Source organism: Acidovorax sp. Leaf191 (assembly GCF_001424425.1).
Lineage (GTDB): Bacteria > Pseudomonadota > Gammaproteobacteria > Burkholderiales > Burkholderiaceae_C > Acidovorax.
On sequence record NZ_LMPT01000019.1, the window covers coordinates 1162291 to 1336703 of the forward strand.

155 protein-coding genes and 11 pseudogenes (1 of these 166 running past the window's edge) are annotated in these 174413 nt (G+C 62.6%); 79 read left to right on the plus strand and 87 right to left on the minus strand.

All coding sequences use genetic code 11. The features are described from left to right. From ASG27_RS19380 to ASG27_RS19425, 11 genes and pseudogenes are all read right to left on the minus strand, one after another. Positions 1-427: the start of a sensor domain-containing diguanylate cyclase gene (locus ASG27_RS19380; protein ID WP_056419579.1), read on the minus strand. Its footprint begins 503 nt before the window's first position; only the first 427 of its 930 coding nucleotides appear in the window; its start codon is at positions 425-427; its stop codon lies off the left edge, out of view. 21 nt (positions 428-448) lie between these two features. Next, on the minus strand, positions 449-1261 hold the full coding sequence (locus ASG27_RS19385; RefSeq protein WP_056419582.1) for an alpha/beta fold hydrolase: 813 nt from the start codon (positions 1259-1261) through the stop codon (positions 449-451). A 140-nt stretch (positions 1262-1401) separates the two neighbouring features. After that, positions 1402-4548 (minus strand): efflux RND transporter permease subunit, encoded by a 3147-nt coding sequence (locus tag ASG27_RS19390; protein ID WP_056419586.1) that lies wholly within the window; start codon positions 4546-4548, stop codon positions 1402-1404. Then, entirely contained in the window at positions 4545-6062 is a 1518-nt protein-coding gene (locus ASG27_RS19395; RefSeq protein ID WP_056419591.1) for an efflux RND transporter periplasmic adaptor subunit, read from the minus strand. Before ASG27_RS19395 ends, ASG27_RS19390 begins: the two co-directional genes overlap by 4 nt. 12 nt (positions 6063-6074) lie before the next feature. Next, positions 6075-7400, minus strand: a complete 1326-nt coding sequence (locus ASG27_RS19400; RefSeq protein WP_056419592.1) for a TolC family protein — start codon at positions 7398-7400, stop codon at positions 6075-6077. A gap of 75 nt (positions 7401-7475) precedes the next feature. Continuing rightward, the gene (locus ASG27_RS19405) at positions 7476-7931 is read right to left on the minus strand and encodes a hypothetical protein (RefSeq protein WP_056419907.1); all 456 of its coding nucleotides are present in this window, start codon (positions 7929-7931) and stop codon (positions 7476-7478) included. 69 nt (positions 7932-8000) lie between these two features. Next, a pseudogene (locus ASG27_RS28025) lies at positions 8001-8117 on the minus strand (copper-transporting ATPase); the annotation flags it as partial. Positions 8118-8262: 145 nt separating this feature from the next. After that, on the minus strand, positions 8263-8691 hold the full coding sequence (locus ASG27_RS19410; protein WP_015012944.1) for a TlpA disulfide reductase family protein: 429 nt from the start codon (positions 8689-8691) through the stop codon (positions 8263-8265). Positions 8692-8817: 126 nt separating this feature from the next. Beyond that, the gene (lspA, locus tag ASG27_RS19415) at positions 8818-9315 is read right to left on the minus strand and encodes a signal peptidase II (RefSeq protein WP_015012943.1); all 498 of its coding nucleotides are present in this window, start codon (positions 9313-9315) and stop codon (positions 8818-8820) included. Positions 9316-9472: 157 nt separating this feature from the next. Then, entirely contained in the window at positions 9473-10096 is a 624-nt protein-coding gene (locus tag ASG27_RS19420) for a phosphatase PAP2 family protein (RefSeq protein ID WP_015012942.1), read from the minus strand. 5 nt (positions 10097-10101) lie between these two features. Next, on the minus strand, positions 10102-13026 hold the full coding sequence (locus ASG27_RS19425; protein ID WP_015012941.1) for a heavy metal translocating P-type ATPase: 2925 nt from the start codon (positions 13024-13026) through the stop codon (positions 10102-10104). 95 nt (positions 13027-13121) lie between these two features. On the opposite strand from ASG27_RS19425, the gene cadR (ASG27_RS19430) reads away from it, so the two are divergent. Continuing rightward, complete coding sequence (gene cadR, locus ASG27_RS19430; RefSeq protein WP_015012940.1) at positions 13122-13520, plus strand: Cd(II)/Pb(II)-responsive transcriptional regulator; 399 nt, start codon at positions 13122-13124, stop codon at positions 13518-13520. A gap of 3 nt (positions 13521-13523) precedes the next feature. Here the strand turns inward: cadR (ASG27_RS19430) and nadE are convergent, their stop codons facing one another. Together nadE and ASG27_RS19440 are read right to left on the minus strand one after the other, a co-directional pair. Further along, entirely contained in the window at positions 13524-14357 is an 834-nt protein-coding gene (nadE, locus tag ASG27_RS19435) for an ammonia-dependent NAD(+) synthetase (RefSeq protein ID WP_015012939.1), read from the minus strand. A 12-nt stretch (positions 14358-14369) separates the two neighbouring features. Further along, a complete protein-coding gene (locus ASG27_RS19440; protein ID WP_056419595.1) occupies positions 14370-15605 on the minus strand; it encodes a sterol desaturase family protein in 1236 nt (411 codons plus the stop codon). Positions 15606-15818: 213 nt separating this feature from the next. On the opposite strand from ASG27_RS19440, the gene ASG27_RS19445 reads away from it, so the two are divergent. Continuing rightward, positions 15819-17960: a protein-disulfide reductase DsbD family protein gene (locus ASG27_RS19445; RefSeq protein WP_051022651.1), complete on the plus strand. Its 2142-nt coding sequence runs from the start codon at positions 15819-15821 to the stop codon at positions 17958-17960. A gap of 70 nt (positions 17961-18030) precedes the next feature. Continuing rightward, entirely contained in the window at positions 18031-18645 is a 615-nt protein-coding gene (locus ASG27_RS19450; RefSeq protein WP_015012936.1) for a cation transporter, read from the plus strand. 280 nt (positions 18646-18925) lie between these two features. On the opposite strand, the pseudogene ASG27_RS19455 reads toward ASG27_RS19450, so the two are convergent. Beyond that, positions 18926-19363: pseudogene (locus ASG27_RS19455) on the minus strand (DDE-type integrase/transposase/recombinase); the annotation flags it as partial. Positions 19364-19529: 166 nt separating this feature from the next. On the opposite strand from ASG27_RS19455, the pseudogene ASG27_RS26120 reads away from it, so the two are divergent. After that, a pseudogene (locus ASG27_RS26120) lies at positions 19530-20162 on the plus strand (histidine kinase dimerization/phospho-acceptor domain-containing protein); the annotation flags it as partial. Between the two features lie 63 nt (positions 20163-20225). On the opposite strand, the gene ASG27_RS28030 reads toward ASG27_RS26120, so the two are convergent. After that, positions 20226-20957, minus strand: a complete 732-nt coding sequence (locus ASG27_RS28030) for a Crp/Fnr family transcriptional regulator (protein ID WP_442854098.1) — start codon at positions 20955-20957, stop codon at positions 20226-20228. On the opposite strand from ASG27_RS28030, the gene ASG27_RS26930 reads away from it, so the two are divergent. Both ASG27_RS26930 and ASG27_RS26935 read left to right on the plus strand, forming a co-directional pair. Further along, positions 20886-21125, plus strand: coding sequence for a hypothetical protein (locus ASG27_RS26930; protein ID WP_148279919.1), 240 nt, complete (start codon positions 20886-20888; stop codon positions 21123-21125). The genes ASG27_RS28030 and ASG27_RS26930 overlap by 72 nt on opposite strands. 30 nt (positions 21126-21155) lie before the next feature. After that, entirely contained in the window at positions 21156-21548 is a 393-nt protein-coding gene (locus ASG27_RS26935) for a Spy/CpxP family protein refolding chaperone (protein ID WP_015012932.1), read from the plus strand. Positions 21549-21578: 30 nt separating this feature from the next. Here the strand turns inward: ASG27_RS26935 and ASG27_RS19475 are convergent, their stop codons facing one another. From ASG27_RS19475 to ASG27_RS19485, 4 genes are all read right to left on the minus strand, one after another. After that, positions 21579-23936, minus strand: a complete 2358-nt coding sequence (locus ASG27_RS19475) for a heavy metal translocating P-type ATPase (protein ID WP_056419605.1) — start codon at positions 23934-23936, stop codon at positions 21579-21581. Between the two features lie 44 nt (positions 23937-23980). Further along, complete coding sequence (locus ASG27_RS26130) at positions 23981-24217, minus strand: DUF2933 domain-containing protein (RefSeq protein WP_082493284.1); 237 nt, start codon at positions 24215-24217, stop codon at positions 23981-23983. A 190-nt stretch (positions 24218-24407) separates the two neighbouring features. Further along, complete coding sequence (locus ASG27_RS19480; protein WP_235504080.1) at positions 24408-24821, minus strand: DUF305 domain-containing protein; 414 nt, start codon at positions 24819-24821, stop codon at positions 24408-24410. Between the two features lie 28 nt (positions 24822-24849). Further along, entirely contained in the window at positions 24850-25191 is a 342-nt protein-coding gene (locus tag ASG27_RS19485; protein WP_056419612.1) for a four-helix bundle copper-binding protein, read from the minus strand. 526 nt (positions 25192-25717) lie between these two features. On the opposite strand from ASG27_RS19485, the gene ASG27_RS19490 reads away from it, so the two are divergent. Continuing rightward, positions 25718-26089, plus strand: a complete 372-nt coding sequence (locus ASG27_RS19490) for a hypothetical protein (RefSeq protein WP_082493285.1) — start codon at positions 25718-25720, stop codon at positions 26087-26089. 95 nt (positions 26090-26184) lie between these two features. After that, a complete protein-coding gene (locus ASG27_RS19495) occupies positions 26185-26709 on the plus strand; it encodes a DUF4148 domain-containing protein (RefSeq protein WP_056419619.1) in 525 nt (174 codons plus the stop codon). A 142-nt stretch (positions 26710-26851) separates the two neighbouring features. Here the strand turns inward: ASG27_RS19495 and fliE are convergent, their stop codons facing one another. The 4 genes from fliE to ASG27_RS19515 form a co-directional block, all read right to left on the minus strand. Next, positions 26852-27160: a flagellar hook-basal body complex protein FliE gene (gene fliE, locus ASG27_RS19500; protein ID WP_015012923.1), complete on the minus strand. Its 309-nt coding sequence runs from the start codon at positions 27158-27160 to the stop codon at positions 26852-26854. Between the two features lie 239 nt (positions 27161-27399). Beyond that, complete coding sequence (locus tag ASG27_RS19505; RefSeq protein WP_056419621.1) at positions 27400-28662, minus strand: hypothetical protein; 1263 nt, start codon at positions 28660-28662, stop codon at positions 27400-27402. Beyond that, positions 28655-30061, minus strand: coding sequence for a heavy metal sensor histidine kinase (locus ASG27_RS19510; RefSeq protein ID WP_056419624.1), 1407 nt, complete (start codon positions 30059-30061; stop codon positions 28655-28657). The genes ASG27_RS19505 and ASG27_RS19510 overlap by 8 nt, the downstream gene beginning before the upstream one ends. Next, positions 30058-30744, minus strand: coding sequence for a heavy metal response regulator transcription factor (locus ASG27_RS19515; RefSeq protein WP_015012920.1), 687 nt, complete (start codon positions 30742-30744; stop codon positions 30058-30060). The genes ASG27_RS19510 and ASG27_RS19515 overlap by 4 nt, the downstream gene beginning before the upstream one ends. A 144-nt stretch (positions 30745-30888) precedes the next feature. On the opposite strand from ASG27_RS19515, the gene ASG27_RS19520 reads away from it, so the two are divergent. From ASG27_RS19520 to ASG27_RS19545, 6 genes are all read left to right on the plus strand, one after another. Next, positions 30889-31206, plus strand: coding sequence for a hypothetical protein (locus tag ASG27_RS19520; protein ID WP_015012919.1), 318 nt, complete (start codon positions 30889-30891; stop codon positions 31204-31206). Further along, the gene (locus ASG27_RS19525) at positions 31203-32636 is read left to right on the plus strand and encodes a TolC family protein (protein WP_056419627.1); all 1434 of its coding nucleotides are present in this window, start codon (positions 31203-31205) and stop codon (positions 32634-32636) included. Before ASG27_RS19520 ends, ASG27_RS19525 begins: the two co-directional genes overlap by 4 nt. A 19-nt stretch (positions 32637-32655) precedes the next feature. Continuing rightward, entirely contained in the window at positions 32656-34068 is a 1413-nt protein-coding gene (locus tag ASG27_RS19530) for a multicopper oxidase family protein (protein WP_056419910.1), read from the plus strand. A gap of 35 nt (positions 34069-34103) precedes the next feature. After that, positions 34104-34589, plus strand: a complete 486-nt coding sequence (locus ASG27_RS19535; RefSeq protein ID WP_056419630.1) for a cupredoxin domain-containing protein — start codon at positions 34104-34106, stop codon at positions 34587-34589. Positions 34590-34627: 38 nt separating this feature from the next. Further along, positions 34628-34969, plus strand: a complete 342-nt coding sequence (locus ASG27_RS19540) for a copper-binding protein (protein ID WP_056419633.1) — start codon at positions 34628-34630, stop codon at positions 34967-34969. Positions 34970-35047: 78 nt separating this feature from the next. Next, positions 35048-35341 (plus strand): hypothetical protein, encoded by a 294-nt coding sequence (locus tag ASG27_RS19545; RefSeq protein ID WP_131798401.1) that lies wholly within the window; start codon positions 35048-35050, stop codon positions 35339-35341. A 98-nt stretch (positions 35342-35439) separates the two neighbouring features. Here the strand turns inward: ASG27_RS19545 and cueR are convergent, their stop codons facing one another. Both cueR and ASG27_RS19555 read right to left on the minus strand, forming a co-directional pair. Further along, positions 35440-36000: a Cu(I)-responsive transcriptional regulator gene (gene cueR / locus ASG27_RS19550; protein WP_063459138.1), complete on the minus strand. Its 561-nt coding sequence runs from the start codon at positions 35998-36000 to the stop codon at positions 35440-35442. A gap of 101 nt (positions 36001-36101) precedes the next feature. Beyond that, positions 36102-36293 carry a heavy-metal-associated domain-containing protein gene (locus tag ASG27_RS19555; RefSeq protein ID WP_056419638.1) on the minus strand — a complete coding sequence of 64 codons (192 nt, stop codon included), beginning with the start codon at positions 36291-36293 and terminating at the stop codon, positions 36102-36104. Positions 36294-36476: 183 nt separating this feature from the next. On the opposite strand from ASG27_RS19555, the gene ASG27_RS19560 reads away from it, so the two are divergent. Next, positions 36477-38885 carry a heavy metal translocating P-type ATPase gene (locus tag ASG27_RS19560; protein ID WP_056419913.1) on the plus strand — a complete coding sequence of 803 codons (2409 nt, stop codon included), beginning with the start codon at positions 36477-36479 and terminating at the stop codon, positions 38883-38885. 71 nt (positions 38886-38956) lie between these two features. Here ASG27_RS19560 and ASG27_RS19565 read toward each other — a convergent pair whose 3' ends face one another. Further along, complete coding sequence (locus ASG27_RS19565; RefSeq protein WP_056419640.1) at positions 38957-40021, minus strand: DMT family transporter; 1065 nt, start codon at positions 40019-40021, stop codon at positions 38957-38959. Between the two features lie 361 nt (positions 40022-40382). On the opposite strand from ASG27_RS19565, the gene ASG27_RS26135 reads away from it, so the two are divergent. Further along, positions 40383-41006, plus strand: a complete 624-nt coding sequence (locus ASG27_RS26135) for a tyrosine-type recombinase/integrase (protein WP_082493247.1) — start codon at positions 40383-40385, stop codon at positions 41004-41006. A gap of 322 nt (positions 41007-41328) precedes the next feature. On the opposite strand, the pseudogene ASG27_RS19575 reads toward ASG27_RS26135, so the two are convergent. After that, a pseudogene (locus ASG27_RS19575) lies at positions 41329-41625 on the minus strand (integrase core domain-containing protein); the annotation flags it as partial. 67 nt (positions 41626-41692) lie between these two features. Between ASG27_RS19575 and ASG27_RS19580 the strand changes: the two are divergent. After that, positions 41693-43069 (plus strand): IS30 family transposase, encoded by a 1377-nt coding sequence (locus tag ASG27_RS19580; RefSeq protein WP_082493288.1) that lies wholly within the window; start codon positions 41693-41695, stop codon positions 43067-43069. A 7-nt stretch (positions 43070-43076) separates the two neighbouring features. Here the strand turns inward: ASG27_RS19580 and ASG27_RS27680 are convergent. The 5 genes and pseudogenes from ASG27_RS27680 to ASG27_RS19600 form a co-directional block, all read right to left on the minus strand. Beyond that, positions 43077-44041: pseudogene (locus ASG27_RS27680) on the minus strand (IS3 family transposase); the annotation flags it as partial. Between the two features lie 146 nt (positions 44042-44187). Further along, complete coding sequence (locus ASG27_RS26940; RefSeq protein ID WP_156371541.1) at positions 44188-44616, minus strand: hypothetical protein; 429 nt, start codon at positions 44614-44616, stop codon at positions 44188-44190. Positions 44617-44640: 24 nt separating this feature from the next. Next, positions 44641-44904, minus strand: coding sequence for a hypothetical protein (locus ASG27_RS19595; protein ID WP_156388145.1), 264 nt, complete (start codon positions 44902-44904; stop codon positions 44641-44643). A 142-nt stretch (positions 44905-45046) separates the two neighbouring features. Continuing rightward, positions 45047-45181: a hypothetical protein gene (locus ASG27_RS27800; RefSeq protein WP_268753247.1), complete on the minus strand. Its 135-nt coding sequence runs from the start codon at positions 45179-45181 to the stop codon at positions 45047-45049. 22 nt (positions 45182-45203) lie between these two features. After that, the gene (locus ASG27_RS19600; RefSeq protein WP_056419655.1) at positions 45204-45425 is read right to left on the minus strand and encodes a hypothetical protein; all 222 of its coding nucleotides are present in this window, start codon (positions 45423-45425) and stop codon (positions 45204-45206) included. Between the two features lie 110 nt (positions 45426-45535). Between ASG27_RS19600 and ASG27_RS26150 the strand changes: the two genes are divergently transcribed. After that, positions 45536-45841, plus strand: a complete 306-nt coding sequence (locus ASG27_RS26150; RefSeq protein WP_082493256.1) for a helix-turn-helix domain-containing protein — start codon at positions 45536-45538, stop codon at positions 45839-45841. A gap of 32 nt (positions 45842-45873) precedes the next feature. Here the strand turns inward: ASG27_RS26150 and ASG27_RS19610 are convergent, their stop codons facing one another. Continuing rightward, positions 45874-46758, minus strand: coding sequence for a hypothetical protein (locus ASG27_RS19610; RefSeq protein ID WP_056419660.1), 885 nt, complete (start codon positions 46756-46758; stop codon positions 45874-45876). A gap of 278 nt (positions 46759-47036) precedes the next feature. Here ASG27_RS19610 and ASG27_RS26945 point away from each other — a divergent pair, with 278 nt between their 5' ends. Together ASG27_RS26945 and ASG27_RS19615 are read left to right on the plus strand one after the other, a co-directional pair. Further along, positions 47037-47270 (plus strand): hypothetical protein, encoded by a 234-nt coding sequence (locus ASG27_RS26945; RefSeq protein WP_108499592.1) that lies wholly within the window; start codon positions 47037-47039, stop codon positions 47268-47270. Positions 47271-47386: 116 nt separating this feature from the next. Continuing rightward, positions 47387-47668 (plus strand): H-NS histone family protein, encoded by a 282-nt coding sequence (locus tag ASG27_RS19615; RefSeq protein ID WP_056419663.1) that lies wholly within the window; start codon positions 47387-47389, stop codon positions 47666-47668. Between the two features lie 755 nt (positions 47669-48423). Here the strand turns inward: ASG27_RS19615 and ASG27_RS19620 are convergent. From ASG27_RS19620 to ASG27_RS19630, 3 genes are all read right to left on the minus strand, one after another. Further along, positions 48424-49398, minus strand: a complete 975-nt coding sequence (locus ASG27_RS19620; protein WP_056419919.1) for a recombination directionality factor — start codon at positions 49396-49398, stop codon at positions 48424-48426. Positions 49399-49532: 134 nt separating this feature from the next. Then, the gene (locus ASG27_RS19625; protein ID WP_056419666.1) at positions 49533-50546 is read right to left on the minus strand and encodes a YqaJ viral recombinase family nuclease; all 1014 of its coding nucleotides are present in this window, start codon (positions 50544-50546) and stop codon (positions 49533-49535) included. 165 nt (positions 50547-50711) lie between these two features. Continuing rightward, the gene (locus ASG27_RS19630; RefSeq protein WP_056419669.1) at positions 50712-51719 is read right to left on the minus strand and encodes a DUF932 domain-containing protein; all 1008 of its coding nucleotides are present in this window, start codon (positions 51717-51719) and stop codon (positions 50712-50714) included. A 238-nt stretch (positions 51720-51957) separates the two neighbouring features. Here ASG27_RS19630 and ASG27_RS26950 point away from each other — a divergent pair, with 238 nt between their 5' ends. Next, positions 51958-52095 (plus strand): hypothetical protein, encoded by a 138-nt coding sequence (locus tag ASG27_RS26950; RefSeq protein ID WP_156371542.1) that lies wholly within the window; start codon positions 51958-51960, stop codon positions 52093-52095. Positions 52096-52668: 573 nt separating this feature from the next. Next, positions 52669-53049, plus strand: a complete 381-nt coding sequence (locus ASG27_RS19635; protein WP_056419673.1) for a hypothetical protein — start codon at positions 52669-52671, stop codon at positions 53047-53049. A gap of 113 nt (positions 53050-53162) precedes the next feature. On the opposite strand, the gene ASG27_RS26160 is transcribed toward ASG27_RS19635, so the two are convergent. Beyond that, positions 53163-53507 carry an H-NS histone family protein gene (locus ASG27_RS26160; protein WP_158274163.1) on the minus strand — a complete coding sequence of 115 codons (345 nt, stop codon included), beginning with the start codon at positions 53505-53507 and terminating at the stop codon, positions 53163-53165. A 103-nt stretch (positions 53508-53610) separates the two neighbouring features. Further along, complete coding sequence (locus ASG27_RS19640) at positions 53611-54627, minus strand: DNA-binding protein (RefSeq protein ID WP_082493261.1); 1017 nt, start codon at positions 54625-54627, stop codon at positions 53611-53613. Between the two features lie 240 nt (positions 54628-54867). On the opposite strand from ASG27_RS19640, the gene ASG27_RS19645 reads away from it, so the two are divergent. The 3 genes from ASG27_RS19645 to ASG27_RS19655 all read left to right on the plus strand — a co-directional run bounded on the left by ASG27_RS19645 (position 54868) and on the right by ASG27_RS19655 (position 56489). After that, positions 54868-55266 carry a YkvA family protein gene (locus ASG27_RS19645; RefSeq protein WP_056419922.1) on the plus strand — a complete coding sequence of 133 codons (399 nt, stop codon included), beginning with the start codon at positions 54868-54870 and terminating at the stop codon, positions 55264-55266. A 225-nt stretch (positions 55267-55491) separates the two neighbouring features. After that, complete coding sequence (locus ASG27_RS19650) at positions 55492-55863, plus strand: DUF4148 domain-containing protein (RefSeq protein ID WP_056419676.1); 372 nt, start codon at positions 55492-55494, stop codon at positions 55861-55863. A 98-nt stretch (positions 55864-55961) separates the two neighbouring features. Further along, positions 55962-56489: a DUF4148 domain-containing protein gene (locus ASG27_RS19655; protein ID WP_056419680.1), complete on the plus strand. Its 528-nt coding sequence runs from the start codon at positions 55962-55964 to the stop codon at positions 56487-56489. A gap of 534 nt (positions 56490-57023) precedes the next feature. Here the strand turns inward: ASG27_RS19655 and ASG27_RS19665 are convergent. From ASG27_RS19665 to ASG27_RS19700, 7 genes are all read right to left on the minus strand, one after another. Further along, positions 57024-57956 carry a cation diffusion facilitator family transporter gene (locus tag ASG27_RS19665; protein ID WP_056419686.1) on the minus strand — a complete coding sequence of 311 codons (933 nt, stop codon included), beginning with the start codon at positions 57954-57956 and terminating at the stop codon, positions 57024-57026. Positions 57957-58385: 429 nt separating this feature from the next. Beyond that, entirely contained in the window at positions 58386-58766 is a 381-nt protein-coding gene (locus ASG27_RS19675; RefSeq protein WP_056419692.1) for a hypothetical protein, read from the minus strand. A 60-nt stretch (positions 58767-58826) separates the two neighbouring features. Beyond that, positions 58827-62012 carry a CusA/CzcA family heavy metal efflux RND transporter gene (locus ASG27_RS19680; protein ID WP_056419696.1) on the minus strand — a complete coding sequence of 1062 codons (3186 nt, stop codon included), beginning with the start codon at positions 62010-62012 and terminating at the stop codon, positions 58827-58829. Positions 62013-62027: 15 nt separating this feature from the next. Next, positions 62028-63638, minus strand: coding sequence for an efflux RND transporter periplasmic adaptor subunit (locus ASG27_RS19685; protein WP_056419698.1), 1611 nt, complete (start codon positions 63636-63638; stop codon positions 62028-62030). A gap of 2 nt (positions 63639-63640) precedes the next feature. Further along, positions 63641-64996, minus strand: a complete 1356-nt coding sequence (locus ASG27_RS19690) for a TolC family protein (protein ID WP_056419702.1) — start codon at positions 64994-64996, stop codon at positions 63641-63643. Positions 64997-65153: 157 nt separating this feature from the next. After that, on the minus strand, positions 65154-65513 hold the full coding sequence (gene czcI / locus ASG27_RS19695; RefSeq protein WP_056419705.1) for a cation efflux protein, CzcI family: 360 nt from the start codon (positions 65511-65513) through the stop codon (positions 65154-65156). A gap of 42 nt (positions 65514-65555) precedes the next feature. Beyond that, entirely contained in the window at positions 65556-65894 is a 339-nt protein-coding gene (locus tag ASG27_RS19700) for a DUF4148 domain-containing protein (RefSeq protein ID WP_056419708.1), read from the minus strand. Between the two features lie 157 nt (positions 65895-66051). On the opposite strand from ASG27_RS19700, the gene ASG27_RS19705 reads away from it, so the two are divergent. Next, positions 66052-66738 carry a heavy metal response regulator transcription factor gene (locus ASG27_RS19705; RefSeq protein WP_056419925.1) on the plus strand — a complete coding sequence of 229 codons (687 nt, stop codon included), beginning with the start codon at positions 66052-66054 and terminating at the stop codon, positions 66736-66738. Further along, positions 66735-68072: a heavy metal sensor histidine kinase gene (locus ASG27_RS19710; RefSeq protein WP_082493263.1), complete on the plus strand. Its 1338-nt coding sequence runs from the start codon at positions 66735-66737 to the stop codon at positions 68070-68072. The genes ASG27_RS19705 and ASG27_RS19710 overlap by 4 nt, the downstream gene beginning before the upstream one ends. A gap of 3 nt (positions 68073-68075) precedes the next feature. On the opposite strand, the gene cadR (ASG27_RS19715) is transcribed toward ASG27_RS19710, so the two are convergent. Beyond that, complete coding sequence (cadR, locus tag ASG27_RS19715; protein WP_056419711.1) at positions 68076-68567, minus strand: Cd(II)/Pb(II)-responsive transcriptional regulator; 492 nt, start codon at positions 68565-68567, stop codon at positions 68076-68078. 229 nt (positions 68568-68796) lie between these two features. On the opposite strand from cadR (ASG27_RS19715), the gene ASG27_RS19720 reads away from it, so the two are divergent. Continuing rightward, positions 68797-71181, plus strand: a complete 2385-nt coding sequence (locus ASG27_RS19720; RefSeq protein WP_056419714.1) for a heavy metal translocating P-type ATPase — start codon at positions 68797-68799, stop codon at positions 71179-71181. A gap of 142 nt (positions 71182-71323) precedes the next feature. Here the strand turns inward: ASG27_RS19720 and ASG27_RS19725 are convergent, their stop codons facing one another. From ASG27_RS19725 to ASG27_RS19735, 3 genes are all read right to left on the minus strand, one after another. Continuing rightward, a complete protein-coding gene (locus ASG27_RS19725; RefSeq protein ID WP_235504082.1) occupies positions 71324-71860 on the minus strand; it encodes a DsbA family protein in 537 nt (178 codons plus the stop codon). Next, the gene (locus ASG27_RS19730; RefSeq protein ID WP_235504083.1) at positions 71857-72309 is read right to left on the minus strand and encodes a disulfide bond formation protein B; all 453 of its coding nucleotides are present in this window, start codon (positions 72307-72309) and stop codon (positions 71857-71859) included. The genes ASG27_RS19725 and ASG27_RS19730 overlap by 4 nt, the downstream gene beginning before the upstream one ends. Positions 72310-73053: 744 nt before the next feature. Continuing rightward, positions 73054-74592 carry an IS3 family transposase gene (locus ASG27_RS19735; protein WP_056419717.1) on the minus strand — a complete coding sequence of 513 codons (1539 nt, stop codon included), beginning with the start codon at positions 74590-74592 and terminating at the stop codon, positions 73054-73056. A gap of 224 nt (positions 74593-74816) precedes the next feature. Between ASG27_RS19735 and ASG27_RS28035 the strand changes: the two are divergent. Further along, a pseudogene (locus ASG27_RS28035) lies at positions 74817-75008 on the plus strand (hypothetical protein); the annotation flags it as partial. A gap of 298 nt (positions 75009-75306) precedes the next feature. On the opposite strand, the gene ASG27_RS27890 reads toward ASG27_RS28035, so the two are convergent. The 5 genes from ASG27_RS27890 to ASG27_RS19755 all read right to left on the minus strand — a co-directional run bounded on the left by ASG27_RS27890 (position 75307) and on the right by ASG27_RS19755 (position 78769). Further along, complete coding sequence (locus ASG27_RS27890) at positions 75307-75843, minus strand: MFS transporter (RefSeq protein WP_124514002.1); 537 nt, start codon at positions 75841-75843, stop codon at positions 75307-75309. Further along, positions 75825-76325 carry a hypothetical protein gene (locus ASG27_RS26960; RefSeq protein WP_124514001.1) on the minus strand — a complete coding sequence of 167 codons (501 nt, stop codon included), beginning with the start codon at positions 76323-76325 and terminating at the stop codon, positions 75825-75827. Before ASG27_RS26960 ends, ASG27_RS27890 begins: the two co-directional genes overlap by 19 nt. 62 nt (positions 76326-76387) lie before the next feature. Further along, positions 76388-77128, minus strand: coding sequence for an SDR family NAD(P)-dependent oxidoreductase (locus ASG27_RS19745; protein ID WP_056419724.1), 741 nt, complete (start codon positions 77126-77128; stop codon positions 76388-76390). Between the two features lie 169 nt (positions 77129-77297). Further along, complete coding sequence (locus tag ASG27_RS19750) at positions 77298-77870, minus strand: flavodoxin family protein (protein ID WP_056419935.1); 573 nt, start codon at positions 77868-77870, stop codon at positions 77298-77300. 14 nt (positions 77871-77884) lie between these two features. Beyond that, the gene (locus ASG27_RS19755) at positions 77885-78769 is read right to left on the minus strand and encodes an NmrA/HSCARG family protein (protein WP_056419726.1); all 885 of its coding nucleotides are present in this window, start codon (positions 78767-78769) and stop codon (positions 77885-77887) included. 159 nt (positions 78770-78928) lie between these two features. Here ASG27_RS19755 and ASG27_RS26170 point away from each other — a divergent pair, with 159 nt between their 5' ends. Further along, positions 78929-79834, plus strand: coding sequence for a LysR family transcriptional regulator (locus ASG27_RS26170; RefSeq protein WP_082493268.1), 906 nt, complete (start codon positions 78929-78931; stop codon positions 79832-79834). Positions 79835-79855: 21 nt separating this feature from the next. On the opposite strand, the pseudogene ASG27_RS19765 reads toward ASG27_RS26170, so the two are convergent. The 4 genes and pseudogenes from ASG27_RS19765 to ASG27_RS19780 form a co-directional block, all read right to left on the minus strand. Continuing rightward, positions 79856-80323: pseudogene (locus ASG27_RS19765) on the minus strand (IS3 family transposase); the annotation flags it as partial. A gap of 344 nt (positions 80324-80667) precedes the next feature. Next, complete coding sequence (locus ASG27_RS19770) at positions 80668-81336, minus strand: hypothetical protein (protein ID WP_124514000.1); 669 nt, start codon at positions 81334-81336, stop codon at positions 80668-80670. After that, positions 81333-82460, minus strand: a complete 1128-nt coding sequence (locus tag ASG27_RS19775) for a hypothetical protein (RefSeq protein ID WP_056419734.1) — start codon at positions 82458-82460, stop codon at positions 81333-81335. The genes ASG27_RS19770 and ASG27_RS19775 overlap by 4 nt, the downstream gene beginning before the upstream one ends. Next, positions 82453-83418, minus strand: a complete 966-nt coding sequence (locus tag ASG27_RS19780) for a hypothetical protein (RefSeq protein ID WP_233247172.1) — start codon at positions 83416-83418, stop codon at positions 82453-82455. Before ASG27_RS19780 ends, ASG27_RS19775 begins: the two co-directional genes overlap by 8 nt. Before the next feature lie 474 nt (positions 83419-83892). On the opposite strand from ASG27_RS19780, the gene ASG27_RS19785 reads away from it, so the two are divergent. The 10 genes from ASG27_RS19785 (at position 83893) to ASG27_RS27910 (ending at position 95012) form a co-directional block, all read left to right on the plus strand. Further along, entirely contained in the window at positions 83893-84999 is a 1107-nt protein-coding gene (locus tag ASG27_RS19785) for an IS5 family transposase (RefSeq protein ID WP_056419738.1), read from the plus strand. Between the two features lie 257 nt (positions 85000-85256). Next, the gene (locus ASG27_RS27330; RefSeq protein ID WP_199226355.1) at positions 85257-85454 is read left to right on the plus strand and encodes a hypothetical protein; all 198 of its coding nucleotides are present in this window, start codon (positions 85257-85259) and stop codon (positions 85452-85454) included. A 586-nt stretch (positions 85455-86040) separates the two neighbouring features. Beyond that, a complete protein-coding gene (locus ASG27_RS26175) occupies positions 86041-86736 on the plus strand; it encodes a MobA/MobL family protein (protein ID WP_082493271.1) in 696 nt (231 codons plus the stop codon). A 311-nt stretch (positions 86737-87047) separates the two neighbouring features. Next, entirely contained in the window at positions 87048-88454 is a 1407-nt protein-coding gene (locus tag ASG27_RS26180; protein ID WP_124513999.1) for a tyrosine-type recombinase/integrase, read from the plus strand. Between the two features lie 3 nt (positions 88455-88457). Next, positions 88458-89591 (plus strand): hypothetical protein, encoded by a 1134-nt coding sequence (locus tag ASG27_RS26965; RefSeq protein ID WP_146186019.1) that lies wholly within the window; start codon positions 88458-88460, stop codon positions 89589-89591. A gap of 312 nt (positions 89592-89903) precedes the next feature. After that, positions 89904-90197 carry a hypothetical protein gene (locus ASG27_RS19800; RefSeq protein WP_056419743.1) on the plus strand — a complete coding sequence of 98 codons (294 nt, stop codon included), beginning with the start codon at positions 89904-89906 and terminating at the stop codon, positions 90195-90197. Between the two features lie 509 nt (positions 90198-90706). Beyond that, positions 90707-90934 (plus strand): helix-turn-helix transcriptional regulator, encoded by a 228-nt coding sequence (locus tag ASG27_RS26185; protein ID WP_082493275.1) that lies wholly within the window; start codon positions 90707-90709, stop codon positions 90932-90934. A gap of 325 nt (positions 90935-91259) precedes the next feature. Next, positions 91260-92531 (plus strand): DUF3987 domain-containing protein, encoded by a 1272-nt coding sequence (locus tag ASG27_RS26190; protein WP_082493278.1) that lies wholly within the window; start codon positions 91260-91262, stop codon positions 92529-92531. Positions 92532-93328: 797 nt separating this feature from the next. Further along, positions 93329-94243: a Y-family DNA polymerase gene (locus ASG27_RS28040; RefSeq protein ID WP_436128525.1), complete on the plus strand. Its 915-nt coding sequence runs from the start codon at positions 93329-93331 to the stop codon at positions 94241-94243. 28 nt (positions 94244-94271) lie between these two features. Next, complete coding sequence (locus ASG27_RS27910; protein WP_326938734.1) at positions 94272-95012, plus strand: DUF4113 domain-containing protein; 741 nt, start codon at positions 94272-94274, stop codon at positions 95010-95012. A gap of 60 nt (positions 95013-95072) precedes the next feature. On the opposite strand, the gene ASG27_RS19820 is transcribed toward ASG27_RS27910, so the two are convergent. Continuing rightward, entirely contained in the window at positions 95073-96365 is a 1293-nt protein-coding gene (locus ASG27_RS19820) for a tyrosine-type recombinase/integrase (RefSeq protein WP_056419748.1), read from the minus strand. A 476-nt stretch (positions 96366-96841) separates the two neighbouring features. Between ASG27_RS19820 and ASG27_RS19825 the strand changes: the two are divergent. After that, a pseudogene (locus tag ASG27_RS19825) lies at positions 96842-97237 on the plus strand (transposase); the annotation flags it as partial. A 214-nt stretch (positions 97238-97451) separates the two neighbouring features. On the opposite strand, the gene ASG27_RS26195 reads toward ASG27_RS19825, so the two are convergent. After that, the gene (locus ASG27_RS26195; protein WP_082485829.1) at positions 97452-98252 is read right to left on the minus strand and encodes an IPTL-CTERM sorting domain-containing protein; all 801 of its coding nucleotides are present in this window, start codon (positions 98250-98252) and stop codon (positions 97452-97454) included. Positions 98253-98350: 98 nt separating this feature from the next. Continuing rightward, positions 98351-98470, minus strand: a pseudogene (locus ASG27_RS27690) (IS5/IS1182 family transposase); the annotation flags it as partial. Positions 98471-98524: 54 nt separating this feature from the next. Between ASG27_RS27690 and ASG27_RS26200 the strand changes: the two are divergent. Beyond that, positions 98525-99325: pseudogene (locus ASG27_RS26200) on the plus strand (integrase core domain-containing protein). Between the two features lie 66 nt (positions 99326-99391). Here the strand turns inward: ASG27_RS26200 and ASG27_RS19840 are convergent. After that, the gene (locus ASG27_RS19840) at positions 99392-100456 is read right to left on the minus strand and encodes an AI-2E family transporter (RefSeq protein WP_056419756.1); all 1065 of its coding nucleotides are present in this window, start codon (positions 100454-100456) and stop codon (positions 99392-99394) included. Between the two features lie 243 nt (positions 100457-100699). Here ASG27_RS19840 and ASG27_RS19845 point away from each other — a divergent pair, with 243 nt between their 5' ends. From ASG27_RS19845 to ASG27_RS19865, 5 genes are all read left to right on the plus strand, one after another. Beyond that, on the plus strand, positions 100700-103579 hold the full coding sequence (locus ASG27_RS19845; RefSeq protein WP_056419757.1) for a 2-oxoglutarate dehydrogenase E1 component: 2880 nt from the start codon (positions 100700-100702) through the stop codon (positions 103577-103579). Between the two features lie 55 nt (positions 103580-103634). Continuing rightward, the gene (odhB, locus tag ASG27_RS19850; protein ID WP_056419760.1) at positions 103635-104927 is read left to right on the plus strand and encodes a 2-oxoglutarate dehydrogenase complex dihydrolipoyllysine-residue succinyltransferase; all 1293 of its coding nucleotides are present in this window, start codon (positions 103635-103637) and stop codon (positions 104925-104927) included. A 257-nt stretch (positions 104928-105184) separates the two neighbouring features. Further along, on the plus strand, positions 105185-106612 hold the full coding sequence (lpdA, locus tag ASG27_RS19855; RefSeq protein WP_056419763.1) for a dihydrolipoyl dehydrogenase: 1428 nt from the start codon (positions 105185-105187) through the stop codon (positions 106610-106612). Between the two features lie 84 nt (positions 106613-106696). Further along, the gene (gene zapE / locus ASG27_RS19860) at positions 106697-107794 is read left to right on the plus strand and encodes a cell division protein ZapE (protein WP_056165510.1); all 1098 of its coding nucleotides are present in this window, start codon (positions 106697-106699) and stop codon (positions 107792-107794) included. Continuing rightward, positions 107791-108528, plus strand: a complete 738-nt coding sequence (locus ASG27_RS19865) for a hypothetical protein (RefSeq protein WP_056419767.1) — start codon at positions 107791-107793, stop codon at positions 108526-108528. The genes zapE and ASG27_RS19865 overlap by 4 nt, the downstream gene beginning before the upstream one ends. A gap of 179 nt (positions 108529-108707) precedes the next feature. Here ASG27_RS19865 and ASG27_RS19870 read toward each other — a convergent pair whose 3' ends face one another. After that, positions 108708-109514 carry a PP2C family protein-serine/threonine phosphatase gene (locus tag ASG27_RS19870; RefSeq protein ID WP_056419770.1) on the minus strand — a complete coding sequence of 269 codons (807 nt, stop codon included), beginning with the start codon at positions 109512-109514 and terminating at the stop codon, positions 108708-108710. 310 nt (positions 109515-109824) lie between these two features. Here ASG27_RS19870 and ASG27_RS19875 point away from each other — a divergent pair, with 310 nt between their 5' ends. Beyond that, complete coding sequence (locus ASG27_RS19875) at positions 109825-111876, plus strand: ATP-dependent DNA helicase (RefSeq protein WP_056419772.1); 2052 nt, start codon at positions 109825-109827, stop codon at positions 111874-111876. On the opposite strand, the gene ASG27_RS19880 is transcribed toward ASG27_RS19875, so the two are convergent. After that, the gene (locus ASG27_RS19880) at positions 111839-112636 is read right to left on the minus strand and encodes an outer membrane protein assembly factor BamD (protein WP_056419774.1); all 798 of its coding nucleotides are present in this window, start codon (positions 112634-112636) and stop codon (positions 111839-111841) included. The two genes, ASG27_RS19875 and ASG27_RS19880, sit on opposite strands and share 38 nt — an antisense overlap. 218 nt (positions 112637-112854) lie before the next feature. On the opposite strand from ASG27_RS19880, the gene dnaE reads away from it, so the two are divergent. The 4 genes from dnaE to ASG27_RS19900 all read left to right on the plus strand — a co-directional run bounded on the left by dnaE (position 112855) and on the right by ASG27_RS19900 (position 119939). After that, positions 112855-116400 (plus strand): DNA polymerase III subunit alpha, encoded by a 3546-nt coding sequence (gene dnaE / locus ASG27_RS19885; RefSeq protein ID WP_056419776.1) that lies wholly within the window; start codon positions 112855-112857, stop codon positions 116398-116400. Positions 116401-116480: 80 nt separating this feature from the next. Further along, complete coding sequence (gene clpS, locus ASG27_RS19890) at positions 116481-116849, plus strand: ATP-dependent Clp protease adapter ClpS (protein ID WP_056419941.1); 369 nt, start codon at positions 116481-116483, stop codon at positions 116847-116849. A gap of 57 nt (positions 116850-116906) precedes the next feature. Next, entirely contained in the window at positions 116907-119255 is a 2349-nt protein-coding gene (gene clpA, locus ASG27_RS19895) for an ATP-dependent Clp protease ATP-binding subunit ClpA (protein ID WP_056419779.1), read from the plus strand. 426 nt (positions 119256-119681) lie between these two features. Continuing rightward, entirely contained in the window at positions 119682-119939 is a 258-nt protein-coding gene (locus tag ASG27_RS19900; protein ID WP_056419783.1) for a DUF2789 domain-containing protein, read from the plus strand. A gap of 55 nt (positions 119940-119994) precedes the next feature. Here ASG27_RS19900 and ASG27_RS19905 read toward each other — a convergent pair whose 3' ends face one another. Then, entirely contained in the window at positions 119995-121446 is a 1452-nt protein-coding gene (locus tag ASG27_RS19905) for a lytic murein transglycosylase (RefSeq protein ID WP_082485830.1), read from the minus strand. A gap of 267 nt (positions 121447-121713) precedes the next feature. Between ASG27_RS19905 and sbcB the strand changes: the two genes are divergently transcribed. The 8 genes from sbcB to ASG27_RS19945 all read left to right on the plus strand — a co-directional run bounded on the left by sbcB (position 121714) and on the right by ASG27_RS19945 (position 130912). After that, entirely contained in the window at positions 121714-123159 is a 1446-nt protein-coding gene (gene sbcB / locus ASG27_RS19910) for an exodeoxyribonuclease I (RefSeq protein ID WP_056419786.1), read from the plus strand. Positions 123160-123298: 139 nt separating this feature from the next. Beyond that, positions 123299-124546, plus strand: coding sequence for a cystathionine gamma-synthase family protein (locus ASG27_RS19915; protein WP_056419788.1), 1248 nt, complete (start codon positions 123299-123301; stop codon positions 124544-124546). A gap of 52 nt (positions 124547-124598) precedes the next feature. Then, positions 124599-125930 carry a protein kinase domain-containing protein gene (locus ASG27_RS19920; RefSeq protein ID WP_056419791.1) on the plus strand — a complete coding sequence of 444 codons (1332 nt, stop codon included), beginning with the start codon at positions 124599-124601 and terminating at the stop codon, positions 125928-125930. A gap of 198 nt (positions 125931-126128) precedes the next feature. Beyond that, the gene (locus ASG27_RS19925) at positions 126129-126800 is read left to right on the plus strand and encodes a permease (protein ID WP_156370496.1); all 672 of its coding nucleotides are present in this window, start codon (positions 126129-126131) and stop codon (positions 126798-126800) included. Between the two features lie 22 nt (positions 126801-126822). Continuing rightward, entirely contained in the window at positions 126823-127587 is a 765-nt protein-coding gene (locus tag ASG27_RS19930; RefSeq protein ID WP_056419794.1) for a CPBP family intramembrane glutamic endopeptidase, read from the plus strand. A gap of 1053 nt (positions 127588-128640) precedes the next feature. Then, a complete protein-coding gene (locus ASG27_RS19935) occupies positions 128641-129141 on the plus strand; it encodes a hypothetical protein (RefSeq protein ID WP_056419796.1) in 501 nt (166 codons plus the stop codon). Positions 129142-129234: 93 nt separating this feature from the next. Then, entirely contained in the window at positions 129235-129858 is a 624-nt protein-coding gene (locus tag ASG27_RS19940) for a superoxide dismutase (protein ID WP_056419947.1), read from the plus strand. Between the two features lie 151 nt (positions 129859-130009). Further along, complete coding sequence (locus tag ASG27_RS19945) at positions 130010-130912, plus strand: ZIP family metal transporter (protein ID WP_056419950.1); 903 nt, start codon at positions 130010-130012, stop codon at positions 130910-130912. Between the two features lie 125 nt (positions 130913-131037). Here the strand turns inward: ASG27_RS19945 and ASG27_RS19950 are convergent, their stop codons facing one another. Beyond that, the gene (locus ASG27_RS19950) at positions 131038-132267 is read right to left on the minus strand and encodes a nucleoside recognition domain-containing protein (protein ID WP_056419798.1); all 1230 of its coding nucleotides are present in this window, start codon (positions 132265-132267) and stop codon (positions 131038-131040) included. 311 nt (positions 132268-132578) lie between these two features. On the opposite strand from ASG27_RS19950, the gene ASG27_RS19955 reads away from it, so the two are divergent. From ASG27_RS19955 to ASG27_RS19985, 7 genes are all read left to right on the plus strand, one after another. After that, positions 132579-133292 carry a YebC/PmpR family DNA-binding transcriptional regulator gene (locus ASG27_RS19955; protein WP_056419800.1) on the plus strand — a complete coding sequence of 238 codons (714 nt, stop codon included), beginning with the start codon at positions 132579-132581 and terminating at the stop codon, positions 133290-133292. Between the two features lie 83 nt (positions 133293-133375). Continuing rightward, positions 133376-133705 (plus strand): J domain-containing protein, encoded by a 330-nt coding sequence (locus tag ASG27_RS19960; protein WP_056419803.1) that lies wholly within the window; start codon positions 133376-133378, stop codon positions 133703-133705. Beyond that, entirely contained in the window at positions 133702-134280 is a 579-nt protein-coding gene (locus ASG27_RS19965) for a hypothetical protein (RefSeq protein ID WP_056419807.1), read from the plus strand. The genes ASG27_RS19960 and ASG27_RS19965 overlap by 4 nt, the downstream gene beginning before the upstream one ends. A 156-nt stretch (positions 134281-134436) precedes the next feature. Next, a complete protein-coding gene (locus ASG27_RS19970; RefSeq protein ID WP_056419810.1) occupies positions 134437-135204 on the plus strand; it encodes a hypothetical protein in 768 nt (255 codons plus the stop codon). Positions 135205-135306: 102 nt separating this feature from the next. Further along, on the plus strand, positions 135307-136596 hold the full coding sequence (locus ASG27_RS19975; RefSeq protein ID WP_056419813.1) for a hypothetical protein: 1290 nt from the start codon (positions 135307-135309) through the stop codon (positions 136594-136596). A 488-nt stretch (positions 136597-137084) separates the two neighbouring features. Next, the gene (locus ASG27_RS19980) at positions 137085-138257 is read left to right on the plus strand and encodes a GGDEF domain-containing protein (protein WP_056419952.1); all 1173 of its coding nucleotides are present in this window, start codon (positions 137085-137087) and stop codon (positions 138255-138257) included. Between the two features lie 220 nt (positions 138258-138477). After that, a complete protein-coding gene (locus tag ASG27_RS19985) occupies positions 138478-139125 on the plus strand; it encodes a DUF1569 domain-containing protein (protein WP_235504084.1) in 648 nt (215 codons plus the stop codon). Positions 139126-139309: 184 nt separating this feature from the next. Here ASG27_RS19985 and ASG27_RS26985 read toward each other — a convergent pair whose 3' ends face one another. The 3 genes from ASG27_RS26985 to ASG27_RS19990 all read right to left on the minus strand — a co-directional run bounded on the left by ASG27_RS26985 (position 139310) and on the right by ASG27_RS19990 (position 141835). Next, a complete protein-coding gene (locus ASG27_RS26985) occupies positions 139310-140710 on the minus strand; it encodes a hypothetical protein (protein ID WP_156370497.1) in 1401 nt (466 codons plus the stop codon). 48 nt (positions 140711-140758) lie between these two features. Then, positions 140759-141058 carry a hypothetical protein gene (locus ASG27_RS26990; protein WP_156370498.1) on the minus strand — a complete coding sequence of 100 codons (300 nt, stop codon included), beginning with the start codon at positions 141056-141058 and terminating at the stop codon, positions 140759-140761. Positions 141059-141307: 249 nt separating this feature from the next. After that, complete coding sequence (locus ASG27_RS19990) at positions 141308-141835, minus strand: hypothetical protein (RefSeq protein ID WP_235504085.1); 528 nt, start codon at positions 141833-141835, stop codon at positions 141308-141310. Positions 141836-141985: 150 nt separating this feature from the next. On the opposite strand from ASG27_RS19990, the gene ASG27_RS19995 reads away from it, so the two are divergent. After that, on the plus strand, positions 141986-143515 hold the full coding sequence (locus tag ASG27_RS19995; RefSeq protein ID WP_056419821.1) for a winged helix-turn-helix domain-containing protein: 1530 nt from the start codon (positions 141986-141988) through the stop codon (positions 143513-143515). 172 nt (positions 143516-143687) lie between these two features. After that, on the plus strand, positions 143688-145802 hold the full coding sequence (locus ASG27_RS20000; RefSeq protein WP_056419824.1) for an NAD(P)/FAD-dependent oxidoreductase: 2115 nt from the start codon (positions 143688-143690) through the stop codon (positions 145800-145802). 36 nt (positions 145803-145838) lie between these two features. Here ASG27_RS20000 and ASG27_RS20005 read toward each other — a convergent pair whose 3' ends face one another. Continuing rightward, complete coding sequence (locus tag ASG27_RS20005; protein ID WP_056419828.1) at positions 145839-147113, minus strand: amidohydrolase family protein; 1275 nt, start codon at positions 147111-147113, stop codon at positions 145839-145841. A 252-nt stretch (positions 147114-147365) separates the two neighbouring features. On the opposite strand from ASG27_RS20005, the gene ASG27_RS20010 reads away from it, so the two are divergent. Beyond that, complete coding sequence (locus ASG27_RS20010; protein WP_056419831.1) at positions 147366-147767, plus strand: VOC family protein; 402 nt, start codon at positions 147366-147368, stop codon at positions 147765-147767. A 54-nt stretch (positions 147768-147821) separates the two neighbouring features. On the opposite strand, the gene ASG27_RS20015 is transcribed toward ASG27_RS20010, so the two are convergent. The 12 genes from ASG27_RS20015 to ASG27_RS20070 form a co-directional block, all read right to left on the minus strand. Further along, entirely contained in the window at positions 147822-148559 is a 738-nt protein-coding gene (locus ASG27_RS20015; RefSeq protein ID WP_056419835.1) for an AraC family transcriptional regulator, read from the minus strand. A gap of 15 nt (positions 148560-148574) precedes the next feature. Continuing rightward, positions 148575-149048: a hypothetical protein gene (locus ASG27_RS20020; RefSeq protein ID WP_056165568.1), complete on the minus strand. Its 474-nt coding sequence runs from the start codon at positions 149046-149048 to the stop codon at positions 148575-148577. Between the two features lie 55 nt (positions 149049-149103). Continuing rightward, positions 149104-149760, minus strand: a complete 657-nt coding sequence (locus ASG27_RS20025) for a DUF4230 domain-containing protein (protein ID WP_235504086.1) — start codon at positions 149758-149760, stop codon at positions 149104-149106. Positions 149761-149763: 3 nt separating this feature from the next. After that, positions 149764-150402: a LysE family translocator gene (locus ASG27_RS20030; RefSeq protein WP_056419838.1), complete on the minus strand. Its 639-nt coding sequence runs from the start codon at positions 150400-150402 to the stop codon at positions 149764-149766. Then, positions 150403-151326 carry an ABC transporter permease gene (locus tag ASG27_RS20035; protein ID WP_056419841.1) on the minus strand — a complete coding sequence of 308 codons (924 nt, stop codon included), beginning with the start codon at positions 151324-151326 and terminating at the stop codon, positions 150403-150405. It abuts the gene before it with no gap. A gap of 102 nt (positions 151327-151428) precedes the next feature. After that, the gene (locus ASG27_RS20040) at positions 151429-152490 is read right to left on the minus strand and encodes an ABC transporter permease (RefSeq protein ID WP_056419842.1); all 1062 of its coding nucleotides are present in this window, start codon (positions 152488-152490) and stop codon (positions 151429-151431) included. A gap of 211 nt (positions 152491-152701) precedes the next feature. Further along, a complete protein-coding gene (locus ASG27_RS20045) occupies positions 152702-154243 on the minus strand; it encodes an ABC transporter ATP-binding protein (protein ID WP_056419844.1) in 1542 nt (513 codons plus the stop codon). 202 nt (positions 154244-154445) lie between these two features. Then, positions 154446-155450: a 5'-methylthioadenosine/S-adenosylhomocysteine nucleosidase gene (locus ASG27_RS20050; RefSeq protein ID WP_082485833.1), complete on the minus strand. Its 1005-nt coding sequence runs from the start codon at positions 155448-155450 to the stop codon at positions 154446-154448. Positions 155451-155660: 210 nt separating this feature from the next. Next, positions 155661-156671, minus strand: coding sequence for a BMP family protein (locus tag ASG27_RS20055; protein WP_056419847.1), 1011 nt, complete (start codon positions 156669-156671; stop codon positions 155661-155663). 247 nt (positions 156672-156918) lie between these two features. Next, on the minus strand, positions 156919-157563 hold the full coding sequence (gene upp / locus ASG27_RS20060) for a uracil phosphoribosyltransferase (protein WP_056165581.1): 645 nt from the start codon (positions 157561-157563) through the stop codon (positions 156919-156921). A 194-nt stretch (positions 157564-157757) separates the two neighbouring features. Continuing rightward, positions 157758-158750, minus strand: coding sequence for a threo-3-hydroxy-L-aspartate ammonia-lyase (locus ASG27_RS20065; RefSeq protein WP_056419850.1), 993 nt, complete (start codon positions 158748-158750; stop codon positions 157758-157760). 296 nt (positions 158751-159046) lie between these two features. Beyond that, the gene (locus ASG27_RS20070; RefSeq protein ID WP_056419853.1) at positions 159047-159895 is read right to left on the minus strand and encodes an enoyl-CoA hydratase-related protein; all 849 of its coding nucleotides are present in this window, start codon (positions 159893-159895) and stop codon (positions 159047-159049) included. A gap of 360 nt (positions 159896-160255) precedes the next feature. On the opposite strand from ASG27_RS20070, the gene ASG27_RS20075 reads away from it, so the two are divergent. Beyond that, complete coding sequence (locus ASG27_RS20075) at positions 160256-161209, plus strand: EamA family transporter (RefSeq protein ID WP_056419856.1); 954 nt, start codon at positions 160256-160258, stop codon at positions 161207-161209. 63 nt (positions 161210-161272) lie between these two features. Here the strand turns inward: ASG27_RS20075 and ASG27_RS20080 are convergent, their stop codons facing one another. The 3 genes from ASG27_RS20080 to ASG27_RS20090 all read right to left on the minus strand — a co-directional run bounded on the left by ASG27_RS20080 (position 161273) and on the right by ASG27_RS20090 (position 164903). After that, complete coding sequence (locus ASG27_RS20080) at positions 161273-162163, minus strand: LysR substrate-binding domain-containing protein (RefSeq protein WP_056419857.1); 891 nt, start codon at positions 162161-162163, stop codon at positions 161273-161275. Between the two features lie 28 nt (positions 162164-162191). Continuing rightward, positions 162192-163040 (minus strand): glycine-rich domain-containing protein, encoded by an 849-nt coding sequence (locus ASG27_RS20085; RefSeq protein WP_056419961.1) that lies wholly within the window; start codon positions 163038-163040, stop codon positions 162192-162194. 324 nt (positions 163041-163364) lie between these two features. Further along, entirely contained in the window at positions 163365-164903 is a 1539-nt protein-coding gene (locus ASG27_RS20090; RefSeq protein WP_056419860.1) for a helicase HerA-like C-terminal domain-containing protein, read from the minus strand. 237 nt (positions 164904-165140) lie between these two features. On the opposite strand from ASG27_RS20090, the gene ASG27_RS20095 reads away from it, so the two are divergent. The 7 genes from ASG27_RS20095 to rng all read left to right on the plus strand — a co-directional run bounded on the left by ASG27_RS20095 (position 165141) and on the right by rng (position 172412). Next, the gene (locus ASG27_RS20095) at positions 165141-165860 is read left to right on the plus strand and encodes a YebC/PmpR family DNA-binding transcriptional regulator (protein ID WP_056419863.1); all 720 of its coding nucleotides are present in this window, start codon (positions 165141-165143) and stop codon (positions 165858-165860) included. 227 nt (positions 165861-166087) lie between these two features. Then, positions 166088-167368 (plus strand): phosphoribosylamine--glycine ligase, encoded by a 1281-nt coding sequence (gene purD, locus ASG27_RS20100; protein WP_056419865.1) that lies wholly within the window; start codon positions 166088-166090, stop codon positions 167366-167368. Further along, complete coding sequence (hemF, locus tag ASG27_RS20105) at positions 167368-168348, plus strand: oxygen-dependent coproporphyrinogen oxidase (RefSeq protein WP_056419869.1); 981 nt, start codon at positions 167368-167370, stop codon at positions 168346-168348. Before purD ends, hemF begins: the two co-directional genes overlap by 1 nt. A gap of 216 nt (positions 168349-168564) precedes the next feature. Continuing rightward, the gene (gene rsfS, locus ASG27_RS20110) at positions 168565-169503 is read left to right on the plus strand and encodes a ribosome silencing factor (protein WP_056419873.1); all 939 of its coding nucleotides are present in this window, start codon (positions 168565-168567) and stop codon (positions 169501-169503) included. A 59-nt stretch (positions 169504-169562) separates the two neighbouring features. Beyond that, positions 169563-170030 (plus strand): 23S rRNA (pseudouridine(1915)-N(3))-methyltransferase RlmH, encoded by a 468-nt coding sequence (rlmH, locus tag ASG27_RS20115; protein WP_056165599.1) that lies wholly within the window; start codon positions 169563-169565, stop codon positions 170028-170030. A gap of 104 nt (positions 170031-170134) precedes the next feature. Beyond that, on the plus strand, positions 170135-170749 hold the full coding sequence (locus ASG27_RS20120) for a Maf family protein (RefSeq protein ID WP_056419875.1): 615 nt from the start codon (positions 170135-170137) through the stop codon (positions 170747-170749). Between the two features lie 175 nt (positions 170750-170924). Beyond that, positions 170925-172412: a ribonuclease G gene (gene rng, locus ASG27_RS20125; protein ID WP_056165604.1), complete on the plus strand. Its 1488-nt coding sequence runs from the start codon at positions 170925-170927 to the stop codon at positions 172410-172412. Positions 172413-172582: 170 nt separating this feature from the next. Here rng and ASG27_RS20130 read toward each other — a convergent pair whose 3' ends face one another. After that, entirely contained in the window at positions 172583-173191 is a 609-nt protein-coding gene (locus ASG27_RS20130; protein WP_056419877.1) for a glutathione S-transferase family protein, read from the minus strand. A gap of 97 nt (positions 173192-173288) precedes the next feature. Between ASG27_RS20130 and ASG27_RS20135 the strand changes: the two genes are divergently transcribed. After that, positions 173289-174242, plus strand: a complete 954-nt coding sequence (locus tag ASG27_RS20135) for a helix-turn-helix transcriptional regulator (RefSeq protein ID WP_056419878.1) — start codon at positions 173289-173291, stop codon at positions 174240-174242. 30 nt (positions 174243-174272) lie between these two features. On the opposite strand, the pseudogene ASG27_RS28045 reads toward ASG27_RS20135, so the two are convergent. Then, positions 174273-174413 (minus strand): annotated as a pseudogene (locus ASG27_RS28045) (TorF family putative porin); the annotation flags it as partial.

The window sequence follows — 174413 nt, forward strand, 5'->3', positions numbered from 1 at the left end:
TCTGCAATTCAACCTGTTCATTGCTGGCGGCCAAGCGCTGGGCAAGACCCTGGGCCTCTGCACGGGCCTTGATCAACTCGCCTTCGAAACGGCTGCGTTCGCGGGCCACAAAAAAGGCCCATACGATGTGGTCGCCCGTCTCCAGGCGCTTGCTGACCGCATTGACCATGACAGGAACAGTCTCGCCGCCAACACCGCGCAGGTGGAGGAATACTTCGCGCGCACTCTTGGCGTGATGCAGCGTGGGAAACAGGTGGGTCTGGCTGAAAATTCGAGAAGCTGGTGTCAACAGTTCATCCATGGAGTGGCCGAGCCAAAACGCCTCCGTGCCCCCGATCAGGACAAGGAACTCCCTGTTCATCCGCACGATGTGCCCCACCGGGTCCGTGATCATCATCGCGCAAGGGATGTCATCAACCGCCAGCATGTTCCGCCCTCTCGGTTTCGCTCACGCTAAGGAGAGATATCGCTGCATGGCGGCCGTCACCAAGTGCGGATGACTCATGTGGGCGCAGTGTCCGGTCACGTCCAGCACTTCCAGCGTGCTGTCCCTGAGCTTCTTGTGCATGTATTCCCCCACCGAATGGGGCGCCAACGCATCGTTGCCATGCTGCAAGATCAGACTCGGCCGGGTCACGCGTGACAGCTCCTCTCTGGTATCCGCAAAGAAGGTTGCCTGCGCAAAGATACGAGCCATCGTAGGATCGGTTGAGCAGAAACTCTCGGACAGCTCTCCGCCCAGACTGTCTGCCTGCGGCGCTCCCGCCACAATGGGTGCGAGGTAGCTGGACCAGCCCATGAAGTTCTGGTCCATGAGGTCCAATAGGCCCTCCAAATCCTGGCGCTCGAACCCTCCAAGGTAGTCCGGAGCGTGATTGATGTAGCAAGGCGACGGGCCGACCAGAATCAGGCGATCAAAAAGCATAGGTCGCTCGATGGAGGCCAGCAGGCCGATGCTGGCGCTGACCGAATGTCCAACAAAATGCACTCCGCGCTCGATGCCCAATGCGTCGCATACATCCAGCAGATCTTGCACGTAGCCTTTCAGACTTGCGTACTTCACGGGGTCAAAGGCGGCCAAGTCTGATTGGCCGCAGCCGACGTAGTCGAACAAGACCTGGTGGCACTTACCTTCAAAGGCCGGAGTGATGTGTCGCCACATATGCTGGCTACACCCAAAGCCGTGCGCATAGACGAGCACGGGGACGTCCGGGCGAATTGCATCGATCACATGCACGTTGTTGCGCTTACGAATTTCCACTGTTGTTCTTTCCGGGCGGTCAGTCCGCAGATTTTGCACGCCTGACGCTTGCACCGTGCGCAAAATAGCATGCAAGCGTGCGCGATTGGGAGTGAGAAACAACTGGTTTATCGCTAGCACCAGCTTGCGCAACGCAGCGTTCAGCCTCCAGATGCCTCTGTTTTCACTCTCCTTGGCTTTCGCATCAGCACATAGGCTGCAGGAATCACGAACAAAGAAAGCAGCGGTGCGGTCACCATACCGCCCAGCATGGGAGCCGCGATGCGGCTCATGACCTCCGAGCCTGTCCCGCTGCTCCACACGATGGGTACCAGGCCCGCCAGGATGACGGCTACGGTCATGGCCTTGGGCCGGACGCGCAGCACGGCACCTTCGCGGATCGCGTCCAGCAGATCTTCCAGCGTGGGCTGCTTGCCGTCTGGACATCTCTCTGCGAGTGCCTGCTTGAGGTAGATGAGCATGACCACCCCAAACTCTGCTGCCACCCCTGCCAGGGCAATGAAGCCAACGCCCGTTGCGATGGACAAGTTGTAGTTCATCAGGTACAGGAACCAGATACCCCCGGTCAATGCGAACGGCAGTGTCGCCATGATCAGTCCTGCCTCCCCCATGCGTGAGAAGGTCAAGTACAACAACACGAAGATGATCAGCAAGGTGGCGGGCACGACTACCTTAAGGCGGGCATTGGCCCGCTCCAGGTACTCGAACTGGCCTGAGTACGTGATGCTGACCCCGGGCTCCAGCTTGATCTGGCGGCCCACCGCATCGCGCAGGTCATTGGCCACCGATGCCAGATCGCGCCCCCGCACATCGACATACACCCAGCCCGATGGGCGGGCGTTCTCGCTCTTGAGCATGGGGGGGCCATCGGTGATGGAGATGCTGGCCACCGTGCCCAGCGTGATCTGCTGCCCCATGGGCGTGGAGATGGGCAACTGGGCCAGGCGTTCCGGGGAGTCGCGCCACTCACGCGGATAGCGCAGGTTGATCGGGAAGCGGGCCAAGCCCTCGACCGTTTCAGACACGTTTTCACCACCGATGGCCCCGGAGACCACGGCCTGGATTTCGGACACGTTCAGCCCGTAGCGCCCTGCGGCCGTGCGGTCGATGCGGACATCGACGTAGCGCCCCCCCGTCAGGCGCTCTGCCAACGACGAAGTCACTCCCGGAATGCCCTTGGCGACCTGCTCGACTTGGGCAGCGATCCCGTCGATCACCTTCAGGTCGTTGCCGGTCACCTTGACCCCGATGGGACTCTTGATGCCGGTGGCCAGCATGTCAATCCGGTTGCGGATGGGTGGAATCCAGATGTTGGACAGGCCAGGAATCTTGACGGCCTTGTCCAGCTCCTCGATCAGACCCTCGGGCGTCATTCCTGGACGCCATTGGTCTCTGGGCTTGAGCTTCACCGTGGTCTCGAACATTTCCAGCGGTGCCGGATCGGTTGCGGTCTCCGCGCGGCCAGCCTTGCCGAAGACGCGCTCGACCTCGGGAACCGTCTTGATCATCCGGTTGCTCAGTTGCAGAAGCTCCGTCGCCCGCTGTGCCGACAGGCCCGGGAGCGCCGAAGGCATGTACAGCAGATCGCCTTCATCGAGCCTGGGCAGGAACTCGCCCCCCAGCCGCGAGAGGGGCCAGATCGTGGTCGTCAGCGCCAGCACGGCGATGACCAGTGTGGATTTGGGGCGGTGCAGAACCCATTCCAGGCAAGGCCGGTACACGGCAATCAGCGCGCGCGTGATCGGGTTCTTTTGCTCATCTGGGATGCGGCCCCGGATCCAGTAGCCCATCAGGACCGGGATCAGCGTGACCGAGAGGGCCGCAGCTGCGGCCATCGCGTAGGTCTTAGTGAACGCCAGCGGTCCAAACAGGCGACCTTCCTGTGCTTCCAGCGTAAAGACGGGCACGAAGGACAAGGTGATGATGAGCAGCGAGAAGAACAGCGCGGGGCCTACCTCCTCGGCGGCTTCGGTGATTACCTTCCAGCGCTCTTCCCCCACCAGTTGGCGGTCGGGATGCTTGTGCTGCCAGGCCTCCAGCTTCTTGTGGGCGTTCTCGATCATCACCACGGCCGCATCAACCATGGCGCCCACTGCGATCGCAATGCCACCCAGAGACATGATGTTGGCGTTGATGCCCTGGTAGCGCATCACCAGAAACGCCGCCATGATCCCCAGCGGCAGAGAAATGATGGCGACCAGTGCCGAGCGCAGGTGCCAGAGGAACAAGACACAGACCACAGCCACCACGATGAACTCCTCCACGAGTTTGGTGGTGAGGTTCTGGATCGCCCGCTCAATGAGCGCACTGCGGTCGTAGGTTGTGACGATCTCCACGCCCTGGGGCAGGCTGCTTTGCAGCTCGCTGAGCTTGGCCTTGACGGCTTGGATGGTTTCCTGGGCATTCTTGCCCGAGCGCAGGACCACCACGCCACCGGCCACTTCCCCCTCGCCGTCGAGTTCGGCGATGCCGCGCCGCATCTCCGGTCCGATCTGCAGCGTTGCGACATCGCCCAGGCGCACGGGAATCCCGGCGCGCGACACCAGCGGGATGGCCCTGAAGTCGTCCAGCGTCTTGAGGTAGCCGCTGGCGCGCACCATGTACTCGGCCCCGGACAACTCCAGCACCGACCCTCCCGTTTCCTGGTTCGCTCCCAGGATGGCATCACGCACCTGCCCCTGGGTCAGCCCTTGGGCTGCGAGCTTGATCGGATCGAGCACCACCTGGTACTGCTTGACCATGCCGCCCACCGACGCCACTTCCGCGACATTGGGCAGGCTCTTGAGTTCGAATTTCAGGAACCAGTCCTGCAGGGCCCGCAGCTGGGCGAGATCGTTCTTGCCGGTGCGGTCCACCAGCGCATATTGGTAGATCCAGCCGACCCCGGTGGCGTCGGGGCCGAGCGACGATTTGGCCGTGGCGGGTAGTCGCCCCTGCACCTGGTTCATGTACTCCAGCACCCGGGAACGTGCCCAGTACAGGTCCGTGCCGTCCTCGAACAGGATGTAGACAAACGAGTCGCCAAAGAACGAGAAGCCGCGCACCGTCTTGGCGCCCGGGACGGACAGCATGGTGGTGGCCAGCGGGTAGGTCACCTGGTTTTCCACGATCTGCGGCGCCTGGCCGGGGTAGGAGGTGCGGATGATGACCTGGACATCCGACAAATCGGGGAGCGCGTCCACGGGGGTGCTGCGCACGCCCCACACGCCCCAGGCCGTGAGCATCACGGTCGCCAGCAGAACCAGGAGTCGGTTCGCCACCGACCAGCGGATCAGACGTGCGATCATGGCTTGATCCTTTCCACGGCAGTGATCACGAAGTCCTTGCCTTGCTGCTGGAAGGTGAACTTGACCTGCTGCTCCGGTTTCAGGGCCTTGGCCAGCTCTGGGTTTGCCAGCTTGAATGGCATGGTCATGCCGGGCCACTTCAGTTCAGGCACGGCCTCGTGGGTAAGGGTCAGCTCGGTTGGCGTGACCTCATCGACCACCCCTCGCACCGTAAAGCTCTTGGACGCCGGAGCCGCAGAGGCCGAGGAACCCTGTTCAGCGATGGGTTGTGCGCTGCTGCCGGGAGGTTGAGCGGGCATGATGCCTCGCAGGCTGGCTTCCGAGTCGATCAGGAACTGCGCCGAGGCGACCACCTGCTGCCCTGCGGTGAGTCCGCTTTGAATGACGAGTCGGTCATCGATTTCCGCGCCAAGTTGTACCTGGACGGGGTGGTACTTGCCGGGGCCGTCCACCACGTAAACCAGTGCCCGCTTACCGGTTCGGATCACCGCTTCACTGGGTACCAGCAGCGCCGGTTGGGTGCGTCCCGCCAGGACAATCTGCCCGGACATGCCCGCCTTCAGGCGCTGGGTGGGGTTGGGAAGCTCCAGGCGCACGCGCACCGTGCGGGTGTCCCGGTTGGCCTCTGGGAGGATGCTCACGACACGGGCTTTGAGGGTTTCGCCCGGAAACGCGGCCAGGCGCACCTGGGCGTCCTGCCCCAGTTGCAAGGGACCGCTTTGCGCTTCGGGAACGGCCGCTTCGATCCAGACGCTGGCCAGACCGTTCACGCGCACCAGGCTGGCCCCCGCAGAGACCGTCATGCCCTGGCGCACCATCAGTTCGGCCACCATCCCTGCTTGTGGGAAGGTCACCGTGTAGCGGCCCTGAGGTTCGCCCGTGCGCTCCACCTGGGCCACGAGCGAGGCAGGCATGCCCAGCAGTGACAACCGATGACGCGAAGCGGCCGTCAGCGACTCTTCCTTGAGCGCCCGGACAGCGAGGAACTCGCGCTGCGCAGCCACCCACTCAGGCAGCAGTAAATCGGCCAATGGCGCGCCTGCGGCCACCACGTCACCCGGGGCCCGGGCATAGACACGCTCCACAAATCCTGCAGAACGCGCCTGGACGATACTCACATCCCGGTCATTGAGCTGGACCGTGCCCAGCACGTCCACATCGGATCCAATGTCGCGCTGCTCCACCGTGGCGGTGCGCAGGCCGAGGGCTTGCACCGCTTGTGCCGAGACATTCAAACCGGTGCTTTGTTGTGCGTCCTCATCGGCGTACTTGGGAACCAGCGCCATGTCCATGTAGGGCGACTTGCCTGGCTTGTCGAACTTCTGCGTTGGCACCATGGGGTCGTACCAGTACAGCACCTTGCGGTCGGCCTTCGCCGCTTCTGCCGATGGAGGGGTAGCGCCAGATGGATGACTGCTCGCAATGCGCCATTGGGAGACGCCCCAACCGAGGGCAATGCCAGCAGCCACCAGTGCCACGGCCACAGTGGTCTTCTTGAAAACGGTATTGGTCATGTGGTTCTCCCTTCAGTCCGCGATCAGGCTGTTCAGACGGGCAATCACGGTGTCCCGCTGTGCCTGCAGATCAATGAGCCGCCAGTGCGTCTCCCGCACTTGGGCCCGAGCCGCCAGCACGGTGCTCAAGTCGCCTTTGGCGGACTGGTAGTTGGCCAGCGCGAGTTCGGCACGCCCCTGTGCCAGGCCCATGCCAGCCGACTGCAGCCGCTCGATCTGGCTGTTAAGTGACACCAGCTCTGAGGCGCTGTCCTCCAGCTCCTGCAGGTGCCTGCGGGTCACGTCTTCCTGCTCGGCGTCCAGGCGCTGCAGCTCCAGCTGCTTGGCCTTGATCTGGGGTCCCTGGCGCCGCTCCTGTTGCCAGGGAAGGTCAAAGGTCACCTGGAACGACACCATGTCGCCCCAGCGTCGGTCGCGGCGGCTGTAGGCGACTTCCCAGGACCAATCACCCTTGGTTTCTGCCTGGGCTTCGCGCGTTTCCGCCAAGGCCATGGCCTGCATGGCGGGGTACTGAGCCAGTTCGGCATGGCGGTGTACCTCCGACCGCAGTTGGTCCAAGGGGCGGCTCAGCGGCCCAGGAGTTCCCTGTAGCGCCTCGTCGGCGCGAGCGCCAACCCAGCGCCGCAGCATCGCCCTGGCCTTGGACCGGTCCCGCTGCAGATCGTCCCTGCGGTCCGACAGCGCAAGCGCCTCCTGCCTGGCCATCAGGAGATCGCCCGCTTGGGCCGTTCCCCCCGCGATGCGGGCAGTCAGGCTGTCCTGCAGGCGCTGGTTCTCACTCAGTAGACCGGTGAGTACCTGATCACGTTGCTCGATAGCCTGGGCCATGATCCACGCTTGGCTCAGCTCCTGGCGGATCTGCAGGCGCTGGACGCCCAGGGCGGCGCGTTCGCGTTCCACCTTGGCCTCGGCGCCGGCAATCTGGGCATCTCGTTTGGCGCGGTTGGGCACCTCCTGCATCAGCGCCAGGCGCTGCATGGTCATGGACTCGCGCGTGAGGCTGAAGCGGTCCATGCCGCTGACGGGAAAGTTCTCGATCCCGACTGAGAGCTTGGGGTCCGGCAGGGTTCCCGCCGACTTCTGGGAACTGCTGGCCGCGTCAATCTGCAGCCGCTGGGCCGTGATGCGAGGGCTGTGCTGCTCGGCCAGGTCCAACGCTTCGGAAAAGCCCAGTGCATGTGCCTGGTTGCCAGCCAAGCCAATGCTGGCCAACAGGACCCCGAGAGCGCCCAGGCGCAGATGGTGGAGGTTGCGCACCTGGATGCGCTCAGAGATGGGATGAATGCGCTGGTGCGCAGACAGGCGCTCGCAGGGAGCGCCAAAGGAGGTGATGGGCATGATGGTCCTCGAAATGAAAGGGCACGAAATCAGACTTGCGCAAACGCTGCAAGGCAGCGCGCAAGCCGTGCACGATCAATTCCGAAAGACCTGATGGGTTAGATAGATGGGGGGAGAGCCCGCTCGAATGTCCAGCTCCGCGTAGACAGCCCGAGGGTCAATGTGGCGCTCGGAGTCCAGGATCACAGGCAGCACGTAGGCGACCCAGATGGCGTGCGCCGCGAGCGCCTGCAGATCGAGACCTTGGAGCGAGGGGGAGGACAAGCTGTCGCCATCACAGTGGGCTCGGCACAGCTGAGGGTCCTGCTCGTCCATGGTGCCCGCCATCGCGTGACAATCAGGCATGGAGGGCATACCCACTGCATCTTCCATGGCCATGCCCGCTTTTTGCATCGATGCCGCATGGGCTGCAGAGTCCAGCTTGGGACAGGCATAGGCGGCCAACGCGAACTGCATCAGAAGCAACGCCGCAATCAGAACGCTGGCTATCCAGCGTCCTTGGCGCGATACGGTGCTTCTGGCGAAGATCATGGTGCGAATGGTATCCCCAGCGATGGCCACGGACTTAACCTAGATCAAATCCGGGCCTGCCGAGCCATCTCAGCCCTTGCGAAGTCGCAGGGCATTGGCGATCACGGACGCCGAACTCAGGCTCATTGCCAAGGCCGCGATCATCGGCGAAAGCAGCCAGCCGGTGAAGGGATACAGCAACCCAGCTAGAAACCTCCACATAGTGTCTGCCCGGGGCAAACTCTTCCTGGGCGCGCGAGGTGGAACGCATGCCAAGGGTCAAGGGAAGTGCAAAGCTGCAGAAAACAAGCGTTTTGATCATGATGAAGAATGAAGAAAAAAATGGCTTGGCTTAGCTTTCAGAGAGCAATCGGTCGATAAGCAGATTGAGCTCAGCGAAGTCCGGCTTGCCCACAAAGCGTTTCACTACCACCCCTCGTTTGTTGAGGAGGAACGTTGTAGGCGTGACATTGACATCGCCCCACGCCTTGGCCACCACGCCGGTGTTGTCGATGGCTACAGCGAATGGCAACCTGCGTGTTTGGGCGAAGTTGACCACGTAGGCCGGGGGGTCATAGCTCATGGCCACCGCGATGGTCTCGTAGCCGCGGCCACGGAACTTTTCGTGGCTGGCCGACAGCATCGGCATCTCCGCCACACATGTGGTGCAACTGGTCGCCCAGAAGTTGATCAGCGCCACCTTTCCTTTGAGGTCGGAAGTGGTCAGCGACGAGCCATCCAGCAGCGTGAAAGTGCTTTCTGGGGCGGTCGAGGAATTCATGCAACCTGTGAGTGCCAATGAGATAGCGGCGAGGGCAAGGACGTGTCGCAGAGGTTTCATCTATGCACCTGTTTTGGTGGACGGGATCGAAGGCATACCAGATTGGAACTCCCAAGACGCTCTGGTTCACCGTGGCTCTTTCGCTGCGATAGGACTGTCCCCGCTCATAAGCGACGCAAGCACCAGTGTGATCGCTCCCCCAACAATGACCATGTCGGCTATGTTGAAGGCAGGCCAGTGCCATCCGCGCAGGTGAAAGTCGAGGTAGTCAATGACCTGACCGCGCACGGCCCGGTCAAATGCGTTGCCCAATGCACCGCCCAGGATGAGGCTATATGAAAGGCCTTCCAGTTTCCGCAATGGGCTGTACAGCTGCAGCACCAGCCAGGCTGAGACCGCGAGGGCAATCGCAAGGAAGAACCATCGCTGCCAGCCACCAGCGCCGGCGAGGAAGCTGAACGCCGCACCAGGATTGAGCACATGGACCAAGTTAAAAAATGACGTGACCTCATGCGACCATCCCAAGGGGGTAGTCGCATCGATGTAACTCTTGGCTGACTGATCGGCTAGAAACACAATGACCGCGAGTGCGTACCATTGCGTTCGTTCGGATGGCTGATTCATATGATTTCGCTCGGATTTGCAGACTTCGCGCTCGGCGTCGACAGGAAGAGAAAAGGAAATTGATGGTTTCTTTGCTGGCGCGGGTAGAGCCAAAAGGAGGTTAAGTCCGAACCGTCCAGGCCGCCCGCATTTGCGCAGCACGACCTGAAAGCGACATTCACCACCTCGGCCCTGCCATCGGCACACCTCGCGCGATGCGTTGAACCCATGCGCCCGCAGCCGCAACGCATGTCCCACCCAGTGCTAGGCCGGTAATCACGTCCATCGGAAAATGCGCGCCCAAGACGATGCGCGACCAGCCTACTGCGGCTGCGAACACCAGCAAGCCAACCCTGCCCGCCCGGCCCAGTGCTGGCCAAAGCGCTGCCGCCAGGACCCCTACATAGACCGAGTGGCCGCTGGGCATGGTGTAGCGGCTGTCAGGCGCAGCGTGGACCCGGTAGACAGCATCTCCCAGGACCACGAACGGACGCGGCAGCGCGAACATCGCCTTTAAAACAGCTGTGCCGGCGAAAGCAAACACCAACCCAATCACGAATCTGCACAACTGTACGTCGAGCGGAGTTGACCGTTCACGGACCTGCCTTCGCCGCCAAACCAGCATCAGAACCACGACGGCGGGCGCTCCCCAGTAGCTGCCAAACGCGCTTAGGGTTTCGGGCAGCCAGATCCAGCCGTCAGGCAGCGCGCGCTGGATGACCAGGAAGAGGTCCACGTTGGCGCCGCCCCAGTCATAGAGCCAGTGTCTCGTCCACTGCGTCGCGGTGTGCGGCGCTTGCATGTCGGTCAGGCCGTCTTGAGCTTGAGCAGGCGCAAGCCATTGAAGACGACGAGCATGCTGGCCCCCATGTCTGCGAACACTGCCATCCACATGGTGGCATGCCCAGTGAACGTAAGTGCGAGGAAAACCGCCTTGATCCCCAACGCCAACACGATGTTCTGCGTCAGGATCGAGGCGGTCATGCGCGACAAGCGGATGAACGTCGGAATCTTGCGCAGGTCGTCGTCCATCAGCGCGACGTCGGCCGTCTCGATAGCGGTGTCGGTGCCAGCCGCGCCCATAGCGAAACCAATATCGGAACGCGCAAGGGCCGGCGAGTCGTTGATACCATCGCCCACCATGCCGACCTGGCCCTCACCGCCGATGAGACTCTCGATGGTTTTGAGTTTTTCTTCGGGCAGCTGGTCGCCACGGGCTTCGGAGATCCCAACCTGGGCCGCGATGGCGTCGGCCGTGTGCTGGTTGTCCCCTGTGAGCATCAGCGTGCGCACGCCCAGCGCCTGCAGGTCGGCCACGGCTTCACGGCTGGTTTCTTTCACCGTGTCGGCGACGGCAAAGATGCCGAGCACTGTGGTTTCGTTCATCAGCAGGATGGCCGTCTTGCCTTGGCGCTCAAGGGCTTCCAGCTGCGATTGCAACGCGACTTCGCTGAGGCCGAGCTCTTTCGCGAGCCGGTGATTGCCCATCTGCAGCATCCGACCGGCAATGCGGCCCCGCACGCCGCGCCCGGGCAATGCCGCAAAGTCGTCGACTTCGTGCAGCAAGACGCCGTCCCGGTTCGCCCTGCGGGCAATGGCTTCGGATACCGGATGGTCCGAGCGGGCAGCGAGGCTCGCAGCCCATGCGGCCACTTCCTTCCCATCGCCGACCAGGGGCAGGAAGTCGGTCTGCTCGGGCTTGCCGTGGGTGAGCGTGCCGGTCTTGTCCAGGGCCAGAGACTTGAGCTTGCGCCCTCCCTCCAGGTACACGCCGCCCTTGATCAGGATGCCGCGCCTGGCGGCTGCGGCCAGGCCGCTGACGATAGTGACGGGCGTGGAGATGACCAAGGCGCAGGGGCACGCGATCACCAGCAACACCAGCGCCTTGTAGATCCAGTCGAACCAGGCGCCACCGAACGCAAGCGGCGGAACGACCGCGACCAGCACAGCCACCACGAATACAGCCGGGGTATAGACCCGCGCGAACTGATCGACGAAGCGCTGCGTGGGCGCGCGGCTTCCCTGCGCGGACTCCACCGCATGGATGATGCGCGCGAGCGTCGAGTCGCTTGCGCCAGCGGTCACCTTGTACTCAAAGGAGCCGGTCTCGTTGATGGTGCCCGCGAAAACCTGGTCGCCTTCCGCCTTCTCAACGGGAAGGCTCTCGCCAGTGATGGGGGCCTGGTTGATAGCCGAACTGCCTGCGGTGATAAGGCCGTCCAGTGCAATGCGCTCGCCCGGACGCACCCGGACCACCGAGCCCTTGGCGATTTCCTTGGCCGGCAATTCCTTCCACGAGCCGTCGGTCTGCCGCATAGTCGCGGTCTCTGGTGCCAGGTCCATTAGCCCGCGTATCGCATTGCGGGCGCGGTCCAGCGACTTCGCCTCGATCACCTCGGCCAGCGCAAAGAGGAACATGACCATGGCCGCTTCGGGCCAGTGGCCGATTGCCATACCACCTGTGACCGCGATGGACATCAGCGCGTTCATGTTCAAGTTGCGGTTTTTAAGGGCTATCCAACCCTTCTTGTAGGTGCTTAGGCCACCGGTGAAAATCGAGACAAGGGCCAGCACGATGACAGCCCAGTGGTTGCCGTCGTTGACCCAGTACACGCCTTCGGCGAGCACGGCTGCGATGCCGGAAACCGCCATTGGCCACCAGTTGGTCTTTTGCGCGGGCGCCTGCGGATCGCGCGGCTCATCGGTTTTCTGCATCTCGGTTTCCATGCCCAGCGACTCGATGGCTTCGACCGCCGGCTTGAGCGCGTCGGGCGCGTGCCGGACGGTGAGCGTGCGCTGCATCAGGTTGAAGTCCAGTCCCTGCACGCCGGGCATGCCTTGAAGCTTGCCGCGGATCAGGCTTTCCTCAGTCGGGCAATCCATTTTTGCAATGCGCAGCAGTGTGGTGACCGTTTGCAGGTCCTGCCGCTCGGCCCGCATGCCGATGGAAACGAGCGCCTTCTCGATCGGTGTCGTCGAAGGGAGGGTGTGCTGGACGCCCAGCACCCGTTGCATCAGGTTGAAGTCCAAGGCAGTGACGCCTGGCTCCTTGCCCAGGCGGTTGCGGATCAGCGCTTCCTCCGTTGGGCAATCCATGTTCTCGATCCGGTACGTCACGCGCTCTCCGGCCGGCATCGCGGAGACCGGGGCGGGCGACTGGGGCTGCGGGGGTTGGGCCGCCGGGGATTCGACCAGTGCCGCAGTTGCCACCGGGCTCCCGGGGGTTGCGGTCTGCTCCTTGGCACGCATGCCGATCGAGGCCAGCACCTGCTCCATCTGCGCGCGCGCCTCGGCAAGGTGCTTCACTGACAGGGTGCGCTCGGCCAGATCAAAGTCCAGGTCCTGGACTCCCTCGACCGCGCCGAGGTACGAGCGAATGAGTTTCTCCTCGCTCGGGCAGTCCATGTTCTCGATGCGGTAGGTGGTCAGCACCGGGGCATCCCGGACGGCCAGCGCCTTCATACCCACCGCGTTCAGCGCCTGCGCCAGGGCATCGGCCGTTACCACGCTGTGCGAAACGGTGAGCTTGCGCTGCGAAAGATCGAAGTCCAGCCGCTCGACGCCGGGCATGCCCTCCAGCGTCCGCCGCACCAGTGCTTCTTCGTTGCGGCAATCCATGTTGCTCACATGGAAAACCGTGTTCTCGCTGCCGGCCTGCTCCTTGGCACAGCTGGCCTCTTGGCCGTTGTTGCCGCCGGTGCAGCCGCACGAGTTGGACGGGTCTTTGTTCATAGATTGCTCACTCTTCGTTGGCAGGGGCTTTCCCCGCATGCCATCATTGGACAACCTCTAGTTGATATAGAGTCAAGCTTTTGCGGAGAAGAATCATGCTGCGGATCGGCGAACTGGCCAAAAGGGCGGACTGCCTGGTGCAGACTGTGCGCTTTTACGAGTCCGAGGGATTGCTTCTCGATCCCGCGCGCAGCGAGGGAAATTTCAGGCTGTACGACGATGCCCACCTGCAGCGCCTGCTGTTCATCCGGCGCTGCCGGGCCAAGGACATGACCCTGGTTGAGATTCGGCAACTGCTGAGCTTCCGGGATCGGCCTGAGCTGGACTGCGGCGAGGTGAACTCCCTGGTCGATTCCCATATCGCTCAAGTGCGGGTCAAGATCAAGGAATTGCGCGAGCTGGAGCGCGAGTTGATCGATTTGCGGCGCTTGTGCGACTCCGCCCGCACCGCGCGCGAATGCGGTATTCTGAACAGCTTGAGTGAGCCCGCCTGAAGCTCAAGCGGCGCGCTGGGGAGCGGGGACGACAGGCAGCGCCCGCTTGTGGGCCGTGCGGCGGTACGTCTGCACGATCACCTCGGCGCTTGGCACGTCCACCTCCTTACCTTCCAGGAAGTCGTCGATCGCGTCGTAGCTGACACCCAGCGCGGCCTCATCGGGGCGCAATGGTCGCATGGTTTCCAGATCGGCCGTGGGGACCTTGTGCGCCAGCTGCTCGTCGCCCCCCAGCGCCAAAGCGAGGGCGCGAACGCGCCGCTTGGTGAGGCCGCCCAGCGGACTCAGATCGAACGCGCCGTCGCCGAACTTGGTGAAGAAACCCATCACCGCCTTGGCGGCATGGTCCGTCCCGACCACCAGCCCGCCCGTTGTGCCTGCGGTTGCGTACTGCGCGATCATGCGCTGGCGCGCCTTGATGTTGCCGAGCACGAAGTCTTCCTGCCAGTGGTCGTTGAACTTGAGTCCGCCTGCTTGCAACTGCGCGAGCATCGCGTCGGCGGCCGGCTTTATGTCTACTTCCAGTGTCTCGTCCGGATCGATGAAGGATAACGCCCGCCGCGCGTCAGCCTGGTCGGCCTGCACCCCATACGGCAGCCGCATCGCGATGAAGCGGATGGGCATCCCCGAGGAGCGCAGCTGCTCTGCCGCGAGTTGGCAGAGGCGTCCGGCGACGCTCGAATCCACTCCGCCGCTGATCCTAAGCACAAGCGATCCCGCCGTCGCGGCTCGCGCGTACTCTACGAGGAACTTCGTGCGCCTAGCTACCTCCGTTGATGCATCGAAGTGCGGGTCGACACCCAGCTCGGCGGCAATGCGGCTCTGTTCTGTCGTCATGAAGAGGAGATGTTATCGGCGCTGAAAAGTAACGGGGTCCAGCTCCGACGGCCACGTGCCGTGCTCCATCACGCCAAAGCGCCCGGTGCCGACGTTCTGCGGCGGGGTGCGGCCAAGCGCATGGCCCACGGGAGCCAGCGCGAGACGGACGACTTGGGCCAAGATCTCCGAATAGTCGCGAGTCCTCCAGGCCAGACCGAGCATCGATGCGTGACTACGCAGGTGCAGGCCCAAGTAGCACTGAGACACGATATGGCCGAGCTCTTGCGCACGCCATGCTCCGCGCAAATCGCCGGTGACCTCGCGAGAAGCAGCTAGTCCCGTCTCGCGCAGGAACGCGGCACGGGCGAGCCCGTAGTCGCCGGCTAAAGCGTCCGTCGACGCTGGCGGGCTGCGGAAGGGGTAGCCCAGCTGCGGGCCGTAGTCCATCGGAAAGTTAGTCTCCTTCAGACCCACTTCAGTGGCGCCCAGATTGTGCTTGGGCAGTCGAAAGGTACCGAACAGGTGGTCCCAGAGCATCCAGAACTCGCCGTAGTTGACCTGGGCGTCCTCGTACTCGCGCTTGTGATGCCAACGGTGGACTTCAGCGGCGCCGATCACAAAGCGCAGCGGCCCGACCCGGTAGTCCATGTTGGAGTGCTGGAAGGCCAAGTGCACGGCCAGCAGGCCGAGCCATGCTCCGACGGCCAATGCTGGCGCTCCCATCAGCACCACGGCAAGCAAGCCGGGCGCGGCCATCATTCCGGCATGCAAAGGGTGCCGGCGCTCTCCGTTGAGCCAGTAAAGACGTTCCGAGCTGTGGTGGATCGCGTGGAACCGCCAGAGCCAGGCCACGCGATGACTTAGCCAATGGACGCTGTAGAGGCTGAGATCGAGGACCGCGCCAACTGCGAGGGCCTGCGCCCAAAGCGGCCACTGATCTGGCCACAATGTCCCGGCCGACCACAGGGGCGCCAGGGCAGCAATAACGCCGTGGACGGTGAGGAGTACGACGAGGTTGATCACTGCGTGGATCGCGTCGCAGATGCTGTCCCGGTGGTCGCGGGCCCAGGCCTCATGAAAGGGCAGTCGCCGCTCCAACAGGGCGACAGAAGCGAGTGCGGCGGCCACCGTGAGCGGCACCGTGGGGAAATAAGGCCAGCCGGCCGCGAGCCCACCGAAGAGCACCACGGCGGTTGCGCCAAGGACCAGCGGGTAGCTGCCATACCGGATGACAGCTCCCAGGAAGGGGGATTTTTTTGTACTCATCTTATTCCTCGCGAAATCTGGTTGGGATTGGAAACCCTCTAGTTACGGTAGAGTCAAGCGAGCCTGATTAGAGCCCCCCGACAGGTCGAGGCTGCTGGCAATCCGCCCACGGAATGCACCTATAGTCGCGTCCGATGGCGTGCATCGCGCGCGCCGCAAATGCATTGCCGTTCCATGTTCACGCCATCTACTTCCGTCGCCGCCCGCCTTCTCATGCTGCTGTTTCTGTTGTGGGGCGGCGCGGCATCGGCGCAGCTCGGCGGCAAGAGCGTGGTCGTGACCGAGCGGACGCGCGCGGAACTTCTGGCCCATGCGCCCGAGGGCTTGGAGCCGGGTAAGCCGGTCTGGGTGGGCCTGCAGCTCGCGCATCAGCCGAAGTGGCACTCGTATTGGAAAAATTCCGGTGACTCCGGGCTCCCCACCAAGCTCGAATGGAAGCTGCCCGCCGGAGTGCTGGCGGGAGAGATCGCATGGCCGACGCCCGGCAAGTATTCGATCGGCACGCTAATCAACTTCGGCTATGAGAACACGGTGCTGCTACCGGTACCTCTGACCATCACGCCGGAATTCAAGCCTTCGGCCCTCGGCGGGACGCTGGAGGTCAAACTCAAGGCGCAATGGCTGGTGTGCCGCGAGTTATGCATTCCCGAGGAGGGCGAATTCTCGCTTGCGGTTTCCGCCAAGAGCGCTACGGCTTTGCACGGCGGCGTCTTCCAGGCAAGCTTCGCGGCACAGCCGAAGCCGCTCATGGGTCAGGCAACTGCCACGATCGATGGGAATGCCTTGCGGCTTCGAGTCAGCGGGCTGCCTGCGAGCCTTCGCGGCAAGCCGGTGGAGTTTTTTCCGGAAACAACGGAGGTCATCGAGACTTCCGCGCATTGGAGCCAAGCATGGGACGGCCAGGTCTGGACCGCGCAGGTCCCGCTCTCGCCCCAGCGAAGTCAGAGTCCCGATGTGATGCCGATTGTGCTGACACAGGGCAATGAAGGATGGAGCATTGACGCACGCGTGCAAGGCTCATGGCCTGCGACTGCCGCGCCGGTCGCTGTGTCACCGGCCCTACAAGAAGCGCTTCGCAAGAATGTGACTGCGGCGGCGGCGGAATCGGGCGCCGGGTTGACGTTCACGGCTGCCTTGCTGGGCGCTTTGCTCGGCGGGCTGATCCTGAACCTGATGCCTTGCGTCTTCCCGGTGCTGGCGATCAAGGTGGTCGGCTTCGCCCAGCATGCCAGCGACCAGCGGGCACGGCGCCTCGACGGGGCGGCGTACTCCGCCGGGGTGGTCGCGTCGTTCGCGGCGCTGGGACTGCTCGTCGTCGCGCTGCGCGGCGCCGGGCAGCAGCTCGGTTGGGGGTTCCAGTTGCAGATGCCTGGAGTGGTCGCCGCGCTGGCCGTGTTGTTCACGCTGATCGGCCTGAACCTGACGGGCGTGTTCGAGGTCCGCCAGCTCATCCCCACCCGCTTGGCTTCCCTACAGAGCAGCCATCCGGTGTTGAACTCCTTTCTGTCCGGCGTTCTGGGGGTGGTGGTGGCGTCGCCCTGCACGGCACCTTTCATGGGGGCCGCGCTGGGGTTCGCGGTAGGGCTCCCCGCCGTCCGAGCCCTCTTGATCTTCGCGGCGCTGGGCGCCGGCATGGCGCTGCCGTACCTGGTCGCGAGCTGGGTCCCGGCCTTTGCGCGGCTGCTACCGCGTCCAGATGAGTGGATGGTGACCTTTCGCAAACTGATGGCCTACCCGATGTTCGCAGCGGTGGTGTGGCTGTTGTGGGTGTTAGGGCAGCAAAGCGGCATCGATGCGGTCAGCGCCTTGCTGGTGGTCTTGGTTGCCACCAGCATGCTGGCATGGAGCCTGGGCTTGACGGGCCGCACGCGCGTGATCGTCAGTCTGATTGCAGTCGCGTGTGCGGCTGGATCCGCCTGGCTGCTCGCAGGCCAGATTGGCACAGTGCAGTCGCAGAAGACTGTGGCGGTGAACGATGGTACTTGGCAGGCTTGGGCGCCGGGCCTGGTGGAGCAATTGCTTGCGAGCGGCCGTCCAGTGTTTGTCGACTTCACCGCGGCATGGTGCGTCACATGCCAGTACAACAAAAAGACGGTGTTGCAGAACCCGGTGGTGCTGGCGGACTTCGCAGCCAGGGACGTTGCCCTGTTGCGTGCCGACTGGACGCTGCGCGACCCGGCGATTACCGCCGCACTGGGGAAACTCGGGCGCAGTGGCGTACCTTTGTACGTGCTCTACACCAGCAACGCTCCTGCGCGAGTTCTTTCCGAAATATTGAGCGCGTCCGAACTGCGCGCGGCGCTCTCAGCTTCGACCTTGGCGCCTTCGCCGAAAGGCCCGCAGGCGTCGCAGTAGCTATGTGATGCAGGTGCTTGACCCTCCAGCCACTGTAGGCTTCAAGATGTGTGGACTCTAAGGGACAAGCATGGCTGAACACGACGAAGACGACGAACTCGGTGGGTTGGACGCGAGCAACGCAGCTGACCGCAAAATCTTGCGGACCGTGTTGCTGATCAACCTGGGACAGTCCGCCGCTGGCATCGGCCTTGGCATATGGGCTGCCTCCACTGCGCTGATGGGCGCCGGACTGGACAACCTCGCCGACGCATCGGTCTACGCCGTCAGCTTGTACGCCGTCGGGCGGGCGGCCATGGTCAAGGTACGCGCAGCGCGTTTGTCCGGCTACTTGCTTATTGGCCTAGCCGTGCTGCTATTGGTGGAGGTTCTGCGCCGCTTCTCGGGGGGCGAGGAGCCGGTGGGTCCAGCGATGATGGCGATAGCTGCGGCGAACGCGGCTTTGAACCTGGTGTGTTTGAGGTTGCTGCGCCGTCATCGCGGTGAAGACGTTAACTTCAAGGCGTCGGCGATCTTCACGAACAACGACTCCATCGTCAACGGCTCCATTGTGCTGTCCGGGGCGCTGGTCATGTGGCTGGGATCGAATATCCCGGACCTGTTGCTGGGCGTTGTCGTAGCTGCAATTGCAGCAAATGGGGGGCGCGAAATACTGCGGGAAGCATCAGAAGCCCTTCCGGAATGACTTCGGCTTTTATGGGCACTACGCCGCCGGATATGCGAGCTCCTTGGAGGCCACATACTAACGCGCGTCCGCCCTTCAGAAATCTACAAATCTGAGGTGCTGTGGGCTAGCGATCGGCTGGTCAGCCGTAAGGGCGCGGTGAACCCATGTTGACTACCGACGGCGGGTATGGTTTTGATCAGATGGTGTCGGCGGGCTGCCAGCAATGCGGCAGCAACTCTTCAATCCGGCTGGCCTTGTGGGTGGGCAGCCGGTTGAGGACGTCCTTGTTTGGTTTAAGTCAGGTCACCACAGCAGTGTCCTGTTTGGCAAGTTGTCGATAGGAGTTGGCCTCAACGGGCGGGAGGTACCCGATGGGTTCGAGCAGGCGATGGTGGTTGAACCATGACACCCATTCCAGAGTTGCAAGCTTCACAGCCTCCTTGGTCCGCCACGGCGCTCGGCGTTGAATCAGCTCGGCCTTGTAGAGTCCGTCGACGGTCTCGGGCAAGTCGTTGTCGTAGCTGTCTGTCGCCCTTGCTGCCCACAGATGGCTCGATGCCGGCTTCGGCCAGCCGCTCTGTGTAGAGAATGCTGAGGTACTGAGATCCCCTATCGGAGTGACAGACCAGGCTCCCGTCGCACTCCGGTTGCCGGGCGTACACAGCTGTTCCAGCGCATCGAGCACGAAGTCCGTGCGCATTGAACTGCTCACTCGCCAAGGGGGAACCCTGCCAGCCTCACGAGGCCTCGGTGTTCAGCCGGCCGCGTTTTCTCGGCTTTCTCATCAGCACATAGGCCGCAGGAATCACGAACAAGGACAACAGCGGCGCCGTCACCATACCGCCCAGCATGGGGCCGCGATGCGGCTCATGACCTCCAAGCGTCCCGCTGCACCATGACACTTTCTGGTTGAGTTGCGCAGCACCTTGCTCTGGTACGCCTTGATCGCCGTTGCCATGAGCGGTGTTCTGGGCTGGCTGGCGGCACACCAAGGCCTGGCGCCGCTGCGAGCAATGAAGGCCAAGGCGGTTGCCGTGTCCGGGCATCAGTTCAGCGAGCGCATGCCGGTTCAGGCGGTGCCGGTCGAGATGGCCGATCTGGCGGGCGAGCTCCACGGCATGCTGGACCGATTGCAAGACGACTGTCACCGGCTGTCGGAGTTCTCGTCAGACCTGGCCACGAACTGCGCAAGCCGATCAGCAACCTGCTGACGCAAACCCAGCTGGCGCTGTCTGCCAAACGTGATGCGCCGACCTACCGCAACATCCTGGCATCGAACGCCGAAGAGCTGTAGCGCATGGCCCGCATGGTGTCGGACATGTTGTTCCTGGCCAACGCCGAACGCGGCATGGTGCTTCCGGGGCGCGAGCGATTTGCCATGGCACTAGAGGTCCAAGCTCTGATGGAGTTCTTTGACGCGGGGGCAGAAGAGAAGGGAGTTCGCCTGACCTTGTCGGGTGACGGCGAACTCGATGGTGACAGACTGATGTTCCGTCGTGCCATGGGCAATCTGCTGTCCAACGCTGTTCGGCACAGTGACCCGGGCAGTCCGGTGGAAAAGACGGTCCACCGAGGCGAATACGTCCTGTCGATCCACGTCATGAACACCGCCGACGTTCGGCGCTGGGGGCCAGCACCCCCGGTTGGCATATCTTCAACCCATTTTTTAAGCGCAAGATGGCCCCCTGTCGCTGCAGGCGAGCAAGTGCCCGGTAAAGCGCTTCGTGAGTAAGACCGATGTCTTCGGAAAGATGCTTCAGCGTTCCTTGTTGAGTCCAAAAACCGGACGCGTCACAGTGAAGTCCTATGAATTGCAGAATCCGCTCCTCGGCTGAGCGCGTCTGCTTTATCTCCAGCCTGGTCCGAAGTCCTTGAACGCGCCGTGCCAACTCGGCCGTGAATGTCCACAACAGCTCGGGCGACTTGCGCAGTTGGTCGACCAATGCCTGCTTGCGAAAAACCAGTACCTCCGAGGATTCCAGTGCTACCGCGTCGCAGTGGTATATGGCTGAGAAAAGTGAAGCTTCGGCAAAGAACTCGCCTTGCCGCACTGTGTGCATCGTGGCTTGACCGCCAGTGAGGGTGGTGCGAATTAGGCGCACACAGCCGGACCGCAGGCGAAAGACGCCCGCACTTGCAGCGCCCTCGCGAAAAAGCATCTGCCCCGAAGCAAGACAACGCAGCGAGGGCGTGACACCAAACGCTCTGTCCGAAGGCGCGATGCAGTCCTCTGCATCTTCAGGTGATGAAGTTTCCATATGACTGCAATCATATTCATCTGGCAAAAATCGAACGAAGATTTTTGGGCACCAACTCCCTTCAGATCCCATATGAAAACGCTACTCGCCTATTTCCTTCTGGCTGGCACTGCCTCCGTTGTCGCAGCCCAGTCCCACAAGCATCCTGATCCAAACCAACCTGCTCAGCTCGCTCCGCACACCGCACCCTCGCAATACGCTGGCTATAAACAGCGCGAAATCAAAGCACTTTCTCCGTAGCAAATCGAAGACTTTCAAGTTGGACGAGGCATGTCGCTCGCACTTGCAGCCGAACTCAATGGCTTCCCCGGCCCCGCCCACGTTGTGGAGCTGGGCGAAAAGTTGCGTCTAACGAAAGACCAAGAGCGAGAAGCGACGGCGCTTACAGAGCAGATGAAGGCCGACGCTCAACGATTCGGCAAGGACGCAATTGAGACCGAAAGGGAATTGGATCGCCTCTTCAGGTCAGGGCCGCCCAGCGAAGCCAGCGTGACTCAGGCAGTTGAACGCGCTGCGCTCGCGCAAGCTTCGCTTCGCGCTTCGCATCTGAACTACCACCTGCGGACGGTCGCAATCCTCACGCCAATGCAAGTAGCGCGCTATCAAGAACTGCGCGGCTATGTAGCGCCTGCCAGCGCTATTCCAAAACACAGGGCAAATTGATGCTGCTGCCCAGCAGGCCTGGTGTTTCCGTCATCGACCGGTACGCAACCGCAAGGCGTTCGCGATCACTGACGCCGAACTCAGGCTCATTGCCAAGGCTGCGATCATCGGCGACAGCAGCCAGCCGGTGAAGGGATACAGCAACCCAGCGGCAATCGGTATGCCCAGCGCGTTGTAGAGGAAGGCAAACATCAGGTTCTGTTTCATGTTGCCTACCGTCGCTTCAGACAGCTCACGGGCTATGGAGATACCTCGCAGGTCCCCCTTTACCAAGGTGACTTGGGCGCTGTTCATCGCCACATCGGTACCCGTGCCCATCGCGATCCCCACATCTGCCTTGGCAAGGGCGGGCGCGTCGTTGATCCCGTCACCCGCCATGGCAACAACACGGCCTTCGGCCTGCAGCCGGGACACCAGGGCCAGCTTGTCCGCAGGCTTGACCTCGCCATGAACCTCATCAATCCCCAGCTTTGCCCCCACCGCCTTGGCGGTGGTCATGCCGTCGCCCGTGGCCATGACAATGCGCAGCCCCGCCGCATGCAAGGTCGCCAGCGCTTCCGGCGTGCTGGCCTTGATGGCATCCGAGACCGCAAGCAGGCCTTGAAGCTGGCCATCGGCCGCCAGGTACATCACGCTGGCGCCTGTGGCGCGCAAGGCCTCTGCCTGCGCAAGCAGCGGGTTCGCAGAAACCCCGACCTGCTCCATGAGGACTGTGTTGCCCAGGGCGAGCTGGCGTCCAGCGACCTGTCCGCGCACCCCGATGCCAGACCCGGACTCAAAGTCCTCGGGCTTGTCCAGGGCCAGCCCCTTGGCGCGGGCCGCTTGGACAATGGCATCGGCCAGCGGATGCTCGCTGCCTTGATCCAGACTGGCTGCCAGGCGCAGAACCTCATCCTCGGACAGACCGGGCATGGCAACAACCCGCTCGAAGGATGGTTTGCCCTCTGTGAGCGTGCCGGTCTTGTCCACGATCAGCGTGTCCACCTTGCGCAGGTTTTCAATGGCTGCCGCGTCCCTGAACAGCACGCCGCTGGTCGCCCCCCGACCAGTAGCCACCATGATCGACATAGGAGTCGCGAGGCCCAACGCACAAGGACACGCGATGATCAGCACGGCCACGGCGTTGACCAGGCCATAGACCCAACGTGGCTCCGGGCCGAACAGGCCCCACGCGAACAGCGTGAGCAACGCGATGCCCACCACGGCCATGACAAAGTACCCCGCCACCTGGTCCGCCATGCGCTGCATGGGGGCCCGTGAGCGCTGCGCCTGGGCCACCATTTGAACGATCTGCGACAGCATGGTCGCCGAGCCCACCCGCTCGGACCGGATCACCAGTGCCCCGTTGGTATTGAGCGTGGCACCGATGACAGCGTCCCCAGGTCCTTTGACGATGGGCACAGGCTCGCCAGTGAGCATGGCTTCGTCCACCGCGCTGCTCCCCTCGACCACCACGCCATCCACCGGCACCTTCTCACCGGGACGTACGCGCAAGAGGTCTCCCACATGGACATGGGACAACGGGACATCACTCTCCTGGCCGCTGGCATCGATGCGCCGCGCGGTCTTGGGCGCCAGGCCTAGCAGCGACTTGATGGCAGCCGAGGTCTGCGAGCGTGCTTTGAGCTCCAGCATCTGGCCCAGCAGCGTGAGCGAGATGATGACAGCGGCGGCCTCAAAGTACACCGCCACACGCCCCATGGCCTGGAACGAGGCAGGAAACACGCCGGGCGCCACGGTGGCTACCACGCTGTAGACAAATGCGGCGCCCGTGCCCAAGCTGATCAGCGTCCACATGTTGGGACTACGGTTGGCAATGGACTGAGCGCCGCGCACAAAGAAGGGCCAGCCAGCCCACAGCACGATCGGAACCGTCAGCACGAGCTCAATCCAGCTCTGTGTGGCCATCTCGAACCACTGCAGCCGGTGTCCCACCATGGCCAGTACGGTGACCACCACGGTCAGTGGCAGCGTCCACCAGAAACGATGCCGGAAATCCACGAGTTCGGCGTTTTCTCCCTCCTCCAGCGTGGGCAGCATGGGCTCCAGCGACATGCCGCATTTTGGACAGTTTCCGGGATGGCCCTGCTGCACCTCTGGGTGCATGGGGCAGGTGTAGATGGTGCCGGGCTGAGCTGCTTCAGGCTCGGCCCCAGACGTGCCATCAGCGCCCGGTACGTACTTCTGCGGTGCCTCGACAAAGCGCCCCTGGCACTTCGCGCTGCAAAAGTAGTAGTTGTGGCCCTCGTGGAGCGCGGTGTATTGGGACTGGGCAGTCACCGCCATACCGCAGACGGGGTCTTTCAACGCCGTGGAGGATGGAGGTTTGTGACCTTCATGAGGAGGATGCTTGTGGTGAGCATGATCGTGTGGCGCTGCTGTAGCCATGGTGGTAGTTCCTGAAGATGAGTATCTTGTCCTGCGCGGGAGTACTAGCGGTCTGATCCGCCGCCATGCGAACCGTGGCTCCCATGTCCGTGGAAGAGGTGCATTAGCGGGCAGGCCAACAAGAGCAGGTAAGGCCAATAACCTGCGATATGCGACCAGTGCTCTCTGAGCAGGAAGAATGCCCCGATCAGTCCAAGCATGATCACTGCACCGATCAACTTGTTGCTGCTGCCTGAAGGCTTTGTAGCGCCAGAATGCTCAGTGGTGTGGCTGTGGTTCATGGTGTTCTCCAACAAAGGTCACAGGTGGTGGACCTCGTGGGAACGATAGGGCTTAACACGGTGGGAGTGTCAAGCATGAACATCCGCCACCCTTGATTTCAATCAACGGCCCGGACTGCAACAACATCGACTTGCACAGACCTGGATTTCGACGATTCAAAGACCCAGGGCTGCGACATCGGACCGAGGACTACTTGGCGGGAGCGGCAGGTGCCTTGCCACTGCGGGCCAGAAATGCGTCCAGTTCAGCGATTTCCTTTTTCTGCGCTGCAACGATGTCCTTGGCCATCTTTAGCATTTTGGGATCCTTGCCAGCCCGCAACTGGGCCTGGGCCATGTCAATCGCACCCTGGTGGTGGACCCGCATCATCTGGGCAAAGTCCACATCAGGGTTGCCCGACATGGGCACAGACGCCATCTTGTCGTTGTTCTCTTTCATCATGGCCTTCATGTCCATCTTGCCCTGAGGCATCGATTGATCCATGCCGGCTCCCTTCATGCCGGAATGGGGTGCGGTCTGGGCCTGAACAGACAGGGGCGACAACAAGCTGCAAGCAACGAAAGCGGCAGCGGTGAGCGAGTGGGAAGCGGGGAACTTCTTCATGGTGTTCTCCAAGTGTTGAGCAACGTGATCAAGCGGCACGCGCCATGGCGTCGCACTCCTGGGCGCACTTGAGACAAGCCTGAGCACAGGACTTGCAGTGGTCAGCTTCATGCTTGGCGCACTCCTCGGCGCAGGCCTTACAGATTTGCGCACACAGCGCGCAGATGGCAGCCGCGTGCTCGCTGTTGCGCGCCATGGCGTCAGCCGCAAAGCCGCAGATCGCCGCGCAGTCAGCGTCCAGTGCGATGCAGCGCGCCATCATCTTCACATCCTCCTCCTGAAGGCACGCGGCGAAGCACTGGTTGCACGCCGTCGCGCACGCCTGGCAGGCCTCGATGCACGACATGAAGCGGTTTTTGGTATGGTTCATTGGGTTCTCCTGAGGGTAGGTTCAAGGGCTTTATGGATCAACTTGAATCCGCGCGATTGACTGCGCGGTGCAAGGATCTTCCGCCGCTCAAGGCAGGTCGCGCTGTAGGTTGTCACCGACGATTGCCCTCGCAAACGAGTCATTTGCGCCGCATTGCCCTCGAACATTACGCAGAGATATCAGAGTCGTAATCACGGCGTCACATTGCGGCGAAATTCTCGTGTCCAACGTTCAATGCCATGGACGTGCCTCGCAAAAAAAGTGCAGGCAGGGCATTGATCGGCGCTGCGCTCTCAGCGACATGGTGATGGCGCTCACACAGCGCTTCAATAGCAGCGCTCCGCTAGTACATCGGAGCTTCAGCCGCCTTGCTGCTTCGCTCCGGTGACCCACGGATCTCTCCTGTCAAAAGCGTAATCCGTCCGTCACCTCTAAGTCGGCGTGCGGTTTCTAGACTTCTTTCCGTGGCGCACAAAACGCCACCTGGATGGACCATACCGGGCATCCGGCGTCACAGGAGACCATCATGAAAGTTCGTACCGCAATCCTCGTCGCCAGCCTTGCTGCATCCGCTACAGCGTCGTTTGCGACATCCGTTTATCACGCAAGCCCTAGCCAGGAAGAAGGCGTCAGCCTGGCCGCAGACCATTTGGGCAACGCAGTCAGTCGCCAAGCGGTTGAAAACACCGTACTGGCCGCTCAGAAGGACGGTTCGCTGTACTGGATCAGCCGTGGCTATCCAGCCACTTATCCGCTCGTTCCGGGCCCCAAGCTGACCAAGACCCGCCAGCAAGTTCTGGATGAGCTGCAAACCTCCAAGCGCAATCCCGTGACCAGTGATGGCCTGCGTGACATCGGCGGCGAGGCAGGTTGGGTCAACGCCCGCCAACTGCCCTGAACCCTCTCAACGATCACCGGCACCCGCGTTCGCTCCAAAACCGGCCTGCGGTTGCACTTCAACCATCACCATTTATCCAAAAAGGAAACCCCATCATGAAACTCAAGTCCACGCTCATCATCCTTTCCCTCATCGCAGCTCCCGCGTTCGCATCAGACCAAACGGTCAGCAAGACGCGCGAACAAGTACTGGCTGAATTGGCGCAGGCTCAGCAAAACGGCGAGATGCTTGCCCCTGGCGACTCGGGGATGACTCTCAAGCAAATCAACCCGGGAGCCTATCGCTCGACTACTTCGACTCAGGCTAGCAAATCCCGCGAGCAAGTGCGGGAAGAATTGGAGCAGGCTATCCGTACGGGTGACATCATGGTGGCCGGTGAATTCGGAGTCAAACGCAATGAGTTGATGTCTGGTCGCTATCCGATCGTGGCAGGCAAGTCGTTGAAGACGCGGGAACAAGTCAAGAGTGAGTTGGCACGCGCCATCCGCGAAGGAGAAATCATCGCTGTGGGCGAAGACGGCCGCAAGCTCAATGAAATCTATCCTGACCGCTACCACGCAGCGCACCATGCAGCTGTGGCCGCCACCTCGGACGAATCCACCAAGGCCCCTGGGTTCTAAACAGGTTCTCCGGGCGGTCGGCTGCTGATCTGGAGGGGTCTTTCGAAACAGGCCCATCTCCAGTTGGCTCGCCATGCACGTCTGCGGTGCCAGCAGCAAGTGCGTGCGACATCTGCTTTTGCATTGCTCCGACCTCCGAGCATCAGACCTGCATGTTCATCACATCGGTGTAGGCCTGAACAATGCGGTTGCGGCTCTGAAGCGTGGCCTGAAACGCGATGTTCGACTTGACTCCAGCGAGCATCGTTTCTTCAAGACTGACCGTGGGATTGCCGAATGTGACCTCGCGGCTTAGGCGACCAGACTCACTCTGCAACTGGCTTGTGGTTGAAAGCGCCTGCTTCATCGCGTCCAGAAAACCGCCTCCCTGGATGCTCGGTGCTTTGGGCACAGAGTTTCCCAGCGAACTGACAGGCAATAGTGCATCCAATGGCTTTGTCGTGACGTTCATGCCGAGGCTTTCTGGGGCGAAGAGTTTGCGAAGTTCTGCCTCGAAATCTGTACCGAGGCAACGCCCAATCGTAGAGATTGGAGTTCGATCTGTAGCTTTCGCAACGCAAGGCGCCACCCGTCAATCCCACCGTTCGGGATAACAGAAACTTCATCTTGCCGACATCGCCGTGGGTCGCCGCATCCCTGGGGCCCAAAGAGCCGAGCGCAGCGAAGCGCGCCGCACGAAATAGCCGTGGCTCACAGCCGCTGCGAAATCTCCAGCAGCGGCTTGATGCTGGACCCAAAGCGACTCATGGAGGCGTGGTTCTGCTCCAGCTGGCTGTAGGGCAGATAACGGATCCCCAGCTCCGACACCCTGGAGAAGGCGGGCCTTTGAAGTTGCTCAGCGACCTTGTCTCTGCGATTGTCTGGAGCCACCAGAAACAGGGCGCAGTTGCCTGCAACCGGCGTGCCCAGGGCCAGATCGAGCATGCGTACGATGCCCGAATAGATGGACGTGGTGTGTTCGACTTCGAATGCGGCGGCGAATTGCGAGGTCTGGGGATCAACCCATACAACATCGATCAGTCGCACGGACTCCAGTCCTCGGTCCAGGCTGGCGGGCAACTGCGCCATGCATCCATCTCCCAGCAACCCCCCGCCATAGGCGCGGCCCCGGTCGTTGGACGCGATCCAGACCTCAAATCCGAGCGCCTTGCCCAGGTCGCGCAGCGAGGCCTGGACACCCGTGTGGGTCGCATCACTCTCGGTCGCTTGGGACAGTTCCCGTTGCAATGCGGTGGATTCCTGGCGCACACGTTCAAGGTCTTCTTGCCAGAGAGCTGTCGCCGCTGCATCCATTGCTTGTGGCGGCGCTGCATATCGGCCACTGCCAATGTCAAACATGAGTCCTGCAATCGCGCCCAGATCATTCGACAGTTTCAGCCGGTACTGCGCGTTCAGGCGCAGCAAGCCTTCTCGCATCGAGAGATAGTGGTCCCAGCGTCCGAGCTTCACGCGCCCCCCGGTCACCGCGTTGAAACCATTGACGATGGCCGTGTTGAAGGGGGAGACCAGCGTTGGGTGGATGAAATACAGCAAGTTGGCGACTGCTGGGCCCAAGCCTTTGATGCCAATCGCATCAATGCGCTGTATGGCGGCCACCACGTCTTCTGCGCAGTCGCAGTGATCGCAAGTGTGAAGAAGATCTGCGAAGGCGAGCTGGTTGCTCGCGTTCTCGTAGATGTCCGGAATCCGCAGCTTGGGTTTCCAGAGGAACGCGTGGTCCGCTCCCTTGAAAATCTGGCGCTGCTCTGCCACGGAACCCACGATCGTCTCCAGCGAGGATCCTCGGTAGGCGTTGCCAAACGTTCCGCCCCGTATGTCCTGCACCACCTGCGCGATGCCTCGGCGGATGGAGCGGAAGTTCTTGATCCTCTGATCCCACAGGAACCAGGTGTTATAGGTGCTGCTCGGGTCTGCCTTCCAGCAGTCTATGAGGGTTGCCAGGGGGTCATGCATCTGTCGTGAGGTGCTTGCCAATGCTCTGTGCACTGGGGAAATACATCGAAAAACAAGTCCTGCCATCCGCCGAACTCACAGAAATCCGTCCCCGGTGTGCGTGAACAATCGCCTGGGTAATGGACAAGCCCAACCCCGCTCCGTCCGAGTCCAGCTGCTTGCGCGACTTGTCCGCCCTAAAGAAGCGGTCGAACAGGCGGGGGATCATCTGCGCCTCGATGGAAGGTCCAGTGTTGACGACGTCCACGGTGGTTCCGTGCAGGCCCCCCTGGATGTCCACGACCACCAGCTCGCCTGGTGGGGTGTAGCGAATGGCGTTGGACAGGAGATTGCTGAGCGCCCGGCGCAACATCAACCGGTCGCCTGTGATCTCCGCCGTCCCGATCAATTGCAGTCGGACTTGCTTCTCTTCTGCCAAGGCCTCGTAGAAGTCAAACAAAGCCTGAGCTTCATCATGGACCGCGATTCTTTCCGTGCTGGGAAGAATGAGACCGTGGTCAGCCTTGGCCAGGAACAACATGTCAGCCACCATGCGGGCCAGGCGCTGGTACTCCTCGGCGTTGGAGGCCAGTATGTCCTGGTACTCCTCAGAGGAGCGAGCCTGGCTGAGTGTGACCTGCGTCTGTGTCATCAGATTGTTGATCGGCGTACGCAGCTCGTGAGCCAGGTCCGAAGAAAACTCGGACAGGCGGTCGAACTCCTCCTTCAAGCGCCGGAGCATCTCGTTGAGGGTGGTCGCCAGGTCGGCCATCTCCACCGGAAACTCCTGGGTTGGCATCCGCTCGTCCAGTCGCTGTGCCGTGATGGCCATGGCGCGGGACCGCATGGCGCGAAGGGGGGCCAAGCCATTCTTTGCGGCCCACCAGCCCAGGATCCCAGCCACCAGCGTTGCCAATGCCACGTAGCTCACAAGTACCCAAATCAATTCGTACATGAAGTGCTTGTGGTGAGCAATGTCCACGGCCACCCAGACCTGCAGCGGCGGCTCTGCGGAATCAGGCAGCGTCACGGCTTCGGACATTCCCCGGTACTCACGGTCCTTGATTCGCCACGAGGCGACCCCCAAGCGGGAATGCTGGGTCCGCACGCTCAAGTCCGCAGGAAACTCAAAGTCTTCCGTCGAGTACAGCGATTGACCATTGCGAAGCACGGTGACGAAGAGGCCCTCATGGCTGTGCAAAACGTCATCCAGCCGCGTCTTCAGATCCTGCGGCGACTTCGATTTGCCGATGACCTCACGCGTCAGGTGAACCTTGTCACGCAGTGCATCGCGGTCAAGCTCCACGAAATGCCGGTCAATGGAAATCGCCACGAGAGTTCCCAGTCCAATTAGCACCAGCCCGGAAGCCAAAGTAAAAAAGACCGTCAGCCGTGTCGTGAGCGAGTACCGGGCTTTCACGCACGCTCCTGCGGCGCTTCAAGCACATACCCCATGCCTCGCACCGTCTGGATCAGCTTGGCGTCATAGGCATCGTCAATCTTGGCCCGAAGCCTGCGCATCGCCACCTCGATCACGTTGGAATCGCTGTCGAAATTCATATCCCACACCTGCGACGCGATCAGAGAGCGCGGCAGAACTTCCCCTTGGCGGCGCATCAGCAGCTCCAGGAGTCCGAACTCCTTGGCCGTGAGGTCGATGCGTTTGCCAGATCTGCTGACTCGCCGCCGCAAGAGGTCTAGTTCTAGATCGGCCACCTGGAGGACCGTCACCTCGGTGCCATTGCGACCACGCCTGAGGATGGTGCGCGCTCGCGCCAATAGCTCGGCAAAGGAAAACGGTTTGACCAGGTAGTCGTCCGCCCCCAGTTCCAACCCTTTGATCCGGTCTTGCACCTGATCCTTGGCCGTGAGAAACAGTACGGGCATCTCCAGGCCCCGGCGACGCAGATTGGTGAGCACCTGCCAGCCATCCATCCCAGGAAGCATCACATCCAGGATCACCAGGTCGTAGTCACCTTCCTGGGCCAGATGCAGGCCATCGACTCCGTTGTGAACCAGATCGGCGTTGAACCCTGCCTCACGCAAGCCTTGGCGCAGGTATTCGCCGGTTTTGATTTCATCCTCGACGATCAATATCTTCACGGGATCTCCCTGTCTGCGAATGACGGCAAGTGTGCCTGCAGATCGCGGGCTTTCTTTCAGATGACAAAGATGTAATTAAGCCGTTATGTCGGCGGAAGCCTTGGGATCACACAATGCGTTGCATCAAGAACGCATGGTGAACCTATGAAAATTTCCTGGCTTTCAAGACCTATATCAACCCCCTGGCTAGCCGCCGCGCTAATAGCGCCGTCCCTGGCTCTGGCTCAGATGCCAGAGGGCGAATCCGCCAAGGTGGACTATCAGCTTTCGTACCGATCAGCCCTCTCGGGCTACGAAGCCTACAAAGAGCAATCCGTCCAGCCCTGGAAAGCGGCCAATGACAAGGTGGGCGAGATCGGAGGCTGGCGCACCTATGCCAAGGAAATTCGCCAGACGGCACCCACAACCGGCCAGGACCAACCCGCGCAGGGCCATGACGCACACCACGGGGGCAAACAATGAACCGCCCCTTGCACACGCCCCGCGCCAAACTCGTGATCGCCGTGGCCGCAGTGGCGGTCTTGTCTGGTTGCGCCAGCGTGAATCTGGAGCAGAACGTCACCAGCGCCAATACAGCCGCAAGCGGTTTCACGGACGGCCAGCTTACCTTGGCCCGGGACCAGAGCGAGCGGGACGCCTTGCGCCAGCGCGCTTCGGATCTGCTGGCCAAGCCGCTCAGTCAGAAGGATGCCGTTCAACTCGCACTCGTCAATAGCCCATCCCTGCAGGCCATCGTGGCTCAAAACTGGGCGGACGCTTCCACGGCAGCCCAGTCCGGCCGCATCGCCAACCCCATCCTGAGCCTGGAGCGCGTTCGCCTGGGCAGCGAGACGGAGATCGGCCGCCTCCTGTCCTTCGGGCTGCTGGACCTGCTGACCTTGCCGACGCGCAAAGGCATCGCCGAGCAGCGCATCAAGCAGACCCAGTTGCGCCTGAGCAGCGAGGTAGTGGACCAAGTCACGCAGGTACGTCAGGCATGGGTACGCGCCGTTGCCGCGCAACAAACGCTGGCCTACACCCAACAGGTCGTCGCCAGCGCCCAAGCCAGTGCCGAACTGGCCAAGCGCATGCAGGCGGTGGGCAATTTCAACAAGCTTGACCGTGCACGCCAGCAAGCGTTCTATGCCGACACAGCGACCCAGCTGGCCAGTGCCCAGCACCAAGTCACGGCAGCCCGTGAGGAACTGGTCCGGCTGCTGGGTCTGGACGACAGCCAAGCCCAACAGCTCAAGTTGCCTGAGCGCCTGCCCACACTGCCCAAGGAGCCGCTGTCCCCATCGGACGCGGGCCGTCAGGCATCCAAGGGGCGGCTGGATCTGCAGATCGCGAAGGCTGACTACGACGCAGCTGCACGCGCGCAAGGCTGGAACAGGATCACGACCTTCACAGACATCGAGTTGGGCGTGCGGCGCGACTCTGTCTTTGATGCCGCCGAGAACACCCACTCCACGCGGCGCGGCTTCGAGATCAGCCTGCAGCTGCCGATCTTCGACTGGGGTGGAATGCGGCGCGACGCCATGAATGCGCAGACCCTGGCTGCGGCCAACCGCCTGGAAGCAACCGCACGCGCGGCGGGTTCGAACCTTAGGGAGAGCTACTCCGCGTACCGCACTGCATATGACATCGCGCGTCACCACCGCGACGAGGTGATTCCCCTGCGAAAAACCATCTCCGAAGAAAACCAGCTTCGCTACAACGGGATGCTGATCAGCGTTTTCGAGTTGCTTGCCGACTCCCGCGACCAGGTGAACTCGGTGATGGCGGCCCTGAACGCCGAACAGCAGTTCTGGCTGGCGGACGCCGCCCTTCAGGCCTCTCTCATCGGCAAGCCCACCAGCGCTGGCGTCTCGGGCGGTGGCGCAGCCGCTGCCGAAGCCGGTGCAGGCCACTGATCCCCTCAAGGAAACCAACATGAATTCAAGAAGAGATTTTTTCCGGTTTGCTGGCATTGCCGGAGGGGCCGTGGCCGCAGCGAGTGTGAGCCGCGTGGCAATGGCCGCACTGCCAGAACCCGTGTACCAGACAAGCGCAGACACCATGGCGCCGCTGGTGCCCAACTCCGGGCGCCCCTACAACCCGGTGGTCACGCTCAACGGCTGGACGCTGCCCTGGCGCATGAACCAGGGGGTCAAGGAGTTCCACCTGGTGGCAGAACCCGTTGTGCGCGAAATGGCCCCTGGCTTCAAGGCCCACCTGTGGGGATACAACGGCCAGAGTCCTGGTCCCACCATTGAAGTGGTGGAAGGCGACCGCGTTCGCATTTTTGTGACCAACAAGCTGCCCGAGCACACCAGCATCCACTGGCATGGACAGCGTTTGCCCAATGGCATGGACGGTGTGGCGGGATTGAACCAGCCCGCAATCCAGTCGGGCAAGACCTTCGTCTACGAATTCGTGGCGCGCCGTCCAGGTACCTTCATGTACCACCCGCACGCCGATGAGATGACCCAGATGGCCATGGGCATGATGGGCTTTTGGATCACGCATCCAAAGACCAAGCATCCGCTGATTGATGAAGTGAATCGAGACTTTTGCTTCCTGCTCAGTGCCTACGACATTGAGCCCGGGGCCGCGACACCCAAGGTTGCAGAGATGACGAACTTCAATCTGTGGACATGGAACAGCCGCATCTTTCCTGGCATCGACTCCTTGAACGTCCGGCTCAATGACAAGGTGCGTATTCGCATCGGCAATCTCACCATGACCAACCACCCCATGCACTTGCACGGTCACGAGTTTTTGGTGACGGGCACGGATGGTGGTCCTACACCCAAGAGCACCCGTCTCTATGAAGTGACCACCGACGTGGCCGTGGGCCAGATGCGCCAGATCGAGTTCCTCGCGGACGAAGAAGGTGACTGGGCATTCCACTGCCACAAGAGCCACCACACCATGAACGCAATGGGTCACGACATTCCCACCATGATTGGCGTAGACCACCGGGGCGTGGCCAAGAAGATCAACAACCTGATTCCCGACTACATGGTCATGGGCGAACGGGGCATGGCGGACATGACCGAGATGGAGATGCCTATTCCGGACAACACCGTCCCCATGATGACCGGGGAAGGCCCCTTCGGCTCGGTGGAGATGGGTGGCATGTTCAGTGTCCTGAAGGTGCGCCGCGACCAGAAGCCAGGCGACTACAAGAACCCGGGTTGGTACAAAAACCCGGAGGGCACGGTGGCGTATGAGTACACCGGTCCGATGGCGGAGCCTGCCCGCTTCAAAGCCGAGGGCGGCCAGTCCATGCCCCGCAAAGAGAAGTCCAGTTCGGACACTGTCGTCAAGGTCAAAAAGCCGTCTTCGCACAGCGGCCACTGATCGCCTCCTTTCCTCATCCACAACCCAAGGTAACTATGAAACGCACTCTTTCCCTGATCGCCGCCTCCGCCCTGGTGGCCCTGTCCTTCAACAGCTTTGCGGGCGGTACCCACAGCGGCGGTCACGGCCATGGAAGCGAGGAGTCAGCCATCGGCGAACCAGGCAAAGCCTCCAAAGTCAGTCGCACAATCAACGTGGACATGGCTGACACCATGCGCTTCACGCCCGCCGCGATCTCCGTCAAGCAGGGCGAAACGGTCAAGTTCGTGATCAAGAACAGTGGCCAGGTCAAGCATGAGTTCAGCCTGGGCACCGATGCCGAACTCAAGGAGCACTACGAGACGATGAAGAAGTTCCCGGACATGGAGCATGACGAGCCCAGCAAGGTGTCGCTGGCCCCCGGCAAGCAAGGCGAAATCATCTGGCAGTTCACCAAGGCTGGCGAAGTGAAGTTCGCCTGCCTGTACCCAGGCCACTACGACGCAGGCATGAAGGGCCAGGTCACGGTGGTCAAGAAGTAATCGGGGAATCCCTGCACGCAATTGAACAAGGAGCTCGTATGAAAAACGCAAACACTTTATTGATCGGCGCTATGTTGTCGCTGGTCACTCTCATGCCGCTGTCGGCCGTGGCGCAGGCCGCTGGAGACGCCGGAAAAGCCGCATCCACGACCGCAGCCTCCATGACCGATGGAGAGGTGCGCAAGATCGACAAGGACGCCGGCAAGATCACCATCAAGCATGGCGACATCAAGCACTTGGAGATGCCGGGGATGACCATGGTGTTTGCTGCCAAGGACAAGGCCCTGCTCGACAAGGCGCAGGTCGGCGACAAGATCCGCTTCATGGTGATCAACGAGGGCGGAAAGATGGTGGTCACCGCCATCGAGCCTGCCAAGTAAGCGCAAAAAGTGTCTCGATACGCCCTCAAGAAAAGGGGGCGTTCTTCTGTTCGCACGTCAACCTACCAAGGAAAAATCATGAGAACTCTCCTTATCGCCCTGGCCATGACCGCCGCATCGTCCGCATTCGCCGCTGGCGACACCCAAGAGGCCACGCCCTACACCAACTCCAAGGCGCAAGCGCATGGCGAGGAACACAAAAAGGCCCGTCCTGCGACCGGTGTGAAGCGGACCAAGGATGGCAGTACGGCGCGGGGTGAAGGCTCTGGCATCGCCGACACCAGCAAGGCCGAAGCCCGTGGTCAGGAAAAGGCCAATGCGCGTGAAGCCATGCCGCACAAGGAAGCCACTCCGGGCTCCACGCCTAAGTAATGCAAACGGGTGGGCCACAAGCGTGGCCCACCCAAGTACGGGCGGGCCGCAATCGTGGTGCAAGGTGATGGCTTCGCAAGCCCCCCTCAGGGCCTAGTTCAGTGCCCGCTCCGATGTACGTGGACTCCGCGCATCCACGTCATAAGGTCTAGATGGCTGTTCGTCGGCGTGTCGGTCACACCAGAGTGCGCTCTGGAAACCTTGGCTCCGCGCCGAGTCGGCTTGACGAAACTTGCGTTGTGGTTGGGCTTCGAGGGACTGTCCGCCGCCAGGTTGTCAAGAATTGCGCAGTTCGAGTGGTCGTCGCCAGCGCACACAGAAACCAACTGCTCCAAGGCTGATTTCATCTCGATAATCTCCCGCAGCTTCTCCTCCAGATCCGCCAGATGGCGCTCCGCAATCGCCTTTACCTGCCGACTGGTGCGGTGCGTGTCACCCCATTGGCCGATCAACTCCGCAATCTGGGGCATGGAGAACCCGAGGCGGCGCGACTGGCGGATGAAACGCAGTACCGAAACTTCGCGCTCACCGTATTTTCGATAGCCAGACTCACTGCGCTCAGCTTCTGGCAACAAACCTGTTTGCTCGTAGTGGCGGATCATCTTGGCCGATACACCTGCCGCTTTGGCCGCTTCGCCGATGTTCATGAGTGTGGTCATGGATGCTCCTGTGCAATGGAATAACACGGTAGCAAGGACTTTGGCCCTTACCACCGTGTCAATGTCAAGCGCTCCGAATACTACGTTTTGTAAAGCCTAGATCAGGCGGGCGGATATCCAGCCTCGGTCAGCGCCTCGACCAGTGTCTTGCGATCTTCCGCGCTTTGCACAGTGACCATGCGTTTGGACATGTCCACCTGCACTTTACATTCAGGGTCTGTCATCTGAAGCGTCTGGCTCACCATCCCAGCACAGTGTCCGCAGGTCATGTCGGGGAGTTGGAATTCATGCATTTTTCGCCTCTTGGAAAAAGTTAAGAGGCTTTCAGTCTCCGGTTTGCCACTGGGGCAAGGTCAAGTGGCCAGATAGATATCCAAACAAGGAGCGGCGGCTCGCTTGCGTCTCCCATCATGTCAACCCTGAAAGTTCGAACTCTGCCGGCTAACGCCGGAGTTGAACACCACATGGAGATTACTATGAACACCTCTGCCCATGAAGCGGGGCCGTCCGCCTCACTATCTATCGCACTCCTGAATCTTCCGATACTTGGCATGACCTGCGGCTCTTGCGTTGGACGGGTTGAAAAGGCCCTCAAAGCCGTCCCTGGGGTCCGTGAGGTGACCGTGAATATTGCTACTGAGCGCGCCTCCGTGGTTGCCGCCTCCACGGTGCCGGTCCCGGCCTTGGCTGCGGCTGTCGAAAAGGCTGGATACGCAATAGCGGAAGAGTCCGTGGAGCTTTTGATCGGTGGGATGACCTGCGCGTCGTGCGTGGGACGTGTCGAAAAAGCGCTGAAGGGTGTACCAGGCGTCAAGCATGCGGAAGTCAATCTAGCCACGGAGCGTGCGCAGGTTCGTTTCGATGCAGGATTGCCTCCCGAACGCCTGGTAGCCGCCGTTGTAAAGGCGGGCTATGAGGCGCAGGTGGCGGATACGAACACTCCCACTGAACACGACAAGCAGTCGGCGCCCTGGTGGCCTGTCGCTCTAGCCGCTGGTCTGTCCTTCCCCCTGGTATTGCCCATGCTTGGCATGCTGTTCGGTCAAGACTGGACACTCAACGGCTGGATTCAACTGGCCCTGGCCACGCCTGTGCAGTTCTGGCTGGGCGCGAGGTTCTACCGCGCTGGCTGGAAGGCTCTTCGTGCAGGCGCAGGCAACATGGATCTGCTGGTCGCATTGGGTACGTCGGCCGGGTTCGGTTTGAGCCTGTACCTGCTGGTCAAGCACGCTGAGCACGGCACACCCCACCTGTACTTTGAAGCCTCCTCTGTCATTGTCACGCTAGTGCTCCTCGGGAAGTGGCTGGAAGCCCGAGCCAAGCGACAAACCACCGAAGCGATCCGGGCGCTGCATGCGCTGCGCCCAGAAATTGCACGTGTGCGCACTGATGCCGGTGACATTGATCTACCACTCTCACGCGTGAAAGTAGGTGATACGGTGGTTGTCCGCCCAGGGGAGAGAGTCCCGGTAGACGGCTCGGTGATCGAAGGCGCAAGCCAGGTGGATGAGTCATTGATCACCGGGGAGAGCCTGCCTGTGGCGAAGCACGTCGGTGACAAGGTGACGGGAGGCTCCGTGAACGCGGAGGGCTTGTTGTTGGTACGGACGACTGCGATAGGCGCAGAGTCAACTCTGTCGCGCATCGTGCGGATGGTTGAGTCGGCGCAGGCGAAGAAGGCTCCCATCCAGCGGATTGTGGATGAAGTGAGTGCGGTCTTTGTGCCCGTGGTGCTCGGCCTTGCTGCCATCACACTGATGGGCTGGGGCTTTGCCACTGGCAACTGGGAACAGGCGATCCTCAATGCTGTCGCGGTACTTGTCATTGCGTGCCCTTGTGCGCTGGGTTTGGCTACTCCCACCGCGATCATGGCGGGCACCGGCGTTGCAGCACGCCACGGTATTCTGATCAAGGATGCAGAAGCACTGGAGGTTGCCCACCACATCGACACCGTGGCGTTCGACAAGACCGGCACCCTGACCGAGGGGAAGCCCACTTTGACGGCTGCGATGCCTGCCGAAGGCCTCCAGGATCAGTTACTGCCGTTTGCTGCGGCCATTCAGAACGGCAGCGAGCATCCACTGGCCAAGGCCGTGATGGACGCTGCACGCACCCAGGGTGTGACCGTTCCTCGTGCCACTGAGGTCACAGCGGTAGCTGGCAGAGGCATGTCTGCTGTCATCAAAGGACGCCAGATCCGCCTCGGGAGTACACGTTACATGGAGGAGTTGGATGTCAACATGGCCAGTCTGACCGGGGCTGCAGTACAGATGCAACAAGAGGGCCGCACAGTATCCTGGTTGGCTGACGTGACCGATGCGCCAGAAGTGATGGGTTTATTGGCATTTGGAGACACAGTGAAGCCCAGCTCACAACAGGCCATTGCCCAACTGCATGCTCTGGGCATCCAGACCGTCTTGGTCACCGGGGACAACAAGGGAAGCGCAAGCGCAGTAGCCAGCGCGTTGGGCATCGATCAGGTTCGTGCTGATGTGCTGCCGGAAGGCAAGGCGGATATCGTGGCGCAGCTCAAGTCAGGTGGCAGGCACGTTGCGATGGTGGGTGACGGCATCAACGACGCGCCCGCTCTGGCTGCGGCGAATGTGGGAATTGCCATGTCCACGGGCACCGACGTGGCCATGCATGCTGCGGGGATCACGCTGATGCATGGTGACCCCGCGTTGATCGCAGATGCCATCGACATCTCTCGGCGCACGTACGCAAAGATCCGTCAGAACCTTTTCTGGGCATTCGCGTACAACGTGGTCGGGATCCCCTTGGCTGCATTTGGACTGTTGAATCCCATGGTGGCGGGAGCAGCTATGGCCCTCAGCAGCGTGAGTGTGGTGACCAATGCGTTGCTGCTGCGTTCTTGGAAGAGGTAAGGACGAGCGCCAGATCCGACAACAGATCCTGTCAGATGCAGACCGCGTATGTCCATCGCAATCAGGCCGACTCAAGAGGTTCTGTGAACGTGCTGATGGTGCACATCTGGTGCGTGGGGGTGAGCGTGGGTCATAGGGTCATGGGTGTGCTTGTGACTGTGGCTGCTCTTCGGCATAACATCGTGCACATGTGAATGGTGCCCATCGTCGTGCCGGTGAGCATGTTCATGCTCCAGCACTTCGTGTGTGTGCTCGTGACCATGGCTTTCCGCCAAGTGCAGTGCCACTCCCGCCAGCATCAATATGCCGCCCAGCAGCATCAACCATCCCGCAGAGCGGTCCCCGAGGCCGAGAGCCACGGCAGCGCCAATGAAGGGGGCAAAGGCGAACACTGAGCCCGTCCGCGCCGCGCCAAACGCCCTCTGGGCCAGAAGGTAAAAGCGCAGGCTCAGGCCGTAGCCCGTGGCGCCAACGGCGAGAAGCCCGAGTGCCGCATACAACGACGGCAAGGGCTCACCCGTCGAAACAGCCAATGCTGCCGTCGCAGCGGCTCCCAAGGTGGCCTTGGCCATCACCACCTGGCTGGGGTCGCGCTCAGCCAGCCCACGGGACAAGGTGTTGTCCACCCCCCAGGCGACCGTGGCCAGCAGCACGGCAAGCAGTCCCAGCAACTGCACGCCCCCTTGCAGGCCCTGGTCCAGAACGAGCGCCATTCCTCCTGCGAGCAGCAAGAGCATGGCGGCCCACACGCGGCGGTCCATGGTTTCGCTGTACAGCCACCAGGCCAGCGTGGCGGTAAATAGCGCCTCCAACGTAAGCATCAGCGATGCGCTGGCCCCGCTCGTGTACTGCAGGCCCCAGGCCAGGGCGACCGGGCCCAGGGCCGCACCGATCCCCGCCATAGCTAAGAGACGCCAGGCGTCGGATCTCTGCAACCTTGCCTCATGGGCTGCGGTTCGCAAGGACAAGGCTCCGACCACAGCTGCTCCTGCGTATAGAAGCGCGGCCGTCGTGAACGCCCCCAGCCCTGCACCCAGTCTCTGGACCGCAGGCGTGCTGATGCCGAAAAGAACCGCCGCCAGGAGGGCGAGAAAGCCACCGCGCAAGGCAGGGAGACGCAAAAGTTCACGCTTCATGGTGCAGGTGATTTCGTCATGAATCCTCGTGGTGATATTCTCTTGCTTGATGAACCCTGAAGTTCGTCAAGGTCAGGCAGTAAGGACAGTGGTCGGTTGCTCGGCAAGGAGAGGATAGTCAGCTTTCGGGAATCGCGGTCATCGGCCTATCCAAATTCAGTCTTCCCGGATACTGCAGAAAGTTGCCAAGAATTGTGGAGCACCACTCGACGCGGTCCGGCAGACACGCGCGTCCACCGGAATACTGAGCAGACAGTCGGCCAATGCTGATTGCGAGTCAGCAAGCTAGTTGAGCAGAAGCAAAGACTTTGAATTCGATCAGGAGCATCGTCTTCTCCCCTCAACTCGAAGGGAGACCATCATGGGATCCGAAGTCAACACCCCTCGCTATGAGCCTTGGAACAAGGGCAAGCTTGTCGGTCAGAAAGCTCCTTTCAAGCTCAAAGATATCTGGGCTCTGCGCGTGCGCCTTCAGATAGAAAATCGCGTTCGCGAGCTTGCTCTCTTCAACCTTGGCATCGACAGCAAGCTTCGTGGTTGTGACCTCGTCGCCCTCAAAGTTCGGGACATCTGCCACGGTGAGCAAGTTGCATCTCGCGCTGTCGTGATGCAGCACAAGACTCAACGCCCCGTCCAATTTGAAATCACTGCAGCTGCCCGTGAAGCTGTGCAGAAGTGGATCAAGGTCGCAGGGCTTAAGTCCGATGACTTTCTCTTCCCGAGCCGTATCCATGGCTCACCGCACTTGGGGACACGACAGTATGCGCGGATACTAGGTGGCTGGGTGGAGGAGCTCGGTCTTGACCCAGCAGAATATGGCACGCACTCTATGCGAAGAACCAAGGCAACGCTGATCTACCGGCGAACAAAGAACTTGCGCGCTGTGCAACTTCTTCTTGGTCACTCCAAGCTTGAGTCCACTGTGCGCTATCTTGGCATCGAGGTAGATGATGCGCTTGAAATATCTGAGCAGACTGAAATCTAGTCGACAGTTCAGTCGCCCCGGCGGCCGCACAACTACGCTCCCACGGGCGATGGTGCTCACATCCAATCACAGGTTAGGTGAGTTGGCATATTTCCGCTTCTAGCCGAACCGGTCATTCGCCAGCTCATACTGAACGACCGCAACCAGCCTGAAGCAGCCGTATTGACCATTTTTCAGCTGCATTCGTTCGCTTCATCCCATCCAAAGAAATCACCTCCCACTGGAAGCCCTCGCTTCTTATCTTGTGTGGGACGACCATCAGCGCCACCCCCCGAGCTGCGTTCACATCTGCTCAGTGACCCGTCCTGGAATAGGTTGACACCTATGCGAGACTGAGCCCTAGCCGCAGTTGGCTTGCAAGAGACGCCCGGTGCACCGCATCGGGCGTTTTGTATTCTAGGGACAGGTGGGGCCGTTGCTCGTTGTACATGCGCACTGACTCCCTCACCATGGTCCTGGCTTGCTCCAGGTTTGCGGGGCGGTGCAGCAGGAATTCCATCTTCAGGATGCCGTTGACCCGTTCCGCCAAGGCATTCTGGTAGCAGTCGTACCCATCGGTCATCGAGCAGGTGATCGCATGGCGAGCATGGATGCGCTGGTACTCCGCCGAACAGTACTGGGTGGATTCAACCGGTCGTCGCAACACCCTAATCATGGAGGTGTTTATGGGACGACCCGCAGGGTGGATGCTGAAGTTGACAGGACGAGGAGCGATGCGTTCGCCAGGCGCGCCGTCGCTTCGGCGAGAAGTGGAGCGACAGTTCTGGAAGCAGATTGCCACTGGAATAACAAGCGAGAAGGCAGCAGAGGCCGTTGGCGTCTCCCAGCCAGTGGGTACGCGCTGGTTCCGTCATCGTGGCGGCATGCCATTGTTCATGTCGAAGCCGGTGTCAGCAAGATATCTGTCATTTGGCGAACGAGAAGAGATCGCCCTCCTGCGGGCACAAGATGTTGGTGTGCGGGAGATAGCCCGCCGCTTGGGGCGCAGCCCATCAACCGTTTCGCGGGAGCTGACCCGCAACGCTGCCACGCGCGGCGGCAAGCTCGACTACCGGGCATCCGTTGCGCAGTGGAAGGCTGAGCTCGTAGCCAAGAGGCCCAAGCCCGTGAAGCTGGTCATGAACCCGCAGCTGCGGCAGTATGTCCAGGATCACCTGGAGGGCAAGATTCTTGACGCCCAAGGTCGTGAAGTTGCCGGTCCGCAGCAGGCACCATTTATCGGGCGCAACAAGCCCCACCGTGGAGACCGCAAGTGGGTGCAGGGCTGGTCACCAGAGCAGATTGCTCAGCGCTTGCGAGTCGACTTCCCTGATGATCTGTCCATGCGCATCTCCCACGAAGCCATCTACCAGGCGCTCTACATCCAGGGCCGAGGTGCCCTCAAGCGCGAGCTGGTGAGCTATCTGCGCAGAGGCCGTGCACTGCGCATGCCACGGGCCAGAGCCCAGGCCCAGGCATGGGCGCATGTCAGCGAAGACGTGATGATCTCCAGCCGGCCTGCAGAGGCGGATGACCGTGCCGTTCCTGGTCACTGGGAGGGCGATCTGATCATCGGCCTGGACAGGTCTGCCATTGGCACGCTGGTAGAGCGATCAACCCGATTCACCATGCTCGTGCATCTGCCTCGTGAGGCAGGTTACGGACTGACTCCCCGGACAAAGAACGGTCCCCCGCTTGCAGGATATGGCGCCGTTACTATGGCCAATGCGCTCAAGCGAACAGTGGCCACGTTGCCTGGGCAACTGCGCCAATCATTGACCTGGGATCGCGGCAAGGAACTGTCGGACCACGCGCGGTTCACCATAGAGTCTGGCGTGAAGGTCTTCTTCGCCGATCCGCACAGTCCCTGGCAGCGCGGCACCAACGAAAACACGAACGGTCTCCTGCGGCAGTACTTTCCCAAAGGGACTGACCTATGCCGATGGGGCGAGCAAGAGCTCCAGGCCGTGGCCACCACCTTGAACAACAGACCACGCAAAACCTTGGGCTGGAGGACACCAGCTGAGGCTTTGAATGACTACCTAAAATCCGCAGCTCAACCCGGTGTTGCGACGACCGGTTGAATCCACCCTGGATGCCCCGATCGGAGTGGTGCACCAGTCGCTGGCTGGTCTGCCTGTAGCGCAGGGCCATTTTCAGCGCCTGACTGACCTGGGCAGTTTCCAGCCCTTCATGTACGTGCCAGCCCACGATCTTGCGGGAATAGGCATCCGTTACCAGGCTCAGGTAAGCAGGCTTTTCTTTGGTAGGCAGGTACGTAATATCGGCCACCCACAGCTGTTCGCAGCCGCTAGGCGCCACCTTGGTCGCGGCCTCTTTGAGCAGGTTGGGATGACGCCGGAAGCGATGGTGGCTGTTAGTTGTCTTGTGGTACGACCGCTTGGGCAAGACCAGCATCCGTTCGTGACGCAGGAGGTCGAACAAAGCATCACGACCGAGCTTGATGCCCGCGTGCTGCAGCGGCGCCTTCAGGATGAAGTGCAGCTTGCGTGTGCCGATGCGCGGCTGTTGCCGCCGCTTCTCATCGACCATGGCCACCACGCTGGCCCGTTGCTCATCTCGCAGCCGCTGACAGGTCAGGGCCTTGTAATGCGCCTGCCGGCTGATACCCATGTACTGGCAAGCCCTCACAACGCTCAGCCCTTGGACAAGCTTTTCTTGGAGGACTTGCCAGCAGGCTTTTTTGTGACGGTTACCCCATGATCGCGCTTAAGCACATGGACCACCGCCTCGAAGAACTGCGCTTTCTCCTGCGCCTGCTTCAGCTGCACTTCCAGCTCCTTGATGCGCTGCTCGGGTGTCAGCGGCTTGACTGGCTCTTGCATGGATACGGCTCCTTTGGAGCCCGATGATGCAGTCTTCCAGTCTTGGCGGCCATGCTTGCGCAGCCAGACCAATACGGTCGAGGCCCCTTGGATACCGTAGCGCTCCTGAGCTTGCCCGTACGTCAGCTCCCCTCTTTCTACCTGATCCACCACCGCCAGCTTAAAGGCCAGCGTGTAGTCCTTCTGCGTTCTCTTAACCCATTGATCCATTTGACTTTCCTTTCCGATGAACAGAAAGGTGTCAACCTCATTTAGGACGGGTCACAGACCAAAAAAAGAAGCCACAATAAAAAAGGGACCAGGCCACAGCCTAGTCCCCTTCAACAAGTAGTGGCCAACGCCACATTCGCCAGGCCTCACCCCAGCCTGCACAACTCCATGTTTACCTTGACGAGCTCTGACTCGTGAACCCACCCGAGGGTGGAGTTCGGACCAAACTCGGCGTCATGGACTCCCTTCAACTGCACCCACTCCTGAAACCGCCCCACCACCCGCAAGGTAAACCCCTTCATCAGGATCATCTTGGGCTTGGTGTCCTCGTACGGCACAGCAGTCTCAAATACCCGCGTGCCTACAAACACCGTACGGTTCTTCACCTCCTTGCTCAGCGGCCGCACGCAAGCCGAAGTCTCCGGCTGTGGTGACTGCGCCCATGCGCCTTGCACCAGCAACGCACACAAAAGGCCGCCAGCTAGCAATAGGGCAGGGCAGGTAACTCCCTGGAGGTGCCTAGGAATTGCTTTCGTTCCAACATCTTGAACCTGCTTATTTCTTGTTGTCTTCATTGCATAGCTCCTTTCCGCGCCAGATCAGCGCCCGTGTTTCTCAACACACTCGATCAAAGCCTTCGCAAAATCTGCCTGCAGGGTCTGCAGCGGAATCCCACCCCGGCTCTCCGCAAACTCATCCAGGTTCTTGAGGTCGTAGCGCTCACCCATCTTGTCCACCGCGCACTGACAGGTCTTCTTGCTACTACCTCCATCGGTACAGCCCTTGACCATCATCCTTTCAGTCTTGGAGCCAGAACACCCGGCCAAAGCCAATGCGGCTCCCAACGTGATTGCTGTGATCACACCCCTGGACCCACGGATCCAGCTTTGCAGACCCACTAGCTGCGCCCCCGTCATTCCGAATCGCATAACCCCTCCTTGTGTAAAAAAACGCACGCCCAGCCCTCCAGGCGCGCTCATCGTTCTGTTCCCAACTCAAAGCCCCTCACCGCTTGCCACTATCGGCCATCCCAATCAGCAGCCAGAGCACGATCACTCCCAGCCCGAACCAGAAGCCCAGCGAGGCAAAGAACAGGTAGACCATCAAACACCCCAGAATCAGCTGAGCCAAGAACGCCATGGCACTCGCTCCTTCCTAGTGCTCAACTGGCCATCACAAACGCCACCATGGCCACGATCAGCAAGCCCCCGATGAACTTGCCCAGACCCGGCAAGACCACCACCGGCCACACCAACCCCTGACCCAGGTGATACGCAAAACTCCGGTAGGGCTCATCCCCCCAGTTGTTCGCATAAACCGCGTACAGCAGCCCGATCAAGAAATACCCAACCAAAACCCAACGACCCCACGCAAACCGCTTCATGGCAACTCCTCCTAAAGTTGAAGCACTAACCACTCAAAATCTCCACGGAGCGCGCAAAAGGTGATGCAAACTCCGTAGATGCAAAGAAGGCAAAACCGCATCCTCCGGCGGTGTCTGCCAAACCCACGCCCCCGACCCATCTGCCCGACCCGGGCAACGTGCGCGAAGTCCTCGCGTACTGGATTCGGCTACTGCGTGTAGAAAAAGGCTGGTCCCAAGAGCGCCTGGCCCACGAGTGCGAACTCGACCGCACCTACGTCTCTGCCGTAGAGCGCTGCCGCTGGAATATCGCCCTGGCCAACATCGAGCGCCTCGCACAGGCCTTGGGCGTGGAGCCTTGGACCCTGCTCAAACCTCCAGAGCAAGCGACCAAGCCCGCGCGCAAAGCCGCCCGAAAGCCGACTGCCAAGGTTTGATCCTGCGATCAAGAGGGAAGGGACCAGCACCTTCATTGCGAAGTCACCGGCTTCCCATCCCGCGTGAGCGACCCCTGCTGATACACGAACTCCACCAACTTCTGAGCCGCCTTGCGCTGCTCTTCCTCGGGCTCGAACGGCCCTGCAAACCCCAGCATCCGAATGGACAGCCTGGGAGCCTGATTCGGCTTCTCCTCGACCACGGCAAACACCAGGTCCGAGCAGGACCCGAACTTCGGAGACACCTGCACCCCCTGGGCCGACACCGCCAGCACCTGGAACAGGGCAGGGCAGGCGGTCCCCGACCCACTTTGCAGCAACAGCACATCCTCTGCACCCACCGGCGCATGGCGCACGATGCGCACGGATTCCTCCTGAGGCGATAGAACGGTTTGCCCGTTTAAAACAACCGAAGAATCTCCCTCCTGCACAGCCACAACCCCAAACCGGGTCTTGACCTGCATCTCAGGCTCCTCCAGCGCAGACTCCACGCGGGCAGGTCCGGCATCAATGATCCCCAGCCAAGCCGACGGCGAAACACTGAACCCCAACTCACCCAAGACCTTGGTGGCCGGTGCCTGACTGTCCAGCGGCCTGGCCCGTACCCCCTCGACCAGACACGGCATGTTCTGCACACACTGCGACAAAAGCCGTTCGCCCAGAGCACTCTTTGGATCGAACACAAACGCCACGAGATCCCCCGTCTCCGGGCTGACCTCGAACACCGCCCCCTGCTCACCCCGGCGATCCAGCACCCCTGCGATCTCCAGAAACCCCGACACCGTCTGCACCGGCAACTCCGGCGCCTCGGCCTCCTTGCGTTGGCAACCGGCCAGCACGCCGACCACACCCAACGCCACCAACGAACCTGCCGCCAGGCTGCGCGTAAGCCGCAAGCTTCTTCTCATGGATTGCATAAAACTCCCTCTCTGATGCTAAATGATATGTGATGCAAATGCATCAATTGAACGCCAACCAAAGACCATCGGTTGACCGATTGCTGAACGGGCAGGGATGGGGAAGTGGCTGCGAGATCTTTGCCGCAGCTCAGCCGCTACCGTGTGAGATGTTCCATATGGAGCGAGAACATCCCTGCCCGTGACCAGCTTCCCCCGTGGACCTGCACAAACTCCGTTGCCTTGGTACGATCCAAAGCGCACGCAACGAAGACCCCCACCAAGAACAGATCCCCTGAGTGAAGAACCTCAGCGCCTCCATCTCGATGAACCCGTCCACCGCCAGGAACTGCTGCGGCTACTGTGGTGCCACCAGCTACCACCGCGTGCTCGCACGCGATGACGCCGGAGTCATGCGCTACACCGAAGCCCTGCGTTGCACAGGTTGCGGCCGGGAATACGCCAACCTGCAGGTATGGCGCCAGGGCGACACCCAAGACGCCACGACTCCTCCCGTTGCAACTGCCAACTGAGCATTCCTGGGCTCCGGTTCGCGTAGAGTGCTTCCTGTGCCTAAAGGGTCCTCCTTGGACCCAATCACAACACTCCAGCACTCCAGCACTCCAGCACTCACTCCCAACGCACCCCCATGTCCAGCTACGCCGAACTCCTCGCCCAGAAAAAACTCCTCGACGAACAAATCGCCAACGCCAAGAAGGCCGAGTCCGAACAGGCCCTCCAAACCGTCCTGCAACTCGTTCAGGAATTCGGCTTCACGGCCCAGCAGGTCTTCCCCTGGAAACCGAGCAAACCCAAGAAGAAGGTGGAAGCAAAGTACCGGGATCCCGAGACTGGTGCCACCTGGTCCGGCCGGGGTAAGCCGCCCCAGTGGATTGCAGGCAAGGAGCGCACTCCCTTTGTGGTTGCCTGATCGGCATCGCAAGAGAGCCAGCCAGTGCGGATGCACTGTCTGAGCTCTCGCCAGGTCACTGGGGGCTCTGGCCTTTGCCGGGAGACAGTGCGATCGCTGAGAGGACCATCCCGCAGTCCAGGTTGCCCTCCAACGTACGCGCCGACCACACGCTACGGAACTCCGCCACTCGCATAGCCGCCTCGTGGTACGGATAGGCCCCCGGAGCCAGACACTGGTTGTGCCCCAATCCCCATCCAGGATGCACCTGCGTATCCAAGACCAAGAGGCCAGAAGCTTCTGTGCACACCACACTGCCTGATCCATCTCCTGCCGGACTCCAAGGCCCTTCCACACCGACCACGAGCATCCATTGAGGAGGAGGGCAGGGCCGGCGAGGGGCTCCCCGCACCTCCCTGGCAATCGACTGCCAGAGCAACAGCACCAGACCCCCACGGTGTACTGCTGCGTGGCACAGCGCCAGCAAGTCGGAAGGCGCTTGCTCCCAGACCAGCTGAGCATGGAATCCTGGCAGGAGCCGCTGCGCATGGCGCAACACGCCGGCCGCACTGGTCACAGTGGGTATCGCAACCCGCTGGCCGGTGAGCAAGGCCACCGCCTGCTGCAGCACCACCGCCCCCGTGCGATGGGGTGGTGCTCGATGTCTCACCAAAATCCCCGGCAACACCTTGGCACCCGATTCAGAATCGGGCCCACTGCGATAGCAAGGCACCGTCTCCATCACCAGTCCTACCGCATAGCGCCGAACCAGCCCTTCAGGCCCCCGCATGGGAAGCCCCTGGATCACCCGTTGCGGTGGAACGCACTCCCAGAGCCTCCTGCTTGCGATGCAGCTTGCCGCGCAGCGAGATCGGCGCGGGTGCTTGCTCCGTTCCACCATCTCCATTCGTATCGGAATCCGGATAGAACTCCTCGACGACGTCCACCCCTTCCTCTTCCGATTCCTCGAACTCCCCTAGGGCCAAACCCTGGCGTGCCGCTTCATCGAGCGCCACCTGATCCAGACCCAGCGCAGCCTGTTGCTCGCGTTCCTGCCGTGTCAATGCCACGACCTGGGCCAAGCTGCTTCCCGCTCTCAGCGTCAGATCCACGTAGTAGATCGGCGTGCGGTGTGACAGCGTCGTGGACTTGCCCCGCAGCCGAAGCTCCAAGGGCAATCCCGCCAACAATCCACCCGACACAGCAAACAGATACCGCAGCCGAGCCGACAGCGTCCGGATGCTGTTGAAGCCCGTCGTCCGAAACACAAAGCTGCCCAGTTCATCGCCACTCATACCCGCCATACCTGCTTCGGTATTCCCCTCAGCCTCCACCCGCACATGCAGCCGTCCATACGGCTTGCAGTTCCCGTCTTGGGCCAGCGGACACACCGCAGGCGAAGGGCAGGGCAGGGACTGCATCCCCGACAGGGTCACCCGCTTGCAGCTTTCTCCATCTCCAACACACAGAGGTCGTCCCGTGGCCCGATCAAACATTGTGTAGTTCGCCCTGAGGCTCAGGTCCGGATCGTCAAACAGCAGCCGCACCGGAATGCTGCGCAGCTTGGTCCCCGGCTCCTTGCGCAACTGGGCATCTACCGGATGTAGCACCCACCCCTCCTTGTTCTGCACCTGGCTGGTCAGCGTGAACTCATCGTCCTTCTCAGGCAGGCGACGTCCTGCCTTCTCCACCACCCGCCCAATCGCAATGCGCCCGATCACGGGCGGTGTCAAAGCCAAACCTTTGAGCATGTGAATCTCCTTGTTGAATGTCAAAAAACCCCCCAAAACACAACGGGCCTCACCGTCACCGATGAAGCCCGTCAGGGGATGCGTTTATGAAAATGAATTGAATGAACCTGGGCCCCGATGTCCCCGGCCCACCTTCAGGTCTGCACCAAAAACCTCCGACTCCCCGGCTTCGGTACCGTGTAAGCCTTCACGATCTCCGGCTGCTCCTTGGCAAGCCGCGCCGTATCGAGCTGCGTCCCATCCCGGCTGCGTTTGAAACTCACCTCACCGTTCTCAAACACCGCCCGGCTCGAATCCCCCATACGCTGCTGAATCGTCTGCTTGAGCTGCGCTTCCAGGGCCGTGTTGGTCGCCAGCACCTCCCGCACCGCCAGCAGGTCAGAAAACACCGCCCCCATCACCAGGTCATGTTTGAGATTCAAGGTAAAGCCGGTGTCCCGGGGATACAGCGCCCGCAAAGCCCGGTCTGCCGAATCCGACCCATCGGCCGGAGGCGCCTGGCCCCGCTCCACATAACCCCAGAACTCCCGCTCCAGGGTGATGAGCTGAGCAATCAGCTCCTCATCCCGCTCGATGCGAAAGATCTGCAGCTCCTGGCCCCCGAGCAACACCGCCACGTCCGCAGCCTGTTTGCCCGTCACGGCCAACTGGTGCTGCACCTGCAACTGCACATACTCCGGCACCCCATCCCGCCAAAGCCAGGCCCCTTGAATGCCTGCGGTCTTGCACTCAAGCAACTGGACATCGGGTGCCCCAAGGACCTCCCGGTCGATATTGGCAAGCATCCATGGGTGCTCGGGATGCTGCAGCACCGCATTGATACGCCGCACCCGTTTGCCCGTACGGCGGGTGTAGTGCGCCGCCACAATGGGCTCTAGAAGAGCACCCCAGTACATCGGACTCAGATCGTCTGCACCCCCATCACCCGGCGGGACAGTGGGAGCACGACCGGTCTTCTCCATCCACAACTCCAGCATCGACTGGTAGGGATTGAGCCCCACCGCCGCCGCAGCATCCGAACTGCCAATGCCTCCTTTGCGGACCTGCAACCACTGATCGCGATCCAGGTCTTGGGTCTTGACCAGCCGAAGGGCAGGGCGGGGTTTGGTGGGAGATGAACCCACCGGTGAAACAACAGGTTGAACCATGCTGACTCCTTGAATGTGAAAAAAACGAATACCAGCACCGCCCCCAGAAAAACAAAGACCCCGGTCCACTGAAGGAGCCGGGGTCTATGCCGTTAAGGGCGATGGAGGTGAATGGATAAGGCGCGAGACAAAAAACAGGATGTGCCGCCAGAACGGCAGGCACCATCACGACGCCAACTGCAAGGCCTGCTCCAGAGCCCGCTGCTTGAGCGTGGCGCCCTGACCAAACCAGGCACTGTCCAGGCGGTATTCCTGACTGCGCGCCCGGCGCTCGTGGTCCACGAACTCGGTGATGGCGCACAAGAGGCCCCAGGCCGTGCCCTTGGCGGCAGCCAATTCCGCACCCCGGCCCTGGCCCTCGTACATGGCCTGCACCTTCTTGAGGGCGCGCTCATTGGTGAGACCTGCAGACGCATCGGCATGCCCATCCGTCTGGCACAGCACCTTGAGGAAGTAGTTCATGGACTCATGGCTCTTGACCCTGCGCTCAGACAAGGTCTTCATGCGGTACATGAAACCATCCCATTGCGAGACGGCAATGCCCAACTGCTTCTTGACCGCCTGCGCATCAAAGCTGGTGCTGTGGGGCACCTTGATCGCGCTCGATGTTCCGGACAGGGCAATGGAGAGGGTGTTGTTGCAGACCACACGCACGGTGGTGGGGGTGGCCGTGGTAGCCAAGGTCCCATCGCAGGACGTGGCCAACAGCAGATAGCCATTGACCACATCGTTGCCCTTGAGGGCTGAGGACTTGCCAGTGCGGGCCAGGGCCCAGAACTTGCGCCCAGCCTTCAGGACTCCGGCAGTCTCCAGCTCATAACCAGAGACTTCCGTCAGATCCCGATAGAACTCCAACACCTGCTTGGGCTGCACGACCTGGTAGCGGGCACTGACCACTGACAGAGGCGCCTTGGTATCGCTGCGGTACAGCACCTTCTGGTCGGGAAACTCCATGGGTTCGCCATAGAGGTCCGAGACAGAAGATGCGGTGCCAGAGCCAGAACCAGTACCGGCCTGCGTGGCCATGTAGCGCACGGGGGTCTCGCGAATGGTCCAGTCCATGCCCGCTTCACGGGCCCAGACATCGATGGGTTGTTTGGCGGGCAGTTGCTGACCCAGGTTGTGCCAGGGGGTCTCACCGACATAGGCCATGGTTTGAACGAGATGAGCCATTGAAATACTCCTTGAAGAAATGGAAGAAAGAACAAGAAAACGAAAGACCGACAACACGAAAACCACCCGCCCACAGCTGCGCCACTGCGTAACTCCGAAGAGCACACAGCTGGAACAAGGAACCAGGGCAGGGGAGTGAGAGAGGAAGAGAGAAACGAAAAGCCAAAGAAGCGCGAGGCCGAGGAATCAGCAGGACGAGGACCGCCGAAACACCTCACTCGCGTGGAGGGCTAAAGGTGTGGCCGCATTCCAGGCAGCGGTAGTTGGCGAGGCAGTTCTGATCGACGGCTTCACCGATCTTGCTGCCGACTTCGCAACCGATGGCGCCGCCCACCAGGCCACCGAGGGCGGCACCGGCGAGACCACCCAGGACTGACCCTGCAGGACCGGCGAATGCGCCGAAAGTAGCGCCCAGTCGGGCACCGCGCAGTGCACTCGCTGCGCCGCTGGCAGCGCCTGCGAGTGCGCCGACAGCGCCACCAGCAGTGCGACCGAGATCGCGGGATTCCAATCGTGGGGATTGGCATTGGGGACAGGTGAGCATGGAAATCTCCTTGAAAGAACATGCGGGTGAAAGAACCAGAAAACCAAGATAGACAGACCAACAGGCAGCCCCAAAAAGCAAAAGCCCCGGGTGCGTGAACACACGGGGCTGAGAGGGCGCGAGATCGCAAAACCGAGAACCAGAAAGACAGAGAACTCCGACCAGGACGGCATAAAGCCCGGCAACTCGAGATGAGCTTGCCGGGCTTTATGGGCGTTGTGCGACTGCCAAGGGGCAGACGGTGGTCAGGTCACTGGGGTGATATGTGACTGAAGAAATTTAGGATCGGGTACCCGAATTGCATTGAGTCCCACGGGGCACAACCGGAAAGATGTCCGATATGTTTGCATCTGCCCCCCATCTTCTGAAGCAGAATCGTGGCCTCATCAACCCGTGGAGAAACGTATGAAACCAGAACTTGCCGGCTCTGTCAAAGTGACTTACTTACGGCGTGATCGAGATGAAGACGGGGAACTGATAGAGCTCAAGGAAGGGGAGGAGCAATACAGGGGTGAGACGTGTACAGACGTTGTTGATGCCTCCGACTTCGTTTGGGAGAGCGGTGCGGGGCCGCACCTTGACGAGGACGGTACATGGTCGGGTTCCGCGTTGTTCAAAGCGTATTGCGACGGCTATTGCGTCACCTGTGAGATCAATATCGCCACCAAGGATCGTCTGCCCAAAAAGCTCACATTGAACGTCGAGAGTGAAGCGCTGGTCGACTTTGTTTGGGTCGACCAACTCACCGTTGCGTTGGTCCCTACGTCTGGTGTCGGTGCGTTTTAGAAACTCGTCGAGTAGTGACGTCGGGTGAGGCTCCGCGATCGTGCTGGAAACTGGGGTGATCTCGGTTTTTGTGCCGGATCGGAAGGTTATGGAGAAATCTCTTTTTAGAACAACTACTTAGCGTTGCGCAAAGGTGTTCCGCGAGTTCGAAATTCTTCCAGCGTTTTCCCGCGCGCGATGGCTTCGTTCAACCAAGAGGGTCGCCGCCCCTTTCCTGCCCAAGTATTCCCAACTGCATCCTCGTACAGGACAGGTTTGCCGGCTGGGGGTCTCCCGGTCTCTGAGGTCAAAGATTGAATCTTTCTTGCGTTGGCAGTGGTTGCTTCGAACAGATCGGCTGGCTCCAATTCGAACTTGGCGATTACCTCTTTCAACAGTGGAATGATTTCCTCGGCTTCACGGACTTCGCTCATCGCCTCTTCAAGGCGTTTCTTCATTTGAGTGAGTGTCTTGGGCACTGGGATCTCCATAACGGAAGCTTGGACGCAACTTTCTCCATTGTGATGGGGAGCGCCGATGAGAGATAGACCGCCTCTGGCAGTCTTCAACACAGTCTTGCGGTCATGCGTTGGTGTGGCTTTGCGGCGCCTGCAACGTATCCAGGCGGCGCATCAGATCCGCCGTCAGCTGCTGGCGCGCCGCGTCAGCCGCGCTTGTTGCTGCGAGTTGCCGCTCCAGCTCCAGATTGCGCTGAGTGGCCTGAAGCAGATCCGCCTGCAGACGGGCGAGGTCTTGCTCTCGACTCAAGGCCTTCGCAGTCAAATCTTCAAGTTGCTGGGGTACTTCGGCAAGGCCGAGGGCAGTTTGCTGCGCCGCCTGCAGCTGCGTTTCCAGGCTCTGGAGTTGCGACCTGGCCTGACCCAACTCCCGCGCGAGTGCCTGGTTCTGCTGGTGGTCGTTGCGCATCTGCTGCTGATTGGCCGAGACAGCCGCATTGGCCTTAGTCAGTTCCGTCTGCAGGTACTGCAGTTGCTGCTCGTGCTGGCGTAGCTCGCGCTCGCGCTGCTCCTTGGACGCTTCGCGGAAATGCTCCAGAGCCTCCCTGGCATGGGTGTGCTTCTCTTCCAGGGACTGGCTGTGTGCTTGGGCACTCTCAAGCCGGGTCTGCAGCTGGGTCGTTTGCTCGACCAGTTGGGCCTGCTCGATCGCCTTGAGGGCCAACTCCCTGTTGGCGTGCTCGAGGGATTCGCGTTCCCTGGCCAACTCCAGTTGGGTCTGCTCCAGCTGCCGCCTGGCCGCGGCTGTTTCGCTCTTGGAGGTCTCCAGGCTGGCCTTGTACTGCGCTTCCTTGGCGTTGAACTCCTCCATCAGTGCAACGACCCTCGCATTGGCATCAAACTCCAACCTGGTGGACAGGCGGCCTACCAATTCCGCGAGCTCATCGCTGATGCTGATTTTCGGTGCCGTAGCGGCGGCTTCCTCGTCCTCGATTTCCTTGAGGTACCTGTGGATGGTCACCTTGGAGCCGGTATTGCCCAACTCGACGCGCACCGCATCGATGGACGGGTACTTGCCTTGGCTGATCAGCCTATCCCTGGCTCGCAGCACCTCAGACTTGTAGATTCCGGCTCTGGCCATGGCATCCTCCGATTTTTTCGTACCGTATTACATACCATTATATTACATACTGGGTGTGGCAATGAAAAATTGGGACTTCACGAAAAATTCAGACTAGTTAATAAGGGTTTATCTGTTGTGATCACTTCAAAGCCCGCAAAAATGGGGGGGCCGCAGCATGTAACGCGATGGGAGGGGTGGTTTTTCAGTTGCGCGGTCGCGCGTTAAAAATCAGACATGGGGCCGTGGCATGCTATCGATATGAGCATCACATGCGATCTAAGAACCTGGGCAAGGCGGATCAAACGCGATGGAGTGACGCTGTGGTTTGCAGGAAAGAATCCACGCACCCCCTGGTACGCAAAGGCCCTTGGAGTGTTTGTCGTGGCGTACGCGCTCAGCCCGATCGACCTGATTCCGGATTTCATACCAGTGCTGGGGTACTTGGATGATGTATTGCTGCTCCCCGGCCTGATATGGGTCGCTATCAAACTTTTGCCGGCGGACGTCCTGGCTGAATGCAGAACACAAGCCGATGAGTGGATGGCTTCCAAAGCAGCAAAGCCGACCAGCAAAGTCGGCGCAGTCGTTGTTGTACTACTGTGGCTCGCTGCCTGCTTGGGCGCCTGGTATTGGTGGAAGTCGGGCATGACTGGCTGAGGGACGGACTTGCGCGAATCGCCTCGGGAAGGCGCTTGTCCGCCGCAGGCTTTGCGGCATAGGCCTTTGTGAACCTCCGTGGCTACGCTTAGACACAGTGCTGTCAAAACTGTAATGCTGCGGTCAGCGGCATGTGGGTGCCGGATTTCTAGACTTGTCTCCGAGGTGCAAGAAGGTTGTGCCTCCTGAATTCCCACCCGGGCGTTCAGTGCTCAAGGAGACCCCATGAAAGCTCGTTTCGCCCTCATCGCATTCAGCCTGGCAGCCACTGCTACGGCGTCTTTCGCTTCGACCGCGTTTCACACCAGTCCTAGCCAGGAAGAAGGTGCCACTTTCGTGCCATCTCACCTGGGCCGCACCGTCAGCCGTGAAGACGTCCAGCAAAACGTGCTCGTTGCGCAGCAAAACGGTTCGTTGCACTGGATCAGCCGCGGCTACCCCGCCACCTATCCACTGGTCAAAGCACCGGTGTCAAACAAGAGCAGGCAACAGGTTCTGGATGAACTTCAAGCTGCTCAAAAGGGCCCCGCCACTACGAATGGCGTGCGCGACCTGGGCGGCGAGATCGGCTGGGTCGAAGCCCACCAGGCGCCGTGACCGGCTGAGGGCCCTCGGGCCTGGCACACGCAATGCAATCGACTCCGCCCATCCAAGGCACAAATTTTCGCTTCCAACCATTGACCTTAAGGACCAACATGAAACTCAAGACCACCCTCATCATCCTCGCGCTGAGCGCAGCCCCTGCATTCGCTTTCGATGCCAGCCATGGCGCCCAGTCCAAGACACGCGAGGAGGTCAAAGCCGAGCTCTCGCAAGCCCTGCGCAGCGGCGACATCATGGCCGGCGGGGAAATCGGCGCCAAAGTCAGTGAGCTCAACTCCGGTGGCTACCAGTTGAAGACCCCGGTGCTGGGCAAGACCCGGGACCAGGTGCGCGCGGAACTGGAGCAGGCTGTTCGCAGCGGTGACATGCTTGCCGCCGGGGAATCCGGATCACGGCTCAATGAACTGCAGCCCAACCTGTATCCGTCCAAGATGGCGCAAGCAGGCAAGACACGCGAGCAGGTCAAGGAGGAACTGGCAGAGGCTATCCACACCGGGGACCTGATGGCCGCCGGCGAGGACGGCCGCAAGCTCAATGAAATCTACCCTGGCCAATACCACCAGCACCACGCGGGCTCGACGGCCGCGCAATCGGGCCACTCCAATGGCCGCGATCTCTGAACATCAGATCCAGAGCCCAGTCGCGCTGGGCTGGCCCGCCCTCACGCTCCGTGGTGGTGGGCACCAGCGCCGTTCACTCGTGCACACCGGGTGCGACCGGTGAGGTATCTGAATCGGCCGACTTGAGCTCGCCTGTGCTCTAGTTCATCTCACGTTTGACGAGGGCTGCCGAGCAATCCCAAACCTTGACGTAGACCGGCTCTCCAGCAACCACGGCTACATCTGCAGGCAGACGCGCAACGGTCCAGCGCGACCGACCCACCTCTCTCCACTGAACAATGGCGAACCGCTCTTGCGCACGATCTAACTGATCGGCCTTGCACCGGCGCTTGTAGAACGCCAGGTCCTGAGCAGTGGCTTCAACCCTGCTGACTTTGCCCACGCGCCAACCCTCCGCCCACGGTAGGGAGTTTTCATACACGGGGGTGGCGCAGCCGGCGGCGAGCATGGCCACGACACACAGCGCTGGCAGGCGCCACCTGTTTGCCCAGCGCTGTGCAAAGCAGGAACGGAGGGTGGTCGTCCACGCGGAAATCACACGGGTGCTTTCCAGTGATCCGCACCAGCATTCGAAGTGCCGGCGGCAGCCGTACCGCAGGCTTGGGTTTCCAACTGAATGGTGGTGTGGGTGATCTCGAATTGCTTCGCCAGCAACTGGTTGACGGCGGCCAGCATGGTGCCAGGGTCTGCCGCTTGCGGGTTGTACACGACGTGAGCGCTCAGGCTGGTCTTGGCGCTGCTGACCGCCCAGACATGCAGTTCATGCAAGGACACCACCCCTGGCAGGTCCAGGAGCGCACGCTTGAGCTGAGGCAGATCGATGCCTTCGGGGACGCCTTCGAGCAGGATGTTGAGCGTCTCTTTCAGGAGGATCCAGGTGCGCGGCAGCACCCACAAGCCGATGGCCACGGCAATGACGGTGTCGACCCAGTTCCACCCTGTGAACAGAATGACCAGCGCCCCCACGATGACCCCAATCGAGCCGAGCAGGTCGCTCCAGACTTCAAGGTAGGCTCCTTTGACGTTGAGGCTGGAATCCTTGCCTGAGGACAGAAGGCGCATGCTCACGAGGTTGACGATCGTGCCCAGTACAGCGATCACCAGCACCCCAGTGGTCTGGACTGCCGGCGGGTTGCTCCAGCGTTGCCACGCCTCATAAAGGATGTACGCCGCAACGCCAAACAGGAGTAAGGCATTGAACGCGGCGGCCAGGATCTCAAATCGGTGGTAGCCAAAGGTGCGCCGGTCGTCGACATCCCGGCGCCCGACCCGAATGGCCGCCAGCGCAATGGCCAGCGCCGCCACGTCGGTGAACATGTGTGCGGCATCGGACAGCAGAGCCAGGCTGTTGAGCATGACGCCGCCAATGACCTCTGCCAGCATGAAACCGCCGGTGAGCATCAGCGCGTAGCGCAAAGCCTTTTCGTTTCCTGCCGCTGGCAAAGCGTGGTCGGAACCTTTTCCCATGGTCTGTCTCCTCAGATTCAGTCTGGTGATGTCATCGACCGCGTTCAGTCCGCGGTCCTCGTCCGGCCTTGGCGCTCAGTGACGTCGCCGGTGCCGAGGCTTACCCGTGGTCCGGCACTTCAAGCGCGTTATTTGCCGGTCCCTCAGTCTCTTGGCCAGTCGCCGGCTGTACTTGGTTCGAACGTCCATCGGGGGATGGCGCTTGAGCCACATGTGCCGCAGCCGCCAGAACACAAACACAGAGACCAACAAGCTGATCCAGATCCAGAACAGCTTGGCGAAAAGCCCACCCTGGGCCGCCTGCATTGACATGGATCGCTCCTTTTTGCCTCTAAGGGCAAGGACATGCACAGCGCCGAGGGGCGGTACGGACCCGCCACTGCGGTGTCGTTCGCATGGACTGGAGCGATGCTTCGGGCGGCGTTGGTGTTACTTCAGCGTGAAGCGGACCGAGGCGACCGACTTGCCGGCCTTCGAGACGGCGACCACGGCTTTGGTACCGGCGGGGACCTTGAAGCTACCCGCGGCTTCCAACTTGCCCTCACCGGCTTGGAGTTGAACCTCCTGCTTCTCGCTGCCGGCCAGCAGGGTGACCTTGGCGGTCATCCCCGCCACGGCAACGGGTTTTCCGTGGTCGCGCATGAAGAGCTGCAGCTTGTCGGCACTGGCGACGAATTCGTACTCGACGTCCTTGGCTTCCGCCACAGCACCACCATGCATCGGCTTGACGTCGTGGCCGTGGTTGTCAGCCGCGATGGCTGCGCCAGAGATCGATACCGTGAGGGCGAGAAAGAGGTGGGAGAGTTTCATGGCAGTTCCTTTGGGGTTGGAGAAATGGGAAGGTCCCGCGATCAGCGGGACCGCCTTTGACTACACAGGCTTCGGTGCGTCCGGGTGGGAGGGCTCGGCAGACACGTCCTCGGCTTCTTCATCGGGCCTGTGGGCCAGCCGGTAAAGAATCGGCAGCACGAGCAGCGTGAGCAGCGTGGATGAAAGAATTCCACCGATCACCACGGTGGCCAGAGGACGCTGGACTTCCGCGCCGGTGCCTGTGGCGATGGCCATGGGAATGAATCCCAGCGAGGCCACCAGGGCGGTCATCAGCACCGGGCGCAAGCGGGTCAGGGCGCCATCCCTGATCGCTTCGTCCAGGCCGACACCGCCTTCCCTCAGGCTGCGGATGTAGGAAATCATCACCAGGCCGTTGAGCACTGCCACCCCAGAGAGCGCGATGAAGCCAACGGCCGCGGAGATGGACATCGGAATGTCCCGAAGCCACAGCGCCAGGATGCCCCCTGTCAATGCGAATGGGATGCCGGTGAAGACCAGCAAACCGTCCTTGGCATTGCCGAACATCGCGAACAGCAGCACGAAGACCAGCAGCAGGGAGACCGGTACAACGATCTGCAGGCGCTTGGTGGCTGACTGCAGGTTCTCAAAGGTGCCACCCCAGCTCGTCCAGTAGCCGGTGGGGATCTTGATCTGCGCCAGGCCTTGCTCGGCCTCTGCAACGAACGAGCCCACATCCCGTCCGCGCACGTTGGTGCTCACGACAATGCGGCGCTTGCCGTTCTCTCGGCTGACCTGGTTGGGGCCGGGTGCCAGCTCGAACGATGCGACCTCACCCAATGGGATGAAATTCGTCTTGGCTTCCGTGCCACCGGCAGACCGCGGCAACGGTATGGGTAGCCGCTTCATGCCTTCCAGGTCATTGCGAAGCGCCTCAGGCAGGCGAACCAGGATGTCGAACCGGCGGTCCCCCTCGAACATGGTGCCGGCCTCACGACCACCGATGGCCGTGGCCACGGTGTCCTGGATGTCGGCAACGTTCAGCCCGTAGCGCGCTGCCTTCTGGCGGTCGATGTTCACCGTGAGCATCGGAAGGCCCGTCGTCTGCTCGACCTTGACCTCGGAGGAGCCCTGGATCTTTTGCAGCATGGCGGAGACTTCTTCAGCGGACTTGTTCAACACGTCCATGTCGTCACCGAAAATCTTCACGGCCACGTCACTGCGCACCCCTGAGATCAGCTCGTTGAATCGCAGCTGAATGGGCTGGGAGAACTCGTAGTTGTTGCCGGGGATCTTGCCAATGACTTCCTGGATCGCCGCGAGCAGCTCATCACGGGTCTTTCGAGGCTCGGGCCATTCATCCATCGGCTTGAGCATGATGTACCCGTCCGAAATGTTCGGCGGCATGGGGTCCGAAGCAATCTCCGCAGTACCGGTTCTGGCGAAGATGCGCTCGATTTCGGGGAACTTCGCTTTCAGCGTCTTTTCGATCTGCTGCTGCATCGCCACCGACTGGGAAAGGCTGGTGCCCGGAATGCGCAGTGCCTGGATCGCGAAGTCGCCTTCATTGAGGTTGGGTACAAACTCGCTGCCCATGCGGGTCGCGATCAGTCCGCACAGGACCACGGCAACCGCGGCAATGGTGAGAACCAGCGTTTTGGCGCCCATCACGCGATCAAGCATGGGGCCGTACAGGCGCTTGGCGTGGCCCAGCAAAAAGTTCTCCTTCTCGCTGACCCGATTGCCGATGAAGAGGGCCACAGCTGCCGGGATGAAGGTCACAGAAAGGATCATCGCGCCCACCAAAGCGGCAACCACCGTGAAGGCCATGGGGTGGAACATCTTCCCTTCCACGCCCGTCAGCGCGAAGATGGGCAGGTACACCACCATGATGATGAGCTGTCCGAACAGCAATGGGCGGCGCGACTCCTGGGATGCCAGGAACACTTCATGAAAGCGCTCGGCCCGCGTCAACGGCCGGCCGTGGTGCGCCTGCGCATGGGCGAGCCGCCGAACGCAGTTCTCCACGATCACCACAGCTCCGTCAATGATGATGCCGAAGTCCAGGGCCCCCAGGCTCATCAGGTTGGCACTCACCTTGTAGTGGACCATCCCGGTGAACGTGAAGAGCATCGACAAGGGGATGACCATTGCCGTGATGACTGCGGCCCGGATATTGCCCAGAAAGAGGAACAGGATCACGATCACCAGTACCGCGCCTTCCAGCAAGTTCTTCTTGACGGTATTGATGGCCTTGTCGACGAGCACGGTGCGGTCATAGACCGTCACCGCGTGCACGCCCTCTGGGAGGCTCTTGTTGACCTCCAGCATCTTCTTGTCCACTGCCTGCGAGACGGTCCGGCTGTTTTCTCCGATCAGCATGAACACCGTGCCGAGAACCACCTCGCGCCCGTTGTCGGTTGCGGCACCCGTTCGCAGCTCCCGGCCAATGCCCACGTCGGCCACGTCGCGCACGCGCACAGGAACACCGTTGGCACTGCTGAGGATCACGTTGCCGATGTCCTCCAGCGACTTGACCTGTCCAGGGGCGCGAATCAGGTACTGCTCGCCGCGCTTTTCGATATACCCAGCGCCCACGTTGCCGTTGTTGCGGTCCAGTGCCGTGACGACGTCTTGCAGCGTCACGCCCAGCGAGGCCAGTCGTTCCGGGATGGGGGCGATCTGGTACTCCTTGGCAAAGCCGCCAATGGAGTTGATTTCGGTCACGCCAGGAACGTTTCGCAGCTGCGGCTTGATGATCCAGTCCTGGATCTCGCGCAGGTCGGTCGGGGTGTAGGGACTGCCATCGGGCTTCTTGGCCCCATCCTTGGTTTCGACGGTCCACAGATAGATCTCGCCCAAACCGGTTGAGATGGGCCCCAGGGCTGGCGTGATGCCGGCGGGCAGCCGGTCTCTGGCTTCCTGGATGCGCTCATTGACCAACTGGCGCGCGAAATAGATGTCGGTTCCGTCTTTGAAGATGACGGTCACTTGCGACAGTCCGTACCGTGACAGCGACCTGGTCTGCTCCAGGTTCGGCAGGCCGGCCATGACTGTCTCGATGGGATACGTGACCCGCTGCTCGGTCTCCAGAGGCGAATAACCGGCGGCCTGGGTGTTGATCTGAACCTGGACGTTGGTGATGTCGGGGACCGCGTCGATGGGCAGCTTCTGGTAGCTGAAGACGCCCAGCGCCGCCATGCCCAGGGCCGCCAGCAGCACCAGCCATCGCTGCTCGATCGAGAATCGGATAAGTTTTTCAAACATGTATGGGCTCCGGGATCAGTGCGTGTGTTCGGCAGATCCCTTGCCGAGTTCGGACTTCACGACGAAGCTGCCTGTCGAGGCGTAGGGCATGCCGGGCTTGAGGCCCGACAGGACCTCGATGCGCTTGCCATCGCTTCGGCCCAGCTTCACAGGTTGGGCGATGAAGCCGCCGTCGACCTTGAGGAAGACCACGGGCTTTTCTCCGACGTTCTGGACTGCGTCGGCCGAGATGGTCACAGGCGCTGCCGTTTCTTCGGACACCACCTCGACGTTGACGAACAGGCCGGGGCGCCAGGCGCCCTTGGGGTTATCAAGAACGACGCGGGCCTTGGCGGTACGGGTCTGCTCACCGATCAACGCGCCCACGAAAGCGACAGTACCCGTGGCGGAGGCATCGAAGGCGGTGGCCTTGATGGTGACCTTCTCGCCCACCCGCACCGACGGCAGATCCTTTGCAGGAACATTGATCTCAGCCCACACCGTGGCAAGGTCCGAGATGGTGAACACCGCCGCATCTTCCTTGACGGCCTCGCCAAGACTCAGGTGCTTCTCGATGACGATGCCGTCAAAGGGCGCGCGCAGTTCGATACGGTTCAGTCCGGACTCGGACGAGGTGGACAGGCCCAGCGCACTGAGCTTCTGATTGGCGTTGGCAACAGCGACCTCCGCTTCGCTCAACGCCTGCCTGGCCTGCAGGTAGTCCTGTTCGGCGGAGACCTTCTGCTCCCACAGCTTCTTTTCCCGCTCGTAGGTGGTCTTGGCCAGCGCCAGGCGCTTTTGCGCCGTCTGCAGCTCGCTGCGCTGCTCCGAAGCGGTCGGGCTCGCAATGGCGGCCAGAACCTGCCCCTTTTTGACGACCTGGCCCAGGCTGGCGCTGACACTCTCCACCACACCCGCCAGACGGGGAACCACGTGCGATGTCCGGTCCTCGTTTAGCCGGATCTCGCCGGGCAAAAGCAGCGCCGTCTTGATGTTGGCTGCCGACGCAGAGTCCACCGTAATGGAGGCGGCCTTGATCTGGGCATCGGTCAGTTCGATCTTTCCCTCTTCCTTGCTCATCACGAACATGAAAGGTTCGGTGGCCGTCTGCGCAATGATCTCGATGTCGAACGCGTGGGGTTCGGCGACGATCTCGCGGCTGACCAGGCTGTCCTTTTCTGCGGCAAACGTCAGGTTTTGCTTGTCGTCTGTGGGGCGGGTCACTGTTGCCGTGACCGTTACCGTGTTCAGGGGGAGCGGCTTGTCCTTGTCGGACAGCCAGATCCGCAGCCGAGGCTCGCCACCGTCTTCGGACAGCAATGCTTCCAGGCTGAAGTCGCCTTCCTTGAACACTGTGCCACCGTGGGGGCCCTTGGCCTGGCTCTTTTCATGGTGCTCGCCATCGGCGTGGCCTTTGTCGTCGTCGTGGCCTTTTTCACCGCCTTTGCCGTGGTGTTCTCCATCACCGTGCCCCTTGGCCTCGGTATGGCTGCCGTGGCCGTGGCCATCGCCCTCGGCGGCGACTGCAGTGGGCTTGCCGCCGCCTTGTAGGATGAAGGCTCCTGCCCCGACCCCTAGCGCGAGGACAACGGCAATAGCGATGAGATGCTTTTTGCTGATGGAGGATGTGCTGATGTTCATTGTCATGCTCAGTTGTGCGTTGCGATCAATCCGGAAACCGTGCTGGCCCCAAGCAGGCGGTCGACATCCGCCGCCGCGCGGTGTGCCTCGCCCAGGGCTTTGAGGTACTGGGATTTGGCGGTGAAGTAGGTGCGCTGGGCATCGAGCACCTCCAGGAAGTTGAACTTTCCGTTCTCGAAGCCAATGGTGGCCGCGTCGTAGGCCGACTTCGCGCCGGGCAGAACGTCCTGTTGCAGCGACTGGATCTCCGCAGTGATGGTCGAAAGGCGTTCGCGCGCCTGCGCCACTTCGCTGTGCAGGCGTACCGTGGCCGCTTGCAACTCGTCGCGGGCCTTGTCCTCAAGCTTGAGAGCTTCCAGCAGGTTGCCCTGGTTGCGGTCAAACACAGGCAGAGGCACGGAGACACCAAACAGCAGGACGTTGCGTTGGGTCTCGTTGCTGCGCTGCATGCCGACGCTGACGGTGACATCGGGCACGCGCTTGCTTTGCTCCAGTGCAGTCAGGGCCTGGCGCCGATCCACCTCGATCCGCGCAAGGACAACGCCTGGCGAAGAAGAAATCAAGGGCTGAAGATCGGCGAGGGGCGGTACCGCGGGAAGGTGGTCGGCTTTGCCCTCGAGGACGGTGAACGGCGCGTTGATCTGTCCCAACAGCGCAAACAGGCGAGACAATGCATTGCGTTGTTCGCTGGCTGCCTGTGCGAGCTCGACGCGAACGCCGGCTTCCGCAACGCGGGCCTTGGACTCTTCCACAGGTGATACCTTGCCAGCGGCTACGCGCTTGGCTACGGTATCCGTTGACGACTTGGCCAATGCCACGCTGTCTTTGGCGAGCGCCAATCGCTCCTGCGCCGTCAGGACGTCGAAGTAGGCTGCGGCCACATTGGCTCGCACGGTGGCCTTCAGCTCAGCGAGCTGGGCCTGTGCCTGCTCGCGTGATTTTTCGGCCGCCTTGGTACGCGCTGCGCGCTTTCCACCCAATTCCACGGGGAGGTTGAGTTGCCAGCTTTGCGTACGTGTTTTGGAGCGTGCGTCTTCCAGCGAATAGGCAAGCTCGGGATTGGGGCGTGAGTGCCCTTGAAGAATCTGCCCTTCTGTTGCCTCCAACTGGCGGGTAGCGGCAGCCACCTCTGGATTCCCGTCCAAGGCCAACTCGATGGCCTTGGCCAGCGACAGAGGCTCAGCGGGAGACACCGCGGCAGTCTGGGGCGCCTGTACTCCACCGACTGTGCCTTGCGACATGCCCTGAGAAGAGGCCCCGCCCGAGAAGGTCAGCAATATGGCCGCGGCACCTGCTGCGAGCCTGAATTTCGTGCGGCCGCCCCATGCGTGCGGCTTTCCTTGAAGGTAAATACCCTTGAACATCCGATTCTCCAGTGATTTCAAAACACGAGGGAATCGGCGGGGTGGCAACCGTGCAGCTGCCTGGCAACTCGTCAGTCAGTGCAGCCGCGACACGCACAACTGCAGCCGCCAAGGGGCGGTCACGACTGACTGAAAGAAGGAGAGATGCCCCCGCCGATCAGGCGAGGACGGGCCACTGTGGGCGGTCGGGAGGTGTGGGCGTTACAGCCGCCAGGCGCTCGCCCGACGGTGAGTCCACGCGGCTGTCATGGGAGACGCGATGTTTGGCGCAGGACCAGTTGAGGGCCCCGATGCCGGCACCATGGCAAACCGAGCAGTCGACATCGGACATGTCGGTGCCTTGGCTGGTCTTGTCGGCTTGGCCGACCCCGCTTTTGGCTTCGTGCTTGTGCTCGTGATGCCCAAGGTGCTGGGCCTGGTCGGTCGAGTTCTCGTGCATGCAATAAGCAGCCACCGCGGACCAGCTGAACTGGAACGGGAGCAATGCAAGCATAAAAACGACGATCAGGCGGCGCATTTTTTGAGTCTAGCACGCGGTCAAGAAGACTTCGTGTGCCGATCAGCCGCCCGCGCCGTACAGTTCCTGGTTGCGCTGCTTCTCAGCGGCTGACATGTTCAGGTACTCCTGCTGCACCTGCTCACGCGTCTTGGAGCCACCCGTTGCTTTGACAGGCAGTGCACCACCGCGAGACAAGATCGCCAGCGTACCGTCCTTGCGCGCGGCTTCTACAGACTGAAGCACTTCGCCACGGGACACGTTGCTTTGGACGTGGTCGGGATGGGTGGTCATTCCCACTTCGCCACCGGCTGGATGGTAGAGCGCCGAAGCAGATGCCAAGCCTGGGGCCGCAATGGCCAGGGCAATCAGGGAGAGTGCGAGGGGTTTGCGAACGGTCATGGTGTGGTCCCTTGATTCGAATGAGCCAGCGGCGATCTACCGCGGCTATGCCTTTCGACACAGGGGGTACTGTAAAAATCGGACCTCGACAAGGCGCCAACAGCCAGATGACAAATTCGTAATCTACGAACAGGCGGCATTCTTCGAGAATGGCACCATGAAAATTCTGCTCATTGAAGACGAGGTCAAGCTGGCCGAGTACCTGCGCAAGGGCCTCGGAGAGGTCGGTTATGTGGTGGACGTCGCCCATAACGGGGTGGACGGCCTACACATGGCCCTTGAAGGCGGCCACGATCTGCTGGTGCTGGACGCGATGCTCCCAGGGATCGACGGCTTCAGCCTGCTGACGGCCTTTCGCAAGACCAGGCAGACCCCTGTCTTGATGCTCACAGCCAGGGTCAGTGTCGAGGATCGGGTGCTCGGACTTCAGACGGGTGCGGATGACTATCTGGTCAAGCCCTTTGCGTTTTCCGAGTTGAGCGCCCGCATCCAGGTTCTGCTCAGGCGCACCCAAGGTGCGCGGGTCGCGGCAGAGCCCACGCAACTGCGTTTGGCCGACCTGGATGTCGACCTGGTGCGGCGCAAGGCGTCCCGAGGCGGTCAGCGCTTGGAGTTAACTGCCAAGGAGTTCCTGCTGTTGACCCTTTTTCTGAGAAGGAAGGGAGAAGTGCTGTCCCGCACGGAGATCGCCGAGCAGGTCTGGGACATGAACTTCGACAGCGATACCAACGTGGTGGAGGTCGCCATACGGCGCCTGCGTACCAAGATCGATGTGCCCTTTGACACCGCGCTTCTGCACACCATCCGCGGTATGGGGTACGTCATGGAAGAGCGCAACGGATGAAGGCCCTGATCCAACATCGCTCATTGCGCCAGCGGTTGTCGTGGTGGCTGGCACTTCAGAGCTTTGCCGGGCTCGGGCTGGTCTGTCTGGCCGTCTACCTGGTGACCGAATTCAACTTCCGAGATCGACAGGAGGAAACGCTGGCGCAAAAGGAAAACGTCATCCGGCACTTGCTGGTGGACGGCAAGGAGCACGGGGATTCGGAAGACCTTGCTCACAAGCTCGATGATTTCCTGGTAGGGCACGGAGATCTTTCGCTTGAAGTCGCGCAGGCCGATGGGGCCATCCTCTACGCCCATACCCGCAACCAGAATGCGAAGACGGTCTGGCGCCAGCGGCAGTTCGAAGTGGCACTGGCTTCGGGCCAGACGGCCTCAAAGAGTTTGCGCGTCCAGCTGTCGCTGGACATCCAGACCGACAACCAGTTGCTGCACCGTCTTGCAGTCACATTGCTGGTGGCAGCCATTGGCGGGGCCGTCGTGGTTTCGCTGGGCGGCTTCTCCCTGGTCAACCTGGGCCTGGCGCCCGTTCGAAGACTGGCCAGCCAGACGCGCGCCGTTTCGGCGGACAACCTCCACCAGCGGCTCGATGGCGCGGAGCAGCCCCTTGAACTCGTGCCGCTGATCGACCAGTTCAATGCACTCCTGGCTCGCATTGAAAAGGCCTACTCCCAGATGGAGGGCTTCAATGCGGACGTGGCGCACGAGTTGTGCACGCCTTTGGCCACGCTCATTGCCAACAATGAACTGGCGCTGCGGCGCCCCGAGCAAGCGGATATTCGCGAGGTGCTGGCGTCCAATCTGGAGGAGCTGCATCGCCTGACCGGTATCGTCAACGACATGTTGTTCCTGTCCCAGGCAGATCGGGGCGTGGGAGCGCGTCGCGCGCCCGTGGCTAGCCTGGCATCGGTGGCGGCCGACGTGCTGGACTACCACGAGGCAGCGCTGGCCGAGGCGGGTCTCACCGCGAAAGTGGTCGGCGATGCGCATGGCACCTTCGATGTGCCGTTGTTGCGCCGGGCATTGTCCAACCTGCTGGGAAACGCAACCCGCTACGCGAGCACCGGCTCCATCGTTCAGATCAACTTGAGAACTGGTGACGAGGACCGCGTGTTGATCAGCGTCACCAACTACGGCAACACCATCGATCCCGAAATACTTCCCCAGCTGTTTGACCGGTTTTTCCGGGCAGATCCTGCTCGCAGCCATGGGCAGAGCAACCACGGCCTGGGTCTGGCCATCGTGGGCGCGATTGCCCGCATGCACCAGGGCAAGCCGGTGGCCAAGTCAGAGAATGGGGTGACAAGTGTCGGGTTAGAAATTCGCGCTCACTGAAAATCAGCGTCGTTTGTTGGCCCGCTGCCTCGGAGCCACGCCAATATCATGATGAGCACCTGGCGGGTGGGCCTCGCTGGGCTGCATGTGATTGTGTTGAAGTGCCGCAGTGGCCAAGCCGCCCAAGATGCCGCACTCACCGGCGAGGTGGCCTGGTGAGCACTGCTGCTGCAAGCTGCGCAATTCCGACTCCAGTGCCTGGAGTTCCCGGATGCGAGACACCACGTGCCCGATGTGCTCCTGAAGAAGTGCGTCCACCGCGCCGCAGTTTTCATCCGGAGCGTCCTTGAAATGCAACAGCACCCTGATCTCATCGAGGGTCATATCCAGGCATCGGCAATGGCGGATGAAGGCCAGACGCTCGACATGACTGCTGTCGTAGACCCTGTAGTTGCTTTCTGTGCGCATCGCGATCGGCAGCAGGTTCTCGCGCTCGTAGTAGCGGATGGTCTCAGTCTGCGTGCCGGTGGCCTTGGCAAGTTCGCCGATTTTCATAAAGCGTCCTTTGCAAAATCTGGTTTCCGTAGGACAAGGCGGCGAGATTTGGGGAGTCGCTTGACTTTAAGGTCACTACAGGGTTTCCAATTAGGCCATGAAATCAGAAACCAGCACTTCCTCTAGCGTTAATGACACCTGCTGCTCCTCGGGCTGCTCCAGTACCGTTGCCTCGCCTCCTGCCGCCGCAAGCAGCCCAGGCAAAGGCACGCTGTTGCGCATCGCCACCATGGACTGCAGCGCCGAGGAGTCAGAGATCCGCCGGGCGCTGGAACCTCTAGAGGGAGTCCGGTCATTGGGCTTCCAACTGGGCGCGCGCACGCTGAAGATCGATGCAGAGGATGGTGTCTTGCCCTTGGCGCTGGATGCCATCCGCAAGGCGGGTTTCGATCCACAGCCGGTGTCTACTGCGGCACACACTCAGGGTGGCCAGGGCCGGGTGTTTCGCATAGCGACCATGGACTGCAGTGCCGAGGAGGCGGAGATTCGCCGGGCGCTGGAACCTCTGGGTGGAATCCGCTCCCTGGGTTTTCAGCTGGGCGCACGGACGCTGAAGATCGACGCAGAGGAAAGCACCTTCCCGTTGGCACTCGACGCTATCCGGAAAGCGGGCTTCGATCCGCAGCCTGTGGCCAGCTCCGAGGGTGGACAGGCGGGCGGAGCAGCCGACGACCACGACCATGGACATGGTTTTGCAGGTGGCATTACCCGGTTGGTGGCTGCGCTGGTGTTCGCGACTGGGGCAGAGGTCTTGTCGTTCTTTGCACCGGACCAAATGGTCTGGAAGGTGGCGGGCATGGCCATCGCCGCCGTGGCGATCTGGCTGGCGGGGATCGACACCTACAAAAAAGGCATTGCGGCACTTTTGCGCGGCAAGCTCAACATCAATGCGCTGATGTCGGTGGCAGTCACCGGGGCATTCCTGATCGGTCAGTGGCCCGAGGCCGCCATGGTGATGGCCCTGTATGCGATTGCCGAACTCATCGAGGCCAAGGCAGTGGACCGGGCCCGCAACGCCATCAAGGGCTTGCTGGAACTGGCGCCGGAAGAGGCACTGGTTCTGGGAGCAAATGGGTCGTGGTCTGCTACACCGGTGGCTTCGGTGGCCATTGGAGCAACCGTGCGCATCAAGCCAGGCGAGAGGGTGCCCCTGGACGGCAAGGTGACCAAGGGCAACGGGGCCATCAACCAGGCGCCGGTGACTGGAGAGAGCATTCCAGTGGACAAAGCGCCTGGCGACCAGGTGTTCGCAGGGACCATCAACGAAACTGGTGAACTGGAGTTTGAGGTTACTGCCTTGTCCAGCAACACCACCCTGGCCAGGATCATCCAGGCCGTGGAGCAGGCGCAGGGCACGCGTGCACCGACGCAGCGCTTCGTCGACCGCTTTGCCTCGATCTACACCCCGGCTGTCTTCGCCATTGCCGTGGCGGTAGCGGTGCTGACCCCTTTCCTGATGGGCCTGACCTGGCTGGAGGCGCTCTATAAGGCCTTGGTGCTGCTGGTGATCGCCTGTCCATGTGCTCTGGTCATTTCCACACCCGTCACAGTGGTCAGCGGATTGGCCGCGGGAGCGCGCCGCGGGATCCTGATCAAGGGCGGAACCTACCTGGAAGACGCCCGGCTCCTGAAGGCCGTTGCGCTGGACAAGACGGGCACCATCACCGAGGGCAAACCCAAGTTGGTGAAGTGGCAGGTGTGGGGTGCCGGCGATGAGTCCGCAATCCAGCTGATGGCGGCCAGCCTGGCGGCCCGATCCGATCACCCGGTCTCGAAGGCGATTGTTCAGGGCCTGGAGGCGCAAGGCCCAGAGGCTGAGAGCTTCAAGGCCTTGCCGGGGCGCGGTGTCGAGGGCTGGGTCAATGGTGCGCGCCTGGTGCTGGGCAATCACCGGCTGATTCACGAGCAGGGATTGTGCGGGCCGGAACTGGAGGCGGAGCTGGCCATCCACGAAAAGCAAGGTCGCACGGTCACCCTTCTTGCAGACGAATCGCGCGTCCTGGCGCTCTTCGCGGTAGCGGACACCATTCGCGAGACCTCAAAACAGGCCATCGCCGATCTCAAGGCACTGGGAGTGACTTCGGTCATGCTGACAGGCGATAACACGGCCACTGCAAAGGCCATCGCAGCGCAGGCCGGCATTGATGATGCCCGCGGAGATCTGCTGCCCGAAGCCAAGCTTGATGCTATCAAGGAGATGCAAAAGCGCTATGGCGCCACCGGTATGACCGGCGATGGCATCAATGACGCGCCGGCGCTGGCGCAGGCCGACATCGGCTTTGCCATGGGCGGTGCGGGAACCGACACAGCGATGGAAGCGGCCGACGTGGTCATCATGAACGATGACCTGCAGCGCGTCGCCGAGACCGTGCGCCTGTCCAAGCGCACCCATGCCGTTCTCTGGCAGAACATCACCTTGGCGCTGGGTATCAAGAGCGTTTTTCTGGTGATGGCGGTGGTGGGCACTGCGACCATGTGGATGGCCGTTTTTGCGGACATGGGGGCCAGCTTGCTGGTCGTGGGCAATGGACTGCGCCTGCTTCGCGGCACGCGGGTCGAGCCTGCCGCCAAGGCCCAGCCTGCGCAGCCCAAGGAGCATGCCCATTCCCACTAGCGATTACCCGGGACGCACGATGCCTATTTGCCCGCCTTGGAGACCTCCTGGGCTACCAGCTCAGCCAGTTGCTTGGCGCCAAAGCTGGGCAATGGCCGCCCATTCACAAAGAAGGTCGGGGTCTTGTCGACCTTGAGGGCAGTCAGGTCCTGCACATCCTGCTGCAGCATCGCTTCCAGCGTGGGCGATGCCATGTCGGCCCGAGCTCTCGCAATTCCAGACCTGCCTGCTCGGCCGCACTGTAGGCCAATGCCAGATTGGGACTTCCATGGTCTGCCCACTGTGGCTGTGCCGCCAGCAGGGACTCCAAGACCAGGAGGTACTTGTCCTGCCGCCGGGCGGACTCCAGCAGCTTGACCACCTCTCCCGAGCCCTGGTGAAACGGCGCATACCGAATGACCAACCGTACCCGGGTAGGATACTGCTTCATGAGATCTTTCACGACCGGATAGAAAGCGCGGCAGGTTTCACACGCGGGATCGAAGAATTCGACAATTGTCACGGGCGCCTCGCGGGGACCGATGACCGGCGAATGCATGCGCACCAGCCGCTCAGACTGCTCGGAGGCCTGCTGCTCTTGCTTGCTGTGCACACGGCTCTGGTAGAGACTCGCACCTACCCCGAAGGCGGCAAGTGCGACGCCCAGCACGAGGGCGATGATGTATTTGCGGTGGATCATTTTGCTGTTTTGCGCAGATAAAGGCAGAGTGAAACGGCGATAACAATGAACGCCGTCAAGGAAAGCCAGGGCAGTTCAATGCCATAGAAAAAGTCGAGCTTCTGATCGGCGCAGGACACTCCTACAGCGCATGGAACCCATGCCCTGGGAACCAGGCCTGCAGCCAGAAGGCTGTGGTACCCCGCTACGGCCGCGCCTGCAATCGCCAGGGGCAAGGCATAGACCGCTCCCCGGCGGTCATCGCTGTAAAAGGCCATGCCCAGCACCAATGCCAAGGGGAACATGGCAATGCGCTGATACCAACACAGCACGCAGGGGGCCATGCCCATCACCTCGCCGATGAACAGCGCGCAGCCAGTTGCCACAACAGCGGTCAACCAGGCGGCTAGAAGCAGCAATGAGGTCCTTTTCATCGGTGCCTCCATTGCATCCTCAGGGGAGTGCAGCAAGGGGGTGTCGCAGGACTACTTGCGGTGGTTTGCGGGCCAGGCGGCCCAATGGCTATGGACATGAAGAGATCCCGAAGGCATGCGTCAAGGCCGGCCCACAGGGGGCGGCACGCTTGGCAGGGATCGCAGTGGATTGCTGGGCGATACCCTGGTCAGGCCAGGGCGTGCCACTGAGGACGTTCGGGACGGCTGGCAGGCACTGGGGACCAGCGCGCTCTGATAGAAATGCCAAAGTGCTCCTGCCCGACGGCCGCGCAAACGCCGCGCCGCGCGGGCAGCGCCTCTGGACCCTGGGCGTGGCATGTGCCGCACTCCACTTCGATAGCGGCAGTGCCCATTCGAGCTGACTCCCGAGCCCGCTTCTCGTCGGCCGCAGCCAGGCCCATTTGGTGGTGTTCGCACAAGTGCCGTGCTGTCATGAGCGAAACCCCGTACTCCGGCGCGCTGTCGTGCGGCCCCACTGCAGCCCAGACCAATTGCAGCGGCAAAAGCACCAGCAAAAGAACAAGCAGTGGGGAGCGCATCCAGAAAATTGTACTGGCGTCTCGAACGCAGTCGGCACGCGCGCAAGCATGCAGGCGCGCCGGCCGTGCGGGCCACACGGCACGCCCGAGTGGGCGCTATGAACATAACAAACTTGTAATCCTGCGGTGCGCAAGCTGTCGGCATGCGCTCAGCAAACTGTCTGTTGATTTCCACGCAGAAGTGACCCACTGGGGGTGCGGATAAAAAGTTGGACTGGTTTTATGCCGCAAGTCCAAGGCTCGCCCGGTATTCGATGGGGCTGAGGAAGCCAAGGGAGATCTTGATCCGCTTCTCGTTGTACCAGCGGATGTAGTCATCGACCACCTCAATGAACTGCTCAATGGTGACGCTCTTCCAGTCCCGAGGATAGAACAGCTCATTCTTTAGCCGCCCGAAGAAGCCCTCGCAAGCCGCGTTGTCAGAAGAGCAGGCCTTGCGGGACATCGAGCGGGTGAGGTTCGCGTCATTCATTCTCGAGAGCCAGCCAGGCCAGCGATAGTGGCCCCCGCGGTCAGAGTGGACCACTGGTCGGGCGCTTGTTTCAGTCACCGTCTCTATGGCTGCATCCAGCATTGTGTTGACCAGCTGTGCATCAGGGCTCGTGCCAATGGTCCAGCTCACCACCATCCCATCGAAGCAATCGATGATCGGCGACAGGTAGACCTTGCCTGCCGGTATCTGGAACTCCGTGATGTCGGTCAGCCATTTCTCGTTGGGGGCTGCTGCCTGGAAGTCACGGTTGATGATGTTCTCCGGTGCCGGGCTGATCTCGCCCAGGTAGGACGCATACCGCCGCCTCTTGGGCTTTGCAACGACCAGGCTCTCTTGCTTCATCAGCCGCTGCACCACCTTCTCCGAGATGGTGACGTCCTGCTTGGTCAGCGAGGCCTGCAGCCTGCGGTAGCCGTAGCAGCGGTGGTTGGACTCGAAGATCTCGGTAAGGGATTGGCGCACCCCAAGGTACTTGTCGCCAACCGCTGCATGGGCGCGATGGTAGAAGTACGAACTACGTGCAAGACCCAACTTTCCAAGGAGCTCTGGCAAGCCGTAGTGCTCCTTGAGGGCGTCAATCAGCAGTGTCTTCTCCCGGTTGGACAGGAGCTGCAGATCGACGCCCAGGCCTTTTTTTAACAGTTCATTGGCCTTATTCAAGAGGTCCTGCTCCAGGCGCAGTTGCCTGACTTCGCGGCGCAACGCCTCAACCTGGCGCTCGAGCTCGTCGCGCTCACGTGCCTGCGGTGATTGATGAGTGTGTTTCATGGATGCGGGCGCCTCACGTCCCAGAAGCTGGTTCTTCCAGTTGTACAACGTTGGCCGGCACACGCCTAGCTTGTCAGCCACTGCCTGCGCACTTTCCTGCCGAGTGCAAAGCTCCATGACTCCCGATTGCTTCAAGCTCTCGGGATACCTTCGTTGGCCCACACTGCCAACGACAGCCCTCCTAGCCTCAGGGAATGCCTCACGCACCCATTTGGTAAGCGTTCCACGACAGGGGTAGCCCAGCGCCCTCATCGTGGCCGCGATGCATCGGTCATGGGTGAGGTAGTGCTCGATCGCCGCCGCTTTCTGGGCCGGTGAGAACTTGGGTTCTCGACCTGCGTAGCCGGCTGGCAAATCAAGACGTTGCTCGTATTCACGGAACCAGCCCTTCAAGGAATTCTTGGTGGGGTAACCCAGCTGACGGATTGTGGGTCTGACGCGTTTGCCCAGCTTGATATAGAGCTCAACAGCTCGGATTCGATCTTCGTAGGAATACATGAACTACCTCCTGGTAGTCCAAGTTTTTGTCCGCATCCCCGGTGGGTCAGCTTTGCGTGGAAATCAACATCGAGCGTCTTCTACTAGTCGAGGCCATCAGCATTAGCGTGCGATGCGTCGTCGCCCTCAGAAAAGCGTGGCCATCAGGCGCCGAATCCCGCCAACCTCACCCGATACGGCGGGAACGCGGCAGGCACGCCAAGGTACCAGTGCGTGAGCTCCCGGAAGATCTTCGCCTTCGGCGGGCCAGCGACGACGGGACAACACGCGACTTCACCGCAACCGAGGCGACGCTGATCTACAGGCGCACCAAAAACCTACGTGCCTTGCAACTGCTCCTGGGGCACTCCAAGCTTGAGTCGACCGTGAGAGCGGGACCGCTGCGCCCCTGCTGGCAGCCTAAAGACATCGATTGAAGCGCGTGGCCATGGCCGCTATGCGGTACATAGCGTGAGTTCGGCTATACGAATCGAACGGCAGCAAGCGCTGCAGAACCGGCGTCCGGCTTGGCTGCTACAGGCTGATCTCAGTCATTCGTCGATCGAGGCTGGAGTGACTGCTGTTGCCACAAGCCGTCGTGTGCCCTGAGCAACCGTCTTGGAAGTCAAGCGCAATGGTAATTTGGATCCCAAGTGGAGCCGTGCTTGGCAATGGCGTTACACAGCAGCAACGCCGTGAACGTCAGCATGACGACGCGGCAGCCCAGGCGCCTCGTCAGCAGTGCAATGACGGCGCCCCGACAGCTCCGAACAGCGCTGTGACCGTGATCGCTTGGCCAGCGGCGCCGTCGCTGATGCCCAGGTCGGTGGCCATCGCCGTCAGCAGGCTGATCGACAGGAATTCGGCCATCACTAGGCCGAACACGCCCAGCGTCAGCGATGCGATGGCGGGCCAGATTGAAGTGTCTGCAGCTGGCTTGGAAGGCGACTGCACGGGGTTGCCCGAGCAGGTAGAGCCACTGGACGAGGAAGACACTAAAACCCCTTCAAGAAGACGGGAGGCGATACCAAGCTTGGCAACCAGCCATTGCCAGAAAAGACCGGGATCGAAGACGGCTGCTTTCACAACCGCTTCACCCCGTGACCAAAAGCAGCTTGAGGATCTGCTGGGGAACATCGCCAAGCTCAGCCGCATTTGTAAGTTGTTTTTTGTGGTTTTCTGCGCAAAATGCTTCCAAAAAACCAACTTACAAACTGTCGAGCACAAGAAATGTGCGGTGCTGGAGCGCCTTGTTATGAGTTTCCACCACATGATGTACGATCTATTGTGTATTCAGTAATATTTTTTTCATCATTACCTTGATATACATACCTAAACACGACACCTTTAGATAAAGCGATCAACATATTTTCGCTTCCACACAGGCTTTGTGACATAACTGGAAAATAGATTGATTTTACTTCTTCTGGGTCCACTTCATTAGAGGATGCAGAGACTACCGTATTCAAGAAAGTGATTTGCAGTCCATTCTTTTTAACGCTTTCCAATCTCATTTCATCATTTATCATTTTTGGTGTTTTGCCATTTGACTCGGCAACCAAAGCATCAACAATGTCTTTAGCATCAATTTTTTCAATTTCTTTCGCACTTGTATTGAGTGTCGCAATACCTCTATAGGCTCCAAAAACAATGACCGCCAATAAAATAAATGCTGATAGTTTCTTAATCACAAAATAACCTCCAATATTCTCATAACTTGGCGATGGCAAAGTCAAGAGGCGGCGCACGTTCATCGCTACTACGCCGTCGAACGAGCGAGAAGACCGCTCGCTGCAACAACGTGATGAGGCCAAATTTATGCGTTGGCTGCGCCGTCCACCGTAAGTTCCGCTCCGTTGATCGACCGAGCCTGTGGACTGGCAACAAAGGCATACAGAGCGGCCAGCTCGTCGGGGTCCGCGTAACGCGGAATCGCCATGCGCTGCAACTGGAACTGCGCATGCTCGCCGTCCGCGGGATTCATGTCCGTGTCGGTTGAGCCCGGGTGGATGACATTGACCGTGATACTGCGGGAGCCGAGGTCGCGTGCCAGCCCTTTGGTGAGGCCGATCAATGCGGCTTTGCTTGCCGCATACAAGGTCATTCCGCCTCCCGGCACACGAGTCGCTAGGTTGCTGCCTGTGTTGATGATTCGGCCACCATTGCTCATGTAGGCGAGCGCCGCTTGCGTGGCGACGACAACCGCACGCAGGTTGACAGAAAGGGTCTCGTCAATATCCGCGAGGCTGGCGGATTCGATGGAGCCCGTGCGGAAGATCCCGGCGTTGTTGACCAGGATGTCGAGCCCTCCGAGTTCTGCCGCTGCGCGATCGACCGCTGCTTTCACTGAAGTCGGGTCGGCTGCGCTCATCGGGACCGTGACGGCATTGCGTCCGGTGCTGCGAATCGCCTTGGCAATCGCATCCGCTGCCGTGGCGGACTTCTCGTAGCCAATTGCGACATCGGCACCTTCAGACGCAAGGCGACGCGCGACCGCAGCTCCGATTCCACGGCTTGCGCCAGTGACAAAAGCACGTTTTCCAAGAAGTGTTTTCATGATTGCAAGTCCATTTATGTATCGAACGGTGCCTAATGTTGGCGAGCAGCCGAGTTGTGCCGTGCACAGACGCAATCCGTCCCGACCTGCTGGCCGGAACTCGATGCGGAGATTCCCGAATGGGGCTGGCCCTGCGGCTGAAGCCCCGGATCCTGAAAGGAGCGCCCTGTTACGCCTTGTGAGGCGACGTATTCGAGTAGCGCTTCGCAACGTCCCGAAGCCGTTCGCCAAAACGCCTGGCCGTCTCGATATCGCCTTCCAACATTTCGTCAACCCCCGCATCGACCGGTGTTGTGGCCATTGCGCCTGAAGATGAACCGACATAGTTCACGTCGTTGCGCAGAGCTGCCTTGGTATTGGAGGGCATCATGCCGGTGCCCACCCACAGGCCGCTGTGTTGCATGGCAAATGTCATGAAGTACTGCAAGGTGGACAGCTTGTCGCCGCTCATGCTTCCGCTGTTGGTGAAGCCTGCGAAGAGTTTGTCTTTCCATTTCTGGGCCATCCAGGCCGCCGAAGAGTCATCGGCAAATCGCTTGAACTGCCAACTCGCGCTACCCATATAAGTGGGTGAGCCCAGCACAATCAAATCCGCGGCAGCCAGCCCCATCCAGGCGGACTCAGGCAGAGTACCTTGCGCATCAATCTCCAGCAATGCGGCCTCCGCACCTTGGGCAACGGCCTGTGCCAATCGACGGGTATGGCCGTAGCCGGAATGGTAGACAACCACAATGGATGGCATGGTGTGTTTCGCCGTCATTGGGCAGCCCTCCAGCGCTCAGCCGTTTCCAGCGCATAGTCGCGGTAGCTCCGCAACGACGTGCCCAGTTCTTGCTGCATGCGCTCGACTGCACCAGCGGAGCCCACCTCGCCATCCATCTGCATGCGCGCCATCATCAGCCGCATGTCGTACGCCATCCAGGCGGGTGCAAAACTCCGGAACCGCGCTTCAAAAGGTCCGATGTCGTCACCCGCGTACCGGACGGTCTTGCCTAGCACATCGCTCCATACAGCTGCGGCAGTTTGACCCGACAACGCGATTGGCCCCACGACATCCAACACCTCCGTTGGCAAGGGTTCGCTTGCGGCGTCTCGGCGCAGCAGATGTCGCGCGGCAACTTCCGCCACGTCACGCGCGTCCACCATGGAAATGCCTGCACTGCCGATAGGCATGGGGTACACGCCCCGCTCCAGAACATCGGACTGAATCAAGGCATCGTCGTTCTGCATGAAGTAAGCGGGACGCAGAATGGTCGCGTGCATACCGAGCTGTCCGATCATGCGTTCCACCGTGTGCTTTCCAGTGAAATGCGGAACATCGGTGAAACGGTCGCAGTGCATGACAGACAGGTACACGATGCGTTCGATACCCGCTTCGCGCGCCAGGTTGAGCGCAATCAGTGCCTGGGTAATTTCGTCTGCGGCCACAGTGTTGAGCAAGAAAAGCGTTCTCGCGCCAGCCATGGCAGCGCGCATCGAATCCACGTCCTGGAAGTCTCCCTTGACCGCCGTAACGCCGGGTGGAAACTGTCGCTTCTCTGGTGTTCTGGAGAGGGCATGAACGTCTGCGCCTTGCGCGGCTAGCAGCGCTACCACATGTGAGCCGATAAGCCCCGTGCTGCCCGTAACGAGTATGGTCATTAAAGTTCCTTGAGTGTGTGCAATGGTTTCGTGAAGCGGGTCTACGGGCAGGCAAGGAAGCGATCCATGTGTGCTCGTTCGACCCGGCAACAAGCTGAATTGTTTATGGTTTAACCTTGCACAAATAGACTCGTTGTGTAGACACCGGCGTACCGAAATATGAACAATCAAAACTACTCGATCGACGATCTCCAGTGGTTCATCAAGATCGCGGAGGCAGGGAGCCTCTCAGGGGCTTCTCGCCAACTGGAGGTTCCCAAATCAACCTTGTCGCGCCGCCTGGCGCGCATGGAAACGGCAGCAGGGGTCAGCCTCGTCAAGCGCAATACCCGAGCCTTCGCATTGACCGACGCTGGCCAACGCCTGCTGGACGGAACAAGTCCGCTGATCCATAAATTGAACGCCGTCACCCATGACCTTCTTTCTCAGGATCAGACGCCAAGTGGTCGCGTTCGCCTAGCTGCGTCAGCGACATTTGGCAAAGTTGTGCTGCTTCCGCTGGTGACTGAGTACCTGTTCAAACACGAACATTTGGAACTGGATGTCAAGCTCAGCAACCGCCACGTCAACATCGTCGAAGAAGGCATTGATCTGGCGGTGCGCATTGGCGAACTTGCCGATTCCAGTCTGAAGGCCCGTGCCATAGGCACCGTACGTCCAGCTCTATTTGCAAGCCCCGCTTATGCGAACCAACATGGGTTGCCGGTGCATCCCGGTGAACTCAGTGCTCACGCTGGCCTGCTGCAGTCGAGGGAAGCCGCAGAAATCAAGCTGCATTCGCGAAGCAGAACCGCAAAAGGACTTTTGCGCTCACGTTTGATCATCGGCCCTTCCGACGCCTTGCTGGCGCCGACATTGGACGGACTGGGAATCGCCGTACTGCCCGAGTTCCAGGCAGCGCCGCTGGTCGCATCAGGTAAATTGGTCAGAGTGCTGGAGGGCTGGCAAATGTCCGCGCTGAAAGTCCAGCTTGTCTACCCCATGCAACGCCATCAATCGCCAACAGTTCGGGCACTGATGGCGTTTCTCGCGGAACAGATCCCCAAAAGGTTGAAGACACTGTAGATCTGAATCGCCCCGGCATTCCTAGACACCGTTGAGCCGTTGGGAATGTCGCTGTTCGAACTCTACAGGGGATAATCCTGCCGCCGATGAATGACGGCGCTGTGAGTTGTAGAACATTTCGATGTAGTTGAAGACGTCCGCTCTCGCATCATCACGGGTTGCATAGACCCGCCTGCGGATGCGTTCGCGCTTGAGCAGTTGGAAGAAGCTCTCGGCCACAGCGTTGTCGTGGCAGTTGCCACGCCGGCTCATGCTGCTGACTAGGTTGTGGTCGCGCAGAAAGGTCTGCCACTCGTGGCCGGTGAACTGACAGCCTTGATCGGAATGAACTATGACAGGTGCACGCGACTGGTGGGGCCATAGCGCCATCAGCAGTGCATCGAGGACCAGGCTCGTGTCAATGCGGCTGCCCATGGACCAGCCCACTACCTGGCGTGAGAACAGATCGACCACAACCGCTAGGTACAGCCAGCCTTCGTGGGTTCGGATACCCTCTTTCGCGAAGCCATTTGCCTGCACAAGCAAAAGCACATGTACGACGAATAAAAATCTCAGGCGCATCGTCTTCTCCCTCGAATAAGGCTATTGTTTGCAGCAATTGTCTTGGATGGCCGCACCGCTTCGCATGCGTACTCGTCGGCCTGCGCTTGCACTGGCAACGCAGGTTGCGTTGGTGCCGCCTGAATCTGACCTTGTTCGGTGAGTCCGGCGAATCGAAGCTCAGCTTCCTGACGCCGCCGTGAAACCACGCAGTCGGCGGCACCGTGAGTCGTTGCTTTAGGACACCCGCTTAACCGCCAGAGCAATATTTGGTTTGAACGCCCGGCCAATCGTCACAGCGGCAACGACGCTCGGACGATGGAAAGCAAATCCTCGCTTGGCTCCTGATCGAAACGGGCCACGCCGTTGTTCGTCAACAGCACCGTCAAGCGCTTGGGGCGCATGAACCGGATCTGAACCTTCTCGATAACATGCTTCTTACCGTGTACGAGTGCCTGGGTTGCCCCGAGAACGTCGACACTGCCCTTGATGACCGCTTTGGCCTGGACATTGGAGGCGAGTTCCATCGCTCCCAATTGCAGTGAATCCACGATCCCCACTTCGTTCAAGCGCCGCTGCACTTCGCTCGCCCAGTCCAGCACGTTGACCGAAAGCGGGCTGATCGCCAAAGCAAAGTCGGTTGCCTCCGCCAGCCGGCTGATCATGGTCTGAACGCCGCGGGGGGCGTCCACGAGTTCCAATCCTGGGCCGGCCACTGCCGCCTTGAATTCACAACTTCGGTATTCGACGCGGTGAAAACTCGCCTCCACCCCAAATGGGTCGGTAACGGTATCGTCGTACTCGATCTTCTCCACGAATCTGGCATCGAGAAAATCGTCTCTGACCCGATCCAGAACGAAGCCTTCGACCTGCTCTCCATCAAACGCCTTCACGCGAAGGCGTTTGGCCAGAACTCGCATAGAGATTGGCCATCGAGCCTTTAGCCAGCGATAGCGTTTCATGAAGTGGTCCCCGCTTCCGAATCCGCACCAGCACCCGCCGCCTCGGCGAGCAATTGCGCCAAGACGGTACGGGCAGTCTTCTCGATCATCGCGAGCAGGGTTGCCTTCTCCGCCTCGCTTACCGGGCGGATGTTCTTTGTATACGCGCCATTCTTGAACTTGAGCGCACCATGAATGGAGTAGCGAAACTTCTTGCCGGCCTGCCGATCCTCAAAGCCCGCGTCGCATTCGATGATCGCGTAGGGGTGGACGTTCTGCTTCGCGCGCCAAGTGATCGACGTGATGAAGAAGCCCTTGTCCTTCAGCTCTTGGTACATCTCGGAGGCGACCAGGTTTTCACCGCTGAGCGCCACGTTCTCGACCACGCCGAGCATCTTCTCTTCGGCCTCGTCAACGTCGTCACCGTCCATATCGAAGTCATCGTCCTCTTGCTCCGAGGTCGAATGGGCGACCCGCAGGCGTGAGACGGTCATCAATGGAAAGTCGGGTAACGACGAGATCAGCCGCGTGAAGAACGTCGTTCGCGCCTCAGCCGAGGTCAGGCCAGTCAGCTCAATCTCTTCGAGTTGCACAACGGCCTTCTTGTGAGCTTCAATTCGCTCCCGCAGCTTGTCGACCATGGCACGGGCGCGGTCGGTTGCCGGTATGCGGATCTCGGTGCGCTCCCCGACCTTGGTGAAAACCAACTCTGCATCTCGATCTTGGCGCTGCAGCAGCCGCGTCTTGGAGTAGTCAAACTCGGAGTAGGTCACGTTCATGACGAATTCGGATTCGCTCTTCTTGTGGGCGCGAACGACCTCCTGGACTTCGGCCTTTTGGTATTCGCTGACGATCTCCTTGAGCTCGTCTGGCGACAGTTCGGTGTTCAACGAGATCGTAGCCGTCTTTTCGCCCCGCTTCGAGGCCTCGCGCCGCTCCAGAATGCCGCACACATCCGCGTAGTCGTGTGGGAGCAGCGACAGGTACTGAACCAGCGCCTCTCTTGACTCGGCTGGCGAACTGAAGATGCCGCGGTCGCGCAGCAGCTCCAGCAAGACCGCTTCCGTCACCTTCTGCTTGGCGGAGAACAGCAGGTCGTGGATCTCTTTGTTCGTGGCGAAATACAGCTGCCCAGGATCACGCATAGTCCATCCCCAGATCGATCGAAGAGAACTCCGTGATGGCCTGCGTCATCTTCGTGTAGCCGATGGCGTTGACCTTCGCGGCCAGCTCAGTCGAGTGGCCGTCGTCGCCCAGGCTCTCGACGTAGCGCTGCTTGGCCTTTTGAAAGCGTGCAGCGGCTGCAGCATCCGAGGCCATGGACCGAATGTCCACCTTGGTCGCATCCTCCAGGACTTGGTAGTGGCGCAAGAAATCGAGAAGGTACATGAACTCCTCTTCGGTTTCTCCGGATCGGCGATAGAACACGATGACACCTCGCTGGGCGAGAGCAGGCCCATGTTTGTACTCGAACACGATCCAAGGCGATGTCAGCATCTCCAGCGTGGCCGCGCGTGCCTTCTCCGGCTGGAGATTGGCTCGTCCGTCCAATTGCGGATAGAAGAACTTGCAATGCTGCGCCGCCGGCAAGGCAGCTGGCCCAGCGGCGCCACGCAGTTGTCGAATGTCGTACCGAACGTTGTCGATCCAGTGCACGTCGCGCGGGCCCAAGACGAACAGCCGCGCACCCTTGGGCAGCAGCAGATCCTTGGGCGTGGCTGCGCTCAGCACAGACGAGAAGTCCTTGTCGTACTCACCGTCGTGGTTGTAGACGAAGAGCAGTCCGCAGACGTTCGGCGTCACGTTGCCATGCATGTAGAGGTCCCGCCAGCGCTCGCTCTTCTCTGCGCAGGCGATCTGCTTCGCGAGGCTGGCAATGGCCCCCTGCAAGGTCGCGGTAGTGATGGAGCCCTTTGCGTAGCTCTTCAGGTCGCAATGAACGAACGTCCTGCGCTGCGCATACGGCTCGTCGTAGTAGAAGACCACATCCGCCGGATGCGTGTCGACTCCATGAAGGACCTTGTCCTCACAGGGCCAGTTCTGATCTTCGGGGCCGACCTTTGTCCAGAAGAATTCTGAGAACACTTCATCAGACAGTTTCATAGCCATTAATGCGATCTTGCTCGTTTCTGACACTGAGCCTCCCTAAATACGGCTTCTTTACACTGTTTATAGATTATGGATGGAGCCGTGCTTTTGGTGGCCAGCGGTCACGGGAGGTCGTAGTTGTGTTCCTTGGCAAGTGCTAGCGCCCTTGCGCGGACGACTGCTTGAGGTCAGCCAGCGTGAGTTCGCTCACGTCAAGCCACCGTCTGCAACCGCTGCATTGCAGACAAAGCCTAGTATCGGTACTTTTCTGAGAATACCGTCTACGCTGTGGTGACTCGATGAGGAGACGCGATTCCCGAGCACGACAGGATTCACTTGTTGCCCGCAAAGTGGGTAAATCTTCAACGGCTGCAAGGATGCGCTCCTATACGCCTAACAGGCTGCTGAAATACTCCCCGCCAACCCTCTGCGCCTGCCACCGAGGCAGGACAATCGAGACATTCCCCCGAACCACCAGACAAGCCATCCATGCGCGGAGCCGACACCTTCACCGAGAGCCTGTTCACCATGCGCCATCTCGATGACTTCGTGCCCGCGGACCATCCTCTGCGCGTGATTCGCGTGATGGTCAACAAGACGCTGGCAAACATGGATGGGCTGTTTGCCCAGATGTACGCAGCCGACATCAAAGGTGGACGCCCCAGCATCGCCCCTGAGAAGATGCTGCGCGCCATGCTCATTCAGGTGCTCTACAGCGTGCGCTCAGAACGCCAGCTCATGGAGCAAACCCAGTACAACCTGCTGTTTCGCTGGTTCATTGGCCTGGCCATGGACGATGCGGTCTGGGTGCCCACCGTCTTCAGCAAGAACCGCGAACGCCTGATCGAGCACGATGCGGTCATAGAGCTCTTCAACCAGATCGTGCAGCAAGCCCAGGAACAGGAGCTACTCTCGGGCGAACACTTCAGCGTGGACGGCACCCTGATCCAGGCCTGGGCGGGCCACAAGAGCTTTGTGCGCAAAGACCGCCAGGGCGACGACGATACCGATGCGGGCAACTTCAAAGACCAAAAGCGCAGCAACGACACCCATGAATCCACCACGGACGGGGACGCACGGCTGTACCGCAAGGGCAAAACGGCCAGCGAGTTGCGCTTCATGGGCCACACGCTCACCGACAACCGCCATGGGCCGGTGGTCAGTGCCGTGGTCACCCAGGCCGACGGGTATGCAGAGCGCGAAGCGGCCAAGGCCATGATCAACGATGCGCGACAGGCATTGCCCGGCGATGAGCCCATCACGATCACGCTGGGCGCGGACAAAGGCTACGACGCCAAGGAATTCATTGAAGCCCTGCAAGAGATGAACGTACTGCCCCATGTGGCGCAGAACAAATCAGGGCGCCAATCTGCGGTGCCCGAGGGAATAGCAGACAGCGAAGGCTACGCCATCTCGCAGCAAAAGAGAAAGCTGATCGAACAGGGCTTTGGCTGGGCCAAGACGGTGGGTCACATGCGCCAGGTGCTGGTGCGCGGGATCAAGAAAGTGGACCAGATGTTTGTGCTGACGATGGCGGGCTACAACCTCACGCGACTGCGCAGCCTGGGGCAAATCCGTCTGCAGGGGCGGGTGTGAGGGAAAAAGAGGCGGGAGATGGGCCGGGAAAGGCAAAAAACCGGCCTGATGGAGTGCTGAATTTCAAGATACGGAAACTTGGCGAAAAAACAGCGCCAGGGCCAAGGGAGGCAGGCCGCAGGTGGGGGAGTATTTCAGCAGCCTGCTAAGGCCTCAAAGTAGCGCTTGAGGACAGCTTCAGCATTTATGTCTTTTGCGACTCTCGTGGCCAGGCCCTTTGTGTCGGCAAAGCCCGGGAGCAGACTCTGTGGAAGGAAATGAATCTCGTCTTCAACAGAATGCGTGATGTGCAGACCATAGCCCTAGTACATCACCCGGAGCGCAATCAGGAGTTCAAACCAGGCTACGAGAAGCTACGTCAACCCAAAGACACCAAACTGGAATTGTTCGATCTCGCTTGGTACTTCAGCGCATATATCGTTGACGATGGAATGATTGACGACTTGGAGCTTTGATGGTGAGGAGTTTCGCCAACAACCTGCTCAACGTGCGTATGGAAACCTTTGCTCATTCAAAAGCTTAGGCCCTAGAAGGCATCCGAATCAGTACTCACGCCAGTATCTTACGGTGGTATTTTTTACATGCATCCATTGGCATGTAAGAGGCCAATACCTCGCCTGAATACACCTTGGTTCACTAGGTACTGGAATAGGTCATCAACATGGATGACCTCATTGCCATCACAGAGAGACTCATCACCCAATAGGGGCTCAAACAAATAGCCTTTGCTTGCTCTCATCTAGCGAATGCTTGTTCGCTGTATAACAGCCTATCAGTAATTTTTTACTGTGAACCTCCCTATGTTATGGATAAGAACAAGGTAGGGATAACAAGGTGCATGTAGGTACAGAACACTCATTCGACCAATGGTCGTGATATCACTGATTCAAATAGCACAGGAATAAACACGCGCACTTACCGTTTCTCAAATGATGCGTCAATCAAGCGCACCAGAGAGCACAGCCCTTCCTACTTGTTTACATCCAAAGCACGCCCCTTTGAGGGGCGTTTTTACTTTTGACCTCGAGAAAGGGTATTACCATGACATATCACCTCAGCGTGAAGACGGGAGGCAAGGGCGCTGCAGCGCGCCATGCAAAATACATCGGACGTCGCGGAGCCTTTGAGAGCAAAAGCGAAGACCTCGTGGACACATTCTCCGGCAACCTTCCCGGTTGGACCAGTGGCGATACCACCAAATTCTGGCAGACCGCCGACAAGTACGAGCGTAGCAACGCTGCCGTGTACCGCGAGTACGAGGGCGCGTTACCAGCCGAACTAACCCATACACAAATGCGCGAGGCTCTCGAGGAGTGGATGCAGCACGTCGCACCCAACAAGCCCTATGAAGTTGCCATCCATGAGCCCGTTGCCGCCCTTGGTGGAGTGCCACAACCGCATTTCCATGCGATGGTTTCGGATCGGGTACTCGATGGAATCGACCGCCCGGCGGAGCTGCATTTTCGACGTTACAACCCCAAGAAGCCGGAAGCAGGGGGCAGCAAAAAAGACAGCGGTGGCCGCACACCCTTGGCCTTGCGCAACGAGTTGAAGGAAACACGCAAAGCGTTTGCCGATCTCTTGAACCGGCATTTGACAGCGAATGGACATGACCCGCGGCTCGATCATCGAAGCCACCAGGAGCGAGGACTCTCCGCCGAGCCGGGGCGGCACCTCGGACCTGCCAGGGTCCAGCGACTGCGGGCGGCACAAGCGCAGTCTGCGACATCGCCATAGGCTCAAAACGCGAGATTTCTGCTGCCGGCAGCAGAAATTCCGTGTTTTTAGACACAGAGGCCTTCAATTTTCGCTCGAAGAACGCCGTGAGCCGAGGTGACTAAAAAGCTCTTGGCGGTCTTGGCTGCGCAAACTGCACCAGATCGATCTGCGCCTCACGTCCAAGGTTTTCCAAGAAGCGCCGTCACACGCCAAAGGACTAAAGGTAGGTGGATTGGTAGAACGGCGAACACCACCGCAAGCAACCTAGCTGCAGGTCGGCGGAGAAAAGCCTGCCGCCTCAGTGGTCCATCGGCATCTTGCAGCGTGCATTGAGCATCACGAGTCACTGTTCAACCAATCGCCACAATGGTAATGTGGGTTCAGATGATGTCCATTGGAATCCTAAAACGTCCAACCTGATCCAGTGTTCATTGGTAGAAAGGATGGAGCTCAGGTCCCTGGCAAAATCCGCTGCCCAACTCGTGGTGAAGGCGATCATGGCTCGGAAAGCGAAGGACTTAACTGCCCTTGAAGTGTCACGACTGACCTGCCAGGGTCACCATGCCGTGGGAGGCGTTGCTGGGCTGTATTTGTATGTCACGGGCTCTGGTGCGAGATCCTGGGTGCTGCGCATCATGATCGGCGACAGGCGGCGGCACATGGGCCTTGGGAGTTTTCCAGAAGTCACACTTGCGCAAGCCAGATCAAAAGCCCGTGAAGCCAAAGACTGGCTGGATCAAGGGGTCGATCCGATTGAGCGTCGGACCGCACTCATGACCTCTTTGAAAGCACAGCAGGTGCTACCCATGACGTTCGAGCAGGCAGCCAATGCCTACATCGCAACACGCGAGAGTGAATGGAAGAACCTCAAGCACCGCAGTCAGTGGTCTTCCACTCTCAAGACCTACGCATATCCTCATATTGGAAATACGGCAGTTCAGGACGTATCGACTGAGCAGGTACTGTCCATCCTCAAACCGATATGGACCACCAAAGCAGAGACAGCTTCGCGCCTTCGGGGGCGGATTGAAGCAGTACTGGATTGGACGACCATTGGGGGACAGCGTAGTGGCGACAATCCAGCTCGATGGAGAGGGCACCTAGACGCGTTGCTGCCTCGACCATCCAAAGCCCGGGAGATCCAACTCCACGGCGGACATCCGGTCACCAACATGCCAGAGTTCATGTGCAACCTCCGCCGTCGCCCAGGAACTGCAGCACGTGCCCTCGAGTTTTGCATTCTCACTGCAGTCCCTAGCGATTGGGTGCTCATGGCCCGATGGGGTGAGATTGATTTGAGAGCTGGTGTCTGGACGGTGCCCGCTGAGCGTGCGGCGTTGGATGAACCGTATCGAATCCCACTTAGTAGCAGTGCGATATCTGTACTGAAGTCAGAGGTGCTTCACATTCCGCCAGACACTCACTTGGTCTTTGCAAAGGACAAAGAATCATCCCTCTCAGAGGCGATACTGGTTGACGTATTGAAACGGTTGAGTCTGGAGCTCTATCCCGACGACTTCAGGCGCACTTTCCGAGACTGGGCTGTTAATAAGGCCCGGTACCCCCAGAAACTCGTAGATATTTCATTGGCGAGTGCTGCCAAGAGAAATGAAAAATCATTAAAACCTGATGACGTTGAATTGGGGCAGAGAAGGGAAATGATGAACGAATGGGACCAATTTATCATGCAAAAAGCGTCGAAGATCGCTTTTCCGTTTGCTTTGAGAGCCTTTTGATCTATGAGCTCAGCCTATAAAGATGCCTCTAGTCGCTTAGAAAACATCGCTGGAAAATTCGGCTTGGCCCCTAAAAAGGTGCTCGCCAATTTATTGGAGCACGGTTTCAAGTTTTATGTTCAGATTCCGAGTGACCTTGTTGCGGTAGCTGTTAATAAACAGATCTTCGATGGCCATGGTGTGGATAACCGGCAAGCGTATGCAGTGCTGAATCACATCAGGCCATTCGTTCTGAAGTCAGCTCGGATGCTTGAGATTGATGCCGCAGGATTGCTGAACGCCAAGGATTTTTGGTGCACGGATTTTGCAATCGCTCTTCAACTCGAGGCGAAGCGCTGGGCTGCCTGCGATATTTTTTCAAGTTCATCTGAAACTGGCCGCCGCCTCACATTGGGTGGTGCAAATATCATTTTGCAACTCCGCCCATCCTCTGAAGAGTATTTTGGGGAGCGTTACAGTGATCTCCGGACTGCGGAGCCAATTCAGATAACCATTGATAATCTTCATGTGCATCCAGAGAAGGTGGGTGATGCGGAAGCTTTATTGCATGTTGACGGCAAAGAAGTCGATCCTCTATTGGATTTGAGTGCGCCTCACTTTTCAGAGGCTTTGATCGTACTGTGGGATATTTTTAGGGAGACCTGGTTCCTTCGAGACCTAACAGTTCAGGAAGTCCGTGATTGGAAACGCTCAGCCATCGTTGAATTGAAAGCCAGGTCGGAAGTTTTTAATTCGGCAAATTCAAGTGAAACAGCATTAAAATTTATTACTCCCCGTGACCTTGATTTGTATAAACGAAAGTGGACGGATGGCGTTGTAAAGCCCGCCGAGAACGGCGAGATTGATCCTCGTTTCGATTGTCTATTAAAAGCCTCGGATCATTTTTGGAAGCCGTATTTTGAAAAATCCGCTAAAAGCAATGGGCAAGTAAAAATTAAGAAAGTGAGCCAGGAAAATATTGCTCAGTACATTCGGGATTCCAATGGTGAGCTGTTTACTCAGGTTGAGAGTAAAGTGGCGGCTATGATTATTAATCCTTTTCCTGATCTTGCAAAGCGGAAGAGTCGCAAGAAGTCTTTGGAGGTAATCAAGCAGAATAAAACAATATTTGGTCCTAAGGTGCTGTCCGATTTATGATGCCTGTATTGCCAGAAATTTTCTGATCTCATCAGCCTCGCAGTGGAAAATTGTGGTTGAGCGCAATGTCTGCAACTCCATTGTCAATGTTCTGCCTAAACGACAAACAGACCAAGAGCCTATTGAGCCAAAACTGATGAATTCGCGTGAGAGGGTCTTTACACCACGCGCCGAGACGAGACTTGATGTGCTCGATTAGGATCATGCCGACCTCACATGCCGATTGGGGCTAGCGCCGAGTTCGCCTCGTTTTGATGTCCTGTTGTTGCCTGCCGACGTACTCCCCGCATCTGTCGTACCGAGGCGCGCGGCGTGTTCTACACATTGGGCAAAGTCCAACAGCTTGCGAAGTGTTCCAGGGATCTTGACGAGGTCACGGTGGCGAGCCTTGCTATGCCCGGACTTGTTATTGATCAATTGAAACGCGCGTTCGACTTTGAAACCGATGGGGGCGTTGACCAGCACAGATTGTCTTGGATTTGCGGTTCGCGCGCTTGTGTGCTGCATCTTGCGCTTGCCGTACTGTTTGACTGCATGCCCGTTGACTTCGATGCCCTACTGGTCATCGCGCTAGCTCATTCCCTGCTGGTTCACGTCGGCCACTAAATCTGTAGGTCTCCACGCACAAACACATGCGCTTGTGTCACGTCCTTGAAGTTGGCCGCTTTACTCACAGCCGAGCATGAGCCCCAAGCCCGGGTCTCCCCTTGTGCGCCTGCTATTTCTGAGATCCCAGTGGCTGCCCTATTGGTCAGGTACTTCGTTGGGGACTCGTCGGATTCAATTGCTTAGATTGCTTCTTCGTCACATCTCACCCGGGGTGCCAGAGTTGTGCAATTCCCCCTTGGTGACAAGCCTGACCGGGGTCATTGAGCGCATGCGGTCCTCTATGTATGACTAGCCGTTTGCTGACCTCTTCAGCTCATCTCCTCGTTATATGGCGGCAGAGATCTTTAGTTGCCAGGAAAGCAGAGTAAGAACCAAGAAGTTGTATGCCCGGCTCGTAGGCTTACGTGGCCTATGCTCACAGTGCTGGTATTTTATACAGTGAAAATTCCGAAGATGACGCTAAGTTGAGCTTTGGCGACCATTGAGTCTCTTTGAAAGGAGTCGCAATGACCACAACAACTTCCGGCATCTGCCGGTTAAACGAGCTAAAGGCTCTCACCGGCTTAGGCCGTTCCACGATCTATGCCAAGGGAAACCCCCGCAGTCGTCAGTATGACGAGAAGTTCCCGCGGAGAGTGCGCTTGGGGACCGCCAATAGCCGATCTGTTGGCTGGCCTCGGGCAGAGGTTCTCGCGTGGCTTGATCTGACGGCTACAACGCGACGTGTGGTGTGACTATGCACAAACCGCAAACCCCTAACGCGCTAGTTACTAGACGCTACATCACGACCGCCGACAATCAGGTCTTTGAACCTGGGCCGTATCCCGTTGAGCAATTTCCAGATCTCTTACGTGAAGTCTTAATTGAAATTTCCCAACGGCGGGGCTTGAAGCCCCAGCTTATCGGAGGAGCACTCCTTGCTGCTTGCGCCGCTGCGCATCAACCTGCCATCAAGGTGCAAGGGTCCAATGCCCAAACTGTCGGATTGAACTTGAGTGTCCTGACAATCGGGATTCGCGGAGCGGGTAAGACGACCGTCGATGATTTGCTTTTTTTTTCCTGAGAGAGTATCAGAGTGAGCAAGATAAAATTCATGAAAAGGCGTTGAAGACGCACGAAATTAAAATTCGAATTCATAAAATAAAGGTTCGCTTAATCGATAAATTCATTAATCAATGCGTCAATCAAGGTAAGGACTATGATGATTATGAAAGAGATCAGGAGGAACTCCAGGAAAAAGAGCCGCGACTGCCAAAGGAGGAAAATGTATTAATTCAGGATGCAACTCTTGCTGGAATTCTTGAGGTTTTGAACAAAGGAATTCCTGTAACTACCATCAGTATTGCGGAGGCAGAGAGATTTTTTTCTGGTAAATCCAAAGGAGACTTGGCGACGCTCAATGATCTTCACGATCCTTCCTCACATATGTCTGTTCTTCGGAAGGGATGTAAAATGGTATTTGAGGAGCCTGTCGTAACTCAAAACTACTCGATCCAACATGATGCAGTAAAAAAGTACATTCAGCGGTCTCGTGAAATGGGCAATGTTGGGCGTGCCCTCATTTGTGAAATTTCCGAGATCCCTGAGACAGTTGCAGAATCCAATGCTCCCTTTAAGGCTCTGCCATTGCTTCAGGCCAAGCTAGCAGATTTTTTAAGTATTGGAATGAGGAGAAGGCATGATGATAATTTTAAATTTGATGTTATCATGACTTCTCCGAGCGCCGACATGATGTTTGTTGAGTATTTCGCAAAGCTGCGTGAGTCCATCAAACCGGGAGGGCGCTTTAGCGATGTTGATGATGCTGTCGCGAAGATGAGAGCTAATGCCCTAAAAATCGCAGGGATTTTTCATCTGATGGGGGGAAAAACTGGATTCATCGAAGGCGACACCATGAAAGCAGCGCTCCACGTTTGTACTTGGTATCTGCTCGAGTTCCAACGCCTCTTTGGCCGAATCGGTGAACTGAGCGACGAGCAAACCTACGCACGAGTGCTTGAGGAATGGCTATGGGCTCGCTTCAAAGTAAAAAGGGCCATGTTCAACGTCAGAGTGGGGGAGGTCAGGGACATGGGGCCTAATTGTTTCAGGCCACCGAAGCGAGAGAATTTGGACTTGGCGATCCGCGCGCTGGAAAAGAAAGGTGTTGTTGAGGTGCAGGATATTAGGGGGGAAATGCAATTGAAAATTAATCGCGAGTATTTTCTGACAAATCCAGCCCCTGGCAATGTGCTGAATCTGATGAAGGATTTTGCTTACTTGGACAGTCCGAACGGACGGTATGGCCTTGGATCCAGAAGTTACCAGCCGCCGACGATTGGGAGGGGCTGATATGTGGGTAGGGGCAACTGTAGATGGTTGCCTCCTTCCCTCGGTGCTCTTCAGCCTAGGATTGAGTTGCAATGGACCGCAGTTGTTGCTGGCGATGCCGACGATGACACTCCCAAAGCCGCCTTGTCAGGCGGCTTTGTCATTGTGGGGCGCTCATCTTTTCTATCGCTCTAAGTATGGAGGCAATGTTGCGTCCGATGGCTCACCAAGCGTCCTTGCGAAGCTAGTTGATGCTGCGCCCGCCGAGGTGTTGATAGCAACGCACGAGTGTCCCGCGTGCACGACCCGGTCCAGATTCAATAGCAGCCAACAGGGTGCGATCAGATAAAGGGAAAGGGTCTCAGGCCACTGATAGGTTAGGCTGAGATGGAACTGGCTGAAAACACAGTGTTTCTGTATACTGGATAAACAATCAGTATTTCATCCAGCCTTATCCGGAGCATGCCATGACCGTCCAGCAAAAGTACCGCCAGTACAGTACGCCTCCTCGCGTGTCTTCGCCCACATGGCTGCGAAAGGTCTGGGGCTGGCTGTGAGCATTGGCCATACGGTGTGGCAGATGCATCGGGCCGACATCCACGTGAACTCGTGGATGGGTCCGCGACAGTGTTCAGTCTGTGCGGGATCCGCATCGACTTGGCCAGGACTGACTCATGTAAGGTGAGGTTCCATGGCCACTGGTAGGCCGGGGGGCTGACTCCAGCGTTCCGATATTGGTCGGCGATTTGCGTCCTAGCTCCGTCCAGGCCGGGTTCCCATCGCCCGCAGAAGACAATATGGTTCAGCGTGTGGATCTGATGGCCGAACTGATTAAACATCCACAAGCCAGCTTCCTGCTGCGCATCCGTGGGGAGTCCATGCGTGATGTCGGCATCTTTGACGGGGACGTGGTGTTGGTAGATCGCGCCATCACCCCCCCGCTCTGGTCATGTGGTCGTCGCTGTTGTCGAAAACGAATTCGTCTGCAAAACCTTGCAGATAAGGGCAGGGCGCATCAAACTCAAAGCCGCCAACCCCACGTACCCCGACCTCGTTCCCAAAGAAAGCCAGACTGTTCAGGTGTGGGGCGTCGTGGTAGCCGCCATCAAACAGTTCAAGGCCTGACCAACGTGTACGCCCTGATCGATGGCAATAATTTCTACGTGTCCTGCGAACGCGTATTCAGACCGGACCTTAACGACCGTCCCGTCGTGGTGCTGTCCAACAATGACGGCTGCGCCATCGCCCGCAGCAACGAAGCCAAAGCGCTGGGTATCAAGATGGGGGCCCCCTGGTTCCAGATCAAACATCTGGAAGAAGAAGCTGGTCTGGTAGCCCCGTCAGCCAACTTCTCTCTCTACGGAGATATGAGCGACCGCATGATGAGTCTCGTGGCGGGATTAGGCCACCAGCAGGAGGTCTATTCCATCGACGAGAGCTTTATCGATCTCGCAGGCATTCGGGGAGACATGATCCGAAGAAGCCGACTCATCAGGCAGAGGCTATTGCAATGGACCGGCATCCCCACCTGCATCGGTATCGGCCCCACAAAAACCCTGGCCAAACTGGCCAACCACATCGCCAAAACTGCCGAACGCAAACCCGGTGTCTATCCCGAGCGCTTTCCAGGTCATGGTCCAGACGGCTCCATCGCCCAGATTTGCCACCTGGGGATACTCAGTGACGACGACAAACGAACCTTGTTCGAACGCACCGCTGTGACTGAAGTCTGAGGGGGTGAGGCCACAAATCGGCAGACAGTTGAAAGACATCGACATCGCCACCGTTCAAGATCTGGTGCAACTCGACCCAGTGGTGGTTGCCAGACGTTGGTCAGTAGTTCTGGAACGCACCGTGCGAGAGCTGCAAGGCATACTCTGCATAGACTTGGAAAACGCCCCCTTGCCTATACAGCAGATCGCCTGCACCCGCAGCTTCGGTCACCCTGTGACTGAACAGGCAGAACTGGCGCAGGCGATTACAGAGTTCGCGTCGCGTGCTGCTGAAAAGCTCCGGCGCCAAAAGCAGCAGGCCAGCCAGATTCTCACCTTCGTGAGAACCAGCCCGTTCAGGCGTCAGGACGATCAATACTCCCTTTCCATGGCCTTGGCTCTGGTGCGTCCCACGCTGAACACCGGTGTGCCGGTCAACGCCCCATTGGAAACCCTCAAGGCCATCTATCGCCCAGGCTTCAACTACGCAAAAGCCGGAGTATTGCTGTTGGACCTCATGCCGGAAGGATTTGTGCAGGGTGAACTGGCCTGGGGTGAGCCTTCATCCGCAACGGGCCGAGACACCAAAGACCGCAGTCGAGTGATGAGTGCTATCGACAACCTGAACACCCGCTATGGCCGAGGAACTGTCAAACTGGCAAGTGGTGGTATCGAACATGGCCGCTTGCTCCAACTAGGAGCCGTACAATCCAGCTGGAAGATGAAGCAGGAGAGGCGCACGCCGCGCTACACCACCCACTGGCAGGAGTTGGCTGTCGTTAAAGGCTGACTGACCTGCTTCGGTCCGGACGAATCAATTCCGCCAGAAGGCAGAACAGCGGATACTCCTTCATGCGGAACTACCCTCAGGTGCATCCAGTAGGAGGAACAAGGTTTCAAGCGCTTGCCGCTTCTCTTCCATATAGTCATGCCCGTCATAGTGACGGTTCTGTACCCCGCTGATACCGTGCGACTGCAAGCGGCCACGATCATCTGAGCTGATACGAGCGCGGGCAAGAATGGTCTCCACACCTGAACGAATACGCTTTGCTTGGAAGTCGGCCAGCGTGGTGGCATCGACTGCCCACGCGCTCAGTGTGGTCGCGGCAAGGTGAGTAACGCCTTTGTCGGTGCTCAAGGCATAGGTGCCTTGTGGCTCGCACTCCTGCAGCGCAGTCGCTGCTTGAGGAATCAGCGGCACCGTATGTGGGCGGGGAGGCTTGCCAGGTCTACCCTTGCCATCGAAGAGCACGATGCTTTCAGCCGTTACGTTTTCCGTACGCAGTTTCACCAGTTGCGCGATGCGTTGCCCACCAGTTAGGAGATGTAGCCTCAGGACCGCACCCCGAAATCCTGGCAGGAGCTTGATGGCTTGCCAGTAGGAACGAAGCTCCTCAGTTGTCAGGGGGCGCTTGTCAGCCTTGTTGGCGCTTTCGTCGGGTTCTGTGTCTGCCGCAGGGTTGTGGGTGACGTTGTAGCTTTTGAACTTCACCGGAATGCTGGGTTTGGAGCGTGCAGCCTTCGCGGTCTGGTATGCAGCCCTGATATAGCTGCGCAGCTTGTTACTTGTGCGAGCTTTTCCCTGCTCAATTACCTGGCGCATCATGTCTGCTATCTGTTCTCCAGTCACTTCATTGGCAGGCAGGGCAGCGATCTTGGGCCATGCCTCCAGCACATGCAGCTTGAAGATGCTTCGGGCGTCACTGTGCGAATCGCGTTCCAGGGCTTTCAGGTGGTCGCAGTAGTCAGTCAACAGCGCCTGCAATGTGAACTTTGCAGCTTCTAGCTTTGCTGTTTCGGCCTTGTCCTTCGCCTCCTGCTCCGCCGCCTTCACGCCAGCGAATCCACCGTTGGCTAGATTGGCATGGTGCTGCTCTGCAAGGGCCTCCGCAGCACGCATTGCGGCCAAGACAGAAAACCCCTTGCCTGTCGGCTTCAGGCTTTTGGGCGGTGCGCTCGGGTCGTATATGCCGATCACTTCGCGAGCAGTCTTGCCGTTGATCGTGACGCGCCAGTAGAAGGTGACGGCACCAGATGCTAGTTTTCGTACCTCCAACGATCCTGACGGGATCACTTTGCCCATTTTCAGGAACTGCCCTGGCGACAGTTCGTTGATACTTTGTCCGCTGGTTTTCGTAGCCATGATCTAAGTCCGTTTGCCACCCTGGTGACAGTCTGGTGACAGTTTGAGCGTGAATGGTATCACCCACTAACGGACTGATTTGGACAATAAATCTATTAAAAACAAAGGTTTATGGTGCTGGTGACAGTCCAGCAATGTCCATTGTTGTCTAGCTTTTGGGGACTTTTAATCCGTTGGTCACTGGTTCGAATCCAGTACGTCCTACCAAGTACATGAGGCCCTGTAGCAATACAGGGCCTTTTTTGTTTGCTGCAATTGTCATAGCGCTTTCTGGCTCGGCGATGCCGCTTCTGTTCCGTAACTTGCGTGCGTGTTCCGCAAATTCCTGTGGGCACGGTGGCATCTTCATTGGCTCCAGCGATCTGCTGTAGCCAGATTGCTGCCGTTGGCTGCAATCGGCCGAGGCTGTGTGAAAACCCAACCCTAAACCGCTACCCAAAACTAAAATTGCGGCACCTGATTCGAGCGAGGTGCCCATGAAGCGATTCATCGAAGGCGAAGACCGACAACAGGTCACCCTGCTGCCGGAGTGCCTGGACGACTACATCGCACAAGACAAGCCGGTGCGCGTTGTCGATGTGTTTGTCGACGAACTGGATCTTCGGGCACTTGGTTTCGATGGGATCAATCCGGCGGTCACTGGCCGGCCTGCGTACCACCCGGCCGTACTGCTCAAGCTCTACATCTACGGGTACTTGAACCGCATCCAGTCGAGCCGCCGCCTGGAGCGCGTAGCCCAGCGCAATGTCGAGCTGATGTGGCTGACCGGGCGTCTTGCACCAGACTTCAAGACCATCGCCGACTTCCGTCGAAGCAACGGCGCTGGCATCCGCAACGTCTGCAAACGCTTCATCGCCATGTGCCGACAGCTGGACCCGAATTCGGCCACATGAGGCGGAAAAATGAGCGTCGAACATTGCCCCAGTCGCAAAAGATCAGTAAGAGCGCTATCCGATACTCACCCGTTCAGCGTCTCCCCAAAATGCTCTCCCCGCCGTCGTGTGCCTGAGCTCCAACAAAGTGTCACTCATTGAACTCGCAAGCGAAATTGAAGCGTGCCGTCAAAAATTGGACCGGGAGCGTCGTTTAGCGCAGGCGCGATGAGCGGCGGCTGTAACCAATGCCCAATAGCGCCAAGATGGTCGTAAGGATGATCAAGCCCCACTGGGACAAGGTTGGGATACTTGATGCATTTACGGGAGCTACCGGTGCCACTACATTAAAGCGAAGGTTGTTGGCACCAATAACGCTGTTGGCCCCGGGTATAAACGCGCCGGTGCCGCTGGATGTAGATTGCATAGCATTGATAATTGCTAGCCGCACAGTCGTTCCCGCTAGGGTGGATACGTTCCAAGTGGCGGATGTAAACGTGGCCAAATTTGGGCTGGTAGAGGCACCACCAATAATCAGTCGGGCTGTGCCAGCAAGGGCTACCGACGTATTGAAGTTGGGAACATCGGCTGTCGAATACATACCGACAAAAATAGCTTGATCGCCCGACGCAAGGCCGCCAACACTTTTAATACCAAAATCGCCTGAGAGTGTAGCGGTCGTTGCCCCTGCTGGAATCGCAACGTCTTGGTACAGAACGCAACTCCTGAAACCAATGGCGGTCAAGCTCATGCTCCCCAGCGCAATCTGGGTTCCCGTCAGCGCATTAAACCCAGGGGCGGCCGTCAATGTTTCAGTACCCGGAGCAGCATCTGCGTTATAGCTGCACGTGCCAGCGGCACTGCCAGTGGTACTTGGCGCTGCCGTCCAGCTGGTCAGCCCCCCAGAAAAGTCACGATTGGTGAGTACCTGAACCTGGGCATGGACGTTGCCGGCCAGGATGAGTGCGGCTGCGGCCACTGAGAAAAAGCGAAGCGTAATGGCTGTGAACTTCATGGGACAACCCCAGTGTTTGTGTTGGCGGTACCGGCTCGTCAACTATTGCCAGGAAATCAGGGCGCGAAGCAACTGACGCAAAGCGAAGACTTGTTAGGGAGTGTACCCGCCATGAGTTGCAGTCCTTTAGCTTGCAGCAGGGCATTGACGGTGGCAAGAATCTGATCTGCCAGCTTGTGGCGCTCTAGCAGATGACGAAAACGCAGGATGCTCGATTCTGCCCCGTCCTGCCCAGCGTTGACACCTTTCCATGCTCGAAAGGAAGAAACGCCATGGATACAGGCATCAAGAGAACGCAGCGTGACTACACGATGGCCTTCAAACTGGCCGTTGTTGAACAACTGGAAAAAGGGGAGCTGACCTGCGGCCAGGCACAGCTGCGCTACGGGAGCCAGGGCAACTCGACAGTGTTGATGTGGTTGCGCAAGCACGGTCGCCAGAGCTGGGGCCGTGCGGCATCATTGGCGGCCATGCCCATCGACAAGACAACTGCCCCTGCGACGCCCGAGCAGCGGATCAAGGAATTGGAGACACAACTGGCGCTGGCGCAGGAGAAGGCGCGCTTGTTTGAAGCGGTGCTGGAGGTTCTGAAGAAGGATCACGGCGTGCGTGTCGTAAAAAAGCCTTTGGGCAAGTCCTCTCGCAACAGCTCGTCCCGGGGTTGAGCGTGACGAGGGCTTGCCGCTACATGGGCATCAGCCGCCAGGCGCATTACCAGGCGCAGCAGCGCATGGTGCAGCGCTGCCAGCGAGCCGAGACAGTGATTGAACTGGTCAAGGACACGCGTATGCGTCAGCCCAGGCTGGGCACACGCAAGCTACTACCAAGCCTTACACCGACGTCATGGTTTGAGGTGCTCGATGACTGACGGCTACGACTGCTACCAGAACGCCTTGGCCGAGCGCGTCAACGGCATAGTTAAGAACGAATTCCTGCTGAGCCGGCCTGTTGACCTCGCGCAAGCCAGACGGCTGGTGGCCGAGTCCGTGCAGATCTACAGCCACGAACGACCCCATCTGTCGCTCAAAATGCAAACGCCCGATGCTGTGCACCGGGCGTCCCTGGCCGGCTGAACGCCGGCTGTTTGACTGTCAACGTAATTCAGGACGGGTCACTCTGGTACCCCTGGCAGGCAGGGGTCAGGGTGGCGTCGAGCGGTTGCCAGTGCTGGGCGCAAACAGGTCCCAGGTGGCAATGAACAGCGCCGCAATCACCGGCCCGATGACGAAGCCGGTCAGGCCGAACAAGGCCATGCCGCCCAGGGTCGAGATCAGCACGACGTAGTCGGGCATCTTGGTGTCCTTGCCGACGAGGATGGGACGCAGCACGTTGTCCACCAGGCCGATCACGAACACACCGTAGGCGATCAGCACCACGCCCTGCCACACCGCACCCGTGGCGAGGAAGTAGATGGCCACCGGCAGCCAGATGAGGCCTGCGCCCACGGCCGGCAGCAGTGACAGGAAGGCCATCAGCACACCCCACAGCACGGGCCCCTGGATGCCCAGGATCCAGAAGATCAGGCCGCCCAGGGCGCCTTGCGAGGCCGCCACGACGATGTTGCCTTTGACCGTGGCGCGGATCACGGTGGTGAACTTGTCCACCAGTTGGCGCTTGTGGGCTTCGTCGAGCGGCGTGGCCTGGCCAATGCGCAGGGCCAGGCTGTTGCCGTCGCGCAGCAGGAAGAACAGCAGGTACAGCATGATGCCGAAGCTCACCACGAACTCCAGGGTGTTCTGGCCGATGCTCAGGGCCTGCGCGGCGACGAACTGGCTGGCTTGCACGGCCACCGAGGAGAATTTCTCCTGCAGTTCGGATACGGACGTGAGATTCAGGCGTTCGAGCAGGTTCACGGCCCAGCCGGGCAGGGCCGAGATGATCTGCTGCAGGTACAGCCCGAAGTTGAGTTGCCCAGAGCGCATGCGCTCGTAGACCACGGTGGCTTCCTGGATGAGCGAGATCGTGATCGCTGTCATGGGCAGGATCACGACGACCAGGCATAGCGCCAGCGTGCTCAGGGCTGCCAGGTTGGTGCGCCGGGGCATGCGCCGCAGCAGCTTGCGGTGCAGGGGGGCAAACAGGATGGCGAGAATCACGCCCCAGAAGACGGCCCCATGAAACTGCCAGAGAATGGTCCCGAAGGCCACGGTGACAAGGATCAGCAGCAGCAGAAAGGCTTTGGACTGGAGGTTGGCAGGCGTCATGTTGTGTGTGGCAAAGGAATACACGCAATGTAAGCGAGCCGCGCCCGATGCCCCAGATGGAGACTGCTTTTTTGGCCCCTGCAAGACCCGCAAAGTTGGGTAGTTGGCGGTTCGGTGGCACAATGGCGCCCGCAACCAGGCCCTTCCCCAGCCACTGTCGCATCCGCCAATCGGTTCAGCCGTGTCGCGGAAGGTTTCTCAACCAGCTAATGCTTTCCCAAGGAAAGCGGAGGTCAGCGGAATATGAGCGATACGACATCCGTCTATCAAGCCTACCAAGGCAACACCTATCTCTTCGGCGGCAACGCGCCCTATGTCGAAGAGATGTACGAAAACTATCTTGCCAACCCAGGTAGCGTGCCAGACAACTGGCGCGAGTACTTTGACGCACTGCAAAATGTGCCTGCGGTGGACGGCAGCAATGCCAAGGACGTCCCGCACCTCCCCGTCATCAATGCCTTTGCCGAGCGTGCAAAGCAGGGCGGTACCAAGGTCGTCGTCGCCACGGGCGCCGACTCCGAACTGGGCCGTAAGCGCACCGCCGTTCAGCAGCTGATTGCCGCCTACCGCAACGTGGGCCAGCGCTGGGCCGATCTGGACCCCCTCAAGCGCACCGAGCGCCCCGCGATCCCCGAGCTCGAACCGTCGTTCTACGGGTTCAGCGACTCCGACCAGGAAGTCGTGTTCAACACCAGCAACACGTTCTTCGGCAAGGAATCGATGCCGCTGCGCGAACTGATCAACGCCCTGCGCGAAACGTATTGCGGCTCCATCGGTGCCGAGTACATGTACGCCACCGACCAGAACCAGAAGCGCTGGTGGCAGGAAAAGCTGGAAACCATCCGCAGCAAGCCCAGCTTCGGTGCCGACAAGAAGAAGCAGATTCTCGACCGCCTGACGGCTGCTGAAGGCCTGGAGCGCTTCCTGCACACCAAGTACGTCGGCCAGAAGCGTTTCTCGCTCGAGGGTGGCGAAAGCTTCATCGCCGCGATGGACGAGCTGATCCAGTCTGCCGGCGCCAAGGGCGTGCAGGAAATCGTGATCGGCATGGCCCACCGCGGCCGCCTGAACGTGCTCGTCAATTCGCTGGGCAAGATGCCCAAGGACCTGTTCGCCGAGTTCGACCACACCGCACCCGAAGACCTGCCATCGGGCGACGTGAAGTACCACCAAGGCTTCAGCTCCGACGTGACCACCCCTGGCGGCCCGGTCCACCTGTCGCTGGCGTTCAATCCTTCCCACCTGGAAATCGTGAACCCCGTGGTCGAAGGCTCGGTGCGTGCCCGCATGGACCGCCGTGCCGACCCCCAGGGCAAGCAGGTGCTGCCCGTGCTGGTGCACGGCGACGCGGCCTTTGCCGGCCAGGGCGTGAACCAGGAAACGCTGGCACTGGCACAGACCCGTGGTTATTCCACGGGCGGTACGGTGCACATCATCATCAACAACCAGATCGGCTTCACCACGTCCGACCCGCGCGATGCACGCTCGACGCTGTATTGCACCGACATCGTGAAGATGGTCGAGTCGCCCGTGCTGCACGTGAACGGCGACGACCCTGAAGCCGTAGTGCTGGCCACCCAGCTCGCCCTGGAGTTCCGCATGGAGTTCCAGAAGGACGTGGTCGTGGACATCATCTGCTTCCGCAAGCTGGGCCACAACGAGCAGGACACACCTGCTCTGACGCAGCCGCTGATGTACAAGAAGATCGGCCAGCACCCGGGCACGCGCAAGCTGTATGCCGACAAGCTGGCCACGCAAGGCCTGGGCGAGACGCTGGGCGACGACATGGTCAAGGCCTACCGCGCCGCCATGGACTCGGGCAAGCACACCATCGACCCCGTGCTGACCAACTTCAAGAGCAAGTACGCCGTGGACTGGAGCCCGTTCCTGGGCAAGAAGTGGACGGACGCTGGCGATACGGCCATCCCCCTGGCCGAGTGGAAGCGCCTGGCCGAGAAGATCACCACCATCCCCGAGAGCGTGACGCCGCACCAGCTGGTCAAGAAGGTGTACGACGACCGCGCTGCAATGGGCCGTGGCGACATCCCCGTGGACTGGGGCATGGGCGAGCATATGGCTTTCGCCTCCCTGGTGGCCAGTGGCTTCCCGGTGCGCTTGTCGGGCGAAGACTGCGGCCGCGGTACCTTCACGCACCGCCACTCGGTCATCCATGACCAAAAGCGCGAGAAGTGGGACATCGGCACCTACGTGCCACTGCAGAACGTGAGCGAGAACCAGGCTCCGTTCGTCGTGATCGACTCCATCCTGTCCGAAGAGGCGGTGCTGGGCTTCGAATACGGCTATGCGTCCAACGACCCCAACACGCTGGTGATCTGGGAAGCCCAGTTCGGCGACTTCGCCAACGGCGCGCAGGTTGTGATCGACCAGTTCATCGCCTCCGGCGAAGTGAAGTGGGGCCGCGTGAACGGCATCACGCTGATGCTGCCGCACGGCTACGAAGGCCAGGGCCCCGAGCACAGCTCGGCACGCCTGGAGCGCTTCATGCAGCTGTCGGCCGATGCCAACATGCAGGTGGTGCAACCGACGACGGCGAGCCAGATCTTCCACATCCTGCGCCGCCAGATGGTGCGCGATCTGCGCAAGCCGCTGATCATCATGACGCCCAAGTCGCTGCTGCGCAACAAGGACGCCACCTCGCCGCTGTCCGAGTTCACCAAGGGCAGCTTCCAGACGGTGATTCCAGAGCAGGACGAGGCCATCGTGAAGAAGGCCGCCAAGGTCAAGCGCGTGATCGCCTGCTCCGGCAAGGTGTACTACGACCTCGTGAAGAAGCGCACCGAGCGTGAAGACGACGACGTGGCCATCATCCGCGTGGAACAGCTGTACCCGTTCCCGCACAAGGCCTTTGCTGCAGAGCTCAAGAAGTACCCCAACGCGACGGACATCGTGTGGTGCCAGGACGAGCCACAGAACCAGGGCGCCTGGTTCTTCATCCAGCACAACATCCACGAGAACATGCTCGAAGGCCAGAAGCTGGGTTACTCCGGCCGCGCGGCATCGGCGTCGCCTGCGGTGGGTTATTCGCACCTGCACCAAGAACAGCAAAAGGCGCTGGTCGACGGCGCATTTGCCAAGCTCAAGGGGTTTGTCCTGACCAAGTAAGGCCAGCTACCCGAACGAACACAGAACAAACAGAACCCTACTGAAAGAATTCAAAATGGCTATCGTAGAAGTCAAAGTCCCCCAGCTGTCCGAATCCGTGGCAGAAGCCACCATGCTGACCTGGAAGAAGAAGGCCGGAGAAGCCGTGGCCGTGGACGAAATCCTCATCGAGATCGAAACCGACAAGGTCGTGCTCGAAGTGCCCGCGCCATCCGCTGGCGTGCTGGCTGAAATCATCCAGGGCGATGGCGCCACCGTGGTGGCTGACCAGCTCATCGCCAAGATCGACACCGAAGGCAAGGCCGGCGCTGCGGCTCCTGCGGCGGCCCCTGCCGCTGCTGCTGCACCGGCACCCGCCGCTGCGGCTCCTGCACCTGCTGCAGCCGCTGCTGCTGGCGGTTCCAAGGGTGACGTCGCCATGCCTGCCGCTGCCAAGCTGCTGGCCGAGAACAACCTGTCCGCATCGGCTGTGGCCGGTACGGGCAAGGATGGCCGCGTGACCAAGGGTGACGTGCTCGGCGCCGTCGCTGGTGGTGCTGGCGGTACCGCCAAGGCTGCGGTCGCAGCCCCCAGCACGATCCCGACGGGCGTACCCACCAAGGCGCTGCCCCAGGTGTCGGCCCCTGCTGCCAAGGAAGACCTGAGCGGCCGTCCCGAGCAGCGCGTGCCCATGAGCCGCCTGCGCGCCCGCGTGGCCGAGCGTCTGCTGCAGTCGCAGTCGACCAACGCCATCCTGACCACGTTCAATGAAGTGAACATGGCCCCTGTGATGGACCTGCGCAAGAAGTTCCAGGACTCCTTCACCAAGGAACACGGTACCAAGCTGGGCTTCATGTCCTTCTTCGTGAAGGCCGCCGTGCACGCCCTCAAGAAGTACCCCGTGCTGAATGCGTCGGTGGATGGCAACGACATCGTCTACCACGGCTACTTCGACATCGGTATTGCCGTGGGCTCGCCCCGTGGCCTGGTGGTGCCCATCCTGCGCAATGCAGACCAGATGAGCTTCGCCGACATCGAAAAGAAGATCGCCGAGTTCGGCAAGAAGGCGGCCGAAGGCAAGCTGGGCATTGAAGAGATGACCGGTGGCACGTTCTCCATCTCCAATGGTGGCACCTTCGGCTCGATGATGTCCACCCCCATCATCAACCCACCCCAATCGGCCATCCTGGGCGTGCACGCCACCAAGGACCGCGCCATGGTCGAGAACGGCCAGGTCGTGGTGCGCCCGATGAACTATCTGGCCATGTCCTACGACCACCGCATCATCGACGGCCGCGAAGCCGTGCTGGGCCTGGTGGCGATGAAGGATGCGCTGGAAGACCCATCGCGCCTGCTCTTCGATATTTGAGATGCAACCCCCTGAGTCGCTTCGCGCCTTCCCCCTTCTCTCGAATTGCTGCGCAGTTCGGGAAGGGGGACACCGCCAACGCGGCGGGGCGGCCCTTGCGCGGCGGTCGCTTGCAGGGCACGGCGCGTCTCACAGGCCGCTGAAAGTGGCGCATAGCGCCCTTTGAGATGCATCTTATGGACCCACTCGTGCGGCTGGCTCATGCCAATTCCGCCGGTGGGTTTTTTCCAATGAACGATTGATTGAGTGAGACCGACATGAGCAAACAATTCGACGTGATCGTCATCGGTGGCGGCCCCGGCGGCTACATTGCCGCCATCCGCGCTGCCCAGCTGGGCTTCAACGTGGCCTGTATCGACGAGTGGAAGAACGAAAAGGGCGGCCCTGCACCGGGCGGCACCTGCACCAACGTGGGCTGCATTCCGTCCAAGGCGCTGCTGCAGTCGTCCGAGCATTTCGAGCACGCCAACAAGCACTTTGCCGAGCACGGCATCACGGCCAGCGACGTCAAGATGGACGTGGCCAAGATGATCGCCCGCAAGGACACCGTCGTGAAGCAGAACAACGACGGCATCCTGTACCTGTTCAAGAAGAACAAGGTCAGCTTCTTCCATGGCCGTGGTTCCTTTGTGAAGGCTGCCGAAGGCGGCTACGAGATCAAGGTGGCAGGCGCCGCCGAAGAGTCCATCACCGGCAAGCAGATCATCATCGCCACCGGTTCCAACGCCCGTGCGCTGCCCGGCACGCCGTTCGATGAAGAATTCGTGCTGTCCAACGACGGCGCGCTGCGCGTGGGCGCCGTGCCCAAGAAGCTCGGCCTCATCGGCTCGGGCGTGATCGGCCTGGAAATGGGCTCGGTGTGGCGCCGCCTGGGTGCCGAAGTCACCATCCTCGAAGGCCTGCCCACGTTCCTGGGTGCGGTCGACGAGCAGATCGCCAAGGAAGCCAAGAAGGCTTTTGACAAGCAGGGCCTGAAGATCGAGCTGGGCGTGAAGGTCGGCGAGATCAAGACCGGCAAGAAGGGCGTTTCCATCGCCTACACCAACGCCAAGGGCGAAGCCCAGGCGCTGGAGGTGGACAAGCTCATCGTCTCCATCGGCCGCGTGCCCAACACCATCGGCCTGAACACCGAAGCCGTGGGCCTGGCCCTGGACGAGCGCGGTGCGATCGTGGTCGATGCCGACTGCAAGACCAACCTGCCCGGCGTGTGGGCGGTGGGCGACGTGGTGCGTGGCCCGATGCTGGCGCACAAGGCCGAGGAAGAAGGCGTTGCCGTGGCTGAGCGCATCGCCGGCCAGCATGGCCACGTGAACTTCAACACCGTGCCCTGGGTCATCTACACCAGCCCCGAGATCGCATGGGTGGGCCGCACTGAGCAGCAACTCAAGGCCGACGGCGTCAAGTACAAAGCCGGCACCTTCCCGTTCCTGGCCAACGGCCGCGCACGTGCGCTGGGCGACACGACCGGTATGGTCAAGATGCTGGCGGATGCCGACACCGATGAAATCCTGGGAGTGCACATCGTGGGCCCACAGGCGAGCGAGCTGATCTCCGAAGCCGTGGTGGCCATGGAGTTCAAGGCCAGCAGCGAAGACATCGCACGCATCTGCCACGCGCACCCCAGCTTGAGCGAAGCCACCAAGGAAGCGGCGCTGGCCGTGGACAAGCGCACCCTCAACTTCTGATATTTGAATAAAAAACGGCCCTACCGCTTGCCAGGAAAGCGGTAGGCGCTATCAAATTCATAGTATCAGAGTGGTGCCCATCCCGTGACTGTCAAACAGGCTTATCTGGCCGAACTGGCCTCCAAAGGCTACCAAAGCGACCCCGCGCAGTTGCGGGCCGTGGATGCGCTGCAGCGCTGCGCCGACGAGTGGGCGCAGTACAAGGAGCGGCGTTCGAACGCGCTCAAGAAGCTCATCAACCGGCCGGACATTCCGCGCGGCGTGTACATGTACGGCGGGGTGGGGCGGGGCAAGAGCTTCCTCATGGAGTGCTTCTTCAACGCCGTGCCCTTGAAGCGCAAGGTGCGCCTGCATTTCCACGAGTTCATGCGCGAAGTGCACCGCGAGCTGGTGGGGCTGCAGGGCACGGTGAACCCGCTCGATGTGCTGGGCGAGCGCATTGCCAAGCGCTACAAGCTCATCTGCTTCGATGAGTTCCATGTGGCGGACATCACGGACGCGATGATCCTGCACCGGCTGCTGGTATCGCTGTTCGACAACGGGGTGGGGTTCGTCACCACCTCCAACTTCATGCCCGACGAGCTGTACCCGGGCGGCCTGCACCGCGACCGCATCCTGCCGGCGATTGCGCTGCTCAACGAGCGGCTGGAAGTGGTCAACGTCGACAACGGCACCGACTACCGCCGCCGCACCATGGAGCAGGTCAGGCTCTACCACACGCCCCTCGGGCCCGAGGCCGATGCCGAGATGGGCGAGGCGTTCGACAAGCTGGCCGAAGTGCACGACGAAGACCCGCTGCTGCACATCGAACAGCGGGAGATCCGCGCCCGGCGCAAGGCGGGCGGGGTGGTCTGGTTCGATTTCAAGACGCTGTGCGGCGGCCCGAGGTCGCAGAACGACTACCTGGAGATCGCCACGCAGTTCCATACGGTGCTGCTCTCCGACGTCCCGTACATGCCCGTGAGCATGGCGTCGCCCGCGCGACGCTTCACCTGGCTGGTCGACGTGCTGTACGACCGCCGTGTCAAGCTCATCCTGTCGGCCGCCGTGCCGCCCGAGCAGCTGTACACCGAAGGGCCCTTGGCGCACGAGTTTCCGCGCACGGTGTCGCGGCTCAACGAAATGCAGTCCAAGGAATTCCTGGCGCTGGAGCGCCGCAACGTGGACACTGGGCTGACATGATGAAGTATCTGGCCCTCTCCCTCGCAGCGCTGCTGGCTTGCACGCCTGGCGCGATCGCGCTGGCGCAATCTGCCGCGGAGACTGCGGCATCTGCCCCGGCAGCTGCAGCTTCTGCCTCTGGTCCCAACGACGCCACCACCAGTGCCCGCGCAGCGTCTGCGGCCCACCGCAAGGCCGAGCATGACCGCATCCGCCATGAACGCGAGGCGGTGAAGGCCCAGCGCACGAAGGACGAGGCTGCCTGTTACCAACTCTTTGCGGCAGAGGACTGCCTGAAAATCGTTCGCGCACGGGTGCGCGATGCCGAGACCCGCCTGCGGGCGCAGGAGATCGAGCTCAACGATGCCGAGCGCAAGGAAAAGGCGGCCGATCGCCGCAAGTCCATCGAAGAGAAACAGCGCCCCATGCCCGCCAACACGCCGGCAGGCGCCGGCCCTGACGCCGTGCTGCGCAACAAGCCCGCGGCCGACCCGCAGGCCACCAAGGCGCAGCGGGACCACGAGGCAGAGTTGCGGGCGCAGCAGCAGCGCAGCAATCTGCAAAAGCACACCGAAGAGCAAAAAAGCCGGGCCGCAGAGAACGCCGAGCGGGCCGCGCAGGCCCGCGCCAAGCACGCCGAAGCGCTCAAGGCCGCTGAGCAGCGCCGCGCCAGGGTTGAGAAGGCCCAGGCCGACGCGGCAGCCCAGGGGCGCAAGCCCGCTGCGCCGCTGCCACCTGCGTCGGCGGCTCAGTAGGCCGCTCGGGCCGCAGGCAGGGCTGGATTTTCAGGCCGGGGCTGCGGCCTCCCGTGAAGTGCCTGGCCGGGCATCTGAAGCACATCCTGCGAAAGGGGCGTGCGAAGCTGAGGCAAAAATGGCCCTCGCCAATCCGCTCCGAACTGGCGTGGGCCCAAAGCTCACACCACCATGCCCGCTCAGGGCCGGCCTGCCTCCACAGGGGTCAGGCGAGGCACCTTCTTTTCTTCCACCAGCGCCTCCATCTTGACGATGACCAGCGACAGGTTGTCGCCGCCGCCGCGGGCCCGGGAGCGGGCTTTTTCGATCAGGAACTCGGTGGCTTCGCGGGGTGAAAGCGAATCGACCACGGACCCGAGCTCCGTTGGCGAGAAATAGTGCCACACGCCATCGCTGCAGGCCATCAGCACATCGCCGGGCTGCAGTTGGGGGATCACGTGGGTGGTGATGGGCGGGTCGCTTTCGGTGCCCAGGCAGCCCACCAGGATGTTCGAATGGGGGTGGTTGTTGGCTTCCGCCTCGGTCAGTTCACCCCGGTCCACGAGCGCCTGCACGTACGAATGGTCGCTCGTGCGAAACACCATGCGCGCTCCCTGGAAGTGGTAGATGCGCGAATCGCCGGCATGCACCCAGTGGCAATCGCCGCGGGGGTTGATGAGGAAGGCCGCAATCGTGCTGTGGGGTTCCTGCTCGGCGGAGATGGCCGTGAGGCGAATGACGATGTGGGCTTCTTCCACCATGCTCTTGAGCATGGTCACCGGGTCGTCCGTGTCGGGCGAATAGCGCTCGAACAGCTGGCGCGCCGTCATCATGACCTGGTCGGACGCCTTGCGCCCGCCGCTGCGGCCGCCCATGCCGTCGGCAATGACGCCCAGCACGCAGCCGTTGTGCCGCTCATGCGAAATCAGGGCCACCTGGTCTTGCTGGTACTCCCGGTCGCCCTTGTGGATGCCGGTGGACGCGATGAGGCGAAAGGCTTTGGTCATGCTGTGGATTGTGTGGGCGCGTGCCGTAGCGGCCTCCGCAGAGCGGGGGCCAAAGGCTTATTATCTGCCCGCCTGTGGCATTTTTGCCAAGTGATGGCTGCTTTGCCTTGAATCCTCCATTTTTCACGTCCCGCCGGTGGCTTGCTGGCCCTCCGGTGTGTGCCCGCCGCGTCGCCCTGCACGCACCGGCCCAAGCGCTTGCTTTCATTCCCCACCATCGCCCGCCGCTGCACGGCGTCGGTCGGTGCGCCCATGCCCGCGCGCGCGTGTGGCCGCGTCTTGCGAGCGGTGACCTGAGAGTGCCCGGTTGATGGCCCTGGCCGATATGGTGCAAGAGGTGTTCGCGCCGCTCGGGGTGCTGGCGCGGGCAGACCCGCATTTCCAGCCGCGCGAGGGCCAGACCCGCATGGCAGCTGCTGTGGCCAAGACGATGGAGGAGGGCGGTGCCCTCGTGGTGGAGGCCGGCACGGGCGTGGGCAAGACCTTTGCGTACCTCGTGCCCGCGCTGCTCAGTGGCGAGCGCGTGTTGCTGTCCACCGCTACCAAGGCGCTGCAGGACCAGTTGTTTGCGCGCGACCTTCCGCTGCTGGCCCAGACGCTCGGGCTGCCGGTGCGCATGGCGCTGCTCAAAGGCCGTGCCAGCTACTTGTGCCTGTACCGGATGGAGCGCGCCCGCCACGATGTGCTGGGGCAGGAGCGCGGCGTGGCCCGCGTGCTGGCCAAGGTCGAGGAGTGGTCCCGCAGCACGCGCTCGGGCGACCTGTCCGAGCTGACGGGCCTGGACGACCGTTCGCCGGTGATCCCGCTGGTCACCTCCACGCGCGAGAACTGCCTCGGCTCGCAGTGCCCGCGGTTTCGGGAATGCCACGTGCACCTGGCCCGCCGCGAGGCCCTGGCTGCGGACATCGTGGTCATCAACCACCATTTGTTCTTTGCGGACGTGGCGGTGCGAGAGTCCGGAATGGCAGAGCTGCTGCCATCAGTGCGTGTGGTGGTCTTCGACGAGGCGCACCAGATCAACGAAACGGGTGTGCAGTTTCTGGGGCTGCAGCTGTCTACCGGACAGCTGATGGACTTCGGTCGGGACCTGCTGGCAGCGGGCCTGCAACACGCCCGCGGGTTGGCCGACTGGCAGGGCCTGGCCGCTGGCGTCGACCAGGCCGTGCGGGATCTGGTCCTGGTGGCGGGCGACTCCCGCGGGCCCTCCCGGCTGCGCTGGACCGACGAGGCGCCCGAGGGTGTGCGCGAGGCTGACTGGAGCGCCGCGCTGCACCGCGTTGGCCAGGCGTGCGCCGACGCGCAGGAAGCCCTGGACACCGTGAGCGAGATCGCCCCGGATTTTGTGCGCCTGTACGAACGGGGTTCTGAGTTGCTGGCGCGCCTGGCCCGGTTTGCCGGACCCCCGCAGCCCGACGCCGTGCGCTGGGTCGACACGGGCGGCCAGTTGCGCCTGATCGAATCGCCACTGGACATTGCCGAGGCCATGCGTACGCGGCTGCTGGCGGCTCCTAAGGATGAATCGGACCCTGATGGATGGCCGGTGCCGGCCGCAGAAGCAGGCCCGGGCAGGGCGTGGATCTTCACGTCCGCCACGCTCGGCGACGACGACCAACTCACCTGGTTCACGGAGCGGGCCGGCCTGCAGGACGCGACCATCCTGCGGGTCGCGAGCCCGTTCGACTACGCGGTGCAGGCGGCGCTGTATGTGCCGCGGCACCTGCCAGCGCCGGCGGACCCGGCCCACAGTGGCGCCTTGGCACGCTGGGTGGGCGACGCAGCGGCGATATTGGGCGGGCGCACCCTGGTGCTCACCACCACGCTCAGGGCGCTGCGCTCCATTGGCGATGCACTGACCGCGCGGTGGGGTGCCACCGGGGCGCTGGAGGTGCTGGTGCAAGGCAACGGGCCCAAGCGGCGCTTGATGGAGCGCTTCCGTGAGGGATCGGACCACGGCCAGCCTGGCTGCATCCTGGTGGCGTCTGCCACGTTCTGGGAGGGGTTCGACGTGCCCGGCGATGCGCTGCAACTGGTGGTCATCGACAAGCTGCCGTTTCCGCCACCTGGCGACCCGCTGGTCGAGGCGCGCACGCAGCGCATCGAAAAATCAGGCGGCAAGGCGTTCAAGGCCTACGCATTGCCAGAGGCTGCGGTGGCCCTGAAGCAGGGCGCGGGCCGGCTGATCCGGCGGGAGACCGATCGGGGCATCCTGGTGGTGGGCGACACCCGCTTGGTCACCATGGGCTACGGCAAGCGCCTGCTGGCCGCGCTGCCGCCCATGCGGCGGCTGGAATCGGATCAGGAATTCAACGAAGCGCTGGAGGCGCTTACCAGACCTTCCACCACGGATCCGACTTGCCTTTGACGTCGCCACGCAGGTAGGCGCTCTGGGGGTAGGAGCTGTCCATCACGCGGCGTGCATCGTCGCGCAGTTGGGTCATGCCCAGCGCGTCATACGACTGGATCAGGATGTACAGGGCTTCTTCGAGGGCTGGCACGCCCTGGTAGTCGGCCAGCGCCACCTGTGCGCGGCTGATCGCCGCCACATAGGCGCCGCGCTGGAAGTAGTAGCGGGCCACGTGCACTTCGTACTGCGCCAACGAATTCACGATGTACGTCATGCGCTGGCGGGCGTCCTGCGCGTAGCGCGAATCCGGAAACCGCGTGGCGAGTTCGCTGAACGACTCGAACGAATCCTTGGCGGCCTTCTGGTCGCGCTCGGACAGGTCCTGGCGGGAGATGAACGAGAACAGCCCCAGGTTGTCGTTGAAGTTGACCAGGCCCTTCAGGTACAGGGCGTAGTCGAGGGCCGGGCTGGCGGGGTGCAGCTTCATGAAGCGGTCCAGCGTGGCGATGGCCTGGGCCTTTTCGCCGGCCTTGAAGTGCGCGTAGGCCTTGTCCAGCTGGGCCTGTTGCGCCAGCGGCGTGCCGGCGGCGCGGCCTTCGAGCTTTTCGAGCAGCGGGATCGCCTTGTCGTAGGCGCCGCTGTTCATTTCGTCCTTGGCTTCCGAATGGATGCGGTTGGGGCTCCAGCCGGCCGTCTTGTCGTCGGTGGTGGTGGAGCAGGCTGCCAGCAGACCAGCGACCAGCAAGGCGGAGACAAGGGGCAGTGGAGCACGCAGCATCGAAAGAGGCTTTCAGCAAAAAAGAAACAGAGTGTGCCTGGCTGGCCAGAGCGCTGGCCGCGGTCGCGGCGAGGGCTGCCCTGTGCCAGCCGGTCTCGATCCGGCCTGGGGCCCGGGAGGCAAAAGGGCATTGTACCGGCCGCAGCACTGCCCCAGATGGGGTGGGTATCACGAGTTTTGTGCGGCGCGGGGCGCCGGGCTTTTTACAATGGCCCTCTATGTTTGTTCACCTGCGCCTGCACACCGAGTTTTCCGTCGTTGACGGTACCAACCGAATCGATGAGGTGGCCAAGGCTGCCGCCAAGGACGGCCAGCCCGCCCTGGCCATCACCGATCTCAACAACCTTTTCGGCGCCATCAAGTTCTACAAGGAGGCGCGGGGCAAGGGCGTCAAGCCGCTGATCGGGGCCGAAGTCAATGTCGCCGCCGAGTCCGGCCCTCCGGCGCGCATCGTGCTGCTGGTGCAGAACAAGCAGGGCTACCTGAATCTGTGCGAACTGCTGGCCCGTGCCTGGACGCGCAACATCGTCAAGAACGTGCCCGTGTGCACCTGGGACTGGCTGCGCGAACTGGGCGAGGGCCTGATTTCACTGGCCGGGGCGCAGGCCGGGCCGGTGGGCCAGGCGCTGATGAAGGGGGACGACGCCGGGGCCGCCAATGTGGCGCTGGAGCTGGCGGGCATATTTCCTCACCGCTTTTACATGGAGATCCAGCGGGCCGGCCGTGCGGACGACGAAGCCCATGTGATCGCGGCCGTGCAACTGGCCGCGCGCCTGAACCTGCCCGTGGTGGCCACGCACCCGGTCCAGTTCGCGACGGCCGACGACTACGAGGCCCATGAAGCGCGCATCTGCATCGCCGAAGGCGAGATCCTGGCCAACCAGCGCCGGGTGCGCAAGTTCACGCGCGAGCAGTACTTCAAGACCAGCGCCGAGATGCAGGCCCTGTTCGCCGACGTGCCCACGGCCATCACCAACACCCTGGAAGTGGCCAAGCGCTGCAACCTGACGCTGGTGCTGGGCAAGCCGCAATTGCCCGATTTTCCGACGCCCAACGGCATGCCGGCCGACGAGTACTTCCGGTTTGCGTCGTTCGAGGGGCTGGAAGCGCGCTTGAAGCACCTCTTTCCCGACGAGGCCAAGCGCGACAAGGAGCGCCCGCGTTATGTGGAGCGCCTGGAGTTCGAGCTGGGCACCATCCTCAAGATGGGGTTTCCGGGCTACTTCCTCATTGTGGGGGACTTCATCCAGTGGGCCAAGACCAACGGCTGCCCCGTGGGGCCGGGGCGGGGGTCGGGTGCGGGATCGCTGGTGGCCTATGCGCTCAAGATCACCGACCTGGACCCGCTGGAGTACAACCTGCTGTTCGAGCGGTTCCTGAACCCGGAGCGGGTGTCCATGCCCGACTTCGACATCGACTTTTGCCAGTCCAACCGCGACCGCGTGATCGACTACGTGAAGGACAAATACGGCAAGAACGCCGTGAGCCAGATCGCCACCTTCGGGACCATGGCGGCCAAGGCGGCCATCCGCGACGTGGGCCGTGTGATGGACATGAGCTACATGTTCTGCGACGGCATCTCCAAACTCGTGCCCGGCAAGCCCGGCATGTCCTACACCCTGGCGTACCCGCCCGAAGTGAAGAAAGAGGGCGACAAGAACAACTACGCGCTGGAACTGGAGCCCATGCTCTACGAGCGCGTGCGCAAGGAAGAAGACGTCAAGACCATCATCGAGATGGCGCAAAAGCTCGAGGGCATGACCCGCAACATCGGCATGCATGCCGGGGGCGTGCTGATCGCGCCGGGCAAGCTCACCGATTTCTGCCCGCTGTACCAGCAGCCCGGCAGCGAGTCGGCCGTGAGCCAGTACGACAAGGACGACGTGGAGGCGATCGGCCTGGTGAAGTTCGACTTCTTGGGCCTGGCCACGCTCACCATCCTGGAGATCGCGCGCGAGTTCATCATGAAGCGCCACAAGGGCCAGGAGAACTTTGCGTACGAGAACATTCCATTGGACGACGGACCGACCTACCGGCTGTTCTCCGAAGGCAAGACCGAGGCCGTGTTCCAGTTTGAAAGCCGCGGCATGCAGGGCATGCTGAAAGAGGCGCGGCCCAGCCGCCTGGAAGATCTGATCGCGCTGAACGCGCTGTACCGCCCCGGTCCCATGGACCTGATCCCCAGCTTCGTGAACCGAAAGCACGGCAAGGAGGTGGTGGAGTACCCGCACCCCGCCGTGGCCGACATGCTCAGCGAGACCTACGGCATCATGGTCTACCAGGAGCAGGTGATGCAGACCGCGCAGATCCTGGGCGGCTACAGCCTGGGCGGCGCCGACCTGCTGCGCCGCGCCATGGGCAAGAAGAAGGCCGAAGAAATGGCCGAACACCGCGAAAAGTTTCGCGCTGGTGCCCTGGCCACCCACGGCATCGACCAGGCCAAGGCCGACGAAGTGTTCGACCTGATGGAGAAGTTCGCGGGCTATGGCTTCAACAAGTCGCACGCTGCCGCGTATTCCCTGCTGGCGTACCACACCGGCTGGCTCAAGGTGCACTTCACCGCCGAGTTCTTCTGCGCCAACATGACGGTGGAAATGGACGACACCGACAAGCTCAAGGTGCTGTTCGAGGATGCGGTCAAGCATTTCGGCATCACCTTCGAACCGCCGGACGTGAACCGCGGCAAGTACCGCTTCGAGCCCGTGACGGACAAGATCATCCGCTACGGCCTGGGTGCCGTGAAGGGTACGGGCCAGCAGGCCATCGAGGCCATCGTGGCGGCGCGTGAAGGCCGGGGCGAAGGGCCCAACGGCTCCACCACCGGGCCGTTCAAGAGCCTGTTCGATTTTTGCCTGCGCGTGGACAAGGCGCGCATGAACAAGCGCTCCGTGGAGGCGTTGATCAAGGCCGGCGCGTTCGACTCGATCAACATGAACCGCGCGGCGATGGTCGCATCCATCGACCGGGCCTTCGACTTTGCCGCCGCCACGCTGGCCAATGTGAACCAGGGCGGGCTGTTCGACATGATGGGCGACGACGCGCACGGCTCCAGCACGCAGGAGCCCGAGCTGGTCGATGCATTGCCATGGGGCATCAAGGAGCGGCTCACGCTCGAAAAAACCGCCGTGGGCTTCTACCTGTCGGGCCACCTGTTCGACGAAGTCGCCACCGAGGTGCGGCGTTTCGTTCGCACGTCCATCGAGGAGCTGCTCGACAGCCGCGAGTCCCAGGTACTCGCCGGAATCATCAGCGACTTTCGCGTCATCAACGGACAGCGCGGCAAGCTGGCGTTGTTCAAGCTCGACGACAAGTCGGCGGTCATCGAGGCCTCGGCCGACGAGGCGCTGCTCAACACCTACCGCAACCAGCTCAAGGAAGACGAGTTCGTGGTCATGATGGGCCGGCTGCAGCTTGACCATTTCAGCGGCGGGCTCAGGGTCAAGGTGCAGCAGGTGTGGGACCTGGCCGGTGCGCGCTGCCGTTTTGGCAAATATCTGCACGTGCAGGTGGGCGACAAGGGCCCGGACGTGCCCCGCCTGGTGCGGGAGTTTCCACCGCGCCGCGAGGAACTCACCGAGGGCGAGCCGCTGGTGCACGGCCTCAAGGTGCGCATGGGGGTGCGCTGCGCCGCCGAGGGGGTCGCCGCCGTGGCGGAACTGCAACTGGGTGAAAGCGCGCGTTTCTACCCCACCGATGCCGCGCTGGCCGCCTGGACGGCCCAGGTGGGCAGCGGTTCGGCGACCGTGGTGTACGACCACGGTTGAGTGTGTAGCGGCATGGACTTGAAAAAAACAGTATCAACGCCAGATTTCTCTCGCGGCAGCAGGCCGCGCGGATGGCTAGAATGATTTTCATGGCAACTCAACCACCTTCACCCCCCACCGCGCCGCCCGTCACACGGCCAGCGCGGGATGATGGCGGTTCGGTCGTGCTCGAGAGACGCACGCAAAAGACCCAGCCGCCGCAGATGTACCAGGTGGTCATGCTCAATGACGACTACACCCCCATGGAGTTCGTCATCGTGGTTTTGCAGGAATTCTTCAGCAAGGACCGTGAACAAGCGACCCAGATCATGTTGAAAATCCATCTCGATGGCAAAGGCGTTTGCGGGGTGTATTCCCGCGACGTGGCCGCCACCAAGGTGGAGCAAGTGCTTGACGCCGCCCTCAAGGCGGGCCACCCACTGCAATGTGTCAGTGAGCCTGTTGAATAACAGGTCTTTTGTCCCGATCTAAAGTTATCCCTTCCACGCAAGCACAAAGGAGTTCACATGATTGCCCAGGAACTGGAAGTCAGCTTGCACATGGCCTTTGTTGAGGCCCGTCAGCAGCGCCACGAGTTCATCACCGTGGAGCATCTGTTGCTTGCATTGCTCGATAACCCCAGCGCAGCGGAGGTGCTGCGCGCATGTTCGGCCAACATCGATGATCTGCGTTCATCGCTGTCGAACTTTATCAAAGACAACACGCCCCAGGTCGCCGGCACCGACGAGGTGGACACCCAGCCGACCCTGGGCTTCCAGCGTGTGATCCAGCGCGCCATCATGCACGTGCAGTCCACGGGCAATGGCAAGAAGGAAGTCACGGGCGCGAACGTGCTCGTGGCCATCTTCGGCGAAAAGGATTCGCATGCCGTGTACTACCTGCACCAGCAGGGCGTGACGCGCCTGGACGTGGTGAACTTCATCGCCCACGGCATCAAGAAGGGCGAGCCGCCAGAACCCGCCAAGACCGAGAACCAGGCCGAGGGCGAAGAGGGCGGTGGCGGCGAGCGCAGCGAAAAGGCGTCGCCGCTGGAGCAGTTCACCCAGAACCTGAACCAGGCAGCCAAGGACGGCAAGATCGATCCGCTGATCGGCCGCCACTACGAAGTCGAGCGCACGATCCAGATCCTGTGCCGCCGCCGCAAGAACAACCCGCTGCTGGTGGGCGAAGCCGGCGTGGGCAAGACGGCCATCGCCGAGGGCCTGGCCTGGCGCATCACGCAAAACGACGTACCGGAAATCCTGGCCGAGGCCGTGGTGTATTCGCTCGACATGGGCGCGCTGCTCGCGGGCACCAAGTACCGCGGTGATTTCGAGCAGCGGCTCAAGGGCGTGCTCAAGTCGCTCAAGGACAAACCCAACGCGATCCTGTTCATCGACGAGATCCACACCCTGATCGGTGCGGGCGCAGCCTCGGGCGGCACCCTCGATGCATCCAACCTGCTCAAGCCGGCGCTGTCCAGCGGCCAGCTCAAGTGCATCGGTGCGACCACCTTCACGGAGTACCGCGGCATCTTCGAAAAAGACGCCGCGCTGTCGCGCCGCTTCCAGAAGGTGGACGTGGTCGAGCCCACGGTGCAGGAAACCATCGACATCCTGAAGGGCCTGAAGTCCCGCTTCGAAGAGCACCACAGCGTGAAGTACGCTGCGGCCGCCCTGCAGGCCGCGGCCGAGCTGAGCGCCAAGTACATCAACGACCGCCATCTGCCCGACAAGGCGATCGACGTCATCGATGAAGCCGGTGCTGCCCAGCGCATCATGGTGCCGAGCAAGCGCAAGAAGACCATCGGCAAGGCCGAGATCGAAGAGATCGTGGCCAAGATCGCGCGCATTCCGCCGGCCAATGTCTCCAACGACGACCGCGGCAAGCTGCAGACGCTGGAGCGTGACCTCAAGAGCGTAGTGTTCGGCCAGGACAAGGCACTCGAAGTGCTGGCGTCGTCGGTCAAGATGGCGCGCTCGGGCCTGGGCAAGGGCGACAAGCCGATCGGCTCGTTCCTGTTCAGCGGCCCCACGGGCGTCGGCAAGACCGAAGCGGCCAAGCAGCTGGCCTACATCATGGGCATCGAGCTGATCCGCTTCGACATGTCGGAGTACATGGAGCGCCATGCCGTGAGCCGCCTGATCGGCGCGCCTCCGGGCTACGTCGGGTTCGACCAGGGTGGCCTGCTGACCGAAGCCATCACCAAGAAGCCGCACGCGGTGCTGCTGCTCGACGAAATCGAGAAGGCACACCCGGACATCTTCAACGTGCTGCTGCAGGTCATGGACCATGGCACGCTGACGGACAACAACGGCCGCAAGGCCGACTTCCGCAACGTGCTCATCATCATGACCACGAACGCTGGCGCCGAGACCATGAACAAGGCGACCATTGGCTTTACCAACCCGCGGCAGGCGGGCGACGAAATGGGCGACATCAAGCGCCTGTTCACGCCCGAGTTCCGCAACCGGCTGGACGCCATCGTCAACTTCAAGGCGCTCGACGAGCAGATCATCCTGCGCGTGGTGGACAAGTTCCTGCTGCAGCTGGAAACGCAACTGGCCGAGAAGAAGGTGGAGGTCACCTTCACCGACACACTGCGCAAGCACCTGGCCAAGAAGGGCTTCGATCCGCTGATGGGCGCCCGCCCGATGCAGCGCCTGATCCAGGACACCATCCGCCGCGCGCTGGCCGACGAACTGCTGTTCGGCCGCCTGACCGACGGTGGGCGCCTGACGGTGGACATCGAGGTCAAGACCGACGACAAGGGTGTGGAAACCCCCGAGGTGCTGCTGGACATCCAGCCGGCCTCCAAGAAAGAGCGTGCCGCCAAGTCGGAGCCCGCCGAGCCGGAAGAGGCCACTGCCGATTGATCGGCGACCGGGTCTTGGCTTGATCGCCTGACCCGGCATAGCTGCTAGGCACCGGGTTGAGCAGCCGGTGCAGTGTCTGCAGTGCTTGGAGCGGTCACCCGACCCACACCATCAAAAAGCCAGCCATCGTCACGATGGTTGGCTTTTTTGCTTTGGGCTGGTGCTTCGTGGTCCTGGTGCCACGGTGTTTGGGTGTTGTGCTGGGGCGCAAGCCTGCGTCTGTAAGCGGCCGGCGCTACTGTACGACGGGCTTTTCGTGCAGTGCGCCTGCGGCAATGGCGCGACTTGCACGAAACGGCCATCCGCAGGTCTGCGCGTCCTTTCAGACCGCGTGCAAGCTGCTATGTTCACTCCACACAGCGCAGCGGCCCCCTGAAGGACCATGCGCTGGCATCGTTTTGTCATTCACAACAAGGAGTCCTGCCCATGATCACCACCGAACCCACCATGACCAATCTCTTCCTGCAACTGGGCCTGGATGAAAGCGAGCAGGGGATCGCCGACTTCATCAAAGGCCATCAGCTCCCCACCGAAGTGGCGCTGGGCGATGCGCCGTACTGGAGCGATTCGCAGCGCCAGTTCCTGGTCGAGCAACTCAAGGCCGATGCGCCCTGGGCGATGATCGTGGACCAGTTCAGCGAATCGCTGCACTCCGACGCGGTCAAGCGCAGCACGGGGCTCTGAAGCGCCCGCAGGGCGGGCGCAGCGGTGGTGTGCTGCCGCCGCGCCCTTCCTTGCGTTATCGCGCGGGCGCGGCAGTGGGCGCTGTGCCTGGCGCTGCTGGGGTCGCCGCGCCGCGCAGGCGCGCGAGCAGGTCGGCGGTGGCGTAGCCGTCTGCCACCAGCCCTTCGCTTTGCTGATAGCGGCGCAGTCCCGCCCGGGTGGCCGGTCCCAGCACGCCGTCTGGCGTTCCGGTGTCGAACCCCCGTTCGTTGAGTGCCACTTGCAGCGCCAGCACCTCGTCCCGCGACAGGGCGGGCAGGTCACGCGGCCAGGCGGCGATGATGGGCGCGCCGCCGTCGATCTGCTGAGACAGCTGGGCCACGCCCAGTGCGTACGTCACCGCGTTGTTGTAGCGCAGCAGCGTGCGGAAATTGTGGCCCACCAAAAACGCTGGGCCCCGGGCACCGGCCGGTGCCAGGATGGAGGCAGCCTCCAGTGCAGGCAATGGGCGCCCGTCCATGGTCTGCACGCCTTCGGCCGCCCACTGCACCGCGCTCTGGCGCACGCTGAGCTCCGTGCGTGCATGGTCAAAACCCGCGGGCAGCTGGACTTCGGTGCCCCAGCTCTCGCCGCGCCGCCAGCCTTCGCCGACCAGGAATGCCGCGGTGGACGCAGCCACGTCCGGCGCGCTGCCCCAGATGTCGCGGTGGCCGTCGCCATCGGCATCGACGGCATGGCGCAAGAACACCGAGGGCAGGAATTGCGTGTGCCCCATGGCGCCCGCCCACGATCCGATCATGCGGTCGGCAGCGATGTCGCCCTGGTCGATGATGCGCAGGGCGGCCAGCAGCTCGTTTTGCGCCCAGGCGCGGCGCCGCCCCTCAAAGGCCAGCGTGGCCAGCGCATCCACGGTGCGGAAGGTGCCGAAGTTGCTGCCGTAGTTGCTCTCCATGCCCCAGATGGCGGTGATCACCGTCGCCGGCACGCCGTAGCGTGCGGACGCCGACTGCAGGGCTGCGGAATGCTCGGCCAGCTTGGCCTGGCCCTGCGCCACGCGCTGCGGCGACACCGCGCTGTCGAGGTACGCCCACGGTGTGCGTGTGAACTCGGGCTGGGCGCGGTCCAGCTCCACCACACGGGGTTGCCACTGTGCCGTGGCCAGCACATTGCGCACCGTGTCGGGGCGGATGCCGGCCTGCAAGGCCTGCGACTGAAAGGCGCTGTTCCACACGGCGAAGCCTGCGATGTGGTCCGCGTCCGAGCCCTTGGCCAGGGCAGCAGCCTGGGCAGCCGTCGGCGCAAGCGGTGAGGCGCCGGGCTGCGGAGGGCTGGGGACCGCGGCGGCGGGTGTGGCAGCGGTCGCTGGGGCTGGGGCGGGGGCCCGGTTGGACGCCTGGGCAGGGCCGCTGCCATTGGCGGGGGCAGCGCAGCCTGCCAAAGCCAGCGCGGTGGCCAGCGTCACGAGCGCTGCAGGCGTTGCCTTGGGGCGGCGGGTGGATTCGGTGGAAACAAGCGTGTTACGGGTCATGCGCCATTGTCCCGCCCCTGCCGGGCGTTTGCTGCACTGCAGGTGTATCACTGCGTGAAGACGCTGCGGCAGCAGCATGGCGTCGGCAGGCGGGAGGAGGAGGCGGTTTACTATGGTTTTGATAGCTGCCAGCGCTTGAACGACAAGCGGTAGGGGCCCAAATCACTTCAAAATAGGGTTACATTTGGCGCACCGTGGCGGGCCCGTCGTCCGCCGCCCGTTCACGTTCACTGTCACCGAAAAGCCCACCGTCCTCGTCCTCCGTCCATGGCTTCACACACCTTTCTCTGGCACGACTACGAAACCTTCGGCGCCAACACGCGGCGCGACCGGCCCGCGCAGTTCGCGGCCATCCGCACCGATGCCGATCTCAACGAGATCGGCGAGCCGCTGAACATCTTCTGCCAGCCGGCCAACGACTACCTGCCCGACCCGCAGTCGTGCCTGATCACCGGCATCACGCCCCAGCAGTGCCTGGAGCAGGGCGTGCCAGAACACCAGTTCGCCGCCCGCATCGAGGCCGAGTTGGCGCAGCCCGGCACCATCGGCGTCGGCTACAACACCATCCGCTTCGACGACGAGATCACGCGCTTCATGTTCTGGCGCAACCTCATCGATCCGTATGCCCGCGAGTGGCAGAACCAGTGCGGCCGCTGGGACCTGCTGGACGTGGTGCGCATGACCTATGCGCTGCGGCCCGACGGCATCACCTGGCCCAAAAAGGAAGACGGCGCCCCCAGCTTCAAGCTCGAGCACCTCTCCAAAGCCAACGGCCTGCTGCACGAGGCCGCGCACGATGCCCTGTCGGACGTGCGCGCCACCATTGCGCTGGCGCGCCTCATCCGCCAGCACAACACCAAGCTCTTCGACTTTGCGCTGTCGCTGCACAAGAAGGACCGCGTGGCAACGGAACTGCGCCTGCCGGCCACCAGCGCCACGGCGCGGCCTTTCCTGCACGTCTCGGGCATGTTCCCGGTGGACCGGGGCTGCCTGGGCGTGATGTGGCCGCTGACCAGCCACCCCACCAACAAGAACGAACTCATCGCCTGGGACCTGTCGCAGGACCCGACACCCCTGGCCACCATGGGTGTCGACGAGATCCGCCTGCGCATGTTCAGCAAGGCCGACGCGCTGCCCGAAGGCGTCACGCGCCTGCCGGTCAAGACCATCCACCTCAACAAGTCGCCCATGGTGGTGGGCAACGTGAACACCCTCACGCCCGCGCTGGCGCAGCGCTGGGGCATCGACATGGAGCAGGCCGCGCAGCATGCGAACGTGGCGCGCAGCCTGCCCGACATGAGCGGCATCTGGCCGGCCGTGTTTGCCCGCCCGCCCGAGGCCACGCCCGATGTGGACCAGGACCTGTACGGCGGGTTTGTGGGCAACAACGACCGCCGCCTGCTCAACGAGCTGCGCACCATGAGCGGCGAGAAGCTGGCCCGCTCCCGCGCCGCGTTCGACGACCCGCGCCTGGCCGAGCTGCTGTGGCGCTACCGGGCGCGCAACTTCCCCGCTACGCTGTCGCCTGAAGAAGCGCAGCAGTGGGAGGCGCACCGCGCAGCCTGCTTGTTCGACGGGCAGGGTGGGGCGCGCACGGTGGAGCAGCTGTTCACCGAAATCGACACGCTGTCGGAGACCGCTGAAGACGACCGCACACAGGACATCCTGGGTGCCCTGTACGATTACGCGGAGCACATCGCGCCGGAGCGGTGACTCCCCCTGAGGCGCTGCGCGCCTTCCCCCTGAGGGGGACGCCCCCGGTGGCCCGGCAGAGCCGGTTCCACGGGGGCACTGGTATGGGGGCGCGCCAGTTTTTGCCGCCTGGGCTTTGTAGACAGACATTGCACTTTTTATGACGACACCGCAGAACCACCATTTCACGACCGAGATCCTCCACGCCGACCGCCAGGGCGGCGCGGAGCATGGGGCCATTCACAAGGCGATCCACACCTCGGTGCAGTACGGCTACGACCAGGTCGAGGACCTGATCGCCGTGTTCCAGGGCACCGCCAAGGGCGGCTTCAATTACGCGCGGCAGGGCACGCCCACCACGGCGGCGCTGGAGGCCAAGATCACGCAGATGGAAAAAGGGCAGGGCACCATCGTGTTCGCCACGGGCATGGCGGGCATCTGCGCCATCTTTCTCACGCTGCTGAAGGCGGGCGACCACCTGGTGGCCAGCCAGTTCGTGTTTGGCAACACCAACAGCGTGTTCGGCACGCTGGCCGACCTGGGCATCGAGGTGACCCTGGTGGACGTGACCGATGCCGCCAACGTGGCGGCTGCGGTGCGGCCCAACACCCGCATGGTGTTTGTCGAGACCATCGCCAACCCCGGCACGCAGATCCCTGATCTTGAAGGTGTCGGCACCGTCTGCCGCGAGCGTGGGCTGCTGTACGTGGTGGACAACACCGTGGCGTCGCCCTATCTGTTCCGTGCGTCCACGGTGGGCGCGGGCCTGGTGCTCAACTCGCTCACCAAAAGCATCGGCGGTCAGGGCGCGGCGCTGGGCGGCGCGGTCACCGACACCGGGCTGTTCGACTGGAGCACGTACCCCAACATCTTCGCGCCCTACCGCAAGGGCGACGCCAAGGGCTGGGGCCTGCAGCAGGTGCGCAAGAAGGGCCTGCGCGACATGGGCGGCACGCTGTCGTCCCACGCCGCGCACCAGATCGCACTGGGCGCCGAGACGCTGTCGCTGCGCATGGACCGCACCAGCGCCACGGCGCTGGCGCTGGCCCAATGGCTGGAGAAGCACCCCGCCGTATCGCGCGTGCTGTACCCTGGACTGCCGTCGCACCCCCAGTACGCTTTTGCGCAAAAGCACCTCAAGGCCGGCTCGTGGCTGCTGTCGTTCGAGCTGCGCAACCCCGACCACTGCCTGCCCGTGTGCAACCGCCTGCAGCTGCCCATCAAGGCCACGGGCCTGGCGGACACGCGCACGCTCATCATCCCGGTCGCCCACACCATCTTCTGGGAGGCGGGCCCCCAGGTGCGCGCCGCCATGGGCATTGCCGACAGCATGATCCGCTTGTCGGTAGGTCTGGAGGAAGTCGAGGACCTGCTCGCGGACTTCGAGCAGGCGCTGGCGGGGCTCTGACCGGGCCTACTGCGAAGTCCACCCCGGCTGCCCCCACCGCCCCATCCACACCATGGCCACCGCCACCTCTGCACCGCCCGCCAACATCGGCAAGTACCGCATCGAGCGCGAGCTGGGCCGGGGTGCCAGCGGCATCGTGTTCCTGGGGCTGGACGGATTTCGGGGCCGCAAGGTGGCCATCAAGCAGACCCACGCGCACCTGCTCAAACAACCGGAGCAGGCCGAGCGATACCGCAAGCTGCTGCGCAACGAAGCGGCCTTGTCAGGCCGCCTGCGCCACCCCAACATCGTGCGCCTGCTCGATGCCGATGAAGAGGCCGTACCGCCGTACCTGGTGCTCGAATACGTCGACGGCCAGCCCCTGTCGGCCTACGCCACACCCGACGCACTGCTGCCCGTGCCCCAGGTGCTGGACATCGCCTTCAAGTGCTGCAACGCCCTTGAATACGCCCACCGCGAAGGCCTGGTGCACCGGGACATCAAGCCCGCCAACCTCATGCTGGCGCAGGACGGCGACATCAAGCTCACCGACTTCGGCGCCGCGCTGTCGCTGCGCAGCGATGCCACGCAACTGTCGGGCCTGGTGGGCTCGCCGTCGTACATGTCGCCCGAGCAGGTGCGCGAGCAGGACCTGACGCATCACAGCGACATGTTCTCGCTGGCCGTGGTGGTGTACGAGCTGCTCACCGGCCGCCGCCCGTTTGACGGTGATACCGACTTCGCCACGCTCTACAAGATCAGCAACGAAGCACCCACCCCACCCAGCCTGCTGCGCGCCTCGTTGCCCAGCCATGTGGACGACGTGCTGCTGCGCGCCCTGGCCAAGCAGCCAGCCGACCGCTTTGCCACCTGGCAGGACTTTGCCCAGGCCCTGCTGGCCGCCCACCAGGGCCTGCCCCGCCAGAAGTCGCAGGACACCGAGGCCGAACGCTTTGCGCGGCTGCGGGCGCTGCCTTTCTTTGCAGACTTTCACGACGTGGCGCTGTGGGAGCTGATGCGCCTGGGCCACTGGCGCCGGCTGGAGCAGGGCACCGTCCTCATGCGCGAGAACACGCCCGGGGACTCGTTTTGCATCCTCATCGAAGGCCAGGTCAGCGTCAGCCGCCAGGGCTGGACCCTGAGCACCCTGGGCCCCGGCGTCACCCTGGGCGAGATGACCTACCTGCGGCCCGAGGACAAGATGCGCACCGCCACAGCCGTGGCAGAGACCGAGGTGCTGGTGCTCAAGGTGCGCAACCCCGCGCTGCAGGGCGCATCGGAAGACCTGCAGTCGCGGTTTGACAAGGCGTTCATCAAGCTGCTGGTGGGGCGGCTGATTGCCACCAACGAGCAACTGGGGGAGTGGGAGCTGGTGGCGGCGCCGGGAGCGGCGGGCGACGAGTGATAGTTCTGGCGGGGGTGTCGTGCGCAGCGCTGCTGTCCATGGGCCTGACGCTGCGGACGGCTGCCAGGCAGCGTTTCTGCCATCTGCCATCTGCCATCTGCGCCTTGTCTTTGAACGCTTACTATCGGCCAGATGGGTACATCGCCCTCGGTCACTTGGGCAGGTGAGTTGTTGCAAGCTTTGGGGGCGAAGCAAACCATGGATCTGATGAAGTTGCTGCGAAGTCTTGAGGAGTTCGTCTTCGAGGCGATAGCTCTGCTGTTCTTCTACCCCAAGACGCTGTTGCGAATCGTCTCAAGGCCGCTCCAGGCCATGGAGTACGCCGAGCAGGAAGAGACTGCGAACAAGCCCGATGCCTATGACAGTGCGGTGAGCCCGCCCTTGCTGTTGTTGCTCACGTTGCTGTTGGTCAATGCCGTGGGCACGGCATTGCATGTCTCGCAAGCCGCGGATGCCGCCCCCCTTGCCCGCCAGATTCTCAACTCTCCGCAGAACCTGCTGCTTTTTCGCAGCCTGCTCTTCAGTCTGATTCCGCTATCAGCCGCAGTGCTGCTGTTGAGAGCGCGCGGGCAACTCACGTCGCGTACCACTTTGCGCCAGCCTTTCTTCGCGCAGTGCTACCTGACCTCGCCATTTGCGTTGGTTGTTTCGATGGGCCTCATCGCCACACAATTGCACGAGCGCAGCACAGCAGCGGTAGGTGCGATTGCGTTCGCTTTGGCGTGCATGTGGATGCTGGGCGTTCAAGCCGCCTGGTTCCGCGTCAAGCTTGGCATCGGCTGGCTGGCTGCATTGGCCATCGGCTTCGGGCTCCTGGTGTGGTCCGGTGCGTGCGTGCTTGGCGTGGTGGCCTTGGTCGCCAGCTTTTGAGTTTGCAAAGGGTCTCACCATCGTGCGTCTCAAACCTCACTGGGTTATCGGGCTGGGCATCTACCTCGCCTATGCAGGCTGGGTGACTGCGGCATGGGCATTCTTTGGCATCGACTATGCGTCGCTGGGTACGTCGGCAAACCTGCTGCGGGGTGTCATCCTGCCGTTGGGCCTGGCGGCGTTTGCGCTGTGCATTTTCAACGGGCTGGCGCAATGGTGGCCACAGACCACCCGCGAACCCCGCATGCAGGCGCCCATGTATCAGCTCGCGCTGGCGCTGCCCATGTGCGCCTTCATTGCGCTGAACATTCAAGGTGCCGACTGGGCATCGATGGGGCTGCAGCATGCCCTGGTGCTGGCCGGGGCGATGCTGCTCGTGGGTTTTTGCGAAGAGATGGTCCATCGTGGCATCTTGCTGGTGTGCCTGCGCCATGCCCTTGGATCGGAAGCCTGGGTGTGGTTCTGGTCAAGCGCGCTCTTCGGCCTCATGCACGCCAGCAACGCGTTCTTTGGCCTTGGCGCGGCGGCGCTGCTGCAGGTGGTACTGGCGTTTTGCGCGGGCACGGCGCTTTATCTGCTGCGCCGGTTGACTGGCAGCCTCTGGGTCGCAATGCTCTTCCACGCCTTGTGGGACTTCTCGAGTCTGGCACATGCCCTGGGGCATGCCACTCAATCCGGCGCTGCACTCGCCGCTCTGGGAGCCACCTATCTGAGTGCATTTGTGGTACTGGTCCTGGTTCTGCGCAAAAGGCCGGAGGTGGTCATCAACACGTACGATCCAAGCTGACATGAGCAAGTATCTCGACGCAGAAAGCTAGGCTGTTGCAGGGGAGTCGGGGCGGTTGGTTTTGGCTTCCTGGACATCTGCCCTTGGCGTGCGACGTCGCGACCCTGGGTGAATCCGCATGTCTTTCAGAAGAAGTCGGTATCCAAAAACCTGTTTATGTTGCCGCAAGTTCCGCAGGTATTTCCTCAAAATTTCGCCAGGGATTCTCTGCACGAATCGAGCTGCCAAGTGTGCGCTGCGGATCGGGATGGAGTGCAAGGCGCAAAACGCAGCCATAGCCGTAGCTATTGCGAGTATTGGCAACGCCGCAGGCCGCCCGAGACCGCAGATGCACACGGCGCGATGATTCGTGCAGAGAGTCCCTAGGAGTCCCCATTGAATCGCCGCATCGTCACCATCTGTTTTGGAATCGCCACATTCGCGATCATTGGGGCGTCCTTGGCCCCTCTTTTGCTGCCCGCACCGACAACAAAATGCACACACCTCAGTACACCGGTTCGGTTTACGAGGATTGACAGCTTCCCCGTAAAGGTCAGTCGAGGCACACGCCAGTTTCCTCTGGTGGAATACAGTTACGTTGCTTCCGGCAAGAGCTATACCAGCACCAATATCTTCTGCGGAGCGAACGATAACGTCGTAGTGGACTGGAATAGAGTCGCCCAATTTTTTCATGATGCAAAGAATGGGGTGGACGTGGTGGCTTGGTTTGCCCCCTCCTCACCGGAGTCGGCATGCATCTCCATAACTTCCGAGTTCCGGTACTCCGTGGTGTCCAGCACATCCGCTCAATGTCGCTCAGACTGAGGCCGAGGATTCAACGAAGTGGACATGCACGGCAAGCTGGGCAGTTCCGCTCATTTCAACTCCGAGCGTCCGCTCTGCCAGCGCCAAAGGTCGCCTAAATTCAGCGCCAACGCATGCGGCGCTACCGCAACTGCCCGGCCAGCCTCCCAAATCCCTGCGCTAGACATTTTAATTGAGAATGCATATCATTTGCATGCCTGAGTACGCCACCTTCGTCCACCGCAAAAGGCTTCCCCCAGGAGCATTGCCATGGACACCGGCTTACACCCCCGCCCTCACCGACCCGCTGACACCCCCTACCAACCCGCCACGCTGACGCGCTGGCAGCATGCCGCGCAGCGCGCGCAGTCCGCACAGCAACTGGGTCAGTGGCGCATGGCCATGGCGTACCAGCACCAGGCACTGGCCCTGTCGCTGCAGCTTCTGGAGCGCACGCCGCCCGCAGGGCATGAAGACGACTGCATTGCTGCCGCCGTGGTCTCGCACCTCAACGTGGCCGACCTGCAGGCAGAGGCCGGGGCGCTGGCGGACGCCGCCGAGGTGCTGTGCCGTGCCCACGCCCTGTTGCTCAGCCTGATGGCCGACGCGCGCCATGGCGCGGCCCTGCAGCAGGCCGCCTGGCGCCACAGCCGCGAGACGCATGCCGCGCTGCTGCGGCATGTGCAGGCCCATGGCGCACAGCCCCTGATCACGCAGACCCTGTCGTTGGCCCATGTGGTGCATGCGGCCGGTGGGGCAGGGCACCACTGAATCCTGTCCTCTTTCTCGCGCTGTGCCTGTTCGCGGTCGCTGCACTACGTTCGCCGCGCTTTTTCCCCAACTTTTTTGCCTTTCAAGGACACCATGCCCCATACCTTGCCCGCCTTGCCGTACGCCTATGACGCGCTGGAGCCGCACATCGATGCCCGCACGATGGAGATCCACCACACCAAGCACCACCAGACCTACATCAACAACCTGAACGCGGCGCTGCAGGGCACGCCACATGCCGACCTGCCCATCGACGAGCTGGTGGCGCGGCTGGTGCTGCTGCCCGAAAACCTGCAGGGCCCTGTGCGCAACAACGGCGGCGGGCACGCCAACCACAGCCTGTTCTGGCGCGTGATGTCACCCCAGGGCGGCGGCCAGCCGCAGGGCGATGTGGCGCGCGCCATTGACGCCGATCTGGGCGGGTTCGATGCGTTCAAGGACGCCTTCACCAAGGCGGCACTCACGCGCTTTGGCAGCGGCTGGGCATGGCTGTCGGTCACCAAGGCGGGCCAGTTGGTGGTCGAAAGCACGGGCAACCAGGACAGCCCGTTGATGGCGGGCCTGATGTCCGGCCACACGCCCATCCTGGGCCTGGATGTGTGGGAGCACGCCTACTACCTGCAGTACCAAAACCGCCGCCCCGAATACATCGCGGCGTTCTACAACGTGGTGGACTGGGCCGAGGTCGAGCGCCGCTACGCGCTGGCCCGGGGCTGACAGGTCCATCAGGGCCGTACACGCCACACCGCAGCCCGGCAATCGACCCGCTCTGTACCGCCCCCTGATCAATCCAGCCCGACTGACCCCAGGAGCCACCATGCCCACCCCGCCCACCTCCCTGACGTCGCCGGACACGGCGGATGAACCGATGCTGCCCGCTGAGCCTGGCGCGCGCAGCGACGCTGCCTTGCACTGGCGGCAGTGGATCGGGCTGGGCATCGTCCTGCTCGGTGTGGTCGCGGCGTTCGCCCAGGTGTGGGCCTGGATTGCCAACCAGCCTGTGGTGCTGGGCGCCCTGTGGGGCGGGCTGGCTGCGGCGCTGGCCACGGCGCTGGGCACCTTGCCGGTGATGCTGTCGCAGCGGCTGTCCGAGCGCACGCAGGACACGCTGTTCGGCTTTGGCGCGGGCGTGATGCTGGCGGCGTGTTCGTTCTCGCTGATCATTCCGGGCATCCAGGCAGCGCGCGCTGGCGGCGCGGGGGTCTGGGGCGCGGGCGGCACGGTAGGGGCGGCCATCCTGCTGGGGGGGCTGGTGTTGCTGCTGATGGAGCGGTTGCTGCCGCACGAGCATTTCATCAAGGGGGTGGAGGGCGCGCAGGCATCGCGCACCCTGCGGCGCACCTGGCTGTTCGTCTTTGCCATCGGCCTGCACAACCTGCCCGAGGGCCTGGCGATCGGCGTGGCCTATGCCGGCGGCGACGCACTGCGCGCGAGCGCCCTGGCCACGGGCATCGCGATCCAGGATGTGCCCGAGGGCCTGGTGGTGGCCGTGGCGCTGCTCGCTGCCGGGTACCGCCGTTCGCTGGCGGTGGGGCTGGGCATGGCGTCGGGCCTGGTGGAGCCCGTGGGCGCCGTGCTGGGCGCAGCGGTGGTCAGCTATTCCGCCAGTCTGCTGCCCTGGGGCCTGGGCTTTGCGGCGGGTGCCATGCTCTTTGTGATCAGCCACGAGATCATTCCCGAGTCCCACCGCAAGGGGCACGAGGCCTGGGCCACGGGCGGGCTGATGGTGGGGTTTGTGATCATGATGCTGCTGGATACAGCCTTGGGTTGAATGCTACATTTTTTATAGCTGTCAGCGCTTGCTGGAAAGGCGATAGGGCCGGTTTTGATGCTGCATGGTGGCGATATCGGCATTGCCCCTAGGCATTTGCATTGCTTGGAGCAGGGCTTGGGCACTCACCCAAAGAACCAGTAGCACACCGCAATGGCCGCCACCACCCCGGCCAGTTCTGCCAGCAGCGCGCAGCCCACCGCGTGGCGGGCGCGCTGGATGCCCACGGCCCCGAAGTACACCGCCAGCACGTAGAACGTGGTTTCGGTGCTGCCCTGGATGATGGCGGCGGCCAGGGCCGCAAAGCTGTCCACGCCGTGCGTCTGCATGGTCTCGATGAGCATGGCGCGCGCCGCGCTGCCTGAAAACGGCTTGACCAGGGCGGTGGGCAGGGCGTCCACAAAGCGGGTGTCGGCACCCAGTTCGGTCACGCACCAGCGGATGCCGTCCAGCACGTAGCCCAGCGCGCCCGAGGCGCGGAACACCCCCACGGCGCAGAGCATGGCCACCAGGTAGGGCAGCAAGCCCTTGGCCACATCGAAGCCCTCGCGCGCGCCTTCGATGAAAGCCTCGTACACAGCCACCTTGCGCCAGGCGCCGATCGCGACAAAGGCGACGATGAGCGCAAACAGCGTGAGGTTGCCCAGCAGCGACGACAGCTGCGCCAGCGCCGCGCCGCTGAGCGTGGCCAACAGCGCCATGAAGCCACCCAGCAGCAGCGCCACAGGCAGCAAGTAGGCCAGCACCACCGTGCTCCACAGCGGCAGCCGCTGTACCACCGCCACGCTGACCAGCCCCACCAGCGTGGACGCGGACGTGGCCAGCAGGATGGGCAGGAACACCAGCGTCGGGTCCGGCGCGCCCTGCTGCATGCGGTACATGAAGATGGTCACCGGCAGCAGCGTGAGGGACGACGCGTTGAGCACCAAAAACAGGATCTGGGCATTGGTGGCGGTGTCGGGCTCGGGGTTCAGCTCCTGCAGCGCCTTCATGGCCTTGAGGCCCATGGGCGTGGCGGCGTTGTCCAGCCCCAGCGCGTTGGCGGCAAAGTTCAGCGTCATCAGGCCCAGGGCCGGGTGGCCGCCGGGCACCCCCGGCATCAGCTTGGCGAACAGCGGCGCCAGCCACCGCGCCAGCGCATCGACGATGCCGGCCTTCTCGGCAATGCGCAGGAACCCCAGCCACAGCGTGAGCGTGCCGAACAGCAGCACCATCACCTCGACCGACAGCTTGGCCATGGCGAACAGGGCTTCCACCATGGCCGCGAAGATCTGCGCGTTGCCGCCCACCAGCCATTGCGCCAGCGCGGCCACGGCCGCCGTCAGAAAAAAGCCCAGCCACAGGGTATTGAGCATCAGGAGTCCGTCATTCCAGGGAAGTGGGTTGGTCGCGTAAAGAGCGGGGGTGCCTAGCAATGGACTTTTCATCCGCTGCTTTCTGTCTGCCTGCTTGTCTATTTGCCTTTCTGCGAGGTTACCTTTCCTTGTGCAGGGCAGGGTCTGGCGGCGTGGCACCAGGGCAACGGTGGCCACAGTGGTACCCTATAGGGTTCGGTTCCGTTCACCGCAGGCGGCTTTTTACAGCCTGTGTCCTGCGCTGACGCAGAGCCGCCCGTACAAGGCGCCCCGGCGCGCCGCACACCAACACCAAGGAAAAGAGGTCCATCATGGGCGCGCAGTGGAAGGCAAAGGGCAAGGCGTTGGTCGCCGATGCCAAGGGCAAGCTGTTTGGCAAGCTGGTCAAGGAAATCACCGTGGCCGCACGCGGCGGCGCCGACCCCGCCAGTAACTCGCGGCTGCGCCTGGTGGTCGAGCAGGCCCGCAAGGTGTCCATGCCCAAGGACACGCTCGAGCGCGCCATCAAGAAGGGCTCGGGCACCGGTGCCGACGCGGTCAACTACGAACGCGTGATCTACGAAGGCTTCGCGCCCCACCAGGTCGCCGTGATGGTCGAATGCCTGACCGACAACGTCAACCGCACCGCCCCTGAAATGCGCGTGCTGTTCCGCAAGGGCCAACTGGGCACCTCGGGCTCGGTGGCGTGGGACTTCAACCACGTCGGCATGATCGAGGCCGAACCCGCCAACGCCGATGCCGACCCCGAACTGGCCGCCATCGAAGCGGGTGCGCAGGACTTCGAAGCCGGTGACGAAGAAGGCACCACCACCTTCTGGACCGACCCGACCGACCTGGACCTGGTGAGCCGTGCCTTGCCCGCCCACGGCTTTACCGTGCTGTCGGCCAAGCTGGGCTACAAGCCCAAGAACCCGGTGAACCCCGCCAGCCTGAGCGCCGAGCAGCTCGAAGAGGTCGAAGCGTTCCTGGCGGCCATCGACGGCAACGACGATGTGCAGAACGTGTTCGTGAGCCTGGGCGCGTGAAGCAGCGCGCTGCAGCGTTCACCGCCTGCCCGGCGCGGGCTGCCTGCCGCGCAGGGGCCGGCGCACATGGAGAGGGCTGATTCATGACCGCAGACCACTACGCAGCGCTCGGGCTCGCGCCCAACGCGTCGCTGGCGGACATCAAGAAGGCCTTTCGCCAGAAGGCGTCGTTCTACCACCCGGACCGCAACGACGCGCCCGACGCCGCACAGCGGTTCCAGGCGGTGCAAAAGGCCTACGAGGTGCTGTCGGACGACACCGCCCGCCAGGCCTACGACGACAACCGCCGCCGCAACCTGCTGGACGACCCGCTGCAGACCGCGCAGGAAATCTGGCAGACCTACGCCCGCGACATTCTTTCCTCGTCGTCCTCTTCGTCCTCGTCTTCATCTTCCTCTTTGCCCGTTCAGTGAAACTTTCTCCCTACTTCTATGACCTGCGTTCGGCCTACCAGGCCGAGCTCGACGATCTGGTGTCCGACTCCGAAGGCAAGGACGTGCTGCGCAAGCGCCTGGCCGAAAAGCGCAATGAAATCGCCTTCCTGGTGCAGATGATGGAGCTGGCGCCCGAGATGGTGGCGGTGGCCTTTCACCAGGGCTTTCGGTTTGCAAAACCGGCGGCGGTGGAGCACCTGCTGGGCCTGCCCCAGGATGAACTGCCCGACTGGCACAGCCTGACCCACGCCGTCACGCTGGAACCCTGGGCGCAGAGCCTGGCGCAAACCGTGTTGCGCGAGCCGCAGGGCGCGCGGTTTCTGGCGGTGGCCGCCGGGCTCGAATACACGCTGCTGCACGCCCGCATGGCCCCCGCCGCGCAGGCTGCAGACGCCGATGGCGACGACGCCGAAGACGGTGAAGACGCCGCGGAACACGACGACGACTTCAACACCCTGAGCGCCGACGACGCGGCAGACCCGCAAAACAGCCGCACGCGCGAAGAGGCCAGCTCCAACTGGCTGTCGGACGTCGGCTTCGACCGGAAGGATTGAGCCCCCCCTGAGGCGCTGCGCGCCTTACCCCCGTGGGGGGACGCCTCCGGTGGACCGGCTAAGCCGGATCCACGGTGGCGCTGGCGATGGACGCGCGCCGGTCTCGGGCGCGTTCTGGAAACGACGAGACATTCTCTTGAGAGCTGAGGTACGACCATGAGCAACGACAGCAACAACACCCACCTGGCCCTGATCACCAAGACCACCAGCCTGATTGCGGCGGGTGACATCGTGGGCGCAGAGTCGGCGCTGGCCGAGCTGGCCGACACCGACGGCGACGGCGCGCTGATGGTGGTGCTGGACCAGCTCGCGCCCAAGGACATCCTGGCGGTGATGCGCGAGTACGACGACTCCAAGGCCTCGGTGGTGAACCTGCTGGTCACGCCCGAGCAGTTCGCGCGCGCGATGGTGCTGGAAAAACAATACAAGGACCTCACGCACACGCACCTGCGCAACATGGTCAATGCGGTGGTCTTCCGCGACGACGCGGACCCGGTGGAATTCCTCACCGCCATTGGCGACCTGGAAGGCGGCGCCGAGGCGCTGGCCAACTACTTCGCCGAGAAGTGGAGTCGCATCGAGGCGTTTGCCCGCACCGGCACCTTCGACGCGGTCGAAGACTACGGCGTCACGCTCACCGACGATGAACTGCTGGCGTCCGGCTATGTGCAGCCCCGCGTCGACCAGGACGAGGTCGCCGACCGCGACTGGATGCAGATGGCCTGGCTGCTGCGCTACGAATGCCGCGACCTGTTCATCGAAATGCTGCTGGTGCTGCGCGCCAAGGCCCGGGCGTTCGACCTGGGCCTGGAGGAGGGCGACGAGCCCGCCGAAGAGGACGATGGCAAGTTCGAAACCAGCGAGACCGACCGCGGCAAGGCCACACCGGCTGCGCGGGCCTCGGATGAAGAATCCGCTATCTAGATGGCAACCCCCTGTGGCGGGGCGGCCCTTGCGCGGCGGCCCTGGCTGGGGCCGCGCCAGTTTCGTGACACCGCGACGACGCGCAGCGCGATGGAAACCTGAATGACATTGCCTCACACACCACCCACCGATTCGCCTGCCGCACCCGGCGCGCTGCAACTGCACGATGCCCGCCCGTTCTTCGACAAGGCCCTGGCCTACGGTGTAGCGCACGGCATCATCGGCGCGGACCGGCTCGCAGCCATCCACACCGATGCCCCCAAAGGCATGGTGCAGATCGCGCGCTACTTCGGCAGCGAGTTCCTGCGGCCCGAGCTGGAAAAAGCGCGGGACCGCATGGTCAACCTCGTGAGCCTGTACCTGCTGGACACCACCGGGGGCGATCTGCACGAGGCGGCCGTCTCGTTGCGTGACAACTCCTTCCTGTCGCGCTCCAAGGGTGGCTCCGACATGCTCAAGCGCCTGATCGCCATGCCCGAGAGCAGCAACTTCGGCATGGCGGGCTATGCCGATGCGGAGACTCCGCTGCTGGCCGTGTGGTCGCTGCGCAGCCATGCCGACTACCGCGCCGAGCTCGCGCGCCGCACGCAGACCGCGGCCGCCATCGGCGCAGCCCGGTGGCTGGCGCAGCAGTACGACCTGGACGAAGACGAGCTGGAAGCCGCTGGCGCCGATGCCGAAGCGGTCATCCGCACCGGCCTGCTCATGCAGGCGCTCGCCCCCCGGGCGATGGAGCTGGGCGAATGGCCCAATGCCGTCGGGTTCGACAAACTCGTCACCGCCTTGCGCAAGAAGAAGGTGACGGCCCCGGCCACGCTTCGTGTGCCGGCGGGCCTGCCCGCGGACTTGCGGGGCGCTGTCGAGGCGCAATGCGCCGCCGTGCTGGCCGACCTGCCCAGGCTGCTGGACACCGCCGCGCCCCTGCGCAACCTGCTGCGCCCTACAGGCACCTTCCGTGCGCGGTACTTTTTGCTGGACGACCCCCTGGCCGAGGTGGACGACTACCACCGCAGCCTGGACGAACTCGATGCCGACGAAGAGCCTCCGCAGCCTGCCAGCAAGACCTGGGCGAAAACGGTGCAGGGTAACGACGACGAGCACTCGCTGCTGACGCTGTTCCTGTGCCTGGCGGCCGGGGTGCCCAAGAAGACCCTGCTGACCGAGAAGACCGCCGCCAGCCTGCTGCGCAAGGTCCGCAAGTCCGGCTGGCAGCCCGCACTGGCCACCGACTTCATTCAGGGCCACGCCAGCGGCGTGCACCAGCAGGACTACGCCACGCTGTGGGCCGGCTTCGTGCAGGATGCAGAGAAGACCTTGCTGAGCGACATGGACTACCAGATGCACGACGCGCTGGCGCTGCTGCGCCGCGAGTGCAACGTCGTGGGCGACTGAAGCCGCTGACGACACCGACGAGACTGACGTCGTAGCGCCCGGGCGCTGCGCCGGGTCGCCACGGCCGCTCTGGGCCGCCATGCATCGGTGCCGCGCCACGGACCGCAGCTTGGCCCGCACGCACAGAGCTTTCGGAGCGATGATGAATATGCCGTCGGAGTTCAGGCCACCATCCGGTGCGTCCCAGTGCCGGTCGCGTGCGCTGGTATCGAGTTAGAGCCACCTGCAGCAGCCCGGTGCGGCCTTGCTCAGACATCAAACCGCACCGCGTCAATGGCATCGCACCGGCTGCGCCGCACACAGGGGCGAGCGACTTGCTTCACTGTCATCCGCATGAGGTCATGCTCGGTTAACATGAGGCCGCTTTCATGCCCTGCAGCGTGCGCTCTTGGATGATCGATCTGTCTGAGACGCCGAGCCTGCAGGGTAGACCAAGCCCGTGCCCGCGGCCCACCAGCCCCAGTTTTCTGCCCAGCTTCTTCGCGTACGTGCACAGTCCCACCCTCGTCATTCTGGCGGCCCTGCTGGCTGCGCTGGTTACCTCCGTGCTCTACGCCGTGTGGTACTTCCACCGGAACATTCCTGGCCTGCGCCTGTGGGTGCTGTCCTTTCTGGGGGCGACGGTGTTCAGCACCACACTGCTGCTGCGCACCTTCATGCCCGAGGTGGTGTCGGTGCTGCTGGCGCAGGCCTCCATCGCCCTGGCCTCGTACACCTGCCTGATGGGCAGCCGTGCCTATGTCGGCCGCAGTCCCCTGGGGCATGGCGCCGCCGCGGTCGGCATGGTGCTGCTGCTGGCGCTGTCGGCGTATTTCACGGTGGTGCACCCGCATCCGGGCGCGCGGTTTGCGCTGGCGGGTCTTTTCTCGGGGCCCTGCTTTTTGCTCACGGCGCGCACGCTCGCGCGCGGCGGCTTTCGCAATGTACCGGTGCGCTACCTGGTGGGGACGGCGATTGGCGCGCACGGGCTGTTCGTGCTGGTGCGGCCCGCGCTGTTCAAGCTGTCGTCGCCGCTCACGGGCTTTCAGTGGAACGACGAGCTGCTCGAGCTGCTGTCCCAGTTCGTGGTGCTGGAGGCCACGCTGGCGCTGGTGCTGATCGGCTTCGGCGTGCTGATGCTCACGCACGAGTTCACCACGCGCGAGTTGCGCCACTTGGCCGAGGTCGACCCGCTGACCAGCGTGTTCAACCGCCGCGCGTTCCTCACGCTGCTGGACAAGGCGATCAGCAACGCGCAGCGCACGCAATCGGCGCTGCCCGTGCTGGTGATGGACCTGGACCATTTCAAGCGCATCAACGACACCTGGGGCCACCACTGCGGCGACGATGTGCTGCGGCACTTCGTGCAGCTGGCGGGCCGCTGCCTGCGCAAGGAAGACGTGATGGGGCGGCTGGGCGGGGAGGAGTTTGCGATCTTTTTGCCCAATGCGGATGGGCTGGGCGCGGCGGCGGTGGCCGAGCGCTTGCGCTCCACGGTCGAGTCCCAACTGGTGGAGAGCCTGGGGCCACAGGGCCGCAACGGCCCGCCGCTCACGGTGAGCGTCGGCGTGGCGCTGTTTGCCGAACCCGACACGGGCGAGGCCGTGCTGCAACGGGCCGACGAGGCCATGTACCTGGCCAAGCAGCGCGGCCGCAACCGCGTGGAGGTGCTGCAGCGGTAAAGGCGGCGAAGGGCGCGCGGGTGCATGGCTGCATGGCTGCACGCCCATCAGGCTGACCCGATCGATAGCGCATGCGCGGGTTGCCGGGCCGGGCGTGCTGCCGCGCTCGAATGCGGCTTGTGTCGCCTGCCCGACCTTGGCCGGCAGCTGGTGGGTGGCTGCCGGGCGGGGCGCGGTCGCACAATGGCAACCCCTTCCCCCACCTTCGTAAGAACCCCCGATGAGCGAGCAGACCGGCATGGCAGGCACAACACGTGGCGGTGCGGCTGCACCACGATCAGGCAGGGGAATCCGGGCCCCGTCGCACACGCGCCGACGCGTGCTGGCGCTGGGCTCTGGCGTGGCTGCAGTGGGAGTGGCTGCGGGCGCCGGATACCTGCTCTACCAGCCCAGCCATGACCGGCAACTGGTCTACGCCCGCGTCAGCGACGCCATGAAGGAAGTGGACCGCCTGCACGCCGCGTCCGCCCAGCCAATCGCGCCCGCCACGGCGTGGAGCTGGTCGCAGACGCTGGAGCACTGCGCGCAGAGCATCGAGTTTTCGTTGGCGGGCTTTCCCGAGCCGAAGTCGGCGGTGTTCCAGCACACGGCCGGGGCCGCGGCGTTCGGCCTCTTTGCCTGGCGCGGCCGCATGAGCCATAACCTGGCGGAGCCCATTCCGGGTGCGCCGGCGCTGACTGCGCCCACAGCGGATGCATCAGCCGCCATGGCCCGACTGAAAGCCGCCGTGACAGCGTTTGAACTGCACCCAGGGCCGCTGCATCCGCACTTTGCCTATGGCATGCTCAGCCGCTCGCAGTACGAGCATGCCCATGCCATGCATCTGGCCAACCACCTGTCTGCGTTTGACGCGCGCATTGCTCGTTGACCGACTGACCCGCTTGGCGGTCAGGTTTGATGGATGAAGCAACCTGGGATGTGCACCAAGACCTGGGTGGAGCGGGCAGGCTGCAGCCCTTTTTGGCCATGGGTCATGTGAGGAAGGTATCACCGGCCCCGCCGATCGGTGCTCGATGGCGAGTTGCGGACCATCGTTTTTGATGAGTCTGTCATTACCGGTCAAAATATTTCGCGGGCAATGCAAGTGCGGTATTCGGAATCTCAATAAGCTGCGTATCGAGCCACGCTTGAGGTGCCGGATTGGATGGATTTTTTGCGTAGGCTCCCACATAAGGCGCCATTCGCGTGGTTTGGTAGACAGTGGGCGTCCATTCAGCCGGTGCCAGAAACAACGTGGTGCCTCTTTTTTCACTGTATGGACATGCACCGTACGTAGATATGTTCCACAACGTCTGCGTGTAGGTTTCATAGTCCGCAGTGTGACGCTTTGAGCCGATCGAGTACGGCCAGCCTTCAAGTTGGAAAAAGCTGTTGTAATCCCCGGGGCGCGCCAGCGGATTGTTGACCGTACGACCCGTGAGGAACGAGAGAATAAGACCGCAGCCCGGTGGAGAAAAATCGCTGGATATATCCAGGTAGTACGTTCCCGTCACGTTGAGTAAACCCGTATAGTGTGAATTGCCAATGTCGTGCTTTTTTGTCAAAGCGCTGGACTTCAGCATCTCATCCATGGGCATGACACTACCGGTCGACGATGGCAGATCATCTTTTGCGCAGATTGTGACGAAGTGGCCGCCGCCCAGTAAAAGTGTCAAAAAACATGTGACGGTATCTGAATTCCAGAAATTTCCAGCATCGATGAATGGCATCGGCATATAGCCGCTGAGCAAGTAGGAAATGGGCTCGGAATTTTCGACTGGCGCCATCGTGGGAAGCCAGAGGGTGAGTGGTCCGCTTGAGCTTGCGGTCACAATATAGTGTTTAAGAAAATCGAGAAGAGCGATGTCGTCGCTGTTGCAGATGCCGGTCTCCGTGCCTTGCCATTGATCCAGAAACACTGCTGCAGCCCCAGCCAGCTGTCCGCCTGTGAAGTCTGCGGGCATGACGTAGCCGCTCTTGCAAGGCTCACTCGGTGTTGCTGAAATCTGAGATGCAGATCGAATGTTGGGCCCGAACATGCTGTTGGAGAAGTCTTGGCCATTTTCAAATGGCGGATTTGCCAAAATACCCAGCGGTACTACGTAGCCGCCATCTGGACCAGAAGGTACGCTGTGATAGAGGTTCAGCTGCGGTGCAATGGATGTGCCTTGGTAGACAGGCGCGTTGAATTCGCCGATCACTCCGACTGGCAAGCTGATGACAATACTCGCAGGTCCCCCTTCAGGATTTACGGTGTAATTTATGATCAATAGATAATCTTCTGCGACGAGCTGAAAGTTGCCGGCGCAGCCAGTCATTCCATTCGCGCTTATGTTTATCGCCCCATTAGGTGCTACCGACGGGGCGGATGGAGTGGGGGATGATCCAATGGTAGATGTCGGATTGTCAAATGTGAGCGAGACCGACAATCGATTGACGATCAATAAGTTGATGCTCGTTTCCACAGAAGGCATGTGCATTTCCGAGTTGATTGAATTCCCCCACCCGTCCGCAAATTAACTCTATGCTTGATTCAGCGTAACGCTAAAGTTGGAAGTTGCGTTCCGAGGATTGGCTATATAGTAATTTTTCCCCGTGGTGAGCTTTCCGCCGGGGACAACGGTTCCATTTGTCGCGTCTTTGACAGGCGTTGGGTCTTCCTTGAGCGAAATGTCTTGTTTGATATCAAACACGATGCCAGAGGGCAATGACAAGGTAATGGATCCACCGTCATCGCTGATGAGCGTAAAGTTCGGTCCGGACCGATGGGATTGGCCGGATTCGGGTTTTGGCAGCGAGGTTCCTGCGGCAATGACAGTCATTTTGAATTCCTTCGATTTGTGAAATTTAACAATAAAAATCGGCAGCTTGTTTTACAGTTGCCGATCGCTTCAATTGAGCATTGCTCAGTGCGTAGCTTGAATTCATCGCCCATTTGCGAAACAGGCCATTACATTCATAAAATCCGAGGAGGTATTTGATTGATAGAATGCTCGGTATTCAATGTAATAAATATGAATTTTTGATGGGCAAATTGGTTTTATTTCTTCAGGCCTATCAAATTTTATAGATCAGCAAGCGCCGAAGAGGGTGACGTTGGCGATGACGCTACCGTTCAGGTAGATCGTGGCCTTCAGGCCGGTGGGAATGAAGCTGCCGCAGGTTTGGGCGCACACCTTGATCTGACCGCCCACTGGAATATGCACTGGGGAGGTCACGCAGTAATTGCCATAGATCGGAATGGTGAAGCAGATCTTGTTGGTGGACGCGTTGTAACTTGCGCCAACGCAGACGGAAAGCTTCAGCGCATGGACGCCTTCCAGCTGCGCAGCTACGCCAGCATTGGCCTGCAAGGCCTGTGCGTGGCTGTTGCCTTCGGCGAAACCGGCTTCCGCAAAGTTGGGCACTTGGGCAGAGTTGTCATTGGCATTGTTTTGGTTGCAATTGCAGTCAGACATGGCTTTTCCTTGGAAATGGGATTTTCTGAAATTAATGCCGGCGTCGGAAGTGACTTGGTCCGGCATTTTCTCATGATGCTTTTGATTAATTTTAAATATCGATTTGATAATATTTAAAATGTTTTCTTTTTTGCGCTTCATGAGTGAAGGAATTCTCTGTCGTGCGTGGCCATATTGGCCTTAAGGCAAGCTGGCAAAAACTTAATAGTCCTTAAAAAATTCTTGATGTAGAGTCCGCCGGGCCACCTGAGGGGTGCATTGCACAGGTGATGAGAAACAGAGGCCAAGACCATGGAATTCACGTTTTCCCACTTCACGCTGAGGGTTCACGAGCGACAGTTGCTTTCCTACGGGAAGCCCGTCTTGCTGGGAGCGCGCGCTTTCGATGTGCTGTGCGCCCTGGTGCACAAGGCCGGCGGACTGGTGACCAAATCGGAGTTGTTCAGCCTGGTATGGCCGGGCGTGGTGGTGGAGGAAAACAACCTGCAGGTGCACGTGTCCTCACTGCGCAAGCTGCTGGGCTCCGAGGTGATCGTGACGATCCCCGGGCAGGGTTACAGGTTCGTGGCGCACGTTGCGCCGGTGGTGGTGGACGGCAGCGCCTCGGAGCTTCTGCCGTCCGTGGTGTCCAGTGCGTCCCGTTCGGTGGCAGTGCTTCCTTTCGGCGTCGCCGCGGGAATGTCCGACGACGGGTATCTGGCCGATGGAATGGCCGAGGACATCATCAACCGGCTCTCCCGGTCGCGATGGTTGTACGTGATAGCCCGCAACTCGTCGGTGAGCTACCGGCACCCACTGCCTGCGAGCGGCACCATCAGCCGCGAGCTGGGGGTCCGGTATCTCGTCTCCGGTTTTATCCGTTGGACCGGCAAACGCCTGCGGATCACCGCAGAGCTCATCGATGGACCGCGCAATGAAACCATCTGGGCGCAGAGCTTCGACAGGCCGGCGGACGACCTCTTTCAGGTGCAGGACGAAATATCGGCCGCCATCGTGAGCGCCATCGAGCCCGCCTACCTGCGGCGCGAAGAGTGGGCCAGCAGCCAGTCCACACCCCGTGACCGCGAGCATTGGGAGCTGTTGATGCGTGCACGCTGGCATTTCTGGCGCACCACGCGGGAACACATGGACAAGGCAGAGCACTTTGCGAAAAAGGCGCTGCAGGCCAAACCCGACGATCCGCCGACCCTGGCCATGCTCGCTTTCATCTTGATGTCGCGGGTATGGGCAGGCTGGTCGGAGTCTCCCCGCATGGACATAGCCGAGGCCAACCGGCACGCCCTGCTGGCCGTCAGCCACGACGACAACGACGCCTTCGCGCATTTCACGCTGGGCACGGTGCTGTCGTTCTCGCGCAATTTTCCGCAGGCGATCTCCGAGCAGGAACATGCGCTGTCCATCTACCCGCAACTGGCCGCTGCTGCCGGCGAACTGGGGCGCCTGCTGGCGTTTTGTGGACGCACCCAGGAGGCTGCAAGCTACGTGCTGCAGGCCTGCGAGGCCAGTCCGCTCGATCCGCACCTGAGCCTGTGGCTGCGCACGCGAGCCCTGGCAAGCTTCATCGAGCGCGACCATGAGGCCGCGTTGAAGTTTGCCTTGCAGGCGCTGTCCAAGCGGCCGGACTGGTTCTTCAACCACTACCTCCTGGCGGCATGCCAGGTAGCCGCCGGCCATGTCGAAGATGGCCAGCAAACCCTGCGGCAGGCCCAGAAATTCGGGCCTTACACCATGCAGGCCTTGAAGGCCGGACACCCCTTCGCAGCCGAGGCGCATCTCAACGAGTACACGCACTGCCTTCGCCAGGCGGGCTGGAGCGAGTGACCCCGCACAGCCACGCGTCCATGGGCTTGGCCGTCGGACGTCATGCGTCATGCGTTATGCGTCATCGGTCATGCGTCATCCGTTATTCGCAAGTTGCCAGTCCTTAGTTTTTAGTTTTTAGTCATTCATTCATCCACAACAAGCCGCCTGAAATTCACTGGAGAGGGAAACCATGCCTGAAACGAATGCACCCCAGAAGATCGCCATCCTCGGAGGCGGCCTGGCCGCGCTGACGGCTGCCTACGAGCTGACCCGCCAGCCGGGCTGGCAGCAAAAGTACGAGATCACCGTGTACCAGATGGGCTGGCGGCTGGGCGGCAAATGTGCGACCAAGCGGGGGCCCAACAACCGCATCGAAGAGCACGGCATCCACGGGTTTCTGGGCAGCTACTACAACGCGCTGCCGTTGATGGCCGACTGCTACAAGGCGCTGGGCCGCCCGGCCGACGCCAAACTCGCCACGTTCGAGCAGGCGTTCCTGCCTGAGAGTTTCGTGCTGATGTGGGAGTTCGAGAACGGCGGCTTCAAGCGCTGGCCCATGACCGTGCCGACCAACTCGCTCACTCCGGACGATGCCTCCTCCCTGCAGACCATCCGGCATTGGATCGGCGGCCTGGCCGAGACTGCGCAGGGCCTGATCGACCCCCAGGCCGTGCCGGGCCTGAGCGAGATCCACCAACTGGAATTGCGCGCCGGGCAGGACCTGCTGCGGCGCCTGCAGGCTGCCGTGCTGGATGAGAACGCCGAGCTGGCGGAGAACCACCCCGTGCTCGACGAAGTGTGGAGCTGGCTGAACGCCCGGCTGAAGGCGTTGATCGAGGGCAACGACGACCTGCGGCGCCTGTACATCCTGCTCGAATACCTGATGGCCATCGTGCGCGGCGTGCTGGCCGACCGCATCATCGAGCGGGGCTTCGATGTGATCGACAACGAGAATTTCAGCGACTGGCTGACCCGCCACGGCGCGTCGGTCATGACGGTGTCGTCGCCGCTCGCGCTCAATACCGTCAACCTGTCCTACCAATACCCGCAGGGCGACACGGCCCGCACGGCCAGCATGGCGGCAGGTGCGTATCTGCACTGGTCGCTGCGCAGCTATGCGTACATGGGCGCGTTCGCCTGGCTGTTTGCCGCAGGCACCGGCGAGACCGTGATCGCGCCGCTGTACCTGGTGCTGCGCCAGCGCGGCGTGCAGTTCGAGTTTTTCCACAAGGTCGAGAACCTCGCGCTGTCGGCCGACGGCGAGTCGGTGGCCGCGGTGCAACTGGGCGTGCAGGCCACGCTGGTCAATCCGGAGGCTCCTTACGAGCCCCTGGTGCCGGTCGAGGGCCTGCCCTCGTGGCCAGCCGGCCCAGGCTATGACCAACTGGTGCAAGGCGATGCGCTGCGCGAGCAGAACATCGACCTGGAGTCGTACTGGACGCCGTGGAAGAACGTGGCCCAGAAGACCCTGAAGGCCGGCGAAGACTTCGACCAGGTGGTGCTCGCCATTGCGGTGGGTGCCGTGCCTTACCTGTGCAAAGAGCTGCTGGCCGCGCGCCCCGCGTGGCGCACCATGGTCGAGAAAGTGCCTACCGTACAAACGCAAACCATGCAGGTGTGGCTCAACCGCAGTACCACCGACCTGGGCTGGGACATTCCCCTGAAGAACCCCACGGACACGGTGATCGGCGCCACCTACATGAACCCGCTGGACGGCCAGGTGGACTTCACCCATCTGCTGCCGTGGGAGTCGTGGCCGGCCAGCCAGACGCCCAAGTCCCTGTGGTACTTCTCGGGTGCCATGGCCGACTACGAGCCACCGCCGCCGCTCACCGACACCGACTACCCGGCGCGGGCCCATGCGCGGGTCAAGGCGCAGTGCATTCAGTACCTGCAGGTGTGCATGGGACCGCTGCTGCCCAAGTCCACCACCAATGTGGTCTCGCCACCGGGCGACCCGACCGGCATGGATTTCAGCCTGCTGCAGGACCACGACCCGGCCAATGCAGGGCAGGGCGTGCAGCGGTTCGATCAGCAGTTCTGGCGCGCCAACATCGACCCGTCCGAGCGTTACGTGATCAGCCCGCCGGGCAGCACGGCCGCACGGCTCAAGGCTTGGGAGTCCGGTTTCAGCAACCTGGTGCTGGCGGGCGACTGGATCTACACCGGCCTGAACGTGGGCAGTGCCGAGGGTGCCACCATGGGCGGGCGGCTCGCGTCGCATGCCATCAGCGGATACCCGGCGTTGGAAGACATCGTGGGGTATCCGGTGCCGGCAGCGACTCCGCCCACATCGCCGGTTTAGTGCGTTTAGGCCACCGTGCTGCTTTCAGCGGATAACTCATCCCGCCAGGAAAGCCACGTTGCCCGGCCGCCCTGGCAGGTCGAGCATGGCCACGGGCGCCGGGCTGCTGGCGACTTTCCTGCCCCGGCGGTACACCGCCAGCCGCGTGGCGCGCAGGCGGATGGCCTCGACCGGGTTGCGTGCGTGCAGCAGCACGAAGTCGGCGTGGCAGCCCGCCTGCAGGCCGTAGCCCTCCAGGCCCAGCAGCCTGGCGGGGTTGACCGTCACTGCGTCGAAGCACTGGAGCATGGCGGCCTGGCTGGTCATTTGCGCCACGTGCAGGCCCATGTGGGCGGCCTCCAGCATGTCGGCGCTGCCGCCGCCGTACCACGGGTCCATCACGCAGTCGTGGCCGAAGGCCACCGTGAGGCCTGCGGCCATCAGCTCGGGCACGCGGGTCATGCCGCGGCGCTTGGGGTAGGTGTCGTGGCGGCCCTGCAGCGTGATGTTGATGAGCGGGTTGGCCACCACGCCCAGTTGCGCCTCGGCCATCAGCGGGATGAGCTTGCTCACGTAGTAGTTGTCCATGCTGTGCATCGACGTGAGGTGCGAGCCTGCCACGCGGCCGTGCAGGCCTAGGCGGTGCGTCTCGTGCGCCAGGGTTTCCACATGGCGCGACAGCGGGTCGTCCGACTCGTCGCAGTGCATGTCCACCCGCTTGCCCCGCCTGGCCGCCAGTTCGCACAGGATCTTCACGCTCTCGGCGCCCTGGGCCATGGTGCGCTCGAAGTGCGGAATGCCGCCCACCACGTCCACGCCCAGGTCCAGGGCGCGGGTCAGGTTGTCGAGGCCGCCGGGCGAGCGCAGCACGCCGTCCTGCGGAAACGCCACCAGCTGCAGGTCCAGGTACGGCGCCACGCGCTGCTTCACGTCGAGCAGGGCCTGTACCGGCAGCAGGCTCGGGTCGCTGGTGTCCACATGGGAGCGGATGGCCAGCAGGCCGTGCGCCACGGCCCAGTCGCAGTACGTCAGGGCGCGCTGCACGATGGCATCGTGCGTGAGCTGCGGCTTGAGCTCGCCCCACAGGGCGATGCCTTCGAGCAGGGTGCCGCTCTGGTTCACGCGCGGTTGGCCATAGCTCAGCGTGGAGTCCATGTGGAAATGCGCGTCCACGAACGGCGGGCTGACCAGCAGGCCGCCCGCGTCCACGGTCTCGTGGGCGGGGGCTTGCAGGCCCTCGGTCACTTCGGTGATGCGCCCGTCCTGCACCGCGATGGAGACATCGGACCGGCCGTCGGGCAAGGTGGCGTGGGTAACGAGCAGGTCGAGCATGGTGTGAGGCAGTGCTGGGAGGGCAGGGTGGGCGAAAGAGCTGGGGGCACCGTCATGAAGCGCTGTCCACGGGTGTGTAGTGCAGTGTAGAGCGCCCGGCGGTGCTGTGGGCGGAGCAGCATTCATGCCACGCACCGGCCGCAGCCTATGCCTGTGGGTCGGGCTTGTGGCCGCGTGTCGGATTTCTTCAAGACGCCTGGCCGCCCCACGCCTATGCTCCACGCTTTTCCTGAATCTGAAGAAGGGCCCCTCATGCAATTCGGCTACACCATCCTCTACGTCGAAGACGTTCCCCAGACCATTGCCTTCTACGAAGCCGCGTTCGGCCTCACGCGCCGGTTCGTGCACGAGGCTGGCGACTATGGCGAGCTGGACACCGGTGCGACTGCGCTGGCGTTCTCGTCATTGCGCCTGATGACCGAGCTGGGCAAGAACCCGCAGCGCGCCACCGCCCGGGCCCCCAGCTTCGAGATCGCTTTCACCACCGCCGATGTCGCTGCCGCCGTGCAGCGCGCCGTGGCCGCCGGTGCGCGCCTGGTGCAGGCGCCCGAGCAAATGCCCTGGGGCCAGACGGTGGCCTACGTGGCCGACATCAACGATGCGCTGGTGGAGCTGTGCACGCCCGTGGCGCCGCCGCCCGCCACCGCGGGCTGAACCGGGTTGGTGGCCGAGGACGCAACGCACGCTGCCGATGCGCAGCAAGCGCACTCAGCCATAGCCCGCCTGCGCCACCGTGGCCAGCAGGCCGGGCGAGCGGCGCAGCGCTGAGGGCGACTGCCCCAGCCAGCGCAGGCAGTCGCGGCTGAGGTGGGCTTGGTCCGCATAGCCATGGTCGGCCGCAATGCCGGCCAGTGCCTCGCCGCCGCCCAGCGCCTGCGCCGCGCGGCGCACCCGGGCCAGGGCACGCCAGTAGCTGGGTGGTTGCTGAGTCGCGGCACGGGTGACGCGTTCCAGGCTGCGCTCCGACACCCCCAGTGACCGCGCCGCAGCCGCCACGGTGGCGGTGTGGGCCAGGGTGTGCAGGGCTGCCTGCACGCGCGCCTCCAGGTGCGTGTGCGTGTCGATGGCGTCGAGCAACTGCTGCTCCACGGTGGCGTCGATGTGCACTTGCTCACTGCTCCACAAGGCCCTGCGCGCAGCCTGCGACCAGATGGCCTGCGCAGCGCGGATCAGCGCCGGGGCCTGCACCACCGTGCCTGGCCGCAAGCGGTAGCCGCGCCAGAACTCGTCGGCGGCCCCGGGCACCGTGACTGCGGCATCGGCCAGCGGCGATACCTGCCAGGCAGGGCGGCCCGCCGCATCCACATGCAGGATCAGGTCGCAGCAGCCATCGGGCAGCACCACCGTGGCGCTGGGCTCGGTGGTGCTTTGCTGCCAGCGGGCCAGCAGGCTGCGCGGCAGCAGCTCTGCGGCAGGCGGGGTGGGCGGCGGCTGCAAAAGATCCATGGCGGACTGGCGCCGTCAGCGCAAGGGCGTGGTGCGGTAGCGCATTGCGCCGGGCCGGTGGCCTGCGTCGATGGTGATGCGAAACACGCTGTCGTCATGGCCCGACTCGGCCCGCGCGGTGAAGCGGATGCCCTGCGGCGTGGCCTGGCAGCGCATCTGGCTCAGGGAGATGGAGGCGTGGTCGTTGTTCAGCGCGGCCACGCCCACGGTCTTCACCTCGTGCGCGGAGTCGGTGTCGTCACGGCGCAGCCACTGGATGTACAGGAACGACTGGGCGTACCGCGTGGCATGCACGATGCGGTACATGCCCCTGCGGCTGCCGTCCTTGCCGGGCGGGGCGGGCCATTCGCCGCAGGCCTGCACCCAGTCCACATCGGGCTCTGCGGCAAAGGCGCCATAGGGCAAGTCCATGCCCAGTGCGTGGGCGTTGCCGGCGGCTGCAAGCATCAGGGCCATGGTCCACAGTGCGGGCCGAAAGAGTTTGTGCATGGGTATCGAAGGGTTGTCGCAGAGGCGATGGCACAGGGTTCGGGTCAAGGCTCACTCAAGGCTGCCAGCGCACCTGCACCGTCCAGCCCGTGGCGGCGAACAAGGGCTTGAGCACCGCCTCGGCATTTTCCTTGGCGGTGGCCACGGTGCTGCTGGCCTGGCAGGTGCGCTCCACATCCTGCTGCGCGCGCTGCAGCGCGGTGTCGATGGCCTGCGTGCGGTGGGCCGAGCCCGGGATCAGCGGCTCGATGCCCGTGCCCTGCACCGCGTAGAAGTAGGAGCCGCCCTGGTCGCGCGGGCCGTGGTCCACGCGGGCCGACAGCGTGGCAGGCGCAGGCAGCCGCAGCACCGCGGTGCGGGCTGCAGCGTCCACCGCTTCATAGCGGGCCTGGCGCATGTCGGCGCCCACCAGGCAGTCGCCGCGGGCCACCAGCAGCACCTGCGTGCCGCCCAGCTTCAGCTCCCACTGCGTCCACGGAATGCCCTGCGTGATCTGCTGCGTGAACTCGATGACGTTGGCATACCGCACCTTGACCGAGACCAGGTGGCCCATGTCCTCCAGCGTCAGCAGGGCAGGTGGGGGCGGCGGCGCGGCAGGCCTGTGCAACACGGCCCACAGGCCCAGCCCGCCCAGCACCATGCCCAGGGCGGTGCCGGCGAGGGCCGCGGCCAGCGGGCTGCGGCGCGGCGTGGCGACGACGGTGTCCGCCACGGTTCAGGCGCCGTGGCGCCGGTAGCCTGCCAGCAAGGCCGCCAGCACCCCCATGCCGACGGCGCAGCTGCGGTTGAGCCAACGCAGCCCGCGCTGCGACACCCACCGCACGGCCTGCCAGCCCGCGGCGGCGTAAGCCACCATGACCAGCGTGTCGAGCCCCACGAAGAGCGCGCCCAGCACCGCGTACTGCAGCGCCTGCGGCTGCGCCGGGTCCACGAACTGCGGCAGAAAGGCTGCAAAGAACAGCAGCGTCTTGGGGTTGGACAGCGCCACGCCCAGACTGCGCGCAAACGCTGCCCGCCCCACGGTCTGCTGGCCTGGCACCTGGGCCACGGCGGCCTGCACATCCACCGGCGGGCTGCGCCACAGTTGCACGGCCAGCCACAGCAGGTAGAGCACGCCGGCAATGCGCACCGCGTTGAACAGCGTGGCCGACGCATTGAGCAGCGAACCGAGGCCCACGGCCACCACGGCGATCAGGATGCCTGCACCCAGCCCCGCGCCCGCCATGCCCCAGGCCGCACGGCGCATGCCGCCGGCCATGCCGTTGGCCAGCGCCAGCAGCATGGTGGGGCCGGGGATCACGGCCAGCGCCAGCGAGGCGGCGGCGAACATGAGCAGGGTTTGCAACGTGGGCATTCAACGCTCTCCTTTGCGGTAGGGCTTCATCAGTGCCTGAGGATACGCGGCCTTGCGCGCCACCAGCACCAGCGCCAGGATGGACAGCCCGTACGGCAGCATCAGATAGACCTGGTAGGGCAGCCACGCATCGCCCGCCTGCTGCAGCCGCAACTGCAGCGCATCGCAGAAGGCAAAGAGCAAGGCACCCAGCAACGCCTTGCCCGGCCGCCACGAGGCGAACACCACCAGCGCCACGCAGATCCAGCCGCGCCCGTTCACCATGTTGAAGAAAAACGCGTTGAACGCCGACAGCGTGAGGAAGGCACCCGCCACGCCCATCAGCGCGGACCCCGCCACGATGGCCCCGGTGCGCGTGGCCGCCACCGGAATGCCCTGGCCCTCGGCCGCCTGCGGGTTCTCGCCCACCATGCGCACCGCCAGGCCCAGCGGGGTGCGCATCAGCACCCAGGCCAGCAGCGGCACCAGCACCAGCGCCAGCAGCGCGAGCGGCGTTTGCGCCGACAAAATGGGTATGCCCAGCCACTCCATCGGCGCAAACGGCTCGATGGTGGGCGGCGTGTTCACCTTCGGGAAGCTCACCCGGTACCCGTAGTACGACAGCGCCGTGGCCAGCAGCGTGATGCCGAGGCCCGACACATGCTGCGACAGCGCCAGGCCCACCGTCAGCCACGCATGCAGCAGCCCGAACACCGCGCCCGTGAGCGCCGCCACCATCACCCCCGTCCACAGGCCGTGCCCGGCATACACGGTGAGCCAGCCCGTGAAGGCCCCCGCCACCATGATCCCCTCGATGCCCAGGTTCAGCACGCCCGCGCGCTCGCACAGCAGCACCCCCAGCGTGCCCAGGATGAGCGGCGTCGCCACGCGCAGGGTGGCGATCCAGAAGGCCGGGTTGGCGAGGATGTCGAGCAACTCGGTCATGCGGCGGCGCTCCGGTCTGTTGCTATCAAATTAGTAGCTTCTAGCGCTTTATACGCAAGCGGTAGAGGCATTTTTCGTTTGAATTTTGGGTGCATGGCGGGTTCACTTCCAGCGCACCCGGTACTGCGTGAGCAGCCCCGCCACCAGCACCGCGATCAGCGACGTGGCCACGATCACGTCCGCGATGTAGGTCGGCACGCCCACCGCGCGGCTCATGCTGTCGGCCCCCACCAGCACGCCCGCCACGAACACGCCCGCCGCCACCACGCCCAGCGGGTGCAGCCCTGCCAGCATGGCGATCACGATGCCGCTGTACCCGTAGCCCGGCGACATGTCGAGCGTCACATAGCCGGTGCGGCCCGCCACCTCGATAGCCCCCGCCAGCCCCGCCAGCCCGCCCGACAGCAGCGCCACCAGCACCACGGTGCGCGTGATGGGCACGCCCGCAAACGCTGCCGCCCGCGCATTGGCCCCTTCCGCGCGGATGTCGAACCCCGGCACCGTGCGCGCCAGCAGTGCCCACAGCATCACCGCCAGCGACACGGCCCACAGCAGCCCAGTGTGTAGCCGCGTCTGCGGCACCAGGCGCGACAGCTCCAATTCGCTCTGCAGCGCCACGCTCTGCGGCCAGCCCATCGAGAGCGGGTCCTTCATCGGGCCGTCGAGCAGTGCCGACACCAAGAGCAGCATGATGAAGTTGAGCAGCAGCGTGGTGACCACCTCGTCCACCCCCAGCCGCGCCTTCATCAGTGCCGGGCCCAGCAACAACAGCGCCCCCGCCATCGCCGCCGCCAGCATCATCAGCGGAAAGAGCAGCCAGGGCGACCATTCCAGCCCCGTGCCGCCGTGCATCCCGCCCACGGCCACGGCGGCCAGCGCGCCCGCGTACAACTGCCCCTCGGCACCAATGTTGAACAACCGCGCCCGAAAGGCCACGGCGGCTGCCAGCCCGGTCAGGATCAGCGGCGTGGCGCGGGTGAGCGTCTCGGTCAGCGCAAACACCGAGCCGAAGGCGCCCTGCAGCAGCAGCGCATAGGTCTGCCCCACCGGCGCGCCGGCCCACAGCACGAGCAGCGCGCTGATGAGCAGGGTGAACACCACGGCGCCCAGCGGCGCCAGCACGTAGGCCGCGGGGGAGGTGTGGTTGCGTTTTTCGAGTCTCATCGTTGTCCGTTGTCTCTTGCATGCGAAACGGGCGCGGCCCACTCCCGTGCACCCGTGGAACTGGCTTCGCCAGGCCACCGGGTGCGTCCCCCTCCCGAAGGAGAGGGGCTGAGGGCCGCGGCTCCAAGCCCGCCTGCGCAGGCTTGGACGGCCTCGAAGAGCCGGCGCCTCGGGCGCCGGCACCGAGGCGCGAAGCGACGCAGGGGGAGCTTCATATCACCCCCGCCATCGCCAGGCCGATGGCCTCGCGCGTCCAGTCCTCGGCAGGCAGCGCTTCGCCCAGGTGCCCTTCGTGCATCACGGCCACGCGGTCCCCCAGCGCCAGCACTTCATCCAGATCGTCCGAGATCAGCAGCACGGCTGCGCCGCCGTCGCGCGCGTTGATGAGCTGCTGCTGCACGAACATCACCGCGCCGATGTCCAGCCCCCAGGTGGGCTGGTGCGCGACGATGAGGCGCGGGGCGGCGGCGGTGCCGGCGGCATCCTGCGGCGGCAGCAGGGCGCGGCCCAGGATGAGTTTTTGCATGTTGCCGCCCGACAGCGCCCGGGCAGGGGCATCCGGCCCGCCGCCGCGCACGTCGAAGGTGCGGGCCAGGTGCTCGGCGTGCGCTCGCGCTGCACCGCGCTTGACCCACCAAGCCCTAAACCAGGGCTGCGCGAACCAGCGGCTGCGCAGGCGCTCGGACACCGCGTTCTCCCACACCGGCAGGTCGCCCACCACGCCCACCGCGTGGCGGTCTTCCGGGATGCGGGCCACGCCCTGTTCCACCAGCCACGCGGGCTGCGCGCGCAACGGTGCGCCCAGCAGCGTGGCATGGCCCGACACAGCGGCGCGCACGCCGCACAGCACATCGGCCAGTGCCACCTGCCCGTTGCCCGACACGCCGGCAATGGCGACGATCTCGCCCGCATGCAAGGTGAGCGACACGTCCCGCAGCCGGTCGCGCCCGGTGGGCGCGGTGCTGACGCGGTCGAGCACGCACACCGGTGCGCCCACCTGGCGCGCGGGGCGGCGTTCGGCGGCCTCCACGGCATGCCCCACCATCCATTGCGCAAGCTGGCCCTGCGTGGTGCCTTGCGCTGGCGCCTCGGCCACCAGCCGCCCCTGGCGCAGCACGGCCACGCGGTGCGACACGCGCAGCACCTCGGCGAGCTTGTGGCTGATGAAAATGATCGACAGGCCCTGCGCCACCATCTGGGCCAGCGTGTCGAACAACGCCTCGCTCTCCTGCGGCGTGAGCACCGCCGTGGGCTCGTCCAGGATCAGGATGCGCGCGCCGCGGTACAGCGCCTTCAAGATCTCCACCCGCTGACGCTCGCCCACCGACAGGCTGCCCACCCGCGCGTCGGGCTGCACCGGCAGCCCGAACTGCTGCGACACCGCCAGCAGCCTGGCCCGCGCCGCCGTGCGCCGCGAGAACGGTTGCCACAGCGGTTCGGTGCCCAGCAGCACGTTGTCCAGCACCGTGAGGTTGTCGGCCAGCGTGAAGTGCTGGTGCACCATGCCGATGCCCGCACCGAGCGACGCGCGCGGCTGGCCCGGCGGCAAGGGCTTGCCGAACACTTCGATATGCCCTTCGTCGGCCACGTAGTGCCCGAACAGGATGGACATCAGCGTGGACTTGCCCGCCCCGTTCTCGCCCAGCAGCGCCAGCACCTCGCCGCGCTGCAGGGTCAGGCTGATGCCGTCGTTGGCAACCAGCTTGCCAAAGCGCTTGGTGATGTTCGTCAGGTGCAGGACGGCGTCAGGCATGGTGGGGTGCGATGGAGTGCGTCATTTGCGATGCCTGTTCGATGCGCGCCACTCCCTCTCCCCCCGCGGGAGAGGGCCGGGGAGAGGGGGTGCGGCCTCCGCATCAGCGCAGCGCCGGCTGCACGCGCCCCCTCTCCCCAACCCCTCTCCCGCGAGGGGAGAGGGGGTCCATGCGGCCAGCGCCCGCTGCGGGTTCATGGTGTCACTTCCAGCTGGCCAGAAACGCCTGCAGCACCTTGGCCGAGTTGGCTGCGGCCAGGTGCATGAAGGTGTCCATCTCGTTCTCGCCATCGCCCCCGCCGGCCAGGTCGCTCAGTGAGCGGAAGGCGATGTAGGGCACGCCGTTGCTGTGCGCGACCATGGCGGTGGCGGCGGTTTCCATGTCGAGCACGTTCGCATCGAAGGTCTTGAACGCGTATTCGCGGAACGCCTTGTTGTCCACGAAGGCCTGGCCTGAGACGCCATTGCCGCCGATCACCATGCGGGGGCGCTCCTTGAGGCACTTGTCGGCGTGGCAATGGTCCAGCGCGACGCTCGTGCCCAGGCTGCGCGCTACGGCCAGCATGCGGGCGTCGGCGGCAAACCAGAACTGCTTGGTGAGGGCGGGTTGTGCGGCGCTGCGCACCTCCACGGGGCGGGGGTGCATCATGCCGAAGGCGGGCAGGGTCAGCTCGCTTTTCATCCAGGCCGGGGCGCTGTACTGGCCGGGTTTGTCCTCGCGGGCCATGAGCCATTCCATGTACTGGCCCCACTGGGCAGGCACTGTCACGTCGCCGATGTGCAGGCCGGGGTTCACGCCGCCCGCGATGCCGCTGAACACGATGTGGCTGACGTTGAAGCGGTCCAGCGCGAGCTGGGTGTTCATGGCCGCGTTGGTCATGCTGATGCCCGACAGGAACACCACCACGGGCTGGCCCGACAGGGTGCCGGTGGTGAACTCCACACCGTTGATGCGGTGCTTGGCCGCCTGCTGCACCTGCGGCAGCAGCACGGTGAGTTCGGGCTCGAAGGCTGAGATGACGGCGATGCGCGGTGTGGCATCGAGCTGCACCACCGCAGCCCCCGATGCTGATGGCCGGGCGGGTGCGGTGCTGCAGCCTGCCACCGCCGCGGCCAGGGTGGCTGCCGCCAGCAGGCGCAGCCCGTGCCGGGCGAGGGTGGTGCGAAGATGGGTGGAAGTGGTGGTGCTGCTGCTGGATGAGGGCATGGTCAGGGCCTGAAGATGTCAGAAGTGCCGCAGGCTAGCGCAAGTGCGGTGCGGTGCGGTGCCGGCAACGCAGTGGAGGGCGGCCCGGCGCCATTGATGGCAACGGTGTGCGCACGGCCGGTGGGTGACGGTGGCGGGTGGTCCACCACCGTCACGGGCGCTGCACCGCTGGCCGCGCCCATCAACGCAATGCCGACGGCATTACTTCGATTACTTCGCCGTGGACTTGGGCTGGCTGTCGTCCACCTTCACCGTGAACTTGCCGGCCAGGATCTCGGCCTCGCGCGCCTTGACCTTGGCCACGATGTCGGCGGGCACCTTTTTCTCGAACGTGCCCAGCGGCGCGAGTTCAGAGCCCTTGTGCTTCATCATCGAATACGGGCCGTAGTCCTCGGGCGTGAACTTGCCTTCCTTGACCAGCTTGAGCGCGCGGTCGATGCTGGGCTCCATGTGCCACAGGGCCGACGCCACCACGGTGTCGGGGTACTTGTCCTGCGTGTTGATCACGTTGCCGATGGCGAGCTTGCCCTTTTCCTTGGCCGCGTCGGACACGCCAAAGCGTTCGGCATAGAGCACGTCGGCGCCCTTGTCGATCATGGCAAACGTCGCTTCCTTGGCCTTCGGCGGGTCGAACCAGCTGTTGATGAAGCTCACGGTGAACTCGACCTTGGGATTGGTCTCTTTCGCCCCCGCCATGAAGGCGTGCATCAGGCGGTTCACCTCGGGGATGGGAAAGCCGCCCACCATGCCGATCTTGTTCGTCTTGGTCATGCCGCCCGCGACCATGCCCGACAGGTAGGCGGGCTCCTGGATGTAGTTGTCGAACACGCTGAAGTTGGGCGCCTGCGGCTTGCCGGACGAGCCCAGCAGGAAAGACGTCTTGGGGAAGTCCTTGGCCACCTTGCGTGCGGCGGCCTCCACCGCAAAGGCCTCGCCCACGATGAGCTGGTTGCCGCCGGTGGCGTACTCGCGCATCACGCGCTCGTAGTCGGCGTTGGAGACGTTCTCGCTCGACTTGTATTCGATCTCGCCCCGCGCCTCGGCGGCCTTCAGCGCCTTGTGGATGCGGCTCACCCATTGCTGCTCGTAGGGCACCGTGTAGATCGCCGCGACCTTGAGCTTGGCCTGCGCCCCGGCCAGCGAGGGCGCCAGGCCCAGGGCGGCCGACAGGGCCATGGAGGTGCAGAGCAGGCGTCCGGTGAAGATGCGGCGAGTGGTCATGGTGGGGTTCCTTCAGTTCAGAAAAGAATGGCCAGCAAGAGGGTGCTTGGATGCTTGGCTCCCAAGCAAGGAGCGCGCCAGTCGGTGCCAGCACGGCGGCAGACTGCGCGCCAGTCTGCCAGAGGAAAGCCACCAGATGGTAAAAATCAGTGCGGCGGGCGTGGCGCCCATGAAAAAAGCCACCCCAAGGGTGGCTGGCTGCGTGAGCAGGGTGGCGCGGGCTGCGTGTCTGCGCCAGGCGGCTCCCTTACTTGGTGCCAAAGATCCGGTCGCCCGCATCGCCCAGGCCCGGCAGGATGTAGCCGTGGTCGTTCAGCTCGCGGTCGATGGCGGCGGTGAAGATCGGCACGTCGGGGTGGGCCTTCTGCAGCGTGGCTACGCCTTCGGGGGCGGCCAGCAGGCAGACGAACTTGATGGAGCGGGGGTTGAGCTTCTTCAGGCGGTCCACGCACGCGGCGGCCGAGTTGCCGGTGGCCAGCATGGGGTCGACGACGATGATGTCGCGCTCTTGCATCTCGGACGGCATCTTGAAGTAGTACTCCACGGGCTGCAGCGTGGCCGGGTCGCGGTACAGGCCGATGTGGCCCACGCGCGCGCCGGGCACCACGTTGAGCATGCCGTCCAGAAAGCCGTTGCCCGCGCGCAGGATGGACACCAGCACCAGCTTCTTGCCGTCGATGACCTTGCCGGTCATGGTCTCCAGCGGGGTTTCGATCTCGAAGTCCTGCAGCGGCATGTCGCGCGTGACTTCGTAGGCCATCAGCGTGGACAGCTCGCCCAGCAGGCGGCGAAAGCTGTTGGTGCTGGCGTCCTTGCGGCGCATGAGCGTGAGCTTGTGCTGGACCAGGGGGTGGGTGATGACGGTGACGTTGTTGTTGCTAGCGGTGCTCATGGCGCGGCCTCGGGTGTGCTGGGAAATGAATGAATGGCGGTGGGTGTATTTTCACCTCCATTCGCCGCGGGGCCGGGAAACCCGAGCGGCGGGGGCGCCCCTGCGGGGGGCCAGGGCGTGTGATGGCAAAGCTGCAGCGACGTGCACAGCCGTACAGAGCCGTACAAAGCCACAGGCCCCGGCGCGCGGCCCGCTCAGTCCGCCAGAAACCGCGAGTACCGCGCCAGGTCCACGTTGCCGCCGCTCACGATGACGCCCACGCGCTCGCCGTGCAGCAGCTTGGCGCCGTCGTCCTCGCCGGAGAAGGCCTGCACGCCCGCGAAGGCGAGGGCGCCAGTGGGCTCGACGGTGAGCTTCATGCGCGCGGCGAAAAAACGCAGCGCTTCGATCAACTGCGCGTCGCTCACGGTGATGATGTCTTCGACATGGTCGCGGATGATGGGGAAGGTCAGCGCGCCCAGCGACTGTGTCTGCGCCCCGTCGGCGATGGTTTGCGGGTGGTCAATGGTCACGATGTGCCCGGCGCGCAGCGACTGCTGGGCGTCGTTGGCGGTGGCGGGCTCGACACCGATGACCTTGCACTGCGGCGCCAGCGCCTGCGCGGCCAGCAGGCTGCCCGAGAGCAGCCCGCCGCCGCCCAGGCAGACGAAGAGGTAGTCGAGGTCGGGCACCTCCTGCAGCAGCTCCAGCGCGGCGGTGCCCTGGCCCGCGATGACGTGCGGGTGGTCGAACGGCGGCACCAGCGTCATGCCGCGCTCGCGCGCGAGCTGGCGGCTGATGGCCTCGCGGTCTTCGGTGTGGCGGTTGTAGGTGACGACCTGGGCGCCGTAGTCGCGCGTGGCGGCCATCTTGGAGGTGGCAGCGTCTTCGGGCATGACGATCAGGGCGGGCATGTCGAGCAGGCGGGCCGACAGTGCGATGGCCTGCGCGTGGTTGCCCGCCGAGAAGGTGAGCACGCCGCCCTCGCGCTGCGCATCGCTGAACTGGGCCAGCGCGTTGTACGCGCCGCGGAACTTGAAGGCGCCGGTGCGCTGCAGGTTCTCGCACTTGAAGAACAGCTTGGCGCCCAGGCGCTGGTCGATGGCCGTGCAGCGCATCACCGGCGTGTGGTGCGCGACGCCTGCGAGCCGCTGCGCGGCGGCGGCCACATCGTCGTAGGTGGGCAGGGGTAGGCTGGGCACGGTCATGGTGGCGTCCTCGCTGCGGGGCGCGGCCTGCCCCGGGTCGGCACATGATAGCCCTTGGTGGCGGTTTTGGGGTTAAAAATGACTGCTACCGCTTGATGGGTGGACGCTGGTAGCTATGAAATCGATAGTGATTGAATGGCCGGGGTAGGGCGGAGCTTCGGAGGGTGCGCCCTGGCTTCGACGGGCTCAGCCCGAACGGGTGGGGTGAGTGATTAGGGCCTCTTGAAAGGTCAGGCTCGAGGGGGCGCAAAACTGCCGGGCGGAGCGTCCGCCTCACGCCCGGCGCTCATCACCCATCACCCCTGCTCGCTGAACCGGATCAGCGGCGTCAGCGCCGGGAAGTCGCCCGCACGCTTTTGCTTCATGGCCGTGACGGACTCGCGCACGTGCTGGTTGCTCCAGATGGCGCCTTGCAGCCAGCCCATCTGGCGCAGGCTGTCTTCCACACTGTGGTCGCGGGCGTAGTTCACGGCCTGCTTGGTGCCCCAGATGGCGACGGGGGGCTTGGTGGCGATCTCCTGCGCGCACTGCAGTGCGGCGGCGACCGTGGCCTCGTGGGTGTCGAACACCTCGTTGACCAGCCCGTGGCCCAAGGCCTTGTCGGCGCTCAGGCGGCGGCCGGTGTAGGCCAGCTCCTTGACCACGCCCAGCGGGATGAGCTTGGGCAGGCGCTGCAGCGTGCCTACGTCGGCCACCATGCCGATGTTTATCTCCTGGATGCAGAAGAACGCGTCGGCCGTGGCGTAGCGCACGCAGGCCGCCGTGACCATGTCCACCGCGCCGCCGATGCAGCCGCCCTGGATGGCCATGATGACGGGGATGCGCAGGCTCTCGATGCGGCTGAAGGTGGCCTGCATGTCGGTGAGCAGGTCGAAGATGGCGGCCCGGCCCTCGGGGCTCTGGTCGTCCATGGTGATGGCGCCGCCGAAGGTCTCGAGCGCCATGCCCGCGCTGAAATGCTTGCCGGTGCTGCTGATGACCAGCGCCCGGGCCTCTCCCGCCTTGTTCAACTGGGCCAGCACCTCGTCCAGTTCGCGCCAGAAGGTGGGGTGCATGGTGTTCATGGCCTCGGGGCGGTTCAGCACGAGGTGGGCGACGTGGCTGTTGATGCTGAGCGAAAAGCAGGTGAAGGGCGGTGTGTTCATGGGCAGGCACTGTAGACCCGGCGGGCAGCGCTGTGTCGTCGCGTGGGTGACTTGGGGGGCGCCTTGGATATGAAAAGGGGTTCTATCGCTTTCCCTCTGTGCGCAGGGCGCTATGGATTGCGTAGCAGAGCGGAGGCAGTGTGGCTGCACCGGGCTGCGGTGCGATTGCTGCGCCGTGGCGCGCCACTGCTGCGCAACCGTCCGCAATCGCAGCGGCAGCGTGTTTAGCCTCGGTGGCTTTTCTTTATTGCAAGAAAGGCCTTGTGTGAATCGTTTTCCATGCCGCCGTTTGGCGCCCGCCCTCGTCCTGTCTGTGGCACCGATGCAGCAGCTTCGGTGTCTTGCGCACGGAGCCGCCGCATGACCACCTGGGTGCTGCTGGGCCTGCTGGCCGGGCTGGTGCTGGGCACCTATGACTTTCTGACCAAGATCGCGCTGCGGCAGACCGGGGTGCTGGCCGTGGTGGTGGTGGCGTCGCTGCTGGGAGCCTGCGCATGGCTGCCTTTCATCGTGGTGCCGGGCGGCAGCGCTGCAGCGCAGGTGCTGGGCCCGCTGGGCTTGCACCCTGCGCCGCTGGCCTGGCAGGCGCATGCGCTGCTGCTGCCCAAGTCGCTGATGATGGTGGCGACCTGGGTGCTGTCGTACTACGCGGTCAAGGCGCTGCCGCTGTCGATATCGGCCGGGGTGCGCGCGTCGGGGCCGGTGTGGACGGCGCTGGGCGCCATCGTGCTGTTGGGCGAGCACCTGAGCGCGTGGCAGTCGGCGGGGCTGGCGGTGTCCATGCTGTCGTACCTGGCGTTTTCGCTGATCGGGCAGAAGGAGGGCATCCGCTTCAGCCGCGATGGCTGGGTGCTGTGCATGGTGGCGGCCACGCTGCTGTCGTCGGCCAATGCGCTGTACGACAAGCACATCGTCGCGCAGCTGCGGCTGGACCTGGCGGCGGTGCAGGCCTGGTCGGCCGTGCAGCGGGGCGTGCTGGCGCTGTGCCTGCTGCCGTGGGTGGTGACGTTTGCGTTGCCCGGGCGGGGCGGGCGTGGCTTGCGAGGGCGGTGGCCGGGTTGGAGTGCGGCGTGGCCCGCTGTCTGGCCGGTGGTGGCGATTGCGGTGGCATACGTGCTGGCCGAGTACATCTACCTGGCCGCGGTGCAGGTCGAGGGGGCCATGATTTCGGTGATCTCCGTGCTGCGGCGGACCAACCTGGTCATGGTGTTCGGCCTGAGCGCCTGGCTGCTGCAGGAGCGCTTCATTCGTCACAAGACCGTGGCGATGGCGGGTGTGCTGGCGGGCATCGTGTTGATGGTGAAGACGGGGTGACACCTGGGCAGTTGGCCCGCGTATTCCCCTTTCTGCGGCACAGGCGGCCGGCGTTGGCAGGCGCTATGGCGCCGCGTTGCCCTGACGTGCCAGTTGCCGGATCCAGTCCATCACAGCCTGGCCGCGCGGGGTGATGACGGTGCGCTCGGACGCGAACAGATAGTACGACTGCTCGGCGGGCAGCGCCACGTCCGACAGCCGCACCAGCGCGCCGGACGCCAGCAGGTCGTGTACCAGGGACTGCCGCGCCAGCGCAATGCCCTGTTCGGCCAGGGCCGCGTCGATGAGCAACGCGGTGTCGGTGAAGGTCATGGCGTGCTGCGCCGCCGCCAGGCGGATGCCAGCCTGTGCCAGCCACGGCTGCCAGGGTTGCCGGGTGTGGGTGAGCAGCGTGCCCTTGCGCAGCGCAGGCTCGCTGGCCGGGACGTCCAGCCGCCGCAGGTAGCCCGGCGCCGCCACCGGGAACCACACGTCGTCCAGCAGCTTTTCGCAGTGGTGCGCGTGCGGCCGGGCGCGTGCAAAGCGGATGGCGATGTCGGCGTCGCCCTGGTCCACGTCGGCGAGGTCGGTGCTGGCCTGGATCTCGATGCCGGGCGCCTGCCCGGTGGCCTGCAGCTGCGCAAGCGCCGGTACCAGGCGCAGCCGCGCGAACGAGGGCAGGGCGCTGATGCGCACCACGCTGCGCTGCTGGTGCGCGTAGCCGGCAAACGTGTCCTGCAGGGCCTGCAGCGCGGCCTTGGTCTGCTGGTGCAGGTGCAGGCCCTCGGGTGTGGGCGCCACCGACCGGGTGCTGCGGGTAAACAGGGCGACGCCCAGGGTCTTTTCCAGTTCGCGCACGCGGTGGCTCACGGTGCTGGCCGACAGGCTGAGCGCGTCGGCCGCTTTTTGAAAGCTGCGCCACTGCATCACCGCGTCGAAGGCGGCGATGAGGTGCAGCGGCGGGATGGAGTGCATGGGGGCTAGGTTACCTGCGCGCGCCGCGTCAGTCGCCGCCGCCACCACCGCAGCCACCGCCGCAACTGCCCCCGTCGCCACCTGCGTCTCCGCTGCTCCCGTCACTGCTGCTGCTGCTGCTGGAGTGGGAGCTGGAGCTTTCGGCACCGCCGAAGTCGCCCGAGCTACCGCTGTAGCCGCTGTTGGCAAAGTGCGTGCCGCAGTAGGTGCCGCTGGCATCGCCCCCAGCATCGCTCTTGCGGATGATGTCGCGGCAGTCGGGCACGTAGGCAAAGCCGCCGGCAATCGCGAGCTTGGCATCCAGCGCGAACAGCAGCGGCAGGCGCGAGGGGTATTTGGGGTGGATGCCCTCGTCCTTGCACGCCCAGTACCAGGCGCGGCGCAGGCCGTCGTTGTTCTTGGCCCGGGCGCCCAGGGCCTCGGCGGGCGTGTGGTGCAAGAAGAAGCCCAGCGCGCGCTCGCACCAGGTCTTGTAGGCCTGGGTGTGCAGGATGAATTCGTGCCACATGGCGTCCACCGCCTTGGACGGCATGGCGACGAATTGCTTCCTGCTGCGCATGCAGGCCATGAAGAACTGGCGCAGCCCGCGCTCGACCAGCTCGCAGTCCTTCTGGTTCAGGTGGGGGTAGGCTTCGCGCAGTTTGCGCTTCAAGAACTGGGGCAGGGCGGCTTCGCGCACATAGCGCTCGCGCACCACATTGGTCCACTGGATGACGATGGCCGTCAGCACCACGGTGGCGACCGCATACGCCGCCCACGTCCAGCGCATGCGCCACAGCCCGGCGAACATGCCCACAAAGACCAGCACCCAGATGCCGCTGGCCATCAGCACCGTGCGGGGCCCCCAGCGCACGAGCAGGTTGTCGATGCGTCCCATCCCATCCTCCTGTGGTGTGTTGTTTTGTGCGCGCATGGTGCCATGCCTGCACGCACGCCGGGAGAAGAATTTGAGGGGTGTGGCGAGGATGTTGAATGCTATTGAATTGATAGCTTTTGGCGCTTGATGGATAAGCGGTAGAGGCCTCTGCAGTGCACTATCTTCAGCCCTGATGTGCCCCCAGCGAGATCCCTTTGTCCAAGACCGTCATGACTGGCGCGCCCCAGGCCAGTGCGCCCTTGGAACTGGCTTCGCCAGGCCACCGGGTGCGTTCCCCTCCCGCGCAGCGAGAGAGGGGGAAGGCGCGCAGCGCGGGAGGGCGAGCTACCTCTTCTTGCTGCCGAAGATCCCGCCCAATACGCCGCGCAGAATCTCCTTGCCGACACTCGTGCCCACGGTGCGCACGGCCGACTTGGCCATGGTCTGCACCAGGCCGTCCTTGCGCCCGCCGCGCGGGCCGGTGGTGCCAAAGAGCAGGTCGTTGAGAAAGCTGCTTTCCTGCGGCTGGGCGCCCCCGCCTGCCGTGCCCACCGGGGTGCCGCCGCCCGTGCGTGCGGCAGGCGTGCCGGCCGGTGCCGCGGGGGCGCTGTCGGCCCGGCCCTTGAGCTTTTCATACGCGGACTCGCGGTCCACCGTGGTCTCGTACACGCCGGCCACCAGCGAGTTGGCCATCAGCGCCTGCCGCTGCTGCGGTGTGATGGGGCCGAGCTGGCTGCCCGGGGGCAGCACGAACACGCGCTCGGTCACGCTGGGGCGGCCCTTGGCGTCCAGAAAGCTCACCAGCGCCTCGCCCACGGCCAGCTCGGTGATGGCGGTCTCGATATCGAGGCCCGGCTTTTGCCGCATGGTGGTGGCCGTGGCTTTGACGGCCTTCTGGTCGCGGGGGGTGAAGGCGCGCAGCGCGTGCTGCACGCGGTTGCCCAGCTGGGCCAGCACGCTGTCGGGGATGTCGAGCGGGTTCTGCGTGACGAAGTACACGCCCACGCCCTTGGAGCGCACCAGGCGCACCACCAGCTCGATGCGCTCGATGAGCACCTTGGGCGCCTCGTTGAACAACAGGTGGGCCTCGTCGAAGAAGAACACCAGCTTGGGCTGGTCGGGGTCGCCGATCTCGGGCAACTGCTCGAACAGTTCGGACAGCATCCACAGCAGGAAGGTGGAGTACAGGCGCGGCGAATTCATGAGCTTGTCGGCCGCCAGGATGTTCACGACACCGTGACCATCGACGGTCTGCATGAAGTCCTGGATGTTGAGCATGGGCTCGCCGAAGAACGCGCTGCCGCCCTGCTGCTCGATCTGCAGCAGCCCGCGCTGGATGGCGCCCACGCTGGCGGCGCTCACGTTGCCGTATTCGGTGGTGAACTCCTTGGCGTTGTCGCCCACGAAGGTCAGCATCGCGCGCAGGTCTTTCAGGTCCAGCAGCAGCATGCCGCTGTCGTCGGCGATCTTGAACACCATGTTCAGCACGCCCAGCTGCGTCTCGTTCAGGTTGAGCATGCGGCCCAGCAGCAGCGGGCCCATGTCGGACACCGTGGCGCGCACCGGGTGGCCCTGCTGGCCGAACACGTCCCACAGCGTGGTGGGGCAGGCCAGGGGCGGGGGCACATCGAGGCCCCGCTCCTTGAGCACGGCGGCCAGCTTGTCGCCGATCTTGCCGGGCTGGCTTGCTCCGGTCAGGTCGCCCTTCACGTCGGCCATGAACACCGGCACGCCGATGCGCGAGAAGTTTTCGGCCAGCGTCTGCAGCGTCACCGTCTTGCCGGTGCCCGTCGCGCCGGTGATCAGCCCGTGGCGGTTGGCCAGGCCGGGCAGCAGGTGGCATTCGATGGTGTCGTGCTTGGCGATCAGAAGGGGTTCGGCCATTTCGGGTTTCCTCGGGGGCGGGGTCGGCAAAAAGTAAAATCGGCAGATGACTTGTTCGGCCCGGGCGCTACAGAGGCAAAACGGGTGGATCGGGCGCCGCCTGAGGGGCGCAAAAACCAGCCTCTGCAGGCGCTGGCGGTGGAGTTTGCACCGCCGCCGTGGCGCGAAAGACACGGTTTGCCGCTGCACCGGGCCCAACAAGCATGGCTAGATTAAATCAATACAAAAGGACTTCTCGTGGCAGGACACAGCAAATGGGCGAATATCCAGCACCGCAAGGGGCGGCAGGATGAAAAGCGCGGCAAGATCTGGACCCGCATCATTCGCGAAATCACCGTGGCTGCCCGTTCCGGCGGCGGCGACCTGTCTGCCAACCCCCGCCTGCGCCTGGCGGTGGACAAGGCCAAGGCGGCCAACATGCCCGCCGACCGCATCAAGTACAACATCGACAAGGCCACCGGCAACGCCGAAGGGCTGACATACGAAGAAATCCGCTACGAAGGCTACGGCATCGGCGGCGTGGCCATCATGATCGACACCATGACGGACAACCGCGTGCGCACCGTGGCCGAAGTGCGCCACGCCTTCAGCAAGCACGGCGGCAGCATGGGCACCGAAGGCTCGGTGGTGTTCCAGTTCAAGCACTGCGGCCAGCTGATCTTTGCTCCCGGCACGAACGAGGACCAGGTCATGGAAGTGGCGCTGGAGGCCGGTGCCGACGATGTGGTGACCGGCGAGGACGGCGCCGTCGAAGTGCTGACCAGCCCCGCCGACTTCGAAGCCGTCAAGGATGCGCTGCAGGCCGCCGGCCTCACGCCCGAACTGGCCGAGGTGACGATGCGGGCTGAAAACACCATCGAGCTGACTGGCGACGACGCCGTGCGCATGCAAAAACTGCTGGACGTGCTGGAAGATCTGGACGACGCTCAAGAGGTCTATCACAACGCGGCGTTGTGAAGCTCCCCCTGAGGCGCTGCGCGCCTTCCCCCTCTCTCGCTGCGCGGGAGGGCGACGCACCCGGTGGCCTGGCGAAGCCAGTTCCACGGGTGCGCTGGCGATGGGGCCGCGCCGGTTTCGAGGGCCTGGGCGCCCTGCGCAAAGAATGTTGAGTAACTGAGATCGAGATGTTTTTCCCCGAACCCTGTACGTGGCCCAACGCCGCGCCAGAGGTTCACAAAGGTTCTATGAAAGTACTTGTGATTGGTGGCGGCGGCCGTGAACACGCAATGGCCTGGAAACTGGCCCAGTCCCCCAAGGTCACCAAGGTGTTCGTCGCGCCTGGCAATGGCGGCACTGCGCTCAACGCCAAGCTGGAGAACGTGGCCATCACCGACGTGCAGGCCCTGCGCGTCTGGGCACAGGAGCAGAAGATCGCCCTCACGGTGGTCGGCCCCGAGGCGCCCCTGGCCGCTGGCGTGGTGGATGAATTCCGCGCGCATGGCCTCAAGATCTTCGGCCCCACGCAGGCTGCCGCCCAGCTCGAAAGCTCCAAGGCCTTCAGCAAGGCCTTCATGCGCCGCCATGGCATCCCCACGGCGGACTACGACACCTTCACCGACCCGGCAGCGGCCCACGCTTTCGTGGACCGGCTGGGCGCGCCCATCGTCATCAAGGCCGACGGCCTGGCGGCGGGCAAGGGCGTGGTCGTGGCCATGACGCTGCAGGAAGCCCATGACGCGGTCGACTTCATGCTGGTGGACAACAAGTACGGCGTGACGCACAACGAGGGCGGGGCGCGCGTGGTGATCGAGGCGTTTCTCGAAGGCGAAGAAGCCTCGTTCATCGTGCTGTGCGACGGCAAGAACGTGCTGGCGCTGGCCACCAGCCAGGACCACAAGCGCCTGAAAGACGGCGACGAAGGCCCCAACACCGGCGGCATGGGCGCGTATTCGCCCGCGCCCGTGGTCACGGCCGACGTGCACGCCCGCGCCATGCGCGAGATCATCCTGCCCACCATCCGCGGCATGGAAAAGGACGGCATCCCGTACACCGGCTTTTTGTATGCGGGCCTCATGATCGACGCCAAGGGCCACCCCAAAACGCTCGAATTCAACTGCCGCATGGGCGACCCCGAAACCCAGCCCATCCTGATGCGCCTCAAAAGCGATTTCAGCGATGTGATGGCCGCCGCGGCCGACGGCAAGCTCGACCAGATGGAGCTGCAGTGGGACCGCCGCACCGCGTTGGGTGTGGTCATGGCCGCCCACGGCTACCCCGAGAACCCGCGCAAGGGCGACGCCATTACCGGCCTGCCGCAGGACGCTGACGATGCGGTGGTGTTCCATGCCGGCACGCAGCTGCAGGACGGCGTGGTCAGCGTGACCGGCGGCCGGGTGCTGTGCGTCACGGTGCTGGCCGACAGCGTCAAGCAGGCGCAGCAGCGGGCGTACGACGTGGCGCGCGGCATCCAGTTCGACGGCGCGCAGTACCGCCGCGACATTGGTTTCCGGGCGCTGAAGAGCTGATGGCGGGCGCACAAAGCCTGAACACGGTCGACACGGTGGAGCAGGTGCGCGGTTACCTGCAGGGCCTGCAGGCCCGCATCACCGCTGCGCTGGAGGCCGTGGAAGGCGCGCAGGAGCAGGGCGGAGCCCGCTTCCTGGCCGACGCCTGGCGCAAGGCGCCCGGCGAGCCGCTGCAGGGCGACGGCATCACCAAGATCCTGGAAAACGGCCGCGTGTTCGAGCGCGCGGGCTGCGGCTTCAGCCACGTGCGCGGCCCCCAGCTGCCGCCGTCGTCCACGCAGCACCGGCCCGAGCTGGCCGGCGCGCCGTTCGAGGCCATGGGCGTGTCGCTGGTGTTCCACCCCCGCAACCCGTATGTGCCCACGGTGCACATGAACGTGCGCATGATCGCCGCCGGCCACCCGGGCCAGGCGCCGACCTGCTGGTTCGGCGGGGGCATGGACCTGACGCCGTACTACGGCTTCGAGGACGACGCGGTGCACTTTCACCGCACCTGCCACGATGCGCTGGCGCCCTTTGGCGACGACAAGTACCCGCGCTTCAAAGCGTGGTGCGACGAATACTTCTACCTCAAGCACCGCAGCGAGCAGCGCGGCGTGGGCGGGGTGTTCTACGACGACTTCTCCGAGCTGGGCTTCGCGCAAAGCCTGGCCATGACGCAGTCGGTGGGCGACGCCTTCCTGTCGGCCTACCTGCCCATCGTCGAGCAGCGCCAGCACATGCCCTACGGCGAGCGCGAGCGGGAGTTTCAGCTCTACCGCCGCGGCCGGTATGTCGAGTTCAACCTGGTCTGGGACCGGGGCACGCATTTCGGCCTGCAGTCCGGCGGGCGCACCGAGTCCATCTTGCTGTCGATGCCGCCGCTGGTGGCCTGGTCGTACCAGCGCTCGGACGCCGCCGACTCTGCCGAAGCGCAGCTGGCGCAGCGGTTCCTGGTGCGCCGCGACTGGCTGGGTAGCGGGGCGCAGGCAGGCGCCTGACGCCGTGAAGATGCTGCCACAGATGGCCCGAAGGGCACCAAAGCTATAATTTCAATAGCTGTGTGCGCTTTTCACAAAAGCGCCAGAGGCCAAAAACACCGCGAACTGCCGCAGCGCCCCAGCGCGACAACGGCGCAACACCCAAGGCGCAGCCCCACTGGCTGTGCGCCGCGTTGCACGCTATATTGATTCCATTCCCTCTCTATTCACCACCTGATGACCACCTCCACCAAATCGGAATCCGCCGCCAAGAAAGACGTTACCAAGCTCCAGCGCGCCATCGTCGATGGGCTGGAGGACGTCAAGGCGCAAGACATCCAGGTCTTCAACACCGAGAATCTCTCGCCGCTGTTTGAACGGGTGATCGTGGCATCGGGCACCTCCAACCGCCAGACCAAGGCGCTGGCCGCCAGCGTGCGCGACGCGGTGAAGGAAGCGGGCTTCTCCAAGCCCCGCATCGAAGGCGAAGACAACGGCGAATGGATCATCGTGGACTGCGGCCCGGCCGTGGCGCACATCATGCAGCCCGCCATCCGCCAGTACTACCGCCTGGAAGAACTGTGGGGCGAAACCCCCGTGCGCCTGAAGCTGGGTGCCGCCAAGCCGGTGTCCAGCGCCGCCGCCGATCTGGCCGAAAAGAAGTCGGCGCAGAAGGCCGCCAAGTCGGGCGCCAAGGCCGCTGCGAAGGCTCCGGCCAAGAAGGCTGCTGCTGCAGCTCCGACCGTGGCTGCACGCTCTGGCAAGGCCACCGTGAAGGCCGTGGCCAAGACGGCGGCCAAGGCCGCCCCCGCAGCGCCCGCCAAGTCGGCAGCCGCCAAGCCCTCGGCAAGGCCGGCCGCCAAGACCAGCGCGGCCAAGCCCGCGGACCGCGCCGGCAGCAAGCCAGCGGCCAAGACCACCCCAACCAAGACCACCGCCAAGACGGCCGGCAGCACCGCAGCCGCCAAGAAGCCATCGGCCCCCAAGACCCCGATCAAGACCGTGGTCGTGAAGCCCGGTGGCGCCAAGAAGCCCGCAGCCGCCAAGTCGACCGGCGCCAAGGGTGCCGCAGCACCCGCACGCGGCGCCCCCCGGTCTGCCGCCAGCGCCCCGGCCAAGGCCGGCGCCAAGCTCGCGGCCAAGAAGTCGCCATCGCGCAGCGGCGGCCGGGCCTGACGGCCGGGCGGCACGGCTGAGCTGACGGGCGGCGCAACCCTCTTCGGTAACGCATTCGCATGAGACTGCTGATCGTGGCGGTGGGCCAGCGCGTGCCCGACTGGGCGCAGACGGCCTACGACGACTACGCCAAGCGTTTCCCGCCCGAGCTCAAGGTGGAGCTCAAGGCCGTCAAGACCGAGCCGCGGGGCTCCAAGACCCTGGAGACGCTGTACGCCGCCGAGCGCGAGCGCATCGAGGCGGCCATTCCGCGCGGCACGCGCGTGGTGGCGCTGGACGAGCGCGGCACCAACCTCACCACCAAGGCGCTGGCCGAGCGGCTCAAGGGCTGGCAGCTGGGCGGTGACGACGTGGCGCTGGTCATCGGCGGCCCCGACGGGCTGGACCCGGCCTTCCGCCAGGGCGCGCACGAGCGCATCCGCCTGTCCGACCTGACCTTGCCCCACGCCATGGTGCGCGTGCTGCTCATCGAGCAGCTCTACCGTGCCTGGTCGGTGAACGCAGGCCACCCCTACCACCGCGAATGAGCAGGTTGGAGCGAACCATGGCCCTCCTGCCGTTTGCTATTGATGTGATAGCTGCCAGCGCTTGATGGATCAGCGCTGGGGCCGATTTTTGATCGAATCCGTTCATGCCTGACTTCCTCTACCTCGCCTCCCAGAGCCCGCGCCGCCGCCAACTGCTCGAACAGCTGGGCGTGCGCCATGAACTGCTGCTGCCCAATGTCGATGGCGACGAGCCCGAGGACGCCGAAGCCATCGAGGCCGTGCTGCCCGGCGAGGCGCCCACGGCCTATGTCGAGCGCGTGACCGGCCTCAAGCTCGACGCTGCCGTGGCGCGGCGCGCGCGGCGCCAGCTGCCCGATGCGCCCATCCTGTGCTCCGACACCACCGTGGCCCTGGGCCGCACCATCTACGGCAAGCCCGACGACGCCGCGCATGCCGCGCGCATGCTGGGCGAGCTTGCAGGGCACGAGCACCGCGTGCTCACCGCCGTGGCGCTGCAGGTGGGCACCAAGCGGCTTGCGGCGCTGTCGGTGTCGCGCGTCACCTTCGCGCCCATGACGGCAGCGCAGATCGACGCCTACGTGGCCACCGGCGAGCCGCTGGGCAAGGCCGGCGCCTATGGCATCCAGGGACGTGCTGCCGCGTATGTGGAGCACCTGGCGGGCAGTTATTCGGGCATCATGGGGCTGCCCATGTACGAGACGGCGCAACTGCTGCGCGCAGCCGGTTTCGCCGTCTAGTGGCGCTTTGACGCACCCGGCAAACCCCCTCGCATCTCCCGCCCTTGAGCCCGCCCGACAGCTGTGGCCCCCACAAAGCCACCAGCGCTCGGCGGACCGGCAAAGACGTGTTGGTGGGGGCGTGAACGGAGCCAAAGCCCGGCAGCGACCAAAACCCAAACATAACGACAACGCCATGCAACAAGACATCCTGATCAACTGGTCCCCCCAGGAAACCCGCGTGGCCATCGTGGAGCACGGCGCGGTGCAGGAACTGCACATCGAGCGCACGCTGGAGCGCGGCCTGGTGGGCAACGTCTATCTGGGCAAGGTCTCGCGGGTGCTCCCGGGCATGCAGTCCGCGTTCATCGACATTGGCCTGGAGCGCGCGGCCTTTTTGCACGTGGCCGATGTGTGGCACCGCCAGCCTGACGGCGAGCCGCCAGCATTCGCCCGCAAGACCGAGCCGCAGATCCCGATCGAAAAGCAGGTGTTCGAGGGCCAGTCCCTCATGGTGCAGGTCATCAAGGACCCCATCGGCACCAAGGGCGCTCGCCTGTCCACGCAGATCAGCATCGCCGGGCGCCTGCTGGTGTTCCTGCCGCAGGACGACCACGTGGGCGTGTCGCAGAAGATCCCCGGCGCCGAGCGCGATGCGCTGCGCGCGCGCCTGCAGGCGCTGGTGGGCGACAAGTCCACGGGCGGTGGCGGCGGCTTCATCCTGCGCACCAATGGCGAAGACTCCACCGACGAGGAACTGGCCGAAGACATCGCCTACCTGCGCAAGACCTGGGCCCGCATCAAGGAGGCGTCGCTCAAGCTGCCCGCCATGTCGCTGCTGCACCAGGACCTGGACCTGCTGCAGCGCGTGCTGCGCGACCTGGTGGGCGACCACACGCAGACCATCCGCCTCGATTCGCTGGAGCAATTCCAGCGCCTGCGCGCCTTCGGACAGGAATTCATGCCCGCGGCCGCCCCCAAGCTCCAGCACTACAAGGGCGAGCGCCCCATCTTCGACCTGTACTCCATCGACGAAGAAGTCGCCAAGGCCCTGGGCCGGCGCGTGGACCTGAAGTCGGGCGGCTACCTCATCGTGGACCAGACCGAGGCGCTCACCACCATCGACGTGAACACCGGTGGCTACGTGGGTGCGCGCAACTTCGACGACACCATCTTCAAGACCAACCTGGAGGCGGCGCAGGCCATTGCGCGCCAGCTGCGGCTGCGCAACCTGGGCGGCATCATCATCGTGGACTTCATCGACATGGTGCAGGCCGGCCACCAGGACGCGGTGCTGACCGAGTTCAAGAAGCAGCTCTCGCGCGACCGGGTCAAGACCATGGCGGGCGGCTTCTCGCAACTGGGCCTGGTGGAGATGACGCGCAAGCGCACCCGCGAGTCGCTCGCCCACATGCTGTGCGAGCCCTGCGAAGCCTGCCAGGGCAAGGGCAGCGTGAAGACCGCGCGCAGCGTCTGCTACGACATCCTGCGCGAGATCCTGCGCGAAGCCCGCCAGTTCAACCCCCGCGAATTCCGCGTGGTCGCCTCGGCGCGCGTGGTGGAGCTGTTCCTGGACGAAGAGAGCCAGCACCTGGCAGGGCTCTCGGACTTCATCGGCAAGCCCATCTCCCTGCAGGCCGAGAGCGCGGTGGGGCAGGAGCAGTACGACATCGTGCTGCTGTAGCGCCGCTGCATCGCCACAGCCCTGCGCACACGCTGACGGTCGGCGCTGTCGCAGCGCTTCGTGAACAAAGAGTCCGTTCACGCTGAGCTTGTCGAAGCGCCGCGCGACGCTTCGGCAAGGCTGTTGAACGGCGCCTCCAAGCAGGCCGTTGGAGCGACCGCCAATTCCTCTCAGGACTCGATCTGCATCGCCGGCCGCGCCTGCACCCGCGCCAGCCAGGCCTGCACGTGCGGGTGCTCATTCACCGGTGCGCCCAGAAACACGCTGTAGCCGAGCACCGAGCCGACGACCAGGTCCACCAGCGAGTAGTCGGCGCCCAGCATCCAGGGCTGCTTGGCCAGGCGCGCGTCCAGCACCGCCAGCAGGTCATTCAGGCCCGCCTTGGCGGCCTGCGCATGGATGTCGCTGTGCAAGGCCTCGTCGCCCCGCGTGGCCACATTCAGGCGCACCATCAAGGCGCCGTAGGTCACATACGACCATGCACACCACGACAGCGCCTGCAGCGCCTCGGGCGTGCCCGCCGCGGGCCACAGACCGCGCTCGATGCCGAAGCGGTGGCCCAGCCACAGATGGATGGCCAGGGTCTCGAACATCGGGGCGCCGTCCACCGTCAGGGTGGGGACCTTGCCGTTGGGGTTGAGGGCCAGGTACTCCGGGCGGTGCTGTTCGCCGGTGCGGATGTCGACCTTCACGCGTTCATGGGGCACGCCCAGTTCGGCCAGGGCGCAGGCGATGGGGCTGGCGCTGGACATGGGGTGCCAGTAGAGGACGATGGACATGGAGAACTCCTTTGGGTTGGGGGTGAAAGAAAAGGTGTCTCCACTGTAGAAACCATTGCGGACAGTTTTAGTCCTCAATAAAAAGTACAGTGGCGCCATGTTGAGTTCATCGACGCGTCTTTTGCGGCTGCTCTCCCTGCTGCAGACCCGCACCCACTGGATGGGCCCCGAGCTGGCCGAGCGCCTGGAGGTGCACCCGCGCACCGTGCGGCGCGATGTGGACCGCCTGCGCCAGCTGGGCTACCCGGTGCATGCCAGCAGCGGCGTGGCGGGCGGTTACGCCTTCCGGGCCGGGCAGGCGCTGCCGCCCCTGCTGCTGGACGATGACGAGGCCCTGGCTGTGTCGATTGCGCTGCGCACCGCCACGGCCGGTGCGGTGGGCGGCATCGAAGAGCCCGCGCTGCGGGCGCTGGTCAAGCTGGAGCAGGCCATGCCCGCGCGCCTGCGCAAGCGGGTGGACGCGCTGCGCTCGGCCATCCTGCCGCTCGACCGCATCGGCCCAATGGTCGAGGCCTCCGTGCTGGCCACGTTGGCAGGCGCCTGCCGCGACCAGCTGCTCACCGAGTTCCACTACGAAGACGCCCAGGGCCGCCACGCGCGGCGCAGCGTGGAGCCGCAAGGCGTGGTGCACACCGGCGAGCGCTGGTACCTGGTGGCCTGGGACTGCGTGCGGGGCGACTGGCGCACCTTCCGCATCGACCGCATCGTGGGCGACCCGCAGGTGGGCGCGCATTTCGCGCCGCGGGCATCGCCCGATGGCGGTGATCTGAAGGGCTACGTATCCCGCTCGATTTCTGCACCGGCTCACACTGAGCAGGCGCGCGTGGTGCTGCACGCGCCCTATGCGTTGATGTCGCGCCGTATCCCCCAGTTTGCGGGCGTGGTGTCCAGCGTCGACGGTGGCCAGCGCAGCCAGCTGGAATGCGCGGCCAGCGATTCGCTGGTTTACTGGCTGATGGCGCTCAATGTGGACTTTGAGGTGCTGGCACCCGCGGCGCTGAAAGAGCGGCTGCGGGTGGCGGGCGCGCGGGCGGCGCGGTGCGCGCTGTGAAGGCCCGTTGCACGTCCTTGGAAGACGGGCTTACAGGGTTTTGGTGAGCGTGACGATCACGCGCGACTTGTTTACGTGGCCGAAGAAGGCCTTCTTGTTGGCGCCCACCACGGCAGCGCCGAGCGACAGGCCGCTGCCGAAGTCATACGCGCCGCCCACGCTGTAGTCCAT

Coding starts and splice junctions, on each gene's coding strand:
- ASG27_RS19390 (WP_056419586.1), bottom strand. CDS start 4,548: ATGATCGCACGTCTGATCCGCTGGTCGGTGGCGAACCGACTCCTGGTT.
- ASG27_RS19395 (WP_056419591.1), bottom strand. CDS start 6,062: ATGACCAATACCGTTTTCAAGAAGACCACTGTGGCCGTGGCACTGGTG.
- ASG27_RS19400 (WP_056419592.1), bottom strand. CDS start 7,400: ATGCCCATCACCTCCTTTGGCGCTCCCTGCGAGCGCCTGTCTGCGCAC.
- ASG27_RS19405 (WP_056419907.1), bottom strand. CDS start 7,931: ATGATCTTCGCCAGAAGCACCGTATCGCGCCAAGGACGCTGGATAGCC.
- ASG27_RS19410 (WP_015012944.1), bottom strand. CDS start 8,691: ATGAATTCCTCGACCGCCCCAGAAAGCACTTTCACGCTGCTGGATGGC.
- lspA (WP_015012943.1), bottom strand. CDS start 9,315: ATGAATCAGCCATCCGAACGAACGCAATGGTACGCACTCGCGGTCATT.
- ASG27_RS19420 (WP_015012942.1), bottom strand. CDS start 10,096: ATGCAAGCGCCGCACACCGCGACGCAGTGGACGAGACACTGGCTCTAT.
- ASG27_RS19425 (WP_015012941.1), bottom strand. CDS start 13,026: ATGAACAAAGACCCGTCCAACTCGTGCGGCTGCACCGGCGGCAACAAC.
- cadR (WP_015012940.1), top strand. CDS start 13,122: ATGCTGCGGATCGGCGAACTGGCCAAAAGGGCGGACTGCCTGGTGCAG.
- nadE (WP_015012939.1), bottom strand. CDS start 14,357: ATGACGACAGAACAGAGCCGCATTGCCGCCGAGCTGGGTGTCGACCCG.
- ASG27_RS19440 (WP_056419595.1), bottom strand. CDS start 15,605: ATGAGTACAAAAAAATCCCCCTTCCTGGGAGCTGTCATCCGGTATGGC.
- ASG27_RS19445 (WP_051022651.1), top strand. CDS start 15,819: ATGCTGCTGTTTCTGTTGTGGGGCGGCGCGGCATCGGCGCAGCTCGGC.
- ASG27_RS19450 (WP_015012936.1), top strand. CDS start 18,031: ATGGCTGAACACGACGAAGACGACGAACTCGGTGGGTTGGACGCGAGC.
- ASG27_RS26930 (WP_148279919.1), top strand. CDS start 20,886: ATGACTGCAATCATATTCATCTGGCAAAAATCGAACGAAGATTTTTGG.
- ASG27_RS28030 (WP_442854098.1), bottom strand. CDS start 20,957: ATGGGATCTGAAGGGAGTTGGTGCCCAAAAATCTTCGTTCGATTTTTG.
- ASG27_RS26935 (WP_015012932.1), top strand. CDS start 21,156: ATGTCGCTCGCACTTGCAGCCGAACTCAATGGCTTCCCCGGCCCCGCC.
- ASG27_RS19475 (WP_056419605.1), bottom strand. CDS start 23,936: ATGGCTACAGCAGCGCCACACGATCATGCTCACCACAAGCATCCTCCT.
- ASG27_RS26130 (WP_082493284.1), bottom strand. CDS start 24,217: ATGAACCACAGCCACACCACTGAGCATTCTGGCGCTACAAAGCCTTCA.
- ASG27_RS19480 (WP_235504080.1), bottom strand. CDS start 24,821: ATGAAGAAGTTCCCCGCTTCCCACTCGCTCACCGCTGCCGCTTTCGTT.
- ASG27_RS19485 (WP_056419612.1), bottom strand. CDS start 25,191: ATGAACCATACCAAAAACCGCTTCATGTCGTGCATCGAGGCCTGCCAG.
- ASG27_RS19490 (WP_082493285.1), top strand. CDS start 25,718: ATGAAAGTTCGTACCGCAATCCTCGTCGCCAGCCTTGCTGCATCCGCT.
- ASG27_RS19495 (WP_056419619.1), top strand. CDS start 26,185: ATGAAACTCAAGTCCACGCTCATCATCCTTTCCCTCATCGCAGCTCCC.
- fliE (WP_015012923.1), bottom strand. CDS start 27,160: ATGAACGTCACGACAAAGCCATTGGATGCACTATTGCCTGTCAGTTCG.
- ASG27_RS19505 (WP_056419621.1), bottom strand. CDS start 28,662: ATGCATGACCCCCTGGCAACCCTCATAGACTGCTGGAAGGCAGACCCG.
- ASG27_RS19520 (WP_015012919.1), top strand. CDS start 30,889: ATGAAAATTTCCTGGCTTTCAAGACCTATATCAACCCCCTGGCTAGCC.
- ASG27_RS19525 (WP_056419627.1), top strand. CDS start 31,203: ATGAACCGCCCCTTGCACACGCCCCGCGCCAAACTCGTGATCGCCGTG.
- ASG27_RS19530 (WP_056419910.1), top strand. CDS start 32,656: ATGAATTCAAGAAGAGATTTTTTCCGGTTTGCTGGCATTGCCGGAGGG.
- ASG27_RS19535 (WP_056419630.1), top strand. CDS start 34,104: ATGAAACGCACTCTTTCCCTGATCGCCGCCTCCGCCCTGGTGGCCCTG.
- ASG27_RS19540 (WP_056419633.1), top strand. CDS start 34,628: ATGAAAAACGCAAACACTTTATTGATCGGCGCTATGTTGTCGCTGGTC.
- ASG27_RS19545 (WP_131798401.1), top strand. CDS start 35,048: ATGAGAACTCTCCTTATCGCCCTGGCCATGACCGCCGCATCGTCCGCA.
- cueR (WP_063459138.1), bottom strand. CDS start 36,000: ATGACCACACTCATGAACATCGGCGAAGCGGCCAAAGCGGCAGGTGTA.
- ASG27_RS19555 (WP_056419638.1), bottom strand. CDS start 36,293: ATGCATGAATTCCAACTCCCCGACATGACCTGCGGACACTGTGCTGGG.
- ASG27_RS19560 (WP_056419913.1), top strand. CDS start 36,477: ATGAACACCTCTGCCCATGAAGCGGGGCCGTCCGCCTCACTATCTATC.
- ASG27_RS19565 (WP_056419640.1), bottom strand. CDS start 40,021: ATGAAGCGTGAACTTTTGCGTCTCCCTGCCTTGCGCGGTGGCTTTCTC.
- ASG27_RS26135 (WP_082493247.1), top strand. CDS start 40,383: ATGGGATCCGAAGTCAACACCCCTCGCTATGAGCCTTGGAACAAGGGC.
- ASG27_RS19580 (WP_082493288.1), top strand. CDS start 41,693: ATGCTGAAGTTGACAGGACGAGGAGCGATGCGTTCGCCAGGCGCGCCG.
- ASG27_RS26940 (WP_156371541.1), bottom strand. CDS start 44,616: ATGAAGACAACAAGAAATAAGCAGGTTCAAGATGTTGGAACGAAAGCA.
- ASG27_RS27800 (WP_268753247.1), bottom strand. CDS start 45,181: ATGGCGTTCTTGGCTCAGCTGATTCTGGGGTGTTTGATGGTCTACCTG.
- ASG27_RS19600 (WP_056419655.1), bottom strand. CDS start 45,425: ATGAAGCGGTTTGCGTGGGGTCGTTGGGTTTTGGTTGGGTATTTCTTG.
- ASG27_RS19610 (WP_056419660.1), bottom strand. CDS start 46,758: ATGCAATCCATGAGAAGAAGCTTGCGGCTTACGCGCAGCCTGGCGGCA.
- ASG27_RS19615 (WP_056419663.1), top strand. CDS start 47,387: ATGTCCAGCTACGCCGAACTCCTCGCCCAGAAAAAACTCCTCGACGAA.
- ASG27_RS19620 (WP_056419919.1), bottom strand. CDS start 49,398: ATGCTCAAAGGTTTGGCTTTGACACCGCCCGTGATCGGGCGCATTGCG.
- ASG27_RS19625 (WP_056419666.1), bottom strand. CDS start 50,546: ATGGTTCAACCTGTTGTTTCACCGGTGGGTTCATCTCCCACCAAACCC.
- ASG27_RS19630 (WP_056419669.1), bottom strand. CDS start 51,719: ATGGCTCATCTCGTTCAAACCATGGCCTATGTCGGTGAGACCCCCTGG.
- ASG27_RS19635 (WP_056419673.1), top strand. CDS start 52,669: ATGAAACCAGAACTTGCCGGCTCTGTCAAAGTGACTTACTTACGGCGT.
- ASG27_RS19640 (WP_082493261.1), bottom strand. CDS start 54,627: ATGGCCAGAGCCGGAATCTACAAGTCTGAGGTGCTGCGAGCCAGGGAT.
- ASG27_RS19645 (WP_056419922.1), top strand. CDS start 54,868: ATGAGCATCACATGCGATCTAAGAACCTGGGCAAGGCGGATCAAACGC.
- ASG27_RS19650 (WP_056419676.1), top strand. CDS start 55,492: ATGAAAGCTCGTTTCGCCCTCATCGCATTCAGCCTGGCAGCCACTGCT.
- ASG27_RS19655 (WP_056419680.1), top strand. CDS start 55,962: ATGAAACTCAAGACCACCCTCATCATCCTCGCGCTGAGCGCAGCCCCT.
- ASG27_RS19665 (WP_056419686.1), bottom strand. CDS start 57,956: ATGGGAAAAGGTTCCGACCACGCTTTGCCAGCGGCAGGAAACGAAAAG.
- ASG27_RS19675 (WP_056419692.1), bottom strand. CDS start 58,766: ATGAAACTCTCCCACCTCTTTCTCGCCCTCACGGTATCGATCTCTGGC.
- ASG27_RS19680 (WP_056419696.1), bottom strand. CDS start 62,012: ATGTTTGAAAAACTTATCCGATTCTCGATCGAGCAGCGATGGCTGGTG.
- ASG27_RS19685 (WP_056419698.1), bottom strand. CDS start 63,638: ATGACAATGAACATCAGCACATCCTCCATCAGCAAAAAGCATCTCATC.
- ASG27_RS19690 (WP_056419702.1), bottom strand. CDS start 64,996: ATGTTCAAGGGTATTTACCTTCAAGGAAAGCCGCACGCATGGGGCGGC.
- czcI (WP_056419705.1), bottom strand. CDS start 65,513: ATGCGCCGCCTGATCGTCGTTTTTATGCTTGCATTGCTCCCGTTCCAG.
- ASG27_RS19700 (WP_056419708.1), bottom strand. CDS start 65,894: ATGACCGTTCGCAAACCCCTCGCACTCTCCCTGATTGCCCTGGCCATT.
- ASG27_RS19705 (WP_056419925.1), top strand. CDS start 66,052: ATGAAAATTCTGCTCATTGAAGACGAGGTCAAGCTGGCCGAGTACCTG.
- ASG27_RS19710 (WP_082493263.1), top strand. CDS start 66,735: ATGAAGGCCCTGATCCAACATCGCTCATTGCGCCAGCGGTTGTCGTGG.
- cadR (WP_056419711.1), bottom strand. CDS start 68,567: ATGAAAATCGGCGAACTTGCCAAGGCCACCGGCACGCAGACTGAGACC.
- ASG27_RS19720 (WP_056419714.1), top strand. CDS start 68,797: ATGGACTGCAGCGCCGAGGAGTCAGAGATCCGCCGGGCGCTGGAACCT.
- ASG27_RS19725 (WP_235504082.1), bottom strand. CDS start 71,860: ATGATCCACCGCAAATACATCATCGCCCTCGTGCTGGGCGTCGCACTT.
- ASG27_RS19735 (WP_056419717.1), bottom strand. CDS start 74,592: ATGTATTCCTACGAAGATCGAATCCGAGCTGTTGAGCTCTATATCAAG.
- ASG27_RS27890 (WP_124514002.1), bottom strand. CDS start 75,843: ATGTGGTGGAAACTCATAACAAGGCGCTCCAGCACCGCACATTTCTTG.
- ASG27_RS26960 (WP_124514001.1), bottom strand. CDS start 76,325: ATGAACGTGCGCCGCCTCTTGACTTTGCCATCGCCAAGTTATGAGAAT.
- ASG27_RS19745 (WP_056419724.1), bottom strand. CDS start 77,128: ATGAAAACACTTCTTGGAAAACGTGCTTTTGTCACTGGCGCAAGCCGT.
- ASG27_RS19750 (WP_056419935.1), bottom strand. CDS start 77,870: ATGCCATCCATTGTGGTTGTCTACCATTCCGGCTACGGCCATACCCGT.
- ASG27_RS19755 (WP_056419726.1), bottom strand. CDS start 78,769: ATGACCATACTCGTTACGGGCAGCACGGGGCTTATCGGCTCACATGTG.
- ASG27_RS26170 (WP_082493268.1), top strand. CDS start 78,929: ATGAACAATCAAAACTACTCGATCGACGATCTCCAGTGGTTCATCAAG.
- ASG27_RS19770 (WP_124514000.1), bottom strand. CDS start 81,336: ATGAAACGCTATCGCTGGCTAAAGGCTCGATGGCCAATCTCTATGCGA.
- ASG27_RS19775 (WP_056419734.1), bottom strand. CDS start 82,460: ATGCGTGATCCTGGGCAGCTGTATTTCGCCACGAACAAAGAGATCCAC.
- ASG27_RS19780 (WP_233247172.1), bottom strand. CDS start 83,418: ATGAAACTGTCTGATGAAGTGTTCTCAGAATTCTTCTGGACAAAGGTC.
- ASG27_RS19785 (WP_056419738.1), top strand. CDS start 83,893: ATGCGCGGAGCCGACACCTTCACCGAGAGCCTGTTCACCATGCGCCAT.
- ASG27_RS27330 (WP_199226355.1), top strand. CDS start 85,257: ATGAATCTCGTCTTCAACAGAATGCGTGATGTGCAGACCATAGCCCTA.
- ASG27_RS26175 (WP_082493271.1), top strand. CDS start 86,041: ATGACATATCACCTCAGCGTGAAGACGGGAGGCAAGGGCGCTGCAGCG.
- ASG27_RS26965 (WP_146186019.1), top strand. CDS start 88,458: ATGAGCTCAGCCTATAAAGATGCCTCTAGTCGCTTAGAAAACATCGCT.
- ASG27_RS26185 (WP_082493275.1), top strand. CDS start 90,707: ATGACCACAACAACTTCCGGCATCTGCCGGTTAAACGAGCTAAAGGCT.
- ASG27_RS28040 (WP_436128525.1), top strand. CDS start 93,329: ATGGCCGAACTGATTAAACATCCACAAGCCAGCTTCCTGCTGCGCATC.
- ASG27_RS19820 (WP_056419748.1), bottom strand. CDS start 96,365: ATGGCTACGAAAACCAGCGGACAAAGTATCAACGAACTGTCGCCAGGG.
- ASG27_RS26195 (WP_082485829.1), bottom strand. CDS start 98,252: ATGAAGTTCACAGCCATTACGCTTCGCTTTTTCTCAGTGGCCGCAGCC.
- ASG27_RS19840 (WP_056419756.1), bottom strand. CDS start 100,456: ATGACGCCTGCCAACCTCCAGTCCAAAGCCTTTCTGCTGCTGCTGATC.
- ASG27_RS19845 (WP_056419757.1), top strand. CDS start 100,700: ATGAGCGATACGACATCCGTCTATCAAGCCTACCAAGGCAACACCTAT.
- odhB (WP_056419760.1), top strand. CDS start 103,635: ATGGCTATCGTAGAAGTCAAAGTCCCCCAGCTGTCCGAATCCGTGGCA.
- lpdA (WP_056419763.1), top strand. CDS start 105,185: ATGAGCAAACAATTCGACGTGATCGTCATCGGTGGCGGCCCCGGCGGC.
- ASG27_RS19865 (WP_056419767.1), top strand. CDS start 107,791: ATGATGAAGTATCTGGCCCTCTCCCTCGCAGCGCTGCTGGCTTGCACG.
- ASG27_RS19870 (WP_056419770.1), bottom strand. CDS start 109,514: ATGACCAAAGCCTTTCGCCTCATCGCGTCCACCGGCATCCACAAGGGC.
- ASG27_RS19875 (WP_056419772.1), top strand. CDS start 109,825: ATGGCCCTGGCCGATATGGTGCAAGAGGTGTTCGCGCCGCTCGGGGTG.
- ASG27_RS19880 (WP_056419774.1), bottom strand. CDS start 112,636: ATGCTGCGTGCTCCACTGCCCCTTGTCTCCGCCTTGCTGGTCGCTGGT.
- dnaE (WP_056419776.1), top strand. CDS start 112,855: ATGTTTGTTCACCTGCGCCTGCACACCGAGTTTTCCGTCGTTGACGGT.
- clpS (WP_056419941.1), top strand. CDS start 116,481: ATGATTTTCATGGCAACTCAACCACCTTCACCCCCCACCGCGCCGCCC.
- clpA (WP_056419779.1), top strand. CDS start 116,907: ATGATTGCCCAGGAACTGGAAGTCAGCTTGCACATGGCCTTTGTTGAG.
- ASG27_RS19900 (WP_056419783.1), top strand. CDS start 119,682: ATGATCACCACCGAACCCACCATGACCAATCTCTTCCTGCAACTGGGC.
- ASG27_RS19905 (WP_082485830.1), bottom strand. CDS start 121,446: ATGACCCGTAACACGCTTGTTTCCACCGAATCCACCCGCCGCCCCAAG.
- sbcB (WP_056419786.1), top strand. CDS start 121,714: ATGGCTTCACACACCTTTCTCTGGCACGACTACGAAACCTTCGGCGCC.
- ASG27_RS19915 (WP_056419788.1), top strand. CDS start 123,299: ATGACGACACCGCAGAACCACCATTTCACGACCGAGATCCTCCACGCC.
- ASG27_RS19920 (WP_056419791.1), top strand. CDS start 124,599: ATGGCCACCGCCACCTCTGCACCGCCCGCCAACATCGGCAAGTACCGC.
- ASG27_RS19925 (WP_156370496.1), top strand. CDS start 126,129: ATGGATCTGATGAAGTTGCTGCGAAGTCTTGAGGAGTTCGTCTTCGAG.
- ASG27_RS19935 (WP_056419796.1), top strand. CDS start 128,641: ATGGACACCGGCTTACACCCCCGCCCTCACCGACCCGCTGACACCCCC.
- ASG27_RS19940 (WP_056419947.1), top strand. CDS start 129,235: ATGCCCCATACCTTGCCCGCCTTGCCGTACGCCTATGACGCGCTGGAG.
- ASG27_RS19945 (WP_056419950.1), top strand. CDS start 130,010: ATGCTGCCCGCTGAGCCTGGCGCGCGCAGCGACGCTGCCTTGCACTGG.
- ASG27_RS19950 (WP_056419798.1), bottom strand. CDS start 132,267: ATGCTCAATACCCTGTGGCTGGGCTTTTTTCTGACGGCGGCCGTGGCC.
- ASG27_RS19955 (WP_056419800.1), top strand. CDS start 132,579: ATGGGCGCGCAGTGGAAGGCAAAGGGCAAGGCGTTGGTCGCCGATGCC.
- ASG27_RS19960 (WP_056419803.1), top strand. CDS start 133,376: ATGACCGCAGACCACTACGCAGCGCTCGGGCTCGCGCCCAACGCGTCG.
- ASG27_RS19970 (WP_056419810.1), top strand. CDS start 134,437: ATGAGCAACGACAGCAACAACACCCACCTGGCCCTGATCACCAAGACC.
- ASG27_RS19975 (WP_056419813.1), top strand. CDS start 135,307: ATGACATTGCCTCACACACCACCCACCGATTCGCCTGCCGCACCCGGC.
- ASG27_RS19985 (WP_235504084.1), top strand. CDS start 138,478: ATGAGCGAGCAGACCGGCATGGCAGGCACAACACGTGGCGGTGCGGCT.
- ASG27_RS26985 (WP_156370497.1), bottom strand. CDS start 140,710: ATGCCTTCTGTGGAAACGAGCATCAACTTATTGATCGTCAATCGATTG.
- ASG27_RS26990 (WP_156370498.1), bottom strand. CDS start 141,058: ATGACTGTCATTGCCGCAGGAACCTCGCTGCCAAAACCCGAATCCGGC.
- ASG27_RS19990 (WP_235504085.1), bottom strand. CDS start 141,835: ATGAAGCGCAAAAAAGAAAACATTTTAAATATTATCAAATCGATATTT.
- ASG27_RS19995 (WP_056419821.1), top strand. CDS start 141,986: ATGGAATTCACGTTTTCCCACTTCACGCTGAGGGTTCACGAGCGACAG.
- ASG27_RS20000 (WP_056419824.1), top strand. CDS start 143,688: ATGCCTGAAACGAATGCACCCCAGAAGATCGCCATCCTCGGAGGCGGC.
- ASG27_RS20005 (WP_056419828.1), bottom strand. CDS start 147,113: ATGCTCGACCTGCTCGTTACCCACGCCACCTTGCCCGACGGCCGGTCC.
- ASG27_RS20010 (WP_056419831.1), top strand. CDS start 147,366: ATGCAATTCGGCTACACCATCCTCTACGTCGAAGACGTTCCCCAGACC.
- ASG27_RS20015 (WP_056419835.1), bottom strand. CDS start 148,559: ATGGATCTTTTGCAGCCGCCGCCCACCCCGCCTGCCGCAGAGCTGCTG.
- ASG27_RS20020 (WP_056165568.1), bottom strand. CDS start 149,048: ATGCACAAACTCTTTCGGCCCGCACTGTGGACCATGGCCCTGATGCTT.
- ASG27_RS20030 (WP_056419838.1), bottom strand. CDS start 150,402: ATGCCCACGTTGCAAACCCTGCTCATGTTCGCCGCCGCCTCGCTGGCG.
- ASG27_RS20035 (WP_056419841.1), bottom strand. CDS start 151,326: ATGACCGAGTTGCTCGACATCCTCGCCAACCCGGCCTTCTGGATCGCC.
- ASG27_RS20040 (WP_056419842.1), bottom strand. CDS start 152,490: ATGAGACTCGAAAAACGCAACCACACCTCCCCCGCGGCCTACGTGCTG.
- ASG27_RS20045 (WP_056419844.1), bottom strand. CDS start 154,243: ATGCCTGACGCCGTCCTGCACCTGACGAACATCACCAAGCGCTTTGGC.
- ASG27_RS20050 (WP_082485833.1), bottom strand. CDS start 155,450: ATGCCCTCATCCAGCAGCAGCACCACCACTTCCACCCATCTTCGCACC.
- ASG27_RS20055 (WP_056419847.1), bottom strand. CDS start 156,671: ATGACCACTCGCCGCATCTTCACCGGACGCCTGCTCTGCACCTCCATG.
- upp (WP_056165581.1), bottom strand. CDS start 157,563: ATGAGCACCGCTAGCAACAACAACGTCACCGTCATCACCCACCCCCTG.
- ASG27_RS20065 (WP_056419850.1), bottom strand. CDS start 158,750: ATGACCGTGCCCAGCCTACCCCTGCCCACCTACGACGATGTGGCCGCC.
- ASG27_RS20070 (WP_056419853.1), bottom strand. CDS start 159,895: ATGAACACACCGCCCTTCACCTGCTTTTCGCTCAGCATCAACAGCCAC.
- ASG27_RS20075 (WP_056419856.1), top strand. CDS start 160,256: ATGACCACCTGGGTGCTGCTGGGCCTGCTGGCCGGGCTGGTGCTGGGC.
- ASG27_RS20080 (WP_056419857.1), bottom strand. CDS start 162,163: ATGCACTCCATCCCGCCGCTGCACCTCATCGCCGCCTTCGACGCGGTG.
- ASG27_RS20085 (WP_056419961.1), bottom strand. CDS start 163,040: ATGGGACGCATCGACAACCTGCTCGTGCGCTGGGGGCCCCGCACGGTG.
- ASG27_RS20090 (WP_056419860.1), bottom strand. CDS start 164,903: ATGGCCGAACCCCTTCTGATCGCCAAGCACGACACCATCGAATGCCAC.
- purD (WP_056419865.1), top strand. CDS start 166,088: ATGAAAGTACTTGTGATTGGTGGCGGCGGCCGTGAACACGCAATGGCC.
- hemF (WP_056419869.1), top strand. CDS start 167,368: ATGGCGGGCGCACAAAGCCTGAACACGGTCGACACGGTGGAGCAGGTG.
- rsfS (WP_056419873.1), top strand. CDS start 168,565: ATGACCACCTCCACCAAATCGGAATCCGCCGCCAAGAAAGACGTTACC.
- rlmH (WP_056165599.1), top strand. CDS start 169,563: ATGAGACTGCTGATCGTGGCGGTGGGCCAGCGCGTGCCCGACTGGGCG.
- ASG27_RS20120 (WP_056419875.1), top strand. CDS start 170,135: ATGCCTGACTTCCTCTACCTCGCCTCCCAGAGCCCGCGCCGCCGCCAA.
- rng (WP_056165604.1), top strand. CDS start 170,925: ATGCAACAAGACATCCTGATCAACTGGTCCCCCCAGGAAACCCGCGTG.
- ASG27_RS20130 (WP_056419877.1), bottom strand. CDS start 173,191: ATGTCCATCGTCCTCTACTGGCACCCCATGTCCAGCGCCAGCCCCATC.
- ASG27_RS20135 (WP_056419878.1), top strand. CDS start 173,289: ATGTTGAGTTCATCGACGCGTCTTTTGCGGCTGCTCTCCCTGCTGCAG.